Below are 230,686 nucleotides of genomic sequence, written 5' to 3'. Positions count from 1 at the left end.
AAGATCCGTAACCAATCTATCCATTGGTTTAAAAAAGTAATCGTAAGCCGCCTCTACTCTTTCCTTCACAAATAACAAATCAACGGTTTCTTTATTGAAAATTTTATTAAGCTGCTGAACGAATTTTTGCGAAGGATCTGTAAGTCCATCAATAATTTCTAACCGTTTATGCGCCCACGCAGCATGTTTTGATTTTTCTGATGCCACGGCATTTTCGTTATAACTAAAACGGTGATTTCGCCATTCCTGCGCTAAATCTGCCCAGTTAAAACTGTTAATCAAATAGTTATGAATAAAATTTTTGGTTTCAAAGTGAAGCGAATTTTTCAAATCATCTTCCGTGGCTTTGTTTAAAGCGTAATCCATAACATCCTGATCGTTCGAAAGTCCGTTCATTTGTATTGGAGAAAGCAAAATAAGCCCATTTAAGGATGTTAAACGAGAAAGTGCGACATAGGCCTGCCCAGGCAGAAAAACTTGCGATACATCCAACGCAGCTTTTTCAAAAGTTAAGCCCTGACTTTTATGCACCGTAATGGCCCAAGCCAATTTGATTGGATAATGTGCAAATGTGCCTAAAACCTCTTCTTCTATCTCTTTTGTAAGTTCGTTTACTTTGTAGCGAATGTTTTTCCATTCATATTTTTCGACTTCAATTGTTTTGTTTTCTTCCGGAAAATGAACGAAGATTTCTTCTGGCGAAAGCGATTTGATAACGCCCATTTTTCCGTTGAAATATCTCTTATCAAAAGACAAATCGTTTTTGACAAACATAACCTGAGCACCAACTTTCAGCTTTAGGTTTTCTTCAACCGGAAAAATCTTTTCTGGAAAATCTCCCACTACAAATGGCTGATAGGCAAATTCATTTCCTGATAAATCATTGATAGCCTGTTCATTGATTGTATCTGCTTTAGCGTTATGCGTGGTTAAGGTTATAAAACCAGGGTTCATTTTTAAGTCAAAATCAGGTTTTACATATTGATTTAAAACCTGAACATCTTCTTTTGTAATTTGATTGTTTCGAAGATTATTTAAAACAGAAATAAAAGTGTCATCGCTCTGACGGTAAATCTTAGATAATTCAATATACAACGGTGGATTATGCTGCATTACATGAGAGTGGAAAAAGAATTTTCCTTTGTAGTAATTGCGCAGCGTGCGCCATTCTTCATCCCGAATTACGGGCGGAAGCTGCAATAAATCGCCAATAAAAAGTACCTGAACACCGCCAAAAGCTTTGGTATTTCTTCGAACTGTCTGCATCATAAAATCTATAGCGTCAAGTAAATCAGCGCGAAGCATACTGACTTCATCAATAATCAGCAGTTCCATATTGCGAATCACATTTCGCTTCACATTGTTCATTTTGAAATGTCTGCGAAGTGATTCTTTATTCTCAAATTTTACTGTTTCTGTAAACTGAGAACTCTCTTCATAAGTAGGTAAAAATGCCGAAAATGGCAGTTGAAACATCGAATGAATCGTTACACCGCCTGCATTTAGTGCCGCAATACCTGTTGGCGCCACTACTACTGTATTCTTGTGAGTTGTGGCGATGATTTCACGCAATAAAGTCGTTTTTCCTGTACCGGCTTTGCCTGTAAGGAATATTGATTTTTGTGTTTGATTTATGAATTGTAAGGTGTAAGCGGCGGCTTCGGAAACGTTTTGCATTAGGCAGGTATTAAACGTCAAAAATATCGCATTTTTATAAAAGAAAAAAACCTAAATCCGATCTGGATTTAGGTTTTTCATTTAATTTAATTTAGTTAGTTTGGCAGTTTATTATTTTTTAGCCTCTTCTTTTGCAGCTGGTTTATCTTCTGCTTTTGGAGATGCTTTGTACTTATCATTCAACTCTTTAATAATAACTTTAGTGATATCGTACTTGTCTTCAGCGTATAAAACTGTAGCCGCATCACCTGTCCCGTAGATATAAGAATATCCGTTTTTCTTTCCGTAATCTTTGATGAATTTTTTAACTCCGCTTACAAGAGAATCCATTTCAACACCACTTTCTTGCTGTAATTGCTGTGATAAAGCTTGTTGAGCATAACCCAATTGCTGTTCTCTTTTTTGCAATTCAGCCCCTCTTTGTTGCGCCCAAGCTTGACCATTTGCTTGTGCCTGACTTTGAAAATTAGCAGCGTCTTGTTTAAAACGAGTAATCTCAGCTTGCAGTTGTCTTCCTTTTTCTTCCGCCTGAGCTTTGTATTTAGCTTCAAGGTCTTTTGCCTCAGTGTACTCTTTCATCAAAACTGAAGTATCCACGTAAGCTGTTTTTACTTCTTTAGCTTCTGTCGCTTTATTACACGAAACAACCAAAATTGAAAGTGCGGTAATTACTAATGCTTTTTTCATTTTTTAAATTTCTAATTTTTTTATTGTATTGAAGACAAAAATATAAAAAAATAAATAGCATCAACATAAAGTTTAAAAAATGCTATAATTTTATGATATTGGTTTTATTTATGAATTAAAATACTACTATAAAATATCACTATTAAAAGCTGCTTTCATATCTTTTGTTATAGCTGTTTTCTCAAAAAAGGCGACACAAACCCTCAATTTGCCTCAGAAAATGTCTTAAATGTCCTTATTTTATGTTTTGATCCTTTTTTAGTCCATAATTTGCGTCTAAAACTTTTTTTGATTTTTCTGTTTTTAAATTTGATGAAAAATGGAGTGAAAAAAAGTTCATTTTAAAAATTTCTCTTTTGTTGAAAATTTGAAATGATTTTTTTTGAAGCTTTTTTAATTTTCATTTTCTTGAAACAAAAAACCGGAAGCAAAAATCTTGCAATTATATTTTTGATCAAATTCAAAATTTAAAATCGGAAAAAACAAGAAAAAATTCCAAAAATAGCAGCAATTTCAAGGTATTAGTTTTCTTTATGGATGAAAAAAAAGCTATAAAATATCACTATCAAAAGTGACTTTCATAGCTTTTATTAGAGCTATTTTCTCAGAAAAGACGACACAAACCCTCGTTTTACCAAAGAAAGCGCCTTAAATGCGTTTATTTTGCGTTTTAGCTGTTTTTTAGCACGTAAATGTGAGATGAATACTCTTTTGTACTCGACGCTTTTAAATTTGATTTTAAACCGATAAAAAATGCTTTGATAAAATTCATTTTTCCTGTTTTGTATTTTTCAGAAAGAAGACTCACATAAAAGGAATCAAATTTCATTGGAAGTACTTTTTCTAATTTCATGTCCACTTTTTCAAAAAGCGTTTTGATGGCTTTTTTTGAAAAATGCCAAAAATGAATTGGCACATCAAAAGCTGCCCAAAATTCTCCGTAATGTTTTGCGTCGAACGATTTGAAATTTGGAACCGCAACAATTAATGTTCCAGTTGGTTTTAATAATCGCTTCAATTCCTGAATTTGAAGTTCCAAATTTGGAACGTGTTCTAAAACGTGCCACATTGTAATTACATCAAAAGAATTATTTTCGAGTTCGCTGATTTCTTCAACAAATGAAATTCCTTTTTGCTTTGCAATATTTTTTGCCCGATCACTCGGTTCAACTCCAATTACATTCCAGCCGTCATTTTTTGCCGTTAATAAAAAATCTCCGGTTCCGGCACCAATGTCCAAAATTTTTCCTTTTTGAGATTGTTCCGCATTAATCAAATTGAGTTTGTTTTTTAAAGCAATATTTTTCACAAAGTGATATGCTTTTTCAAACAGCGAACGTTTGTTATCTGTGTGCGAAATATAATCTTCGCTTTCATAATATTTTCCAAGATTTTCTAAATCTGGTTGCGGAGATGTAATCAACATGTCTAAAGTTTCGTCGTGATACAGTTCGAAAATTTCCTTAGAAACAGAATGGTCTTTTACAGTAAGAAAATGTTTTTTGTTTAAAACGTCCATTTTTTAATTATCGGTATTTTGGTTTAATGTTATAGCAAAACCCTAAAAGCCAAATTTCACTTTTAGGGTTTAATATTTTAGTTTTTATATTTTTCTTTTAGCTTCTCCAATTTATTTTTACAGCCGACATTTTTTCATTTTCAATTCTTGTTTCTGTCAAAATTGTAAAACCATTTTTAATATAAAATGGCATTGGAGATTTATATATTTCATTATTTTGTTTTACTTCATTTTCCTGATCAATTACCCAACCATTTAAACTTTTGTTTTTCTTTTTAATTTCATTAATCAAAAGTGAACCGTTTCCTTTTCCCTGAATTTTACTATTCAGGATTATCGCAAACCAATCTTCACCTTCTCTTAAAAAAGCAAATGTCCATCCAATAATTTTATCAGAATCATCAAACAGTAAATAATGTTTTGTGTTTGAAAGTCCGTTTAAATACAAATCAAAATCTTCAGAAGTTTTCAAATGTAATCTGGCCGGATATTCATTGTTCCAAAGTTCTCTTAAAACTTCTTTTTCTTCATCTGATAAAACTTCTTTTTCAACGATCTTCATAAAATAAAAATTTTAGATTTCATCTTTTTTGTCATTCCCAGGAACGAGGAATCTTCGCAAGAAACTCCACAATCAAAAACCAATCTTTGTCGATCTTACAACGGAGATTCCTCGTTCCTCGGAATGACAAACTCATTGTATTCGTTTCACGTGGAACAAATATTATTTTTAGATTTCAAAATTTAGATCAAAACTTAAATACGTTTCACGTGGAACAATTTTATCTTTATTCACATTTTTATCGCAGAACACAACCTGAAACAAAGAAAACCTGAAACAAAACTTATCTTCCCATATAAATCAACAATACGGAAATATCACTTGGTGATACTCCGCTTATTCTTGATGCTTGAGAAATTGTAACAGGACGAATCTTGCTTAACTTTTGTTTTGCTTCAATCGACATTGATTTTATCTTTTGGTAATCGAAATTCTCCGGAATTTTTACTTCTTCTAAACGAGTTAGTTTATCGGCGTTGTTTCTTTCCTTTTCGATATAACCAGAATATTTGACCTGGATTTCGGCTTGTTCCAAAATTTCCTGATCAACATCATTTGCCTCTATGTATTCTTTTACTTTTTCAAATTTCATCATATCCTCCAAATCAATTTGCGGACGTGAGAATACTTTAAACATTTTATCCCCTTGCGTAATTGGAGCCGTTTCTTTTGCTTCTAAAATTGGATTTGTTTCTGCTACCGAAACACTTGTTTCTTTAAAAAAAGCTACCATCTTTTCAGACTCGTTTAATTTCTTTTCCATTCTACGCAAACGAGCTTCAGAAGCCAAACCAATTTCATGTGACATTGGTGTTAATCTAAAATCGGCATTATCTTGTCGCAACAATGTTCTATATTCTGCTCTTGACGTAAACATACGATAAGGTTCTTCTGTTCCTTTCGTAATTAAGTCATCGATCAAAACTCCAATATACGCTTCATCACGTTTTAAAATTAACGGCGCTTTTTCGTGCACTTTTAAATGCGCATTTATTCCGGCCATCAAACCTTGCGAAGCTGCTTCTTCATATCCTGTCGTTCCATTAATTTGTCCGGCAAAATACAATCCTTCAACTAACTTCGTTTCCAAAGTATGTTTCAATTGTGTCGGCGGGAAATAATCATATTCGATTGCATAACCCGGACGGAAGAATTTCACTTTTTCAAAACCGGCAACAGAACTCAAAGCTTTAAATTGAATATCCTCCGGAAGCGAAGTTGAAAATCCGTTGACGTAAACTTCACAAGTATTCCATCCTTCCGGTTCAACAAAAAGCTGGTGACGCTCTTTATCTGCAAAACGATTAATCTTATCTTCAATCGAAGGGCAATATCTCGGACCTAAACTTTTTATTCTTCCGTTGAACATTGGCGAACGATCAAAACCTTCTCTCAAGATATCATGAACTTCAAGCGAAGTGTATGTCATGTGACAAGATCTTTGATGCGTTAAAGGAACGGTTAAATCCGAATAAGAAAACTTATCCGGAACTGCATCACCTTTTTCTTCATTCATTTTAGAATAATCTAAAGAACGTCCATCAACTCGTGGCGGTGTTCCTGTTTTCATTCTTCCAGCTTCAAATCCTACTTTGATCAAATCTTCGGTAATTCCAGTTGCAGCACTTTCACCTGCTCTTCCTCCACCAAATTGTTTTTCTCCAATATGAATCAATCCGTTCAAAAAAGTTCCGTTTGTCAACACAACCGATTTGGATCGAATCTCAACTCCAAGCGAAGTTCTAATACCTTTTATTTTTCCGTTCTCGATAATCAGACCTTTTACCATCTCTTGGTAAAAATCTAAATTTGGAGTTCCCTCCAACATCATTCTCCATTCTTCTGCAAAACGCATTCGATCACTTTGAACTCTCGGCGACCACATTGCAGGTCCTTTTGATTTATTCAACATCTTAAACTGAATTGCAGTTCGATCTGAAACAATTCCGGAGTAACCTCCAAGCGCATCGATCTCACGAACAATTTGTCCTTTTGCAATTCCTCCCATTGCAGGATTGCAAGACATCTGGGCTATGTTCTGCAAACTCATTGTAACCAACAAAGTTTTGGATCCTAAATTTGCGGCCGCTGCCGCGGCTTCAGATCCTGCATGTCCAGCACCAACTACAATAACATCGTATTCTTCTAAAAACATTTTGTTTTATTATTCTCTGCAAACCGTTTAAGGCGGTTCTCAGAATTAACTTTATTTTTCTTTTGTTCCACGTGGAACGGCGGTAAAGGTTTCAGGTTTCAAGTTTAAGGTTTCAAGTTTCACTCTCTCATTTTACAAAAAGTTCCACGTGGAACATCTGTAAATTCTTTCTACAACTTCAAATCAAAACTTCAAATCAAAACTTCAAATCAAAACTTCAAATCAAAACTTCAAATCAAAAACTTCAAATCAAAAACTTCAAATCCAAATTAAAAACTTCAAATTAAAAACTTCAAATTAAAAACTTCAAATTAAAAACTTCAAATTAAAAACTTCAAATTAAAAACTTCAAATTAAAACTTCAAATTAAAACTTCACTTTCAAACGTTCCACATGGAACGTTGAAGTTTTCGTTATCAAAATGAAATAAGTTCCACGTGGAACATTCAGATTCTTTTATTATCAAAAACCAAACATGTTTCACGTGGAACAACTCGCTTATTTTATAAACTTGAAACATAAAACAAAACCCTCTACTGTTCCACGTGAAACATCGCAATCTTTTCGTCTTCTTTCGAACGCATTAATTCAGTGTCTTTATCTGATTTATCTTTGTATCCACAGTAATGTAATATACCATGAGCAAGAACACGTTTCAATTCTTCATCAAAAGAAACATTAAAATCTTTTGCGTTGTCCGCTACTCTTTCAACAGAAACAAAAATATCTCCGTTTAATTCATTACCAACTGTATAATCAAAACTTATAATATCAGTTAGTGTATCGTGGTTTAAATACTCTACATTTATTTTATGCAAGTATTCATCATCACAAAAAATATAATTTATTTCTCCTTCATTTTTCTTTTCAGAAACAATAACAGCACTTAACCAATCTGTAAAAGCTTGTTCGTTGTCTAAAGAAAATTCGGTTTCGTAATTAAAGTTTATCATTTTGTATTAAAATATTCTTGAACCTTTTGATTAAAATTCGAGCGCAAAGGTAGCGATTGTCTATTTAAAATTTCTACACTATTTAAATAATCAGTTAATGAGCTTGGTAACGCATTTGAACGATTAGAAAATTCAGCCTTGTTTGTTTCAGATTGACGCTTCGTATCTTGGCCTTGTTCCTGAACTGCATTGTTTAATTTTAATAATTCTTGCTGAATATTTAATATTCTCTGAAGGTTCTCATTCTTGAATCCTTTATTTAAAATCTGTTTTTCTGAAGCTTTCATTTGTTCGATTGCAGATCTGCCTTGAGCGTCTAATCCTTTTTTGGCTAACTCTTTTTGCAACGCTTCACGAAGTTTAACCTGCTCTTTGTAAATCTCCATTATCTTTTCAGCGTCACCTTCTCCATCTTCACCATCATTTCCCTCGTTGCCTTTTCCACCTTCTTTTCCACCTTGTCCATTTTTACCCTGACCATTCTTTCCGTCTTTTCCTTGGCCATCTTTTCCTTGTCCGCTTTCTTTACCCTGACCTTGCCCTTGTTTTCCTTCACCGCTTTTTCCTTGCTGACCACTTCCTGGTTTGTCTCCAGACTTCATTCCTTCTTTCATTTTATCAGCCAAGCCTTTTTGCTTTTGAATAATATCTGGAAGTTGCATTCCTTGTCCATCTCCTTGTTTTGGTTTTCCCATTCCCGGTTTAGACATTTGCATCTGCATATTATTTAAAAGATCACTTAAAAAATCGGCCAATTTATTTGCAGATGAAACGGCATATTGCTGATGTGAAACTCCTTTTGGGATTTGTACATCGGTCAAAACTTCAATCGCTTTATCCATATTATATTGTACGTTGCCAATTTCTTTGGTTACGTCTTCTGCAATTTTTGGATTTCTAAGAGACATTGCAAACAAACTATCATCGACATGACGGAACTGTTGTTTTAAATTTTGCTGAATTTTTATGTTCTTGGTGTATGCAGAAGAACCTAATTTCATCGATTTAAATTGTTTCATCACATCTTCCTGAGACAATGAAAATGCCAAAAGGTTATCCAGAATCTGACGAAGCATCGCAACGTCTTCTTCTAATTGTTCTTGTTCTCCACCTTCCATACTTGAACTCATTTGCTCAGCCATAGACTTCATTTTCTTAGAAGCACTTTTTTGTTTTGGCTTAGCCGAAGAAGTATTCTTTTTATTTAATTCTTCTGAAGCTTTGTTCAAATCATTCTCTACATCTTTTTCTTTTGAAGCATCTTTAGGGATATCCAAAGGAGATTTTAAACTATTGTTTTCATCTTTCAAATCTTTAAGATCTTCCTGGATTTTATCAAATGATTTATTGATATCGTCTTGTTTCTCTTTTGTGTTTTCAGCATCTTTATTAGAAAGCTGTTCTTGTTTTTCTGCTAACTTATTTAGCTTTTCTGCAACTTGCTCTGCTTTCTTTTCTACATAAAAACGTTTCGTTAATTCAACTAATTGTTCTAAATTACGAGATTGGTTTTTACTGATTTGTTTGAACTTTTCCATCTTATCAAACAACTCTTCGCTGTTTAATTTATCATTTAAGTTCTTTAGTTCATCCATCAATTTCTGATTCTTCTCTAAATCTTTCTCTGCATTATCTAAACGCTTTTGTAAATCTTCAGCCGTTTTATCTTTCTTATCTGTATTAAATTTATCTAAATTCTTGTTCATTTTTTCAGCAAACTGCTTCATCATTTCGTCTTGCTGCTTTTGACGTTTGATAAAATCATTAACTTTTTGCTGATCTTTAAACTCTAAATTATCTTTTTCTTTTCCGGTATTTTTTAGTTTATCCATTTCAGAAAATTGTTTTTCCTGATTCTTTAATGATTTCGATAAACTATTAATGTTGGCATTTTGCTGTTGCAATTCTGCATCATGAATTTCATCTGTAGTAGAAACACGATCTGAAAATGTAGAAGATTTTGTACTCTTAAATCCGTGCAATGCATCGTTATCAAAAACCTCAAAATAGTATTCATATGATACTCCTTCTTCAACTGCAAGATTACTTGGAAAGTTAAAAACGAACTGATCGAATACTGCTTGCTTTACAGGAATGGTTCCGCGTTTAGCAGTTTGTGGTTTGCCATGTTCGTAATAAACTACTTGTAATTTTGATAAACCATAGTCATCACCCAGTCTTCCTAAAACATAATTCTTATCTAATTTTAAACTATCCGGAGCTGGTAAAACAGTAATGGTTGGATGCTGATCTTTGATAACTGACAGCTGATAGTCTAATTTCTCGTAGTTTTTAACCTTATTATTCGAAGTAAGAATTTGATATTCTGTATTTTGATTAATATTTTTAGCTAATTTAAACTCGTTTTCGGCCTTATTAAACTTCAAAATTGAGTTTTCATCTTTCCAAACTACCTCTTGAGTTGACTGCGTTTTCATTTTCCAGGTTACAACTGTTCCTTCTGGTACGATTGCATTTCCTGTTCCCTGAATGGTTTCTGATTTCTTTTTTAGGTAAGATGGAAAATTCAAAACCATTTCGAAGTTGGCAATTGATGGAACTGTAATAACTTTTAATTCATATTCGTTTGATGAAACTGAATTTCCTTCAAAAGAAAACTGAATATCTGTTGTTGGTTTTTCAATCTTAAATTCAAACTTTCCGGTTTGCGAAGATTCCATAAAATAGCTTTCGTTACCAATATGGATCATCACATTTTCCGGTACAACGTTTCCTTCTGTTTCTACTTTTACAATAAAATCTTTGTTCTGTTCTGTTTGAAGTTTATCATTTAAAACCACAAATTTGAAAGGAGCCGGCGGTAAAAACGAAGCATTAAAATGTACTACTCTATTAAAACTCTGCGAAATTATATTACTGTTTCCAGAAACAAAAAAGACTGCAAAAAACAAAATAGGAATCAAAGCTAAAGGCAAATACTTTTTATTTGATTTATAATTGATGGCATTTCCAAACGGAATTGGCTGCAATGAATTTGCTTTTTGCTCGATCGAAGCCAGCATTAATTCTGAACTTACTGCTGAATTCTCGTTTGAAGAAAGCTGTAAAAAGTTCGTTAGTTTATCACTTACTTCTGTAAAATGATTTCCAATAATAGCCGAAGCCTGATTATAATCAATTCCTTTTTGAAGTTTGAACAGCTTGAAAATTGGAAATAAGATAAAACGAAATAATAGAAAAACTTCTACTGCAATAAATATCCAGAATAAAAGTGTTCTTCCTGCTGGTTTAAGCCAAAGAAAATACTCTATAAAAAGCGTAAACAAGAAATACAAAAGTCCAAATCCAATAAAAAGAAGTGCTCCTTTTATCAATTCATTCATATAATATTTCTTTATAAATCCTTCTAACTTCTGATATATTGCAGATGATGTTTTCAAAATAAAATCTCTTTTAATTATAACCTATAAAAGTAGTAATTATAACGATAAGTCTGAAAGTCAAAAGTCGAAAGTCAAAAGTTCTTTACGTAACCGAAAAAACCTTTCAGACTTTCGACTTTTGACTTTTGACTAATGTTGTATCTTTGCATCAAAATTTAAACAAATGTCAAAGCAAGTTCGCGTGCGTTTTGCACCAAGTCCGACTGGACCATTACATATTGGCGGAGTTCGTACTGCCCTATTTAATTATTTATTTGCCAAAAAAAATAACGGTGTTTTCTACTTAAGAATTGAAGATACAGATCAGACTCGTTTTGTTCCTGGTGCGGAAGCTTATATTATGGAAGCACTGGAATGGTTGGGAATTGCTCCTGAAGAAACCGTTGGTAAAAATGAAAAATTTGGTCCGTACAGACAAAGTGATCGCAAAGATTTATATCAATCATATGCAGATCAATTGATCAATTCGGGTTGGGCATATTATGCTTTTGATACTCCGGAAGCTCTTGATGCACATAGAAAACAACACGAAGCTGAAGGAAAAACATTTATTTACAACCATCATAATCGTGAAAAATTAGATACTTCGTTAGTAATTTCTGCCGAAGAAACTGCTAAAAGAATTGCAAATGGAGAGCATTATGTGATCCGTTTTAAAACTCCGGTTGATGAAACTTTACATTTGAAAGACATCATTCGTGGTGACGTAAAATTTGAAACCAATCTACTTGACGATAAAGTTTTATTCAAAAGTGATGGTATGCCAACTTATCATTTGGCCAACATTGTTGATGATCATTTAATGGAAACTTCACATGTAATTCGTGGAGAAGAATGGCTGCCATCGATGCCTATTCACGTTTTATTATACAGAGCTTTTGGTTGGGATGCTCCAGAGTTTGCACATTTACCTTTGATTTTAAAACCGGTTGGAAACGGAAAATTATCAAAAAGAGATGGCGACAAATTAGGATTTCCTGTGTTTCCACTTGAGTGGAAAACGGAAGAAGGGATTTCATCTGGTTACAGAGAGAAAGGATTTTTCCCGGAAGCGGTTGTGAACTTCCTTGCTCTTTTAGGTTGGAATGACGGAACAGAGAAAGAATTATATTCTTTAGAAGAATTAGTTAAAGCTTTTGACTTAAACCGAGTACATAAAGCGGGAGCAAAATTTGATCCTGAAAAGAACAAATGGTTCAATCATCAATATTTAATCAAACAAAATGATGCAGATTTAGCGAAGAGCTTCTCTCCTATTTTAGTTGAAAAAGGTGTTGATATTTCTAAATACGACGTTACAAGAATCGTTTCTTTGATTAAAGAAAGAGCACATTTCGTTTCTGAATTTTGGGATTTGACTGATTTCTTTTTCCAAGCTCCAACATCATATGATGAAAAAGCAAGTAAAAACTGGAAGGAAGAAACTCCAGCTTTAATGCAGGAATTGATTTCAACTCTGGAATATATTGATGGTTTTGATTCAGCAAATATCGAAGCAATCGTAAAAGATTGGTTAACTAAAAATGAAATTGGAATGGGAAAAGTTATGCAACCTTTCCGTCTAAGTTTGGTTGGAGCCTTGAAAGGTCCTCACCTATTTGACATTGTTGAAATCATTGGAAAAGAAGAAACTATTTCGAGAATTCAGAAAGCGATAAATACATTATAGGATATTTTTTTAAAAAATATTAAACGCTAAGAAACATCTATAAAATGTTCTTAGCGTTTTTTTAATGTTTAAAAAATTGAAATTGGAAGAATATTCGTAATTTACCCAATCATAAAAACTAAACTATATCACCATGAACACAGCATTAATTATCCTTTTAGTCTTCGGATTTTTCATTTTCATGTCTTCATTTTTTACTGTGAAACAACAATCGTCTGTTGTAATCGAAAGATTTGGTAAATTTTTAAGCGTTAGAAATTCAGGTTTACAACTTAAAATTCCTATTGTTGACAGAATTGCCGGACGTGTAAATCTTAAAATTCAACAGTTGGATGTTATCATTGAAACCAAAACGAAAGACAACGTTTTTATCAAAATGAAAGTTTCGGTTCAGTTTAAAGTTATTCAGGAAAAAGTATATGATGCTTTTTATAAACTAGAATATCCACACGATCAGATTACGGCTTATGTATTTGATGTGGTTCGTGCTGAAGTTCCAAAATTAAAATTGGATGATGTTTTTGAAAGAAAAGATGATATCGCCATTGCAGTAAAAAGAGAATTGAATGAAGCAATGACTACTTACGGTTATGATATTATTAATACTTTGGTAACCGATATTGATCCGGACATTCAGGTTAAAAATGCAATGAACAGAATCAACGCTGCCGATAGAGAAAAAACGGCTGCAGAATTTGAAGCGGAAAGTTCAAGAATCAGAATCGTTGCAAAAGCAAAAGCTGAAGCTGAAAGTAAACGTTTACAAGGTCAGGGTATTGCAGATCAGCGTCGTGAAATTGCAAGAGGTCTTGTAGAAAGTGTTGAAGTTTTAAACAATGTTGGAATTAATTCTCAGGAAGCTTCTGCCCTAATTGTCGTTACACAACATTATGATACTTTACAAGCAATTGGAGCGGATGCCAATTCTAATTTAATTTTGTTACCGAATTCTCCTCAAGCTGGAAGTGACATGTTGAATAACATGGTTGCTTCATTTTCAGCATCAAACCAGGTTGGTGAAATGATGAAAAAACACAATAAAAAAGTGGAAAAACCAAAACCAATTCAGCCACAATCTGGGTATGAAGATGACATTCAACCAGAAGTTCAATCATAATTTGAAAATAAAAAAGAGGCTTAACTGCCTCTTTTTTTATTTATAAACCAACCAATTACATAAGGTAAAATAGATTGCAAAATTTGCGGATACGAATTTTTAAAGTAATCTGTATAAGATGAAACGAATCCGTTTACAATATTTTGTGGTGTTATGTTTTCTTTAGTTCTCTGAAAACTCAAAACTAATTTTTGATAATTAATATCTTTTTCCAGTTTTAGAATTTCTAAATCTCTGTCGATTTCAGCATAAGAGGAGTATTTTTTCTTTTCCATAAATCTTAATCATTAAAAAATATTTCTGAAAACTTCTCTAAAATAGGACCTTCTACAATCTTATCTTTTATAAAGAAAAGTAAAATGGTAAATAAAAGATAGATCCCACCTACCGCTAAAAATCCCAAAGCATTGCTTCCGAATAAATCTCCAAAAGCATAAGCTGCTGCAAAAGATCCAAAAAGCAACACCATACTAAAACACAATAATATCAAAGTAAATTTGAAAATTAAAGTTGTGGATTTCATCGCTACTTTAAACCCCCAAAGTTTGTAGTAAGCTAAATGACTGTCTATGTAAATTTTAGTCTGATCCTGAATTTTTTCGGTATTTTCTTTTAACTCTTCAAAAGCCATAATAAGTTTTTTAAAATGAAAAAGCACAAAACTGTCTTATAAAAATAAGACAATTATGTGCTTCTTTAATAATTATTATTTTTGAAGTTTAGCGTTTTGTGCTTTTAAATCAGCCAATTTAGATTCTAAAAAAGTAATTACTTCTTCTGTTTTATGGCTTACATTTGAAAGTAAATCATTTAAAGTTCCATCAAGATTTTGTGTTGCACCTGTGAATTTTTCACGAAGCACTTCAGAACTTGCCTGAAAAGAATCCTGCAAATTGTGTTTTGCATCATCAATTCCTTCTTTAATTTTAGCTCTCGTTTTTGATCCTTTATCTGGAGCAAATAAAATTCCGATCGCTGCTCCTACTGCAGCCCCAGCTATAATTGCTGCAATTGTATTTGAATTATTTGACATGATATTTATATTTAAAGTGATTAATAAAGATACTTCTTTTTTAAAACGCTAAACTTTTTAATCTAAAATTTAACAATAAAATTAATACACGTAAGCAACTGCTTCATATTTTCCATCAGCTTTTTCAATAATACTTACAAAAGGATAACCATTTGAAGCTGACTTAGTTTTGATTCTCATGGCAGTCTGCTTTTGATTTGCAATTGGCGGTTCTCCTTTTGTCCTTGTCGAGACTCCGGTAAAACTAGCGGCCTGCTTCAGTCCTATTGTCTTTTCCTGAGGAAGAACAGTTACCATTTTGTAATCGTCTTTTGAATCAACTATTATTTTATCCGAAATTTTTTGAGTTTGTTTTGTCTGCTTATTTGTAATTGATGAAACAGCATATTTGCTAATTTTAATTTCTTCAGAACTTCCGTTCAATGAATAATAAATTAAACCATTTTCGTTTTTAATAAAATTGACATCAAGTTGTTCACCGTTGTGTTTTGTAATTTGATGAGTTTGAGAAATTGCAATATTTGCAAATAACATCATTAGCGTAAAATATAAAATTTTCATGATAATTGGATTTAAGTTTTTATAATTAAAATTTGTCAGATGGAATTATAAAACAATAATAACCTAAAACTAATGCTATGGAAATTTTATAATTATGAAGAAATTTGAAAAATACCTTTTACGCGAAATATTATCAAAACAACTTCATAATAAAATTAGAACATAAAATTTGTCGTTTCAAGAATTCAAATTAGAAATAATCTTAAAAACAAAAAGCATTGTCTTTTGTTTTCAAAAAATTCAACTTAGAATCTAATTGGAAATATCAATTTTATAAAATCATTTCTGACTTTTGGTATTGAGATAAAAATAGCAACTTTATAAACAATTGTATGTTAATAACCCGTTAAACTGACAAAAATAACGGTGAAACTTTAAATTAAAGCCATAAATAAACAATAATTCAAAAAACGAGTTATGTGTCGACTTAAATTAAATATTACCTTAAAATCAATTTATGAAGGTTGAAATTAATCTATAAAAACTATTATTTTTAATATATAAATAGATTTTATAAATAATAATTAAAATTAATAATATTAAAAATTTAATAAATTATTTTAATAAATAAAAATTGGTTCATTTTCCATTTTTATGAAGTGAAAAACCAAAAATTGACAAAAAAAGACGAAACTTAAAATAAAGAGTTTTAAAAAAGGATTTCAAAAAAAAGGATTCAAGAGATGGAGAAAATTAAAAATTGTCTTAAAATTAATTTATGAAAGTCACTTTTAATTTAAATTATTTATAAAAGTTTTAATTCTAATAGAAAATATAAATAATAAAAAAAGCGCTTATAAAAAGCGCTTACAATAGATTCTAATTATTTTTATTTTTTTACCATTTCAGATAAAATTTCAATTTCTCTCTCCGATGCATTTTTTGGAGGATTTGAATATAATTTTAAAATTTCATCATCAAACTGATTTTTAAAATTTTCATTTTCAATATCTCTTAAATTTAAAAGTGCTTTTGATCTAACATAAGTTGATTCACTCTTTAAAGACATTGAATATAATTTTTTAACATCTTCTTCTTCAAAATCAGTAGATTTCCAAGTTGAATATTTCAAAATAAACTGAGCAAACAATAACGAAGCTTTATTATTGTTGATGTTTTTCTTTAACGAATTCTGTAAAAGTGAGAAACTAGAAACATTTTTAATGTTCTCCCCTATTGCACTTTCAATTGCAATACGTTCCGGTTTAGTCTCAACTTTAAAATATTTATTAATTTCTTTTAAAGAATTATTGATGCTGTTTTCTTCTTTTTTACCTTTTTCTTCCCAGGCATCTTTTAGTCCAACAGTTTTGTTAAATACTAATTTTGAAGCAGTTGAGTCTTTATCAACAGTAAAATAACCTAAACGTTGAAACTGAAATTTGTCTTCATTTTGAGCTGTTGACAAACTTGGTTCAACATATCCGGTTACAATTTCTAATGAATTTGGATTTACAAAATCTAAGAAATTTTTGTCTTTATAACTGTCCGGAGCTTCATCTGTAAACAAACGATCATACAAACGAACTTCTGCTTCAAGAGCATGTTGAATTGAAACCCAATGCAATGTTCCAGAGACTTTTCTTTGGCTTGCTTCTGTCCCGCTTCCGCTTAAAGAATCAGTATCATACGTTACATGAATTTCTGTAATATTACCTTCAGCATCTTTTATAACAGATTCACCTTTAATAATATAAGCATTTTTAAGACGAACTTCTTTTCCTAAAGTCAAACGGAAAAATTTAGCCGGGGCTTCTTCTAAAAAATCTTCTCTTTCAATGTATAATTCACGAGAAAAAGGTACTTTTCTGAAACCGGCATTTTCATCTTCCTGATTATTTTCAGCTTCCAACCACTCTTCTTTTCCTTCAGGATAATTTATAATTACCAATTTTACCGGATCTAAAACGGCCATTACACGAGGTGCAATTTTGTTCAAATCTTCACGAATACAAAATTCCAAAACCGATACATTGATCAAATTATCACGTTTTGCAATACCAATGGTATTAGCAAAATTACGTAAAGATGCAGCTGTATAACCTCTTCTTCTTAACCCGGAAATAGTTGACATTCTAGGATCATCCCAACCGTTTACATGCTTTTCCTTAACTAATTGCTGTAATTTTCTTTTACTAACAACGGTATGTGATAAGTTACGTCTTGCAAATTCTCTTTGCTTAGGACGTAGTTTATTTTCATCTAAAATCTGATCTAAAAACCAATCATATAATTCACGGTGAGGCAAAAATTCAAGTGTACAAAATGAATGTGAAATCGCTTCTAAATAATCACTTTGGCCATGTGCCCAATCGTACATTGGATAAATTTTCCAATCATCTCCAGTTCTATGGTGATGCTTGTGTAAAATTCTGTACATGATAGGATCTCGCATTAACATGTTTGTTGATTTCATGTCAATTTTTGCACGAAGTATATGTGTGCCAGCCTCAAATTCACCATTTTTCATTCTTTCGAATAAATCTAAATTTTCTTCAACAGAACGATTTCTATACGGACTATCGGTTCCAGTTGTAGAAGGAGTTCCTTTTTGAATGGCCATATCTTCAGAAGACTGACTATCAACATAGGCTTTATCTTTTTTAATTAATAAAACTGCCCAATCATACAATTGTTGAAAATAATCTGATGCATAACGCTCTTCGGCCCATTTGTAACCCAGCCATTCTACATCTTTTTTAATCGCATCAACAAATTCCTGCTCTTCTTTTTCTGGGTTTGTATCATCAAAACGTAAATTTACAGGTGACTGATAATCAATACCTAAACCAAAATTTAATGCAATAGAACTTGCATGTCCAATGTGTAAATAGCCATTTGGTTCTGGTGGAAAACGAAAATGAAGTTTAGTTTGCGAAAGACCTGATTTTAAATCTTCCTCTATGATTTGTTCAATAAAATTGAGTGTTTTCTCTTCTGATGCCATTATTTTATAGTAATTTTAGCAAAGATAAAAAAAAGGTTTCAGGTTTCAGGTTTAAAGTTATTTAAGTGGCGCATAACCTGAAACTTTAAACGTGAAACCTGAAACAAATTATTTAGTATTTTTGTATAAATATTGAGAATTATGAGACAATTAACTGTTACAATTCCAGACGATTTTTACGAAACTTTTATTAGTTTTTTTAAGCATGTTCCTGATGTTTCTATTGATGAAAACACCACAAATAAAATTCCATTATGGCAGCAAGAAATAGTTTTAGAAAGGATAAAGAATGCTAAGCCAGAAGATTATATAAGTTGGGAGGATTTTGAAAAAGAGATGGATAAAAAATGGCTCTAGAAAATTTTAAGCTTCAAATACTTTCACGAGCTAAACTTGAAGTTGATGAAGCAGCATATTATTACGAAAATAAAAGTAAAGGATTAGGAAAATTATTCTATTTAGAATTTAAAAGTTATAGCAATACACTAAAAAGTATTCCTTTTTTTGAAGAGAAATACAATATCGTTCGAACTTTACCTTTGAGAAAATTCCCTTACATTATTCATTTTACAGTTGATGAAGATAATAAATTAGTTTCTATTTAAGCTGTAACTTCTAATTATCAAGATCCAAATACTACAAGAATAAAATTATAAAAATGGGAATTATAAAACTTAAAAATATCCGTACTTTTTCTTACCACGGATGTTTAATTGAAGAAGGAAAAATAGGATCTGATTATACTGTAGATCTAAAAGTGAAAACTAATCTTCAAAAATCAGCCGATACAGATCATCTTTTAGATACTGTTGATTATGTTCATTTGAATAAAATTGTTGCCGAAGAAATGGCAATTCGTTCGCATTTATTAGAACATGTGGCTAAAAGAATCAACAATCGTGTACTTGCAGAGATAGAAACTGTAGAAAAAACAACAGTTTGGGTTTCTAAAATAAATCCTCCTATTGGCGGTGATGTTGAATCAGTTACCATAAAAATGACGGAAATTAGAAAGTAATTATTTTATCTAAAATCGTATTTTTTCAAAATAGTTCATATGAAACTTTTGAATTTTAAAGATTTTAGTTACTTTTGCCATCCGTTCAAGCAATGGCGTCGTGGCCGAGCGGCTAGGCTGGGCTCTGCAAAAGCTCCTACTCCGGTTCGAATCCGGACGATGCCTCTAAAAGAGATACAGAAATGTGTCTCTTTTTTTATGCTTAATTTTTTCGAAGTGACAAACTTTGTGTGAATAACTTAGTGAGATTGCTTCGTTCCTCGCAATGACTTATAAACACAAAAAAACCTCTGAAATTCAGAGGTTTAATTTTATATTTTTGAGTTATTAACAACTACTTATTTTCAATCTTTTCGAAAGCATTTTTAACCATTTCTTTTTCTTTTGGAAACCAGCCTTGAGTTATTAACACTACTCCAAAAACCATTAAAACTATACTAATTCCTTTTTTGATTTTTAGGATATTAGTTGGGGTCATTTTAGATTTTAATTGTTTGGCTAATAATATTTTAAGACAGTCAACTAACAAATATGTTATAATTACAGAAGTAAAAAAAGTAATCATTCTTGAGTTTTGCATTTCCAATTTTGGTCCAACTGAAATGATAACAGCTAACCAAAAACCTAAAACTCCAATGTTGATAACGTTAAGTAAAAAGCCTTTAATAAATAAACTTCCGTAATTTCTTTTTATAATATCACGGTCAATTTCTTCATCATCAATTTTTTCTTCATTTCTTAATCTTACAAAAGAAATTATGCCGTAAGCCAGCATAATTATGCCACCAAAAATGAACAGGGCAGGTTTATCTTTTAAACTCTGAATTAATCTGTAACTTCCTAAATAGGCAATTGCTATAAAAAAAATATCACCTAGAACTACACCAAGATCAAAGACAATTGCTGCTCTGAATCCTTTTGTAATACTGGTTTCTAATAGTATAAAAAATACCGGACCCACCATAAAGCTTAGAAAAAGTCCCCATGGCAGTCCAGCCAGAATATCATTTATCATCAAATTACTAGTTGTTATTTTACTTCTTCAATTTTACCTCCAAATACTGTTTTTTGATTTATTTGCTTTGGTTTACCATAAATGTAAATAGAGCCTCCTGCGCTTACTTTTGCGTCAACAAGGGTTGATGCATTCACATCGGCTTTTCCGCCCGCAGAAACGCTTACTTTAGTTTGAGACGTCTCTAATTTACTTCCTAAGAAGTATCCGCCCGCTCCTAAACTTGCATCAAGGTTATCTGCTTTACCGGTTGCAGTGATTTCTCCGCCTGAAACCGAACTTACTTTCAGCTTATCAACATCCAAATCTACATTAATTTTTCCACCTTCCTGTGCACTTACTTTAAACGAGGTTGCTTTTATAGCTTCTTTACTGATAACTTCTGCACCTTCATTAACATCAATCAGTTCAATATGTTTATAATACAAAGTAACTTCAAGATCATTTCCTGATAGAAGTTTAGGAAAAGGCATTCTTAATTTTAATACACCATTTTTATTTACAGCTTCCAGCTCTGCTTCTCTTGCTCCTTTTATAACAACTTTATTTTCAGATGACGGAACTAATTTTATACTTAATTTGTCGTAAACTTTTACGGTATCAAAATCACCTAACTCTTTGGTAACCTGACCAAAAGACATTTGTACAAATAAAATTGCTGCTCCAATAATTAGCTTTTTCATACTTTTATTTTTTTAATTAATACTTATTCTGCTCTTCGTAAAAAATGAAAATCCAGTTGTTTCTTCACTAAATCGGCATTTTTTACCTTAACATAAATTTCGTCTCCTAATTGCAAAATGCTGTTTGAAGTAGCTCCAACCAATGCATATTGTTTTTCATCGAAAGTATAATAATCATCTTTTATTTCTCTGATTCTTACCATTCCTTCGCATTTATTAGAAACGATTTCAACATAAATTCCCCATTCTGTAACCCCAGAAATAACGCCCAGGAATTCTTCGTCCTGATGATCCTGCATGTATTTAACCTGCATGTATTTAATACTGTCACGCTCAGCATTAGTCGCTAAACTTTCCATATTAGAACAATGTAAACTTTTTGTTTCATATGTTTCTTCATCTACAGAAGCTCCACCATCCAGATAATATTGCAGCAAACGGTGTACCATAACATCTGGATAACGACGAATTGGCGATGTAAAATGGCTGTAATAATCAAAAGCTAAACCATAATGGCCAATATTATCTGTCGAATATTTGGCTTTACTCATACTTCTAATAGCAAGAGTATCAATTAAGTTTTGCTCTTTTTTACCATTAACTTCTTCCATTAAAGAATTTAATGATTTTGCGATATCGCCTTTATTTCTAAAATCAATTTTATAACCAAATTTAGCAATTACGGTTTGCATCGCAATTAATTTATCTTCGTTTGGTTCGTCGTGAATCCTGTAAACAAATGTTTTCTTTTGTTTTCCAATGTATTCAGCCACTTTTCTATTAGCCAAAAGCATGAATTCTTCAATCAAATGATTGGCATCTTTTGATATCTTAAAGTAAACTCCTTCTGGTTCTCCTTCTTCATTCAAATTAAACTTTACTTCAACTTTATCAAAAGAAATAGCACCATTCTGCATTCTTTTCTTTCTTAAAATCTTCGCTAACTCATCTAATTTTAAAGTTGCCTCGACAATTTCATCTGAAACTACATAAGATTCTCCGGTAATAGAAATATCAACCGGAATTGTATTATCTTTTGTTTCAATGATATATTGTGCTTCTTCATAAGCAAAACGCTGGTCAGAATAAATTACTGTTCTTCCAAACCATTGGTTAACAACCTGCGAAGTTGGAGAAACTTCAAATACTGCAGAGAATGTATATTTCTCTTCATTCGGACGCAATGAACACGCAAAATTAGACAAAACCTCAGGAAGCATTGGCACTACTCTATCTACCAAATAAACCGAAGTTGCTCTTTGATACGCTTCATCATCTAGGATCGTTCCTTCTTCTAAATAATACGAAACATCGGCAATATGAATTCCTATTTCGAAATTTCCGTTCTCTAACTTTTTGAAAGACAAGGCATCATCAAAATCTTTTGCATCTTTTGGATCTATCGTAAAGGTAAGCGTATCACGCATATCACGACGTTTTGCAATCTCAGATTCCTGAATTGAAGTATCTATTTTTTGTGCAAAAACCTCTACTTCTACCGGAAAATCTGCAGGCAGTCCGTATTCTGCTAAAATTGCATGAATCTCTGTATTATGTTCTCCCGGCTTTCCTAAAACTCTAATTACAGATCCAAACGGACTATCAGCTCTTTTTGGCCAGTCATCAATCTTTACTAAAACTACATCTCCATTTTCTGCTTCACCAATTTTATCTTTTGGAATAAAAATATCGGTATACATTTTAGGATTTGCAGTCGAAACAAAAGCAAAATTTGCCTGAATATCAATTACTCCAACAAATTCTGTTTTATCCCTTTCTACGACTTCAATTACTTCACCTTCAGGCCTTTTTCCTTTTCTACGGTTATAAACGTAAACTTTTACTTTGTCTTTATCTAAGGCACGATTCAAATTATTGGTCGGAATAAAAACATCTTCTTCAAATTCGTCACAAATAAAATATGCCGTTTTTCTACTCGTCATATCTATCGTTCCTTCATAATAATCCTGACTAATCGCTTTTACTAAATATTTTCCAGGTTCTGTTTCTACAATCTTCTTTTGAGCTGCCAGAATTTTTAAATCTTTTATAATCTGGTTTCTGCTATTTGTATCGTCAAGTTCTAACTTTGCTCCTATCTGTTTATAATTAAATGGCTTATTGGCATTTTGCGATAAAATCTTAAGGATCTTCCCAGAGAAATCTTTCTCTTTTTTTATCGGCTTTCTAATTTTCTTACTCATATATCTTTTCTTATAAGGTTTAAAATTACAAATAAGAAATCAGATAATTCTTTTTAACAAATAGAATTATTAAAAATATAACTTTTCGTACATTTACAAAAAGACCTCATATGAAAAGCTTTAAGACAATCGCCGTATTCAATTATCTTCACGAAACAGTGGTTCTCAAACACTTACTGGAGCAACAAGAAATCCCATATTTTTTCGAAAATGAAATGACACTTTCTGTTATGCCGCTTTACTCAAATGCCGTGGGAGGAATCAAACTTAAAGTTCATCCAAACGATTTCGAAGAAGTTCAGCAAATTCTGGACAATCTGAACAATCCTCTTAAAATCGTTTAAACTCTTAAAATAAAAAAAGGCTATCGAATTGATAGCCTTTAAATTATAAATTTATTTTACAACAATTGTCTTAGAAGCTTTTCCTTTATCTGTAATTATTTCAAAATAGTAAACTCCTTTGGATAAATAATTTATATTAATACTAGTACTTTTTTCAGTTTTTAATAATTGTCCTAAAGTATTATAAATATTTACTTTTTCTAAGGCTAAACCTTCTGCTAAACTAATATTCACCGTCTCTGAAGCTGGATTAGGGTAAATTACAGAATTTGACATTACAAAACTATTCGTATTTAAAACGGGAGACAAATCATAAACTCTGATCGCTCCGGCATCTACACCTACAGAATTATCATCGTATGGATAACCAATTAGTAGTTTATTTCCATTTTTTGAAAGCATAATTTGACCTCCTTTTAAATCATAATTTTTTTTTCCTAAAATATCTACACCAATTTGTGTCCAATCACCAGCATTTTCCTGATAAACACTAACAGTTCCAAACTCATCACCTAACCATTTAGTAGCACCCGCAGCCCCTATTGCAAGAATTGAACCATCTCCGGATAATGAAATACTGTCTCCGGCTCCATCTAATCTATATTTTTGAACTTTATTAGTTCCTACTTGAGTCCAGGAACCATTTATAAAGCGCATCATTTTAACATATCTTAATCTTATATCAGATCCTGTTTCTTTATCAGTAGTCATAAAATAAGAAACAGCAGCGATTGTAGACCCATCAGAAGATAGACAGAAATTATAATATACACCTTCAAATTCTCCTACTAAAGTCCATGTACCTGCTATATTTTTATATACATAAAAAGAATCTTTAGAACTACCAATAGCCATTGTTTGTCCATCACTTGATAATGAAACTTTCAATCCAAATGAACCGCCAGATACATTACCATAAAGATCAGCTCCTACTTGGGTCCATATACCTCCTACATTTTTATAAACGCGAACGCAGCCTTGATTAAAAATTTTATCACTATTTCCTGGAGAACCTATGGCAACAGTCGATCCATCTCCAGAAAGGGAAACACTAGAACCACTATATTCACGAGCAAGCTTTCCTTTTATATCAAGTCCAATTTGAGTCCAAGTTCCATTGATGTTTTGAAAAACTTGAGTATATCCAACAGTGCCATAATTTCGTGCGTCTTGAGAAGAACCAACAGCTACAGTATTTCCATCATCAGATAGAGAAACACTGCTGCCTTTTCCATCACCTGTGTCTCCTGTAGAAAATTTTTGACCCAACAAGTTCCAATTTCCTGCTGTATTTTTATAAATCCAAGCAGTTCCAGCCCAATTAGCATAATTATCATCTCCAATTGATACAACGTTTCCATCGCCTGAAATTGCAACATTACAACCAAAAATTGGGGTCATATTTGTACTTGCTGCATATTTTCCTAAAATATCTTCACCAATTTTAGTTTGGCTAAAACTTAATAAAGGAAATAAAATTAAGAGTAAAGTTTTTTTCATAATCTATTTTATAATTTCAGTAAATATATAATCTATTAACAAGAAATTAAATAAGAAATTTATTTTTAAATTTAATAGTAACAAACTATGATCTATCTAAACGATTTCGAAGAAGTTCAGCAAATTCTGGACAATCTGAACAATCCTCTTAAAATCGTTTAAAATCATTCTTTTTTTTAAACTCAAATTTTTTTTTCCTTTTTCAACTTAAATAGTTTTCAACATATATTAAATACAACAAAAAAGAAATTTTAAATTTAATTAATTTTTGATGGTTATTATAGCTTGTTAATATGTCGAATAAATTTATTTTTAAAAGTATTGAAATGAAGTTTCTCTTAGTTATTGGGAGTTATCAACATACTTATATTTAGCTAAAAGATTAATTTATAAGACTTTTTATATTTTAATTAACAACGGTTGACAACCAAAAATAGATTCATTTTGTAGATAAGTTCATATGCTGCTATTTGTTGAAAATGGCATTTTTGATATTGATAACTTTTCTAAAAATTACTGAAACTTTATTAGGATTTTTAATTACGGTTTTGGATTAGGTTTTTTTTCGACACAACCAAAAAAAACTTCTAATTTTCTTTGCGGACTTATTAACAAATAATGTTAACTTAAAGTTAATTGAATATCAACGAATTACGAACAGCTATTAACATTCTAAAAATTTAACAAATATTCTGTTTATTCTTTATTGATTATGAGATACTTATATACTTATCAAAAATGTTGATAAGTGATAAGTTTTTGATATTATGTTAGTTATGATTTTAGTTTTTTTGCCACGAATTTTACGAATGTACAGTAATTCTATTCGATCTTTTAAAAATAGTTTAAAACTAAAAGAAGAAAAGAAATTTGTGAAAATTGGTATAATTCGTGGCAAACATTTATTAATTGAGTAAATTTGTACTACACAACTTAATAGTATAGAAAAATGAAAATTTCGATAGGAAACGACCACGCAGGACCAGAATATAAAAAAGCAATTGTGGCAATGCTTGAAGCAAAAGGATATGAAGTAACAAATTATGGAACAGATACTGATGCTTCTGTTGATTATCCTGATTTTGGACATCCGGTTGCGAATGATGTTTCTGAAGGGAAAGCTGATTTTGGAATCGTTATCTGCGGAAGCGGAAACGGAATTGCAATGACGGTTAATAAACACCCGAAAGTAAGAGCTGGTTTATGCTGGACTAAAGAAATTGCTTATTTAACTCGTTTACATAACGATGCTAATATTGTGAGTATCCCGGCGCGTTTTACTTCTATTCCGCAAGCGGTTGAAATCGTTGAGGCTTTTTTAACGACTGCATTTGAAGGCGGAAGACACCAAAATAGAGTTAATAAAATAGCTTGTTAATAAGAGTCAGAAAAAAACGGGTGCTTCGCACCAAATAAATAAAAACATACCGGGCGGATTTTTAAAATTCATCCGGTTTTTTATTTAATAACCTAATATACAGATAATTGAATTTAATTCAAATAACATATTTTAAGGTTATCAACATTGTTAATATCTATCTTTTGTTCGTTAAGTAGACATAAACTAAAACAGCCTGAATTAAAAAAATCAGTGAGAATTTGACAATAAATGAGGTTTTACTCGTTTTATGTCTAAAGAAAAACATTGCTGTTAATAAACCTGGTGTTCCTCCTATTGCTTCAATAAAAAACAAAGTATTCTCAGGGATTCTTCGTTTATTTTTTCGGGCCAGATATTTATCATAACCGGCAAGTATAAAAATAATGATATTTATAAATAAAAAATAGAGTAAAAATTTTTCCATTAGCATAATATTAAAAACAAAGATATTATTTTAGCCGAATCGTTGAAGAATTTGCTGATTAATTTTAACAAGTAAATTATATCAATTTATAATTAAGAATTTATTTCATTAAAGTATGACTAATATTCAATTCATTGCCAAGTCTGTTCAAACTGCAGCAATTAACATTCAAAACACTGTAAAATTACTAGAAGAGGATTGTACAATTCCGTTTATTTCGCGTTACCGAAAAGATACAACCGGAAATCTTGACGAAGTTGTAATTGAGCAGATTGCAAAATTGCAAAAAGATTATGAGACGATTGTAAAGCGAAAAGAAGCAGTTCTTAAATCTATTGAAGAACAAAAAGCACTTACGCCAGAATTGAAACAAAAAATAGAACAGAGTTTTGACTTGCAGGAAATTGAAGATTTTTACCTTCCGTACAAAAAGAAGAAAAAAACAAAAGCCGATGTTGCGCGTGAATTTGGTTTAGAACCTTTGGCCAAAATCATAATGTCAGAAAGTGATGTTGACGTTGATTTTATTTCAACGCAATACATAAATGAAAATGTTATTAATGAAGAAGCAGCAATGCAAGGCGCAAGAGATATTGTAGCCGAATGGATTAACGAAAATATTTATGTTCGTAAACAGCTTCGTAGATTGTTTCAGCGAAAAGCAATTATTGGAACTAAAGTTGTAAAAAAGAAAGCAGAAGAAGAAGGAGCACAAAAATTCAATCAATATTTTGATTGGGAAGAGCCTTTAACAAAAGCGCCATCACACCGATTATTAGCAATGCTTCGTGCTGAAAATGAAGGATATGTTAAAATGAAAATCGATGTTGATATCGATGATGCTTACGATGTTATTGACGAAATCATCATTAAAAAACAAAATAATACGACAGCTCATTTGCAATTAGCAATTGAGGATAGTTATAAACGTTTATTGAATCCGGCAATTGGAAATGAAACCTTGCAGGAAGCAAAAGCAAAAGCCGATGCAAATTCAATTCAGGTTTTTGCTAACAATTTAGGACAGTTATTATTGGCTCCGCCTTTGGGAGAAAAACGAATTTTGGCGATCGATCCAGGATTTAGAAGCGGATGTAAAGTAGTATGTCTGGACGAAAAAGGTGATTTGTTATACAATGAAACGATTTATCCGCATGCGCCTCAAAATGAGGAATCAATGGCGATAAAAAAAATCCGTTCGATGGTAAACGCATATCAAATAGATGCGATTTCTATCGGGAACGGAACGGCTTCAAGAGAAACCGAATTTTTCATAAAAAAAATCGCGTTTGATAAACCCGTGCAGGTTTTTATTGTTTCTGAGGCTGGGGCTTCGGTTTATTCGGCATCAAAAATTGCGAGAGAAGAATTTCCAAATTATGATGTAACGGTTCGTGGATCGGTTTCAATCGGAAGGAGACTTTCAGATCCATTAGCTGAATTGGTAAAAATTGACCCAAAAGCAATTGGAGTAGGGCAATATCAACACGATGTTGACCAAACCAAATTAAAAGAAGAATTAGACAGTACGGTAATTCGCTGCGTAAACTCGGTTGGAATTAATATTAATACAGCAAGTAAACATTTACTTAGTTATGTGAGTGGAATAGGAGAGAAACTGGCCGAAAATATTGTACAATATCGTTCTGAAAATGGGCCTTTTGAAGACAGAAAACAGTTGAAAAAAGTGCCCCGTTTAGGAGATAAAGCGTATCAGCAGGGAGCTGCATTTATTCGAATTACAAATGCTAAAAATCCGCTGGATAATTCGGCGGTGCATCCGGAGGCTTATCCGGTTGTGGAAAAGATGGCGAAGGATTTGAATCTTTCGTTAAATGATTTAATTGCGAATAAAGAAAAAACGGCGCTTATTAAGCCCGAAAAGTATGTAACACCTGAAATTGGTTTACTTACGCTGAAAGACATCATAAAAGAGCTTGAAAAGCCAGGATTAGATCCAAGAAAGTCGGCTAAGGTTTTTGAATTTGATGCGAATGTAAAATCAATTAAAGATTTGAGAACAGGAATGATTCTTCCGGGAATTGTTAATAACATCACCAACTTTGGCTGTTTTGTTGATATCGGAATCAAAGAAAGCGGATTGGTTCACATTTCACAATTGAAAGCCGGCTTTGTAAGCGACGTAAACGAAGTGGTAAAATTACATCAGCATGTTGATGTTAAGGTTACGGAGGTTGATGAGGATAGAAAGAGAATTCAGTTGACGATGGTACTTTAAAAAATTCCAAATTCCAATTGGAGATAAAACAAAAAAATCCCAGACTACAATTTGTAATCTGGGATTTTTATTAAGTTGAAGGTTACTATTTTGTTTCTTCCTCTTGTTTTTTAGCAGGAGCAGGTTGATCGTCTTTAGCAGCGTTTTTAAATTCCTTAATTCCACTTCCTAAACCTTTCATTAATTCTGGAATTTTTTTACCTCCAAAAAGTAATATCACAATACCTACGATAACAAGGATTTCTGTAAGACCTAATCTTCCCATGACTATTATATTTAATGCCGAAGCAAATTGATTTTTTATTTTCACCGCAAAGGTATATAGAATATACGAACAAGAATGGTTTTTGGATTAAAAAATTTGTTTTTAAGTGCGTTAAATATTTTATAAAATCATTATATTACTGCAAATGCTCATTTTTCGCAAGCATCAACAATGCGATTAATTACTATATTTGCTCGTATAAATAACCAAAATGGCTAAGAAAAAAAGGAACTTTAGGAAAAAATTATTCATCAAAAACCGACTGGTAATTTTGAATGAAGATACTTTTGAAGAAATTTTTTCCTTCAGACTAACGCTGATGAATGTGTTTGTAATGTTTACTTTAGGCGGAATTTTTCTTATTCTGGTTACTACTTTCATTATCGCATTTACTCCTTTGCGCGAGTTTATTCCGGGTTATTCTTCTTCTCAATTAAAAAAGAATGCAACGGAATTGGCCATAAAATCGGATTCATTAGAAACAGCTCTCAGAAAAAATGAGGCTTATATAAAAGGAGTTCAAAAAGTATTGAATGGTCAGCTTGAGTATGCAAAATTTAATAAAGACTCTATTATAGGAGAAGCTGATGAACCGTCAGATTTAAATATGAAAGCCTCTGAAGAAGAAATTAAACTGAGGGAAGAAGTGTCGAAAATAGAGCAGGAGACAAGCCAGCAAAAGAGCAGGAAAAATAAAAGTGACAAAAAATAATACCACAAAAAATGTCAATTAAATCGATAGCAGCAAAAATATTTGCCCGCAAAATATACAGCCAGACTCTTTCCTGGGCCAATAAACCCCTTGAAACACAATTTGAAGTTTTTAAGAGTCTGATCGAAAGTGCAAAAGAAACCGAATTTGGAAAAGACCACCATTTTGAAAAGATAAAAACATTTGAAGATTTTCAAAAAAACGTTCCCATTCGCGATTATGAAGATTTAAAAAATTATATCGAAAAGGTTAAGGTTGGTGAAGAAAACATTCTTTGGAAAGGAAAACCCATTTATTTTGCCAAAACGTCTGGAACAACTTCTGGTGCCAAATATATTCCGCTTACAAAAGAATCAATGCCTACGCATGTCAATGCCGCTCGAAATGCAATCCTGCATTATATAAATGAGACTGGAAATGCAGATTTTGTTGATGGTAAAATGATCTTTTTGCAGGGAAGCCCAATTTTGACTGAAAAACACGGAATTAAATTCGGAAGACTTTCTGGTATTGTAGCGCATTTTGTTCCGAAATATTTGCAAAAAAACAGAATGCCATCTTGGGAAACCAATTGTATTGATGACTGGGAAACGAAAGTAAATACAATTGTAGGCGAAACGATTAATGAAAATATGTCTGTGATTTCCGGAATTCCGTCCTGGGTACAAATGTACTTTGAGCGTTTACAGGAAAGAAGTGGCGGAAAAAAGATAAGCGAAATCTTTAAAAACTTTAATTTGTTCATTTATGGAGGCGTTAATTACGAACCTTATCGCGCCAAGTTTGAGCAAATGATTGGCAAAAAAGTAGACAGCATTGAGCTGTTTCCAGCTTCTGAAGGATTTTTTGCCTATCAGGATTCTCAAAAAGAAAAAGGAATGCTTTTATTATTGAATTCCGGAATTTTTTACGAGTTCATTAAAGCTGATGAATTTTTTACTGAAAACCCAAAAAGATACACAATTGGTGAAGTAGAATTGGGCGTAAATTATGCTTTAATAGTTTCTACGAATGCAGGACTTTGGGGTTATAATATTGGCGATACGATTCAGTTTACATCTTTGGCTCCGTATCGTGTCATAGTTTCAGGACGTATCAAACATTATATTTCTGCTTTTGGTGAACACGTAATTGCAAACGAAGTGGAAAACGCAATGAAAGAAGCAACGGCTGGAACTAATATTGTAATAAACGAATTTACCGTTGCGCCGCAGATCACGCCTGCAAACGGATTACCGTACCACGAATGGTTAATAGAATTTGAAAAAGAACCTGAAAATATTGAAACTTTTGCGGAAGCAATCGATGATTCGATGCGAAAGCAAAACATTTATTACGACGATTTAATTACCGGAAATGTTTTAAGAAAAGTCGTTATCAGCAAAGTTTCAAAAAACGGATTTCAGGAATACATGAAATCGCAAGGCAAATTAGGCGGACAAAATAAAATTCCGAGATTATCGAATGACAGAAAGATTGCGGATAATTTGAAATAAGATCGTCGATTTTATTAATCTCTTCTAACAATTTGTTAAATACCATTTTACTGAAATTACATATATAATTCCTACTTTCGCTTGTCAAAAGTTAGAATGATCTTCACTATTTCGAAGATTTTTAAATAAAAATAGAATGAAAGAAACCAAACATATATCAAGATCAAGAGCTCAGGAATCATCTGCAGCGATAGAAAAAATGTACATTACAATGCGCCATTTATTCAACCGTGGTTTTTACAAACCAATGGGAGTTTCTGGCGACAGTTTAAGAGAATCATTATTGGCTTTACGTCCGGAAATCTACGGAAATATTGCCGAAGATAAAGTAGAATTAAACGGACTTTTGTACGTTATAGAACGTCTTCCGATAGGAATTGAACAATGTCGATTCATCAATTTAACTTCAGATGAAGGATATTCTAAATCGCATTTTCAGCCAATTGTTCCTCCAAAAAGAAGAAGAAACTGCTACAGAATAGACGAAGAACAAATGAATGTTGAAATCACGCGTGGACGCTCAGACATTTATGATATCCTGACGCATTTAACTTTTATTTTCATAGAATCTCACAAAATTAAAAACAGAGTTTTAATTGACGACGGCGGAGAAGTTTCTCGCGATTGGCTAAAATTAGAACAAGCCGTTACGCAGACAAAAAAGCTTTCGCAGATTGAAAAAGAAAAAGCAATTTCGCACGTTGCCAATATTTTAGCCCGAACTTTTGAGGAAGTTTTAGATATTTACGATGCATTTGGTTCAGAAAATGCACCAGATCGTTTCCTGCATGTTATTTATTGGTTAGGAAAACTAGCGATCGAAGAAATTGTAGAAAATAATAAACGAACTATAACTTTTAGTCCGGTTTTACGTGAACGCCTTGGACATCATATTCACGGAGAAATCTGGGCAACAAATATCAAAGAAGTTCTAAAAGCAAACGATCTTTTAAAACGTCCAATTCACGTAATAAGTGCCAACATGCACAGCGTGATGAACTCGATTTTTGCAACACCGTTGTTAACATCAAAATACAAAGGCAAAACAGATTTCTTTATTTATGAAGAATTGAGCGGATCTGGCTCAAAAGAAATAAGAACTCAGGTTGAAGAATTAGCGTTGAAAAACGGAATGATTTCTTTGCCAGACACTTCAGGAACAAATATCGACGTTCAAATTTTTGATACAGCCAAAATTGACTGGTCAAAAACGGCATTTTCATACGCTAATATAGACGAAGATAAACCGGTAATTATCGTAATGGATTATGCTTTTGGAGAACAGGCTTATGAAACAATCGACGAGCTTTTAAAACCATTCAAAAAAGAAACGTTACTAAACGTAAAATCAGTTTCTATTATGGGTAAAGCCGGAATTTTGGAAGGAGGAAAAGGTGATATCATGATTCCGTCAGCTCATATAAATGAGGGAACGGCGGATAATTATTTCTTCGAAAATGAATTAACAGGCGCGATGTTCGAAGGAAACGATATTGACGTTTACGAAGGTGCAATGGTTACCGTTTTAGGAACTTCATTGCAAAACAGAGATTTGCTGAAATTTTTCCACGAATCGACTTGGGGTGTGATTGGTCTTGAAATGGAAGGTTCATATTATCAAAAAGCTATTCAGTCGGCATCAAAAATTAGAAAAAGCGTGCCGCACGATATAAAAGTTCGCTATGCGTATTATGCTTCAGATAATCCTTTAGAAACTGGAAGTACATTAGCCTCAGGCGGATTGGGAACAACAGGTGTAAAACCAACTTATTTGATCACAATTAAGATTTTAGAGCAGATTTTCAACATCAAATAAAAATTAAAAATGAGTACACAAGTACCACAAAATAATACAGATAAAGAGATTGATATTTTTCAGCTTACTAAAAGTATCGGCAGTTTTTTTGATCGGATAAATGCATTAATTTTTCGATCGATCCAGTTTTTTATTAGAAACTGGATTATCGTTGCCATTTTAGTAATTCTCGGATTTGGATTAGGATGGTATTTAGATTCAAGTAAAAAATCATTTCAAAATCAGGTTATTGTAACACCAAATTTTGGCAGCGTTGATTATCTGTATACTAAAATAGATTTAATAGAATCGAAAATTATTTCGGGTGATACAGTTTTCTTAAAAAATGTTGTTGGGATTCAACATCCAAAAACAATCAAAAAAATTGAAATAAAGCCAATCGCCGATGTTTATAAATTTATTGAAGACAAAGAGCAGAATTTTGAGCTTATAAAATTAATGGCTGAAGTTGGCGAAGTCAGTAAAGTTTTAGAAGATAATGTCACGAGTAAAAACTATACTTTTCATACTATTTCGTTTGTATCAAACGCCGTAACAAACGAAAAAGATAATGTTGAACCGTTATTGAAATACTTAAACAATTCAGCCTATTTTGATGCACTTCAAAAAATAGGATATAAAAACCTTGAACAGCAAATAGTTCAAAACGATACTATTATATCGCAAATTGACCAGGTTTTAAACGGCTTTTCAAATACTGTAAAAAACGGGCCTAAAAATGATAAACTGGTTTATTACAATGAAAATACCCAGTTAAATGACATGATTAAAACAAAACAGTATTTAATTACAGATCAGGGAAAAAACAGATTAAAGCTGGTGAATTATGATAAGACAATTAAAGAAATTAATGCGACTTTAAACATAAACAATACTAAAATTACAAATGGAAATTTTAAACTTATGTTTCCAGTTGTCTTCCTTTTTATTTTGGTTTTAGTTCATTTATTCAAAAAGTTTTATCGTAAACAGCTTTTAAAAGCTCAGGTAAAATAGCATTCATTTGAAAACGAATAAAATCTTTGAAAGAATTTCAAAAAATCCATTTATAAAGCAAAGTTTAAGTACTTTGTTTTTGCGGATATTTGGAGTTCTTTTATTGTTTGGGTTTACGATTTTTTTAACCAAAAACTATACTCCAAAACTAGTTGGTCAATACGATTTTATCCGATCCTTTTTATTAGCTGCCGGATGTATTTGTATGCTTGGTTTTGACCAGTCTATTTTATATTTCAAAGGCTTTTTGGTAAGTCAAAATGCGGTTGAACAGCTCAAAAAAGTATATATTAAAATGATAATGATGCTTTTTGCGGCTTCGTTATTGGCTTTAATTATCATTTTATGTATTGATGAAAAAAGAATAAATAATTACTTTTTAGATGATGAGGTTTATACCATACTTTTAAAAGGAGCAGGAACATTATTTTTCTACGGATTGTCACTTTTTAACACCGAGGTTTTTAGAGCTTTAGATAAATTATACATTGCTGAGTTATTTAGAAATATTTTAAAATATATTCCGTTGATAATTGGTTCAATAGTCTTATTTTATTACCATAAAGAAACTTATTTAGTAGATATTTTTTTAATAGGATTTATTGTTTTAGCGATTTTAAGTTCAATTTTTGTTTTCATTTATTTTAATAAAACAGTAGAAACAAGTATCCCCGAAATTTTTTCTAAAAAAGAAATTTTCAAAAAGTCGTATCCAATTGCAATAAGTGGAATGTCTATGTTTTTATTAATGTGCTTTGATATTATGTTTTTAAAAAAATATAAAAACGATGAAACGGTTGCATTTTATTCAGTAGGTGTAAAAATAATGACGATAGTTTCGGTAATTATATTAACAGTAAATATTACCGTTTCAGCCAAAATCGCAGAGTTATTTTCAAGTCATAACATAACAGAATTAAGAAAGATTCTAAGAAACAGTTCTCGTTTAATATTTGGAATTACCTTTCCTGTAATTTTATTAATAAGTATTTTTTCAGAGTATGTTTTGTCATTTTTCGGGCATCAATATATTGCAGCACAGGAAGCTTTTTTAATTTTAATAATTGGTCAGGGAATTTGTTCAGCATTTGGTTCGGCTCCAGTTTATTTAAATATGACCGGAAGACAGCATATTTTTCAGATTATTCTAATTGTGGCTGTTGTAATTAATTTTATTTTAAACCGATTTTTAATTCCGGAATATGGTATGGCCGGTGCTGCAATCGCATACGTTTCGAGTGCCCTTTTTTGGAATTGTATTGCGGCTATAATTATCTATAGAAAAGATAAAATTTTGATTTTTTTGCATTAAATAACTTCGAACATGAAAACTAAAATTGAAAAAAGTAAGGCAGCATTTTTACTGATTGCGGCTGCAAACTTATTTGTTGCGGTAATAGCTTTTTTTGTTTTACCACCCAAGTTTTTTTATGATGCAGCTATTATTGCCTATGATAAAATCAATGAAATAGGTTATATAGGCAGTTATCCGGTTTCTATTTTATTATATAAAATTTCCGGACTGCGCTATTTGCCATTTCCTGTTATTGCCTTAATTCAGTTTCCTCTTTTAATGTATATTCTATATAAAATTGGGATTCCGGATGAATTTGAAAAACTAACGGTTAAGAATATGCTGGTATACATGGGGATTTTAATGATTGCCATTTTTATGTCAATGCCATCAAAAGAGTTTATAACCTTTCTATATGTCTCACCAATTGTTTTTATGTGTCTGAATCAACAGGTTTCTTTAAAAAAAACAATTATATGCTCCATACTTTTATTATTAATTTTTGGGGTATTTTTTCGCCCCTATTATCTTTTGATTCCTGTTATTGGTGTCGGAATGTATTTAGTCAGTTTGATAAGTTTCAAAAGTAAAACCATAACCACTATATTTTATGGTTTATTGATTGCTGTTTTTCTATCTTTTAGTCATGGTATTATAAAAGGAAAATACCTTTCTGAAATTAGCCGTGAGCTGGTAAACAGCGACCGTGTTGGTTCTTCAGATGCCAATTCTATAATTATTTCTCCCGTAAAGACAGATACATGGTATGGAGAAACAATTGGTATTTTTTATGGATTTTTCACCGTTAATATTCCTCTAAACGGTTTAAAACATATACTGTCTCCTCAAATTGTTATTTTTATAATCTGGCAGCTGCTTTTGTTTTATATTTTATTAGTTCGTTTTGCCAAATGTCTGGCAGATAGAAAAAAATATTCTAAAGAACTTTTAGTACTGCTTATTATTTTTGCTTTTTTTATTGTACAAGGGGTTTTCGAACCCGATTTGGGTACAGCAGTACGCCATAAAATGGGTGTTTTTCCGTTAATTTATTTTGCATTATACTATGAATCTTTCAGAAAAGAACTTCAATAAATTATTCCATGTTTTTTTGTGTCTGATTGCTATTGCAATGATTTTCAGAAAACCGTGTTCATTACTTATTATTTTGTTTGGTGTTTTTAATTTGATTTTTATCCGAAAATTAAAATTCACCAAAACGGCATGGATTTTAATTCTTTGTATTGCTTCACCAGTTTTGTTAGAATTATTACTTTTTTGGAACAATGATTCTTTTTCTAAAGGATTAAAAGCCATTGAAAAGAGTATTTCATTACTACTATTTCCAATCTTTATTATTGGAAATTATCAACGGGTAAAATTTTTAAAATTAATAGAAACTTATAGTATTGCAACAACAATGGTAATGTTGGGATTTGTAATAAGGTTTTATATTCTATATCCCGATTTGTTGAGCAAATATTTAAACAGAATTGACCTGTTTGAAATAGGTTATAAATTTGCAGATAGTATTGGTATTCATGCACCAGCCCTAAATATGCACTTGGCATTTGTTTCCGTTTGTGCATTTTATTTTGTTTTTTACAGTTTTCATAATAATGAAAAAAGAGCCCTTAAGATTCTTCGATTTGCGGTCTTTTTATTATCGTTTTCCTTTGTGCTTTTGGTCAATACAAGAATGGCATTAGTGAATGTTTTAATTGGTTACGCAATCGTTTTTATTGTTGAAATAAAATCAAAATTCAGCTTAAATAGAATGGCATTAACGTTAATAGCTCTTTTACTTGTAATAGGCGGTATCTTGTTTTTTTTCGTACAGAAGAATCCATATATGAAACAGAAATATTCTACGGTTACTTTTGCTTACATGGATAAAGTGGGGAAACTAGATGAAATAGATCATCCGGAAATTTATGCTTTTAATACTTTGGCAACACGGCTTTCAATCTGGAAATCAGCATGGGAATTATCGATTAAAAATCTTCCTTTTGGAGTTGGTGCATCAGATGGAAAACCGGAACTAAATAAATATTACAAAGAAACAAATCAGCATTTTTTAGCAAAATTTGAATTCCCAACGCACAATCAGTTTTTAGATTTTTTATTGAAGTTTGGAATCCTCGGCCCTCTGGTAGTAATGCTGTATATTTTTACTATCGGATATTTAGGTTACGATTTAAAAAATCCTTTAATAATTTCTTTTTTTATCATCTTTTTTACTTCAAACTTAATAGATGATTTTTTGCTTCGATTTGATGGAATTGCTTTTAGCGGACTTTGGTTTTCTGTTTTTTCAAGTTATTGGCTTCAGCAAAAATTTACTCTTGGTAAAGAGCCTGAAGCTGTTTAAAATTTTCATCTTTATCAAAAAGCTCATAGCATCTTTTTAGTGCATTTTCTCCAAATAGAGCTCTCGTTTTGTGGGCTTTTAAAATCTCGAAATAGTTTTCTAATTCATCGATTTTATCAAAAACAAACCCGGTTTGATCTGGAACAACAATGTCTTTATTCCCAATAATGTTAGTTGCAATTACAGGTTTTTCTAATGCCATAGCTTCTAAAACAGCAATAGGAAGACCTTCCCACAAAGAAGTTTGAAGGTAAACATCTATAGAATTTAATTTTTCAAAAACGTTTTTTTTATCTAAAAGCCACCCTGTAATTTTAATGTTTGGTGCTGTAATTAAATGATTTAGTTCTCCATCTCCAATCCAGATAAAATTAAAATCAGGGAAACGTAAAGCAATATCGTTAAACAATTGTGGATTTCTTGCTGGCGTGATTCTGCCCAAAATTCCAATTGTCAATTTTGCATTCTGCTGAGGTAAAAAATGCTGACGGATATCTATAATATCAACTCCATTTCGAATTAGTTTAGCAGGACCGATATTTTTTGCAATTTCAAATTCGGTATCGCCGCAGGCAATAATTGTTCCTCCAAAAAACCATTGAAAACCCTTTTCTATAACAGAATAGAATTTTTTTGCAGTTTTTGAAATATCGGTTCTTAAAAAAGCATAGCCGTGTGGAGTATAAAAAATCTTTACTTTTTTGAATAAGAAAAAGGCTGCGATTCGTCCTAAAACACCCGCTTTTGAAGAATGAAGATGAATTATGTCTGGATTGATTTTTTTAAGTTCTCCGGTAAGTTTAATAATGGCGCTATAATCCTGAAGGAGAGAAATCTCCCTCACCATATTGATATTTATTAAGTTAACACCTTTTGAAAATTCAGAGTTAACTTTTTCTATACTAACACCATTTCTGTTACTGCTATAAATAATGGTGGTTTCTATGGTTTTGCAATTTTTTTCATCACCAAAGAAAGCTGACAAATCTTTAAAATAAGCATAAACACCACCTTCTAGTGCTTCCACAATGTGTACAACTTTCAAAACATTCAAAATTTAGTTTCGTAAAAATAGAATAAACCAATTTAATAATGAATTAAAAAATAGAATTCTCCTATTGATTAAGATTTTAGTCAATTTAAAAGGCGAGATATTTTATTACATTTGTGCAAATTTACAGAGATTACCAAAACAAAAGGTTCAACAAAATCATTATGAAAAGAATACTTATTACCGGAGCAGCGGGTTTTTTAGGATCACATTTGTGCGATCGATTTATCAAGGAAGGTTATTTTGTTATCGGAATGGATAATTTGATTACCGGAGATCTTAAAAACATTGAGCATCTATTCAAATTAGAGCATTTTGAATTTTACCATCACGATATTACAAAATTTGTCCACATACCGGGTGATTTAGATTATATTTTACATTTTGCTTCGCCAGCAAGTCCTATTGACTATTTAAAAATTCCAATCCAGACTTTAAAAGTTGGTTCGTTAGGAACACACAATTTGTTAGGATTGGCAAGAGTTAAAAAGGCAAGAATCCTTATCGCTTCAACTTCTGAAGTGTATGGAGATCCTTTGGTACATCCTCAAACCGAAGAATACTACGGAAATGTAAATACAATTGGACCAAGAGGTGTTTATGATGAAGCTAAACGTTTTCAGGAATCAATAACAATGGCCTATCATACTTTTCATGGGGTTGAAACGAGAATCGTGCGTATTTTTAATACATACGGTCCAAGAATGAGACTAAATGACGGGCGTGTAATTCCTGCATTTATTGGGCAGGCACTTCGCGGAGAAGATTTAACTATTTTTGGAGACGGTATGCAGACTCGTTCATTTTGTTATGTAGACGATCAGGTTGAAGGTATTTTCAGACTATTACATTCTGATTATGTTTATCCGGTAAATATTGGAAATCCTGACGAAATTACAATTAAAGATTTTGCTGAGGAAATTATAAAATTAACAGGGACTAATCAAAAAGTAGTATATCATCCTTTACCAATAAATGATCCGTTGCAGCGTCAGCCGGATACGACAAAAGCAAAAGAATTATTGGGTTGGGAAGCAAAAGTAAGCCGTTCTGAAGGCATGAAAATCACGTACGATTATTTTAGATCACTTTCTAAAGAAGAACTTTCTAAAGAAGAACACAAAGATTTTTCAAGCTATATTAAATAATATCAATTCGAATTGTTTTCGAACGATATAAATTTGTATCCAATAGTACAGTAACTATATATGACCTCATTTCACACAGGAAGATATTCAAAATATATTCGGCCAATAAGTATTTTAATCGACCTATTTGTGATCTCGATAGTAAGTTTTTTTGTTTTTAATAATCTGGTTTCAAATATTTGGATCCTTATTTTATATCAAAATGCAGCGTGGGGAATAGTTGCATTTTCAATTAAATTTTACGAAGTATATCGTTTTACGACGCCAATAGCTATTGCATCAAAAATAATAAAACAAGGGACTTTGTTTCTCTTAACAATTATCGCATTTTTTCCGTTTTCGAGACAAGCGATTTTTAGCGAATCAAAAATTGTAGTATTCATATCTTTGATTTTGACCTTGGTAACGGTTTTTAAATTTGCTTTATTTTTCTATTTAAAAGAATATAGAATCATAACCGGCAGCAATTATAGAAACGCTGTTATTATTGGGTTTACACCAGAAGCCATTCGATTAAAAGATCTTTTTGAAACAAGAAGAGATTATGGATATCGATTTCTGGGATATTTTTCAGATAAAAAAGTAAACCAAAAAATTACAGGTAAATTAGCTGATTTAAAACCATTTGTGATAGAGAATGAGGTCGACGAGATTTATTGTTCTTTAAATGAAGTTTCGAATAAAAGTTTGAAAGACCTGATTGATTTTGCAGATGAAAATAACAAAACCATAAAGTTTATTCCCGATACAAAAGAGATTTTTTCGAAAAACTTAAAGATAGATTATTACGATTTTTTTCCGGTGCTTTCGTTAAAACAAACGATGCTTAATGAGCCAACAATAAAATTTATAAAACGCTTTTTTGATATTTCATTCTCAATTCTAGTGATTGTTTTTTTGTTGTCATGGTTAATTCCGTTACTGGCAATTTTAATAAAATTAGAATCAAAAGGGCCGGTATTTTTTAAGCAGGGAAGACCTGGAATGGAAGAAAATGAATTTGTATGTTACAAATTCCGTTCGATGTACATTAACAAAACAACAGAAAAAGAAGCTTCAAAAGACGACCCACGTGTTACAAAAATGGGACGATTTATGAGAAAAACGAGCATCGATGAGCTTCCGCAATTTATAAATGTTTTGTTGGGAGATATGTCCGTAGTAGGGCCAAGACCGCATTTATGGTCCCAAAACAAAGAATATGGTAATAGAGTAAAAAAATACATGATTCGTCATTGTGTTAAACCCGGAATTACCGGATTAGCACAAGTAAGCGGTTTTAGAGGAGAAATAACTGCAGAACGAGATATGGTAAACAGAATAAAATTTGATGTTTTTTATATCGAAAACTGGTCTTTAATTCTGGATTTAAAAATAATTTCGCAAACGATAATAAACATTTTTAAAGGCGATAAAAAAGCATATTAATGAACGATTTAGTATCTATTTTAACACCGACATATAATACTGAGAAGTTCATTAGAGCCACCATTGAATCAGTTCAAAACCAGACGTATCAAAACTGGGAAATGATTTTGGTTGATGACGCATCGACTGATGAAACGGTTAAAATTATTTCTGATTTTGCAGAAAAAGACAGCCGAATAAAACTCTTCAAATTACCCAAAAATTCCGGAAATGGCTTTGCAAGAAATGTTGCTTTAGAAAAAGCATCTGGGAAATATATTGCTTTTTTGGATGCCGATGATTTATGGTTTCCAAATAAACTGAAAAAGCAGCTTCAGTTTTTAAAAACAAACAATCTGCCGTTTACGTTTAGTTTTTATGATTGTATCGATGAAGAAGGTAATAATTTAAACAGAAGAGTAGAAGCACCATTAAACTTAACTTACAACCAATTGTTCTTCTGCAATTATGTAGGCAATTTAACGGCTATTTATGATGCTGAATATTTTGGAAAAATTGTAATTGAAGCTACACAAAAAAGACAAGACTGGCGTTTGTGGCTTACGATTTTAAAACAAATAAAAGAAACAAAACCAGTTCCTGAACCTTTAGCTTTTTATAGAATTAGAAAAGATTCTATTTCATCTTCAAAATTTAAACTGATTAAACACAATTTTGGTGTTTATCGCGATTTTCACGGTTATAATCTCTTTTTTTCTGTTTTGTTAATGATGAGGTTTTTATTTACTCAATTGATAATCAAACCAAAATATATAAAGAAAGTTTAAAAACGACAATTTGTGATCTTAAAGAATTATTTTTTATAACCAATCTTGATTCTTTCAGCTTCATTTTCTTTTTTCTCAGTCAATTCATCTAAATAAGAAAAAACTAATTCAATATTCTTGTCATGATTCTCTAACTTCTTTTGAATCTGCAGAATATCAACTTTAATTTCTGTTGTGTCCAAAAGCATTTGCCTCACTTTCGTAAAAATACGCATGATTTGAATATTGGTTTGAATTGCTTTATCACTATTTAAAATACTTGACAACATTAAAACGCCATGCTCTGTAAATGCCATTGGTACATAACGTAATCCCATCTTTTCAGAATTGGAGGTCGCAAATTGCGACCTCCAATTTTCAAATTCTATTTTTGTAAGTTCAAACATAAAATCTTCAGGAAAACGGATTCGATTTCTTTTTACTTGTTCTTTTAATCTTTTTGTTTCTATTCCATAAAGTATTGCCAAGTCACGATCAAGCATAACTTTTTGACCACGGATAAAATATATTTTATTAGAAATGCTTTCTTCAGAAAGCAGAGATTGACCATCCATAAGTTTTTATTAAAAAACAAATGTAAGATTTTATTTATATTTATAAATACGATTTAAACTGTTTTAATTTCCCGCGATTGGATCTTTCTAAAACAGATTTTCTTGTAAAAGTGAAGTTCAAATTTGGCTCTAAATATAAATCGATGGCTTCTTTTATTTTTTGAATTTGTTCTGAAACTAATTCTTTTTCAGCAACATATTCAATTTCAAAAGTATCTAGTTGCATTTGTTTAATGATAAATTCTTTTACATTTCCATCATCTTCTATAATGCTTTTGGTTACATAATAGAACGTCAAACCGGGAGATTTTTTACCGCTTGGTAAAATGGCAACGTCATTTGTTCTGCCAATTAATTTTTTTAAGATTGGTTTTTGAGGTGTACTTTTTTCATCGAGAATTCCGATATCGCCAATTTCATATCTGATAAACGGATTTGCTTTGTTGAATAACGACGTAATCACAACTTTTCCTTTCGTTCCATGGGGAACAACATTATTATTTTCATCTAAAATCTCTATAAAAAGTGTTTCAGCATTTACCTGCCATTCGCCTTGAGGATTTTCAAAAGCAATTAAATCAAGTTCCGAAGCGCCGTATTCACTGATAATGGGAATGCCGAATTGTTTTTCCAGCAGTTTTTTATCTGTTTCAAAAAGCATTTCCGAAGTAACAAAACACGCTTTTAAAGTGGGACAGATTTCATTTAGGATAATGTTTTTCTGTTCTAAAAATTTGGCAAATAAAACAATTGAACTGGTATAACCATTGATATAATCGAATTTTTTCGATCTGAATTTCTGCAGAAATTTTTCGAGAATTTCATCAGATAAATCAAAAACGGGAAAACGAAAACGATGTGTCAGAAAATCTTTGAAACGTTCTTTTTGATAGCCAATAAAATCCATCGGAATACCATAAAAACGTGCTTGATACGAATGATTAAAATCAATGCCAAACCATCCAAAACGCATAATATTTGATGCCCAGGTTAAAGCGTGCGAATATTTATCTTTAGCAAAAACAAAAGGCGTTCCGCTTGATCCGGAGGTTTTGTTGAGGTAAATATTGTTTTTTGAATAGCCGTTTGAAAGTCTTTCTTCGAGCCTTTTTTGCAGATTTTGCTTGTTCAAAATGGGTAAATCTTCCCAGTTTTCAACAGTTATATTTCCAACTAATTCTCTATAAAAAGAGTTATTCTTTAAGTGAAAATCAACAATTTCTTTCTTTTTATTCTCGAGAAAAGAAGCATATTCTTCTTCAGAAAAATGAACAATTTTATCCAATTCAGCTTTGGCTTTCTTTATAGGAAAACCATTTAATTGAAGGGAAAGATCAAAAAGACGAATCATTTTTCAGGATAATTTTCGTCAAAAATAATATTTACCAATTACTAACAGCGAAGAATCAACAAGTTTTTAAGATTTAATTATTTTTTACGTTCAAAAGCAATTATTTTTGCACCACAACTAAATACAACTATACCATGACAATTTTATTATTGGGATCAGGCGGAAGAGAGCATGCTTTTGCGTGGAAAATGATTCAGAGTCCGCTTTGCGAAAAACTTTTTGTTGCACCGGGAAATGCAGGAACAGCTGCAATTGCAGAAAATGTAGCAATAGCTCCTACCGATTTTGAAGCAATAAAAACATTAGTGCTTAAAGAAAATATAAGTTTAGTAGTCGTAGGGCCAGAAGACCCGTTGGTAAAAGGTATTTATGATTATTTTAAAAATGACGAAAGTTTAAAAAATATCCCAGTAATCGGGCCATCAAAATTAGGGGCTCAATTAGAAGGAAGTAAAGAATTTGCAAAAGAATTCTTGATGAAACATAATATCCCGACTGCAGCTTACGACAGTTTTACTGCAGAAACGGTTGAAGAAGGATGTAAATTCTTAGAAACATTACAGCCGCCATTCGTTTTAAAAGCAGATGGTTTAGCGGCAGGAAAAGGAGTTTTGATTATTCAGGATCTTGAAGAGGCAAAAACAGAATTAAGAAACATGTTGGTTCATGAGAAATTTGGAGCAGCAAGTTCTAAAGTTGTTATCGAAGAATTTTTGGATGGAATCGAATTAAGCTGTTTCGTTTTAACAGACGGGAAAAGCTATAAAATTCTTCCAACAGCAAAAGATTATAAAAGAATTGGCGAAGGTGATACAGGCTTAAATACAGGCGGAATGGGAGCAGTTTCTCCAGTTCCTTATGTTGATGCTGTTTTGATGGAAAAAATTGAAACACGTATCGTAAAACCAACAATCGCAGGTTTTCAAAAAGATGGAATCGAATATAAAGGATTTGTATTTATTGGTTTGATCAATGTAAAAAACGAACCAATTGTTATTGAATACAACGTAAGAATGGGAGATCCTGAAACGGAAGTTGTAGTTCCTAGACTAGAATCTGATTTGGTTGAATTATTCCTTTCGGTTGCTAATCAAAAGTTAGATGAATTCGAATTGAAAGTTGATCCAAGAAGTGCCACAACAATTATGGTAGTTTCTGGCGGATATCCTGAAGATTTCGAAAAAGGAAAAGTAATTACAGGTTTAGAAAATATTACAGATTCGATAGTTTTTCACGCCGGAACAAAATTAGATGGCGAAAATGTCGTTAGTAATGGAGGACGTGTTTTGACTGTGACATCATACGGAGGTGATTTTCAACAGGCCATAAAAAAATCTTACCAAAACATAGATAAACTAAATTTTGATAAGATGTATTTTAGAAAGGATATCGGCTTCGACTTACTTTAAGAAAGAGTGAGCCGTTGTATCTTGGTTTTCAGTTCCTGCAGCATCAAAAACACGTAATTGTTTAATCCAATATACGATTGCTGCAGAACAGATAATCATAAAAATCCAGTTGATAGTGTTTGCACCAAACCATGTTTTTAATTCTAAATGACGTAAAAAGTCAAGTGGAGCAAATAAAATGTTAACGAATAAGTATTGTATTCCTTCAAAAAAAGCTTTCATAATTTTATAAAATTATATGTTATTATTGTTTTAACGCATTGAAGCAAAATTCAAACTGAGAATCTTTTTTCAACTTGTTGGTTTTCCTTTTTAAACAAGTATTATATTTACAGTCACAAAAGTATAAAATATCCTTATGATAACAAGTGTTTTTAAAAAATCTACACCATTAAATTATTCCTTGGTTGTAATTTTGATACTGGTTTTCTTCTTTATGTTTCAAATTCGAGAAACATCTTGGATAAATTCTTATTTTACGATATTTCAAAAAGTAAGTTTGCTATGCTTTATTTTTGCCTCATTTTTCATGATCAATTTTATTGTCAAGAAAAACGGGCTCAGTAAAGACAACGGTTACGCGATATTTTTCTACTTATTATTCATCCTCTTTTTTCCAACAATATTTAATCATCCAAATGTTGTTTATGCCAATTTCTTTATACTATTGGCACTTCGTAGATTGATTTCCCTTCAGTCTTTAAAAGCATCAAAAGAAAAAATATTTGACGCTTCCTTTTGGATTTTTGTAGCTTGTTTATTTCAATTTTGGAGTGTCCTTTTTATAATTTTAGTTTTTATATCGATAATTTTTCACGTTTCGAGAGATTATAGAAACTGGGTTTTACCATTTATTGCACTTTTGGCCGTGTCAATCGTCTTTTATATGGTTTCATTAATGTTCCATATTGATGCTGTAAAGTTTGTTCAGGAGCGTGCCGTAGTTGATTTCAGAATAGATTATTTTAAAAATAATTACGAAAATGGAGCACTTTCGATATATGCAGCGGTTGTCGTATTTTTTGTGTTTTCAATGTTAACAACCTTGTCAAACAGACCGCAGATTGTGCATACATCTTATAAAAAAGTGGTAGCCTGTTTTTTTATTGCGGTTCTTGTTTTCATCATTTCGCCAGACAAAAGCAATGATTTATTATTCTTCAGTATCGCACCTTTATCAATGATGGCGGCAAGTCATGTAGAATATATGCAGCAAAAACTCAACAACGAAATTGTATTTTATATTTTGATTTTGTGCAGCTTATTTACTTTTTTCTCTCAGTTATAATTTACTTCCGTACGCAAGATCGCCGGCATCACCAAGGCCTGGAACAATATAATTTTTCTCATTCAGTTTTTCGTCTAAAGAAGCAACCCATAAATGACAATTTTCGGGAAGATTTTTTTCAAGATGAGCAATTCCTTCCGGCGCAGCGATAACTACAACAATATGAAATTCTGTCGGCGAAGCATTTTCAATCAGTTTTTTGTGAACTGCTACAATAGATTGTCCCGTTGCCAGAATAGGGTCAAGAAGTAAAACCGTTTTGTTGTTTAAGTTTGAAATCGCCTGATATTCAACTAAAATTTCAAAATCGTCATCGCCATTTGGATGAAATCTGCAAGCAGAAACAAAGCTGTTTTCGGCATGGTCAAAATAATTTAAAAAGCCATTATGAAGCGGTAAACCGGCTCTTAAAATTGGGCATAAAACCAAATCGGTTTCAATTTCAGTCGTTTTTTTAATTCCAAGCGGTGTTTGAATTTCAACACTTTTATATGGTAAAGTTTTGCTTAATTCATAAGCCATAATTTCGCCAATGCGTTCAATATTTCTTCTAAAACGCATACTGTCGTTCTGCACATTTACATTTCTAATTTGTCCCAGAAAATGATTTAGAACACTATTGTTTTCAGATATATAATGAATTTTCATGATGATTTTTTAATTTATTAACGAACTATTATATAAAAACAAAAAATAATTTCTTTTTTTCGCAGCATAAAAGTATAAAAAGTATCTTTGTATCTCTAAAAAATAAAGACATGTTTTCAAAATTAGCATATTCTGTTTTCGAACAAAGCATTAAAGATTATCATCAATTTGATAATGTTGACCAGCCTATAAACAATCCGTACCCAAAAGATAAATTTGAACATTTATTATATTTAAAAAACTGGATTGATACTGTTCAATGGCATTTTGAAGATATCATTCGTGATCCGCAAATTGATCCTGTAGCAGCTTTGACTTTAAAAAGACGAATCGACGCTTCAAATCAGGAGCGTACTGATATGGTTGAATATATTGATAGTTACTTTTTGCAAAAATACAGCAGCGTAAAAGCAAAAGACGGAGCAAAAATCAATTCTGAAAGTCCGGCTTGGGCATTTGACAGATTGTCTATTCTGGCGTTGAAAATTTATCACATGAACGAAGAAGCGACTCGTGCAGAAGCTACTCAGGAACACAGAGATAAATGTCAGGAAAAATTAAATATTCTTTTAGAGCAAAGAACAGATTTATCTACAGCAATTGAAGAATTATTGACAGATATTGAAAGCGGAGAAAAATTCATGAAAGTGTACAAGCAAATGAAAATGTACAATGACGATGATTTGAACCCGGTTTTATATCAAAATAAAAAATAATTTGGCAGAGTTGTCTAACAGCCAGATCAAACATATAGCCGTCATGAGACTATCCGCAATGGGAGATGTCGCCATGACGGTTCCTGTTTTACGCGCTTTTGTAAAGCAATATCCAACTGTAAAACTAACCGTTATTTCACGTCCTTTTTTTAAACCTTTTTTTGACGGAATCCCGAATCTTGAGTTTTTTGCTTTTGATGAAAAAGAAAGGCACAAAGGTTTTCCGGGACTTTTACGCTTATATAAAGACGTAAAAAAACTCAAAATTGATGCTTTTGCAGATCTTCATAATGTTTTAAGATCTAAAGTGGTGAGTTTGCTTTTCGCTTTAAGCGGAAAAAAAAGAGCAACTGTAGATAAAGGCCGAGAAGGAAAAAAAGAATTAACAAGAGCAGAAAACAAAATTTTCAAGCAGTTACCAACTATGTTCGAAAGACACTCAAAAGTGTTTGAAGAACTTGGTTTTCCTGTAGATTTATCAAATCCTGACTTTCCTAAAAAGGCAGTTTTTGGTGCAGAAATCACAGATTTAGTTGAAGAAAAATATGAAAAACTGATTGGAATTGCTCCTTTTGCGCAATATGATTCTAAAGTTTATCCTTTAGATTTGATGAAGGAAGTAATAACAAAACTGGCAGAAAATAAAGAGTATACGATTTTACTTTTTGGAGGCGGAAATAAAGAAATTGAAATTTTGAATTCACTTTCAGAACCTTTTAAAAATGTAATAAATGTTGCTGGAAAAATTAAGTTTCAACAGGAATTAAAATTGATAAGCAATCTCGATGTAATGCTTTCTATGGATTCTGGAAATGCGCATATTGCCGCAATGCTTGGTGTAAAAGTAATTACACTTTGGGGTGCAACACATCCTTATTCCGGATTTTTACCTTTCAACCAAAGTTTAGAAAACGCTTTAACATCAGACAGAAATCAATATCCAAAATTACCAACTTCTGTTTACGGAAATAAAATTGTAGAAGGTTATGAAGATGCGATGAGAACAATTTCTCCAGATGAAGTTGTTTCTAAAATTAAGAACCAATTATAATAGTATTTTCAGACTGATCAAAGTGGAAGCCTCTGAACATATAAGCCCTTCGACTTCGCTCTGGGGTGACAAAAAGCAATAAAAAAATTCCAAATCCCAACGTTACAATTGGAATTTGGAATTTTTTTATTGGAATTTTTATAAATCCAGAAGAAGATACCCTAATGCTTTCTTTTTGTTTTTATCAACTACAACCTTAACAAAATGATTTTCTTTTTCTGTAGCTAATAAAATGTGTTCAAAATCATTGGTTGAATTTCTATAAACTTTATGTATCAATTCAGATTCTTTAATTTTCTTCGATAAAATTTTAGCTGCTTTTAATTCACTTACATAAGGCCAAATATTAAAAAAACTATCATTTGAGATTGATATTTCTGTCATTCCCTCATTCTTTGAGCAATCATACTTTTCTTTTGAAAGTAGTTTAGGAGCTTTTCTGTTTTTTCTTTTTTTGATTACGAAGTAAATACAAAAAAGAGAAGTTATTACAAAAAGTAATATAAAAGTTAGACGAAGATAGTGATGCATTGCCATAATATTGAATGTTTTAAAAACGTGTTGACAAGTCTTAAGCGCACTACTAATATACTAAATTCCCGGCATGTTTTTTAAAAATAACCCAATTATTTAAACCTTTTTTTGAGTATTTATTAATTTTGAAAAGTAAACTTTCCAAAATTTAGCTTTGATAAAAGAAAAAATCTCACAAAAAAAATTCCAAATCCCAATTGTAAAATCGGAATTTGGAATTTTATATTTTAGAATTTAATAGACTAAACGTCGTCGTAATCAACATAGATAGTATCTGATGTTGGATGCGCCTGGCAAGTTAAAATTAAACCTTCTGCAATTTCACCATCTGTTAAAATAGAATTTTTTGTCATTTCAGCAGTTCCGGCAGTAACCCTTCCTAAACAGCTGCTGCAAATTCCGCCCTGACAAGAATAAGGTGCGTCAACGCCATGTTTTAAAGCAGCATCAAGAATGGTTTGTTTTTTAGACATTTCAAAAGTAACCTCTTCATCATCAACTAAAACAGTAATTTTAGTATGTCCTTCCTGAGAACCTTGAATTACGTGTTCTTCAGAAGAAGTAGTAAAAAGTTCAAATTTAATAGCAGATTCTTTTACGTTTTTCTCTTTCAAAACATTAGAAACCGTATTGATCATTTCTTCAGGTCCGCACAAATAAAACTTATCAAATTCTAATTCTTTGTGTTTGTTGTTCAGTACAAAATTCACGGTCGATTTTTCGATTCTTCCAAACAATGCATTTTCAACTTTTGCCTGGCTGTAAACATAATGCACGAAAAAACGGCCTACATACTGCAATTGCAAATCGTGTAATTCCTGATGAAAAATAGTTGCTTCAGGAGTTCTGTTTCCATAAACCAATACAAATGAACTTTTCGGCTCATTCTTTAAAACTGATTTTAAAATAGAAAGTACCGGCGTGATTCCGCTTCCGGCAGCAAACGCAACATAATTTTTTTGTCTCTCAGCATCAGGCTCAAAAGTAAATTTTCCTTCCGGCTGACCCACTTCGAGAACATCTCCTGCTTTTAATTTTGTATTCGCAAATTGAGAAAACAAACCGCTTTTTACAGCCTTAACCGCAATTCGCAATTCACCGCTTTCTGGTGCAGAGCAAATAGAGTAAGCACGACGAATTTCTTGATTATCAAGAGTTAATTTTAAATTTATGTATTGTCCGGCTATAAATTTATAGTCTTGTTTAAGTTCTTCTGGAACATTAAAAAGTACAGAAACCGCATCGGCAGTTTCACGTTTTACCTCTTTAATTATAAGTTTTAAGAATGAAGGCATGATTTAATTTTTTTGCAAAAGTAGCAAACCATAAGTAATTGACACTTACTAAAATATTTTTTTTAACTTTTTTTGTAACGTTTTCCTACATTTGATCTCTTACTACAAAAATCAAAACCAATTAACCATGATTAAAAAGTTTATTTATCTCGAATGGAAAGCCTTTATCAGATCGGCATCATTTGGTAAAAACCTGGCAATGAAAATTATACTTGGTTTTTTAATGATTTATTTTTCATTAATTTTTATAGCAATGGGAGTTGGCGCATTTTATATTCTTAAAGAAATGCATCTGGAACCATTCGTTACCATAAACCGGTTTTTGATTTATTACTTTCTTTCAGATTTAGTAATTCGTTTGTTGCTGCAATCGATTCCGGTTTTGAACATAAAACCATTATTGGTTTTGCCTTTTAAGAAACCTGTAATTGTTCATTTTTCATTGGGCAAAACTGTTTTGTCATTTTTTAATTGGGTTCATGCCTTATTTTTTGTTCCGTTTTCGGTTGTTTTGGCAATAGAAGGGTATGATATAACAGCCATTTTTTTTTGGAACTTGGCAATGCTTTCTTTTATCTATATTAACAATTTTTCAAATATAATTTTAAGCAATATTGATAAATTATTTATTGTTTTTGTTGGATTAATTCTTGTTTTGGGCGGAGCGCAATATTATAAATTGTTTGATGTTACAACTTTTACAACTCCTTTTTTTCAAGGTCTTTATACTATAAAAGGATTGTTTTTAATTCCCATTTTAGTATTGACAGGTTTATATATTTTTAGTTTTAAATTCCTCAAAAAAAATCTATATCTCGATGCCGGACTTTCTGTAAAAGAAGATGTTGCAGTTACAGAAAATCTTTCGTGGCTGAATCAATTTGGGACTTTGGGAACATTTCTTAAAAACGACATCAAACTTATCAAGAGAAACAAAAGATCAAAGACCACTATTTTCATGAGCGTTCTCTTTTTATTTTATGGATTCTTGTTTTTTGGAAATTCTCATCAACCTCCTGTAATGCACATTTTTGCGGGAATATTTGTTTCCGGCGGGTTTCTATTTGTCTTCGGACAGTTTGTACCAAGCTGGGATAGTTCGTATTACCAATTAATGATGACCCAGAATATTCCGTATCGCGGTTACATAACTTCAAAATGGTGGCTGATTGTTATTGCTACCTTTTTCTCGACAATAATTGCTTCATTTTATTTGTTTTTTGGATGGGAAATTTATTTAACAATTGTAGTTGGAGCAATTTATAATATTGGAGTTAATTCACACTTGGTTCTTTTAGGCGGAGCATTTACCAAAACACCAATCGATCTAAGTAATGCCGGTGGTGCTTTTGGAGATAAAAAAGCGTTTAATGTAAGTGCAATGTTGTTAACGCTTCCTAAAATTTTACTGCCTTTGGGGCTTTATGCTATCGGACTTTATTTAAATAACAAAAACCTCGGATTAGCATTAGTTGCCGGTGCGGGAGTTTTAGGTTTTATTTTTAAAGACAAGGTTTTTTCCTTAATCGAAAAAAGATATAAAATCGAAAAGTACAGCACAATAAATGCTTATAAACAAAAGAGTTAATTAGAGAATATGTCAAATTTGATAATTAATCTAAAATCAAGAATCTAAAATCTAAAAATTACGATGATACAAGTAAATCAACTTTCAAAAAAATATAACGACACTACAGTTTTAAACATTCATAATCTTGAAATTCCAAAAGGACAGAGTTTTGGTTTAGTGGGCAATAACGGAGCTGGAAAAACTACTTTTTTTAGTTTGCTTTTAGATTTAATCCAGCCTTCAACAGGAAATATAACAAGCAATGATATTCAGGTAAATACAAGCGAAAACTGGAAATCTTTTACAGGTTCTTTTTTAGATGAAAGTTTCCTGATTGGCTATCTGACTCCCGAAGAATATTTTTATTTTATTGGAGATTTACGTCATCAAAATAAAGCAGATATTGATGCGCTATTAGCCAAACATGAAGAATTTTTTAATGGAGAAATTTTAAACAACAAAAAATACCTTCGTGATTTATCAAAAGGAAATCAAAAGAAAGTCGGAATTATTGCAACACTTATTGGAAACCCGGAAGTTGTAATTTTAGATGAACCTTTTGCAAATTTAGATCCGACAACAGTCAGCAGATTAAAGAAAATTATTAAAGAATTAGCTGAAAATCCAAATGTTACTGTTTTGGTTTCAAGCCATGATTTACAACACACAGTTGAGGTTTGCGATAGAATAGTTGCACTCAATAAAGGTGAAATTGTAAAGGATATTCAAACCTCAGAAGAAACCTTACAAGAATTGGAATTGTTTTTTGCAGTGTAAGTCCCTAAAGTTTCAAAAAAGAAGTGTATTTTTACAAGTCATTATACTAAAAATGCTTTTTAGAAGTTAATGCTTTAAAATCAGTTCTATTGAAAAAGAATACGCTTAAATATAGTTTTTTTCTCACTTTTTTTCTCCTTTTGATAGCGTGTTCTACCAAGAATAATACTTTTGTGAACAGAAATTCCCACGCGTTAAGTACAAAATATAACATTTTGTATAATGGAGGAATTGGTCTTGAAAAAGGACTGCAGTCTATTCAGGCCAACAATCAGGATAATTTCTGGAAACGACTTCCTGTTGAAAAAATGCAGTTTGATGAAAATTTTTCTGAAGGATCAAAAACAAAAAATGCTGACTTCGAAAAAGCAGAAACAAAGGCAACAAAAGCAATTCAAAAACACTCCATGAATATTGGGGGAAGAGAAAGAAATTATCAAATTGATGAAGCATACTTAATGCTTGGAAAAGCAAGATATTATGATCAGCGTTTTATTCCAGCCTTAGATGCTTTCAATTATATTCTCTACAAATATCCAAACAGCAGCAATATTTATACAGCAAAAATCTGGCGCGAAAAAACCAATATGCGTTTAGGAAATGATGCGATTGTGGTTAAAAATATCAATCTTTTATTAAAGAAAACAGATTTAAACAAACAGACATTTTCGGATGCCAATGCTTTATTGGCGGAAGCTTTCCTGAATTTGGAAGAAAGAGACAGTGCCGTTGCAAAACTTAGAATTGCAGAGGAATTTTCAAGAATAAACGAAGATCGTGCCCGTTATAAATTCATCTTGGGACAAATGTATCAGGAAGTTGGAAATAAAGACAGTGCGACCTATTATTACGATGGGGTAATCGACATGAATCGTAAAGCCAATAGAAAATACATGATGCATGCTTACGCAAAAAAAGCGCAGATGTACGATTATGAAAAAGGCAACGATACCATATTTTTAAAAATCTATAATAAGTTAGTTGCAGATCGTGAAAACCGACCTTATTATGATGTTCTTTTTTATGAAATGGGAGTTTTCTATGATAAAAAGAAAGACAAAGTAAATGCATTAAAATTCTACAATAAATCTTTAGGCAGAAAATCTACAGATCCTTATTTAATGGCATCGGCTTATCGAAATATTGGAAACATGTATTTTAAAAACACAGATTATACAATGGCTGCTAAATATTATGACAGTACATTGACAAAGTTAGACCCAAAAACAAGGGAGTTTACTTTTATCGAAAAAAACAGAAAAAATCTTGACAACGTAATTAAATACGAAGGAATTGCAAAACGAAACGACAGTATTATAAAAGTCTACGGATTACCTGATGCTGACAGAAAAATTTATTTTGAAAATTACATCGCAGAACTTAAAAAGAAAGACGAAGCAAAACGAATTTTAGAAGAGAAAGAAAAAGAGAAGTTAGCTAATATTGACCGAAATACAAATGCTTCAAATGCACCAACAGCAGTAAATCCGAATTCTCTGGGAAAACCTGCAGATCTTGACGACGGAATAAGACCTCCATCTGGAAATGATGCCGCAGCAAGTACTTTTTATTTTTATAACCCAACAACCGTTGCATACGGAAAATTGCAATTTAAAAAAATGTGGGGTAACCGAACGCTTGGCGGAAACTGGAGACTGGCTACAATAAAATCTGCAAATGATGCAGCAATGCTTAATGACAGTATAAATGAAGTGGAAGCAGCTAAATTGAAAGATACGGTTGTTATTGAAAAGTATACAACTGCTTTTTATGAAAAACAACTTCCGAAAACACAAACAGCAATGGACAGCATTGGTAAAGAACGCAATTTTGCGTATTATCAATTAGGTCTTATATATAAGGAAAAATTTAAGGAATATAAATTGGCAAGTGATAAACTGGAGCAATTACTTAAAAATAATCCAGAAGAAAAACTGGTGCTGCCATCGATGTATAATTTGTATAAAATATATCAAATTACAGATCCGGAAAAAGCAGCAAAAATAAAATCAGACATAACGACAAATTATCCCACTTCGAGATATGCTCAGATTTTAAATAATACAAATGCTGATGATATAGCTTCGCCGGAAAAAGAATACCAAAAATGGTATAAACTATTTCAGGAAGAAAAATTTGATGTTGTGTTAGATAATATTGATAATTTGATTAATCAATATTCCGGAGAAGATATTGTTTCGAAATTTGAATTACTAAAAGCAAACACTTTAGGAAAAGTCAACGGATTAGAAGCCTATAAAAAAGGTTTAGAAAACGTAGCAGATAATTATCCAAATAGTGAAGAAGGAAAAAATGCCAGAGAAATTTTGGAGAAAGATGTTCCAACTTTAGAAAGACTTAATTTTACAACGGTAGATAATAAAAACTGGAAAATTGTATACCTGGTTTCTAATACCGATACTAAAACAGTTAAAAAAATTGAAGAAGCAATTAGAGTATTTTTATTAGTTGAAAACTTTGAAAGATTAACGACTTCTATTGATAAATACAACAGAACAGAAAGTTTTGTAGCTATTCATGGTTTAAAATCCGAAGCTTATGCCAGAGATGTTGCAGGAGTTTTGAGAGATGACGCCAAATATAAAATTGCACATCCGTCAATTATTATATCGACCGATAATTACAAAGTGGTTCAAATTAAAAAGAACCTCGACGCCTACCTTGCCCCAAAAAACCCATAATATAATGTTTGACAAAGTAAAAAAAAACGGAACAGAACTTTTAGGAAAAACAAACCGAATTGTTGAAGGAACTTCTATTGTAGGAGACATTGTTTCAAAAGCCGATTTTAGATTAGACGGCGAATTGATTGGAAATTTCACCTCGCAGGGAAAATTAGTAATAGGCGCAACAGGCGCAGTAAAAGGAGAAATCATTTGTAATAATGCTGATATTGAAGGAGAATTTCACGGAAAAATTAAAGTTCTTGAAATCCTTAATATCAAAGCAGCAGCAAAAATTCATGGTGAGGTTGCCGTTGGAAAACTTTCTATAGAGCCGGGAGCAGAGTTTACAGCAACTTGTACAATGCTTACACATAATAAAGAAGTAACCATAAAAGATGGAAAAGGACCCGAATAAAAAACAAAATAATAAATGGATAGCCCTCATAAATATTCCTATTCAAATGGGGGTTATTATTTTTTTGTTTTCTTATTTAGGAACATGGCTAGACGAAAATCATCCAAGTGAAAAGATATACTATAATAAGGTATTGGTTATGGTTGGAGTTGTCCTTGCATTATATAATGTAATTCGTCAGGTAAACGAAATCAACAAAATAAAGTAAAATAAGTTTTAAAAACGGCTTGAATAAATATTGCATCTTTGCAAAAAATTGTTCGGAATGTTTTTAAAAAACTACAAACTTATTCTTCATCTGCATATTCTTGCATTTGCTTCCTATATAATACATAAGGGAGTTTTTTATATTTTTAAAATTAATGATCAAAACTTTCATTACAGTATAGAAGTATTGTATTTGATCTTTTTATTTTTTTCTGCCTTACTATTAACACTCACAGTAAAATTCAAAAAAGATAAGTTCGACAGCATCGGAATGTTTTTTATGCTTGGAACTTTTATTCAAATGTTTGTGTATTATTTTGTTTTGCGACCGATTTTATCCGACAAGATTCACAACATCCGTGTTGAAAAAATCAATTTTTTTGTAACATTTATTCTGTTTTTGTTATTTCAAACGATTTTAACTGTCCGATTATTAAATGAAAAGCGTTAAAATGCGGATTCTTTAAAACAAGGTTCAAAAATAATTTTTCATATCCTTTTGAATATTAATAAAAAATGTACCTTTGCACCAAATTTTAGAAACATAAAAAATAAGAATTTCCACAGATATGGTGATTTCAAACAAACCACTCAGATTTATTCTTGCAGCTTTTGTAGCTTGTCTTCCACTAATGAGCTTTTCTAATTCAGAAAAAGACTCGGCGCATGTTCAAACTGAAACAGCTCACGAAGCAGCTTCTGAAGGGCACCATGCAGAACCAACTGATGTAAAATCTAAAATTAAGGCTTTCGTTGGCCACCACGTTTTGGACTCTCATGATTTTACTTTTACACAAGATGATGAAACTGGTAAATATTATGGTTTTCCATTACCGATAATTATTTTGGATAATGGTCTTCAAATTTTTTCTTCTTCAAAATTTAACCACGGTCATTCAGTAGCAGAATCAAATGGAAATTATTATGTGATTAATCATCATGATGGTAAAATCTACAAAACAGATGCTGCCGGAACAATTACAGAAGACGAAAAAACAGGTCATCCAACAAATGTTCGTCCGTTAGACTTTTCAATTACAAAAACAGTACTTTCTATTTTTGTTGCAGCTTTATTAATGTTTTGGTTGTTTACAAGTTTAGCAAAATCTTATGCTAAAAACGGAGGAATAGCTTCTGGTGCAGGAAGATTTTTTGAACCGCTTGTAGTTTTCATTCGTGACGAAGTTGCTATTCCTAATATTGGAGAAAAGCATCATAAAAAATACATGAGTTATTTATTGACAATATTTTTCTTTGTATTGTTCTTAAATATTTTTGGATTAACTCCATTAGGAATTAATGCTACAGGTAATTTAACAATTACATTCTCGTTAGCAATCCTTACTTTCTTAATTACAAACCTTACTGCAAATAAAAATTACTGGGGTCACATTTTCTGGATGCCGGGAGTGCCAAAACCAATGAGAATTATTTTGGCTCCGATTGAATTGTTAGGAGTTTTCATCAAACCATTTTCATTAATGATTCGTTTGTATGCAAATATCTTCGCAGGTCACATTGTATTAATGAGTATCATCGGATTAATGTTTATCTTTAAGAGCTGGATTGGAAGCAGTCTATCTTTCGGATTATCATTTGCACTTTCTATACTAGAGATTTTAGTAGCATTTTTACAAGCCTATATTTTTACAATGCTGTCTGCACTTTATTTTGGTTCAGCAGTAGAAGAGCACCACCACGAAGAGGAGGGGCATCATTAAAATTAGATTTCAGAGTTTAGATTTCAGATTATTTTTAATCTAAAATCTACATTCAAAAATCTAAAATCAAATTGAATGTTTAATTTTTAATATATACATATATGAACGGTTTAAATTTCATTGGAGCAGGATTAATCGTAATCGGAGCTGCTTTAGGTATTGGTAGAATTGGTGGTTCAGCAATGGACGCAATTGCTCGTCAACCAGAAGCTTCAGGAAAAATCCAAACAGCTATGCTTATCGCTGCTGCACTTATTGAAGGAATTGGTTTCGCTGCGTTATTCGCTGCTTAATTAAAACACAAAAAACAATAGTTGCAACGGTTGGTTGTAACTATTGTTTTAAAAATAAAACATTAAAATTGCCTTTGGCAGTTAAAAAGACATAATTTAAAATTTATAATCATATATAATGGAAAAGTTAATAAATCAGTTTGAGTTCGGTTTGTTCTTTTGGCAGATTCTAATATTTGTTGGATTAATATTTTTATTGAAAAAATTTGCTTGGAAACCAATTCTTGATGCAGTAAATGATAGAGAGCAAGGTATTAAAGATGCTTTACTTTCTGCTGAGAATGCTAGACAAGAAATGCAAAATTTACAAGCTGACAATCAAAGAATTTTAAACGAAGCTCGTGCAGAACGTGATGCTATGTTAAAAGAAGCTCGCGAAATGAAAGAGAAAATGATTGCTGATTCTAAAAACGAAGCACAAGCACAAGGTCAAAAAATAATCGAGCAGGCTAAAGCGGCTATCGAAAGCGAAAAAAATGCTGCAATGGCAGAATTGAAATCTCAAGTTTCAACTTTATCATTGAGTATTGCTGAAAAATTATTGAAAGAAGAATTATCTAACAAAGAATCTCAAGCTAAATTAGTAGAGAAAATGTTAGGTGACGTAAAGTTAAACTAAGATTATGGCAAGTACAAGAGCAGCAATTCGTTATGCAAAAGCAATTCTAGACTTAGCAAACTCTAAAGGTGTTGCCGAAGCTGTCAATAACGATATGAAGTCAATTGCTTTGGCAATTGAGACAAATGCAGAATTGAGTACCTTTATTCAAAACCCAACTACAAAAGTTGAAGTTAAGGAAAGTGCTCTTTTAGAAGTTTTTGCAAATGTAAATGGCGTAACCAAAGGTTTATTTCATTTATTATTTGAAAACAAAAGATTTGAAATTCTAGATGCAATTGCAGTAGAATACAGCAAACTATTTGATCAAAGTAATGGTATTGAAGTAGCAAAAGTTACAACTGCAATTCCTATGGATGCTGCATTAGAAGCTAAAGTTTTAGCTAAAATTGCAACTTTGTCAGATAAAAAAATTACAATTGAAAATATAGTAGATCCTTCAATCATTGGTGGATTTATTTTAAGAATAGGTGATAATCAATACAATGCATCTGTAGCAAACAGATTACAAGTATTAAAAAGAGAGTTAAGTAATTAGTTTTATTACACATAAAAAGTGTCTAAATTATAAATTAAGATGGCGGAAATCAAACCTGCTGAAATTTCAGCAATATTAAGAAAGCAAGTAGAAGGTTTTGAATCTGGTGCTACGCTAGAGGAAGTAGGAACAGTACTTCAAGTTGGAGACGGTATTGCTCGTATTTACGGGTTATCGAATGTACAATATGGTGAGTTAGTTGAATTTGATAACGGACTTGAAGCTATTGTATTGAACCTTGAAGAAGACAATGTTGGTGTGGTACTTTTAGGACCATCAACAGGAATCAAAGAAGGATCAACAGCAAAAAGAACACAACGTATTGCTTCTCTTAAAGTAGGTGAGCAAATGGTAGGACGTGTAGTAAACACTCTTGGTTTTCCAATTGATGGAAAAGGGCCAATTGGTGGAGACTTATACGAAATGCCTTTAGAAAGAAAAGCTCCTGGAGTTATCTTCCGTCAGCCAGTTACTGAGCCATTACAAACAGGAGTAAAAGCAGTAGATGCTATGATCCCGGTTGGTCGTGGACAACGTGAGCTTGTTATTGGTGACCGTCAAACAGGTAAATCAACTGTTTGTATCGATACAATCTTAAATCAAAAAGAATTTTATGATGCAGGAAAACCTGTATTCTGTATATATGTTGCAATTGGGCAAAAAGCTTCAACTGTAGCAGGAATCGCTAAAATGTTAGAAGAAAAAGGTGCAATGGCTTATACAGTTATTGTTGCGGCAAATGCTTCTGATCCAGCTCCAATGCAAGTTTATGCTCCTTTCGCAGGTGCTGCAATTGGTGAATATTTTAGAGATTCAGGTCGTCCTGCACTTATTGTGTATGATGATTTATCTAAACAAGCTGTTGCTTACCGTGAGGTTTCTCTTTTATTAAGAAGACCACCGGGACGTGAGGCATATCCTGGAGACGTTTTTTACTTACACTCTCGTTTATTAGAGCGTGCTTGTAAAGTAATTGCTGATGATGGAATTGCTAAAAACATGAACGATTTACCAGATTCTATCAAGTCTATCGTAAAAGGTGGTGGTTCATTAACTGCTTTACCAATTATTGAAACTCAGGCTGGTGACGTTTCTGCATATATCCCAACAAACGTAATTTCGATTACAGATGGTCAGATTTTCCTTGATGGAGATTTGTTCAACTCTGGTGTTCGTCCTGCTATTAACGTAGGTATCTCTGTATCTCGTGTTGGAGGTAATGCTCAAATTAAATCAATGAAAAAAGTTTCTGGAACTTTAAAATTAGACCAGGCTCAATTCCGTGAATTAGAGGCTTTCGCTAAATTTGGTTCTGACTTGGATTCTGTTACTTTAAACGTAATTGAAAAAGGAAAAAGAAACGTTGAAATCTTGAAACAAGGTTTGAATGATCCTTATCCTGTTGAAAACCAAGTAGCTATTATTTATGCTGGTTCTAAAAACTTGTTAAGAAACGTTCCTGTAAATAAAGTAAAAGAATTTGAAGCTGATTTCTTAGCTTACTTAAATAGTAAACATAAAGATACGCTTAATGCGTTGAAAGCTGGTAAATTAGATGACAACATTACTGATGTTATCGAAAAAGCAGCAAAAGAAATTTCAGCAAAATATAACTAATTAGATAATTGGTAAATTAGATAATTAGAAAATGACTTATCATTGTTCTAATTATCTAATTTTCAAATTGTCACATTTTCTAATTAATAGATGGCAAATTTAAAGGAAATCCGTAATAGAATTACTTCCGTTTCATCGACGATGCAGATTACATCGGCTATGAAAATGGTTTCTGCTGCAAAGCTTAAGAAAGCACAAGATGCAATCACTGCAATGCGCCCTTATGCCGAGAAATTAACGGAGTTACTGCAAAATCTTTCTGCTACACTTGAAGGTGAAGTAGGAGGAGATTACACTACACAACGTGAAGTAAAAAAAGTATTGCTTGTTGCTATAACTTCTAACAGAGGTTTATGTGGTGCATTCAATTCAAATGTTATTAAAGAGATTAAGAATCGTACAGATTTTTATGCTGGGAAACAAGTTGATGTTTTTGCTATTGGTAAAAAAGGAAATGATGCTTTAAGTAAAACGCATAAAGTTCACGGACATCATAATGCGATTTTTGATCATTTAACTTTCGAAAATGTTGCTGGAATTGCAGATAATTTGACTGAAAAATTCTTGTCTGGAGAATATGACAGAATCGAATTAATCTACAATCAATTTAAAAATGCTGCAACTCAAATTGTTCAAACAGAACAGTTTTTGCCATTAGCACCTATTAAATCTGATGTTGCAGTTTCTGCTGGAGATTATATTTTCGAACCTTCAAAAGAAGAAATTGTTTTGACTTTAATTCCAAAGTCTTTAAAAACACAATTATACAAAGGTATTCGTGATTCATTTGCTTCTGAGCACGGTGCACGTATGACGGCTATGCACAAAGCAACTGACAACGCAACTGAATTAAGAAACCAATTGAAATTAACTTACAACAAAGCTCGTCAAGCAGCTATTACAAACGAAATCTTAGAGATCGTTGGTGGAGCTGAGGCTTTGAACGGATAATTAATTCATTCACATATAAAAAAATAGCCGACAAATATTTGTCGGCTATTTTTTTTGGAAGTTTTTCTTTTTTAAGAGTAGCTGTAAACAAGAAAATTTATAAAATGGTGATTCTCAATTTACCCAAAAATTGAGAATCAAATACCATTTTATAAAATTATTGACACAGATTTTATCACTCTGTTGCTTTGTCTTTCATGGGAACAAACTAGCTTTATCAATCCCAATGCTCTGTTTTTTTAAGGGTTACATTTCAGCAGAATCAATCCCTGTGCTTTGTCTTTTATGGGAACAAACTAGCTTTATCAATCCCAGTGCTCTGTTTTTTTAGGGTTACATTTCAGCAGAATCAATCCCTTGTGCTTTGTCTTTTATGGGAACAAACAAGCTTTATCAGTCCCAGTGCTTCCTTTTTTATAAGGGTTGTATTTAGCTTTCTCAATCCCTGTGAAACAAATTTAAGAAAAGACTGTCTAAAAAAAGTTACATAATTTTCAGCCTTAATTTATATATTTCACATGTTAGTGTGTTGTTAATTATATAACTTGCTTAAAAAAAACAATTAATTTTGAGTTATATTCTATCACTATGGCTTTACAAATACGCGAATTTACTACGATTGACGAAATGGTGGCTCAAATTGAAACCATCAGATTTTTATATCCCAATATAACTTTAGAAAAATACCAATCATTTCTTTCTGAAATGGTTCCACATAATTACATCCAGATTGGAGTTTTTGAAAATGAAGTTTGTTTGGGTATTACAGGATGTTGGTCAGCAACAAAATTATGGACGGGAAAATATCTCGAAATTGACAATTTTGTAGTAAATCCAGAATATCGTTCTAAAGGAATCGGAAAAATGCTTACAGATTATATTGAACAAAAAGCACTTGACTTAGGTTGCAGCAGTATTGTTTTGGATGCTTTCTCAGGAAATTTTGGTGCGCACCGATTTTATTATAATCAGGGATACGGTCCAAAAGGTTTTCATTTTGTGAAAGTTTTAGACGAAAATAAATTAACACATTAAAATTGTCGCTAAGTTTTTTTATTGAATCGTAAAAGGACCAATAAAACCAAAGAATTGGTTATTTTTGTTTTTCGAACTTTATTACTAAATTATTTTGGGATTATATAAAAATCTATTCAAACAAACTGCAATTTATGGACTGGCAACCGTTTTACCGCGAATGCTCAGTTTTTTATTGGTCAGATTATATACAGGTATTTTACCGACTGCCGAATATGGCGAAGTTTCGATTGTTTTGTCTTGGATGGTTTTCTTTAACGTAGTTCTTTCTTACGGAATGGAAACTGCTTTTTTTAGATTTTACAGTGCCGAGGAAGACAAAAAAAATGTAATCGCAACTTCTACAATATCAATATTCTGGTCATCAATAGGATTCTTGTTTGCGGCATTAATTTTTAGAAATACATTGGCAAACTGGGCCGAGGTAGATGCGCAGTATATTACCTATTCGGTTTGGATTTTAGTTTTAGATGCATTGGTTTTAGTGCCGTTTTCAAAATTAAGAGCAAATCAGCGGCCAATGGTTTATGCTGCTATTAAAATTGGAAATGTGGTAATTAATTTACTGCTTAATATTTTCTTTTTAATGTATCTGCCAAAACTTGCGGCTTCAAATCCTAATTCAGTTTGGGATAATTTATATGTAGAAAATTTCCAGATTGCTTACATTTTCATTGCTAATCTGCTGGCTAGTTTAGCAACTTTCATTGTACTTTCTCCAAATTATCTTTCGCTTGGACGAAAATTCGATCCGGTACTTTGGAAAAAAATGATGAAATATGGTCTGCCAATTTTAGTTGCCGGACTTGCATTTGCTGTTAATGAACATTTCGATAAAATCTTATTAGGATATTTACTTCCTGAAAATCTTGCAAAATCTGAAGTTGGAGCCTATTCTGCCTGTTATAAATTAGGTTTATTTATGGTTTTGTTTGCAACTGCTTTTAGATTAGGAATCGAACCTTTCTTTTTCAGCCATGCAAAAAACGAAAATGCACCTCAGACTTATGCTGTAATTACAAAATATTTTGTGATTTTGGGTTCGTTGATTTTATTAGGAGTTATTGTTTTTGCAGACATTCTTAAATATCTTTTATTAGACAATAAATCCTATTGGGAAGCCATGAAAGTGGTGCCCTTAATTATTTTGGCAAACTTCTTTTTAGGAATTTACAACAACTTATCGGTTTGGTATAAACTTACAGATCAAACAAAAATTGGTGCTTATATCTCAATTGTTGGAGCAATTGTAACCTTGGTTTTAAATTACTTTTTAATTCCAAAATACAGTTATTACGGATCTGCAATCGCAACGATTTCTGCTTATGGAAGTATGATGTTAATATCGTATGTTTTAGGAAACAAATATTATCCTATTCCTTACGACATGAATAAAATTTCGGCTTATTTAGGAATTTCAATTTTATTTTCGGCTATTTCTTTTTATGGATTTAGAGAAAATTATTTTGTTGGAATTCCGTTATTATTAGCCTTTATGTACTTTGTTTATCACAACGAAAAAGACACAATCAAAGGAATAATGAATAGAAAGTAAAAGTGCTTTTTTAATCTTTTATAATAAAAATGAAAATACAAATTATCAATAAATCACAACACGATTTACCAAATTACGAAACGATTGCTTCTGCAGGAATGGACTTGCGTGCCAATATTACAGAACCAATTACGTTAAAACCTTTAGAAAGAACAATTGTAAAAACAGGACTTTTTATTGAATTGCCAATTGGTTACGAAGCACAAGTTAGACCAAGAAGCGGATTGGCGGCAAAAAAAGGAGTTACGGTTTTAAATTCTCCAGGAACTGTTGATGCTGATTACAGAGGTGAAATAGGCGTGATTTTGGTAAATTTATCAAATGAAGAATTTGTAATCGAAAACGGAGAAAGAATTGCACAATTAATTATTGCCAAACACGAAAGAGCAGAATGGATTGAAGTTGAAGAGCTTACTGAAACTTCAAGAGGAGCAGGCGGATTTGGAAGTACTGGAGTGAAATAAGTTTTCAGTCTCAGTCTCATACAGTTTTTGTTGTACATATTCTAAGGCTGTAGAACTTCTGCAAATTTTTAAAAATTAAAACTTGAACTAACCAAACTGAAGGTTTTTTAAATCTTCCCATATAAAATAAAATTAGATGAAAATAATCGTACCAATGGCAGGTCGTGGATCAAGACTTCGCCCACATACTTTAACAGTGCCAAAACCATTAATTCCGGTTGCAGGAAAATCTATTGTTCACCGTTTAGTTGAAGATATTGCTAAAATATTAAAGCAGCCAATAGAAGAAGTTGCCTTTATTCTTGGAGACGAAGCATTTTTTGGAGATGATGTTGTTACAAGTCTGCAGGATTTGGCACAAGGTTTAGGAGCAAAAGCTTCAATATATCGTCAGGATTTACCTTTAGGAACCGGGCATGCTATTATGTGTGCAAAAGAATCACTGTCTGGACCAACAGTTATTGCTTACGCCGATACTTTAATTAGAGCCGATTTTGAATTAGATCCATCTGCCGATGCTGTAATTTGGGTAAAACAAGTTGATCAGCCAGAAGCTTTTGGAGTTGTAAAATTAAATCAAAACAATGAAATTATAGAATTGGTTGAAAAACCAAAAGAGTTTGTTAGTGATTTGGCCGTGATCGGGATTTATTATTTTAAAGAAGTTGGAGATCTAAAAAAAGAGCTTCAGGGAGTTTTAGACAATAACATCCAAAATGGAGGAGAATACCAAATTAACGACGGTATCAAAGCCATGATGGCAAACGGAAAAGTTTTTAAGACCGGAAGTGTTGACGAATGGATGGACTGTGGAAACAAAGATGTTACGGTTGAAACTAACAGCAGAATGTTAGGATTTTTACATAATGACGGAGAGCATTTAGTTGATTATAATGTAACGCTGGAAAATTCAACAATTATTCCACCATGTTATATTGGCGAAAATGTAGTATTGAAAAACACAACAGTTGGGCCAAATGTATCAATAGGAAAAGGCTGCCATGTAACCGACAGCTCTATTAAAAATAGCTTAATACAGACTAATTCTCAAATAAAAAATGCTAACTTAGATAATGCAATGATTGGAAATCATGTTAGTTATGATGGAAAATTTACAAGTATCAGCATTGGAGATTATTCGGTTTTAGAATAAAAAACAGATTCGTTTTAATTAAAAATGAAATTGTAAAAAGATGAAAAAAAGGGTTTTGATAATTTTATTTTTTGCTTTACTAGGCAATTCAGCTTCGGTTTTCGCGCAGACGGAACCGGAAGATATTGCTTTGGCACCAGATGAATATCAAGACGCTTTTTACGAATCTTTGAAACAAAAAGGAATTGAAAATTACGATAAAGCTATAGCATCTTTAGAAAAATGCATCAAAATAAAACCTTCTGATGCTGTCGCTTATTTTGAAGTTGGAAAAAATTACCTGGCACTTAAAGAATATCAAAATGCTCAAAATGCATTTGAAAAAGCCACGCAGTTAAATCCAAAAAATAAATGGTATTGGCTGGGAATTTACGACGTAAGTTACGAAACCAAAAACTATCCGCTGGCGATAGAAACGATTCAGAAAATTATTGTTTTTGATGAAGAATATAAAGACGATTTGATCTCGTTATATATGCTTACAAATCAATATGATAAAGCACTTGTAACGATTAACGAAATGAATGATAAATTCGGAAAATCAGAAGATCGTGATCGTTATAAAACGCAGATTTTATCGCAGGGGAAATATCAAAATGCAGAGATTTCAAATTTAATTGAACAGATTAAAAAGAATCCCAAAGAAGAATCAAACTATGTTAATCTGATTTTTTTATATTCAAAATCAGAAGAGACAGATAAGGCTTTGGATGTTGCAAAACAACTGGCAAAAGAAATTCCAGATTCTGAATGGGGGCAGGTAAGTTTGTTCAAAAGTTATTTAGATGCAAATCAGGCAGACAAAGCCATTAAGTCGATGAATGTAATTTTGTCAAGTTCAAAAATTGATTTAAAAATTAAGCATCGAACTTTAAATGAGTTTTTGATTTATGTAAATAAAAATCCGCAATATGCTCCGGATTTAGAAAAAGCTATTTCTTATTTTGACAATGATAAAGAGGTTGACGTTGCTAAAGAAATTGGAAAATTTTATCATAGCAAAAACCAGTTTGAAAACGCTATTAAATATTACGAAAAAGATTTAATCACCAATTCAGACACAGATCGTGAAACTAATTTGCTTTTGCTTGACGCTTATGCTCAGGCAAAACAATTTGCACCAATGACAAAAAGAGCTATGACGATGATCGAAGTTTATCCAAGCCAGCCTCAATTTTATTATTATGCAGGTTTAGGAAGCAATCAGTTACAGCAATTTAAAAATGCAAAAACCGTTTTAGAAATGGGACTTGATTATGTTGTTGATGATAAAAAACTAGAGGCAAATTTTAATATTCAATTGGGAGAGGCATATAATGGATTAGGAGATGCTAAGAAAAAAGAGGAATACTTTTTGAAGGCAAATGAATTATTAAAAAAGAAGTAAGGAGAAATTAAGATGAAAAAATATATTATAATAGTATTAATGTCGGTTTTTATGATTTCGTGTAAATCAAAAGCTGTTGCTGTTCAAAACAATAATACTACCGAAGTTGTTGCGAAAAAAGACAATAAAGCAATCGAAAAACATTACGAAAACAAATTAGACTTTTCGACTTTAAGTATAAAAGCCAGCGCAAGATATGAAGACGAAAAGCAAAGTCAGAATGTTACAGCCGATATAAAAATAGAGAAAGACAAACAGATTTTAATAAGTGTTAGATTTCTGGGAATTACAATGGCGAAAGCCTTGATAACTCCAACATCAGTAAGTTATTACGAAAAAATAAAAGGAACTTATTACGAAGGAGATTTTAGCAGTTTAAGCGAATGGCTTGGTACTGAATTGGATTATAATAAAGTTCAGAATTTATTGATTGGAGAAGCTTTTGATGATTTACGAAAAGGAAATTATACACAGACAATTGTAGAAAACCTTTTCCGTTTAGAAGATCAAAAAAATCAAAAGATTCAAAAAGTATTTTATTTAGATCCTGAAAAATATTTAGTACAAAAAGAAGAGATTTCTCAGCCATCTGAAAATATAAAACTAGAAATTAATTATTCTGATACTAAAACATTCAGTCAGGGAACTGTCCCAACAACATTGATAATTAATGCATTGCAGCCAAAAGGAACAACCAATATTAATTTGAATTATAACAATATATCATTTAACGAAGAACTTTCTTTTCCGTATAGTGTGCCAAGCGGTTATAAAAAAGTTTTAATTAAGTAAATTTGTAAAAAGAAAAATAGAAAGATGCCAAAATTTCTCCTAAGCCTAATTTTTGTTTGCGCCACGACTTTTGTCTGGGCACAAGATTCGCAGCAAGAAAAACTTGAACAGCGCAAAGCGCAGATTCTTCAGGAAATAAAAGACAACGAAAAAATGCTGCAGTCTGTAAGGAAAAAAGAAAAATCAGCAGTAAATGAATATTTAATTCAGGCAAATAAAATTAAGCTTAAAGAAAAACTGATCAATACAACAGCAAAGCAGGAAAGAATTTTAAGCAACGACATGTATATTAACCAGGTTCAGGTTAATAAGCTGAAAAAAGAATTGGCGGTTTTAAAAGAAGATTACGCAAAAATGATCTTGAAATCGTACAAAAGCCGTTCTGAGCAAAGCAGGGCGATGTTTATTTTATCTTCAGAAAGTTTTTTACAAGCTTATAAAAGAGCACAATATTTAAAACAATATACGAATTTCAGAAAAAACCAAGGTTTAGAAATTCAGTCTAAAACGGCACAATTAGTTGATTTTAATTCAAAACTAGACGGGCAGAGAAAGGTTAAGAAAAAAATTATTGTTGAAAACCAAAAAGAAAAACAAAGTTTAGAAGTAGAGAAAAAAGAACAGCAAAAACTTGTTAATGCGATTAAAAAAGATAAAAACAGAATCGCTTCTGATATTAGAGCAAAACAAAGCGAATCAAAAAGAATTGACAGACAAATTGATCGTTTGATTCGTGAAGCAATTGCCGAAGCAAACAGAAAAGCGGCACTAGAAAAAGCTAAAGAAAATCCTGGGTCTACAACTGTAAAGCCAGTTTCATCTTCTAAAATCGCAATGACTCCGGAAGATAAAGTTTTAGCAGCTGATTTTAAAGCAAATAAAGGAAGACTGCCTTGGCCGGTAGAAAAAGGATTTATTTCGTTAGGTTATGGAGATCAGCAGCATCCGCTTTATCCAGATATAAAAGTTCACAATTCAGGAATTGAAATTACGACAGAAGATGGTGCAAATGCAAGATCTGTATTTGCCGGTGAAGTTTTTAGTGTAATGGTTTTATCTCCTGTAAATACGGTAGTTATGATACAGCACGGAGATTACTTTAGCGTTTACCAAAACCTGAGCAAAGTGTTTGTAAGCAAAGGAGAAAAAGTTTCTATCAAACAAAATATTGGAAAAGTAAGAACCAGCGGTGATTCGGGAAAAACGGTCATCAAGTTTTTGATTCTTCAAAACACAACAAATTCCGATCCTGAAAATTGGTTACAAAACAGATAATAAAAAGGGAGCTATAAGCTCCCTTTTTTCATTAATCATATTGTTCTAAAAAATATTTAATAACATCAGTTGTGGTTACAATCCCTTTCAGTTCTCCGTTGTCTACAACCGGAAGAGCGTGAAATTCTTCTTTTACAAATGTCGATGCCAAATCTTTAATAATAGTGTCCGAAGAAAGAGTTTTAGGCTTTGATGTCATAACCTGAGGAATGGTAAGCATATCCAAAATAGCTTCATCAACACCATCTTGCCCATCAAACAAAGCACTAAAAGTAAGACGGTTAACATCGGTACGGCTGATAATACCAACAACCTCTTTGCCGTTTACAACAGGAATATGTCGAATAGAATTCGATTTTAGTTTTTCTACTACTTTTCTTAAATCGTCATTTTGATTTACAGTCACCACTGTTTTAGTCATGATGTGACTAATTGGTTCTCTTTTTTTCATAATAGATCAGTTTTATATTTACATCAAATATGTAGAATAATTCTGATAAATAGCATGACCTTTATCAGCTTTTAAAGAATTAAAAACTTGATAAATAGATGTTTTTTTCAGAGCCAAATACTAAAAAGCAGTACGAAATCTCAATATTAATTCTTTACTTAATTTGAAATTGCATCGAATGAATTTAAAATAGTATTTTTGCACTATGGAAACAAATAGACAGAAAAAAATAGGCAGCGTCATCCAAAAAGATTTGGTTGATATTCTGCAAGGTGAAGTGCGAAAAAATGGAGTTAGCAATTTGGTAATTTCAGTATCCAAAGTTAGTGTAACCTCAGATTTATCTGTGGCAACGGTATATTTAAGCATTTTTCCTCAAGAAAAAGCAAAGGAAACTTTAGAAGGAATAAAATCAAATACAACTTTAATAAAACATGATTTGTCGCAACGTGTTCGTCTTCAATTGCGTCGTGTGCCAAATTTGGTTTTCTTTATCGATGACTCATTAGATTATATCGAAAAAATTGACAATGCATTAGCAAACAGAGAAAACCCAATTGAAAACCGTGATCTTTTAGAAAAAAGAAGAAAATCATAAATTGAATTTCCCATTTTACATAGCCAAACGTTATCTTTTCAGCCTTAGTAAAAATAACGCTATTAATATCATCAATTTAATTGCCAGTATGGGAATTATTGTTGGTACAATGGCTTTGTTTGTGGTTTTATCTGTTTTTAGCGGATTAAAAGTTTTCAGTCTTTCGTTTACAAATGAGATTGATCCAGATTTAAAAATGACAAGTACGTACGGAAAATCATTTTTAATTTCACCCCAGCAGGAAAAGCAGCTTAAAGAAATGAAAGATGTTGCCTATTATACTAAAATTATTGAAGAACGAGTTTTGTTCTTGTTTAAAGACAAACAACACGTTACTTATTTAAAAGGAGTTGACAGTATCTACCCGGTTGTAAACGACATTAAAGTAAAACTTTTTAATGGACAATGGTTAAAACCAGATTCTTATCAAGTTGTTATTGGTTACGGAATCGCACAGGATTTTTCGCTGGGAATTCTTGATTTCGAAAATCCATTACAGATATTTGCCCCAAAACCCGGAAAAGGAGCAATCGACAATGCCGAGGAAGCATTTAATAAAACAGATGTTTTACCCGTCGGAATTTATTCAATCAGCGAAGATTTAGATTCAAAATATGTTTTTGCAGATTTAGGTTTAACACAGGAATTATTGATGTATAAGCCAAATCAAATTTCGGGAATCGAATTTAAGTTAAAACAAAACGCAGATGAAAATGTGGTTAATGCGCAGCTTAAAAAGATTTTTAATAATAAAGTTACTTTAAAGAATAGGGAACAATTGAATGAGTCCTTATATAAAATGCTCAATACCGAAAATATCGCGGTTTATTTAATTTTTACACTTGTAATTATTGTTGCACTTTTCAATTTGATTGGAGCTTTAATTATGATGATTTTAGACAAGAGAGCAAATTTGAAAACGCTTTTTAATCTTGGAACAGAAATAAGCAGTCTAAGAAAAATTTTCATATTACAAGGAACTTTACTTAGTGTTTTTGGAGGATTAATAGGGCTTTATTATGGAACGATATTAGTCACATTACAGCAAAAATACGGACTAATTATGATCACGCCAACTTTGGCTTATCCGGTCGTTTTTACATTAGAAAATGTGCTTATCGTAATGGCAACAATTATCTCTTTGGGATTTATCGCTTCCTTAATTGCCAGCAGTCGTGTAAGTAAAAAGTTATTAGATTAATTTTTTCTTTCAAAATATTACTTATATTTACCGACTTGAAAATCTACAGCATATGATTGTTTCTGCCTAATCCTATTTTATTTTAAAAAATAATTAGGATACTTACATTTTTACTTTTTCAGTTCAGATAAAACATCTGGACCATTTTTATTATTTATCCTAACATATCATGACAGAAACAACTATACAGAAAAGCTTCTTTTCTAAATTTTTTACCACTTTAAAACAAGCCTTAAAAGGCGACGAATCATTTGATTATACAGCTGGAAGTATAAAGAAAGCCGTAATTCTATTAGCTATTCCGATGGTTTTAGAAATGATGATGGAATCGGTTTTTGCATTAGTCGATTTGTATTTTGTCGGACATTTGGAGCATAGCAGTTTTGCTATTCAAACTGTTGGCTTGACAGAATCTGTTTTGACTATAATATATTCTCTTGCAATTGGAATGAGCATGGCAGCAACAGCAGTTGTCGCAAGACGTATTGGAGAAAAAGATCCGGTCGCCGCTGCAAAAGCCGGAATGCAGGCTATAATTGTAGCATTTGCAGTTAACGCTGTCCTAAGTGTTTTCGGAATTATTTATGCAAAAGATATTCTGCTTTTGATGGGCGCTTCTGTGGATGCTGCCGAACATGGTTTCAGATTCACGCAGATAATGATTGGCTCAAGTTTATGCATTATGCTCTTATTCTTGATTAACGGAATTTTCCGCGGTGCCGGAAATGCCGCAATTGCAATGAAAAGTCTTTGGATAGCCAACATTTGTAATATTATTTTATGTCCGATTTTAATTAACGGTCTTGGGCCAATTCCTGCTTTTGGATTAGTTGGTGCTGCAATTGCAACAAGTTTAGGAAGAAGCATAGGAGTTTTATATCAGGTTTATCACTTGTTTTTTGGAAACGGAATTTTAAAAATTAAAATAGCCTATTTCGCTCCAGACTTTAAACAAATAAAAGCTTTGGTTAAGATTGCCGCACCGGGAATTTTGCAGTTTGTAATTGCATCATGCAGCTGGATTTTCCTAGCACAATTAGTAGCAACAACCGGTGGCGATCATGGTTCAGCAGGATACCAAACGGCATTGAGAATTATGATGTTTTTTATTCTTCCCGCTTGGGGATTGAGTAATGCCGCAGCGACTTTGGTTGGGCAGAATTTAGGAGCAAAACAAATTGAACGTGCAGAAAAATCTGTTTATACGACGGCAAGATATAACGTAATTTTCATGGCTTCGATTATGGTTATTACTTTAGGCTTTAGCCAATATATTATTTCATTTTTTACTAATGATGAAATGGTTAAAACCATTGCGGTCGAAGCGCTGCAAATTATGAGCATCGGATTTATCTTTTATGGAATTGGGATGGTTTTGATCAATACTTTCAACGGAGCAGGAGATACCTGGACACCAACCGGAATAAATTTCTTTGGGTTTTGGCTATTCCAAATCCCGCTTGCATATGTATTAGCGAAACATTTTAATATGGGACCAACTGGGGTTTTCATTGCAATTCCCGTTGCCGAAACCGCTATTACTTTAGCTGGAATCTTTTTCTATAAAAAAGGAAAGTGGAAAAGAGTTCAAGTGTAATAAAAATAAAAAGCCTTCAATTTGAAGGCTTTTTTTATTTGTAAGAAATTTATATTAAATTTGTTTTTTTTGTTTTTGATTGAATTTAATATTTTTATGATTAAAATTAATTTAGAAAATACCTTTGAAGCTAAATATGTAAGTCCCAGTTTTGATCAATATATTTTTGAATCTCTATTAAAAGATAGAACAATAATTCAGCTTAAAGTTAAGTTTACCAACATTGCCGAATCCTTATTGCCCAATGTTTACAATTTAGCTTTTGGTCCATTTGATGTAAATGGAAAAATTAATGATTCTATAAATCTTAAACATAATGATAGTAATAAAGTTTTCTCTACAATTATCTTGTTTTCTATAACTTTTTTAAAAAACAACCCTCATACTTCGATTGGTATTGATGGCTCAGATGATTTACGAGCAAATCTATATCATCGAATGTTTAGATATAATTACAAAGATTTAAAAGATTTTTTAGTGATTATCGGAGTAGATTGGTATGTGAGATTACTTCGAAATGGTACAATTGAATTAGATAATAATGGATCGGCGTTTTTTAAACCAAAACCAGAATCTTTTGATTTTCAAAGAAAAACTAATGATCTTTATAGATACTATATGTTTAATTTAAATCAATAATGTTTAAATTTGCTTATGAAAGATTCTATTCAAAATAAGATTAATAAAATTCAGGAAATTGCTTTAGCTTCTGCTTCTGAGAAAAACATTGCTGATGACATAGATGTTGCAGAATCAAATTATAGTGATAATTTGACTAAATCAATTCGAAATAAAAAAGAAGCTGAATTATTTTTTTCTGAGTTAAAATCAGCTATTGATCTGGCTAAAAGAAATTCTGCAAGAAATGTTTTAGAGTAAAAATATATAAAAAAGACCTTCAATATTGAAGGTCTTTTTTATATATTTTAAACAAACTCATATCCAGCATAAACCTGTTCGATTTCTTTCATAATTTCGAATAAATCTTCTGGAGCATCAGTCGTAACTAATTTCTGTTTGAATTCTTTAAAAGAATGAATCCCTTTAAAATAGTTGGTATAATGGCGGCGCATTTCTACAATTCCCAAACGTTCGCCTTTCCAATCCATTGACCATTGCAAATGATTTCTCGCAGCTTCAACACGATCGATAACCGTTGGAGCAGGTAAGTGTTCGCCTGTTTTAAAATAATGCTTGATTTCGTTAAAAATCCACGGATAACCAATTGCCGCACGGCCAATCATAATACCATCGATTCCGTATTCATTTTTATATTTTAATGCTTTTTCAGGGCTGTCGATATCACCGTTTCCGAAAATAGGCATAGTAATTCTTGGGTTGTTTTTTACACGTGCAATGTGCGACCAGTCAGAATGACCTTTGTACATTTGAGCACGGGTTCTGGCGTGAATTGTCAAAGCCTGAACTCCGATATCCTGAAGTCTTTCTGCAACTTCATCAATATTAATAGAGCTTTCATCCCAGCCTAAACGCGTTTTTACTGTTACAGGCAAATCGGTACTTCGAATAACTGCTTTTGTTAAGCGTACCATCAAATCGACATCTTTCAAAACTCCGGCACCGGCACCTTTACAAACTACCTTTTTTACCGGACATCCAAAATTAATATCTACTAAATCTGGTTTTACGGTAGAAACAATTTTAGACGAAAGCGCCATAGCTTCTTCATCACCACCAAAAATCTGAATTCCAACTGGACGTTCATAATCAAAAATATCCAGTTTCATGCGGCTTTTTATAGCATCACGAATTAATCCTTCCGACGAAATAAATTCAGAATACATCATGTCAGCACCATGCGTTTTGCATAATCTGCGAAACGGCGGATCACTAACATCTTCCATCGGTGCGAGTAATAAAGGAAATTCGGGTAATTCTATGTTGCCAATCTTGACCATCTTCATAATTTTTTGCAAAATTACAACATTTAGTTCAATTTGTACCAAATTGAGGTTCAAAGGTTCAGAGCGACAAAGGTTCAAAGGTTTTATATCAGCCTTTTAAAAACCTTTGTCCCTTTGAATCTTTGCAACTTAGTACCTTATATTAAGTTCTATAATCAAAAAAACGAATTGGTTTGCGGCTCATCGGATTAAAAACTAAAGGATTTAAAGTTTCTTTTGAGGCAAATTCTATTTTTGGAGTTACTCTTAATTTTGCTCTAAAGTGATCCTTAATTTCCTGTAAAAATTCTGGAGTTTGATTTTTAACAGCAATTTTTATCACGATTTCATCAGTGCCTAAATCGTTTGTAGAGATTTCAATAATATGATTTTCGATATTGTCAAATCCGCTTAAAACATCGTTCATCGCAGGCGGATAAAGCGTTGTTCCTTTGTATTTTATCATTTGCTTTTTACGGCCAATAACCGGGCCGACACGAAAAGTATTTCTTCCGCACTTGCAAGGTTCATTATGAAGCTGAACAATATCTCCGGTTTTAAAACGGAGTAAAGGCATCGCTTCAATACCTAAAGTTGTAAAAGTAAGTTCGCCCGTTTCTCCGTCTTTAACAGGTAAATTATTTTCATCTAAAACTTCAACAATGATTAATTCCGGATGGTGATGTCCACCATTTTCATGTTCACATTCTGTAAAAGCTGTGCTCATTTCGGTAGATGCATAAGTCGAAAACAATTTAATATTCCATTTATCGGTGATTTTTTTCGATAAAATATTCATTGAAAAATCCTGGTCTCGCAAAGATTCTCCAATGCAAATTGCGCCTTTTATGCTCGAATTATTATAATCGATTCCGTGAATTTCGGCGTATTCAATCAACTTTAATAAAAAGGACGGAACGGTAATTAAATAACTCGGGTTGTATTTTAAAATCGAATCCCATTGCATTTCCGGAATTCCGGCACCAACTCGAATCACGCCAACTTTCAATTTTCGAAGCCCAAGAAAATAAGCCAAACCAGCCATAAATTTTCTGTCGATTGTGGTCATTAACTGTACAACATCACCTTCTGCAATTCCGGCGCAGGCAAATGATATTGCTTCGTTGTAAGCTAATCGATCCAAATCAGAATCGGTTAAACCAAAAGTTACAGGATCGCCTAAAGTTCCTGAAGTAGAGGCATAGTCAATAATTTTATTTTGCGGAACACACACAAAATCATCATTATATTGCTGCAAATCTTCTTTTGTAGTAACAGGCAGAAATTGTAAATCTTTAAGGGTTTTAATTTTCGAGATATCAATATTTTGTCCGGCAAAAAGTCTTTTATAAAAAGGAGAATTTTGACTAATATATTCTAAAAGTTCTGATAGTTTTTTTTCTTGAAAAATTTTAATTTCTTCTAAAGAATTTTTTTCTATTGCTGGAATCATTTTAATTTTCTTTTGATTTTTTTTAAATATTTTTCAATTTTTTCTTTTTCAGGCAGCGTCGTAATTTCTTTGGTCAAAGCTTTTTCAAAATTAAGTTTTGCCTGCTGAAAATCTTTTATTTGGTAAAAGTACAATCCTGCTTTATAATATACAACCCAATAATCAGGGTTTAATGATTGATAGTTTTGAATGAATTCTGGAGAAATCGATTCTTTATTTTCAAGAAACGAATCTATTTTATGATCTTCAATTTTGAATTTTTTATAATTGCGAAAAGCGGCTGTCTCTAAAAACGGATCTTTGGCAATATTTAAATTTTCTTTTTGAAAAGAATTTATCGAATCATTTTTTCTTTCGCCAAAAACGGAATTCAAATCATAACAAACAAATTCGCCCAATTGATACGGATTTGCCGAAACCCAAACTAATTTTTCTTTCGGTTTAAAAATAATTCCGTGATGCGCCATTAATTGGTTTAACGCTTTTTCAGAACCGTAACCAAGCGGAATATCTTTCAAGCCATTTTTATTTCGAAGAATTTCCGAAGCAATTTCTGGATTTACTTTTGGGTTTTCTGCCAGAAGTTCTTGCATTCTTTCAAAGCGATATTCAGAATGACTGTTTACAATTTGTTCCTGATTCCGTTTATCAGCTGCAAAAGCTTCTCCCTGAAAATGATTCGAACAAATTAACTGATCGCTGTTTGGAGCATCGTAAACGTCCATTTTTTCAGGAGAAACTTCAATTAAAATCGCTTTGTTATCATTGGCGCTTCCCACCATTATCGATTCAGAAACAAATACTTTTCTTTTTTTTGCAATCGAAATGGCTTCGTCTATGTTTTTGGCATGCTGTAAAATTTCGCGTGTCAAAATCGAAATTGGTGTTTTTGCACTAAGCGGAATTTTAGATTTCGAAGCATTAATCGTCACCGTTAAACCTTCCTGATTCATTCCAGAGACAGCACCAACCATTCCCGGCCAGGTGACCATCATAAATTTGTAACCTGCTTTCGGATTTATAAACGCCACAATTTTATTTTCCGCGAAAGCGTCATTTACATAAAAATCAAAATTGCGTCCGAGAATTAAATTTCCATCTTCCGATTTTTCATTCCAGGCCGCAAAAGACGAGCAGCCAACCAAAGCCAAATCTTGTAAAGCATGGCCAATATCGTGCGCCGCATGAAGGTATAAACCACGCTGATATTTGGGCGCAATGTTATTTAATTCATCCGAAGTGTATTCAGAAACGCCATAAATTTCTGTTTGATATTCTTCAGGAACATTCAAATATAATTTTCGATTGTACCATTTTAGAAATTGACGGAGTATTTTCTGCTGAAAACCAGACGGAATAAAATCTTTTACTTTGGAGAAAAAAATGCGCTGCTGGTTTTTTAAAAGAGAATCGGTTAAAGCTCCGGTGTTTAAACCAATTTCCAGCGGATCGCCTTCGGCATACAGTTCCCAGATGCCTTGTTTATTTTTTAAAAGAGAATTTTTTCCGGAGATAAATACAGAATCAGATTTTTTTACAACGATTGGTTTTGCCGAATTATAGTGAGAAAGATCCGGTTTATGGTGCATTGATTTTGATGTTCCGCAAGAAACAAACAATAGTAGAAAACCGATAAAGAAGAAAAGTAAGATTCGGTTTTTCATGATTTTTTATTCAGATTCGGAATTAATTTTCGTAACCAAATATTCTTTGCCCACAATTTCAGAACAGGTTGAAACGGCACCAATTGTTACACCCAAAACGCCGTGCATATTGATACTTTGACCTGTAAGATATAAATTATCCAATTTTGTTTTTGCCGGAATTAGCGTTTTCATCGGATTGTTAGAATCTTTAACATAACCGTACATATTTCCGTTAAAACCGCCAATATAATCGCGATAAGAAAGCGGAGTAGAAGTATGAATTGATTTTATACAATCCCTGATTCCCGGAAACTTAATTTCAATTTCGTTTAAAAATTTAGCCGTTTTTCTCGACTTAAATTCCTCATAACTTTCGCCGCGATCGCTTTCTTCGGCTGTTGTATTAAAAGTGTCAATCCAAGGCTCGACATCTTCATATTTCATGTAGGTTATAAACGTCATTCCTTCTGCCCAGATTTCCTCTTTTTTTGAAGCATTCATCGAAGCCATAAAACCTTTTGGCCACGAATCTTCATCATATTCATGTGCCGTCCAGACTTCGCTGGTTTTCTTAAAATGATAGAAATTGTGATTGATATATTTAAAAGTGTGAGGCTTAAAAACAATGTATAAACTAAAGGCAGAAATGACGCCTTCAAGACTTTGTACACGATTAACAAAAGCTTTTCTGAAGTTTTCTTCACCCGCCATTTTTAAAGTTGTTTTCGGTTCAATATTCGAAATAAACTTCGAGCCAAAAACTTTTGTTCCATCTTTTAACTCAACGAAATCGACTTTATTATCTTCAACATTAAAACGTGTAACTTCTTTGTATTTATAAAATTCGCCGCCGTATTTTTTAAGTTGTTTTAAAAGCTGTTTTGTAATCTGGCTTCCGCCATTAATGCATCGCCACGAACTTTGAATATAAGAGTTTACTGAAAGTGCATGAACATAAAAAGGCGATTTATCCGGAATTCCGGCATACAGAAAATTAGAACCGGCAAGAACTGCTTTTAGTTTTTCATTCTGTGTACACTCATCAATAATTTCTTTTGCATTGAGTGCCAGAATTTCGTTGTCGTATTTCCCTTCCCAGTTTAAATTATAGAGCGGAAAAGCATCGCAGATTGTTTGCAGCTTTTCACAGTATTTTCCAATATTTGCTTTTTCTTCAGGAAAAAAAACTGCCAGTTGATCAGCAAAATTTTCGTAACCCTGCGCATGCGGATATTCGTTTTGATCGTCTTCAAACGAAATCATATCGTAGCAATTTTCATCTAATTTTTTTAGATTGAGATGATCAATAATTCCAATATATTTAAAATATTTATACAAATTTTGACCTTCAGCTAAACCTCCGATATAATGAATTCCAGTATCAAAAATAGTTTTATCGCGAACAAAAGTCTGCAGATTTCCTCCATATTGATTGTTCTTTTCGAGTACACAAACGCTGTAGCCTTCTTTAGCTAAAATTATAGACGAAACCAATCCGCCTAAACCACTGCCAACAATTACTACATCGTACTGCTCTTTCATTTATTTTTTATTTAATACAATTATCGCGTTTTCTTCTGAAACAATTTCGAAACCATAACCAAACAATTTCGTTTTTAAATTAGAAGAGTTAACTAAAATTATAGAAGAAGCTGCAATCACTTTTTCAAAATCCGCCGCATAATTTTCATCAGAAATTAAAACAACGTCATATTGATCTTCAACTGCTGAATCTAATTGATCCAGATAAGATATTTTTCTCTTTTTTAGAAAATAATTTGTTTTGGCAACCAATAATTTTTCTTCATCATTTATAAAAGAAACTATTTTTCGCTGTGGTTCCTGCAACGCCAATAAAACATCTAATTGCCCATAATCATTAGCAAGATGTAAAATTTTAGCTTTAGAATTAATGTATTTATTTAAATTAAAATACGTTTCTAAATGCTGCTTTAAATCTTTTTTTACAGCATTTTCAACTTCAATTTCTTTATAATCATAACTGTTAACCAGCATTTTTTTGAAATAATCCGGGCCTTCTAACTGCTGGCGAATTTTACGATGCTCCTCTTTAAAAAAGGCACTTATTTGTTTTGTTCTTTCGGCATAATTATTTCCAAAAGAAGTATTTTCAGGGGTAATTCTTTCTAAAATGGTAACGGTCAAATTTCCGTCATGAATGACAAAATCGCCTTTCGGAATTAACTCTGAAGCACCATGAATTACAACCGGAACGATGTCTAATTTAAATTCTTCGGCAAGGAAAAAAGCACCTTTATGGAATCGTTTAATAACATTGTTTTCTGAACGTGTTCCTTCCGGAAATACCATTAAGGAATAGCCCTCGTTTACTTTTTTTCGTAAATGTTCAACGCCGCCTTCCAAACCTTCAGAAACCGGATAAAAACCGGCTTTTCTAACAACGCCCCCAAAAATAGGAGAATTGTAAACCCAGTCGCTTACGAGAAAAATAATTTTTGGACTCAGCATTCCAATCGATAAAATATCTAAAAATGAAGAATGATTGGCAATAATAACCGCTGGTTTTTCAAACGTTTCATTAAAATTATTAACGACTTTTTTGTGTATAAAAGGGTTGGAATATAAAACCGATTTCATGTATTTTGAAACCACATATCTAAAACCTTTCATTTTTGTTTTTTTGCTGAGCGGCAAAATAGGCATTATTGTAAAGCTGAAAAATGACATTAAAATACCGCCAAGTCCGTAATAGAAAAATGACATTACACCGTAAGTAAAAGTGCGTAATTGAAAAGGCGGGTTTCCGTTTTTAGGTCTGTTTGAGAGAAATAATTTAAACAGAATTGGATAAAATATAAATGTAATAATTAATGCTGCAAAAACTCCAATTAATGAAACCGAAGAAATAGAACGCAATGCTGGATGTTTGGCAAAAATCATGGCGCCAATTCCTAAAATGGTTGTAATTACCGCCAGAATAATTGACGTTCTGTAAATGGCAATTTCGTTTTTTCCGTTTGTATATTCTTTTTGTAAAGCACTCGTCATGAAAATACTAAAATCGACACCATGACCAAAAATCAAAGTGCATACAATCATGCTGAAAATATTCATCTGAATGCCAAAAAGACCCATAATTCCTGCGGTTACAATTCCCGTTAGAGCGATTGGAATAGAGCTTACAATGACCAATTCGATTCTTCGGAAAAAGAAAAACAAAATTAAAATTACAGCAACAAAAGAATAATTGACAAGCGAATTAAAATCAGTTTTTAAAGTGCTGAAAAAAGTCTCGTTCATTTGCTGACGATCAATTGCAATTAAATTTTCTTTTGCAGAAGTCGATTTTACAAATTTATCACGCTGTTTAGGTGTCACTTTTACTAAAGTCGAAATCGTGTAAAAACCATTTTTTTCGGTTACAAATTCTTTCAGCTGCAACGCTTGAATTTTTAAATAATCTAGGGTAGAAATTGGTTTAAAATGAAAATCTAAATGATCAAAAAACAGAGAATAAGTAGTTGGCTTAAAGCCGAATTTTGAGCCTTCGGTAATTAATTGGGATTTTAAATTTTGTTTTTTTTCTGAATTCCAAAACGAATTCCATTTTGCAATTTTCTGAATTTGTTCTTTTTGAGAAAGTACAATTCCGCCAACCGAACTAAAATTCAATATTTTGTTTTGTTGTTTTTCTTTAGTCAAGTCGGTAAAAAGTTTGCTGTTGTTTTGCAAAACTTCTTCCATGCTTTTTCCGTAAGCCGCAACATAAATGGTTTTTGAAGTTAAACTGGTACTTTCTTCCAATTGTTTTTCGGCGGCTTTAATATCTTTCGGAACAAAATTTAACTGCGACAAATCGTTATTGAAACCAACATTGTTATAAGTAAAGCAGCAAATAATGGTAATGATAACACAAAATCCAATTAAGAATTTGTTATTGTGAAATGAAAAATGGGCCAGTTTATCGATCGCATTTTTCTTGTGTTCAAAATTGTTTTCTTTTGGTTTATATAAATGCGGAACAATCAAGAGAGAAAAAACTCCGGCTGCCATAACAATAACGGCAGCAAAAATTCCGAGATCATTTAAAGCATCAGATTTTACAAAAAGCAGACATAAAAAGGCAACAGCAGTTGTAGAGCTGCTCATAATTACCGGCATCGTAATGTCTTTATACAGTGTTTTGATGTCGCTGTTATGTTTGTAATGTGTAAGAATGTGAAGCGAATAATCGATCGTGATTCCCAATAAAATAGAACCAATTCCGAGTGAAATGGCTGAGATTTGTTCTTTTACAAAATATAAAAAGGCAACGGCGAATAAAGCTCCAAAAACGGTTGGCAGAAAAATAATTAACGGAATCAATATTTTTCTGTAAAACAAAATCAAAATCAGCATTAGCGTAATCATTGCGATTGTTGTAGTTAAAACAATATCGCTTTTAATTTGTTTGGCGTTTGCGGCCGCAATTAATGCTGACCCAAAATAACTCACAGAAGTTTTTCCTTTAAACTGCGTATTTAAATTTTCCTGAATCGATTTTAGTTTTTCGGCAAAAATGCTGTTTTTTTCTGTTTCGCTTGAAGAAATATCTGAGGTGATAAAAAGCAATAATTTCTTTTTATCTTTTGTCATTACAAAACCATTGTCGAGCGTAAAATCGTCGCCAATATTTAATTGTTGTAATTTTTTTAAAGCGATAAAAGAAATCCCAAGCGGATCCTGCAGAATAAAATCTTTCGTGATAAATCCCGAAGGTGAAATAATCGATTTGTAATTTCCCTGAACGGTTGCCGCAATACTATCTTTTTGCAGTTTGGTTTGAATGACAGCATAATCTTTATCTTCAAGAAAAAGCGGCAGATTATTATAAACAAAATCAATAGTTTCCTGAATGTTTTCTTCATCAACTTTTCCCTGAATTCCGGTTATATAAGGTTTGCAGGAATTAGCAACGCTATCTGAAAAAGCGGTTGCTATTTCTTTTAAATCTTCGGCAGAACCATTTTTTTCGAGTTTGAAAATAACGGTAGTTTTATCGGCAAAGTTTAGTTGTTTTAAAACTTTTGCAGTTGCATCGGCTTTATCGTTTGTTGGAATAAGCTTGGTAATGTCTTCTTCAAATTTAATTTGAGAAGCAAAAAATCCAAATACCAAAAGCATCAAAACAGCCAAGTGAACCGAGAGAGATTTTCTTCGGTTTACAAATAAATGAATGGCGTAAAAGTATTGATGCATAATTATTTATTATTTTTTTTGCCACAGATTATAGGATTAAAATGATTTTCCAATCTGTGTCTGTTTGCCACGAATTTCACGAATTAGCACGAATTAATTTGTGGTAATTCGTGAAATTTGTGGCGAAAAAAAATCTTTGTAAATCTTTTAATCTGTGGCAAAACCGTACCTAAATATTCGTTTTGTTTTTAGAACTAAAAGCGGTTAAAAGCAAATAACTTATTAGGCCAGCTGATAGTGCTAAAACGGATGCTAAAATAAGACTTCCGACGATATATTGTGCAGCGTTTTTTTGAATATCGTCGAGTGTGGCCGAACTATCTAAAATTAATGGCGCATCACTAGAAATAAAAAGACTTCCCGTTTTTAATGAACCATAGATTACCAGCGGAATAAAAGGAGGAAAACTCACATTTGAAGACAAAAAAGCGATTACTTTATTGAGCCTGAATAAAGCGGAAAAAGTAAAAAGAAGTATGGTTTGAAATCCCCAAAAAGGAGAAATTCCGATAAAAATTCCCAAAGCAATTGAGGCAGATTTCGTAAAATTAGAATCGTTGCTTTCTAAAATATCTTCCAGAAAGAATTTTTTAAAACCTTTTTTTTTTGCTCGTCGAAAGAAATCACGAGGTTTAATATACAACAAAGCATTGATTACCAAAACGGTATTTAAAATACTGATTCGGGTAAAATCCCTGAAAGGGCGAAAATGCGAAACACGTTCTGCCGGATCATACAAAACCTGAATGGGAATATTTTTAACGATAATTCCTTTCCACGATGAACGAACAATTACCTCAATTTCAAACTCAAATTTATTAGTATAGAATGGTTTCGGAATTAATTTTAAAGGATATAATCTAAAACCAGATTGTGTATCCTGAAGTTCAATTCCGGTTTCAAACTTGAACCAGAAATTAGAGAATTTGTTGCCAAAACTGCTTTTCTTAGGAACATTTTCCTGCGTCATGTTTCGGCTTCCAATTAAAAGTGAATTGGGTTCTTTTTGAATTTCTTCAATAAAATTTGGAATATCAGATGCGAAATGCTGGCCGTCAGAATCTATAGTGATGGCATATTCAAAATTCATTTCAATTGCTTTTCTAAATCCATTTCGCAGTGCTCTTCCTTTTCCTAAATTTTTAGGATGATGAATTTGAGTAAACTGAGAATATTGTTTTAAAATTTCGCTGGTTTCATCTGTTGAGCCATCGTTGACAATAATGATATTTGGAGTGAAATCTAAAATAGAATCCAACACTTTTTTCAATGTTTTCTGGTTATTGTAAGTTGGTACAATAACACAAAAAGAAGTTGAATCGAGCAATTCCTGCTTTGATAAAATAGGTTTCATTGAGAATTTTTCATGAGCTTATTTTACAAACTGTTTCTCTTTGTCAGAGAAACTTTTCGATTGTAAAACAAAGTCTTTTAGATAATCTTTCAAAGCACCATTTTGCTCTGCATAATGTGCCGTGATGAATTTTTTATCTTCTTTAATATTTTTTCTGTAGCCCGTAATTCCCGGAACATTTTCCTGAATACTCAGTCGAATCATTCTGATTTCGATATTATTAGGCTCGCTTTTTATAGTCGATTCAAGAAGTTTCGCGCCTTCTTTAAAACGAGAAATTTTGCTTCCTAAAACACTTTCAAACTTAGAATCTAATAAAATCGAAGCGGCTTTGTAAGCCACTAAAATTTTATCATCGGTATTTGAAACTCCGGAAAGTTTTTCGATAAATTCTTTAGAATTGGTTTCTGATTTTGTAACATCAGTATACATTTTGCGGATGGAAGCCAAATCTGGAGTTCCTGCAAAATTTATCCATAGAAGTAATGACAATAGTAATTTCATAATTATAATTTTTTATACACATTGCTTAATTTTAAAGCGGTGGTATCGTTAAAATAGGTGGTGTTTTTCACCTTTACCAAATCATCTTCTGTGGTTGTAATGTCAAGTTCTAAACGCAGTTCCGGATTCGTCTCCGGATTAATTAATGCCATGAATTTTACATTCGAAAGTGTTTGTATTATCAACGAACTTTTTGTGATTGACTCCACAAGTTCTTTAATAATTTGAATCATGCAAACGCCCGGCATTATTGGGTTTCCAGGAAAATGACCTTTAAAAACCTCATGATTGGCATTAACTAATATACGAAAATTATATTTAGCATCGCCTGTTTTCTCCTCCGAAAGTACTTTGTAAAAATCTTTTAAAACCATAATTTTTTATTATTTTCCGAATGTATATGCGGCACCAAATTGAAACACTAAGTTAGAATTTGTAGTGGCAGCCCCGTTTGCATCATCAAATGCATCCATTACTCCTTTTTTGATTCTTGCTTCAAATGCAATTCCTTTTGGCAGACTAAATCCTAAGCCGCCAATAATTCCAAAATCGATATCTTCAGCATTGGAAACATTTGCAAAAAAATTATTTGATTTATTGTATTTAATTTCTTTTCCAACAATAATATCAGCAAAAGGACCAGCTAAAAAATATATGTTTTCAGTAATGTTAAATTTGTTCATCGTTACAAAAGATAAATACTGAAGTGAAATATCTAAATCTCTGTTTTCATAAGTTAGTCCGGATTGACCGTCTGGGTAATAAACAGGATAAAATCCTTCAACAGAACCTTTTGCTCCTTGTCTTGAATACGTTATTTCTGGCTGTAAAGTATAAATTTTTCCAAGTTTTAAAGCTCCAAAAGCACCAATGTAAAAATCTGTTTTACTATTTAGATCCAAGTCAGAGCCTGTTATTTTAGAAATATTAACTCCCGCTTGAATTCCCGGTCTAAAAGTTACTTGAGCTTGTGTGCTTACAAATGCAAAAAACACCAATGCAATAATGGTTAAATTTTTAATATTCATATTTTATTTTACGTTAAAAGAGTAGGTAACGCCTATTTGAAAATTGACATTAGTATTATAATCACCAAAAAAATAATCATTATTAAAATTATTATAATAATAATCGCTGTCTAAAACATCATAAAGACCTTTTTTAAATCGAATTTCAAATCCAAGTCCGGAAGGCATTTTATAAGCAAGGCCAGTAACAAACGAAAGATCATTGTATGTTTTTCTAAAAGCTAAATTATCGTCTAAAAGAACATCTAAAGCCGGCCCGAACTGTACCTGAAAACCTTGTCCAAATTTTAATTTGTTAATCAAAGCAATCGACAAATAACTTATTTGCAAATCCTGATAAACGACTCTTTCTGTCTGTGTATTTGGGTCAATAAAATTTCGGGCAACATTATTAGAACCTTGCCTGATATAATTTATTTCGGGCTGAAGCGCATAACGTTTCGATAAGTTTATTTCTCCAAAACCGCCAATATAAAAATCCGGTCTGTAATCGGCATGTGTTTCTGAAATTGTAGAAAGGCTCAAACCAGCTCTTAAACCAGGAGTAAAAGTTACCTGAGCTTTTGAGGCAAACATTCCGATAAATAAAACAAAAGTAAATACGATTATTTTCCTCATTATTTTACTTTAAAAGTATAGCTGATTCCTATTTGGAAAACCTGATTCAAGATAACATCATCATAATAATAATCGTTATCATTATCAATTCCATCATAACCATAAATATCTATCATTCCTTGTTTGATTCTGGCTTCAAAAGTTAATCCGTTTGGCAGCGTATAACCAACACCTCCCACAATTGCAAGGTCAAAACCTTCAGGATTGCTGTTGATATAATTATCACCAACTTTTATATCTAAAGATGGACCGGCTAAAACATGAAAACCTTTACCTCCAAAATGATATTTGGCAACGGCACCAAGTGTAAGATAGTTTAATTCATACTTTTCAGAATAATAACGGCCGTTTTCGAAATATCTTCCTTCATCACCTTGTCTTGAATATGTTATCTCAGGCTGCAGCGAAAAATATTTATTAAATTTAATGTCCACTAATCCACCAATATAAAAATCTGTTTTAGATCTATTATCGTCAATATTGGTTAATGTTGAAATATTCAAACCGCCTCTAAGGCCGGGACTAACTTTTACCTGTGCTTGTAATTTTACAAGACCGATAAATAAAACGAATGCAATTAAGGTTATTTTTTTCATCTTTTGATTAGTTTAATTTTATGGTTAGTTTAAGTTTCTATTCTGATTTAAAATAATTTAGCTCAATTTTAAGCTTAATATTTTGATGAATTATCTGGATTTTCTCAGCAAAAATATTGTTTTCTGAATTGAAAAACAGCGTAAATTTTTCTTTTGTTTTAGATGCGTGAATGATCTTTTCTAATTTTTGATCTTTTTTAGAGATAAAAATATAATTGTCCCGTTTTCCATCTGCCGATTTATAAATGTCATTTGATTCGTTTTCAAATTGTTGCTGAATCAAATATTGTTTTTTTAAAAGCAGTCGAAAATCTTCTTTTAAAGTATTAATTAAAATTTTTCGATCTAATTCTGAAACAATCGAGTTGACTTTAAAATCAGTTTCAGAAATTTCAAAATCCATTAATTTATTTCCGAATTCCGTTGTAAAAACAATTCGATGTGTAGTGTCGTTTATTTTTTTGGCAATGAAAATTCCCGACAATTCATTTCCGTAAACAGATATGTTAGTTTTATAAACATAATCGGTTTTTGAATCTGAAAAATACGGAACCTCATAAGACGTTTTGTCTAATTTTTTTGGCGTATAGTTTTTTGTGACCGAGCCGCAAGAAACCAAAACAATTGCCAGAAAGCAATTAATTAGTAAAAACTGAATCGTCGATTTTTGCATTGATCACTTTATTTTTAAGTACAATTCTGGTATAATCTTCTGATGATTCTAATAATTTTACCTGAACGACAGTTGCTTCCTCTTTGTCAAAAGTCAGTTCAATTTGTTTGATGTATTTTTTCAGCGTCGCATCTTTCGGAATAAATTTCGCAAGGTTTTGCCCTTTCAATTTAAAATACGAAATCGTAAATTCTTTATCGTCAAACATATTTCCGCTTACGCTTCCAATAATTAATTTATTGATTCGCGCAAAGATTTTGCTATTGCCAATATCGACCGCACTTTTCTTTCCCTCGTCGTTAATCAGGATTTTTCCGTTCTTAAAAACAATGCTGTAATTGTATGGTTTTTTATATTGCCATTGCAAAAGTGCAGGCTCTTTAAAAACCATTTTTCCCGAAGTTTCAATATCTTTCGATAAAAAATCCAAATGTTTGTATTGAACAAAATCTGTACTCAAAGTTTTGATTTTTTTAGATACCACATTTACGTCTTGCTTGAAAGCCGCAATTTCGGCATCCGTCATTTTTTGTTCTTGTGCCGATACATTGAAACCGATAATTAAAAATAAGAATAGATATATTTTAGTCTGCATACGCTTTTAGATTCAAAAGTTCTTCAATCGAAATCACTTCATAATTGTTTTGCTTTAAAAATTGCAAAAACTGTTCCAATACTAAAACAGAGTGTGATCCCGTGTCGTGCAAAAGTACGATTCCGCCGGGAGAAACCCGTTTTATAATTCGATTGAAAATTAATTGCTGATTTTTTGTGCCTCCATCAAGAGAACGAATATTCCAGCCAATTGTTTTATGTCCGGTAATTTTTAAAGCTCTTCGAATTGATGGCGTCGTAACTCCGTAAGGCGGACGAAAGAAGTTTATTTTTTTTGAAGTGAATTTTTCCAGCAATTTATCTGTTTTCCGAAGTTCATCAATTATTTTATCTTCATTATAAAAATCGAAAAATTTAGAATGAGAATAAGAATGATTTCCGACCAAATGACCTTCGGCGATAATTTGTTTTACAATTTCGGGATGCGTTTCGATATTCTTTCCGATACAGAAAAAAGTCGCTTTGGCATTGTATTTTTTTAGAAGCGCTAAAACTTCTAAAGTAAATTCACTTGGGCCGTCATCAAAAGTTATGGCAATTTTTTTCTCTGTCTCCAGCGGATTATTGCAGAAAGCTTTTACATGATAATTGGAAGAAATTCTTGAAGAACCAACAGCATTTATTCCGATCCAGACAAAAATTATAGCAAAAAAGAACCACAAATTTATTGCCATAAAAAGATTCAGAAGAAAAACTAAAAGCAATAAAAAGATAAAAAAGATCGAGATGTTTTTATGCGTTATCATTTTGAAAGTAACGTAAAACTATGATTTTTTCCATTTAATTGATTGTACAATAAAATGGTTTTATAAGCTGGTTTTACAGCCGAATTTACTTTTATAATTTCTGGAATTTCCTGTGTTTTTAAAATCTTCGAAGCCATCCAAAAAGCAAAAGCTGAAGCCGTATCGTATTCGCCGCTTAAATGTTTGTAGTACAAAACAGGAGTTTGTGCGAAAGCATTTTCAGCCAGATTTTTATAATAATTTTCGAAAGCTGCATTTCCGTCAAAACCTAAGACCAAAGCATCAATATCTGAAATTTCTAAATTATTAGATTTCAAAAAAGATTTAATCTCTGTTTCAATTTCGTTTTCTTCCAGCGTATTTACGATTGCAATATCTAGAAGTTCAGCGTATGTATTTTCTTTTCTTTCATTTTCTAAAACAAAAAAACTGGCGCCTTCTCCATAAACAGCACCGCTCGTTGTGGAATTTAAAACATCATAAGGAGCAGCATTATCTGCTTTAATGCGGCCGTTTAATTTAAAAAGTGAAGTTGTATACTCACCGTTTTCATCAACACCTCCAACTAAAATTGAATTAGCTTCGTCTTCTTCAATCTGCATTTTAGCATCCAAAAGTGCCGATTCAAAAGAAACCGCGCCGTTTACATACGTAAAATTATAACCTTTACATTGTTGTAAAAGTGCAATCTGCGCACCAACGGTATTATGTGTAGATTGAATAAAAGAAGTCGGTGTTAGAAATTCTTCTTTATTGTCTAAAATACTTTTTAGAAATTTTTCAGAATCTTCGATGCATCCTAAACCAGTTCCGGTAATAATCGCATCAACCTTTTCGACATTGGCATCTTTCATGGCTAAAGCCGAAGCTATGATTCCGTTTTTTACACCTTTTGCCATTCTGCGGCTTGCAGCCGGAGAGATATATTCTTTGTACGCCGGCGGAACGATTGCCAGTACATTTTCATCGTGATTTACATTGGCTTCTTCTAAAAAAACAGTATCAAATGTTTTTTGAGTCGAAATACAGCCTACTCCATTTATATATGTTTTTTTCATTAGCTTTTTGAAAATATAAGGGTTGAACAATTTCCTCCAAATCCAAAAGAATTAGACAAAACGTGTTCGATATTTTTAGTTATTAATGAAGTCTGCGGAGTCAAATCAAACTCTTCCATTTGAGTTTCAAAATTCAAATTCGGATAAACGACATTATTCTGAATAGCCAAAACACTGTAAACAGCTTCAATTGCCGCTGCTGCCGCTAGAGTGTGGCCCGTAAAAGGTTTTGTAGAACTAAAATCCGGAACATTCTTGTCCTCATAAATTCTCTTTATTGCTCTTCCTTCAGATAAATCGTTATTTGGGGTTGCAGTTCCGTGAACGTTGATATAGTCAATTTGAGAAGGTTTTAAACCTGAAACTTCAAAAGCTTTTTTCATGGCCAGAAAAGCGCCGTCTCCATTTTCTGAAGAAGCCGTTTGGTGAAAAGCATCATTTGCATTTCCGTAACCAGAAACTCTTGCCAGTACTTTTTTATTTTGTTTGGCAACAATTTCATCCGATTCTAAAACCAAAAAAGCCGCAGCTTCTCCCAGATTTAATCCTTTTCGGTTATTGTCGAAAGGTTTGTTGTAATCGTCAGATAAAATCATCAAAGTCTTAAATCCGTTGATGGTAAATTTAGATAAAGCATCAGCTCCGCCCACAATAACACGATCAAGTTTTCCGGTTTTAATCAATCTTGCACCCAGCATAATCGAATTGGCAGCAGAGGAACAAGCTGTGCTGATGGTCGAAACCATTCCTTTTAAACCCAGTTCTTCTGCAATTTTATCTGCAACATCGCCGCCGTCATGACAGGTAATATATTTAACCAGTTCGGGTTTTTCGAAATAATCGTAATAATGTTTCTCTGTCATGTCCATTCCGCCCACACTTGTAGCCGAAATAAGTCCGGTTCTAAATTCGTTGATTGAGGTTATGCCCGCATTTTCAACAGCTTGTTTTGCTGCCAAAGTACCAATCATAGCGGTTCTCGAAAAATTATTATCACTGTTTAATTCCAGTTCAGCGATAAGTTCATCGTTGGTTTTTTTAATTTCACCCACTTTAATAACATCTGCATGAACTGTAGAAATATTAGAGATACGGGAAATCCCGATTTTATTTTCGATTAACGAATGGTAGTTTTCCTCAACCGAATTTCCGATTGAAGAGATAATTCCCATTCCCGTTATTGCAACACCTTTCATTTTAGACTTCTTAGATTGTTAGAATTTTAGACTTCTTGGATTTTTTTATTAGACTTTCTTAAAATTTTTGATATTAGACTTCTTAGATTTTTGGAAAGCATTGTCTAAGTAGTCTAAAAATCTAAGCCAATCTAAGAAGTCTTATTTCGTTCTGTTAGCGCTAATATAAGCCGCCATAGTTTCGATAGATTGGAAAATTGTTTTTCCTTCTTTCGGATCTACTAATTTAATTCCGTAATCTTTATCTAAAATCACGATCAATTCAAGCGCATCAATCGAGTCTAAACCTAAACCATCTCCAAACAAAGGATCGTTATCAGCAATGTCTTCGATTGTGATATCTTCAAGGTTTAAAGTCGTAATGATTTTATTTTTTAATTCTTCTTTTAATGCTTCCATGATTATTTATTATATAATGTATTGATAGTTTCGTTTGTATATTTTGTGTTTTCTGTTGCGCTGATTGTGCACAGAAAAGCCTTATAATTATCATTAAAATATTCTACCCAGCCGCACAAAACCATATCTGCTTTATTCGTATTCAAAAGAATATCTGAATAATTCGACATGAATTCGGTGTTAAAGGCATCAAATATAAAGAAAGAATTTTCACTTTTCAGCTGATGACGGATACTTATTTCGCCTAAACAAATATTTGGCAGCGTATAAACAAAAACCGCCGGACTCGGAAAATAGTTTTCTTTATCAGAAATTGATTCCTGATATTTTACATCGGTATCTAAACTTGATGATTTATTGGCCAAAACCAAAGCGATATTATTTTCTTCTTTTGTCGAAGTTATCGGACTTAAAAGTAACTCTGACCCTAAAAAAGCCAGTTTACTCAAAGCATCCATTTTGAAAAATTTTGGATATTGCATTTCAAAATTACGATACGCTTGTTTAGAGAAATCAGCAAAATCTGTTGGTTCAATTTTGAATATAGAAGTTCCGTTCAAAACAATTTCGTTGTTTTGAATGGTGATGCAGGATTGTATATTGGTTTTGTTTTGAGTCATTTGTTTTAACCACTAATTTTTCGCAAAAGGATTTAATTTATTGTATATATTTTAATATAATTTTTGCTATATCGGTTATAAAAACAGCAGCAACTAAACTTTGATTTGTTAAATTTGCGTATGCATAATTATTTTTTACTAAATCATTCATTGAATGGGTAATTTTTAGTATGAGATTAGGATCAGTTATATTTTTAGTTGAGGAATAACCAGAAATAAAATCAGGCATCCAATTTGAAGTAATTCTGCCTCCTTGGGAGCCATAACTTTCAAGATTCCAAGCTGGCCAACTTTTATGATCAGATAAAAGCGTTAGTGCTTGAGGTGTTAGCAATTCTATTTGGTTTAATGCAAATTTATGATCGTCAAATAATTTAATAAAATCGGAATTTGTGATATTTTTCAGCACATTCGCCAGATGGTCGGTTAATTCAATATCTGGCGGTGTATTATCTAAAATTCTAATAATTTTATTAAATAGCGTATTTCCTTGTGGGCTGGTTAAAAATTGCTGAATTTGCTTAATTGAATTTTCTGATTGTTCAGTTTTGTCAAAATAAGAATTTAATAAATATTCTTTTTTTGCGTTTTTTAATTCACTATCTATTTCTTCATTCCAATTTAAGAAAGTATTGATCGCCTCTCCAATCTTGAACATACCCAATGTTTTATCTCTAATCGTTTTAATCGTTTTTTCAGAGATTATCTTTTCCTTTTCTTCTTCGGTTAGTTCTATTTCTTGAAGTCTAGTTTCTAAATTTTTTTTTTGAGATTCAAAATATTCTGTAGGACTAGTTACAATATTTATAGGAGTTATATTGCTCATACTTTTTAGGTTTATTGATTAGATTCTCTTAGGTAATATTAATTCACTTTTTCAAAAACAACCGCCGTATTACAACCTCCAAATCCAGAAGCCGTTTTCAAAAAATATTCAATCGTCACATCTTCATTTTTCTCAATAACATTTATAGACTCACTAACTCCAATTTCATCAAAACCTTTTGATTCAAAAAGCATATTTTGATTGGTAGATTCAATCGCAATTACGGTTTCCAATAATCCAGAAGCGCCTAAAGTATGACCGTAAAAACCTTTTAAACTATTTATAGGAACATTTTGCAAACCTAAACGGCTGAATGCAATAGCTTCCATTTCGTCGTTAAACGGAGTTGCTGTTCCGTGTGCTGAAATATAATCTAATTTATCAACGTCAATTTGAGCTTCTTTTAAAGCATTTTGAATACTTCTGAACAAACCTTCACCAGTTCTTGACGGACCCGAGATATGATTGGCATCGTTTATCGAACTGTCGCCGATCACTTTTATTTTGGCATTTTTGGCTTCCGCCGAGATTAAAACGGCAGCCGTTGCTTCGCCTAAACTTACTCCGGTTCTGTTTTTAGAATACGGTTTGCAAGGCAGTTCGCTCATGGCTTGAAATGCATTAAAACCGGATAAAACAAATTCTGAAACTTCATCGCCAGCGACAACAAAAACATTGTCGTACAATTCAGACTGAATCATTCTTTTGGCAATTGAAACAGCTAAAATCCCAGAAACGCAAGCATTTGAAATCACAATTGGCTGTGTTTGAAATCCGAAGAAATCCGAAATAGTTGCAGCTAAAACATCTAAATGTGCGTTGTGAAAGTTTTCTTCAGAATCATTTGCTAAAGCCGTAACATTTCCTTTTGTGGTAGAAAGTATAAAAGCCGTTTTTGAATTTAATTCAACTTCTGAGTTTTTGATAATAGGCTTTAAAGCCAAAATCATCATTTTCTCTAAACGGGAATATTTTGTTTCAGTACTGATTTTTGCAAAAGCACTATTTATTTTTTCATCAGAAATAATAGAAGCATAAAAAGAGTTCGGCATCAAAGAAATATCATTATGAAGCTGAATGCCGGAATCACTGCGAAGAATCGCTTCAACATTTGATTCGACATCAAAACCTAAAGGTGTGATACAGTTGGTTTGCGTAATGTATATTTCTTTTGACATTTTATGATTTTATTCCAGTGTGTTTTTTATGGCACGCAGATTTTGCAGATTAAGCGGATTTACACGGATTATTTTGTTTGTTAATTTGTGAAAATTCGTGAAATTCGTGTTTTACAATAACAATCCAACTTTTCGTTTCCATTCTTCATAAAAAGGCGGATTTGTCAGCATTAAATTTCCTTCTTTATCTAAAAATACCTGAACGGTTTCTCCTGTGCAGGCAATTTCGCCTTTATCGTCAATAATTTTAAAACGGTAAATCATTTTTGCAGCGGGCGTATCGACAACGGTTGTTTCAATTGTTACTACATCGCCGTAGCGTAACGACAATTTATGTTCGCATTTTGATTTTACAATTGGTGTTGTATATCCGGTTTTGGCAATATCTAAATACGTAAGTCCGTGCTGACGGCCAAACGCTTCGCGTCCATCTTCAAAATACGTAATATAGTTGCCGTGCCAAACAATTCCAAGCGGATCAGTTTCGTTAAAACGAATTCTGATTTCGTGTGAAACGGTTAAATCTGCGGCTTCGTTAAACTGCTCTTTTCTTTTTGTCATAAAATAATGCGATGGCTGTTGTAAGAATGAAAAACAAAAATAGTAAACTTATTTTTGGGATGATTTCCAGGAAAGTAACGTTGCGTAAAAGAACATCGTAAAAAGCATCTAATCCCCAGTTCATTGGAGACGATTTAGCAATGATCTGCATGATTTTCGGCATGGCAAAAACCGGAACCCATATTCCGCCAATTGCTGCTAAAATGATCACGCTCGTAGCGCCAAATGGAGCCGATTGTTCTTGTGTACTTGCAATGGTTCCCAATAAAATTCCGAATCCGATTGCTGCAAAACCTGAAAATAAGGCAACGACACTCATCAATACTAAATGTCCTTCGATATTTAAAGACGGCAATCCGATAGATGGAAATAAAAATACAGCAACGGCAACCATCATATAAAACTGAATCATACAGATTACAGAATAAGTAATGGTTTTTCCAATAATCACGACTAAACTAGAAACAGGATTTGTTCTTAATCGAACGAAAGTTCCTTGTGATTTTTCTTTTACAATATTAATAGATAACGGAATTACGATAAAAAATATCGCAAAAAGTGTCCAGGCCGGAACATTGTGCTGAACGGAGTTTGGGCGAACTTCTTTGTTATTAATCTTCGGAATTATCTCTTTGAAAGAAATGAAACTTTTCTGCTCAAAATTGGTAGTTCCTTCTCCTAACTGATTTTGAAAAGTGGTATAAATTGATTTCGTTTCAATCTGCGAAATCATTTTGTCGATTGAACTCATGACCGCATTTTTGAAACTCATTTGTACCGCGGGATCAAAATACAGTCTTACTTCTTTTTCTTTGATAATTCGCTGAGGTTCGCTTGCTGCGGTACTATCAGTCATGCCTAAACTGCTGACAATTTTTTCGACATTTTGATCAACTTTTGCCTGTAAATCAGAACTTAAATTTTTTGGGATTACAATGGCCAATTGAAATTTTCCTTTGTAAACATTTTCTCGGGCAACATCTTCGGTAATTGTTTTATTGTCGATTTGTGTTACAACGCTAAACAAATTGCTTTTTTCTAAATTCTCAAAAACGGTTTTTGAAACAGAACCTTTATCGTTATCAACCAATAAAATCGGAATTTTAGAATCGCTTACGGTTTTAAAAGTGCTGTCCTGAATTAACGTAACGGTAATAACCAAAACCAATGGCATTATAAACAGAATAATCAATCCGCCTAAATCGCGTTTAAGCAGTAAAAATTCTTTTACGATCGACATCCAAATTTTATATAGCATCTCTCAAGTCTTTACCGGTTAATGAAATAAAAACGTCTTCGAGATTTCGGGCATTTTCAACAGAATCAATTAAACTTGAAGGCGTTCCTTTAGCATAAATTCGGCCTCGGTCTAAAATGGCAATATTCGTGCAGAAATCTTCGGCTTCAGCCAAATGATGCGAAGTATAAATAATCGATGTTCCGTTTTGGTTTAGCAGTTTTAAATAATCTATAATGGCATTTTTAGACTGAACATCAACGCCAACGGTTGGTTCGTCTAAAAATAAAACTTTTGGTTTGTGCAGAATTCCGGCAATTAAATTCACACGGCGTTTCATTCCGCCAGAGAAAGTTTCAACAGGTTTGTCGGCAAATTTTAATAAACCCAAAAGATCTAAAGTTTCGATTACTTTATCTTTTAAATCAGAACCTTTCAGTCCGTACATACTTCCAAAATACTGCAAATTTTCTCTTGCCGTAAGAGTAGGATAGAGGGCATATTCCTGAGGTACAACGCCTATGATTTTTTTTATTTTTGAAGAATGATGCTGATAGTCTAAATCATCAATTGAAAAATGTCCTGAAGTTGGTTTTACCAATCCGCAGAGCATTGAAATTAAGGTTGTTTTTCCGGCACCGTTTGGACCGAGTAAACCAAAAATTTCTCCTTCATTTATATTTAGCGAAACATCGTTCAAAGAAAACTGGTCGGCATCTTTGTACTTTTTCGAAAGGGATTCTATTTTAATTATGGATTGCAAAATATCTTAGCTAATGGCTTTTTTTAGTTTTTTGAAAAAGAGTTCTTCTCTGTTGGCAATGTCCAAAAGTTCATCGGCAATGGTGTTGTAAGCATCTTCTTTGGCACTTCTATTTTTATAAATACGCGAAGCTTCAACGGCAAAATCACGCCATGAATCGCCAATTTTTGTCATTTCTTTCGAAAGCTCTTTCAATTCTTCATTACCTAAAATAACCGAAGCTTCCTGCAAAAATGCCGCATAAATAAAACGGAAACCACCGCCTCCGGTTCCAATTTCTTCCTGCATACGAACCATTTGTGCCAAATAATGATTGGCTTTTTTAGTTCCGTGTTTTACAGGCCATTTTCTAATTTGCTTAGAAACAAATTTGATACCGCGAACGCCTACAATTGGCATTGGCGCAAGCATGTCACGACACGTATTTTTTATTCCTTTGATGATCGCACTTTTTAAATCAACTTCATTTGGAATTTGAATTGGATAATACATTTGACCTCGCGGCGCAAAAGCACCTTTAGCAAAACGAACTTTGTCTAATTCTTCGTGTGTTAAAGTGGTAACGGTTTCCATTACAGGATCACTTACTAAATAATCGGTTTCGGTTTTTCCGTAAACAACTAAATTGTGTGCGTTGAAATGGAAACGATATTCATCGGGAAAATAACTTAAGTTGTAAACACCGACTTGTAATCCGGTTGGAATATTATTTTTTAAATTTTCATCCAATGCTTTATTGGCATTTGATACAGATGAAAATTTTTGTCTTTTTATTTTTAAATTTAAACGAGTTGCCACTTTATTAAAAATCTGTCCAGGCAATGTTCTATAGCTGATTGCAGGTGCATAATTGACTTTTATAAAAGGCAGATATACAAAAAATAATCCAGAGCCAATACCAAAAACCATCGGTTCGCTGATGTTTAATCCGCTGTTTTTTAGCAAATTCGACGCTACTCCATTCTCACAGTGAGCAGACTGATGATGTGTGAAAGTTAATTCCATTATTTGGTGATGCTGTTTTTTAATTCTTCAACAGATACTTCAAAAGTATCGGCATATTTTTTCAGGATTTTGTCGTTTAGTTTGTCAAAAACTTCAGGTTTAAAATGTCTTTTTACACGCCATTTCCAAAGCCCGACATAACTGGATAAAATAGTAAGGTCCATTTTATTGACTTCCATAAAATAAACAATCGGGCTTACTTCGCCATTTAAAACCTGCTGTCTGGATTCGGCAATGCGCTCGTTTATTTCATCTATAGAATTAGAAAGTGCGATTGTTTTGGGTTCCCAACCGGTACTTAGAGTTGTGGTATAATTGCCGTTTTCATCAGTTGCGTATAAAAGCTCTTTTACGTTGTTTTTAGTTAAGTTGCTTTTATCCTGAGGTACTTTATCTTTTTCCATTACCTAGTTATATTTTCAAGTGGAATTATTGCGAAACCGAAACTGTTTTTTGAATGAACAAATTAATTTCGCATTCTAAGAGTATCTGATCTTCTACTGAACTTTGACAGCTCATCGTGCATAAAGTGTAATCGTCGCCAGCAAATTTTGAAACTAAATCTGCTTTGGTAATTATAGTATCGCCAACTTTTGGAAGGGAATGAATTTTTACATTTTTTAAGGCACTGATAAATCCAATTACATTTACGTTTTCATTTTCTGTTCCGTCTTCGTCAAAAAAGTATTTTTTTCCAACAATAGACGAACAAGTCTGGGCTGTATTTTCAATTAAACCTGCTTCAATAAAAACATTATTCTGAACAAAAATATTGTCTTCTTTTATTAAAAAAGTGGTTTCTACGAAGTTGGAATCAATATCCAAAATTAAATCTACCATAAGCATAGGTGCTCGGTGCGGTAAATAATTTTGTATGTCAACTCCGGTGTTCAAAATCATATATTATTTGGCTAAAACGGTTTTCATTTGCCCGTTTGCAATTTCTTCGTTATTTAATGTAGTCACGATATTCACCAAAGTTATTCCGGCAAATTCCTGCAGAATTGTTACTTCAGATTGAATGTTGTCGTCTAATTTCGGCAGTTTTTTAATTTCAATTTCTTTAATTGAACCAATGTATCCAGTTGGTGCAATTTCATTTTTTAGAAAAAACTGATACCCCGTATGAAGAGCAACTGACTGCGCCATATGCTCGATTAAACCAGCTTCAAGAAAAGTATTGTTTTGTACAAAAATATTATCGGGCTGAATTTTTAAACCCGAAACCAAAGAAGTTTCCGTGTAAGAATGCATCGCATCGACCATTACAAAAGGGAACTTTTGAGGTAATAAATTTTCTACAGTTTCTTTTTCTAAAAGTGCCATTGTTTCCATTAGCAAACCGTTAAATACGCATACGCGAAAGAAAATCTTCCGCTTTCCGGAACTGATAAAAGGATTTTGTCTCCTTTTTTCAAATTCCCTGAATTCATTAATTCTTCTAAAGCCAGGTAAATAGAGGCAGAACCAACATTACCAACTCTCGAAAGGTTCATGAACCATTTATCATCACTCATTCCTATTCCTTTTTCTGTCAATCCTTTTTTTAATCCTTCAACAAAAAAGTTTGATGAAACGTGAGGAATGAAATAAGTAATATCATCAGATTTGATGTTATTTTTACTCATCGCATCTTTCATACTTTCTGCACCTTTAGAAAGAATAAATTCATCTAAAAGTTTAACGTCTTGTTTAATTGAGAAAACAGATTCGTTTAACCATTGTTCCGGTGCGTAATCGCTCCATGATTTTATTTCTCCGTTTTCTAATTTATCACCTCCGGCGTACATGCAGGTTTCTAATTCGTAAGCATACGAAAAAGCTTCCATCCATTCTATTTTAAGAGAAACAGTTCCTCTTGGTTTATTTTCTAATAAAAATGCACCGGCACCGTCAGATAACATCCAGCGTAAAAAATCTTTTTTGAAAGCAATAATTGGCTGTTCTTCCAGACTTTTTAAATTGTCGGCTTCGTGATTGTATTTTTGAGCATTCAGCCAGGTCGAAACTTTTTCTGATCCTGTACAGATTGCATTTTTTGAATTTCCAGAGCGTACGGAAAGAAAACCAAATTTAAGGGAGTTCATTCCGGCACAGCAAACTCCTGTTGAAGAGTTTAGTTCTACCGATTTATTTTTTAGCAAACCATGAACCATCGCAGCGTGCGAAGGCAGAAAAATATCCGGAGTTGAGGTTCCGCATGAAAGTACTTCTAAATCCTGAGGTGTAAAATTTTCGTCGAATAACGGCAAAATAGCATTTCTAGTTAATTCGGCATTACTGTGTGTGCTTTTTCCTGTTTTATCAACAGCGTAATATCGGCTTGTAATTTTGTTGTTGCGCAAAATAATACGTCTTGCTTTTGAGGCAGTATCGTTGATAAGTCCTAAATAAGCTTCCATTTCATCATTTGAAACAGCTTCGTTAGGCAAATATTTTGCAGCTTTTGTTATATATACTTCAAACATAATCTATATTCGCTTCTAAACTCCTTGATAATATTGAGTTTGTCTTTTTATGGTTTTTAACTTAAAAGGGTAGGAAATCAAGTGCAATATATACACTATTGGTGAGATTAACCAAATTGCCAAGAATAAATAAACATTAAATACTTTTAGAAGCTTTTTTCGGTTTTTTTGATTTTTAAAAATCAGGTTTGACCATTTATTGAAAATTTTATTCGCTGTTTTGTCTACAGTTACTAAGTACGGACTAATTTTTACAGCATCAATTTGTACCAATTTTGGCTGTAAATGGTCTAAATTATTCTCATTAAAGGCTGAAAGTATTACTTCTCCAAACTTTGGAGATTCGTTAATGTCTTTTTCTGAAACGCCCGGTAATGGAAAAATACCTAAATATTTTTTCTTAACGCCAGAGAACATCCATTCTACAATTGTTATAACGCTTATTAAATTTCCAACGCGGTCTACCAGAGCCACATTGCCTACTAATTGTGCGTTGGCTTCTTTTAGTAAAGTTTTAATTTTTTCCTGTGCCATAATCCACATGTTTCTTGAACCGCTGATGGTTACAACCGGCGTGCCGTTCAGGATTTTTTTGGCTTCGTCGCTTTTTAAAAACGAGTTAATTGGAATTGAAGGCGACAAATACCAAACCTGATAATGGAAAAGTACCAAATCAAATTTTGTATTTAAAATTTCTTCAGGAACTGGTTTTAAAGCTGTTGGGATTTGTAAAAACGATTCTGGAAAGGCATCAAAAAAAGCATCTTTACTCCACGGAAACGGGAAAGGTTTTTCTAATTGTATTTCGTGAAAAGTCACTTTTATATTCTCTGAATTTAGAAATGGTTTTGCGATGTTTTGCGCAATGGTTTCTAACTGTCCGGATTGAGAATAATAAATAACAAGAACATTTTTCATTGAGGTTTCTTTGCTTTGGTTGCGAACAAAAATAAGTAAATTTATTTAAACGGATTTTTCTTGTTTAACGGATTGAGGGTTTGCCACGAATTACACAAATTTTCACGAATGTATTGCGTAAAAAAGAGTGTTTTATGCCACAAGTTGAGATTTACAAAATTTTTAAAAATATTAAATTAGTGAAAATTGTGTAATTCGTGGCAAAACAAAACTTTAAGATTTCAAATCACTCCAAAAATCGAAATAATTAAACCATTGCAAAGGGTATTTTTTCAGGATGCTTTCTACGCTTGTTACGTATTCTTTCAGCAATGCTTTTTCGTCACGATGTTTTACTGCCGCTTCTCTTGCGTATAAATGATAATGTAAATTTGGCTCTTTCATAACGTAAACAAACACAACCGGAACTTTTAATCTTGATGCAATTAAAAATGGCCCGGCAGGGAAGTTTGCTTCTTTGCCTAAAATGTTTTCAGAAAGTGATTTTGTACCTTCAAAATAACGGTCGCCTGTAAAACAAACCAATTCGTTATTGGCCAAAGCAGCATTGATCTCAAAGATATGAGACAAATCGTCTTTGATAATAATGAATTTTACGGTTGGTTTTTGGGTAATACTTTCCAGATAATTTTTAATCGCGGAATGTTCTAAATCTGTAGTGACTAAATTGATTTGAAAATTAAGATCTATATCCCCTAAGAAATGTTCTGCAATTTCAAAATTTCCAACATGTGCACTAATTAAAACACCGCCTTTTTTTTCGGCCAGCAGTTTTTTTAAAATCTCAATTCCATCAAATTCATAGGTGAATTTGTTTCGCATTCCTGCCGAAATGGAAACCTTATCAATAATGGTCTGCCCAAAAGTGTAGTAACTTTTGAAAACCATTTTTTTTGATTTAAAATAGGAATACTGAAGCCTTTCTTTAAAGTAATAAAAAATAGCGCGATTGCTTTTCTTTAAAAATAAAAAGTAATAAGAAGCAACAAAATAAAGTAAAACATAAGCAGATTTGACACCCGCTTTTTGAATCAAAAAAACGAATATTCTATAACCTAAAACAGTTCCTTTTGATTTGCCATCCCATTCACTCATTAAGCTGTTTTGGCTTTTAATTTGGTTTCGATAAGGTCATAGAAACTTTGGAAATCAGAAATTCCAACAAAATCTGCCTCAACTAGTTTTACGCCAAAGTTTGATTCTATTGAAACTACTAAATCAACATAATCTAAACTATCTAAGCCAAGCGTATCTTTTAAATTAGCATTTGGTTCAATGTCGTCATTATCTACTTCAAATTCATCAACTAAAAAACCATTAATTTTTGCTATAATATCTTCTTTATTCATCGTTCAATTTAAACTTTTTAACCACCAACGCCGAGTTGGTTCCTCCGAAACCGAAAGAATTGGACAAAAATATGTCAAATTTTTTGTTTAACGTAGTTTTAACTAAATTTAATTTTGAAGCATCTTCATCTGGGTTGTCTAAATTGATGTTTGGCGCAATGAAATCGTTCAGCATCATGAGGATAGAGTAGATAATTTCACTTGCTCCCGCCATCCAGCATTCGTGGCCTGTCATTGATTTTGTAGAACTTACATGAGGATTTTTCTCACCAAAGACTTCAAAAATAGCTTTGGCTTCGTTTGCATCACCAACCGGAGTTGAGGTTGCATGTGCATTTATGTATTCAATATCTGATGCTTTTAGTTTAGCATCGTCAAGCGCTCTTTGCATTGCTGTCGCCGGACCTTCGACATTTGGAGTCGAAATGTGCCCGCCATTTGATGAAAATCCGTAACCTGAAACTTCGGCAATGATTGTTGCGCCTCTTGCTATTGCAGATTCGTAACTTTCCAGAATTAAAGTTGCACCTCCGCCACTCGGAATTAATCCGTCACGGTCGGCATCAAAAGGTCTTGAAGCTTTTTCCGGATCACTTTCTCTGTTAGAAAACACACCTAATCCATCAAAACTGCTCATGGCATATTTGTTAATTTCCTGCGCTCCTCCAGTTATGATGATATCCTGAAAACCACTTTTTATTAAAAAATAAGCTAATCCAATAGAATGTGAACCGCTCGCACAAGCAGCACTTACGGTTAAATTAATGCCGCGAAGTTTAAAAATCGTTGAAAGATTCATCGTAACCGTAGAATTCATCGATTTAAAAATCGCTCCGGAACCAATTAAGGCAGTATCTTTTTTCTCGCGTACGATATCTGTAGCATCGATAATTGCTTTAGAAACGCTGTCGTTTCCGTACATAATTCCAACTTCGCGAGTTTCAAAAAAGGCATCGTCAATATTCGCATTTTTCAATGCTTCGATAGTGGCCATATAAGCATATTCGGTTTCTTCACCAATGCTCATACGTTGTCTTCGGGTCAATAAATTTTTTAAATCAGCTTTAGGAACCATTCCGGTCAGGGCTGATTGAAAACCAAATTCTTTTCGCTCAGAATCAAACTGAATACCCGATTTTCCGTTATACAATGATTCCTTTACTTCATCTAAAGAAGTTCCGATACAAGAATAAATTCCCATTCCAGTAATTACAACTCTCTTATTCATCGTCTTTCAAAGTAATTTTTATCCTTAAAGTGTAATTTTTAAACAAAGGCACAATTTTTTTAATCTATTCTTTATTTTTTAATCTCGCAAAGACACAGAGCAATTTTCGATGTTTTAAAAAATCTCGCAAACATAGGATTATTAAGAATATATTCCTCCGTTTATATTGATAATTTCACCGGTAATATAGCTCGATTTTTTTGAAATCAAAAAGCTTACCAAATCTGCTACTTCTTCGGCTTCGCCAAAACGATTTACCGGAATCAGCTTTAATAATTCTTTTTCGTCAAGCCCGCTTGTCATATCTGTTCTGATAAAACCCGGCGCAACAGCGTTTACCGTTATATTACGTTTTGCAACTTCTTGTGCCAATGCTTTTGTCGCCGCAACAATTGCTCCTTTTGCTGCCGAATAATTGGTTTGTCCCGCTGTTCCTTTTACTCCGGAAACCGAAACCATATTTACAATTCGGCCGTATTTATTGCGAAGCATTTTTTGAATAAAAAACTGCGTCACATTAAAAAATCCGTTTAAACTTGTATTTACAACGCCATTCCAGTCTTCGGGAGTCATCCACATAAAAAGACCATCTTTTGTAATTCCGGCATTGTTTACAATAGCTTCAACAATAGCTTCAGGGTTTGATTCCTGCCATTGTGTTAAAACAGTTTGTACTTGTTCAAAATTGGCAACATCAAAACCTAAAATTTCTCCGGTTGCGCCTAATTTTTGTATTTCCTGAAGTGTTTCTTCGGCAGCGGTTTTGTTTGAATGATAATTGATCAAAATATGATAATTAGATTCAACGGCTAATTTTTTACAAATAGCACTTCCAATTCCTCTTGAACCGCCTGTTACTAATACACATTTCATTATATAAATTTTATTTCTTTTTCTTAGTTACTGGTTTGCTTGCTGGTTTAGCTGTTGCTTTTGTTTCAGCTTTTGGACTCTCAGCAGCTATATTTATTTCCTTTTTTTCTCTTTCTGCTGTTTGTGAAAATAGTTCGGCGTTTTCAAACCATTGGTTTCCTAATACAGTTCCGTCTGGTCTCAGAAAACCCCATTTTCCTTCATTTTTTACTCTTGCAAGGCCATCAATAAATCCTTTGTCCTGTTGTACAAAAAGCGCAATAACGAATCCGTTTGAAGTGATTCCGTATTGTGTTGGAATTACCAGTTTTCCGGTTTCATTGATAAACCCCCAATTACTTTCTTTTACAGGAGCCAAACCGTTTGAGCTGAAAACTTCTGCGTCACTATAAGTTGGTTCAATTACAAATGTTCCTTTTAAATTAATGTAACCCCATTTTTTTCCAACCAAAACGGGCGCTAAATTTTTTGAGAACGCTTTTCCTTTATCATAAATAGGAAGAATTATCCAGTTTCCTTTTAGATCGATAAAACCAATTTTCCCGTTCTTTTTAGCATAAGTTAAATCTTGTGTTTCAAAATCCCATATTTTTTCAGCACCATCAACCGGAATAAATTTCCCTCCGTTTACAAGTCCAAAAGTTTTATCTTTTCTCGCCCAGGTTGTACCTTTAAAATAGTTTCCAATTTCTGCGTAAGCCGGTTCAACTAATTCTTTTCCTTCGGTATTTATAATTCCCCAGTTCTTATTTAGTTCAACTCTTGCAAAACCATTTTCAAAAGGTTTGATCTGATCGTATTTGGGTTCTAAAACCACGGCCAGTTTTGAATTGATTAATCCAACTTTGTTTCCTTGTCTTATAAAAGCAACGCCGTTATTAAAATCGAATATTTTTTCTGTAGCCGGAGCTTTTAAAATTTCTCCTTTTGTATTAATATAAACCCAGTCCTTATCTTTTTGTACAACTGCAATTCCGCTGTTAAAATCTTTAGCATTGTTAAAAGATGCCGGAATTACCCAGCTTCCTTTTGTATCAATAAAACCCCATTTTCCGTTGTCTTCTACAGCGGCTAAACCTTCAGAAAAACTTTTGGCAGATTTATATTGAGGTTCAATTTTAAAAGATCCGTCTTTGGAAATATATCCAATTTTTGAATTCTTTTTAACTAATGCCAGTTCTTGACTATTAACAAATTGAATGAAACCTAGCAACAAAAAAATAAGTGTTTTTTTCATGATTTTTAAGATTCAATATTAATAACGTAAAAATTATTTTTATTCCTGAAAAAGTTCAGCATTCTGAAACCATTCGATCAAAAGGTCTCCATTTGGTTTAAGAAACCCCCATTTACCGCTGCGTTTTACTCTTGCTAATCCGCCGATGAATCCTTTTTCTTCGCGCATATAGCTTCCAAAAGCTGCAGAGATGTCATAATCTGCCGGAATAACTACTTTGCCGGTTTCATCAATAAATCCCCAGCCGTATCCTTTGTTTACAGCAGCAAGTTTGTTTTCGCTAAAAGGCTCTGCATCATAAAACATAGGTTGTACTACACATATTCCCTCTAAATTGGTATAACCCCATTTTTCTCGAATGCAAACGGGTGCTAAATTATTAGAAAATGGTTTTGCTTTATCAAATAGAGGTTTAAGAACCCATTGTCCTTCAAAATTTACAAACCCCCATTTTGCGCCTTTTTTTGCAGCAATTAAATCTTGCGTTCCAAAAGAGCCAAATTCACTTACATCGTCTATTTTAATAAACTGTCCGTTATGCACCAGTCCAAAATCTTTTCCCTTTTTTGCCCAGGTTGTGTTGTTGTAATAATCCCCAACTTCATCATAAACAGCTTCAACAACTTCTTTTCCTGCAGGATCAACAATTCCCCATTTTCCATTTACTGCAGCTTTTGCATAACCGTTATAAAAAGCTCTAATCACATCATATTTTGGAGCTAAAATAATTTCAAATTTATTATTGATAAGTCCCACTTTATCGGCTTGTCTAAAAAAAGCTGCTCCGTAATGAAAATCAAATAATTTATCAGATTCCGGATTACCTTTTAGAATTTCACCTTGTTTATTGATGTAATACCAAACAGCTTTTTTTTCAATAGCTGCTATTCCGCTGTTGAAATCCCTGGCATTGTCAAATGTTGGAGGAATTACAAAAGCCCCTTTACGGTCTACATATCCCCATTTCCCATTCTGTTTAACAGCTGCTAAGCCATCAGAAAAATCTCTTGCGCTGTCAAATTTTGGTTCAACGGCAAAAGTTCCCTCTTTTGTAATATGACCAAACTTACCGGATTTTTTAACCAAAGCCAGTTCCTGAGCATTAATTAATTGAACCGTTATTAGAAATAAAAAAAATATTTTTTTCATGTTTTTAAAATATGATTCCAGTTCAATTAATTGTTAATCAAATAATCTTTTACATTTTGAACAAACGGATACATTACCTGATCTTCCTTAAATGTTGGAATTATATTGCGAACATCATCATACCATTTTTTGGTTACCGATGAAATTTTATCTTTTTGTTCTAAATAATCAATCGCCTGAACAATAGTAATCATTTCGATTGCTAATACTTCAAAAGCATTTTCGATTACTTTTGAGGTAATTACCGCAGCGTTTGTTCCCATACTTACAATGTCCTGATTGTCATTGTTGTTTGGAATACTGTGAACATACATTGGGTTTGAAAGCATTTGACTTTCGGCAGTTGTTGAAGTTGCTGTAAACTGAACACCTTGCATCCCGAAATTAAATCCTAAGGTTCCTAAATTTACAAATGGAGGCAGTAATTCGTTGATTTTTGAATTCAATAAATAATTCAATTGACGTTCTGCCAACATCGTTAATTTTGTAATAACAATTTTCAGTTTATCCATTTCCAGCGAAATATAATCTCCGTGGAAATTTCCTCCGTGATAAACGTGCTGATTTTTTACGTCGATAATTGGGTTGTCGTTTGCCGAGTTAAATTCGTCTTCGAGAATAGAAGCTACGTTATTAATTGTTTCTAAAACCGGCCCCAAAATTTGAGGAACGCATCTTAATGAATAATATTCCTGAACTTTTTCTTTGAAGATTTCTTCGGTGTTTTCTCCAGAATATAAATGATCTTCTCTTTTACGGATTAATGTACTGTCTGAAAGATTCTGACGCATTTTTGCAGCAATTTCCTGCTGTCCTTTATGACGTTTTGTTTGGTTTAATTCTGCAGAGAAATGATCGTCATAAGCCTGAACCAATTCGTTTATGGCGCAAGAAGATTTTAATGACCAGTCTAATAATTTTTTAGCGTGATATACATTTACAACGCCAATTCCTGTCATTACAGAAGTTCCGTTGATTAATGCCAGACCTTCTCTAATTTCTACCTGAATTGGCTTTAAGCCTTCAATTTCGAAAACTTCCTGAGTTGGTCTTCTGTCTCCTTTATAAAAAACTTCACCTTCGCCTATTAAAACTAATGCTAAATGAGATAATTGTACTAAGTCGCCGCTGGCACCAACACCGCCGTGCTCAAATATTAAAGGAGTAATATCTCTGTTGATAAGTTCAGACATTAAATGAATTACTGACGGATGAACACCAGAATTTCCTAATGAAAGTGTATTTAATCGAGCCAAAATAGCTGCTTTTGCACAAGCTGCATTTAATGGTTTTCCGGTTCCTGAAGAGTGACTGCGAATTAAATTATATTGAAGCTGAATTTGATCAGACTCTTTAATTCTGTATTGTGCCATTGGGCCAAAGCCTGTGTTTACCCCGTAAATTACTTTATTCCCAGAGAATTCTTTTAAGAAATTGAAGCTTTCGTTTACTCGGTTTAGAACTACATCACTGATTGTAACTTTTTGATTTCCAAAGATTATGGCTTCAAACTCTGCTAAACTTAAATATTCATTAATTGTATTCATTAAATCGTTTTTGGTTGTGCTAATTTAATTTTATTTATCAAAATAAATGTAGTTATTTTGATGATGGCAAATGTAGGTTAATAATTGATAATATTTTTATTATGACAAAGGAGTTTGTAGATGTTTTAGTAATAGGCGCCGGACCGTCCGGATGCGTGTCGGCATCGTATCTTCATAAAAACAATGTTAAGGTAAAAGTTGTTGAGAAACAGAAGTTTCCGAGACTGGTTGTTGGCGAAAGCTTAATTCCGAGAGTAATGGATCATTTTGCGGAAGCAGAATTGTTTGATGCTCTTAATTCAATGAACTTTGAAAAGAAATTGGGAGCCCGTTTTATTAGAGGCGAAGAGATCTGTGTTTTTGATTTCAGTAAAAAATTTGGAGAAGGCTGGGATTGGACCTGGCAGATTCCGAGAGCTGATTTTGATAACACAATGGCGCAGGAAGTAGTGCGAAAAGGTGTTGATCTGGAATTTGAAACAGAGGTTCTGGAAGTTTCTTTTGAAGGAAAAAATTCAAAAACAATTGTAAAAGATGCAGCAGGAAATTTAAAAGAAATCCACGCTAAATTTATTGTTGATTCGAGCGGATACGGACGTGTTTTGCCAAGACTTTTAGATTTGGATACTCCGTCGAAATTAGATCCGCATTCTTCGATTTTTACACACGTAAAAGATATTAACAGACCCGAAGGTGAGGAAGGAACGCAGATTTCGTTTGATATTTTAGAAACGGAAGTCTGGCTTTGGGTAATTCCGTTTTCTAACGGAAACACAAGTTTAGGTGTTGTTGGACCAACAGATTTTATTAATTCGCTTTCGGAAAATAAAGATAATGCCGAGGCTTTGAAAAACGCTATTCAGCTATCAGATTATTATATTCAAAGATTTAAAGGAACTGAGTTTTTGTTTGAACCAGTAAAACTGGAGAATTATTCGAGAGCAGTAAAAAGAATGTATGGAGACGGTTTTGCTTTGACAGGAAACAGTTCTGAATTTCTTGATCCGGTTTTTTCGTCCGGAGTAGCTTTTGCAACGGAGTCTGGAATGCTGGCGGCAAAATTATACTTAAAAGAATCGCAGGGAATTCCTGTTGACTGGGAAGCTGAATTTACACAATATATGAAACGCGGTATTTCGGTATTTACAACTTATGTGCAGGAATGGTATACCGGAAATCTGCAGACTTTGTTTTTCCATCAGCCGGAAAATCCTGAAGTAAAAGAAAAAATTTGTGCTGTTTTAGCAGGATATGTTTGGAACGAAGAGAATTCTTTTGTCAAGAAACATGATCACGTTATAGCAAATATGGCGTATTTACTCAATATGCAAAAAGAACAAAGCCCTGAATAATCAGGGCTTTGTTTTGGTTTTATTTGAATGCTTTTTTCAACAAAAGCTTAGATAACGATTTTGCAGTTTTGGCAAATCCTTCCCCAATTCTTGTTTCATTACTAAAATTACTTCCCCATTGATCTCCGGGAGCATCTTCGCTTGTAATTTCCAGTAAAACATTTGATTTGTTTGCCGTTTCAACAAATTTTAAATTTGTAGTAACTTTTGCCGGCTGTTTCATGATTCCAGCATCCCATCCTGGGTAAATCCATACCGTTTGTACAATTAAAGTATAAGGAGTATTTAATCCTTCCTGAAAATTTACATCTTTACCAGCTTTAGATAATACAACATTTCCTATTTCTAAAAATTTTGGTGTCCAGATTTGATCTTTTGCAACAACCCATCTTTTTTCCCAAAGGTTTCCGTTTCCTTTTGCTTTTTCGTCTAAATCGGCTTTGTGTTCTTTAATGTATTGTGCTTCAGATTTTTTTTCTTTCATCATAGTGAAGCTGCTATAATCAAATATTGTATTGATTTCTTTTTGATCTTTTAAGAAATCAAAGTTTCCTTTTACTACTTCCATGTCCTGAGCAAAAGCAGTTCCGGAAATAATAAATAAAGCAAAAATTAGTTTTTTCATTTTTTATTTATTTTGGTTAATTACTGGTCTAAAAGTAATTAAAATGTTTGTATAAATGTTTTTTCTTGTTAAAATAAAAAAACAAAACTTTAATGATTTAAAACAAAAAGGGATCCCATTCAGGATCCCTTTTCACTTCAAAATTACTTATTAAAAAATTACCAGAATTTAACGTACAATGCTACGATAATCAGTAATGTAATTACAATTAAAACTGTTGTTTGTGGTTTTACTTTAAACATTTCAGAGTCTATTTCAAACGCTTTTGGATTTACTTTAGGGCCAGCAAAACTGATTCCGATCATAGCTAACATCGTAAAGAAGAATGATAATCCCATACAAATGTGGAAAGGAATTTCGTAAGCTCCTTTTCCGTTAGGATAAGCAGTATACAATAATGTGTCGTTTCCGAATAACATTGGAGCATATTCGTTGAATAAAACAGACAATACAAATCCTAAAATTACCCCAACAATAGCAGCTGTTCCTGTCGTTCTTTTCCAGAACATACCAAGGAAGAACATAGCAAAAACTCCAGGGCTGATAAATCCCGTATATTTTTGAATGTAAGTGAAACCACCAACACCGCCAATTCCAAGAATGTCATTCCATGTAAATAATACAGCTAAAAGCATAGCAGCAAAAACGGCAATTCTACCAATGTTTACCTGTTGCTTTTCGCCAGCTTCTTTTTGAATGTATTTTTTATGGATATCTAAAGTATAAATAGTCGAAATACTATTTACTTTTCCAGCCAATGAAGCTACAATTGCCGCAGTCAAAGCCGCTACAGAAAGTCCTTTTAAACCAGTTGGCAAGAATGTTAATACAGCAGAATAAGCTCCGTCTTTTCCTCCAACTAATTGTGGTAAATGCCCGTTTTGGTATAAAACATAAGCAGCAATACCTGGCAGCATTACGATTAAAGGCATTAATAATTTTAACATACCAGCAAATAAAATACCTGTACGAGCAGTTTGCAAGTCGGCACCTAATGCTCTTTGTGTAATGTATTGATTACATCCCCAATAGTTCAGGTTGATGATCCATATACCTGCAACGTAAGACATTAAACCAGGAAAAGTCAAATATTTGTCAATATCAAGTTGAGATGAAGTTGCAGTTGGTTTTGGAATAATCATTTTGAAATGCTCCGGAGCTTCTTTCATTAAAACTTTAAAACCTGCAATTGCATTTTCACCAACTCCAAAATACTGACCTACAGTTGTCAAAGCAATATACGAAGTTACAAGTCCGCCAATAATTAAAACAGCAACCTGAATAACGTCGGTATAAGCAACAACTTTCATACCTCCTAAAGAGATAATTAAAGCAAAAACGGCTAACCCTACCATGATTACGTGAAGATATTCTCCACCAGCAAGACCATTAATAGCAACAGCACCTAAATACAGGATAGAAGTTAAGTTTACAAAAACATATAAAAACAACCAGAAAACGGCCATAATCAAGGCTGTAGATTCGTTATAACGTGTTTTTAAGAATTGAGGCATGGTGTAAATCTTGTTTTTAAGATATACAGGAATAAACCAAACTGCTACAATAATAAGTGCAACAGCTGCAAGCCATTCATAAGCTGCAACGGCAATTCCTAAAAAGAAACCTTCACCGCTCATTCCGATAAATTGTTCAGCTGAAATGTTTGAGGCAATTAACGAAGCTCCAATAGCCCACCATGTTAAATTTCCTTCAGCCAAAAAGTAAGCTTTTGCATCGTGTTCATCTTTTTTACGCTTACTGTAAACTGTGTAACCGTAGACGGAAACTACGATGAAATAAATAATAAAAACCGCATAATCTGCGAAAGCAAGGTTCTGGTTCATTGTTAATAGTATTTTAGATAATTAGTATAGGTGATTGTTTAAGTTAAAATTGAAATTAATATTTATGTGGTTTTATGTGTTTAAAAATGAAATATGTGTTTTTATTCTGTTATTTTTTTATCAAAACAAGAATGAAAGCCAAATTTAAAATAAAAACTTTAAAAACAACTACTTTAAATGTGTTATTTACATTTATAAGTAAGTAATTCTGTTAAATTTTCAAATTACAGGCTATTAGCGTAAAATTTTAGTCAATTTTTACTGCAATTTTATAATGTACATCTGCCTGTTGTCTTAAAATTTCGGCACTTTTTTCAGGAGTAATATCTCTTTGAGATTCTCCCATCATTTCGTAACCCACCATGAATTTTTTTACGGTTGCAGAACGAAGCAGCGGCGGATAAAAATGCATGTGAAAATGCCATTCCGGATGATCAAAACCGTCTGTTGGTGCCTGATGAATTCCTGACGAATACGGAAATGAAGTGTTGAATAAATTATCATATTTGATTGTTAACTGCTTTAAAATTTTGGCATAAGCCGAAACTTCTTCAGCAGTAAAATCAGTGATTTTGCTGATGGCTCTTTTGCTTACAATCATAGTTTCGTAAGGCCAGATTGCCCAAAACGGAACTAATGCCACAAAATGTTCGTTTTCGATAACGATACGGCTTCCCACTTTTAATTCGGCCTGAACGTAATCTTCTAATAGAGTTCTATGATTTTTATCAAAATACGATTTTAAGCTGTTATGTGTTTTTTCAACCTGAGTTGGCAATGAAGACTGTGCCCAGATCTGCCCATGCGGGTGCGGGTTGCTGCAACCCATAACACTTCCTTTATTTTCAAAAATCTGAACGTGGTTAATGTATTTTATATTCCCTAAATCAGTATATTCTTTCTGCCAGGTTTTTACAATGTTTTCAATATCCGAAACTTCCATTTCCGGAAGCGTAAGGTCGTGTCTTGGAGAAAAACAAACCACTCTCGAAATTCCCTGTTCTGGTTTTGCCTTAAAAAATGTATGTTTAATATCTTCTTCAAAAATAATTTCATCCTGTTTTAAAGCAGCAAAATCATTGTCGAAAACAAAGCTGCTTTTGTATGCCGGATTACTAACTCCGTTTGCACGAACATTTCCCGGACATAAATAACATTCGGGGTCGTGTTTAGGAAGTGATTCTGTTGAAATGGTTTCATTTTGTCCCTGCCACGGACGTTTTGCACGATGAGGTGAAACCAAAACCCATTCATTAATTAAGGGATTAAAACGTCTGTGAGGATCTTCGTTAATGTCAAAATTTTTCATTGTGTTGTGTGTGGTATTAAAGTAATGTTGTTCCGTTTGAGATTTTTACGTCATAAAATTTTAATTCAATCCCAAATGTATCTAAATAAAGATTTGAAAACTTACTTTTAACCTGATTTTCATGTCCTTTTTTAATTAAATTTATGGTACAGCCACCAAAACCGCCTCCCATAACACGAGAACCAATAATGGCGTCATCTGCTTTTGCAGTGTCTACAAGCATGTCTAACTCTGCGCAGCTTACTTCATATTCCTGCGATAAACCATAATGCGTTTCAAAAAGCAATTGTCCTAAAAGTTCAATATCTCCTTTATCCAGCGCTTCGCAGGCTTTTATAACTCGGTTGATTTCTTTTACAACAAAATGAACTCTTTTAAAAACCGTTTCGCTCATTTTATCCTGAATACTTAAAAGTTGCTCTTCAGAACAATCTCTGAAACTTTTTACTTCAGGGAAATTACTTTTAATAATCGCTAACCCTTGCTCACACTCAATTCTGCGTGTGTTGTATTCAGATGTAAAAAGAGAATGTTTTACATTACTATCCATTAAAATCAATGAATAATCTTTAAAATCAGCATTGTGATATTCAAAATCAAGCGTATTGCAATCTAGTTTTATTACCTTATTTTCAAGACCGTGAACACTCGAAAACTGATCCATAATTCCGCAGTTAATACCAACCCAGTGTTCCGCTTTTTGTCCTAATAGTGCTATATCAACTTTTTCAATTTTTAAATCAAAAAGCTGTTTAATTCCGAATAACGTTCCGCATTCTAAAGCTGCAGAAGAAGACAATCCAGACCCAACCGGAATATTACTGCTAAAAACACAGTTGAAACCTTCAAACGAATATCCGTTATCCTGCAATTGTTTTATAACACCGCGAATGTAATTGGTCCAGACAACATCACTCAGCTTTACTTCTTCAGTTAAATCAATTTCAAATTCTTCATTTAAATCAATTGCGATTACTTTTGATTTTCTTGAATTGTTTTTTTCAAATGCAAAACAAATCACTTTATCAATTGCAGCCGGCAGAACATAACCGTCATTGTAATCAATATGTTCTCCAATAATATTAATTCTTCCAGGAGAAAGCACCACTTTTTCAGGCTTAGAGCCAAATGATTTCTCAAAAAAAGCAGTAGTATTTTGTATTAAAATATCATTCATTATAGTGTAATTGGTTTGTTGTTCTTAGTTTATATTTTCAAATTTATAAACGGTTTTCTGATTATATTCTTCGCCTTTTTTCAAAACAGAATTTGGAAAATGTGCCTGATTTGGAGCATCTGGAAAATTTTGGGTTTCAAAACAAATACCGCTTGTTTTATGATAAACAACATCGTTTTTTCCTTTTAAAACATCAAAACAGTTTCCGCCCACATATATATGTACACTTGGCTGATTGGTGTAAACGCTCATTTTTAGATTATTTTTTGAGCTCGCTAAAACCGCAGCAGCATTATTTGTTGGCTCAATTACAAAAGAATTATCTATTGAAACCGGACAACTTTTCGCTGTTCTAAAATCAAAATCATGATTTGTAAGATCGATAAATTTACCGGTTGGGATATTCTCGTGGTTCGTCTCTACTAATTTTTCAGCATCAATAAAAACCGTCTGATTCAAAACGCTGCCATCGTGTCCATCCAGATTAAAATAACTGTGATGCGTTAAATTTATAATGGTATCTTCTGTTGAAGCCGCTTTATAATCTAATTCCAGTTCATTGTCTTCTGTCAAAGTATAGGTTAAATCGACATGTAATTCTCCCGGATAATTTTCATCTAAGTCTTCACTGATAAGACTAAATGTTATTGAAGGATTTTCGCCCACGGTTTGATTGGTAACATTCCAAACTTTTCTTCCAAAACCATTATTTCCGCCATGCAGGGAATTTCCATTATTGTTTTTGGCCAACTCGTACGTTTTCCCATTTAATGAAAAAGTTCCTTTATTAATTCTTCCAGCATAACGCCCAACGGTTGTTCCAAAATAAGGAGCACTTGGCAGTAAATAAGACTCTAAGTAAGAAGAAACAGAATCAAAACCCAAAACAACATCAACAAGATTTCCGTTAGAAAGGGGAACTTGTAAAGACGTTACGGTTGCTCCATAATTTGTAATCTGAACTTTCATGCCTTTTTTATTCGATAATTCAAAAGAAAGAATTTCGTTGTTATCTGACGTGAAACCAAAAGATTTAGAATTATAAGTTTCCTTTAAATGCGATTTATGTTTTATTTCCATATAAATTTTACCAATAATGAAATTCAAAAATAGAAATATTTCTTTATTTTTACATACCAGTACCTACCAGTTTTTGTATATTGCACAAAATTTCTCTTTTCCTATGAATATAATTTCGATTCAAAACAACATTGGTCTGCCAAAATATAAGCAGATAATTCTTTCAATAGAAAAAGCAATTGAAGAAGAAAAATTAGTAAAAGGCGACAGGCTTCCGTCAGTAAATAAAGTCTGTCTCGCATTTTCGTTATCGCGAGATACCGTTTTGCTGGGTTATGATGAACTCAAAAAAAGAGGAATTATTTATGCCATTCCCGGAAAAGGATATTACGTTAAAAGCGTTGAAATCACTATAAAACAAAAGATTTTTTTGCTTTTTGATGAGCTGAATATTTTTAAGGAAGATATTTATAACTCCTTTTTAAGCAGCATAGGAAAAAATGTTCAGGTCGATATTTTCTTTCATCATTTCAACAGTCAGGTTTTTCAAAAACTGATAAACGACAGCAATGGCAATTATACCAAATACATTTTGATGCCAACAAATTTAAAAGATATCGTTGCTTCAATAAAAACCCTACCAGTAGGTGACGTAATTATACTGGATCAGACTAATCCTGATTTGAAAATATATCCGGCCATTTATCAAAATCACCAAAAGGATATTTTTGAAGGACTGCAAAGAGGAAAAGAGCGATTGCGTAAATACAAAAAACTGATTTTGATTTTTCCAGGTTTTAGAGAACCGCTGGGAATGAAATTGGGTTTTGAAGATTTTTGTATAGAATATAATTTTGAATCGGAAGTTATTGCTGAATTTACAAATAGAGAAATTACCGCAGGAGATTTATATATAATTCCGAATGATCGTGATTTGGTTCGTGTAATCGAAAATGCCCGGGATAAAAACTTAAAACTCGGCTCTGATTTTGGAATTATATCTTATAATGAGACGCCGCTGAAAAAAATTGCCGCCAATGGAATTACTACCATTTCGACACATTTTGAAGCCATGGGAAAAATATTAGCGGAAATGGTTCTTAAAGGAAAAAAGGAACAAATCGAAAACAAATCATCCTTAATTATGCGCAATTCTTTGTAATAAGTAGACAATGAATTTTAGCATAGGTATTGTTTATATCACAGTAAAACTGCTTTTTGTTTGAAAAATATAGCGATAAATTAATAAAAAAAATAAAAAAACAATTTCTTGTTTTTGAAGATATATTTTGCTTACATTTGCAAATGTAAATTTTACACTTATTAATTTGTTTTAGCGGTTAGTGTTCATAATAATCGCTTAAAGCAGGGTTAAGAAGATAATAAATAATTTTGTTTATTTTTTTAATAGTAGTTTTATTGAAGAAAAAACCCTGAAAATTGTGGATTTCAGGGTTTTGTTTTTTTAGTATATAGCTATAGATTAAAAGAAATTCACACGGATTTTAAAAATCATTTTAATCCTTTAATCTGTGGCTAAACTTTTCTTTATAAATTCAGTATAAAATCGTTAAGTAATTTCTCTTCGTACTTTTCTTTATTAAAGGTGTACAAATAAGATCCTTTTCTGGACGACTGCATATCTTTTTCATCCAGTTTATTCAGGATTTCAAGAGAATTTATTTTACTGATAAAGTTTCTTTTATCTAATTCTTTGCTTAAAATCGCTTCATATAATTCTAACAGCTGGCGCATAGTAAACTTTTCCGGCAGCAATTCAAATCCAATTGGTTTTATCGAAGTTTTATAACGAAGTCTTTTTATCGCATTTTGAACCATTTCGTTATGGTCAAAAATTAAGTGCGGTGCATCGTTTATTGGAAACCACTCTGCGTGATAATTTTTAATTAGTTCTTCATTATGGTTTTCGATATTAATCAAGGCAAAATACGAAACCGAAATTGTTCTTTCGACCGGGTCACGATCAATTTCACTGTAAGCATATAACTGCTCCATATAGATATCGTTCAGACCTGTATATGTATTTAAAATTCGGATAGCCGCATCGTCTAGAACTTCATCACGTTTTAAAAACCCCCCAATTAGAGACCATTTTCCCTTTTCGGGTTCAAAATCTCTTTGAATTAAAAGTATTTTTAAACCGTCATTGTCGAATCCAAAAATAATACAATCTACCGCTAGTAAAACCTTATCGGCAGAGCTATAATTGTTTAGCATATTCAATATTTTATTGGTAAAGATATAAACTTCCTCAATTGTTTCATAATTTATTAATGTAGATTTCACACTTACACAAATAACACTTCAAAAATAGAGTTAAAAAAATCACTTTTTGCACAAAAATAACATTCATTTTTCTTTTTTAAGATTTTTTTAAGTCAAAAACAGGACAATACAGGACAGTTTTTTGAAAAAAAGTTAAAAAAATAAATTATTTAATTAGGTTTTTATTTACAAAAACAACAAGTTGACCGTATTTAAGTGATTAAAAAACAACTGATTTATATTTTTTCTCCATAGGCTGTTTTTTTGATTAAAAAGTGGCTTTTTGATTAAAAGTGTAGTTTTTACACAATTAACTCGTAAAAAACGTTTCTTTTTTGAAAAAAACATCAATTTTTTAAATGTTACTAATACACTTAATTTACGATATATGTTTTTTTTCAGTTCTTTTTTTGTCATATTAATTTGTTTTTGCGGTTTTTTTTTAGTTAAATTTACAAATGTAAGATTAACACTTATTAACTAACCACAAAACCAACCTTAAACAAACCAGTATGATAACAAACCAACAATTAATTTTTTACTGCAATTTTTTATTGCCAAAAAAAGACTGGATTTTAGCAATTTGCATGCTACTATTTTCTGTTAATCAAATGTCGGCTCAAGGCAAAACGATTAATGGAGTTGTTACTTCGGCACAAGACAATCTGCCTTTGCCGGGGGTGAACATTATGATAAAAGGAACCAAAACAGTTGTCACAACTGGATTTGACGGAGAGTATACGATTAAAGCATCTTCGACAGATGTTTTAGTTTATTCATTTATAGGATTTCAAAATCGTGAAATCCCAGTAGCAAATCAATTAAAAATAGACGTAGCCTTAAACGAAGACACCAACAAATTAAATGAAGTTGTTGTTATCGGTTACGGAACTCAAAAGAAATCAGACCTAACCGGTTCTGTAAGTGTTGTAAACTTAGAGTCGGCAAAAAAAACAGTTACTTATGATGCGGCAAAAATGCTGCAAGGACAAGTTCCGGGTGTAACCGTACAATCATCAGGAGAGCCGGGAGGTTTTGTAAATATCAAAATCAGAGGGATAACTTCATTTACCAATAACAATCCGCTTTTTGTAATTGACGGAATTATGGTAGACGCTCCTTATGATTTTGCTCCGGGAGAAATAGAATCGATGCAGGTTTTAAAAGATGCTTCTTCTGCAGCAATTTATGGTGTTCGCGGTGCAAATGGAGTTGTAATTATTACAACAAAAAAAGGCAAAGCGGGCCGAATGGATGTTAAATTCAAATCGATCGTAGGACTTCAGAATGTAACTAAAAAATGGGATGTTACGGATCGTGCAGGCTATCAAAAAATTACCAGCGAAGCTGAAAGAAACAGAGATATCAGAGCGGGTGTTCCGGTAAGTATTGCACCGGGAAATGATCCTAACAGCCCTTCTTATATTACAAATGTAAACACAGACTGGCAGAAAGAAGCTTTACAAACGGGAGTTATACAAAATCAGGCGCTTACACTTAACGGAGGTGCAGAAAGCATAGCCTATAGTTTTAATGTCGATTATTTTAAAAACACCAGTTATATTAAAACGCCTCAGGACTATGAAAGATTATCAACTAATTTGAATTTGAATGGTAAAAAAGGAAAATTCAAATATGGTGTAAAAATGGGCTACACACAATCTGATAAAGAAATTTTCAATGAATACAATGTGGGACAAACCGCAATCAGCGATATTTTGGGAGCAGTTCCAACAATGCCTGTTTATGATTCTAACAGATTGGGCGGATACGGCGGTACGGACAATTTGACTCAAAGAGCTATTTCGATGAACCCAATTGGGTACAATAACCTAATTGAAAATAATGGAAAAAGAAATCGTTTCATTGGCGATGTCTGGGGCGAAATTGAAATCGTAAAAGGGTTAAAATATAAACTCGATGTAAGTTATGACAGAACAGACTGGCAAAACAGAAAATTTATTCCGCCAAGTGATTTAGGATGGTATTATATTACCACAAATGATGAAGCTTCTTTAGATATTTCTAATGGGAATGAACTAAGAACGTTCCTGAATAATTTATTGACTTATGAAGTTACACTTGGAAAACATAAACTAGACGCTCTTGCCGGATGGATTCAGGAAAAAAGAGATAATTACAATCACTGGTCAAGAGGTGTAGGTTTTAAACCTGGTGAAATCAGTATGATGCAATACGCAGATTCAAGAGATGCAGGTGAATATAAGTTTACAATAACCGGAATATCTTATATCAGCAGATTAAATTATTCTTATGATGACAGGTATTTGCTACAGGCAAATTTTAGACAAGACAAAACCTCTCTTTTTAGTGAGATCAATAATTCGGCAAATTTCTATTCTTTTTCTGGAGGATGGAAAATCAGCAACGAAAAGTTTATAAGCTTACCAAAATGGATCAGCAATATTAAACTTAGAGGGGGTTACGGTACATTGGGTAATAATACAATTCCGCAATACTTTTTTGCTTCAACAGTAAACAGTTTCGCAGGATATGATTTTAACAACGAACTGGCACCGGGCACAACCGTAGTAAGTTCTCTTGATCCAAATGTAAAATGGGAAAAAACAAGCAGCAGTAATATTGCATTAGAACTTGGTTTTTTTAATAATGACTTACAATTTACAGCAGAGTATTTTTCTAAAAAAGTTACAGATATTTTAGTTACGGTACCCCTGCCGTTTTCTACAGGAGCTTTTCCGGCAAGTATTTTTACTAATGCAGGAGACATGAAAAATCATGGTTTAGAATTTACAGCATCATACAGTAATCATCACCATAAATTTAAATATGATATCTCAGCAAATTTTGGAACGCTGAAAAATGAAGTTACCAAAATTGGAGTGAACTCAAATCCACTTTACGGAGCAGTTTCAAAAACAGAAGTAGGAAGATCTGTGGGTGAACTTTTTGCCTGGGAAGCAATTGGTATTTTCCAAAACGCTGCTGAGGTTGCCGCTTCTCCAACACAAACTGGAGCGGCTCCCGGCGATATTAAATTTAAAGATGTAAACGGCGACGGTGCGATTACAGATGCCGATAGAACTTTTCAAGGGGTAACAATTCCTAAATATGGTTTTGGAGTGAATTTTAGCGCTTCTTATGCCAATTTTGATTTCTCAATGTTCTGGCAGGGCAGCGGCGGAAATAAAATTTTCAATGCTATGTACCGCAATTTGATGATTGGACAATATACAAATCATCACACAGACGAGTTAAATTACTGGACGCCTACAAATACTAATACGAACGTTCCGGCTCCGGTTATTGGCGATCCAAACGGAAATTCAAGAGACTCAAACAGATTTATTGAAAGCGGTGATTATGTAAGACTGCAAACAATGGAATTAGGGTATAACATTCCGTTAAAAGATAAATTTATTCAAAGCGCTAAGGTTTACATAAATGGGCAGAACTTATTGACGATCACAAAATACAAGGGTTATGATCCTGATTTTAATAGTGACGGACTACTTTCAAGAGGATATGATGCAGGATCTTTTCCAAATCCAAGAACAATTTCTTTGGGTGTTGAAGTAAATTTTTAAACTAGCCTAACCAACTAAAAACGTATTAAAATGAAATATAAAATATTTAACTATATAGCTGTTTTCTTTTCACTGGCTGTTGTAGCAACAAGCTGTGTTGATGATGAAGATTTGACCCAACTCGACCCAAATAATGATGCAGTAGATTCTTTTTGGAAAACAGATCAGGATGCACTTGAAGGAATTAACGCCGTATACGGAAGCTTATTAACAGATGGCACGTACATGAGAAGTACACCATTATTGCTAGATGCAAAAGCCGATGATTCTCGTACAAACAGCCCGTGGCCATCGATGTATAACGTTGGACATTTTAACTCCAATGTGGCTGATGCAGCTATTTACGGATGGGCTTTTGAAACTTATTATCAAGGTATTTATCGTGCCAATCAGGTTCTAACAAATGTTCCTGATATTGAATTTGAAGACGCAGCACTCAAAAACAGAATTTTAGGACAAGCCTATTTTTTAAGAGGACTGTATTTGTTTCATGCGGTAAATATGTTTAAAAATGTACCAATTCCATTAGATGTTGAGGTCTATCATCCGCAAAAGTCAAATGAAGAAGGCTGGGCTCAGGTTATTGCTGATTTTAAAACAGCATCCGAATTACTGCCTAATTCTTACGTTGGCATTACAGGTCTGGATGCTGGCCAAAAAGGACGTGCTACAAAAGGAGCGGCTTTAGGATATTTAGGAAAAGCATATTTGTTTACTAAAGATTTTACAAATGCCAGAACTACTTTTAAACAAGTTATTGATTTAGGAGTTTATTCTTTGGTTTCAAACTATCGCGATAATTTTACTACAGCAAACGAAAACAATTTAGAATCGCTGTTTGAAGTACAATTTAGCAGAGATGCCGGCGGTGTCGATTTAGGCTGGGGAGGTGCTCCAGCATCTGGCTGGGGTAAAACATCTGCACGTGCAATCACTTATGCACCAAGAGCTTTCGGATGGACAGATGTGCAGCCAACATGGGCACTATTTAACGAATTTCAGGAAGAAAAAACAAAAACTGGAGATGTTGATCCGCGTTTAGATGCCACAATATTTTACAATAAACCGGGAACAAAATTGTACGGAAGGGATTTTGCTGCTTTTTATGCTGCAAGCCCCGGAGATTTAAACGATTTGTTCTGCAGAAAATATCAAAATTCTGATGGTGAATTTGCAGACGAATACGACTGGCGTTCTGGTATTAACGAACGTTTGTTAAGATATGCCGATATACTTTTAATGTATGCCGAAACTTTAAATGAAACAGGAGATACATCGGGAGCGTATACGTATATTCAAATGGTTAGAAACAGAGTTAATCTGCCAGATTTATCAGTTACAAAACCTGGAATGAATCAAGACCAGATGAGAGAACAAATTGGGCACGAAAGGTTTTTAGAATTTCCTCTGGAAGGCCACCGTTTCGACGATATACGCCGTTGGGGATGGCTTCAAAACCCTACAAAATTAGCATGGCTGAAAGCACGAGACGCCGAGTTTAATTCGTATACGGCAGGACGTGAATATTTTCCAATTCCACAGTTAGAAATGGATAATAATCCCGGAACCGTTCAAAACGACAGTTATTGAGTTTTCAGTTCACAGTCTCAGTATTCAGTCACAGTTTACAGTGAGACTGGGACTGTAAACTGTAAACTGCGACTAAAAATAAATTTTGAGTTAGTTAGAATACTTAATATCATGTGGAGACCTCAAAATCTTCACATGATATTTATCTTAAAAAAAAACAGAATGAGATTGTAGAGATAATTATTAACACATGAACTAAAATTATATCAAATGAAAACAATTACAAGTTTGGTTTTATTAGCAGTATTATTAGTAAGTTGTCAAAATGAAGATGTCATAGTCCCTTTAAGTGAGGATGCAGCAGCAACTCAAAATTCTCAAACAAAAAATCTAACAGCTAAAACTGTCAGCGGAAATGTGCCTTCGCACGATCCGAGTACGATTGTAAAAAGCGGCGTTAATTATTATGTTTTTACTACTGGAGATAATATTCCAGTAACTTATTCAACAAATTTAACAAGCTGGACATGGGGAACATCGGTTTTCTCATCAACACCAAGCTGGATTACAGGTTATGTTCCAGGATTCGTTAAGACTTTCTGGGCTCCGGATGTTGCCTGGTTTAACAACAGATGGAATATGTATTATTCCTGTTCTACTTTTGGCTCAGCCACATCTGCAATAGGATTGGTGACAACGCCGGCTATTTCGCAGAGCGCCGGAACAACTTGGACAGATAGAGGCGTTGTTGTTTCTTCTTCATCGGCATCAGATGTTAATGCAATTGATCCTTCTATTTTGGTAGATGGAAGTAATGTTTATATGGCTTATGGCTCTTGGCACGCAGGTATTGGCGTAATTCAAATTAATCCTTCAACAGGAAAAACAACAGGAAGCAAAACCATTGTTGCGGGTGGAAATAGTGCATCCTGGGAAGCTCCTTGTTTAATCAAGGAAGGAAGTTATTATTATATGTTTGTGAATCGCGGTACTTGCTGCAATGGTGTAAACAGTACCTATTATATTGTAGTTGGACGTTCGACAAGTCCGTTTGGACCTTTTGTTGATAAAAATGGAGTTTCTTTAAAAAGTGGCGGCGGAACAACAGTTCTGGCTTCACAAGGAAATTATATAGGTCCAGGACATTTGTCCAGAATCACAGGAACTCAAAAAGGAGCCGTCCATTATTACGATGGAGCTGATAATGGAAATCCAAAACTCGAAATTGTATACTTTACTTGGTCATCAGGATGGCCGACACTTTCTTATTAAAAAATTAAAATTCAGAGGAAAGTTTTCGGGCTTTCCTCTACAATAAAAACCACTATGAAAAAAGCACTTTTAATCACATTTCTTATTTCGTTTTGCAGTCAGCAGAATTTTGCGCAGACCTCAATAACCATTAAAAACACTACGGATGCCCCAACAATTGACAAAAACATTTATGGTCATTTTGCAGAGCATTTAGGCCGTTGTATTTACGGTGGATTTTTTGTGGGAGACACGTCGAAAATTCCAAATACAAAAGGAGTTAGAAATGATATTATAGCAGCTTTAAAAGATTTGAAAATTCCAAATTTAAGATGGCCGGGAGGCTGTTTTGCTGATACGTACCATTGGAAAGATGGAATTGGCCCTCAAGAACAAAGACCAACTATTGTAAACAAATGGTGGGGCGGCGTTACAGAAGATAACAGTTTTGGAACGCATGATTTCCTAAATATGTGCGAGCTTCTTGGAGCAGAACCGTATTTGTCAGGAAATGTAGGAAGCGGAACAGTTCAGGAATTATCGGACTGGGTTCAATACACCAATTTCAGCGGTAAAAGTCCGATGAGTGATTTGCGTAAAAAAAACGGAAGAACAGAACCATGGAAAGTAAAATTCTGGGGAATTGGAAATGAAGCCTGGGGATGCGGAGGAAATATGACGGCAGAATATTATGCTGGAGAGTATAGAAAATTCGCAACTTTTATGTCGGATTGGGAAAACACAGGTGGAATCACTCGTATTGCATCAGGATCAAACAGCGCCGATTATAACTGGACCGAAGTTTTAATGAAAAACATTCCGATCAATATGTTGGGCGGTGTTGGAGTGCATCATTATGCTGTAATCGACTGGGGCAAAAAAGGAGACGATAGAAATTTTACTGAAGAAGGGTATTTCAAAACCATGCAGTCCGCTTTAAAAATGGAAGAATTGGTTACAAAACATTCGGCTATTATGGACAAATACGATCCTGAGAAAAAAGTAGCCATGATCGTTGACGAATGGGGAGGTTGGTATGAAGTTGAAAAAGGATCAAATCCTGGGTTTTTATATCAGCAAAATACAATGAGAGATGCTGTTCTGGCCGGAGCAACACTAAACATCTTCAACAATCATGCTGATAGAGTTCGTATGGCAAACCTTGCTCAATGTGTAAACGTTTTACAAGCCGTAATCCTTACGGATAAAGCAAAAATGATTACAACACCAACGTATCATGTCATGAAAATGTATAGCGTGCATCAGGATGCAAAATTATTGCCGGTAAGTTTTACTTCTCCAAATTATACTTTTAACGGAGAAACACTTCCTGCAGTTTCGGCATCAGCTTCAAAAGATAAAAACGGTGCAGTTCATATTTCTTTAGTAAATGTGGATGCTAAAAACAAAAACAAAATAGAAATTGATGTAAATGATCTTGGCGTAAAAACGTTTACAGGAAGTATTATCACATCGGCTAAATTGCAAGATTACAATTCATTCGACACCCCTAACAAAATTGTTCCGACAGTTTTTAAAGGTTTCGAAAACAAAAAAGGAAAACTTGAAATTACTATTCCTCCTTTCTCAGTTGTGGTTTTAGAAGGAAAATAAAAGATAAAAAAAGATGAAAAAATCTAATTCCATTTTAAAAATAGCTTCTTATATAGGAGTCTTTTTAATTGCTCTTGCGGTAGTAAGTTGTTCAAAGGATGATCCTGCAACAAATGAAACTCCGGTTCCGCCGGTAGTGGTCGAACCGCCGGTAGTTACACCTGCTTTTCCCGGACCAACCTATGCTGATAATTATACTTCAATTTCAAGTTGGGGAAGCAGAGCACAATGGAATTTAGCTAACGTGCACGATCCATCGGTAGAAAAATGTGGTGATTATTATTATATGTATCAAACAGATGCTTCGTACGGAAATGCCCACGAAGGCAACGGACATTTTTTCTACAGAAGATCTAAGGATTTAATCAATTGGGAATTTATGGGATCTTCAATGAATCAGGCTCCGGCTTGGGTAAAAGATTCTTTAAACAATAAAAGAGCAAGAATGAGTCCGGCCTTACCTCCAATAGAAAATCCGAATTACGGCTATTGGGCACCTTGCGTTCGAAGAGTGGGTAATATTTACAGAATGTATTACAGCATTGTAGTGACGAATCCTATTGTAGGAACAGACACGAACACTTCCTGGACAGAACGCGCTTTCATTGGCTTAGCCGAAACAAATGATTTGGCATCTAACAATTGGGTCGACAAAGGAATGGTAGTTTGCTCTGAACCAGACGGCGTAAAAAGTTACGTTCGAAACGGCGGCAACGATTGGGATGCTTATTTTAAATTCAACGCCATTGATCCAAGTTTTATCCAGACTCCTGAAGGCGACCAGTACTTAATTTACGGTTCCTGGCATTCCGGAATTGCAGCTTTAAAACTAAATCCAACCACAGGAAAACCGGATAAATTAAAAACAATTGACGATTACGGAGTACGAATTGCAGGACGCGGAAATGTAAATACAAACCGTTGGCAGGCACTCGAAGGTCCGGAAATTATCTATAATCCAGAAACGCAATATTACTATTTGTTTTTGGCTTATGATGAATTATCAGTTGCTTACAATACGCGTGTTGCTCGTTCCAAAAATATCTTAGGGCCTTATGTGACCAATACTGGAATCAGCATTACAAACGGTGCAGAATGTTATCCGATGTTGACGCATCCATATCAATTTAAAAATCACACGGGCTGGGTTGGATTTGCGCATTGTGCAGTTTTTCAAAATCCAGATACTAAAAAATGGTATTATGCTTCTCAGGCACGTTTACCTGAGGGTGTTGCCGGAATCGCAGTTTCTAATGCTGTTATGATGGGGCATGTTCGCGGCATCGAATGGACAGAAGATGGCTGGCCGGTAGTCGAAGCAGAACGTTATGCGGGAGTGCCGACAACGACAATTTCTGAAGGAAGTTTTGTGGGAACCTGGGAACAGATCACCATGAATTATCAATACAAAACCATTCAAAAATCGGTTACAATAAATTTAACGGCAGATAAAAAAGTGAGTGGCGATGCAAACGGAACATGGTCTTACGACAGCGCAAAAAAAATCTTAACCGTAAACGGAGTAAAATGTAATGTAACCGATGCCTGGGATTGGGAATCAGCAACCAGAAAAGTAACCTTGAGTTACTCAGGTTTAACGTCAACAGGATTACCGGTTTGGGGCAAGAAAATTAATTAAACCCCAATTTTTTTAAATTCCAAATTCCAAACTTAAATTTTTTCAAACACATAGAAACATAGCTTAACAAATCGTATAAGATGTTTCACTTCAAATAAATCGCATAGCTATATGTATTAAAACTAAGTGAAACGCCTTTTTCAACACAAAGAATTCTATGTCTCTATGTGTTAAAATAAAAGCCACAGATTAAAGGATTAAAAGGATAAAAAATCTGCCTGATCTGCAAAATCTGCGAGAAAATATAATGTGTAAAACAATCATAATGAAAAATATAGTATCACTTTTAGTTTTGCTTGCCTTCTGTCAAACAGTTCAAAGCCAAATTGACCCCGCAAAATTCAATAATCCAATTATTAAAGATCAATATACTGGCGATCCTGCGGCATTGGTCTATAAAGATAAAGTGTATTTATACGCAGGTCATGATGAAGCGCCAAATGATTTTAATTTTTATAAGATGAATGAATGGGTAGTGTATTCGTCGTCTGATATGAAAAAATGGGAATCGCATCCGGTTCCGTTAAAAGTGACTGATTTCAAATGGGCAAAAAGTGATGCATGGGCTTCACAGGTAATTGAAAAAAACGGAAAATTTTATTGGTATGTAACGGTAGAACATGGCACTGTACACGGAAAAGCTATTGGAATTGCGGTTTCAGACAACCCAATTGGGCCTTTTAAAGATGCTTTAGGCAAAGCTTTGATTACAAATGACATGACCAAATTTAGCGACATAAGCTGGGATGATATCGACCCCACAGTTTATATCGATACAGATGGGCAAGCTTATTTGTTTTGGGGAAACACAGCCTGCCATTATGCAAAATTAAAAGAGAATATGACGGAAATAGATGGAGAAATTCATCATATAAAACTTCCAAATTATACAGAAGCACCGTGGATTCACAAACATAAAAACTGGTATTATTTGTCTTATGCGTATGAGTTTCCGGAGAAAATCGCCTATGCTATGAGCAAGTCCATTACAGGCCCGTGGGAATTTAAAGGAATTTTGAATGAATTGGCCGGGAACAGTAATACGAATCATCAATCGATAATTGATTTTAAAGGACAATCGTATTTTATTTATCATAACGGAGCGTCAATTCCGCACGGAGGAAGTTTCAGAAGATCAGTTTGTGTAGATAAATTATTTTATAATAAAGACGGAACAATGAAACGAGTTGTAATGACTTCTGAAGGAATTCAATAGTTAGTGTTCAGTATTCAGTTTTTTAGTGTTCAGTTCTGAGCTTTATTACAAAAACTGCTTATATGAACTATTAAAGTATTACAGTCAGAGTCAAACTTAAATTTCTTATATAACTTATATGGTTTACAAAAACATAAAATATGTACTTTCTGTTTTAATGATGCTGATAGTTTCAGTTTCATTTGCGCAGGAAATTGTAGTGCACGATCCGGTTGTTATCAAACAAAAAGATACTTATTATTTATATTGTACGGGACACGGAATCAGTGTTTTTAGTTCAAAAGATTTAAAAAAATGGGACAAACAGCCTCAGGTTTTTGCAGATAAACCCGTTTGGGCAGATGGCGTTGCAGCCGATTTTAAAAATCATATTTGGGCACCGGATATTTCCTTTCACAACAATGTGTATTATCTGTATTATTCAGTTTCGGCTTTCGCCAAAAATACTTCGGCGATAGGCGTTGCGACCAATACGACTTTAGATCCAAAAGACAAAAATTACAAATGGGTAGATCAGGGAATCGTGATTCAGTCACAACCCAATCGCGATATGTGGAATGCCATTGATCCGAATTTGATTTTTGATGAAAACAATACGCCATGGCTTTCATTTGGTTCTTTTTGGGAAGGATTGAAATTGGTAAAACTAAATCCCGATTTAAAATCGATTGCACAGCCACAGGAATGGCACACGATTTCAAAAAGAAAAAGAACTTTTGAACTAGCCGATTCTGATCCTGGCGATGGTGCGCTTGAAGCTCCTTTTATCTTCAAGAAAAACGGTTATTATTATCAATTTCTTTCTTGGGATTTATGCTGTCGCGGAGAAAAAAGCACTTATAAAGTGGTTGTTGGAAGATCTAAAACTGTGACCGGACCTTATATAGATAAAGATGGAAAATTATTGACTGAAGGCGGAGGAAGTATAGTCGTTCAGGGCGATGAGAATTACTTTGGCGTAGGCCATAACAGCGCTTATACATTTGATGGAAAAGATTATATTTTTTACCATGCCTACGAAAAGAAAACCAACGGAACGCCAAGATTAGTAGTGAGAGAAATGCTTTGGGACGCCGATTTATGGCCGATTTTAAAATAAGAATAAACAAAAATGAAAAAATACAATTTTCCGATACTAACAATTTTCATGTCATTGCTGATTTTGATTTCCTGTAAAGAAACCAAAAACAATGTGGTGCAAAAAAATGATAAAACTTCTGTTTTAAAAGCAGGTTATCAGATCGAACCGGTAAACATTCAAAATGTAAAATTAACAGATTCTTTTTGGTTGCCTATTATTAAAAGAGTGCAGGAAGTTACGATTGCTTATGCCATTCAAAAATGCAATGAAGAAGGCCGTTTTGAGAATTTCTTAATCGCAGGAAAACAAAAAACCGGAACAGTTAGAGGAGAAATGCCTTTTGATGATACAGATGTTTACAAGATTATCGAAGGTGCATCGAATACTTTAATTTCTGCTCCAAATCCAAAATTAGAGCGTGTGTTAGATTCACTGATTGCCATTGTAAAAATAGGTCAGGAAAAAGACGGTTATTTAACAACCTGGAGAACCATAAATCCTGCAAAACCGCCTGCAACCTGGGTTCCGGTTATAGAAGGAAAACGTTGGGAATCTTTGCAAATCAGTCACGAATGTTATAACGCCGGACATTTGATTGAAGCTGCAGTTGTGCATTATGAAGCGACTGGAAAAAGAAATTTCTTAGACATAGCCATCAAAAATGCCGATTTGTTTGTGAAAACTTTTGGCGATGGTCCGGGTCAGGTAAAAGGAGTTCCGGGACATCAGATTATTGAAACGGGTTTGATCAAATTATATCAAATTACCGGAAAAGAGGATTATCTAAAACTGGCAAAATACTTTTTAGACAATCGCGGAAATCCAAACAATCATAAATTGTATGGCGAATATGCACAGGATCATATTCCGGTAATTCAGCAAAATGAAGTCGTAGGTCACGCTGTTCGTGCTGTATATATGTACGCAGGAATGACCGATATCGCTGCCATGACAAAAGATAAATCCTATGAAAATGCCGTAAATAATTTATGGAATAATATGGTGAACAAAAAAATGTACATCACGGGCGGAATTGGTTCAAGACATGACGGCGAAGCTTTTGGAGCTAATTATGAGTTGCCAAATCTAACGGCTTACAACGAAACCTGCGCCGCAATTGGCGATGTGTATTGGAACCACAGACTGCACAGTTTATACGGAAAATCAGAATATTTTGATGTGATCGAAAGAACCATGTACAACGGATTAATTTCTGGAATTTCATTGACAGGAAAAGAATTTTTCTATCCAAATGCCTTAGAAGCCGATGGCGTTTATAAATCGAACAGAGGTTCTTGCACGCGTCAGGCTTGGTTTGACTGTTCTTGCTGTCCTACGAATTTGATTCGTTTTATTCCGTCGATTCCCGGATTGATTTATTCCAAAACAAATGATGTATTATTTGTAAATTTATATGCCTCAAACAGTGCTTCCTTCAAATTAGGAAAAACCGATTTGCAGATTTCGCAACAGACTTCTTATCCTTGGAACGGAAAAGTCGACATTTCTGTAAATCCAAAAAAAGAAAGCCAATTTACTATTAAACTTCGTGTTCCGGGCTGGGCCAGAAATGAGGTTCTGCCGGGAGATTTATACACCTATAAAAAAGCTTCGACTCAAAAAACTACTATTACTGTAAATGGAGAGACCATTGCAATACAGCCAGAAAATGGTTATTTCAATGTGACAAGAACTTGGAAAAAAGGAGATAAAATTGCCCTTAATTTTCCAATGGAAGTTCAGGAAGTTGAAACCAATTCAAAAGTGGAAAGTAACAAAAATAAAGTTTCATTAGAATATGGGCCGATAGTTTACGCAGTTGAAGAAATCGATAACAAAAGTAATTTCGATCAAATAAATGTGACTTCCGGAGATACTTTCAAAGTTAAAAAAGAAGCGAATTTATTGAATGGCGTAAACGTGATTGAGAATGAAAAATTAAAAGCAATTCCATATTACAGCTGGTCAAACCGAGGCGTTGGAAAAATGAAAGTTTGGTTAGATTATAAATAAGACAGAATAAAGGATTAGGATTTTATTCCTGCAAGGTTTCTAAAACCTTGCAGGAGAGTAAAAAAGTAAAATCCGTTTTAAACCCGCGTCATCCGCGTGCTATTAAACAAAGAACCAAGAAGAAAGATATAGCCACAGATTTAAAGATTAAAAAGATTTAAAAAAAATCTGCTTAAATCTGCAAAATCTGCGTGAAACAAAAAAATAAAAATCCGTTTTTATCCGCGGTTTCACTTTAGTGAATCAGTGTCATCCGCGTGCCATAAAACACATTAAATAAATAAAAATGAAGTCCAAATTAATTACAAAAATTACCCTTTGCGGTTTATTGCTGAGCGGCGTTTATGCATCGGCACAAAAAAATAATCTTCAAGTTGATGTTGCAAAAACAGTAACTAAAATTCAGCCTACCATGTACGGAGTGTTTTTTGAAGATATCAATTTTGCTGCAGATGGCGGATTATATGCCGAAATGATCAAAAACAGATCGTTTGAATTTCTGTTTCCAATGATGGGATGGAGTGAACCCAACAGCGATCGCCATAAATTAAATCAGCAATCCGGAATTGCCAATGTAATTCAGTATTCGCAAAAAGGAACCAATCATAATTACTGCAGGGTTACCATTAATGATGCATCAGGTTATGAGCTGATTAATGAAGGCTTCAGAGGGATGGGAATCAAGAAAGATTTGAAATACAATCTGACTTTAAAAGCTTCAAAAATTTCGGGGAATATCTCTAAAATTAAATTCCAATTTATTGACAAAAACAATAAAGTTTTAGGCGAAACTTCCGTTGTGCCAACATCAAACGACTGGTCAAATTATACGGCTCAATTAACATCTTCGGCAACAGAAGCCAAAGCAAAACTGAAAATTACTTTTGAAGGAAATGGCGTAATTGATCTGGATAATATTTCACTATTCCCAGAAGATACCTGGGCAGGAAGAAAAAACGGACTTCGTAAAGATTTAGTACAATTATTATACGATTTAAAACCAGGATTTTTACGTTTCCCAGGAGGCTGTATCGTTGAAGGAAGAACTTTGGCAGAACGTTACCAATGGAAAAAATCGGTTGGAAATGTAGAAGATAGAGAAACCGCGGTAAACCGTTGGAACATGGAATTTTCACATCGTCCGGCACCAGATTATTTCCAGAGTTTTGGTTTAGGATTCTTTGAATATTTTCAGCTTTCAGAAGATATCGGTGCTTCTCCATTACCAATTTTAAGTTGTGGAATGGCTTGTCAATTCAACACCGGAGAATTAGTTCCGATGGATCAAATCGATCCTTATGTACAAGACGCATTAGACTTAATTGAATTTGCCAATGGCGACCAAACAACCGCCTGGGGAAAAGTAAGAGCTGATATGGGACATCCAAAACCATTCAATTTAAAATTCATTGGGGTTGGAAATGAGCAATGGGGACCAGATTATATCGAGCGTTTCAAAGTTTTTCAAAAAGCAATTAAAGCCAAATATCCAAACATCACAATCGTATCTGGAACAGGACCTTTCCCTGACGGAGATTTTTACGATTACGGCATGGCAGCACTTAAAAAACTGAACGCAGAAGTCGTTGATGAACATTATTATAAAAACCCGGAATGGTTTAGAAAAAATGTAACACGTTATGATAATTACGACCGTAAAGGACCAAAGATTTTTGCCGGAGAATATGCAGCTCAAAGTGTAGCAATCGCAAGTCCGGATAATAAAAACAACTGGGAATGTGCTTTCTCTGAAGCGGCTTTTATGACGGGAATGGAACGTAATGCTGAGGTGGTGCAGTTGACTTCTTACGCGCCTTTATTGGCTCATGTTGAAGGCTGGCAATGGACACCGGACATGATTTGGTTCAACAATTTACAATCGTACGGAACGCCAAATTATTATGTTCAAAAATTATTTTCTAACAATAAAGGAACCGATTTAATCAATATTACAAAAGACGGAAAAGCAGTTACAGGTCAGAATGATTTGTTTGCATCGGCAGTAAAAGACGTGAATTCTAAAGAAGTGATTTTAAAAATTGTTAACGCAGCTTCTTCTTCACAAAATGTCTCAATTGATTTGAAAGGTGCAAAATTAGACTCAAAAGGGACGGCAATAATTTTAAAAGGAGATGGAATAAATGATGAAAATTCTTTTGATGCACCAACTAAAATTAGCCCGAAAGAAAGCGAATTTAAGTTAAGCGGAAGCAAAGTTCAATACGATTTCCCGGCATACTCGGTTACTGTTTTGAAAATTAAGATGAAATAATCGCAACAGAATAAATGTAAAACTAACGTTTATTTTCTGTTTTTGTTCTAAACCCTTGTTTTGATGCATTATTTGTAAAAATTCAAGTGCTTATTTTTATTAAGTGTTTATTGTACACTTATAAGTGAATTATAATTATATTTGTCATTATTAAAAATGAATTTCGAATGAAAAATTACGTTATAGGATTGGACTACGGAACAGATTCTGTTCGAGCGGTGCTTATTGATACAGAAAATGGGCAGGAATTGGCATCGAATGTTTCTCATTACAAAAGATGGAAAAACAAACAATATTGTGATGCATCTATAAATCAGTTTCGTCAGCATCCATTAGATCATATCGAAGGACTGGAAAGTACGATTCAGACAGTTATAAAAGAAAGTAAAGTAGATCCTTCTTTGGTAAAAGGAATTTGTATTGATACCACAGGATCTTCTCCAGTGCCGGTTACAAAAGACGGAACGCCATTAGCCCTGACAAAAGGTTTTGAGGAAAATCCAAACGCGATGATGGTGTTGTGGAAAGATCACACTTCAATCAACGAAGCAAACGAAATCAACGAACTGGCGGTAAGCTGGGGCGGAGAAGACGTCACTAAATATGTAGGCGGAATTTATTCTTCAGAATGGTTTTGGGCAAAAATCCTGCACATTGCCAGAGAAGATGAAGCCGTTCGAAATGCAGCGCACACCTGGATGGAACACTGCGATTTAATGACGTATTTATTAATTGAAGACAAAGATTTAAAAACATTCAAAAGAAGCCGTTGCGCAGCGGGTCACAAAGCAATGTGGCACGAAGACTGGAATGGATTGCCTCCGGTTGAATTCTTAGAAAAATTACATCCGTATCTAGCACAGCTTCGCGGTAATTTATACGATGAAACCTATACATCTGATTTAGTTGCCGGAAATTTAAGCAAAGAATGGGCGGATCGTTTAGGGCTTTCTACAGAAACTGTTGTTGCTGTTGGAACTTTCGACGCGCACTCTGGAGCGGTTGGCGCTAAAATTGGAGAAAATACTTTAGTTCGCGTTATGGGAACTTCAACTTGTGATATTCTGGTTGGTTCTTATGATGAAGTAGGAACAAAAACCGTTCGCGGCATTTGCGGACAAGTTGATGGATCTGTGATTCCGGGATTTATTGGTCTTGAAGCAGGGCAATCTGCTTTTGGCGATTTATTGGCCTGGTACAAAGAATTATTAATGTGGCCGACAGAACATTTATTAGGTTCTTCATCAATTTTAAATGATGCTCAAAAAGAACAATTAAGAGAAGAATTCAGCGATAAATTAATTGTAGAATTAACGAAAGAAGCAGAGAAAATTCCGGTTTCAGAAAGTCTTCCAATTGCATTGGACTGGATCAACGGAAGAAGAACTCCGGATGCCAATCAGGAAGTAAAAAGTGCGATTTCGAATCTTTCTTTAGGAACAAAAGCGCCTCATATTTTTAAAGCTTTAGTAAATGCAATCTGTTTTGGAGCGAAGAAAATCGTGGATCGTTTTGAAGAAGAAGGTGTGAAAATTGACAGCGTAATCGGAATCGGCGGCGTTGCCCGTAAATCTCCTTTTATCATGCAGACTTTGGCAAACGTTTTAAACAAGCCAATTAAAATAGCAGCTTCAGACCAAACTCCGGCTTTAGGCGCAGCAATTTATGCAGCCGTTGCAGCCGGAATTTATCCAAATGTAATCGAAGCGAGCCAAAAAATTGGAAGTGATTTTGACGGAGAATATTTCCCTCAATTAGATAAAGTTGCCGCTTATAACAAACTGCTTATAGCTTATGATCAATTAAGTGTTTTTGCAGATCCAACCATTAAAATTTCTCAAAATGAGTTCTCAGTATAAAGATTTAAAACAAGAATGTTACGAAGCCAATATGCAGTTAAATGCATTGAATTTGGTGGTCTACACTTTTGGAAATGTAAGTGCCGTGGACAGAAAAAATGGTGTTTTTGCCATTAAACCAAGCGGTGTTCCTTACGAAGATTTAAAACCTGAAGATATTGTTATTGTAGATTTTGACAACAACATTATTGAAGGAACCATGCGTCCGTCATCAGACACGAAAACACACGCATACTTATATAAAAACTGGCCAAATATTGGAGGCGTTGCGCATACACACGCGACCTATTCTGTAGCGTGGGCACAGTCGCAACAAGACATTCCAATTTTTGGAACTACGCATGCCGATCATTTGACTGCTGATATTCCGTGTGCACCGCCAATGGCAGATTCGCTGATTGAAGGAAACTATGAACACAATACCGGAATTCAGATTTTGGATTGTTTCAAAGAAAAAAATCTTTCTTACGAAGAAGTAGAAATGATTTTGATAGGAAATCACGGTCCATTTGCCTGGGGAAAAAATGCCGCAAAAGCAGTGTACAACAGCAAGGTTTTAGAAGTCGTAGCCGAAATGGCGTACCTGACTTTACAAATAAATCCAAACGCACCAAGATTAAAGGATTCATTAATAAAGAAACATTACAACCGCAAACACGGAAAAGATTCGTATTACGGACAGTAAAAAGTTTGTTTCAGGTTTCAGGTTTTTTTTGTTTCAAGTTGTTGGAACGTAAAACTTGAAACGTGAAACAAATAAAACAAAAATAATAAGATAACAATAAGTTTTCCGCATTTCAAAACTTGAAACCTGAAACAAAGAAAACCTGAAACAAAAATTAACAATTCAAGATTTTCAGATTCCAACAAACTTGAAACCTGAAACTTGAAACAAAATAAACAAAATGATAGATATATCTCAAAAAGAAGTATGGTTTGTAGTAGGAAGCCAGGAATTATACGGTGAAGAAACTTTAAGAAAAGTAGCGGAGCATTCTCAGATAATTGCAAAAGGATTAGATGCAACCTCTAGTATTCCGGTAAAAGTGGTTTACAAAGATGTGGTAAAATCGCCTTCGCAGATTTTAGATGTTTGTTTAGCGGCAAATTCAGAGAAAAACTGTATCGGAATTATCGCCTGGATGCACACTTTTTCACCAGCAAAAATGTGGATTGGCGGATTGAGTATTCTGAAAAAACCATTATGCCATTTACACACACAATACAATGCTGAAATTCCGTGGGGAACTATCGACATGGATTTCATGAACCTGAATCAATCTGCTCACGGGGATCGTGAATTTGGTTTCATCATGTCAAGAATGCGCAAAAAGCGCAAAGTGGTTGTGGGACATTGGGAAGACGAAAGAGTTCAGAAAAAATTAGGCATCTGGACAAGAGTTGCTTTAGGCTGGGATGAACTTCAAAACTTAAAAGTAGCCCGTATTGGAGACAATATGCGTGAAGTTGCGGTTACAGAAGGTGACAAAGTAGAAGCTCAGATTCGTTTTGGAATGTCAGTTAACGGATTTGATTCATCTGATGTTACCAAATATATTGAGAAAGTTACAGACGCAGCATTAAATGATTTATTAGCAGTTTACGAGCAATCATATACTTTGACAGATGCTTTAAAAGAAGGCGGAGCACAAAGAAGCTCATTAGCGGAAGCGGCAAAAATTGAATTGGGTTTAAGAGCTTTCCTAGAAGAAGGAGGTTTTGGAGCTTTTACAGATACCTTTGAAAATTTGGGTGTTTGGAAACAATTACCTGGAATCGCAACACAAAGATTAATGGCCGACGGTTATGGTTTTGGTGGAGAAGGAGACTGGAAAACAGCTGCAATGGTAAGAGCTTTAAAAGTAATGTGTGTTGGTTTAGAAGGCGGAACTTCTTTCATGGAAGATTATACGTATCATTTTACACCTCAAAAATCATACGTTTTAGGATCGCATATGTTGGAAATTTGTCCATCAATTGCCGACGGAAAACCTTCTTGCGAAGTACATCCTTTAGGAATTGGCGGAAAAGAAGATCCAGCTCGTTTGGTGTTTAATTCGCCTGCGGGAGATGCAATCAACGTTTCTTTGGTTGATATGGGAACTCGTTTCCGTTTAATTGTAAACGAAGTTGAAGCAATCAAACCAATGGCTGAATTACCAAAATTACCAGTTGCCAGAGTTTTATGGGATTGTAAACCCAACCTTGATATTGCTGCAACAGCTTGGATTTTGGCAGGAGGAGCGCATCATACAGTTTACAGCCAGTCCATCACAACTGAATACATGGAAGATTTTGCGGATATCGCCGGAATCGAATTATTGGTTATCGATGAAAAAACTACGGTAAGAGACTTTAAAGATAAGATCAATGCAAATGAAGCTTATTTTCATTTGTTTCAGCATGGACTTTAATCTAAGATACTAAGGTTCTAAGTTGCTAAGATTCTAAGTTTTTTATTACTTTTAGCTTTTAACATCTAACATTTAACTTTTTACAAACCAAAAAATTATCATTTATGAATGTATTAAAACGTTGTATTTTTGGAATCGGCCTAATGAGTTTGGCTGCAATTTCAGTTCAATGCAAAAACGATAAAAAAATGGATGACACTACAGTTTCTTCAGACAAAAAAGCTACGGTTACTATCGAAAAATCATCTTACGGAAAAACGGCAAAAGGAGAACAAGTCGACAGCTATAAATTGAAAAACCAAAATGGGATGGAAGTTGACATCATCACTTTTGGTGGAAGAATTACAGATTTGAAGGTACCTAACAAAGATGGTGTTTCTGAAAATGTTGTAATCGGATTTAATTCTTTGGCACAATACGAAAAAGAAAATCCATTTTTTGGAGCCTTGATTGGAAGATACGGAAACCGAATTGCTAAAGGAAAATTCACTTTAGACGAAAAAGAATATCAATTGGCAATCAATAATGCGCCAAATGCTTTGCACGGTGGACCACAAGGATTTTTTAATGTGGTTTGGAAAGCTGATGAAGCAAAATCCGGAGATACCGCAACTTTGAAATTATCGTATTTAAGTAAAGATATGGAAGAAGGTTATCCAGGAAACTTACAGGTTTTTGTGACTTATACGTTGACAAATGACAATCAGTTAGAAGTATTGTACGAAGCAAAAACAGATAAGAAAACGGTTGTGAATTTAACGCAGCATTCTTATTTCAATTTATCCGGAGATTTTACAAAAACAATCTTAGATCACGAATTGACATTAAATGCAGATAAATTAGTTCCAGTTGATGCAACTTTAATTCCGACAGGAAAAATAGACGATGTTGCGAATACGCCTTTCGATTTTAGAAAACCAAAATTAATTGGAAAAGACATCGAAGTGAAGAACGAACAATTAGAAAGAGGAAAAGGTTACGATCACTGCTGGGTATTGAACAATCCTGAAAAAGGAAAAACAATCATTGCAAAAGTATACCACGCAGCCAGCGGAAGAGTTATGGAAATGACAACAGACGAACCTGGAATTCAGTTTTACTCTGGAAATTTCCTTGACGGAACTTTGCCAATGCCAAACGGCGGAACATACGCACACAGAACCGGACTTTGTTTAGAAACAGAACATTATCCGGATTCTCCAAACCAGAAAAATTTCCCAACAACGGTTTTAAACCCAGGAGAACAATATAAAACTAAAACTACATTTAAATTTTCTGTGAAATAGTAGTTTTGGAATTTGTTTATTAATTTAGTAATTCTCTAAGAAACCTCGTAAGTATTTAGCTTACGAGGTTTTTTTATGAGAAAACAGGAGAGAAATTGCTCGCAAAGTCGCAAAGCCGCAAAGTTTTTTAAGATTGTTCGTAAACTTTGCGCCTCTGCGACTTTGCGATTAATTCATTTGCAACTCTGTAAAAAACGTAATTTTGTAAAGTAAACAAAAGCAAAATGAAACATCTTTTTAAAGCAGAGGCAAAATGGACTTCAAATCAAATTATAGAAGATTCAACGAAGAGGTTTTACAGCAAAAGTCATCAAATTCTAATCGAAGGAAAACCAGTTTTAGACATTTCAGCAGCAAAAGCTTTCAAAGGCAATCCGGAATTATACAATCCTGAAGATTTATTGTTAAGCAGTTTGGTTTCCTGCCACATGATGTCATATTTATATGTCTGCTCGCAAAACGGAATAGAAGTTCTGGAATATTCAGATAACGCCGAAGCCACACTTGAAGTTTCTCCAGATGGGAGCGGTCGTTTTGTTGAGGTTAGATTATATCCGAAAGTAAAAATTTCAAATTCAGATCAAATCGAATTAGCTTTAGACTTACATTTTAAAGCAAACCAGTTGTGCTTTATTGCTAATTCCTGTAATTTTCCTGTTTTGCATGAGGCGAGTTGCGAATTTTCCACCATATAAGTTATATAAATATATAATTGTGTTGTAAAATATCAGTTTCAGCTATTAAATGGACTTATATAACTTATATGGTAGAAAAATAACGCTATAAAACTAAAAAAACCTCTTCCGTTAAGAAGAGGTTTTTTGTACCCGGAGCCGGAGTCGAACCGTTTCAAATGCTATGTTTTTAGGATATTCTGAAAACAATAGATAAATGACCCTAATTGCTCTTATTTTCAATTATTAACAATGTTTTGTAATAGTATTAGAAGTGGAAATAAAATTAATAAAGTAGAATGTAAATGTAAATTTATCGGGCAAATATCGGGCGTTTTTTTAAAGTTGCCCGATATTTAATTATATTTGTATTGTTCAAACGTTCAATGTTCAAATATGGCATCAATTAAATTTAGATTGCGCAGTAGTGCAAACAAAAACGTCTCCATTAAAGTCCGGTTAATTTTAGGTTTTAAAAAACAGGATTTAGAATTAAATACGGGATTTTCAATTAATCCGAAAGATTGGAGCGATTCAACCGACCGACCCAAACAAAATAACTCCGAAAACAAAATCATTTTCAACAATCTCAAAAAGTTGGAATCATTTCTTTTTAAATCCCTTAATACCGATATGGGGGAAAGTATCATTATTGATAAATTTTGGTTAGAATCAAAGATTAGTGAATGCTTCAATCGTATAGAAAAAACTGACAACGGTTTAATTACGAACTATATTCAAAACATAATTGATGCAGCAGATGTTCGAAAAGTAAAAATAAAAGGCGGTTACAAACACGGGATTTCACTTAGCAGAAAAAACAGCTTTGTTGCAACAAAAAATGTCCTTTCAGAATACGAAACAAAAACGAAGAAGATTATCCACTTTATTGATATTAACCAAGCGTTAATTGATAAGTTTGAATATTGGTTACTCAAAACCAAAGGATATGCTGTAAATACAGCATCAAAGCATATTGCCAATATAAAAACGGTTTGTATTGAAGCTGAAAATAGAGGTATACAAGTGAATTCATATGCTAAGCAAATCACAATAGTATCAGAAAGCGACGAAGACCGCTATATTCAAACATTGTCCTTTGAAGAATTGGAAAAAATACGCACCGCTGACATTATAAGCGAAGCACACAAAAATGCCCGAAAATGGCTATTGATAGGATGTGAAATAGGGCAAAGAGGTGGAGATTTGCTCAATATTACAAAAGATAATATTCGTTACAAAGGCGGAAAGATGTATTTAGATCTGATACAGCAAAAGACAAAAAAAGCTGTAACTATTGGGGTAATTGCACCACACGTTATTGATATACTCGAAAATAGTTTTCCTTATAAAATTACAACGCAAAAACTTAATGACCATATTAAAAAGGTTTGTGAAACGGCTAAAATAAATGCAATGACTGAAGGCAAAATATTTAATGCAAAAACTGGACGAAAAGAGTTTAAATCATATGAAAAATATAAACTTATAACGACACACAGTTTTCGCCGTTCCTTTTGTACCAACTATTATAAAAAGATTCCAACCCCAGTCTTGATGGGTATATCTGGACATTCAAAAGAATCTATTTTTAGAGCTTATATCAATGCACCGGAGGATACAGATGAAAATGCTGATTTGTTTATGAAATTTTATAACGAAATACATAAAGATAAAGTGCCCGAAATGAAAATTATAAAGAACACCGCTCAAGTTTAACATATTGATTTTTTATAAAAAAACAGAAATTAAATTATAAAAAAAAGTAATAGCTTTTTAATATTTAAAACAAAAATAAAATAAGCAATATGGAAAACAATAATACTTTTAGTATGAGTATGTTTATTAAACATTATGAAGAAGAATATAATACTCAAAAAATGCTTTTCTTAATTGAAAATCCATCTAAAACAGTAGCAAACTTTATAGAAAATAAAATTGAAGAACTCAATCAAAAGGAATTAGAATATAAAAGGAAATGTAATTTATCGGATGAAGAAGTTTATCAGGAAATTAAACAGACCACAAAAGTTAGAAATTACATTAATAAAGGATTTGATAAAACACATAAAAAAGATTTTGATGAATCTTTAGAAAGTGATTTTTTGGAATTTCGAAAAAAATATACTCTTAAAGAAAAAAAAGAAGATAGTTTATTACTAAAATTTTACAAGACTAAACTTAAAAGTCTAGCAAGTAAATTACCAATAAATGAGCAAGAACCGGAAGTAAAGACACCTTATAAAATTGCCTTACTTGCGGAGATAGGTTTTTTTAATTTATCAGTAATTAAAAAACTATCTAACGAAAATAAATATAAAATAGTTCAACAGCTAATAGGAGGGACACTACGATCTGTAAAAGGAAATATATTAGTTCTTAATCCTGAAAGCAATGAAGATCGCACGAAATACACTGCGAACAATCATTCGGAAGATGTAAAAGACTACTTGGATAAGCTTAAATAACTTTGATGGGGGAACGATTGGGGGGATAAAACAAAATCTACCCCAATTAATATTGTTGAAATAAATTTAAAAATCATTTCAACAATGGAAACAATTCAATTCTTAAATTATTCGCCAAAACAACTACAGAGCGAAATTGCCGCATCTGTAAAAACACAGTTAGAGGAGTTTCTTCAAAACTACCAGCCTCAACAGCCAAAAGAATATCTTTCTCGTAAAAATGTAGCGGAAATGTTTGGAGTAGATATTAGTACCGTACATAATTGGTGTAAATCAAAACGTTTAAATCCATTAGGTATTGGCTCACGTGTTTACTTCTTACGTTCTGAAGTTGAGGCAAGTCTTACACCTCTTAATGGTTAAGACAAGGAAAAAAAAATCCAAAATAGCAATCCAACAGTTACTCAACGAATTAAGACAATGTAATCCTAAAGTAGGATGCATTACTCATTAGATTACTACAACGACTAGATATTTATTCTAACTAATTTTTTGTATAAAAAACAAGGAATAAACGAGAGCTCTTCCGGTTCTTGTTTATTCCTTGTTAAGTAGTTTGTTTCTAACACAAATGCAAAAAAAATTACAGGCAATTGATTGACTTCATAAAAATAGTACTTAAAGATTTTGATCGCTCCAAATTAGAGTGCAATTCTTTATTGAATTTTTTCGATACAATAAACCTAACTACGGGAGAACTAAAGGCTGTGAGCCGCAACGGGAACAGAGTAACACCATCAAAAAAAGCATTTTACAATGGTTTAGAATTCAAGATTTATGATTCAGGTACAATAACTATTACAGGGAGTTTGCATAAGTATTGGAACAATGGAGAACATAACTATAATGACTTTGGTAATATTGCGGTTTTATTGGTTTTGAAAGAATTAGAAATAAAATTTGGGATAAAGCCTCATCAATGTGTTTTAAAGTGCTTAGAGATCGGTATTAATATAACACCGCCAATTCCAACAAATGAAATTTTGGATAATTGTTTCCTACATAAAACAAAACCTTTTGAATATCAATTCAATTCGTGGAGAGGTAAATATAAGCAAGTCATGCATTCTCAATACATTATAAAAATATATAATAAAGCTTTACATTACGTTTCAAAAGGATTTAAAATAATCACGGAAATAATGCGATTCGAAATTAAATATACGAAAATGGAGAAGTTGAATAAAATCGGTATTTATACACTTCAAGATTTAATGGATTATGGACTTCATAACTTCAAAAAAGAACTGTTAAAGGAGTGGCAAAATGTGTTGTATTATGATAACACTGTCCGAATTGACACTTTAAGTACTAAAATTAAAAATACATTACTAAAATATTCAAATCCAAATTTTTGGATTGAATTGTTAGAAAATGGACAAATTAGAAATTTCAAATATCACAAAAATCAGTTAAAGGATTTAACAAGCGAAAACTCTAAAAAAACTCAAGAAGTAATTGCTATTACAATGGGCAAAAAGATTGATTTATTAAACACTAAAACTAGCCGAATTGACAATATAGTTAAAGGGTCAATTTGGACAGTAAATGAAATAAATATCACAGATTAAATATATTCTCTAAATTTAATTTGAAAATGAAATATCATACCAATAATTAAAGAAAGGATTTGATTTACATAGCTTATACAAGTTGAAAACCATTCCATTATTTGTAATCTTTTTTAATTATTTTTGAAAAGAGAAATGTAAAATAACTTTTTTGACTCTTTTGTAATTAAAAGTTGCATACACGAAAGTTGTTGCGTTATAACCTAAAATATTATAAATGAGAAATCTAATTTATCAAGAAAAAATAATTAATGAAAAACTGAATGATTTGACTTATCATTTGGCTCAAGTTGAAAACCTAAATGTAAAATTAGACTTCTGTGGGGAAGGAGAAGATTATTATATTGATAAGCAAATTGAGCAAGCATACGGTCTATTTAATAGTTCGATAAATGAACTTTATTTGATCTTAATTAATTATTTTGAAACGCAAAATAGTAGAGAGCTTTTAACGATTTTTAAAACAGATTTATGCCATATTCTAGATCCTGCTTATAATAGTATTTTAACTTTGGAAGATCCAGATTATGGAAGTATATTTTATGTAAGTGAAGATTTAAATAAAATTAAAAAGTTTTTGCTTCCGTACGAAGCTTTTGATGAAAAAGTAAATAAAAATATTGGTTTAATCTATTTAGAAAATATTCTTAGTAATACTTCTTGTATTATTGAAGAACTTGACAGAAAACCATCAAGCGAAACCATTATATACAATTCTGTTAAACACGTCATAAAAGCTACATTTCCCAACTATATGGAGCCATCCGAGCCATTTGTTAAGCATTCAAAATGCTATAGGCCAGATATATTAATTCCATCTCTGAATACTGCGATAGAATATAAATATGCAACCGATGAAAATAGACTTATAAAAACTATTGAAGAGATTTTAATAGATGTTGCAGGTTATTCAAATCATTCAATTTATAAAATTTTCTATGCTGTCTTTTATGTAACGCCGGGAATATGTACAGAACAACGCTTTCGAATTATATGGGATGAGCAAAAGTTTCCTAAAAACTGGAAATCGATTTATGTTATTGGGAAGTAATTACATCTGATATCAAAGGTGTTTTGATGCAACTAAAAACTTGCCTTAGCTTTAAATTGAGGTGGGTCTAAATAATACAAGAATAGATTATATATTTGTTCTCGTAAAAATAAAATATTAGCGTTAGCTATTTTTCGTGTCAGGAATTCCGACAATTTCAACACACATCGAAAAGTAAGACTGATGCTCACGCTTTGGCGTGGGCTTTGTAGTACTTGTTTGTGTGTGGGCCGTCGGAAGCCTCTGATTAACAAAAGGCTATGAACCCACGCTTTTTCGTATCTATAACTTCGCTTTGGGTTTAAGTGAAAGAACTTAAATCTGTTAAATGAGAAAAATTAAAATTTTTAGTATTGTTAGTTTTTGTGTTTTAATGCTTGTTGGATGCATGTCAGGGAAAAGACAAATAGAAGAAATAACCAGTAAAGTTTATATAGGAATGTCTTTAGAGGACTTTAATAAGGTTGTAAAAAGAAAAACTTTAGTTGCGATGAAGGATGGAGTTACTGTTTATAAAGTTAAACGTCAAGTTTGGTATGATTCAGATGGTAGCGGAGCAGATGTCAGATTCTTTTATTTTTATGAAGGAAAATTAACAAGTGTGGATGAAGGAGAAAGAAAAGTCGATCGTAGAATACAAATTGACAATAGATAAAGTTTTTATAATTAACACATTGTAATTATAGGTTACAATGTGTTATTTTTTAAAAAATTAGTTGTGTGTAGTTGTTCAAATTTAAATTTTTATTCTAAAGTTGAAATTAATGATTATGAAATATTTGATAAATTTTATTCGACATTTATTATTTTGTTTTTTGGCCTTATTCGTTGTCGTTTTGGTAGTTTGGATTTTAGCATTTCCATATCTTATAAATGATTATTTTCCGGGCTATATTCCCTCTTTTTTGCTTAAAACTTTTCCAGATACGGCATTAAGTATATTTTGGTTTTTTATTCTTTTTATATATGCAAGCTATTGGTCTTTGAACAATGAATACAAAAAAAGAAATAAAATTTAGGAAGTCAAGTCCGTCTGATTATTAAATCAATCAAAGGTATTTCTAAATACATACATTACTCATTCAAAAAGCAGTAACTAGGAATTTTCCTAAAGGGAAATGCCCTGAATTACTGGGTATTTATACGTGTTTTTGTCCTATACAGACAGTTTACGGATTCCCAGTAAAAAATATAATCATATTAAGATCATATTTGCCGATTTTTTAAAATATTGTCAAAATCAAATTTAAAAATCATCAAGCATTTATGAAAAAATTCTTTACACTACTTTTATTTTTAATGCTTCTTTTTGCAAAGGCGCAAGATAAACTTGTGTTTACTTATGATCCTTTAACTGGTAACCAGATAAAACGTGCATTATGTTTTGGTTGCACAGGAACTGCAAAATCCTCACAAGACATTAAAGAGATCGAATCATTAACAGAGGAAGATCTTCAGAAATTTTCCCCTGATGATGCCATCTCCTATTATCCAAATCCTGTCAGAGAGGAACTTTATTTGAAATGGGAAGTTATAGATCAAAACATTATTTCATCCATTCAGATTTATAATATTACAGGACAGGTATTGAAAACCTATACCGGAAATGACAATAAAGGCAATATCAATATCTCTTTTCAGGATTACAGTAATGGTGTCTATTTAGTGCAATTAAACTATTCCCAAGGAGACCAAAAAACAATTAAAATTATTAAACAATAGTATATGAAACAATTTTACCTTACAGTTATTCTTTTTTCATTGACTTTATTTGTTAATTCCCAAACTTCAACGGAAGTTGGTATTACCGATGGTCAATTATCTGTTTCTTTATCTGGTGCTGCTAATTATGACGTTCCAATTCTTGTACCTCAAGGAATAAATGGAGTTGCGCCAATAATTAGCCTGCATTACAATAGTCAGGGAGGCAACGGGATTGCGGGTTATGGCTGGGGTATTGCCGGAGTTTCGGGAATTACCCGTATTGCATCTACAAAACACCACGACGGTACAATTGATCCCGTTGATTTTGATACCTTAGACAGGTTTGCCTTGGATGGCCAGCGATTGATCGTAAAAAATGGAACAGATGTGTATGGCGCGCACAATACTGTATATGAAACGGAAAATTATTCCAATATTAGGGTTACTTCTTTAGGAGTTCATCCTAATGGACTCGGTTTTGGTCCTGATTCTTTTAAAGTTGAATATCCAGACGGATCAGTAGCATATTATGGAAGTACTGTACATTCAAGATCTTTGACTACCTGGTCAATAACTACTTGGGAAAACTCAAAAGGTGTTAGGATCAATTATGAATATACATTAGCAAACAATGACTTAAATATTGCATCAATAAAATATGGTGCCCTCTCAACTGGAACCCCTCTCAACGAAATCCAATTTTCATATGTAAACAGAAAACGTCCAGAACAAAGTTATGTTGGAGGTCAAAGCATTTTGCAAACTAATATTTTAAGCGGTATTAAAGTTTTTACAAATGGTATTGGTTTTAGGAACTATTCTCTTGGTTATGATGAAACTTATAAAGATTATCAGAGATTAATTAATATAACGGAAAAGAGTGGAGATAATTCTAAAAGCTATAATCCAACTGTTTTTAAGTATGGTGATTTAGTTAATAGTAATGTAATAAATACTGCTCCGTCTACTTTAGATCTGGCTGGTATTGACTTTCAGACTATGGGAAACGTTTCTGGAGATTTCGATGGAGATGGAAAGACGGATATTATCCTATATCCTAAAACAACAGCGAATGCTAAAAAGAAATACTGGTTATATAAAAATATTGGGGGTTCTTCTTTAAATATAGGTTTTGTAGATAATACTATTGGAGCATTTGAAGAAATATTTCCAACTTCTTTACTAGAAGGGAATATAACAACAGGATTAAAATTATCAACAAAGCAGGGCTGGACGGTAGTAAAGCATGATGCAGCTACGAATGTTGCAAAATTTTCGGCTTATGCATCTTCTACATTAGCTCCAATAGGTTTACAGTATGAAAAAACATATACTTTCCCACAGCTTATTTATTATACTTCACATCCAAGAACATGTGTCAGTTCACGAAAAGTTCAAAATATTTCTAAAATGTATCTAAACGGAGATTTCAACGGAGATGGTCTTACAGATATTATTGCCGTTGAAAAAGAAATTCAATATACATTCTTAGGACCTTGTGATGATGATAATGTACCTGAAGAAGTAAATGAGTTGTATGATGGAACGGTTTATTTTATCAACATGGATAAGCGTCTTACGGGAAATTATGTTTTTGATGCTGGAAGTCTGTCTGTAGATGGTAACTGCAAACTGTACATTGCAGATGTGAATGGTGATGGAAAATCGGACGTTATAGTTATTAGAAGTGGCATTGTGAGAGTTCACTCGTTGAACGCTAATAATGTTTTCGTAAAGGTGTTCGAAAAGCTTGATAGTGCAATAGTTACTGATAAAGAAATATTGCTGGGAGACTATAATGGAGATGGAAAGGCAGACTTTGTAATTCCAAATGCAGTAGACCAAGACAGTTGGAATTTCTTTATGTCAACAGGAACAAATTTTAATAAAGTAAACTGCGCAATAGGTCAAGCATACAAGCAATCAGAAGTAAAAAAGTACTACAATGAAATTATTAATAATAATGAATGGACGACTAGTTTAAATGAAAATACTTTTATGGCCATTGATATGAATGGTGATGGAAAAACCGATATTTTAAATCAGCAGAATTTTACTGTTGAGAAAGACGACAGTGGCAATCAGGTTACCAGACCTTACAAAAGCCCTCAGATGACAAAATTTATAATCTCATTTGCCAAGTCATTTACTGGAACTGTCATGAGTTACATTTCTACATTACCCTTTTATTTCGCCGAAAATAATATAAATAGATTTCCTATACCAATATTTGCAAATTTGAACGATGCAAGTAAAAGTGCTAATTATTTTTTAATAACAGGAAATTCAATTTATGGCTTGTATTCTACCAGAGTAAATAAATATGATGTTTTATTAAACAAGATAACTACTGGAAACGGTGTAACTGAAACGATTTCTTATCAGCCGTTGGATACAAGATCTCAGCAAGGACCATACTCTGTTTATTTTAACAGCAGCAATGTTGACAATTATCCTAATATTGATATTCTTAATGATCCTAATTTTTTAGTTGTTACTATGTTGGAAAAAAAGAGTGCAACGAGTTCTAAAAAGAAGATTTTTCAATATTATGGAGCAGTCTCTAATGTTGAAGGCTTGGGCTTTCTAGGTTTTAGGGGAACAATGCAGACCAATTGGTTTGATGATGCATCTGTTTCTTCCTTAGTCTCAAATGTTTCAAGATTTGATATTACAAGAAGAGGAGCAAATAACGAAAATTACTCTGCACTTGGTCTCTATAACCCTAATAGTGCCATTCCATCCGATTTAATTTCAAGATCAGTAATCGAGTATAATCTGCCGACAGATGCCCTTCAAAGTAATAAGGTATACAAATTAAAAAGTAGTCCTGTTACAGAATATGATGGACAAACTTCAACCAGTAAAGAAGTGAACACTGTTTATGATTCTAACAATAACCCTTTAAAAATTACAACAACTTTCAAAGAAGGAACTACTGATATACAGAAAAATGTAGTGGATGTTGTATATCAAGGTATTCCTGCAGCTCGCTATATGGTCGGACGTCCGCTAAGTAAAATAGTCAATTCTACATTAGGGACTCAATCGATGAAAAGTGAGGAATACTACTTTTACAATAATGACGATCTTCTTTCAAAAGTACAAAGAAAAGGTGATGCAACAACGAACTTAGTGACAGAAGATATCGCTTACGACAATTTTGGAAACATTATAAAAAAGACATTCACAGCAGGTTCTGATATTAGAGAAATGAACTTTGAATATGAAACAACAGGTAGGTTCTTAATAAAAAGCACTGATATTGAAGGTCTTGCTACGACATTTGAATATAATACAAATGGAACTTTGGCATCAAATACAAATCCTTTTCTACAAAAAACTTTATACGAATACGATTCATGGTTCAAAAAAACAAAAGAAACAGATTACCTAAACTTTGTTACGACTTTTACTTATGTAAACAATTCTGGAACTACTGTTCATACAAAAACTGGAAGTGACGGAAGTGTTGAAGAAGACACCTTTGATGACTTGGGTAGAAAAACAAAAACCGGAGTCAAAAATATAATGGGATCTTTCTCTTATATTTCGTATTTATATGACATTTATGATCGTACGTCTAAAGTCAGTGAACCTTATATAGGAACGACTCCTTCTCAATGGAACGAAACGAAATACGACGCATATGGAAGGTTGTCTCAAAGTATTTCATTTACAGGAAAAACAACAGCTCTTGCCTATACGGGACTAAAAACAACTGTGTCAGATGGAACGAAGACTGAATATTATATTAAAAATGCACTAGGTAAAGTAACTTCAATGTACGACATTCCGTCAAATACAATTACTTATTCTTATTTTCCCAATGGCAATTTAAGAGAGACAAATTACGGAGGTATTATTACGACAGTTACCCAAGATGGATGGGGACGAAAAAAACAGCTTATTGATCCTTCGGCAGGTACTGTTACATACTCATATAATGATTTTGGAGAATTAAAAAGTGAGGTTAATGGAAATGGAACAACAACTTATAATCTTAGCAGCTTAGGTAAGTTAGACACCAAAACGATATCAGGAAATAAAACAAACTCTAAGACCACATACACTTATGATTCAGCTTCTAAGCTATTGGTCAAGAGTAAATTTGATGATTTGGCAAATGGAACTAATACAATCACTATTGACTATAAATATGATGCCTCAAAAAGAATTATAAAAAAAACAGAAACAACCCCTTATGCCGTATTTATAAAAAGATTTACTTATGATGATTTAGGGAGGCTTGATTTCGAAAATTCGACCGCAAAAATAGGAGCTAAAATAAGCAGCAGAACTGTGCAAAATACTTATAAAAATGGGGTTCCCTATCAAATCTTAGACAGTATTACTAATAATGTAATATGGCAGACCAATTCAGTTGACAGCAGAGGACAGCTATTGACCGCACAAAGCGGACCAACAACAATTACGAAAAATTATGATACTAATGGTTATGTGAAGCAGTTTAAATTCGATAAAACAACTCCTGTAACAAATATATTAACCTTAGATCAGCTATTTGACACCGCTAAGACTAACTTTACCAGCAGATCTAATAATTTATTTGGCTGGAGCGAAAGCTTTGATTATGATGCTAAAGACCGTCTGACAAAATTCAATAATTTTCTAGGAACTCAGGAAACACAGTCCTATGATGATAAAGGAAGAATCACACAGAATAATTTAGGGACTTATAATTATAATTATTCGAACAGACCATATCAGAATAGTTCTATAGAACCTACTCAAGAAACTTTAGGATATTATGCTAATAGAGAAGGTATCTTTAATGACAGTATGGAGGATAAAATCGGCTGGGGTATTGAAAAATTTCCTAATACAAATTTCTATAGTTATGATGCTGTAAAAATCGGACATGCAGTAGGGAAAAACACTTTAAAACTGGCAAATACATTAACGACCGAACAATATGTATATTCAGATAAGTGGATTGATATCAATAACATTGGACCAACCGAATATACTTATTCTGCATGGGTGTATAGTGACAATCCGCAGGCTCAGATTTTCTTAGTGATGAAAGATGCAGTGGGAGCTCTCTCATATGACAATGTAGTTTCAAATATTACTGGTACATGGACTAAGGTAACCAAAACATTTTTAGTTCCTGCAAATGTGAAGAAAATCCGCCTACGATTAGATAATAATTCTCAAGGAAATATATGGTACGATGATGTACAAATTCGTAAAACAAGTATTCCTCTTGCAACAGCCAAAGAACTTGAGATTTTTTACAATGTATTTAAAAGTCCTGAAGAAATTAAAGAACTTGGAATTGAGCGAATAAATTTTGTTTATAATGATGATAATCAACGAAGTACTATGTTTTATGGCAGCTTTGATGATAAACTGATAAGACCATTGCGCAAACACTATTCCTCTGATGGCACAATGGAAATTAAAGAAAACAGGACAACTAATACTTTTGATTTTGTTACTTATATAGGTGGTGATGGCTATTCTGCTCCAGCTGTAGTTAAAAGTGACGGAAACACACAAAATTATTTATATTTACAGCGCGATTATCAAGGAAGTATTTTAGCCATTACCGATGCAAACGGAGCAGTAGTAGAAAAGCGTTTGTTTGATGCATGGGGAAGTATTATTAAAGTTCAGGATGGGGCTGGTAATCCTCTTAATGGACTAACAGTTTTAGATAGGGGATATACTGGTCATGAGCACCTACAAAGCGTGGGGATTATAAACATGAACGGACGCTTGTATGATCCTAAACTGCATAGGTTTTTACAGCCTGATAACAATGTTCAGGATTTATTTAATATGCAGAACTATAACCGTTATGGTTATGTATTAAATAATCCTCTAAAATATACTGACCAGAGTGGAGAAGTTTGGAATTTTGTGGCAGGATTTCTATTTTCTATTTATGTTCATGGAGGAGCTGCCAGTGGCGAGCTTAATCCTGTAAAATGGAATCTTAATACTTGGATGAGTGCTTTCTCTGCAACTGGTTCTAGTTTGGCTTCATCTTATGTAACAGGTAGTTCTAATAGCTATATAGATAATTATAATAATAAGGCGGCTTTAGGTGCTAGTGCTACTAGCTCTGGAGATGAATATATTCAATTATATAATGCTAAAGAGAACAATGAGAATGCATCAAGATATAATCATGAAGCTTTTGCTTATGCTACAGCAGCGACCGTCGGATTAGCCGCAGATGATGTAACGGTTATAGGTGTTGCAGATGATGTTTTGATTCCGGTTGCCTGGGGTACTGCAGCAACAGTATGGACTTGGGACAACAGGGAAGTTATAAGAGATGATGCAAGGGAAATTGTAGATGCGATACATAGGTCATTAGATCCAAGTGACTTTCATTATGTTACCTATACAAAAACTAGTTTAGACGGTAGATTAGTGTATGTTGGAAGATCTAGTGGAAAAGGAACGCCGGAAGACATTGTAAAAAGACGAGATGCGACTCATCATATTAAAGGATATGGACCTGCAAGTCTTTCGAGTTCTTTACCAGCAACAATGCCGGGAGGCTACGCATCAAGAATAGGAGATCCAGCCTATTGGGCAATTCGTGGTAGTGAACAGATACAAATAGAAGATTGGAGAAAAAAAGGAATGTCAGGAAATCGTGTAAATGGTATTAGTCCAACTAACCGAAACTTAATAAGATATATAGAACACGGACTTAGACTTTTGTTTTAATTTCTTAAATATATAAAAGTAAAATTGTAAATAAAACATTATGACGGAAAAATATAAAATAGCATCTGAAAATCTCGCTAAAGTTGTAGATATTGCAATAACTGTATTTCAAGAGTTTCCTCCAAAGGGTTGGAAAGAGCATTATTTGAGTAAAGATAAAAACCAAATTGATCATTTTGTTGAACTATATAGGGAATTTAAAGAAAATAGTTTAAATCCGGAGCCAAAATTTGCTAATATGCAAAGTTTAAAATATATGATAGATGATGTATTTACATACTTTCAAGAAAGTCATGGTCAGTGTGTAGAGGAGTTTTGGAAACAAATCAAAGCTCAAAATTTGCCTTATAAGCGAGAAAATAAAATGATGAAAATCTTAAAAAGAAAAAAAATTAATAATATCCAAGAATTCGATTTTGTTGTAGATGTTATCGTTCCATATGAGCAGGAAGGACTTATAAATCAAGATGAAGTTGTATTATTAAATACTTTACTCGCTGAATTCGAAACACGTAAAAAGAAGTAATTGGATTATTATAAAAATTAGTTATTCCCATTAATGGATAAATATCGATTAGAGTCTACTAACTTATTAAAAGCAGCTGATATTGCTGTAAGGGTCATTAAACAATATCCTCCAGCAAATTGGGATACTAAGACATTAAATCACGTTGTAAATTGTTATATTGAATGGAAGAATGATGCAGAAAATCCTCAACCTCAATTCGCTAACTTAACAAGTTTAAAATTTGTTATGCAACGTGTATTGACTATGTTTCATGAAGGACATGGAATATTTGTAGAAGAATTTTGGAAGGAAATAAAAAATCAGAACTTACCATATAAACGAGAGAATAAGATGGTAAAAATTTTAAAAAGGAAAAAAATTAATAACATCAGAGAATATGATTTTGTTGTAGATGTTATCGTTCCATATGAGCAGGAAGGACTTATAAATCAAGATGAGGTTATATTATTAAATACTTTACTCGCTGAATTTGAAACTCGTAAAAAGAAGTAATTTGATCTTTCTTGGTCGGCTTGTTGTTAAACGAATATTAGATTTAGAATAAAATGCATGTTTAAGCAATGATAGGTCAATTTTAAATGACAAAAGTTGTCAAATTAATTGATTTAATAATAAACAGGAGGCCACCAATTTTGGTGGCTTCCTGTTTTTTCAGATGAATTTATGGAATATTCTTTTGTTTAAAGAAGGCTATAACGCACTTTATTTAAGAAAGAAATATTTAAGCACAAGATCATACCCCTATATGCGGGACAAGTTTTTGTGGGAAAATTTTTTTATATAAGAGGAGGGGGTGTTTTCATTAGGTTTTTATTCTCAAAATTTTTGACTTTTTTTTGAATGATGAATTACTCTTCATAATTTAGGCTGTTTTGCAGAATATTAAGCATATAATAGAAGTTTATTCCGTTCTTGTTTTTAAAACTTTTTAGCTTTATAAATCGAATCCGAAAAAGATGCTTATTAATTAAATTAAATAAGCTGATTGCCTAGAATTTAGTTGATGAGGTGCAATGTTCATATATTTTTATATTCTGGTAAACAATTACAAAAAAAATGAAAATAAAAAAACGAGAGTTGTTCAAGCTCTCGTTTTATATGTTCAAACGTTGGTTTATGATTGGCATCGTAAAACCATTACAAATTTAAAGTTTTTGATTTTATCGGACAAATAGCGGGTGAGTAAAACAAAAAAAAGCCCGTAATAAGTTGATTTACAACGTTTTTACGGACTTTTTTGTACCCGGAGCCGGAGTCGAACCGGCACGGTTTCCCACAGGTGTTTGAGACCAGCGCGTCTACCAATTCCGCCATCCGGGCTTAGCAGACGAAAAAATAATGATAAATCAATTATTTTAACGCAATAGAATGAGTTCAAAAATGTGCCCATTCCTTTAACACGGTGCAAATGTAAAAAATAAAATTAAATCATCTACTAAAAATACTTAAATATTTCCTTTCAGTGTCCAATAAATTTTATAAATTTGCACCTCGTTAAAACGACGCACACACAACTAACTACACCCGAGGCATTTATACAAGTCTGGCTTTACGTAAATCCTAAAGCCGAATTGTGCAGAGCGCAGCGGAGCAAAAACAACAAATTATAATGTCGCACCTAGAACCAGAAGCTAAAATTTTTGCTTGTTCACAAAGTGTTTATCTTGCAGAAAAAATTGCAGAACAATACGGAATTCCGTTAGGAAAAGTAACGATGTCAACGTATAGTGACGGAGAATTTCAACCGTCTTATGAAGAGTCAATCAGAGGATTACGTGTTTTTATTGTGTGTTCAACTTTCCCATCTGCAGATAATTTGATGGAATTGTTATTAATGATTGATGCTGCAAAGCGTGCATCAGCAAGACATATTACAGCTGTTATGCCGTATTTTGGTTGGGCAAGACAGGATAGAAAAGACAAGCCAAGAGTTCCGATTGGAGCGAAGTTAGTAGCTAATTTACTAACCGCTGCAGGAGCAACAAGAATCATGACAATGGATTTGCATGCAGATCAAATTCAGGGATTCTTTGAAAAGCCAGTAGATCATTTATTTGCATCTACAATCTTTTTGCCTTACGTGCAAAGTTTAAATTTAGAAAATTTGACTATTGCATCTCCAGATATGGGAGGTTCAAAAAGAGCTTATGCTTATTCTAAGTTTTTAGAATCAGATGTAGTAATCTGTTATAAACAAAGAAAAGCAGCTAACGTTATCGACACTATGGAATTAATTGGTGAAGTAAAAGGTCGTAACGTAATCTTAGTAGACGACATGATCGATACAGGAGGAACTTTAGCAAAAGCAGCCGATTTAATGATCGAAAAAGGAGCACTAAGTGTAAGAGCAATTTGTACACACGCTATATTATCCGGCAGTGCGTATGAGAAAATTGAAAATTCTAAATTAACAGAATTGATCGTAACAGATTCAATTCCGTTAAAGAAAGAATCAAATAAAATTAGAGTAGTGAGTTGTGCACCTCTTTTTGCCGAAGTTATGCACATGGTGCACCACAACAATTCCATTAGTGGAAAATTTATAATGTAATTTTTGGCAATAGGCTTTAGGCAGTAAGCTTTAAGCATTTTCCAAAATTCATTAAAAAAGCCTAAAGCTTATTGCTTAAAGCTTACAGCAAACAAGAATATTTATTAATAACTATATTTTTTTACAATGAAATCGATTACAATTAAAGGATCAGAAAGAGAAAGCGTGGGCAAAGTGTCAACTAAAGCCTTACGTAATGCTGGAGCGGTTCCTTGCGTGTTATACGGAGGAAATCAGGCAGTACATTTCTCAGCGGACGCTGCGGCATTCAAAAACTTGGTTTACACTCCAAACGCTCACACAGTTGTGATCGAACTTGGAAAAGGAAAATCATTCAATGCAATTTTACAAGACATTCAGGTTCACCCTGTATCTGACAAAATCTTACACATTGACTTCTTCCAATTATTTGATGATAAAGAAATCACAATGGAAGTTCCTGTGAAAATTGTTGGTACATCTAAAGGTGTTCTTGCAGGTGGTGTTTTACGTTTAAACACTCGTAAATTAAAAGTAAAAGCTTTACCTAAAAATCTTCCTGATTTTGTTGAAGCTGACATTACTCCACTTGAAATGGGTAACAAATTATACGTTACTAAAGTTGGTCAACCAGAATACAAAGTAATGCACCCAGACAACACAGTTGTTGCTCAGGTAAGAATTTCTCGTGCTGCTATGAAAGCTGCTCAAGAAGCTGCAAAAGCTGCAAAAGCTCCTGCAAAAGGAAAGAAAAAATAATTTTTTTCAAATCAATACAAAAAGCATCAATCGAAAGATTGGTGCTTTTTTTTTGAAAGGTTCTGAGATGCTGAGGTACTAAGGCTCTAAGAAAGGTCAAAGAGCCAGAGTTTCAAAAGGCTTAAAGTATTCTTGTTACTAGCATTCAGAAAAGAAAGTGAAAAACAAAATCAGCGTTAATCAATTTAAATCCGCTTCATCAGCGTGCAAATTCTTAACGTGCCTTGCGGTTAAGATCAAATTATCTAATTGTCACATTTTCTAATTACCAACATTAAACCCTATTTTTGCATCATGATAAAATGGATAACAAAACTGTTTTCATCAACACAAAAAGAAGAGAACATAGATAATATGAAGAAATATTTAATCGTTGGTTTAGGAAATATTGGTGCCGAATACGTAAACACAAGACACAATATAGGATTTAAAGTATTAGACTTTTTAGCCAGAAAAGAAAGTCTTTCATTCGAAACCGTAAAACTAGGATCTCTGGCCGAATATAAGTTTAAAGGAAGAACCTTTCTTCTGCTTAAACCAAATACCTACATGAACCTTAGCGGAAAAGCAGTAAAATACTGGATGGACAAAGAAAATATTCCACTGGAAAATGTTTTGGTCATTACAGACGATCTAAACCTGTCATTCGGAACTATCAGAATCAAACCAAAAGGAAGTGATGGCGGCCATAACGGATTGAAAAATATTAATCTGGTTTTAAATACTCAGCAATATACCCGATTCAGATTTGGAATCAGTGATCAATTTAAAAAAGGGCAGCAGATAGATTATGTTTTGGGGGAATGGAGTGAAGACGAAAATTCAAAATTACCGGAACGTTTAGAAACTTCGGCTGAAATTATAAAATCTTTTGGAACAGCCGGCTTAGAAAACACCATGACCACTTTTAATGGAAAATAAAGATTTTCAGTTATTTATATTTTAAAAAACTGATTTATCATTAATTAAATTGAATTATAACGAAATAGTATTTTCAATTCCAAAGTTAAATGTCTAAATTTGGGATAAATTATTATAAACCATAAAAATCCTTATATCATGGCTTTTGAATTACCACAATTACCTTATGCATATGATGCATTAGAACCACATATTGATGCACGTACAATGGAAATCCACCATACAAAGCACCACAATGCATACACGACAAATCTTAACGCTGCTATTGCAGGAACAGATTTAGAGGGAAAAACAATTGAAAACATCTTAATTAACTTAGATAAATCTAACGCAGCAGTTCGTAATAACGGTGGAGGTTTTTATAACCACAACTTGTTCTGGACTGTAATGTCTCCAAATGGAGGAGGATTGCCAACAGGAGATTTATTAGCTGCTATCGAAGATTCTTTCGGAACTTTCGAAGAGTTTAAAGCAAAATTTGCTAAAGCTGGTGCAACACAATTTGGATCAGGATGGGCTTGGTTAACAGTACTTAAAGGTGGAAAATTAGAAGTTGTAGGAACACCAAATCAAGATAATCCATTAATGCCGGAAGTTGCTGGTAACGGTGGAACTCCAATCTTAGGAATGGATGTTTGGGAGCATGCTTACTACTTAAATTACCAAAACAGAAGACCAGATTATATTGAGGCTTTCTTCAGTGTAATTAACTGGACAGAAGTTGCTAGAAGATATGCTTTAGATAAATAGTCTAAGAAAGAGAATAGAATAAAGAGTAAAGAAAAAAGACGGATGGCCTGAGCTATCCGTCTTTTTTTATTGTTATTTAATATTAAAACTATGGTCAGCAATCTTTATTCTTTGCTCTATATTCTTTGTTCTTTAAAAAAAAATAAAAAAGGCGGAATCTCTTCCACCTTTTTTGCCCCAAATCTACCATAAACTTAACCTACTAATGTTATGGTTTTATAAATGTATGACAGTTATTTTTATTAAGAAAATTTTTCGGATGAAAGGTAAATATATCCGATGAAATGAATGCAATATCTTAAAGGAGAAATACTTGAGTTTATTCCAATAAAAAAGGTGGAATCGCTTCCACCCTTTTTGCCCCAAATCTACCATAAACTTAACCTACTAATGTTATGGTTTCCCAAAAGTATTGTAGCTTTTCATTTTTACCAAACAAACAAGATAAACGGCAAAAAAAACCGATGAAATGCACAAATTAACCTTTTGTTAATACTTTTTTAATACGCTCTGGCGTCTTTTCCTTCGTAGAAATTCATAAACGCACGGTTTACAACACGGTTTCCTCCTGGGGTAGGATAATCACCTGTAAAGTACCAGTCTCCTAAGTTTTTAGGACACGCAATATGCAAATCTTCTACTTTTTGGAAAATAATTTTTACTTCGGCATTAATTTCCGGAGAACTTAACATCTCGGCTATTTTATCTGAAATTTCTTCTGGTGTAAATTGATCGTAAATAGCAGTTACATAATTCACAACATCCGTGTCTGCGAAATTTTCCTGTGCTTTACATTTAGCATACACCTCGTCAACAATATGATATAAGTTTCTTTCTTTCAATAATGTTAAAGCAGCTCTAAAGGCAACAAGTCCTTCAAGTTTTGCCATGTCGATTCCGTAACAGTCAGGATAACGAATTTGTGGTGCCGATGAAACAATCACAATACGTTTTGGTTTCAAACGATCCATCATTTTAATGATACTCATTTTTAATGTAGTACCACGAACAATACTATCGTCAATAATAACCAAATTGTCTTCTGGTTTAATTACACCATACGTAACATCATAAACATGAGCCACTAAATCATCACGGCTGCTGTCTTCAGTAATAAAGGTTCTGAGTTTAGCATCTTTAATAGCCACTTTTTCTGTACGTATCTTTACAGCTAGAAGTTCCTGAAGTGTCTCGGCAGTAAGTGTATTTCTGTTTTCTAAAATGTAATTATTTTTTCTCTGATTTAAGAAATCCTGAGCAGCTTCGACTAAACCATAAAATGAAGTTTCGGCTGTATTTGGAATATAAGAAAAAACAGTATTGTCTGTATCGCTGTCAATTGCCTTAAGAACAGCAGGTAAAATTAATTTACCTAAATTTTTGCGTTCCTGATAAATTTCGGCATCACTTCCTCTTGAGAAATAAATTCTTTCAAATGAACAAGCTTTTTTTACAGTTGGTTCTAAGATTTGCTGCATCGAAACCTTTCCGCTTTTTTTGATAATTAAAGCATTTCCCGGATCGATTTCCTGAACGCTTTCAAAAGGAACATTAAATACCGTTTGAATAACAGGTCTTTCAGAAGCTACAACAACTACTTCATCATCTTGGTAAAAATAGGCTGGACGAATTCCGGCTGGATCTCTAAAAACAAAAGCGTCACCATGACCTAATAAACCAGCCATTGCATAACCACCATCTAAGTTTTTAGCAGAACGGCCTAGTATTTTTGCAATATCCAGACGTTCAGCAATTACAGGAGAAGCTTCTCTTTTAGAATAACCTTCAGCTTTACAGTCTTGGTACAATTGCATAACTTCTTTGTCTAAGAAGTGACCAATTTTTTCCATTACAGTAACGGTATCAGCCATTTCTTTTGGATGCTGTCCCAATTCAACTAAGTTTTCGAAAAGCTCTTTAACATTGGTCATATTGAAGTTTCCGGCCAATATAAGGTTACGGTGCATCCAGTTACTTTGACGTAAAAATGGATGTACACTTTCGATGCTGTTTTTTCCGAAAGTTCCGTAACGAACGTGTCCTAAAAACAATTCGCCAACATATGGAATTTCTGATTTTATTTTTTGAACATCGTCACCAATTTCAGGCTGTGCTTTTAATTCTTCACTGATTCGCTCATTGATTTGTTTAAAAACATCTTGTATTGGCTGAGAATGGTTTGAACGAACTCTGCTTATGTAGCGTTGTCCAGGCTCAACATCTAGTTTTATGCTGGCAAATCCTGCACCATCCTGGCCACGGTTGTGCTGCTTTTCCATCATTAAATACATTTTTTGTATTCCATAAAAAGCAGTTCCGTATTTCTCTTTATAATATTCAAGCGGTTTAAGAAGTCTAACTAAGGCTATACCACATTCGTGTTTTAAAGCGTCGCTCATTGTTTTTTGTATTTTGTGTTGTTGTAAGTTGTGTGTATTAACGTAATAAAAAAGCCCCGTGTTATCGAGGCTTTTGGGCATTATATTTCTATGTCAAACTGAGTTAACGACTTAAATTGCTGTAATCGAATCGCTACTTCTGCTTTGCTTAATGTTTCCATCCTTTCTGTTCCAAATTTCTCTACGCAGAACGAAGCTAAATTAGAACCGTAAATTATTGCATTTTTCAAATTGTTAAACGAGATGTTTTCGCTTTGCGCAATGAATCCTGAAAATCCACCGGCAAAAGTGTCTCCGGCTCCTGTTGGATCAAAAACATCTTCAAGCGGTAAAGCAGGTGCAAAAAATACTTCTCTGTTGTGGAATAAAAGTGCGCCGTGTTCTCCTTTTTTGATCACCACATATTTTGGTCCCATGTCCTGGATTTTAGCCGCCGCTTTTACTAATGAATATTCACCAGAAAGTTGTCTTGCTTCTTCGTCATTGATTGTAATAACATCTACACGTTTAATAACGTCTAATAATTCAGGAAGGGCGCAGTCCATCCAAAAGTTCATAGTGTCTAAAACTACTAATTTTGGTTTTTTCTCTAATTGATCTAAAACGCTGCTTTGTACTAACGGATGTAAATTTCCTAACATTACAACATCAGCATCTTTATAGTTTTGAGGAACTTTTGGCTGAAAGTCAGCTAAAACGTTCAACTCTGTTACTAGTGTATCTCTAGAATTTAAATCATTGTGATATAAACCGCTCCAAAAAAAGGTTTTACCGCCTTTTACAATTTCGATACCAGAGATATCAATATTTCTTGAAGTTAATAGGTCTAAATGTTCTTGAGGAAAATCGTCGCCAACTACAGAAACTATGGCCGATTGCAAGTTAAAAAATGAAGCTGATAAACCAATATACGTTGCAGCACCACCTAAAATTTTATCTGTTTTTCCGAAAGGAGTTTCAATCGCGTCGAAAGCAACCGTTCCAACAATCAATAATTTATTCATTTTATGAATTTCGAATTAGGGTGCAAAGATACTCTATAAGTTACAATCTTGCAACGGTTTAGGTTCTCAAAATTTTCTTAAAAAAACAATAACGATTTCGAGCCTAATTCTATTGTAAATGAATGAATTATATTTAGTTTTTAGGAGTGCTTAAAATATGTTTTCCGGATTTAAATTGCAAGTTATATTTTGAAAAAAAATCAAGGTGCTTTTTGTTCAGAATTTATCTGAATTCACAACTGATACTTCTTATCAAAATAATTCTTCAAAACCCCAATCTGAATTAGAATCATAAAAGGGACTATTAAAATAGCATACAATGTGGTTTTAGAAATATGAATACCGGAAACAACTGCCGAAATTTTATCGGTATACGATTTTCCTATTTCTAAATTATTTTCTGCTCCGGTAAAATAAACATTATAAATCACCAAAAAAGCCAAAGCAATTCCAATAAAAATCCACGTTGAGATGGAAATTAAAGGTTTGTAGGGTTTAATTTTTACTTCTTCGGCAGCAAGAATTTTCGACATTATATTTGAAGTAAAGTCGGCAGATGGCGATTGAAGAGAGTTTTCAGCCATCATTTTTTCAATAAGATTTTCTATATTTTTATCTTCCTCTTTCATAATACTCTACTATTTCTGGTTCTAACTGCTTTTTTAAAATTACGGCTAATTTTTGTCGGCTCCTGAATAATTTTACCTTGACATTATTAGCATTGATGCTCATGATTTTGCTAATTTCTTCTAAGTTTTGATCTTCAAAATAAAACAAAGTCAGCAGGAAATTCTCTTCACTCGGTAACAAATTTAAACAATTTTGAATAGTCTGCTTTCGTTCTTTATCTTCTAAAGCGCTCAAAGCAGTATTCATTGTTTTGATTAAATGAGATGAAAAATCATCTATCGAAATATTTAAATCCTCTTTTTTGCTTTTCTTTAATCTGTCCAGACAAGTATTATAAGCGATTTTATAAATCCAGGTCGAAAACTTAGAATCGCCTTTAAATTTATTGAGCGAATTATAAATTTTGATAAAAGTGTCTTGCGAAACTTCTTCTGCTTCCTCTCTGTTTTTGACCATTTTGAGTGCCAGAGTAAAGATCATATCTTTATAACGATCAACAAGAATGGCAAATGCATTTGTCTCGCCTTGTAGAATTTTATCGATATAATGTTGATCATTTAATGTACTCATATTATATAGGACGACACCTTCTTTATTTAGGTTACAAGAAATTTAAAATAAATTCCATTTTTTTTGAAAGCACAAATTCTAAAATAAATTCAAATATTAAAACCACAAATTCCAGTTTTGTTATACTTATATAAGTATAGAACTTTAACGACTTAAAACTTGGTATTGTCTAAAATATCAATTCAAAATTAATTGATAATCAGTAGCTTTTGGAATTTGGAATTTAAAATTTAAAATTTTTCTATAAATGTTGTAACCTAAATAAAAAAAGCCTCGTCATATGGAGTATCAATCAATTAATAAAAAACATAAAATTATGGGACCACAAGTTTTAATACCGCTTAGTCTTTTTTTGATGATCTTCGGGATTGTCTATCTTATTTACTCAACAAGAAATAGAGAGCGTATGGCTCTTATTGAAAAAGGTGTTGATGCCAGTATATTTTTAAAAGGAAAAATAAATGGAGGTTCGGCATGGAAAATCTTTGTTGTAAATCTGGCTTTCTTATTAATAGGAAGTGGACTTGGAATTTTTCTTGCTTTGCTTATTACAACTTACACTTCTCTTAACGATGGTGCAGTTTATCCTTCAATTATTTTTATAATGGCTGGTATTGGGCTTTTGGTAGGATTTAAAACAGCAAAAGATTTAGACAAAGAGTAGTAGAGTATGTAAAGATTTTAAGTTAGTAATTAGAAAAACGCGTTTAAAGCAATTGTTTTAAACGCGTTTTTGTTATTCTTTAGATCCAATAGTTTCGTAATAAACATCTACAGAAAGCTTGGACTGTGCTGATGCCATAACGGCAAGTTCGTCGCAGCGTTCGTTTTGTGGATGGTTATTGTGACCTTTTATCCATTTAAAATCTACTTGATGTTTACGATAAATAATTAAAAAGCGTTTCCATAAATCGGGATTCTTTCTGCCGGCAAATTTCTTTTTCTCCCAGCCTAAAACCCATTTTTTTTCAACAGAATCTACTACATATTTAGAATCAGAAATTACAAGAACTTTCATATTTGGCTTTTTCAGTTTTTCTAAACCCACAATTACAGCCAAAAGTTCCATCCTATTATTAGTAGTCAAGCGAAAACCTTCGTAGAATTCTTTTTTATGCGGAGTTCCAACTAATTCCATAACCACGCCATAGCCGCCATTCCCCGGATTTCCTTTTGCAGCGCCATCTGTATATATATGTACTTCGTGTTGGGTCATTTTATTTTTTTGTTAACCATATAAGTTATATAAGCTCATTTAAAGTATTGTCGTATATTTCTTAGGTTATTAAAATTCATTCTAAATTTTTAATATTTTTTATCTAGTTTTCAAACGTCAGCCTTAAATTATCTTATAAAGCTCATACGGTTTAAATTTTAGAATTTGAATCTTCCAGGATTTTATGAATAATCTCAGGAAAATGTTTTTGTTCTAATTCATGAATCTTTTCAGCCACTATTTCCGGAGTATCCTCATCGCTCAAAGTTACATTTGCCTGAAAAATAATTCCACCTTCATCATAGTTTTCGTTTACATAATGAATCGAGATTCCGGTTTCTTTTTCCTTATTATTGACTATTGCTCTGTGTATGTGCATTCCGTACATTCCTTTGCCTCCATATTTAGGTAAAAGTGCGGGATGAATGTTAATTATTTTGTTTGGATACTGCTCAATTATGTTTTCAGGAAATTTCAATAAAAAACCGGCAAGAACTATCAAATCCGGATCGATTTTTTGTATTTTTTGTAATACGTTTCTTTCTAAAAGTTCGTTTTTTTCGAAGATTTCAACCGGAATTTGATGATTTTTTGCTCTTTCAATAACTTTTGCCGAAGCATTATTTGTAAAAACCGAAACGACCTTTGCAATTTCGATGCCCGAAAAATATTTTATAATGTTCTCTGCGTTAGTTCCTGATCCTGAGGCAAAAACGATAATTTTTTTCATAATAGAATTTATTTTGAGAATGCAAAAAACGGAATAAAAAACGAAAATAAATAGCTTTAAAAGACCTTTCTTGAAATTAATTTTATAAATTAGTGTCACATTTATAAACTAAATAGTTGTTTTAAAATAAAGTTTTTTATTTTTGCCAACAAATTAAATTCTAAAATTAAAGATTATGTCAGACATTGCATCAAGAGTAAAAGCGATTATCGTAGACAAATTAGGTGTTGACGAAAACGAAGTTGTAACAGAAGCAAGCTTCACTAATGATTTGGGAGCTGACTCATTAGACACTGTTGAGCTTATTATGGAATTCGAAAAAGAATTTGATATTCAAATTCCAGACGATCAAGCAGAAAACATTGCTACTGTAGGTCAAGCTATTTCTTATATCGAGGAAGCTAAAAAATAATAATACCACACCCGATTTCTAAAAATCCCAATTTTTGAAATTCCAAATTCCAATTGGAATTTGATTTTTGAAATTTGAAATTTTTAAGAGTCGGGTGTTATTATTTTTTTAAATTTAAATTTCGATTGATTTTCAATCAAAAAGATATATTTATATTGTAATACCCATGGCTCTTAAGTAACAAAACTGTTAAGAAAGCGTGGGTTTTATTTGTTTAAAGACACAAAATACATAATTTATGACATTAAGGCGAGTTGTGGTAACAGGATTAGGTGCACTTACTCCTATCGGGAATAATATCCAGGATTATTGGAATGCACTTGTGAATGGGGTAAGCGGAGCCGCTCCTATCACATATTATGATACAGAGAAGCATAAAACGAAATTTGCCTGCGAAGTGAAAAACTTCAATATTGAAGATTACATGGATCGCAAAGAATCTCGAAGACTAGATAAATTTGCTCAATATGCAATTGCTGCCAGTGATGAAGCTATTAAAGATGCTGGACTTACAAATGATAATGTCGACAAAACAAGAGTTGGTGTTATCTGGGGAGCAGGAATTGGAGGTTTAGAAACATTCCAGGAAGAAGTAATTTATTATGCAAAAGGTGATGGAACTCCAAAGTTCAATCCGTTTTTTATTCCAAAAATGATTGCCGATATCGCTCCAGCGCATATTTCTATGCGTAATGGGTATATGGGACCAAATTATACTACAGTTTCTGCATGTGCATCTTCTGCAAATGCATTAATTGATGCTTTCAACTACATTCGTTTAGGAATGTGTGATATTATTGTATCTGGTGGTTCTGAAGCTGCAATTACCATTGCTGGTATGGGAGGTTTTAACTCTATGCACGCTTTATCAACAAGAAACGAAAGTCCGGAAACAGCTTCAAGACCTTTTGATGCAACCAGAGATGGTTTTGTTTTAGGAGAAGGAGCAGGAGCTTTAGTTCTTGAAGATTACGAACACGCAAAAGCAAGAGGCGCAAAAATTTACTGTGAAATTGGCGGAGGCGGAATGTCATCTGATGCTTACCATTTAACAGCACCACATCCGGAAGGAATTGGAGTTATTGCAGTAATGAAAAATACGCTGAGAGACGCTGGAATGAAGCCAGAAGATGTTGATCATATCAATACTCACGGAACTTCTACTCCATTAGGAGATGTTGCTGAATTGAAAGCTATTAGTGCCGTTTTTGGTGATCATGCAAAAAACATCAATATTAATTCGACAAAATCAATGACAGGACATTTACTTGGTGCTGCCGGAGCTATCGAAGCTATTGCTTCTATCTTAGCAATGAAACACGGTATTGTTCCTCCTACGATTAACCATACAGTAGTTGATGAGAATATTGATCCAGCATTAAACCTTACCTTAAACCAACCTCAAAAAAGAGAAGTGAATGTTGCTATGAGTAACACGTTTGGTTTTGGCGGGCACAATGCATGTGTATTGTTTAAAAAAATCGCTGACTAATTTCGTATATGAATATTATCAAAAAAATATTTTCTAAATCCCGTTCTCTAGAAGACGGGATTTTTTTTGACACTATTCAGAAAATTCTTGGTTTTCAGCCTGTAAATATTGAATTTTACAAAAAAGCTTTTACCCATAGATCATCAAATAAATTAGATGAAGCAGGGCATCCTATAAATTACGAACGTTTAGAATTTTTAGGAGATGCAATGCTAAGCGCTGTAATTGCTGCACATTTGTTTAATAAGGCACCAAATGGAGACGAAGGATATTTAACAAAAATGCGTTCAAAAATTGTAAGCCGCGAACATTTAAATGAACTGGGCAAAGATTTGAATTTAGTACGTTTTGTAGAAAGTAAAGTACCCGTTCAGCATTTTGGAGAAAACATTCATGGTAATATTTTCGAATCGCTGATTGGTGCTATTTATTTGGATAAAGGTTATTCATATTGTGAAAGGTTTATTCAAAAAAGAGTAATTACCCCTTATGTCGATATTGCAAGACTAGAAGGAAAAGTAATTAGTTATAAAAGTTTAGTTATCGAATGGTGTCAGAAAGAAAAGAGGATCTTTCATTATGATATTTTCGAAGATAACGGTATTGACGGACAACGCTTGTTTGGTGTCAAATTAAGTATAGACGATAAGGTAATCGCACGAGCGCGGGCTACCTCAAAAAAGAAAGCAGAAGAGAAAGCTTCACAAAGAGCGTATTTTGCATTTCAGGAAAAAATAGATAAGAAATAATTACAATTTTGATGTAATTTTCTTAATGCTAAATCGTTTTCGTTTATAAATTAACAAAAACAAGCTGCTTATAACTATTGATGCTCCGCAAGAAATAGTATATTTACAACTTGATTTTTCATGACATGGCTATTCATAGATTGGATTTAGACGAATTTGACGAAATTGATTATTATTTAATGGCAATTCATACTTCATTAGAAGATTATAGATTAGCCTATTTTATCAATAAGAACCTTCCGATTAACTTAAGTAAGAGCAAAAACGAGATCCATGCTCAGACTAAAGAAGGTGAGGCAAATTTTTCGAGATTTTATTATTATGATTCTGAGAAGGCTGTTTCGTGGAATTTGATTCAGAATAAAAATGAGATCATTTCTGTGAGTACGAATGATTTCCAGAATTTGTTTTCTAATGAAACAAGTGAGGTTTCTACAACAATTCATTTACTTCCTGAATTCAAAAAAGTAGATTTTTTCCTGAAAATCGATAACAGTGAGGAGGCTGTCGATTTTTCAGAAATTCAGCAACAACTAAATTCAATAGAAAGTATTGCAGCAATTTATGCTGTAGATACCAATAAAATAAAATCAAAAAACAATCTAATTTTTTAAAAAAAATGTTAACAAACAAGAAAACCAAAATTGTAGCTACACTAGGCCCTGCATGTGGTACGAGAGAGATTATCAAGGATATGATCGACGCAGGGGTGAACGTGTTTAGAATCAATTTTTCGCATGCAGACTACGAAGGAGTAAAAGAAAAAATTAGCATTATTAGAGGCCTGAACGAAGAGTTTGGTTATACAACTGCAATCCTTGGAGATTTGCAGGGACCAAAACTTAGAGTTGGTGTAATGGAAGAGGGAACTGTAGTTCAGGATGGTGATCTAATTACATTTACAACCGCAGAAGATATTTTAGGAACTGCTTCTAAAGTATTCATGAAGTATCAAAATTTCCCAAATGATGTTAATCCTGGTGAGCGTATTTTGCTAGATGACGGAAAACTTATTTTCGAAATTATTTCTACTGATAAAAAAACAGAAGTTGTTGCTAAGGTAATTCAGGGTGGAGAATTAAAATCTAAAAAAGGAGTTAATCTTCCAAACACAAAAATTTCTTTACCGGCTTTAACTGAAAAAGATATTGCAGATGCCATTTTTGCAATTGAGCAAAAAGTAGACTGGATTGCACTTTCATTTGTGAAAACTCCTCGCGATTTACAAGATTTGCAAGAATTAATTGCTAAACATTCAGAATATAAAATTCCAATTATTGCTAAAATTGAAATGCCGGAAGCTCTTGAGAACATGGATAAAATTGTAGCGTATTGCGATGGTTTAATGGTTGCTCGTGGAGACCTTGGAGTTGAACTTCCTGCTCATGAAGTTCCATTGGTGCAAAAAGATTTGATTCGCAGAGCAAAAACGGCTAGAATTCCTGTTATCGTTGCTACGCAGATGATGGAAACAATGATTACAAGTTTAACGCCGACAAGAGCAGAAGTAAATGACGTTGCTAACTCAGTAATGGACGGTGCAGATGCTGTAATGTTGTCTGGAGAAACTGCAACAGGAAATTATCCTGTACAAGTTATTCAAAGAATGACACAAATTTGTGAGGCTGTTGAGGATTCTCCGCTAATTCACGTTCCGCAAAATACACCACAAATTAAAACAAAACGTTTTGTTACTAAAACAGTTTGTCACCAGGCAGCTCTATTAGCAAATGAAATCAAAGCTAAAGCAATTTGTACTTTAACAAACAGTGGTTATACAGCTTTCCAAATTTCGGCTTGGAGACCATCTTCGGCACATATTTTAGTCTTTACTTCAAACAAAAGAATCTTAACACAATTGAATTTATTATGGGGAGTTAAATCATTCTTCTATGATAATGAAGAGAGTACAGATGATACTGTAACCGATGTAAATAAAATTGCCGTTGAGAAAGGATATGCATCAAAAGGCGATTATTTAATTAATCTTGCTGCAATGCCAATTAAAGAAAAAGGAATGGTTAATACTATGAGAGTTTCTGAAATAGAATAGTTTTCTTTTTAAGATCACGATATTTTAAAATCAAATCCACCCATTCGGGTGGATTTTTTTGTTTTATACATTCTTTAATTTTATAAATCCAGCTGTTTCAAATTATAATTTGCAACGTCATGGAGCAAAATAAAACCTTTTTTATGTTGCAAGTTATAATTTGCAACAACGTAAAGCCTTAAAAATAGGATAATTCGCCTTTTTATTACTTAATTTTGAGATACTTAACAAAACGTTAAAAAATTGCTGTTGCAAATTCCTCCAATGTACACAGCAAATATGTTCTAAGAAAATTGCTTTCAATACAGGTTGCTTCCCTGCACTATTTAAGCAGGAAATTGTAGTTCGATTTTACATAAAACTATTATACAAACGAATTATTAACAAATCTTATTACCATGAAACAAAGTAAATTTAGAAATGCCATAATGTTTTTTGCATTAGTATGCTTCACAATTGTTCAGGTGAAAGCTCAGAATAAAAAAGTCAACATTTTAGTATTATGGGGTGATGATATTGGAACTACCAATATTAGTGCTTATAGTGACGGCATTATGGGATATACGACGCCCAATATTGACCGTTTAGCCAATGAAGGCTTACGGTTTCTGCACTATTATGGAGAACAAAGCTGTACTGCCGGGCGTGCTGCTTTTTTAACTGGGCAGCACGGTCTTAGAACCGGACTTACAAAAGTAGGTTTCCCAGGAGCACCTATGGGTATGAGTCAGTTAGATCCTTCTATAGGAGGAATTATGAAAAGTCTCGGCTATGTAACAGGACAATTTGGTAAAAATCACGTTGGTGATCGCAACGAAAGCTTACCAACAGTAAATGGTTTTGATGAATTTTTTGGAAACCTGTACCATTTAAATGCTGAAGAAGAACCAGAATTGCCTGATTATCCTAAAGATCCCGAATATTTGAAAAAATTTGGACCTAGAGGAGTATTAAAATGTACTGCAACAAATTCGGATGATGCAACTACAGATCCTCGATTTGGGAGAGTTGGAAAACAAAGAATAGAAGATACAGGACCTCTTACTAAAAAAAGAATGGAAACTGTAGACGATGAAACATCAGCAGCGGCTATTGATTTTATCAAAAGACAAAATGCGGCAGGAAAACCTTTTTTCTGTTGGTTCAATGCTACTCGTATGCACCTTCGTACGCACGTAAGAGCAGAACATAGAGGAAGATATACGCATGGAGACAGTGAATATATCGATGGTATGATTGAACATGACGAAACTATCGGAAGTATTTTAAAAGCATTAGATGAACTTGGAATTGCAGACAATACTATTGTAATTTATTCTACTGATAACGGCCCTCACATGAATACATGGCCTGACGGTGCAATGACACCTTTCCGCTCAGAAAAAAATACCAATTGGGAAGGTGCGTTCCGTGTTCCATGTATAGTACGTTGGCCAGGAGTAATTAAACCAGGACAAATTACAACTGAATTAATGTCTCACAATGACTGGATGCCGACTTTAGCATCAATTGCAGGAGAACCTGATTTAACGAACAAACTTTTAAAAGGTTATAGTGCAAACGGAAAAACGTACAAAGTACATTTAGATGGTTTTGATCAAAGTGATTTTTTACGTGGCAAAACACAAAAAAGTGCCAGAGATAAGTTCTTCTATACAGATGACGATGGCTTATTGGTTGGTTTGAGAGAAGGCGATTATAAATATGTTTTTGCAGAACAACGCTTGGCGGGAACTATGGGAGTCTGGGCAGAACCTTTTACGAAATTACGTTTACAAAAGATGTTCAATTTGTATCAGGACCCTTTTGAAAGAGCTGATTTTACATCTAATACCTATTGGGATTGGATTATGAATCATGTCGGGTCAGTATATGGAGTAATACAAGATGTAGTTGTATTTGCTGAAACATTCAAAGAATATCCTCCAAGATCAATTCCTCCAAGTTTCTCTGCATACACTATCATGGAAGAAGCGATGAAAGATATTAAAGCACAAAAATATATAGAGAAAAATGTGCTTCCTAAGTTAAAAGAGGAAGAAACAGATTCAAAAAAGAAAAAATAAATAACACTGAAGAAACAGGATTTTAAATAGTCCTGTTTCTTTTCAATTAAATAGTATTATCATGTATAGAAAAATATATATAATGCCGCTGTTTTTATTGTTTCTTGTTTCTTGTAAAAAAACGGATACTGTTACAAATACTAATTCTCAGGATAGTACAGCAACAGTTGCAGCCAGCGGAGATCCATTACCAAGCTGGAACGATGGAGCACTCAAAAGCGATATTATAGCTTATGTTACCAAAGTAACAAAAGAAGGCAGCCCTGATTTTATTCCGGTTGAAAACAGAATCGCAACCTTTGACAACGATGGAACACTCTGGGCTGAAAAACCTTATGTTCAGGAATTATTTGCTTTTTACAGAGTAAAAAAAATGATCGAAAAAAATCCTGCTCTAGCACAAAAACAGCCTTTTAAAGCAGTAGTCGAAAAAGACAAAACTTTTTTTGAAAAAGGAGGAGATAAAGCTTTAATAGAATTGGTTGCCGTAACGCACACAGGCATGACCGAAGATGAGTTTGAAGCTTCTGCAAAAGAGTTTTTTGCTGGTGCCCAATATCCTGGTAAAAATGTTCCCCTAAAACAAATCAGATACCAGCCACAATTGGAGCTTTTGAATTATTTGCGCGCAAATGGTTTCAAAACTTTCATAGTAACCGGTGGAACGATCGAATTAGTACGAGCAATATCAGCTGATTTCTACGGAATTCCAAAAGAACAAGTTGTGGGAACTTCTTTCAAATATACTTTTGACGATGCAACAAATTCTATTAAAAGAGAACCTGCTTTAGATCTTTTTGATGATAAAGTTGGTAAGCCTGTTGGCATACAATTGCACATTGGTCAAAGACCTGTTTTTGCCTGTGGAAATGAAGGCGGAGCTGGAGATCTTGCCATGTTACGATATTCTTCGGGAAGCAAATATCCTTCTTTTCAAATGATAGTAAACCATAACGATTCTATCAGAGAATTCAATTATCAGGAAAAAGATAATTTATCATTAAGCACTGCTGCTAAATATAAATACCATGTAATCAGTATGAAAGATGATTGGAAAACTATATTTCCAAAATAAATAATTTGAATTAGTTAGGATTGAGATGAAACAATTTTTACTATTAAAGATTGTTTCATTTTGATTTTTCAAAACAAATATTTTAAATCAAAATCTATTATGGAACAGAGCCACTCCTTTACAAAAGTCAAATTCTTTTTGAGCGTAGTTTATTTTCTTATTGGTCTTTCAGCTTTCGCACAAGAAGAGCCAAAAGCCGGAGCTAGTGCTCAGGAACTGGCAGACAAATTAGCCAATCCGGTTGCGAGCTTGATCAGCGTTCCTTTACAGAATAATTTAACTTATGGAATTGGTCCGTACAATGGATCAAAATACCAAATAAATATTCAGCCTGTCATTCCTTTTAAATTGAGTGATAATCTAAATTTAATTACACGATATATTCTTCCGGTTGTAGATCAGCAGGATGTTATTGGAGAAAACACCCATGAATTTGGTTTAAGCGATGCAACCGTAACAGCATTTTTTGCCCCTAAAACAAAGGGAATTATTTTGGGAGTTGGTCCTGCTTTTTTAGTGCCAACAGCTACAGAAAAGTTTCTGGGAACAGAAAAATTTGGAGTAGGGCCAAGTGTTTTGGTTATGCATCAGGGAAAAGGACTTTCTATAGGGTTCATTGCGAATCAGATATGGTCAGTCGCAGGAAATGAAGATCGTGCCGATTTCAATCAGTTTTACACCCAGATATTTTTAACTCATAGTTACAAAAGTGGTGCAAGTTTAGGCATTACTTCAGAGATTACACAAAACTGGGAAGGAAATACAACACTCATTACGCTTAGTCCAAATGTTGGAGCCATTACAAAATTAGGAGGCCAGACCATGCAATTTGCTGTTATGCCCTTAATACCAATTGTAGGTCATTCAGATATAAGACCAGATTGGGGATTAAGAGCGGTTGTGGCTTTTGTATTTCCGGGCTCTTAAGAACAAACATTACTTCTTTTTTTCATCCTTAAAAATAAGATTTATGAAATCAAAAATGTTATTAATTGCAGTCATTTGCACGTTGTGGTCTTGTACTAATTCTACAAAAAAAAATGAAACAACAATTGTCACTGATACGACTCAAACAAATGCATTTAAACCTGCAAATTTTGAGGAACAACTCATTTACAATCGTGCAATCGAAGCTGTAATTTGGGGAATGCCTGCAGTTAATTCAGAGTTGCTGCACGAAGGTCTTATAAAAGCAAAAGGAGAATACAATCAAATTGTTTTTTGGTCGGGGCTTATAAGTTCAAAAAACCAAACCTTGACGCCAAATCCAGATGTGATTTATGTAAATCCACTGTATGATACCAGACAGGGACCAGTTGTTTTAGAAATTCCGCCAGTCGAAGGAGTTTCTTCTTTAACAGGTAGTTTAGATGATGGGTGGCAAACCGCAATTGAAGATGTTGGCCCCGCAGGTGTAGACAAGGGAAAAGGAGGTAAATATCTTATTTTACCACCAAATTATAAAGACGCTGTACCGTTAGGATATATTCCAATGCCATCAGCAACGTATACAGGATTTGCCATACTTCGCTCCAATTTAACAGATGGAAGTCCAAATGATGTGAAAAGAGCTGTCGAATACGGAAAAAAAGTAAAAATATATCCGCTTTCTCAAGCCGATAATCCGCCGGCGACGACTTTCGTTGATTTGATAAATCTTGATTTTAGCAACACCATTCCGTATAATTTTCATTTTTTCGAAGTACTGAATCAGTTCGTGCAGAGAGAACCTTGGCTGGAACGAGATCTCGTAATGGTCGATCAATTAAAATCCATCGGAATAGAAAAAGGAAAAACGTTCCAGGCCGATGCCAGAAAACAAGAAATCCTAAATGCCGCAATTAAAGTGGCACACAGCTGGATTGACAGCAAGTATGAAAAAATATTTACACCGCCTTTTTACGAAGGAACAAACTGGGCATTACCTGCCTCGCCAGATGTAGTGAAAGCTATTATGGCAAATTATACCGTTCCTGGTCTTTATCCTGTTGATGAAAGAGCGATAAGTTACTCTATGGCCTATTTTAGCGCTAAAAAACTCGGTACAGGGCAATTTTATTTAATGACAATTAAAGATAATAGCGGACAGCAGTTTGATGGTTCAAAATTGTATAAACTTCATTTACCGGCCAAAGTTCCAGTAAAATTATATTGGTCCATCACGGCCTATGATCGTGAAACGCACGCTTTGATTCCCGGTATGAAATATTCTAGTCGTGCTTCGACAACGCCGGGACTTCAAAAAAATGCTGACGGTTCTGTAGATCTTTATTTTGGCGCAAAAGCTCCGGAAGGAAAAGAAGCAAATTGGGTGCCGACAGATCCAAAAAAGAAATTTGAATTGTTAGCTCGTTTTTATGGGCCTGAAAAAGGGTTTTTTGATAAAAATTGGAAAATGGATGATGTTGAGGAAGTTAAATAAATTTAAAAATGACAGCATATATGAAAAACAAAACGCTCTTTATTATCGCATTTTCATCTCTCATTTTAATTTTTGGATGTAAAAAAGCAGAAACAGAAAACGGTGCTTTAACATCAGTTTCAACTTCTGGATCTGAAATAAAAATGGATGGAGAATTGCCATCAAAAGAATCCATTCCGAAATTATTTGACGAAATGGATTTTCAACAGGCAACGCAATGTTATTTGTGGGGATTACCGATTGTGGCTTTCGCCGAATGGCAGCAAATTCATTATAAAACATTTAATGCATCCAGTAATGATCTGGTTTTTTATAACACCTATAATGATCGTTTGGGAATTTTAACGGGTAATGCAACAACACCTTATATCATGTCATTTATAGACCTTGCAGCAAATGGCCCAACGGTTATCGAAATGCCTGCCGGACATACTGCCGGTGGTTTAGGAGATTTTTGGCAAAGAGAACAAGCTGTTATCGGAGAAATGGGACCTGATAAAGGAAAAGGAGGAAAATACATTTTGGTTCCTCCAACTATGAAAGATTTTAAACCAGCCGGATATTTTATAGTTCCGTGTAGTACGGTGAATATGTTTTTTGGTTTTAGAGCTTTAGATCCAGATCCAAAAGTGACAGAAACATTGGTTAAACAGGTAAAAATTTACCCTTATGATAAGCGCGCTAATCCAACGCCAACAAAGGTAGTTAGTCCGCCGGCAGGAAAAAAATGGTACGGAATTCAGCCAACCGGAATTGCATATTGGGAACGTCTTCATGCTATTTTACAAAATGAACCTGTAGAAGAGCGTGATCGTTTTTTTATGGCGTGGCTTAGAAATTTAGGTATAGAAAAAGGAAAACCTTTTAATCCGGATGAACGCCAGAAGAAAATTTTAATTGCTGCTGCCGAAAAAGGACAGCAAATGGCAATGGCAAATTCATTCGAAAAACGTTTTAAAGACGTAAAACACTGGCCGGATAAAAAATGGGATTATGTGATGATTATAAAAGATCCTTCACAGCACGCTGATAATTATGATGAATTTTTCGAAAGAACTTCTTATTTCTATGAAGCGGTGACGTATTCGAAAGCAATGATTACTAAAATTCCAAATGTGGGTCAGGCGTATTTAGGTTCTTATTTTGATAATAATGGAAACTGGTTAGACGGAGGGAAAAATTACACTTTAAATGTTCCCGCAAATCCGCCGGCTGTAAATTTCTGGTCGATTACTGTGTATGATGTGGCAACCCGATGTCTGATTGATAATCCTCAAAAAAATGCCGATTTATCTTCCCGTAAGGATTTAATTAAAAACGCCGATGGTTCTGTTGATTTGTATTTTGGGCCAAAAGCACCAGCCGGAAAAGAGAAAAACTGGGTACAGACTTTACCAGGCAAACACTGGTTTACCTATATGCGTTTTTATGGACCAACTAAGGCTTATTTTGATAAAAGCTGGAAAATGGATGATATTAAAGAAGTGAAATAAAAACTTTTTTATGACCGGGATATTCGAAGATAAGGGCGAAAATTTATTTAATCCGGCAGCATCAAAAGCAGCGCGCTTTGATAAAGGTGCTGCGATTAGAAAATTAGTGCCCCGTTCCAGTCATGCCGAATGGAATCCATCTGAAAATCGGGAAGATCCTATTGATATTCTGATAAAAACCAGTATTGGGAGAATGGAAAATTTATTGCCCATTCGATACAGGAGAATGATGGAATCGCCTTTTGCATTCTTTCGCGGAGCCGCCGCAATTATGGCTGCAGATTTGGTACAAACTTCAAATACAGGAATCGATTTACAGCTTTGCGGTGATTGTCATTTAATGAATTTTGGAGGTTTTGCTACGCCGGAACGTAAATTGGTTTTTGATATTAATGATTTTGATGAAACTTTTCAAGGCCCGTGGGAATGGGATGTAAAGCGTTTAGCCGCAAGTTTTGCCATTGCAGGAAGATGGCTGAAATTTTCTAATAAAAGCAATAAAGAATTTGCCTGGCATGTGGCCGATAGTTATAAAAGGCATATGTTGGAATACAGCAAATTATCGGCACTTCAAATTTGGTATGCCGATATTGATCTGGCAGATCTTATCGAACTTGGAAAAGATGAAGAAATAAAAGAATTTCATCAAAAACGAATAAAAAAAGCAGCAGAATATACCGCGCATGAAAAAGAATTTGCAAAAATGACATATCAGGATGGAGTTCGGGCCAAAATAAAAGATGAACCGCCTTTGATTTATCATCCGACAGGAAATGAAGAAAAGCAAATTTTAAAGGAAGCTGAGGTCATTCATAAAAGATACATGAAATCCCTAACACACGATAAGCAAATTTTACTGAGCAGATATTCATTACATGACATTGCGATAAAGGTTGTAGGTGTAGGAAGTGTGGGAACACTCTGCGGAATCAGTTTGTTAATGTCGGCTACAGGCGAACCTATTTTTTTACAGTTTAAAGAAGCGCGACAAAGCGTATTAGAACAGCATATAAAAACAAAAAACAGATACAGTCACCAGGGTGAAAGAATAGTAATGGGACAAAAATTGATGCAATCGGCTTCAGATATGTTTTTAGGATGGACAAATGATGATAAAGGAAGATTTTTTTACATCCGCCAGCTTCGTGATGCAAAAGTCAAACCCATTCTTGAAATAATGAAAGAACAAAACCTGATAGATTATGCCAAAGCCTGCGGATGGGCACTTGCAAGAGCTCATGCACGTTCTGGAGATCCTTCGCTATTATCCGGATATATTGGTAATAGTAATGAATTTGCCCATGCAGTTTCGAAATTTTCCATTTTATATGCAGATCAAAATGAGTTAGATTACAACAAAATGATTAAAGCCATAAAAGATGGGAAACTGCCTGTTTCTGCAGAAATATGATTTTCTGCAAGATAAATAAAGCAATTACCAATAAGTAAGAATTTTTTGCTAAATACTATAATCAATTAAATAAAATGATTATCTTTGAATGTTTGTTAAAATGCTGTTATGTAGATAATTGAGTTTAGCTTACGCAATATCATCCCCCTTAATCGTTCATTCAAGATTTTTCAGAATTAATAATTTTCAGTTAAGTAATTAATCAATAATTTAAATTCTACAAAATGAATATTAAAAGAACAAATCTTAGCATCATCCCAATTTTGTTTTTGGGTTTAATTTACGGCTGTTCCCCAACAGTTAAGGTTACAACAGATTATGATCACTCTGCAAATTTTAGTGAATACAAAACCTTTGCAGTTTATGATTTAAAAGCACAGGAAGGCCAGGTAAATCAATTAAATGTAGATCGGGTATCAAAAGCAATTCGTGCTGAAATGATTGCAAAAGGATTTACAGAAAGTTCAAATCCTGATTTAAAAGTAAACGCAGTTTCTATCTTAAAAAATAAAACACAAGTTACAGCCGATTCTAATTTCTACGGTTACGGTGGAATGTATCGCCCTTACGGATATTGGGGAGGTGGAGCTATGATGGGCGGCGGTACCACGACATTTAATAGTTATGATTATGTTGACGGTTCGCTGGTCATAGATATAGTTTCTACGAAAACACAAAAATTACTTTGGCAGGGGATTGGAAATGCTCAAATTGACAATAAACCAGATAATCCTGAGGAATTTATAAATAGTTCTATCAAAAAAATCTTAGAAGGATTTCCTCCCGGCGCAGTAAAAAAATAGCATAAAACTACTTGTTTTAAATAGGCTGTACTTTCAATTTTAGTAAGTACAGCTTATAATCGCACACTTTATTTTCTTTGAAAATACTTCTCAAAGAAAAAGGAATAAACTAATTAAAGCTTAAAACGTATGACCGATATAGTACTTTCGCTTTTCTTTTTTATAGCTACAATTGTAGGTTTTGCGACTTCATTTATGGTTCTGTTTTCAAAGAAAAATTATTCTAAAAGTTTTTTCTTAGGACTGTTTTTGTTTAGTCTGGCCATTGTAAGCGTCTATAATTTTTACTTATCGGCAAATGTTTTTAAAGAGTTTCCGGATCTGTTTATGATTACAAAATCGTTTATTTTTTTAGCAGCTCCCTGTGCATTTTTATACGTTCGAAATATTTTATTTCCAAATTCATCTTATAAAAAATACGACTGGTTTCATTTCTTGCCATTTCTCATTTATTTCTCACTCACAATTGTAGTCTGGATTGGAAATTACACCAATATTTATTTGATAGAATATATTTCAGTAAAAACAAAAAATCCTTTTTCAATGTTAAGTCTCAGCGTTTGGCTTATGTATGCATTTTGTCAGACTCTGATGATTTTAAATTATGATATTAAAAAATTTAAGGAAAATCATCTGCAGCGAATAAAAATTTTAAACTGGATCAGGGTTTATAACCTGGCAATACTGTTTTTGTTTTCAACGCTTTTCGTGCATTTCTTTTTAATTAATAATTTCGACAACGTAGATTTCTCTTGCTACATCCTTATTTCATCTGTTTTAATATTTACGGTTGGCTGGCTGTATTTTAAACCCCAGATTTTTTATGATTCAAATGAAACCGAAACATTAGATTTTGTTAATGAAAACTTGAGAACCTATACTTCAAAGGAAACTAAAAATTCGCTGCCCATAATAAAAGAGTTAACGCCCGAAAAACGACAGCTGTATCTGGTGAAACTAGAAAATATTTTCGACTCTAAAAAACTCTTTTTAAAGAAAGACTTAGTAATACGGGATATTTCTGAAGAAACCGGAATTACCGTAAATAACCTTTCTAACTTAATTAATTCTGAATTCAATCTGCATTTTCAGGATTATATAAATTTAAAACGAATCGAATATTTCAAAGAAAAAATAAACGATTCAGACTGGAAAGATCTTTCACTCGAAGGAATGGCCTGGGCATCTGGTTTTAAATCCAGAACAACCTGTTTTAGGGCTTTTATAAAACATACCGGAAAATCTCCTTCAGAATATTTTAGAGTAATCAGGATTAACCCTGAAAAAAGCAGTTCTTATTTTTTTAAGCAGTCTACAAATTGAAATAGTTTGTAAAGAAGGATTGTAAAGTCTCATTAATTTAAAGAAGAAACCATGAAAACGAAATTAAAACAAAGACATACAATAAAAACACTATTCTCCTTATTATTTCTGTTCGTTTGTTTCTTAGGAAATGCACAGTTAAAAGGAGGTCATATTCTTGGAGCAATGGGATTACAATCCGGAACTCAGACTCCGGCCAATACTTTAAGCGTTTACGTGCCGGGTTATTTATATGATGCGGGTTCCCTGCGAAATGCAGACGGTGACGAATCTATTGCAAATCCAGATATTACCATGTTTATAACCGGAGTTGGAGCTAATTATGTAAGCGATTTCAAAATTTTAGGGGCTAATTACGGAGCTACTATTTTGTTAGCCTTTGCTTCAAATACCATTCAGGGAAACACACTTGATGCAACAAATTCACTTGCTTTTACAGATATGTATGTACAGCCCATTCAATTAGGCTGGCACAACAAAAGGGCCGATTTTGTTTTTAGTTATCAGCTTTATCTTCCAACCGGAAAATTTACCGCCGGAGCTTCAGATAATGCCGGTTTGGGAATGTTGATGAATGAATTTTCAGCCGGAACAACCGTATTTTTTAATGACAAAAAAACATTTCATTTTTCTGCTTTAGCCTCTTACGAAATAAACGGAAAAAAGAAAGATACAGAGATAAAAACCGGAGATATTTTAAGTGTTGAAGGCGGTTTAGGAAAAACCTTTTATATGCTCAATGCGGAGAAAACTGCTCCAACAGGAATACTAAACGCAGGTTTGATTTATTACCTGCAATATAAAGTTTCAAACGATAAAATTCCGGCGGGCAATTTGGTGCTTGAACCGGACAAAGACAAAATTGGAGGACTGGGTGCCGAGGTAAATTATTTTCATATAGGCTGCAAAACTTCTGCGGGACTTCGCTGGGTTTCAGAATTTGGAGCCGAAAGCCGTTTTCAGGGAAATACTTTTTTCCTAACACTTGCCCATGTATTCAGTCTGGCAAAAGAGAAAAAAGAATAGTCCTAAAAATGATCTAAGTTGATGTTTTTTAAATGAATACGATAAATTTTAAATTGATTTAAATGAGAAATACATATTCAGGAACTTCCATAAAAAACAGAAAACTTTTTCAAAAAATAGTTTTCATTTTGGCGTTGTGTTTTTTTTCTCTTCAAAACATAACCGCACAAACGGACCATAAACCGCATATTACAACAAAAGATTCTCTCGACGGAGCTTTTGACTTAAGCAATTATATCATTTACGCACACGGTTTTATTGTAGTTCCAACCGTTATTACAGAACCGGCTTTGGGTGGAATTGGAGGTGCAATCGTTCCGGTTTTTCTTAAAAAACGTGCGCCGGTTGTAGACGAAAATGGTAAAAAACGTTTTATAAATCCGGATATAACGGGAGGAATTGGTATGTATACCGAAAACAAAAGCTGGATGGCTGGTGCTTTTCGTTCTGCTACTTTAGTCAATTCCAGAATTTTATATCGCGTTATGGCAGGTTATGGCGATATGAATTTATCATTTTATGCTAATAATATTCCAAATGCAAAAGATCAGGAATTTAAACTCAATTTCAGGTCTACTATTTTTTATACACAATGGCTCAAACAATTTAGAAATGCCAAATGGAGCGCCGGGCCGCAATATCTTTTTTTAAATTCAAAAATAAATCTGCCAGATGTAGACCTTCCACCGCCATTTGTACAGCCAAAAGATATTAAAAGTACGATAAGTCAGCTGGGAGGGGCACTTCAGTTTGACGGACGCGACAATATATTTACACCAGATAAAGGAATCCGGCTACAGTCAGATTTCTTTTGGTCAGATGATGCAATAGGGAGCGATTATGATGCATGGCGCGTCAATTTATCGGCGATAGGCTATTATCCCTTAACAAAAAAATTAATTGGCGGGCTTAGGGTAGAAGGAGAGCAGGCGTTTGGGAGTCCGCCTTTTTATCTATTGCCCGGAATTAATTTACGCGGAATTCCCGCTGCCCGATATCAGGGAAAAACGAGCATCGTTACCGAAGCCGAATTGAGATGGGATTTGTACCGAAGATGGAGTTTAATGGGTTACGGCGGCCTCGCAAGTGCTTTTAACGATTGGGATAAAGCCTTTGCCAAACCAGTTGTGTACAGCTACGGAACAGGATTCAGGTATTTGTTAGCCCGAAAATTCAAACTCAGAATGGGTGTCGACGTTGCAAAAGGCCCAGAAGAGTGGGCGTATTATATTGTTTTTGGAAGCAATTGGCTGAGATAATTGTGAATTGTGAGTTGTGAATTGTGAAAAGTCAATTCCCGATAAACTATCGGGAATTCAAATATAATTCGTGTCAATTAGTGAAATTCGTGGCAAAAAAACTTTCTATTTCGCCCAATAAGGCTTAATAATTTTATTCTCTTTTTGGCTCAAGGCCAATAATATAAAGGCAGCCAAAGAGCAAAAAATAACAGCCTGAACCGATCCCTCAGGACCAAATTCTCCTCCGGTAATAAATTCAGAACCCTGAATTTTCGAAACCAGTAAACTATTGGTTTTAGAATTTCCAGATGTTATCGCTCCAAAAATTCCCGACTGCATAAAATTCCACGCAAAATGAATCGCAATTGGAAACCATAAATTTCTGGTATAAATAAAAGCTGCACCCAAAAGTAATCCGGCTTCAATGGCAATACACAAAGCAGAAAGCAAAGTACTGTGTTCGTTTGCCAAATGCAGTGCACCAAAAATTAGAGCCGAAATGATAAGCGCCGCATAACTTCCCAGTTTTTCTTCCATAATTCTAAAAAGGATTCCGCGGACCAAAATCTCTTCGATAACAGCAGCGGTAAAAGCAATCGTAAGCGGAATAATGATAAACGAAAAAGGGTTTACAGAAACAACCTCATAACCTCCATTAAAGTAAATCACTAAAATAGTCAGCGATTGTAAAACCGCACCAATTAAAATTCCGATGATTAAATTTTTGGCAAGACCTTTTAAAGCCAATTCTGTTATGGCTCTTTTTTCATAATATTTAAAAAAAACAATATAGCTCGTTAAAGCCAAACCGCAGACAATAATTCCTTTTATAAGATTTCTATAATCTTTGTCAAGAGAAGTTTGCAGTAATAATTTCCCTGCAATGGCCTGCCCGACATTAATTAGTAAAAGACAGGCAATTAATCCTAAAATAATTTTGGTTAACGGGAAATTGAATATTTTTTGTTTTGTAGTTAAAGTTTCCATTCAGTTTGGTTTATTAATTTGAAGCAAAGGTAAATCGCATTGAAAACAAAAAATAGAATGAAATTTGCCTCTTTATAATTTTTGGAATTGTTTGGGCAGAAATCCCGTCTGGCTTTTAAAAGTTCTAATAAAATGACTTTGATCCGCAAATCCGCATTCGAGGGCGATTTCGGTTAAATTACTTTCGTGCGATTGTATCAGCGAAAGCGAACGGTTTATTTTAATTCGGCGCATGTATTCGCCTAAAGTACAGCCAAAATACTTCGGAAAATGTTTGGAAATCGTAATCGGATTTAAATTTAAAACTACTCCCAAATCATGCAGATTCGGATTTTCGTTCCAGCAGTCATTCAGTAATTCCTCTAAACTCTTCACCCAAAACGGACTTTTTTCAAATCGTTCCAAATGATTTTGAGCATTCGAAATCTGCGAAAAAAGCATTGTAATTGTATCGGCAGAAAAAGTATCAGAAGTAAGCGTTTCTTTAAAAATCTTTAGAATAAGAAATTTAGTAAATGCCGAATTTTGAACCGATTTTTCAATCACGGCTTCCGATATTTGAAGTTCTTTCAGCAGGTTTTCTTCAATTTCGATATTGATGTTTCGGGAAGGAAAAAGAGTATCCTGATTCAAATGCAGTTCGTCGCTGTGGTAAAACAATAAAGAACCGGGGCCGACAGTTTCGCTGAAATTTTTTCGTTTTTCAGTTGTTCCGCCTTTCAGGAAAAGCGTTATATGCGCGTTATTGTGCGAGTGCCAGCCTTCATAAACCTTATTTTGATACTCGGTTTCGACAACCGCAATTCCCTGCTGGGTATTGAAGCTCTTTTTCGTATTGCCTAAGTATTTCTCTTTTTCGAGTTCGTACATTTCGGGGTTTATTGCGTGGCATTTCAGCAGCCAAAATACCATTTATTTAAATATAAAACCGAAAAAGATTTGATTCTAAACAGATTATGTTTTTATATAATTTGTAAGATTTAATTGTTTAATAAAAACATTGTATAAACATTAACTGTTAAATAATAGTTTATTTACCGAATATTTAATTGTTTTGTAACAAAAATATAATACAAGCTACTAATAAGGCAACTATTTAAATCTTTTGATTATGTATAAAAATACGATGAAATCAGTTTTCGCGGCATCTGCTTTTTTAGTTGGTGTAAGCGGCTGTTTTGCACAGGACATTTTGGTAAATTCCTTAAAGCTAAATGCGAGTGATAAAAGTAAAGAAGCTTTTAAATTCACTGAGGTCGTTAACTTAGGAACAACGTCGATTAAAAACCAGGGTTCATCAGGAACTTGCTGGAGTTATGCATCAAACTCATTTTTAGAGTCAGAAATGATTCGTTTAGGAAAACAGCCTGTTGAGCTTTCTCAGGTTTTTTCTGCAAGAAATGTGTATGTTGACAAAGGAGTAAATTATGTTCGTATGCACGGTGCGATCACTTTGGGCGATGGAGGTTCGCTGCACGACGTAATTAATATGTACAAAAAATACGGAACCGTACCAAGAGAAGTTTACACAGGTTTGAACTACGGAACGGATAAAAATAAATTTGCCGAAATGTCTGCGCTTATCGAAGGTGTTTTGGCTGCAGTGGTTAAAAATCCAAACGGAGAATTAACGCCAAACTGGCAAAAAGCGTATGCTGCTGTTATCGATTCTTATTTAGGAAAAGTGCCGGATAACTTCAATTACAAAGGAAAAAACTATACGCCTCAGTCTTTTGCTAAAGAAGTGGTAGGAATTAATCCTGATGAATATGTAGAAATGTCTTCGTTTACAACGGCTCCATATTACCAAAAAACAGTTCTTGCCGTGCCGGACAACTGGTCTTTAGATCAGGTTTACAACGTAAAAGTAAACGACATGACAGATGTTATCGACAATGCATTGAAAAAAGGATATACTGTAGCTTGGGCGACAGACGTAAGCGAGAAAAGCTTTAGCTGGAAAAACGGTGTAGCGTATGTTCCAACAAAGAAATTTGACGACATGACTGCCGAAGAAAAAGCAGATATGTTTAACGGACCAAAAGCAGAACCGGAAATTACTCCAGAAATGCGTCAGGCTGCGTTTGACAACTATGGTACAACAGACGACCACGGAATGCACATTATTGGTCTTGCAAAAGATCAAACCGGAAAAGAATATTATATCGTAAAAAATTCTTGGGGAGAAACAAACGACTACAAAGGTTTCTTATTCGTAACCAAAAATTTCGTAAAATATAAAACAACTGCCTTAATGGTAAACAAAGGAGGAATTCCTGCTGAAATTGCTAAGAAATTAGGGGTTTAAGAAGTTTAAGGTATTTAATGAAAATAGAAAAGCGCTGTGATCTTTGGATTGCAGCGCTTTTTTTGTTTAGTTATATGAATGTAGATTTATGACTTATTAAAATAAAATTACTCAAGAATTTCTGCCCAGATACCTGTGAATGTAAAATATAGATTTGCTTTATATGTTTTAGTGAATTCAAGATTTTGATACTTTTTCATATTAATTTTTGTTTTTAAATTACCACCCATTTCATTAATCTTTAGCATTAAATAATCATTTCCATTCTTCACTATCTTTCCAGTAAATTCTCTAGTCAAATTTGAATCCTGTTCTAACCAATAATATTGTTTTTTGTAAACAGAATATGGAAATTCTTTTCTTATTGAATTAATAGAATCCCAAGCATCTTGCATCATATGACTTAGGGCATTTGCAATGAAAGTGTAGAAGTAATAATCTAGTTTTTCGTAATCAATTAAAGATTTATTGTCTTTAACTAATTTAAAAAATTTAATTCGATAGTTATAGATGTTTAATCTTTCACCATAATAGGAGAATAAAAATTTTGCTACTTCAAAGCAATAATCGTAATTAGATAATTCATCAATAATTTCGCTTTCTTCCGGCATAGGAATTAAAAGAATAGGTTTTATTTTGAACAATTCATATTTCAAAAGCAAAGCGTATGGTTTTGTATCTACATTCTCCATAAGATTGTCCATACGCTCTTTAATTACTGATACGTCCCCAATCAATTTGACAAATTGTGTTTCTAATCTAGAAATGTTATTTAAACCTTCTTGAAGATTAGTTTTAGCCTTTGTAAAAAGTTCTTTTATTCTTATTTCTATTTTAACTTTTTCAGTATCAGACAGTTTGTCTTCCCAATTTTTCAAGGTACTAATTAACATCCCAATTAAATCTTTATAACTATGAATTGTAGTTGGATCAAGCGATAATTTAACTTCAAATAAATCAAGTGCTTCATCGAAATAATCTTTTGATTTTTCAACTTCAGAATCTTTATGGTAATATTTAGAAAGTTCTCTATTTAATACAGCTTTTCTATGAACTATTCTTGAATTTCTTGAAAATGAATTATCTTTATATTCATCTAAATCATTTACTATTTTTAATGCAAATAATAATTCTTTCTCTGTATTTCTGTGTTGAAGATTAACAGAATAGCTCAAGCAAAAATGTGAGAAATCAGAAAGAATTTTATAAGCTTCATCGTATAATAAATTTATATTAGACTTGTCAAATGTTTTTTCTAAGCCTAATGATCTCAATAAATTATTTGCTACATAACATGATATTTCATTAGTTTCAAGACTGTTAATTAATTTTCTGTATAATAAGAATAATTGTTTAGAGTCTTTTGTTTTTTCATTTAATAATATATCAGCAATTATCGGATGTTTGATTTTAAAATATAAATCAGGTAGTAAATAATGATCAGGTTTTAATTTTTCTTGTATCAATATTCCAAATCCTTCAGTTTTTACAACATCAGTAATAAAATTGTTCCAATCTAAAGACAACATTTTTTGAAGTAATCCTGATGGCATAGGAATTCCGTATCTATATGATAAAGAGGTATATAGAAAGGCTTTTTGCATGTCCTCTGATAAATCATTATAAGTTTTTAATAATGATTTTTTGTGATTGCCATTATCAATGAATTTTAATAAAAAGAGATATTGGTCATTAGAGCCAAATAAGGACTTAATTTGCAAAAGAATTTCATTTTTTTCTTTAGCGTCCTTATATTTTATAAGACCATCGTTATAATATTTGTCAACAAGTTTAGATAGTTCTTCACGATTTAATTCATTATCGATATTGTACTCAATAAGATCTGGATTATGGAATTTTTTAAATTTTTCAAGTGTATTTTCTCTTATGGCTTGTAGAAAGATTATTTTTTTATCAGGATATTGATTAGAACTTAAACTTCCTCTGATATTCCTTATAGCCTTAAAGTTTGAATCTATTTCAGAATGATCAGAAAAAAAAATTAATTTTTTAAGACCAGTTAAGCTAATAATTAATTGATTAATAAATGCTTCCGAATATTTTTTTAAATCAGTTAAATGGAAAGCAAGTATGTTTGAATCATTTCCAGTTAATTCTTTTATAACTCTATATGTAAAAGTAGTTTTTCCTGTTCCATAGCTTCCTTTTAAAAAAATGAGAGGATATAAATCTCCCTGACTTTCGAATTTTTGTTCGATAAACTCAATGGTATCTTTTAACTTTTTTTCTTTAATTATATCATAATTTTTATTGACTATGCCATAATCAGGTTCAATTCCTAAATAATATTCTTTAGACGAAATTTCCTTTTGAAAATAGCTTTCATTTAATGGCAGTAAAAATGGAGAAAGTTGATGTTGCAAATATGAATTAATTTTAAAAGAATCATGTAGATTAAAAATATTGTGTTTTCTATCTACAATCAGTTTATTATTAGTTAAAAACCAAGAAGAATAAAGTTCAAAGAAATTTTTTGTGAATGCGTTAACAACATTAATGTTCTTACTCCAATAAAAATTCACATCAAATTCATCAGTTAAGAATGGATCAATTAAAAATATTTCTCTATTTCCTAATTCTTGCGTTGCATAATCTAAAAACCTTTTTCCAAACTCATCTTTAAAAGAGTATCCAATAAATATTATTTTAACCCTATAAGAAGCTTGAATTATAGTTTTAAAGATATGTTTATGATATTTTTTGCATTCTTCAAAATCTCTACTAGAAAATGCAATAGGATATTTACCTAAATCTGAAATGCAGCCATGTAATTTGATGTATTTTAAATCATTGCTTAATTTGGGAGTTAATAGCTCCTGTTTATTTCTAATAACATTTAATGTTTCCAATTTGCCTTCTTTTTCAAAAGCATTTTCAATTAATAAATCGACATTTGTGGTAAGGACAGAATTCCAAGGTATATCGGTGAGTATTTTGTGATAATCTTGAACATTTAATTTTCTTAGAAAAGTTGAAACTTTTGAATCAAAATCGGATCTTTGATATTTTGGAGAAGAAAATATCTTATCAACAAAATCAACAATATCATTAGTATCGTATGATATGTTCTGAATATCTCTATAATATTTTATTAATTGAGAGCTTAAATATATTTTCTCATCAGTTACAGAGGCCCCAGCACCAAGGAAAAGTATTGTATTGCCATTTCGTATTTCTTCAAATAGATCAGTTACTTTTTGATTGTCTAAAGTCAAATCCTTAATATGCACCATATTGTAAAATCTTAAAATGTTATAGAATAATTTTCATATCTAATTTTGTCGAAGGAAATATATGATAAAAAAAGGTGTTTTTTTTACGGATTCCCGTAAAGAAGTTAATTTTTTATAATTAAATTATTTTTTTTGTTAAAAAGCGGGCGTTTGAGTAATTGACAGTTTGGGCGATTATATATAGTTTGTGAAATAAGGTATGTTAAGTTTTTATTGTTGTTTGTAATAATTAGCATCTTAATAAACAAAAAAGAGGCTCTTTCCACAAGAGCCTCTTTTTATTATAAAATAATATATTTTTCAAAAGAAATTTTACTTCCCTTTCAACAATTTCTCTAAATACTCAACCTTATCTTTTTCAGCCTGAACCAAACACCCATAAAGTTCCACAACTTTATCAAGAGAATTAAAATTACAGTTGTATGCATTTCCATTTATAACAATATTATTGTTATAAACTATTTTCAGTCAGACAAAGCAAAACGCACACTTTATCGTTTTTATAAGCACTTCACGGTCAAAGTAATGTATAAGCGTCACAAAATCAGTAGCTTTATATAGAGTTTTAAGGAAAATCAACTTTAATTTAATTACTTATGAAAACATATTTACTACATTTTGCGGCTCTTGCCGGTTTGTTTTCTATAAGTGGTTTTGCTCAGCAAACCAATTATATGGTAGCAAATGCAGACACTCGAAGAGCGCCTTATAAATTTGACAGCAAACCAACAGATGATCGTGTTATAGAATCGTATTTGGTTGTAGAAGTAATCAATATGCCTTTCGGAAAAAGAACCACCAAATATGAAGTTTCCAAGCTGGATATGGTGTATACAAATGATCTCGGTCCAAATAATACGAGAACGGTAACTCCAATCTATAAAAAACCAAAAGTAAGAACAGCAAGCACAATTTTACCTTCAAAAGCAATGGCCGATGCAGCAGCAGAAACCATTAAACCAGTCGAAGTTGAGGTTACTGCTCCGGCCTACTCAGAGAAGTTTGTAAAAATAGATATTCTCAACACCTACGCTAATGTTTTAGACAAAGGGTACGAATCTATAGACATGCTTAAAAAAGTGGCTGACAAGTTCTATTTTGAAAGTAATTTTGAAGACGCCGTTAAATATTACACAGAGTTATTTACTCTCGATGGAAATTTAGACACCATTTATTATTTTAGATATGCACAATGTTTAAAAGCAGCAAACGAAAAAGAAAAGGGAGAAGAAATGATGAAATTATTTGAAAGCAAAAACGGGAACCAATAAGTGCCTAAAGCCTAAAATAGGCACGGAATTAAACCATAATAATTTAATAGGATTTATAAACAGAGCCCACGATTTCAACCGCGGAGATGCAATTTTTGGGTAATACATTTTTTATAATTTGTATCGCGTTTCCCGTGGTTGAGACCACGGGCTATGTTTGAAATGAAATGACAAACTTTGAGAAGAAACTGGTATAAACAAAAAAAGACGATCATTTGATCGTCTTTTTTTAAGCTCCCCCTCTTGGGCTCGAACCAAGGACCCTCTGATTAACAGTCAGATGCTCTAACCAACTGAGCTAAGGAGGAATCACCTTAAAGGTAAATATGTTTGCTAAAAAAAGTTGCTCCCCCTCTTGGGCTCGAACCAAGGACCCTCTGATTAACAGTCAGATGCTCTAACCAACTGAGCTAAGGAGGAAGTTGTTGCTCTTTTTAGCGAGTGCAAATATAATCGATTTTTTAGTTTCTCAAAAATATTTTAACTCTTTTTAAAAAATATTTTTATTTGCCTACAATTGCCTTGTAAATATCGTTTCCGTTAGCAAACAAAAGCAGTGTGATAAGTAATACGAAACCAACCATTTGGGCGTTTTCTAAGAATTTATCGCTCGGTTTTTTACCGCTGATAATTTCATACAATAAAAACATCACATGTCCGCCGTCAAGTGCCGGAATTGGCAATAAATTCATAACTCCAAGCATAATTGACAAAATAGCGGTGATATTCCAGAAAGCTTCCCAGCTCCAATGAGGAGGAAAAATCTTGTAAATTGCCGCAAAACCACCAACTTGTTTGTAAGCTTTTGTTTGAGGATTGAAAATCATTTTTAATTGTTTTCCATATCCTACTAATCTGTCTTTTCCTCTTTGCAGTCCTGCAGGAATCGATTCTAAGAAGGTGTATTCTTTTTCAGTAATTTTATAATATCCTAATTCAGCTAGCATTTCATCGTCAAGTTGCCCTAAAACAATTCCTAATTTTCCTTCTTTTGAAATATTAAGATTGATTGGCTGTTCTTTTTTGTTTCTGATTATGAGAGCCGGAACAGTTTTCCCTTTATTAGCCTCAAGTATAACTTTTGCCTGATCGTAATATTTAGTTTCCTGATTGTTAAGTGAAACAAGAATATCTCCTGATTTTAAATTTTTATTTGTAGACTTACCATCAACTGCATCAATGTAAAAAGGTATCCTCATTAAAGCAGGTGGTACTTTTTCTTCTTTTCTTTGATCAGCAAAATCAACAGGCATGGTTATATCTTTTTGTACACCATCTCTTGATATCATTACTTTTTTTGCTGTAATAAGGTTTAGAGGGAAATCATTGTCGATTTTTTCTAATGATTCTCCATCAATAGAAATAATCTTATCGCCAGTTTTAAATCCTGCATGTACCATCGCTTTACTATCTATCCAAAGACCATCTTTTAAGTCTTTGTTTGCAATATAAGTATCGCCATAAGCATAAGCCATTCCTATATATATAATAAACGCCAGGATAAAATTTACCGTAACACCGCCAAGCATAATAATTAAACGCTGCCAAGCCGGTTTAGAACGAAATTCCCATGGTTTCGGCGGAAGCGCCATTTGTTCCTTGTCCATGCTCTCGTCGATCATTCCCGAGATTTTTACATAACCTCCAAGCGGTAACCATCCAATTCCGTATTCTGTTTCGCCAATTTTCTTTTTTAACAGCGAATATTTAACATCAAAAAATAAGTAAAATTTTTCAACTCTCGTTTTAAACAATTTGGCAGGAATAAAGTGCCCTAATTCGTGAAGAATAATAAGTAAAGATAAACTCAATAGAAATTGAGAGAGTTTGATAACTATATCCATTTTGTATTTTTAGTTCGTATTTAACGCACAAAAGTAGCGTTTCTATTTTAATTTGAAAGCGCAATATAATACATAAGGTTTTAAATGTTTGTTAATTAATAAACATTTCAATTTCTCGTTTTAACAAGATACAGTAACTTTACTTTTTAAACGGCTGTCAATATCTATTGGTAGTTCAAAACCATTAAAAGTTACAAACATGGCTTCACAATTATTTTCTCCCTTAACTTTAAAAAACATCACCTTAAAAAATAGAATCGTTATTTCGCCAATGTGCCAATATTCTGCCGTTGACGGATTTGCAAACGACTGGCATCTGGTTCATTTAGGAAGCCGTGCAGGCGGAGGCGCCGGATTAATTATTCAGGAAGCCACAGCGGTTTCTCCCGAAGCCAGAATTTCTCCTGCCGATTTAGGAATCTGGAAAGATGAGCATATCGAAAAACTAAAACAAATCAACGAATTTATTGTTTCTCAAAATGCTGTTCCCGGAATTCAACTGGCGCATGCCGGAAGAAAAGCAAGTGTTTCTGAGCCTTGGAACGGAAATAAAAAATTAGATATCGCTCAAGGCGGATGGCAGACAGTTTCGGCAAGTGCGATTCCGTATCATGACGGAGAACCATTTCTTCCGGAAGCTTTAGATAAAAACGGAATCCAAAAAGTTATTTCAGATTTTAAAGCAGCGGCAAAAAGAGCAGTTAAAGCCGGATATAAGGTTGTAGAAATTCATGGTGCACACGGTTATTTGCTACACCAGTTTTTATCGCCTTTAACTAATATCAGAACCGATGAATACGGAGGAAGTTTTGAAAACCGAATCCGTTTTACACTCGAAATTGTAGAAGCTGTTCAAACCGAATGGCCTTCAGATTTGCCTTTAATCGTTAGAATTTCAGCTACAGATTGGGCAGAAAACGGATGGAATCCTGAAGAATCTGTACAGCTTTCAAAAATATTAAAAGAAAAAGGAGTAGATTTAATCGATGTTTCGTCAGGCGGATTAGTTTCGTATCAAAAAATTGCCATTGGTCCGGGTTATCAGGTTTCTTTCGCAGAAAAAGTTAAAAAGGAAGCTAATATTTTGACAGGTGCCGTAGGTTTAATTACCGAAGCCAGCCAAGCCGAGGATATTTTGAAAAACAATCAGGCCGATTTAATTTTGTTTGCCAGAGCATCGTTGCGAAATCCAAATTTACCTTTAGATTTCGCCAAAGAATTAAACGACGATATTCAATGGCCAAAACAATACGAACGAGCTAAGATTAAATAATTATTAGCCACGAATTCACGAATTAAAGATTCAGCAAAATAAAATTCGTGAATTCGTGGCGGAAAAAAAATCGCAAAATGAAAAAAATAAAAACAGCACTATTATCATACGGAATGTCGGGAAAGGTTTTTCACGCACCTTTTTTAGATATTCATCCGGGTTTTGAATTATTAGGATCTTGGGAAAGAAGCAAAAAGCTAATTCAGGAAGATTATCCCGAGGTTAAAAGTTACCCTTCAATCGATGATTTATTAGCCGATGATGTTGACCTGGTAATTGTAAACACGCCGGTAGGAACACATTATGAATATGCTAAAAAAGTACTTCTGGCAGGAAAACATGCCGTGGTTGAAAAAGCTTTCACGACAACTGTAGCCGAAGCCGAAGAACTAGCTAAAATTGCTCACGAAAAAGGATTAAAATTAGCCGTTTTTCAAAACAGAAGATGGGACAGCGATTTTAAAACCATTCAAAAAATAATCAATGACGGCGTCTTGGGAGATTTAGTAGAAGCCGAATTTCACTTCGACAGATACAATCCGTTATTAAGCCCAAAAGCACATAAAGAAACGGCCAATGACGGAGCCGGAGTTTTAAAAGATTTAGGTCCGCATATTATAGATCAGGCTGTTTGTTTGTTTGGTTCGCCAAAATCGGTTTTTGGAGATGTCAGAATTACAAGAGAAAACTCTTTAGTCGATGACTGGTTCGATTTATTATTGATTTATGACGATTTCAGAGTCCGTTTAAAAGCTGGTTTTTTTGTTAGAGAAGCAAATCCTGCATATACCATTCACGGAAAAAAAGGCTCTTTCTTAAAACATCGCGGAGATATTCAGGAAGACGAATTAAAAATTGGTAAAAAACCAAATCTGGAATCCTGGGGAAAAGAATCGGATGATTTACAAGGAATTCTGCACACAGAAATTGACGGAAAAGTAATTCACGAAAAAGTACCAACACTTCAAGGAAACTATTTCTCGTTTTTTGACGGCGTTTTTAATTCTATAACAAATGATGTTGCAGAACCGGTTACCGCTCAAGACGGTGTAAAAGTAATGCAGATTATTGAAGCAGCCATTGCAAGTAACGCGCAGCGTACGGTAATAAATTTATAACCCGCAGATTTTACAAATTAAACAGGTTTACACTGGTTTGATTTTATAATTTGTGCTGAAATATATAACGAACGATCGTAGAGACGCACAGCAGTGCGTCTTTTTTTACGTCTGAAATAAAATAAATCAGCGTAAACCTGTTTAATCTGTAAAATCTGCGGGGGAAAAAAGTAAAAATCTGTGGGCAAAACCTCGCTATTTATAAACAATAACGTTGTAAATAATCGAACAATTTGTATCTTTAAGTAAATACACAGCTTTTTTGTACTTTTATAATATAATCCCAAAACGCATCGATTTTGATAAATTTTAATCCCTTACAACTTTTTCAGACTAAAGGAAAAATAAAGAAAGTTTTTAGAGAAGCAAAAGCGTCTTATCTAAACAGAATTCGTTTTGCCGTTGGAATGTTTTATTTCGGAATGGGATTAAGTTTTGCAACCTGGGCAAGTAGAATTCCGGATATCAAAACGGCCCTTCATTTAACCGAAGGCGATTTGGGTTCTATACTTTTTGCCCTGCCAATGGGACAATTAATCATCATGCCTTTTTCGGGGAAAATGGTAACCAAGTTTGGAAGCCATCGCATTTTGGTTTTCTCCTTAATCATGTATGTTTTATGTTTGGCCAATTTAGGCTTGGCCACAACGGGTTTACAGTTATCTGTAGGCTTATTTTTATTTGGCTTATTTGGAAATTTAGCCAATATAGCCGTAAATACACAAGGCGTTTATACCGAAGTACTTTTCAAAAAAACAATCATGTCTTCTTTTCACGGAATGTGGAGTTTCGCCGGATTTACAGGCGCATTAGTTGGTTTAGGAATGCTGGCCCTAGATTTAACCCCATTACATCATTTCCTGATTGTTGGAATCGTTGTACTATTAATGGTAGCTTTTAATTTTAAATTTTTAATTCGTGCCAAAGAAAAAATCAAACACAATACAGAGAAAAGAAAAATCTTTGTAAAACCAGACAGTGCTTTAATCTGGCTTGGTGTAATTGGTTTTTGCAGCATGGCGAGCGAAGGCGTAATGTTTGACTGGAGCGGAGTTTATTTTAAAGATGTAGTAAAGGCACCAGGACCGTTAGTAATTTTAGGATATACCTCTTTTATGATTATGATGGCCGGCGGAAGATTTTTAGGTGACGGATTAATCAATAAATTTGGCCGTGAACGCGTCATGCAAATTAGCGGTGTTATGATTTCTGCCGGACTTTTTACGGCTGTTTTTCTTCCGTATATTATTCCGTGTACGATTGCTTTTATGGCAGTTGGTTTAGGAGTTGCGACTATTGTTCCAACTGTTTATAGTATGGCCGGAAAAAACCCAACCGTTCCGCCCGGAGAAGCCTTAACAATAGTTTCGAGCGTAAGTTTCTTAGGCTTTTTAATGGGACCGCCGGTAATTGGTCACATTGCCCAAAATTTCGGACTTCAGTTCTCTTTTGCTTTTATTGGAATTTTTGGTGTTTTAATTGCTTTTATGGTTTCAAAAATTAGAACTTCTGCTTAATTTTTATTGCTCAAGATTTAATGGATTACACTGATTTGCATAGTATTTTTTAAACTCTGGTGCATAATAAATTATTTTTGTAAGAATTTATTTCTTTTTTGGCGTTATTTTTTTCTACATTTGAATATAAGGGTTGTTTGTCTTACGAACAATTCTCTTTTCCAAAAACCAATTTTATCTTTTGAATAGGATTAATATCCGAAAACAATTTTCAAAGTAAATTGGAATTTTGATGGTGAAAATGAGCTGTCTTCTTTTATTATTTTTTGATATTGATACTTTAAGAAGTAATCACATATAAAATTATTAGACTAAGATTTTAAAAAATAATAGCTCCGTAAAAGAATCTTAGATAAACAAATATACTCTACAAAAAAAAAATAATATTTAATTGATTTTTAGATTGTTAAATTATATATTTTTGAGTTGTGAAGGGGAAACAAAGAAAATATTCTGATCTTTTTAAAGAGAATGCAGTGCATTTAAGTTATAAAAAAAGCAATCTTTCTGAATTTGCTAGAGAACTTGGTATATCTCCACCGAGATTGGCAGAATGGCGTCAAACGTATGAAAAATTTGGGATAGGAGGTTTTCCTGGATGTGGTGGTATAAGAATGAGATCTGAAGATCAAAAAATTTTCGAACTTGAAAAGAAATTAAAAAAATCAGAACAAAACTTCGAAATCTTTGAGAAAGGTACCAAATATCTTTTAAAAATGGGTAATACGTCAATTTATCAATTTATTAAAGAAAATGAAAAGTCATACTCAATAATAAGAATGTGTTCGGTTTTTGGAATACACAGACGTGTTTACCGTAACTGGAAAAATGGGATTGTTTCAGAAAAAAAAGAAAAGATACATAAGTTAAAAAACGAAATAACCTCATTGTATTATTTGTTTAATAAACAATATGGATCCTTGAAAATCACCAGAGAACTTGTAAAAAGAGGATATAAAATATCGGGTAGTCGTGTAGCATTTTACATGAAGGAAATGAATTTATACAGAAAACCTAAACAAAAGTTTAAATTAACTACAGATTCAAAGCACGATTTCTACATTTCTCCTAATGTAGTAAATAGAAAATTTTATAAAGATGCCCCTTCTAAACTCTGGGTTTCGGATATCACATACATAAATACGAGAGTAGGATTTATCTATTTGACTATTATTATGGATGTGTATGATAGAAAAATAATTGGCTGGGCTTTGAGCGACGACTTATCAACTAAAAACACCACATTACCAGCTTGGGAAATGGCTATTGCTAGGCGTGAAATTAAAGATCAGTTAATCTTTCACTCTGATAGGGGATCGCAGTATGCAAATAAAGCTTTTACAGATAAATTAGATTCGTATCAATGTATAATAAGAAGTATGAGTCGTAAAGCAAATCATTATGATAATGCAATGGCAGAAAGTTTTTTCTATACTTTTAAAAGAGAACTATTACATAGGAAGACAAAACTTCTGTCTAAAAAGAAAATGAAAGCAGAAATATTCGATTTTATAGAAAATTGGTATAACAGACAAAGAATACATTCTTCTTTGAACTTAAAAACAATAGAAGAATTTAATAACAGTAATTAAGTTAAGAGATGTTGTTTTATTGTATAAAATTAAAAAGTGAAAACAATTTGTAGAAATATAAATGGTTAAAAATAACTTTTAATTCGATAAACAACCGAATTTGTTAAAGTTAAAAGTGAAATATAACTTCAAAAATGAGTAAAATATATGACCGTGATTTCAAAGTGAGAGCAGTAATGTTGAGTTATGAAAGAGGAAATAAGGCTGAAATTGGAAAAGAGCTTAATATCGATTCTTCTTTACTTACTAGATGGCAACAGGACTACGAGAAATATGGAACTGAAAGTTTTCCAGGAACTGGTTATTTAAAATTAAATTCTACAGAAAAGAAAGTATATGAACTTGAAAAGAGAATTAAAGAAGCTGATTTGAAATTTGAAATTCTAAAAAAAGGAAGCAGTCTTCTCTGTCAAGGTAAATTTGTAGTTTTTCAATTTATACACGATAACGAAAAAATATATTCGATCAGAAAAATGTGTAAGGTTCTAAATGTTAGTACACGTACATATAATACTTGGAAAAGTCAGAATTTGTCGGAAACGCAACAGAAAAGGCTTTTTATTAAAAAAAAAATAATAGAAATTTTTTTCGAGTTTAAGCAACGATATGGTGCACAAAGAATTGCAAAAATACTTCTAAATCGAGGACATAAAATATCAAGTGCAACGACAGGGAGATACATGAGAGAATTAGGTTTGTATAGTAAAATCACTAAAAATTAAACTTAAACCAATTTTTAAAAAAAGTAAGTATTAAAGATATGTTTATTTATGTTACAAAAACTAAATAACCTAAGTTTGATATTGAAATTAAAGTGATAATTTTTCTTATTTAATCTTTTCCATCTTCTGAATTTTTAAGTTAATACTTTTATACAACTCTTTTAATTTTTTGTCAGAATGAGTATTGTGTTTTCAAATATATCAAAAACATTCAACAAGCAAATAGATAAAAATACCTGATTTTATTACATCAAAACAACTTCAATATATAAGACTTTTAAGTTGGTATCTTTTGTCCTATTCTGATATTTTTAAACTGTATAAAGAAATTTTTAAAATTTCTAAAACTATATTTTTATATTACATAAACAGATGCTTACATTTTGTATGTCAATAAATGGGCATACTTGCCTAATTTTTTTATGATAAATATATTTGGCGAAAAGTAGGAGATTTTATTTTGTAAATATTCAGTCAAATGAGTAGTTTTTTGCTTATAAATTTAATGGTTACAATTTTCGAGATCTAAACTATTAGAATTTGACAGAATTTTGTATTTTGGTCATCCCAAATCAATACAAAAACAAAATGAAAACCTACTTTATTGCCATCTTAATGATGGTGTTTCCATTCTTGATGCACAGTCAGGACAATGTTAAATTAAAGCAAATCAACATTGTAAAAACGAATTACCAAAATTCTAAAGACGGAGAAATTGTAAATAAAACAATGGTTTTTAAAGATGGTAAGCTTCAAACCATTACAACTTCAGACGTTATTCAGAACTTTTTTTATAACAAAAAGGGTTTACTTGATATGTCTGTTAAAGATAAAGTGGGTAGCGACTGGAAAGAAGTTATCAATTACACGTATGATGCTGATAACAACATTACAAAATTTGTAAAAAAATATCAGGAAGGACCTGATTATATTACAAAAGTTGTATCGTTTGTTTATGAAGGCGCAAGAGTAAAAGTAACGACCAAAAAAAGTACAAATCACCAAAATTTAGTTGAAGATATTGAATATATCATTGAAAATGGTACTATCGTTAGACGTACATCACGTGATAGAAACAAAGCAATTATTGGTAAAATCGAATATGTTTATGTAAACGATAATGTATCAAAACATAAAGGATTAGTTGGAGATAAAATCTCTAAAACGTATACTTATGATGATAAAAAATCTGTAGATCAGTTAATTGTTCAAAATCTTTTTGGGGATAATTATAAAGTAATTGTACCCATGATTTCATATCATGAAGACGAATTTCCTTTTGAGTCGATTTCATATAACAACGAAATGAATTTTAGTCCTTCGTCTACAGCTTTGGTTGCAGTAAGCCGAAAATACAAATACAACAAATTAAACTTTCCAATTTCATGCTCTCAAATTGAAGAAAATGGAATTGTAAAAACAGAGAAAACTTTTATCTACGAATAAATAGTTTTTGAATCCTTTTCAAGCCATTTAAAAATCAAGTTTTATTAAAGAAACACTTTGTAAAACATGATTTTTAGATGGTTTATTGTTTTAAATAATATTTAAAAACGTAATTCTATAATTGTAGTAGTATACAAATGATTAAATTTGTAGCTTATTTTAAGATATGTTAGAGAAAGAAGTTATAAATTTTGAGAAAACAGCCATTGTTGGTATCATAACTCAAAATCAAAGTGAGGAAAAACTTAATGAATATTTAGACGAATTAGAGTTTTTAACTTTTACTGCTGGCGGTGAAGTTATTAAACGCTTTTCGCAAAAAATGGAACGCCCGAATCCGAAGACTTTTGTGGGAACGGGTAAAATAGATGAAATCAATCTTTTTGTAAAAGAGAATAATATATCGACTTTAATTTTTGATGATGAATTATCACCATCACAGCAAAAAAATATTTCAAGAATTATAGATTGTAAAATCCTTGACAGAACGAATTTGATTCTGGATATTTTTGCGCAGAGAGCTGAAACTTCTTATGCGAGAACGCAGGTAGAATTGGCGCAGTGTATATATTTATTGCCAAGACTTTCTGGTTTATGGACACACCTTGAGCGTCAAAAAGGGGGAATTGGTATGCGTGGTCCCGGTGAAACAGAGATCGAAACAGACAGACGTATTGTACGTGACCGAATTTCGTTATTGAAAGATAAAATCAAGACAATCGACAAACAAATGAGTATTCAACGAAGCAATCGCGGCGCAATGGTTCGTGTGGCTCTTGTTGGGTATACAAACGTTGGAAAATCGACTTTGATGAATGCTATTGGGAAAAGTGATGTTTTTGTTGAGAATAAATTATTCGCAACATTAGATACAACGGTTCGAAAAGTGGTGATTAAAAACTTACCATTTTTACTTTCTGATACGGTTGGATTTATTCGAAAACTGCCAACACAATTGGTAGATTCTTTCAAAAGTACACTTGATGAGGTTCGCGAAGCCGATTTACTTTTGCATGTTGTCGATATTTCGCATCCGGATTTTGAGGATCATATTGAATCTGTAAATCAGACTTTGCAGGAAATTAAGAGTAACGATAAACCAACCATTATGGTTTTCAATAAAATCGATGCTTATAAACATCTAACTATTGACGAAGATGATTTGATTACTGAAAGAACCAGAAAACACTGGACTCTTGAAGAATGGAAACAGACTTGGATGAGTAATGTAGGAGAAGATAACGCTTTGTTTATTTCGGCAACTCAAAAAGAAAATTTTGAAGAATTTAGAGAAACTGTTTATGAAGCTGTTCGTCAGATTCACATAACAAGATTTCCATATAATAAGTTTTTATATCCTGATTATAAGGACGCAGTTGAAAAGGAAGAAGAATAAAAATAGAAACGGCTTTTGAAATAAATCAAAAGCCGTTTTTTTTATATAATGAATAAACAGGAATGTTATAAAACTTTATTAAATATCTCTAAAATAAGATTTAGTAAAAATTGATATTTCATATCTTTGTTTAAATGAGTAAGAATTTATACATAATTTCAGGATGCAATGGAGCTGGTAAAACTACGGCTTCTTTTACAATACTTCCTGAAATTTTAAACTGTAAAGAATTTGTAAATGCAGATGAAATTGCTAAAGGTCTCTCTCCATTTCAACCTGAAAAAGTAGCTTTTGAGGCTGGTAGAATAATGCTTCATAGAATAAATGAATTATTAGATACTAATACAATATTTGCTTTTGAAACCACACTAGCGACTAAAAGTTATAAATCTAAAGTTGCGTTAGCACAAAAAAAAGGTTATAAAGTGATTCTTTTATTTTTCTGGTTACAGGATGTTGAGCTTGCGATTGAAAGAGTAAAAACTAGAGTTACAGAAGGTGGACATAATATAGAAACAGCTGTTATTAAACGAAGATACATTAATGGAATATTAAACTTATTTAATATATATTTGCCCATAGCTGATGAAGTTATGATCTTTGATAATTCATTTGGGAAACCTGAATTATTGGCAGAAAAAATGCTTGAAAGTGAGATTGATATAATCAATGAAATTAAGTACGATAAACTAAAAGGAATTTATAATGAAAACATATAAAAGATCGGCAACTCAAACTAAAATTTTAGATGCGATGGATTTGGTTTATGATAAATTAATTGAGTTCAAAAAGAAATCAAATACTGAATTGGTAATTATGAAAGACGATAAAATCGTTCGAATAAAACCAAAATCATTTAACAAGTAAATAAAAATAGAAACGGCTTTTGAAATAAATCAAAAGCCGTTTTTTATTGTATTACATTTTATAAGAATCTTTTCGCTGTGTTGCGGATTATTAAAATCCAAAATTAACTCCTAAACCAAATACTTCTCTGGTTTGAAGGCCTTGAAAAGCATTATCATCATAAATGGCCTGGAAGGCTAAATTTGCCGACAAGAACTTGTTTACTTTCATAATGATATTTAAAGAGTAATTGATGTCTACGTTTTGAGGGTCTTCCAGATAATTAGAATAAAGATTCAGTGTGTTTTCTGCTGTAACATTAGTCATAATGGCCAATTTGTAATAAACAGAAGCATAAAAACCTAACTCGTAACGCATCGTTTTATTAGCATCTACACCAAAATAAGCTCCATCAACATAAGGTAACCCGGTTCCCTGATCAATACCAGAAGTGTAAGCTCCATCTACAAAAGTGAATTTTGAAGTTAACGGCGCAAAGTTTATTTTTAGATTTTCATCTTTAGACCAATAAATACCGGGACCTGTAGTTAGGTAACCCGGAGACATGAATTTAGTATTTTCTGTTCGGATCTCTTTTCCGTTGACATCCTGACCATAAATATAACCCGTTGTAAATTGAGTTCTAAAGTTTAGAAAGTAGGAGTAATACCATTCTCCAAAAGCTCTTTTACCAACGATTGAATTAAACTCTAAACGGTCATCAGTCTTTTTTCCGAAATCGGTGTTTTTAGTTTGTAAAAGCCCGTAAGAAGCAAGGATTTTATTATCCCAGGTTACATCGTCTTTTTTGTAATTGAAGTCATAGTTTATTCCTAAAGTACCAGAGAAACTATCCTCACCACCTGCAATCCAGTTATTGAAGCTGGATTGGTTTAACAAAAGAGATACGGTTCCTTTTGCTTTCCATCCTTCGTCCTCAATTGTATCGTTTATTTTTTTTACCGCTTTTTCGGTATTCTGAATTAGTTCTTTTTCTGAATTTTGTGCCTGAACAAAAGTAAAGTTCGCTAATATAAAAAGTAATAACGCCAGCTTTCTCATGGTTGTTTAGTTTAAGTGTATATTAACAAATATACTAAAATCCAACTGAAGGTTAAGGGAATATTACCTGAAAATGAAGGTTATTTCTTAGATTCTTTGTATAAAGGCACTGCAGAACACGCTTCGCCATACATAATACTGCGGGCAAAGGGCTGTAAATAAGTTGCTGCTAAAATATAAGCACGCATAGGAACCGGTTTTTTTGAGCAGCCTTTTACAATAACCGGTTTGTTTTTGTATGCTGAATAATCGATTTTACTTAAAATTTCTTCATATAAACTAGAATCCAGATCCTCAATGGTTCCGTTTACTACTTTTTTTGCAAAAGGTGCCAAATGCACACTAACCAAAATTAATGCCCAAGCGGGAATTATAGCGTCTGTACTGCAATGTACAGCCACATATTGATCTTGGTATTGAGACCAATCCTGATTTTTTAGATGTTCTCTAAAGTCTTTTTCTTTCAATAAAAATCCTTCCAAAAGCCATTGCGAAATGTCAATCTGCACACGCATTCCTTTTGGATAATAATCCTCTAAATCAAAAACTTCTAAAGCACTATTGGCAACTTTATTGATAATTTCTTCCATGTGAAAAGTTAGTTTCAAGTTTGAGGTTTCAAGTCTCAAGTTGCGTAACCTGAAACTTGAAACTTTGAACCTGAAACAAATATTTTAAAGCATTCCTAATTCTAATTTTGCTTCTTCGCTCATTAAATCTTTGCTCCAAGGCGGATCGAAAGTGATTTCTACGTCAACATCTTTGATGTATTCGATTGTTTTTACTTTTTCTTCCACTTCTCTTGGTAAACTTTCTGCAACCGGGCAGTTTGGAGATGTTAATGTCATCAGGATTTTTACTTCATAATCTGTATTTACCATTACGTCGTAAATTAATCCTAATTCATAAATATCAACAGGAATCTCAGGGTCGTAAATTCCTTTTAAAACTTTTACGATTGATTCTCCTAATTCGTTTGTGTTTATTTCTTGTTCCATTGTTTTTGTTTTTTCACCATATAAGTTATATAAGTTCATTTAAAATGAGTTGCTTAAATAAAAATATGATGCTTTATTTTTATATTTAATCTTCTTGCCAGCGGTATAATTCGTTGACGTATGTTTTTTGTCCTTCGTAGTAAATATTTGTAACATTAAAATTTATCATTAATCCTATTGGCGACTTTAAAAGTTTCATATAAGACATAAGTTTTGCAATATGAATTGGTATAATTTGATCAACTGCTTTTAATTCAAGAACTAAACAATTCTCAATAACAAATCACATCTTAGATCAGACGCTAATTCCAAACCTTTATATTCAACTGGAATTACTAATTCAGATTTAAAATTAATTCCTCTAATAGATAATTCCTTCATCATGCACTGATGATAAATACTTTCTATAAGTCCTGCTCCAATATTTTTATGAACTTCAATCGCCGCTCCATTAACATGATAAATTAATTCAGTCAAATATTTCTTTGTTATCATCTGTTTTTTTCACAATAACAAGAAATAAAAGAAAGATAAAACTTACTTTATGGGTTTTTTCACCATATAAGTTGTATAAGGTTCAAATGGATTGCGAATAATTTAAGCACAAAACTTAAATTTTCTTATATAACTTATATGGTGGAAAAAATTTAATTTTTGTTTTTTGCATCAAAAGCCAAAGCGTACATTTTGATGTTTTTTATCATCGAAACCAATCCGTTTGCACGTGTTGCTGATAAATGTTCTTTTAAACCAATTTCGTCTATAAATTCAGTGTCAGCACTTATAATGTCTTCTGCTTTTTGATTAGAGAAAGCACGAATTAAAATTGCGATTATCCCTTTAGTTAAAATAGCATCGCTGTCTGCTGTGAAAACAATTTTATCGTCGTTTTGTTCACCTTGTAACCAGACTTTTGACTGGCAGCCTTTAATTAAATTCTCATCGGTTTTGTATTCTTCTTTAATTAAAGGAAGACTTTTTCCCAGTTCGATGATATATTCATAACGCTGCATCCAGTCGTCGAACATCGAAAATTCGTCTATTATTTCGTTTTGTATTTCTTTAATTGTCATAATTATTCTTTAGCAAAATCAACCAGTAAATTTACCAGTTTTTCAATTTCCTTTGGAGGAAAACCATTGTCGAAACCTGCTGTTTCGTATGTTTTTTGATCTTGAGTTATTTTTAAATTTCCAATCGCAGCACCGTCATAAAAACGTTTTTCAGTTGGTGCTTTTAATGCCGAAAGTTTGTTTAAATCTACTTTTGAAAATTCAGCAACAATTTTGTTCCATTTCGCATCGTCAATTTTAGTTTCAATCGGCTGTTGATCTCTGCCGTTTGTAACATAAACAGTCTGATTTTGAACTACAATCTTTTTATAATATCCTCTTGAAAGGGCAGAATATTCAATTTGAGTTGTAGCCATGTTTGTCTTTTTTTGACTGCAGCAGCCGGTTGCAATAAAAAGGGTTAAAAGCAATAAAGATAGTATTCTCATAAAAATAGATGTTAGCTTAGCATTATTTGTGCCTTTTTAACGGCGTCGATCATTTGGTCAATTTCTTCTTTTGTATTATAGAATGAGAATGAAGCACGAATCGTTCCCGGAATACAGAAGAAATTCATAATTGGCTGCGCGCAATGATGTCCGGTTCTTACTGCAATTCCTAATTTGTCAATAATTGAACCAACATCATATGGATGAATACCATCAATATTAAACGAGATTACAGAAGCTTTATTTTTTCCTGTTCCGTAGATTCTTAAACCTTCAATTTCAGATAAACGTTTTGTAGCGTAATCTAAAAGCTCAGTTTCATATTCGTGAATATTCTCAAAACCAACACTGTTTAAATAATCAATTGCAGTTCCTAAAACAATTCCGCCGGCAATATTTGGAGTTCCGGCTTCAAATTTATGTGGAAGATCTGCGTAAGTTGTTTTCTCAAAAGTAACTTCTTTGATCATCTCACCACCGCCTTGATAAGGAGGAAGTTTATTTAACCATTCTTCTTTTCCATACAAAATTCCAGTTCCCGTTGGACCACACATTTTATGACCTGAAAAAGCATAAAAATCGCAATCTAATTCCTGAACATTTGGTTTTAAATGCGGAACTGCCTGCGCGCCATCAATCAAAACGGCAGCACCAACAGCGTGCGCTTTGTCAATAATATATTTTATTGGATTAATGATTCCCAGTGCATTTGAAATATGATTAACCGTAACCACTTTTGTTTTTTCTGAAAGCAGCGCATCAAATTCTTCAAGAATCAATTCGCCGTCTTCGTTCATGGGAATTACTTTTAAAGTGGCTCCTGTTTTTTCGCATAACATTTGCCAAGGCACAATATTACTGTGGTGTTCCAAAGAAGAAACAATTACTTCGTCGCCCGGTTTTAAAATAGATGCAAAACCATTCGTTACTAAATTGATTCCGTGCGTTGTTCCCGAAGTAAAAAGTACTTCGTGAGCATGTTTCGCATTTATATGTTCTTTTACTTTGCCACGAGAAATTTCGTAAGCATCAGTAGCTAATTGACTTAATGTGTGAACACCTCTGTGAATGTTGGCGTTTATTTCCTGATAATATTTTACTTCGGCATCGATCACAATTTGTGGTTTTTGCGAAGTAGCTCCGTTGTCGAAATATACTAAAGGTTTTCCGTTTACAGTTTGAGAAAGAATCGGAAAATCAGATCTTATTTTTTGAATATCTAGCATGTCTTATTTAGAAAAAATCTATTTACAAAAGTACTAAAACTAAATTTGTTTATACAGCAATTCGATAATTTCCTTTTATGGCATTATTGTCACTAGGCGTAAATGCTGATTCCGTAAAAATCGATTCAGTTTTATGAATTATCCGAATCAGATTTATAATTTGAGTTCTAAAATCGTGAACATAAATTATTTATATTGCAATAAAAATACTGTCATCATCATGAAAAAATTTCTCAAAGTACTTTTGCTTGTAGTAGTTCTTGCTTTTTTGTATTTCGGATTTACAACTTATCCAAAACTCGATTTGATTTCCGGGTTCTCGGCTAAAAGTGTTGCTTCTGGGCATTTTATAGATAACCGTTCTTTGGATTTAATTCAGAAAACAGACAATGATATCGACATGATTGATTTGGCTAAAAACTCAATTGACGAAACTGGAAAATTTGCCACTGCTACAGTTTATGGTTTAAAGGAACGGAAAGCAATTTACCGCGAAGGTTTAGGAGCCACTTTGATAAACGATGATTTTGATATTTCAAAACCATATTTACTTCCAAATAGAACAAAGCTGGTAAATAATCTTCCTTTTCCATATGGAAATAATGAACCAAAAGACACTTTGTTTTCGAATGTTGATTATTCAAAATTAAAAAATGCAGTTGAAAATGCTTTTGATAAAAACGGCGGAAGAGCAAAAAGAACTCGAGCCGTTGTGGTTTTATATAAAGACAAATTAATCGCCGAAAAATACGATACCGGATTCAATAAAGACAGTAAAATTTTAGGCTGGTCGATGACAAAAAGTATTACAAGTTCGGCTTTTGGAGTTTTAGCCAAGCAAGGAAAAATTGATATTTATAAACCGGCTCCAATTGCAGAATGGCAAAATGACGATCGTAAAATTATCACGATAAATGATTTGCTTTACATGAATTCCGGTTTAGAATGGGAAGAGAATTACAGCACCATTTGTGATGCGACAAAAATGCTTTTTCAGGCCGAAGATATGGGTAAAGTACAAATGGATAAACCAGCTCAGTTTAAACCAAATACACACTGGAATTATTCATCCGGAACAACGAATTTATTATCCCGAATTTTAAGAAGTCAGTTTAAAACTCAGCAAGAATATCTTGATTTTTGGTACGGTGCTGTAATCGATAAAATCGGAATGAATTCGATGATTGTTGAGCAAGATATGTCAGGCACTTTCGTAGGATCGTCTTACGGATGGGCAACACCAAGAGACTGGTCAAAATTTGGATTGTTATACCTTCATAAAGGAAATTGGAACGGAGAACAGATTCTGGATGAAAGCTGGGTAAAATATACAGCAACACCAACAAATACTTCTGAAGGAAAATATGGCGCGCAGTTCTGGCTAAACGCTGGAGGTAAATTCCCGGATGTTCCTCGTGATATGTTTTACTGCAGTGGTTACCAAGGACAAATGGTGGCGATTATTCCGTCGTTAGATATGGTAATTGTGAGAATGGGAGTGAAGGAAGAAGAGCCAGGGTTTGATTTTAATGGGTTTTTGAAGGGGATAATTGATAGTGTGAAGAAATAAAATGTAATACATTTCTTTTCTTTTTGTGACTTGCAAAAAATAGTGGATATTTCAATAACATATTTTGTTGGTATCTATGGCTCCGCCAAAATCTTTCGCTTATTTCAAAGCTGAAGAATAATTAAATCTTTCCAAAATGAAAAAAATATTTATTATTTTATTGCTAGTATCTTCATTTGCAAGAGCCCAAGACTATACCGAGCAAATAAGAAAACTTGAAAATTCAAAAAAACAAATTTCAGAGAAAATTATTTTATTAAATGATTCTATTAAAATGATAGAGTTAAAAATTAATTCATTAAAATCTAAAGATTTTCAAAAAATCATCTCCGATTCTTCATTAATAGCTGTAGCTATAAAGAATGCTAAAATTAAAAAGGCTCCAGATGTAATGGCTGAAATAATTCTAACATTAGAAGAAGATAAAAAAGTGGTTGTGTTAGATTATCATAATGAATTTTTTGGAGTTTGTGTTGGTTCAATTTGTGGTTATATGAATGACAATTGGATAATAAGAAATGAAAAAATAACAGAATTTGTTAAGATAAAACGACAACAAGAGGAAGAATTAGAAAGGCTTAAAAAAGAACGACGATTAAAACAAGAAGAAGCTGAGTACGCAAAAATTGAGAAAACATATCTTAAAAAATACGGCAAAGTAGTTTATGAAAAATTAAAAAAAGGATTTTACTGGATTGGAATGACAGACGAAATGGCATTGATTTCTTTAGGAAGTCCAAATGATAACAATAGAAGTGTTGGTTCTTGGGGAGTTCACGAACAATGGGTGTATAATAATGGATTGTATCTTTATTTTGAGAACGGAAAATTAAAATCATATCAAGATTAGTTCCCAAATGAAGAAATTTTTATGGTAATTTATCATTAAAAAATGGCAACATATTATCTTTGTACGAAGAGCAGGATAATACTCTGGGAAGTCTACTAGATAGGACAAAAAACTGGGAAGCTCTTTTACAAAATAAAAAAAACCACTCTTTTGAGTGGTTTTTTTGTACTTATCAAATTCTACAAATCAAATCCTAAATTCACGCCCAATTTCATGGCAATGATTTTAGTAATTCTTTGTTTTAATTCCGGTATTTTAATGCTTTCGATAACGGCATTTGAGAATGCGTACATCAATAAAGCTTTAGCTTCTTTTTTAGGAATACCACGTGATTGCATGTAGAACATAGCTGTTTCATCAAGCTGACCAACAGTACAACCGTGAGAACATTTTACGTCATCAGCAAAAATTTCCAATTGTGGTTTTGCGTTGATAGTTGCTTTGTCACTCAATAAAATATTATTGCTTTTTTGGAAAGCGTTTGTTTTTTGAGCTTCTTTTTCTACCAATACTTTTCCGTTGAAAACTCCAGTTGAACGATCAGAGAAGATTCCTTTGTAATCCTGGAAACTTTCGCAATTTGGCGTTGCGTGGTTTACCAAAGTATAATGATCAACGTGTTGTTTATCATTCAGGATAGAAATTCCATTTAATGTACTTGTCAATCTTTCACCAAAGTGGTAGAAGTTTAAGTTGTTACGAGTCAAATTTCCACCAAATGAAAAAGTATGTACATAAGCATGACTTTCCTGTTGTTGCGAAACGTAAGTGTTGTCAATTAAATTCGCTTCGCTATTATCGTTTTGAATTTTATAATAGTCAACAATTGCACGTTTTTGAGCAAAAATTTCTGTAACCGAATTGGTTAAAACAGGATTTTCGTTTAAACTTTGGTGACGCTCGATAATTTGAACATGCGAGTTTTCGCCCACAATAACCAAATTTCTTGGCTGAACCATTAAAGCCGATTCATTTCCTGTCGAGAAATACATAATCTCAATTGGTTTATCAGCAACTTTTTTCTTCGGAATATTGATAAAAGCACCTTCAATTGCAAAAGCAGTATTCAATGAAGTTAAACTGTCATCTTTACTTGCAATTTGATTAAAGTACGTATCAATAACCATTTTATATTTTGGTTTGGTCAATGCCGAAGACATCAAACAAACATCGATTCCGTCATGCGTAGTAGAAGATAAATGCGAACTGAAAACACCGTCGATAAACACTAATTTATACGTGTCGATTTCGTGTAAAAAGTATTTTTTTACTTGGTTAAATTCAATTGCATTTTCCTGCTTAGGAAAAACCGTAAAGTCATTTTTTAAGATGGCGTTTAGCGATGTATATTTCCAGGCTTCTTCTTTTTTGGTTGGGAAACCTTTATTTTCGAAGTTTTTTAAGGCATTTGTGCGAATGTCGTGTAAATCTGAATGTACATCGACACGCTCTTCAAAAGCCATAAAAGACGATACTAATTTTTCTTTTAAATCCATTTCTGTAGTTGTTTCCTTCGGTGTTTCAGGTTTCAAGTTTCAGGTTGCCTCTGGGGACTTAATCCTTTGAATCCGTATTGTTTCAGGTTTAATGTTTCATGTTTTTTACTGAAACTTATTTCCTTTGAAATCTTTTTTATTGAGATAAGTGATAAAGTTTTTTATTTTACCGCTTAAATTTTCATAATCTGTTTTTAACGCTTCGAATTTTTGTTCTGAAATATATTCAAAATCAAAAACACGATATAATTGCGATCTTGTTTCTCCGGCCGAACCTTTTGCTATTGATAAAAATTGTCGAAATTCTAAATTTCCATCTCTTTCAAAACCTTCAGCGATATTATCCATTACTGAACCGGAAGAATCTTTTATTTGATTTTTAAATCTGAGATCTGATCTTAACTCTGTATGAATTGCAATAAGATGAATTTCTTTTGCTAATCTTCGAGCCTCTTTCCAAATTTCTAAATCTTCAAATCGAGTAATTGTCGCCATAATTTCTGCTTTATAATTTTAAGTTTAAACTTACAAAATACAGTTTAACTTGAAACTAAAAAAACATGAAACCTGAAACAAAAATTTAATTCTCCGCCTTAATCCAGTCGTATCCTTTTTCTTCCAGTTCGTAAGCCAATTCTTTTCCACCTGATTTTACGATTCTTCCGTTGTAAAGAACGTGAACGAAATCCGGAACGATATAATCTAGTAAACGTTGGTAGTGCGTGATCACGATAATGGCGTTTTTCTCGCTTTTTAATTTGTTAACTCCGTTAGCTACAATTCTTAAAGCATCGATGTCAAGACCAGAATCGGTTTCATCAAGGATGGCTAATTTTGGCTCTAACATTGCCATTTGAAAAATCTCGTTTCTTTTTTTCTCTCCTCCGGAAAAACCTTCGTTTAAAGAACGAGATAAAAATTTACGATCGATTTCTAATAACTCTGATTTCTCACGGATAACTTTTAGCATTTCGTTAGCCGGCATTTCTTCCTGACCGTTTGCTTTACGAGTTTCGTTGATGGCAGTTTTCATAAAGTTAGTAACGCTAACTCCAGGAATTTCTACAGGATATTGAAACGAAAGGAAAACTCCTTTATGTGCTCTTTCTTCAGGAGCAAGATCAGCAAGATCTTCTCCGTCAAGGAAAACTTCTCCGTCAGTAACTTCGTAGTTTTCGTTTCCTGCAATAACTGCAGAAAGTGTACTTTTTCCAGAACCGTTTGGTCCCATGATCGCGTGTACTTCGCCAGCTTTAACTTCTATATTAATTCCCTTAAGGATTTCTTTATCACCAATTCCGGCGTGAAGGTTTTTTATTGATAACATTGTTTTTTTATTTTTATATAAATGTCAATTCTATTTTTGTTGTTTGGTTTAGGATGTTGGCATTAAAATGCGCGTGTCCTAAATATTCCATGCCTAAATAATCGGCTGTTTTTTTGAACGGAATGTAAAAACTCTCTTCGATTTCGTTGTCGTGTGAATTTGATATCACCCCAATTTTCTTTCCTCTAAGTTTTCGTCCGGTTTCTTTCTCAATTCGAAGCAAATCCGAAAATCGATCAAAGAAAACCTTCATGATTCCACTCATATTATACCAATATACGGGCGTTGCAAAAATTAAAGTGTCGTACTCTTCGAGTATTCTTCTTATTAAGGGCAGAAAATCATCTTCTTTGTTTTTGCTTTCGTAATCATAATGAGAAATATTATAATCGCTTAAGTCAATCACATCAATTCCCGATTCTTTTGCAATTTCATCGACAATTTTTGTTGTGTTTCCGTTTTTTCTGGCTGAACCTAAAATGATGATTTTTTTACTTTCCATCTTTCAATTATCCAACAGATCCTTCTAAAGAAATCTCTAATAATTTTTGAGCTTCAACAGCAAATTCCATTGGTAATTTGTTCAAGACATCTTTACTGAAACCGTTTACAATTAAGGCAATCGCTTTTTCAGTTGGGATACCTCTTTGGTTGCAATAAAAAACCTGATCTTCTCCAATTTTACTTGTAGTGGCTTCGTGCTCTATTTTTGCCGATGGATTTTTACTTTCGATATAAGGGAAAGTATGCGCTCCACAATTGTTTCCCATTAAAAGAGAATCACATTGCGAAAAGTTTCTTGCATTCTCAGCTCTTGGGCTAATCTGCACTAATCCACGGTAACTGTTTTGCGATTTACCAGCCGAAATACCTTTAGAAATAATAGTCGATTTAGTGTTTTTACCTAAATGGATCATTTTAGTTCCCGTATCAGCTTGTTGGTAATTATTAGTAACGGCGATCGAATAAAATTCTCCTACCGAATTGTCTCCTTTAAGTACACAAGAAGGATATTTCCAGGTTACAGCAGAACCTGTTTCAACCTGTGTCCAAGAAATTTTAGCATTTGTTTCGCATAAACCTCTTTTCGTAACGAAGTTGTAAACGCCACCTTTTCCTTCTTTGTTTCCTGGGAACCAGTTTTGAACAGTAGAATATTTAATTTCAGCATCATCCAAAGCGATTAATTCAACCACAGCAGCGTGCAATTGATTTTCGTCACGACTTGGTGCTGTACAACCTTCAAGGTATGAAACATAACTTCCGGCATCTGCAATAACAAGAGTTCTTTCGAATTGTCCTGTTCCTGCCTGATTGATTCTGAAATATGTTGAAAGTTCCATTGGGCAACGAACGCCTTTTGGAATATAACAGAAACTTCCGTCAGAGAAAACTGCTGAGTTTAATGCTGCGTAGAAGTTGTCTTTTTGAGGTACAACAGTTCCTAAATATTTTTTTACCAATTCAGGATGTTCTTTAATAGCTTCAGAAATCGGGCAGAAAATAATTCCTTTTTCTCCTAATGTTTTCTTGAAAGTAGTTGCAACAGAAACTGAATCGACCACAATATCCATAGCGACATTGTTCATCATTTTTTGTTCGTCAACAGAAATTCCAAGTTTTTTATACATTTCTAAAAGTTCCGGATCAACATCATCCAGAGTTTTAGTAGGATCTACTTGTTTTGGAGCTGAGTAATATGAAATTGCCTGAAAATCTGGTTTTTCGTAATGTACGTTTGCCCATTCTGGCTCGATCATTTCTTTCCAGGCGCGAAAAGCTTCTATGCGCCAATCGGTCATCCATTCAGGTTCTTCTTTTTTAAGAGAAATAGCTCTTACGATGTCTTCGTTTAAGCCAATAGGAAACGTCTCCGATTCTATATCAGTATAAAACCCGTATTCGTATTCTTTAGTTTCGAGTTCGATTTTTAAATCGTCTTCTGTGTATTTGCTCATTGTTTTTTTATTGTCTTAAAGTTTTAAAGTCCAAAGTTTGAAAGTCAATAGCAGTCTTTAAGACTTTCTGACTTTCGGCTTTTGACTAAAGAGAAAATGATTCTCCGCAACCACAAGTTCTGCTTGCATTTGGATTATTGAATACAAATCCTTTTCCGTTTAGCCCTCCTGAAAATTCCAGAATTGTTCCAGCTAAATATAGGAATGATTTTTTTTCAACTGCAATTGTTATGTCGTTGTCTACAAATATTTTATCGTCGTCGCCTTTGGTTTTATCAAATTTTAAATCATAAGACAAACCAGAGCATCCACCGCTTTTCACACCTACACGTACGTAGTCATGTGCGGCATCAAAACCATCATCACTCATCAAGTCGATGATTTTCTTTTTGGCTGTATCAGAAACTTTTATCATTGTTTATGGTATTTGTTTTTAAATGATCATTTTAATCTGCATTTAAATAGTAATCAAATTATTACATAAAATTTAAACACCAATTTCTACGTTCAAATGAAATTGTCTGCAAAGATACGACTTAAAAACCTTTTTCCATAACGGTTCACATTATTATAACAAATGTTAAAATAGACAGAAGTTATTTTTGCTTAAAAGCTATTTATTGAGTGACTTTTATTTTACAATGGATTTTGTTTTTGAACGAAAAGTCAGATGATTCTGTAAAATACTGGTTTACTGTGTTTTAAGTTATTGTAAATAAGCAAAAAAACCGTATTTCTACTTGTTCTATCGAATAATTTAATGGTATTTTTGCAATAAATTGTGAGGAATGATGAAGAAAAATTACACAAACGAATGGATCAGGGCACTTTTGGCAATATTCTTTATTTTTGGAATAGGTGCTACTTTCTATATATTTAGTAAAGAACTAAAAGACGAGGCAGATAAGGAAGAAGCAAGCAATAAAAATATTAAACTTGTCAATAATAATAAAGAGTACATTGCTCAAAAAAGTATTCTTGACTCTTTGAATGTTTTGAAATTAGAATATGATGTTGCAATCTTAGAAAAAACGGCTCTTTCACAGCAATTGGCATTTGAAAAGAAAAATGTCGAAAATTTAATGGAAATTATAAAAGCATCAGAAAATCCTTCTGTTACTCAAATTCAAATTTACCGGAAACAGCTTTCAGATATGCAGACTGCATTAGCCTCTAAAGTTGCAGAAATAAAAAGTCTTAAATCTCAAAATAAAAATTTGCTTACGGAAATTGAATCTCAAAATGTTGTAATGTACAAACAAAAAGCAGAAAATGATACTTTAATTTTAAAGCAAAAAAAGTTAGAATCGACAATAAAAGATGCTTCTAAACTAGTTCTGAATAATTTTAAAGTAATTGCTCTTCGTGAAAAAAAATCGGGAAAAGAGCAGGAAACAGATAGGGCAAAAAGCACTAATAAACTAAAAGTAAGTTTTTCGGTTAACGGAAATGCCGTTGCTAAAACAGGAAAAAGAGTGTTTTATATTCAGGTTTTAGACCAAAAAAATACTGTTCTTGGTGAAAATAAATTAATAGAATTTGGCAACGATAAAGCTTTGGTTTACAGCTTTATTGTGGCAGCAGATTTTCAGGGCAAATCTTTAAACTTGTACGGAATTTTAAATTCTGACGAAAATCCGTTTAAAAAAGGAACATACTTTGTCAACTTCTTCGACAAACAAGAAATTATGGGAACCGCTTCAATTACTTTGGAATAAAAGTATTTTTATCCCAAGAATTTTACTGATTTAACAGGTTTACACAGATTTTTTATTGATTAAAACTCGACAAGTTTACTTCTTGTCAGGAATAAAAACACAGCGAAAATCAGTTACGTCAGTCAAATCCGAGGTCAATTTGCATCTAGTTGGAGAAACATTATTAGCAAAAGGAGATTGGATTTCCTAGCTTTGTTTTCTTATTAGAAATTTAAACTCATGAAACTTTACCCAATAGAATCCGGAAATTTTAAGTTAGATGGCGGCGCTATGTTTGGTGTTGTACCTAAAACGATTTGGAATAAAACCAATCCCGCCGATGAAAATAATTTAATTGATATTGCAGCGCGCTGTTTACTTATTGAAGATGGAAACCGCCTGATTTTGATCGATACCGGAATGGGAGATAAACAATCGGAGAAATTCTTTGGTTATTATTCACTTTGGGGATCACATTCTATTGATAAATCATTGGCAAAATATGGGTTTAGCAGGGATGACATTACTGATGTTTTTATGACGCATTTGCATTTTGATCATTGCGGTGGAAGTGTGCAATGGAATAAAGATAAAACCGGATACGAACCAGCCTTTAAAAACGCAAAATTCTGGACAAACGAAAATCATTGGGAATGGGCAACGAAACCCAACGCACGCGAAAAAGCTTCATTTTTGTCCGAAAATATTTTGCCAATGCAGGAAAGCGGACAATTGAATTTTATTAAACGTCCTGAAGCTGATTTTGGCTTTTCTGAAGAAATGAATTTTGGAATTTATTATGTTGACGGCCATACCGAAAAACAAATGATTCCGCATATTCAGTATAACGATAAAACAATCGTTTTTTGTGCAGATTTATTAGCAACAGCCGGACATATTCCGCTTCCATATGTAATGGGTTACGATACAAGACCTTTACTTACAATGCCGGAAAAAGCTAAATTTTTGAATGCTGCAGCAGATAATAATTATTATTTGTTTTTGGAGCACGATGCCCACAATCAAATTATAACAGTTGAGCATACTGAAAAAGGAGTGAGATTAAAAGACGTTTTTACTTGTGAGGATATTCTCTAAGATCAAATTTTTATCATAAAAAAATCCCATTTTCAACTTAATGAAAATGGGATTTTTAGTTTAACTAAAGTGAAATATTATTCGACGATTACTTTTTTAGCCGAAGCAGCATCCTGATTGATTAAATATACGTAATAAACCCCTTTTGGTAAACCGCTTAAATTGATTGAATGATTTGAATCGGTAGAATTTAAGCTAAATGATTTTACTAATTGACCTAGTGAATTGTAAACATTTGCTTTTTCTAAGTTTATATTTTTAATACTCACTTCCCCTTTTGTTGGATTTGGATAAATTGCTTGAAAACAGAATCTTCAAGTCCTAATGTACAAGTTATTGAAAAAGAAGTTGTTTTTATCTTTAAGTGCATCCCAGCTTGATGTCGAATATTGAGGATCGTCTACCATTATACATGATAAACTTGGATTAAGTGTAAAATTTGAATTTTCGGGACAGCCATTTGAATTGTAACTATAACTAAATGAAGATAACAGGTTAGTGTTTTGACCGTTTTTTAAATTTAGTTTATTTAGTAAAGGGTTTGACTGGCAGTTTAAACCAAACAATAATGTATTGTTAGTTAAATCAAGTGAACTAATCTTAGTGGCTTTACAAACTAAAGCTTTTAAATTAATATTTGAGCTTACATCTAAATTTGTAATATCATTAATAAGAGCAATTAAAATATTCCAATTTAGTATTTGAACCTAACATTTAGAGGGGGTATTTTATTTGAATCACAAGTAAGCTTCGTTAAATCCTTGTTTGCTGATACATCCAAAGCCGTTAATTTATTCGCTCGACACATAAGAGAAATCAAAGATTTACTATTACTTATGTCTAAAGTCGATATCTCATTACAATAATCATTTTAGATTTTATTACTGAAAGTCGTATTAAAAAAATAAATTCTACGATTCCAATAGAAGCTTTAATTAAGGACCTTTTATTTAAATAAAATATTGGTAAGTAATAAATGTCTTATCAGAAGGAAATTAATTTTCAAAAAAATTAACCCTAATTTCATAACACAGTGTTAACAGTTAGCTTTTTGTAACAAAAAAGCATAATTTAGACCCCACTTTTAACATTACAATTATAATTCTAGATACATGAGCCATATAAAACCCCTCAAATTATCTGCTTTTGCATTACTTGTTTTAGCAGGTTGCAGCGCTACTTTACAAGCGCAAGTTTCAACTTCTAAAGAATTTATTACAGCGCCTTTAGCAGTTGTAAAAAAAGCTCCGGTCAGTGAAAATGAATTAAAAAGATGGAGTCATCTTGATTTAATAAAAGATTCTATTCCGGGAATGAGTGTTGATAAGGCTTACGCCGAATTACTTCAGGGAAAAACAGGAAAAAAAGTTATTGTAGGAATTGTAGATTCTGGTGTTGATATTGAGCACGAAGATCTTAAAGGAATGATTTGGACTAATCCTAAAGAAATTCCAGGAAACGGAATCGACGATGATAAAAACGGATTTATCGATGATGTTCACGGATGGAATTTCCTTGGAAATGCTGTTGCCGAAAATCTTGAAATGACCCGTATCATTAAAAAGAAAGATGACGGTTCTGCAGAATACAAACAAGCTTTAGAACAATATACAAAAAAATATGAAGAAGCTTTAAAAGACAAAGAGCAAGTAGATTTTTTACTTGATGTTCATGCTACAATCAAAAAAGAGCTTAATAAAACAACATACAAAGTTGAAGATTTAGCAGTAATTACTTCTACAGATCCAAAAGTAGCGAGAAGTAAAATGATCATGACTCAAATTTTTACAAATGCAGGTTCAACTTTTGATCCTGAAGCTGATTTTGAAGAATACAGAGAACAAGTTTACGATCAGTTAAACTACAACTTAAACAAAGAATTTGACGGTAGAAAAGTAGTAGGCGATAATCCGGAAGATATTAAGGACAAACGCTATGGAAATAATATTGTTTTTGGTCCGGATAAAGAAAAAGCACTTCACGGAACTCACGTTGCCGGAATCATTGCGCAAGTTCGAGGCAATAATTTAGGTGGCGACGGAGTAGCAAATAATGTAGAAATCTTAACGGTAAGAGCCGTTCCTGATGGAGATGAATACGATAAAGATATCGCTTTGGCAATTCGTTATGCAGTTGATAATGGAGCAAAAGTAATCAACGGAAGTTTTGGAAAAAGCTTTTCTCCACACAAACAATGGGTTTACGATGCCATTAAATATGCAGCAAAAAAAGATGTTTTAATCGTTCATGCAGCTGGTAATGATGGTTATAATATTGATGAAACTAAAAACATCAATTATCCAAACGATTCTCAGGACAACATCAAAGAATTTGCGGATAATGTTATTACAATTGGTGCAATTAACAAACAATATGGAGAAACTGTTGTGGCAGGATTTTCAAACTTTGGAAAAATAAATGTTGACGTTTTTGCTCCGGGTGAAGAAATTTATGCAACAGTTCCAAACAACAAATACAAATACTTGCAGGGAACTTCAATGGCGTCTCCAAATGCGGCAGGTGTTGCAGCGTTGATTCGTTCTTATTATCCAAAATTAAAAGCTTCTCAGGTTAAGAAAATTTTAATGGATTCTGGTGTTGCACTTCCAGCAGCAGTTGTTCTTGGCGAAAGCAAAAATCCAGATGAAAAACCAGTTGCAGTTTCTTCTGCAGAATCATCAAAAACAGCAAAAATGGTAAATGCTTATAATGCTTTATTAATGGCTGAAAAAATGTCGAAAAAATAAACTATATATAGAATATTAATCCAATGGAAGAGCCGCAGCTCTTCCATTTTCATTATTAAAATTAACATGCGAAAAATTATTTTACTTTCTTTTTTGAGCTTAGGTTTAAACGCTTCTTTTGCCCAAAGTGCCCCATATTGGCAACAGCATGCCGACTATAAAATGGAGGTTTCAATGGATGTAAAAAACTATCAGTATAAAGGAAAACAAGAATTGGTTTATACCAATAATTCTCCTGATACATTAAGAAAAGTGTTTTATCATTTATTCCCAAATGCTTTTCAGCCGGGAAGTGAAATGGACGCTCGTCTGCATTTTATCAAAGATCCTGACGGAAGAATGGTAAATAAAGTAAAAGGTGCCGATGGAAAAGATGTAAAAAAAAGCCGAATTGAAACGCTAAAACCGAATGAAACAGGATATTTAAAAATTTCTGATTTCAAACAAGACGGAATTTCAGCGCAGACAAGAGCTTCAGGAACTGTTTTAGAAGTGATTTTGCCTAAACCAATTCTTCCAAATTCAAAGACTACTTTTACTTTAGGTTTTGATGGACAAGTTCCGGTACAAATTCGTCGTTCTGGAAGAAACAATTCTGAAGGCGTTGAACTTTCAATGTCACAGTGGTACCCAAAATTAGCCGAATTTGATTTTGAAGGATGGCACGCAGATCCATACATAGCAAGAGAATTTCACGGTGTTTGGGGGAATTTTGATGTAAAAATTACAATTGATAAAGAATACACAATTGGAGGTTCTGGATATTTACAAGACAAAAACACAATTGGCCACGGTTATGAAGATGCTGGTGTAACAGTTGTTTATCCTAAAAAAGCGAAAACATTGACTTGGCATTTTATTGCGCCAAACGTTCACGATTTTACCTGGGCAGCAGATAAAGAATACACGCATGATATTGTAAAAGGACCAAATGATGTTGATTTGCATTTCTTCTACAAAAACAATGAAAAAACGACTGCAAACTGGAAACAGTTAGAACCATTAATGGTAAAAGTAATGGATTATTACAACCATAGAGTTGGAGGATATCCGTACAAACAATACTCCTTTATTCAGGGCGGCGACGGCGGAATGGAATATGCAATGTGTACTTTGATGTTAGGAAACGGAACTCTTGAAGGAATTCTGGGAACTGCAACTCACGAATTAGGACACTCTTGGTTCCAGCATATTTTAGCTTCAAACGAATCAAAACACCCTTGGATGGACGAAGGATTTACAACTTACATCGAAGACAGTGCTTTGAATGAATTAAAAGGCGATAAGAAAGAAGCAAATCCGTTTAAAGGAACTTATGCTGCTTATTATAGTTTAGTTAATTCTGGTAAAGAACAGCCGCAGACAACACACGGAGATCGTTACGATGAAAATCGTCCTTACAGTATTTCATCTTATGTAAAAGGATGTATCTTTTTAGCACAATTAGAATATGTAATTGGAAAAGAAAGCCTGGATGCAACTTTAAAAAGATATTTCAACGATTTTAAATTCAAACATCCAACTCCAAACGATATTAAAAGAACTGCAGAAAGAGTTTCTGGAGCAGAATTAGATTGGTATTTAATTGATTGGGCACAAACTGCTAATACAATTGATTACGGAATTAAAGACGTTGCTGATAATTCAGGAAAAACAACAATTACTTTAGAAAGAATTGGAAGAATGCCAATGCCGATTGATTTAAAAGTAGATTACACAGACGGAACTTCTGAAAACTTCTACATTCCGTTAAGAATGATGAATTTCATTAAACCGAATCCAAATCCAAACGAAAAAAGAACAGTTGTAGAAGATTGGGCCTGGGCAATGTCAAACTACAGTTTTACAATTGACAAGAACAAAACAGCAATCAAAAAAATCACAATTGATCCAAGCGGATTAATGGCAGATGTAAAACCTGCAAATAATATTTTTGAAGTGAAATAATTTACTTGATAAAATAATAAAAGCCCTTAAAATTAATTTTTTAAGGGCTTTTCTATTTAATAATAAATCTAAGAAACAGGTTTTATATCCGTAACAATATCGTTTTGTACAGTCTTTTTAAAAGGAAACATTTTTCTGTAACTTAATACTCTCCACAACCATTCAACCGGGCCATAATTGAATTTTGAAAGCCACCATTTGCTTATGAACAACTGAATTGTAAAAACAAAAACAGCCAAGAAAAAGTAAAACCAATAAGGCAGTGTATTGTAAATTTTGAAGCCAATTCCTGAGAAAAGAAAACACGCAATAATATTTTGCATCAGATAATTGGTCAGTGTCATTTTACCGCTCACTCTAAAATAACTAAAAATTGTTTTCAGTTTTCCGCTAGTATACAACAAACAAATTCCAGAAGAAATACAAAGCATCGTATTTATTATGATCCAAAAAACGGGATGAAAAACCGTGAAAATTATTTTCTGCTTAATTGCAATTTCAAAAAGAACACCTGCGATTATGGCCAGAATTAACGTAATTAAAAAAGTTCTTTTTAATAGTTTTTTAAATTCTGGTAAACGATTAAAAAAGTTAATTTTTTGAGCATAAAAACCTAAAAGCATTAGAGCAAACATCACAACATGAACTGTAACAGCATAACCAAGACTAATCATTTCCTGATAATAAGTTCCCAATAAATTAAATTGAAATACATCCAGCCAATTATCAGAATAAAATAGTTTTAAATATTTAGCCGTAGACTGTACATCGGGTAATGTTTGTTTTATCGAATTAATATAAGCGCTAAGAAACGGAACAGATAAAAGAAGTATTCCGCAAGTTATTAAAATTGTTTTTGGAGAACTTCTGTAAAAGAACAAAAGTAACAACCCTAAAAAAGCATAATCTTTTAAGATATCGCCCAGCCAAAAGGCAGAATTTATAAAAGCAAAAAGAAATAGAATAAACATTCTCCAGCAAAAAAAGGAAACTGGGTTTTTGCCTTTTTCAGCCACATTATTAATAAGAACAGCAAATCCGTAGCCAAATAAAATACTTAACAAAGTCCAGGATTTAGCAGAAAAAAAATACAGATTGACATAACTGATAATCTCGGAAAAAATACCTTTTTTCATGATAAAACGCTCTAATCCGATGTAGCGGAAATCAACATAATTTCCTATTGCAACTCCCAATAAAGCCCAGCCTCTTAAAATATCAACAATAGCGGTTCTTTTATCTTCCTGAATGGGCTGAAATGAATTTGTCATAAATAAAAATGGTTTTTTGGTATAAAATGTTTTTGGTTTAATGTATTCAAATGTAAGAAATTAATCAGAAAACCAATTTTTATAACATTATGTGAAATCAAAACAAGAGATAAAAAATCTAGAAATAAATTCAGCATTTCTTGTTTTAGACTGTTCTTACTTCCGAAATAATATCCGATTGAATTTTCTTCTTAAGCGGGAATAATTTTCGATAACTGGCCGATCTCCATAGCCATTCGATTGGGCCATAATTGTATTTTGAAAGCCACCATTTGCTTATAAATAATTGAACAATAAAAATAAAAACCGCTAACGAAAAGTAAAACCAATAAGGCATAGAATCAGCAATTCCTAAACCAATTCCGGAAAAGATAAATGCACCTAAAATATTTTGAGTTATATAATTGGTTAATGTCATTTTTCCGCCGGCACTAAAATAACTGAAGACCGTTTTTAGTCTCTTAGCATTGTAAAGCAAAATAATTCCCGATGCAATAAAAATCATTGTACTTAAAATAAACCAGAAATAAGGATGGAAGAATTTAAGAAATGCAGCTTTATTTTCGGTGGCAAAGTAAAAAACAACACCCAATATAACAGCCATAAACAAACTGCTTATGAGCACATAGATTAAAAGTTTTTTCATTTCTTTTAAACGATTAAAAAAATCTAATTTTTGCAGCATAACCCCAAAAAGCATACAAGACAGCATTACAGTATGTGCTACAATGGCATAACCGGGAGCAATGATTTGCTGGTAAAAATTAGCCAAAAGATTAAATTTAAAGAAGTCCAGCCAGTTTCCGGAATGGTATAGTTTTAAATATTCCGGATTTGTAATAATTGATATTCTTTCAATGTTTAAGCCTTTGATGTAGGCCATTAAAAATGGGACAGCAAGAATAAGAAAAGCAGAAATAAAACCTAATGTTTTTGCTGAACTTTTATAAAAAAACAATAAAATAAGTCCTAAAAAAGCGTAATCTTTTAGGATGTCGCCAAACCAAAAACTAGAATCAATAAAAGCCAAACCAAATAGTAATAGCATTCGCCATGTAAAAAAGGTAAAGGGGTTTTTGCCTTTTGCAGCAACATTATGAATTAAAATGGCAAAGCCATAACCAAATAAAACAGTTAGTAAAGTCCAGGATTTTCCAGCTAAAAAATACTCATCAAAATAGGATAGTATATCAGATAAAAGATTATTCTTGGTTTCGTGCGGAATACCAATGCGCATAAAACCGGAATAATTTCCAATGGCAACACCAAACAAAGCCCAACCGCGAAGAATATCCAAAATAGCAGTTCTTTTGCTTTGTTCAATAGGTTGATAAGAATTTGTCATTTGATTAACGTTTTTGTTGTTATTTGATTGGGGATTTCAGATAATTTCAAAATTATTCTAACACAATCAAAAGTAAGAAAATTATGCAGGTAACAAAATCCTATCATAAAAAAAGCGTGCTATTCTAAAAGTATATCTTTAAAATAGCACGCTTAGTATTGAGTATATTTAGATTAACTCAAATGCTCAATCATATCTTTAGTCATAGATTCCAAATCAAATTTATGGTTCCAGTTCCAGTCTTCTCTTGCAGAAGTATCATCAATACTTGCCGGCCAGCTGTCTGCAATTTTCTGACGGAAATCAGGATTATAGGTAATTTCAAATTCCGGAATATGTTTTTTGATTTCGGCTGCAATTTCAGTTGGGGTAAAACTCATTGCAGCTAAATTGTATGAAGAATGTATTTTAATTTCTTCAGCCGGAGCTTTCATTATATTAATGGTTGCTTCAATGGCATCATCCATATACATCATCGGCATTTTGGTTTCAGATGATAAAAAGCATTCGTATTTTTTATCGGCAATAGCCTTATAAAAAATATCAACTGCATAATCTGTAGTTCCGCCGCCCGGAGGCGTAGACCAGCTTATTAAACCCGGATAACGAATACTTCGAACATCAACGCCATATATATTATGATAATATTCGCACCATCTTTCACCGGCTTGTTTACTAATTCCGTAAACCGTTGAAGGCTCCATAATGGTATATTGCGGGGTGTTTTCTTTTGGAGTTGTCGGTCCAAAAACAGCAATACTTGAAGGCCAGAAAATCTTTTTAATTTTTTTAGCTTTCGCCAAATTTAAAACGTGAAAAAGCGAATTCATATTCAAATCCCATGCAAAAGCCGGATTCTTTTCTGCAGTTGCAGACAAAAGCGCAGCCATTAAATAAACATCCGTAATTTGATGAATTTCAACAAGATGTTCAATTTGATTAAAATCTAAAGCATTCACCACTTCAAAAGGTCCCGAATTGACGACATCAGTATTTAATTTTCGAATATCAGAAGCGATCACATTTTCCGTTCCGTATAATTTACGCAGTTTTTGCGTCAGTTCAGTTCCAATCTGACCACAGGCGCCAATGATTAATATTTTTGGATTCATTTGTTTAGATTTAATGTTGCAAATATAACGTTTTCGCAAATATCAACGTTTTTTCAAACATTAAATTATAAAATTAACAATGATAAAGATTGTTTTTTAGATTATTCACTAAGTCATATTTTATGTGTATAGTTGTTAATAGCCACGAATTCACGAATTTTGTATTTAAAAGTCGGATTCAGATAAATAAAAAATTCGTGAATTTGTGGCTGTCAAAATTATCTGTTAAATTGAAGTTTAAGCAGTGAAAATCACAATTCGTAATTGTAAATTTACTTCGTAACTTTGCACCCTAACATTTTATCAAATGAAATATAAAATAGCGCTGTTTTTACTCTTGATTTTTGTACTTCAATCATGTCAAAATGAGAATGAAAAGCGTCTTGCCGAAAATGCGAAAGAAGCTAAAAAGAATGAAAAAATATTTAACAATATTAATAAAGCCTGGATTTTTATAGATGAACCAATAAATGAGGTTTCTGAACAAAATGTAAAAGGCTGGACAGAGTGGCGTGATTTCTTAAAAGAAATAGGAGACAAGCCGAGAAAAACTATTGGTGCTTTTCAAAAAAAATCAACAGCGATTTCAAAAAAAGCAATTGCTTTAAACAATAATATTCCGTCACAATTTAATCAGCCGCAAATAAAAGCAAGAATTTCCATTTTGATTACTAAAGTCAAAATGATGGATTTATTTATTCATTTAAATCAAATTCCAGATGATAAAGTTGCTTTTTTAATTGGCGAAATCAATAAAGAATTGGTTTCGTTAGAAAGACAAATGGATAAAATTGTTGAGAAAGCCAAAATTCCAAAAGAACAAGGAGAAGCTGATTTCCTTAAAATGTTAGACACAACACGCGCAATCCCAAGTTCTGCGCCTCCACTAGATCAAAATTTACCAAGAGTTGAGTAAAAACGCCTTATATACGATATACGACAATTTGCCAAAAACACAGCAAATTGCGACCAATTTACTGGAAGGAAACCAGATAAAAATGCATCTTAACGGATTGCTGGGATCTGCTGTTTCCTTTGTAATACGCTCTGTTTTTAAGAAAACAGAACTACCTTTTTTGATTGTTTTAGACAATAAAGAAGAAGCTGCGTATTACCTAAACGATCTGGAGCAGATGATTGGCGAACAGGATGTTCTGTTTTATCCCGCTTCATTTCGTCGTCCTTATCAAGTTGATGAAACAGATAATGCGAATGTTTTGCTTCGCGCTGAGGTTTTAAACCGAATAAATTCAAGAAAGAAACCAGCTATCATTGTTACGTATCCCGAAGCACTTTTTGAGAAAGTAGTTACGCGTCAGCAATTAGACAAAAACACTTTAAAAGTAGCTTTAAACGATAAAATTTCGATCGATTTTATCAACGAAGTTTTATTTGAATACGAATTCAAAAGAGTAGATTTTATTACTGAACCGGGAGAATTCTCAGTTCGTGGAGGAATCGTCGATGTATTTTCTTTTTCAAACGATCATCCGTATAGAATAGAGTTTTTTGGAAATGAAGTAGACAGTATCAGAAGTTTTGATGTCGAAACGCAATTATCTGTAGAAACCCATAAAAAAATTACGATTATCCCGAATGTCGAAAACAAGGTATTTCAGGAAAACCGCGAAAGTTTCTTAGATTATATTGCCGAGAAAACAGTCATTTTTATTCAAAATACGGACGGACTTTTTAGTCAGTTAGACAAACAATTTGCAAGAGCCGAAGAAGCTTTTAATAAGCTTTCAGGCGAAATAAAACATGCAACTCCGGAACAATTATTCTTAAATCAGAGTTCGTTTATCAAGCGTGCTTTAGATTTTTCGATAGTAGAATTGGCTTCAAAACCAATTTTCAAAATAACCAAGAAGTTTGAATTTCATTTTCAGCCTCAGCCATCCTTCAATAAACAATTTGATTTATTGCTGAATAATTTGAGCGAAAATCATTTTAACGGATATAAAAATTATTTGTTTTGTTCGAATGAAACGCAGGCAAAACGTTTTCATGATATTTTTGAATCATTGGATGAAGCTAATTCAGAAAATATCAGAAAGCAGTATAATACGATTGTATTGCCTTTGTACCAAGGTTTTATTGATGAAGAAAATCAGATTACGGCTTATACAGATCATCAGATTTTTGAGCGTTATCATAAATTCAATATCAAAAACGGTTATTCTAAAAAGCAAAATATTACTCTGAAAGAATTAACGGCACTTTCGGTTGGTGACTATGTAACGCACATTGATCACGGAATTGGAAAATTTGGAGGCTTGCAGAAAATTCAGGTCGAAGGCAAAACGCAGGAAGCCATAAAATTGGTTTATGCTGATAATGATATTGTGTATGTAAGCATTCACTCGCTTCATAAAATTTCAAAATATAACGGAAAAGACGGAACGCCTCCGAAAATCTATAAATTAGGATCGAACGCCTGGAAAGTTTTAAAACAAAAAACCAAAGCGCGTGTTAAGCATATTGCCTTCAACTTGATTCAGTTGTATGCAAAACGTCGTTTAGAAAAAGGTTTTCAGTTTGCGCCGGACAGCTATTTACAAAACGAATTAGAAAGTTCGTTTATTTATGAAGATACGCCGGATCAAACCAAAT

The 230,686-nt window shown here is 33.0% G+C and carries 204 protein-coding genes, 4 tRNA genes and 2 pseudogenes (2 of these 210 cut by a window edge); 111 read left to right on the top strand and 99 right to left on the bottom strand.

The window, feature by feature from the left end:
• The 7 genes from ASD98_RS18675 to ASD98_RS18645 all read right to left on the bottom strand — a co-directional run.
• Positions 1 to 1,677, bottom strand: the 5' portion of a protein-coding gene (locus ASD98_RS18675; protein WP_056207263.1) for a helix-turn-helix domain-containing protein. The gene continues 603 nt to the left of window position 1, outside the view; 1,677 of the gene's 2,280 nt are visible here — the first part of the coding sequence; the start codon lies at positions 1,675 to 1,677; its stop codon lies beyond the left edge, outside the window.
• 111 nt (positions 1,678 to 1,788) lie between these two features.
• Positions 1,789 to 2,364 carry an OmpH family outer membrane protein gene (locus ASD98_RS18670; RefSeq protein ID WP_053474345.1) on the bottom strand — a complete coding sequence of 192 codons (576 nt, stop codon included), beginning with the start codon at positions 2,362 to 2,364 and terminating at the stop codon, positions 1,789 to 1,791.
• A gap of 670 nt (positions 2,365 to 3,034) precedes the next feature.
• Positions 3,035 to 3,883, bottom strand: coding sequence for a bifunctional 2-polyprenyl-6-hydroxyphenol methylase/3-demethylubiquinol 3-O-methyltransferase UbiG (locus ASD98_RS18665; RefSeq protein ID WP_056207261.1), 849 nt, complete (start codon positions 3,881 to 3,883; stop codon positions 3,035 to 3,037).
• Positions 3,884 to 3,980: 97 nt separating this feature from the next.
• Positions 3,981 to 4,445 (bottom strand): GNAT family N-acetyltransferase, encoded by a 465-nt coding sequence (locus tag ASD98_RS18660; protein ID WP_056207259.1) that lies wholly within the window; start codon positions 4,443 to 4,445, stop codon positions 3,981 to 3,983.
• 283 nt (positions 4,446 to 4,728) lie between these two features.
• Positions 4,729 to 6,600 (bottom strand): tRNA uridine-5-carboxymethylaminomethyl(34) synthesis enzyme MnmG, encoded by a 1,872-nt coding sequence (gene mnmG, locus ASD98_RS18655; RefSeq protein WP_056207257.1) that lies wholly within the window; start codon positions 6,598 to 6,600, stop codon positions 4,729 to 4,731.
• A gap of 533 nt (positions 6,601 to 7,133) precedes the next feature.
• The gene (gene ybeY, locus ASD98_RS18650; RefSeq protein WP_056207255.1) at positions 7,134 to 7,553 is read right to left on the bottom strand and encodes an rRNA maturation RNase YbeY; all 420 of its coding nucleotides are present in this window, start codon (positions 7,551 to 7,553) and stop codon (positions 7,134 to 7,136) included.
• Entirely contained in the window at positions 7,550 to 10,954 is a 3,405-nt protein-coding gene (locus ASD98_RS18645; protein ID WP_056207252.1) for a DUF4175 family protein, read from the bottom strand. The genes ybeY and ASD98_RS18645 overlap by 4 nt, the downstream gene beginning before the upstream one ends.
• A 166-nt stretch (positions 10,955 to 11,120) precedes the next feature.
• Here ASD98_RS18645 and gltX point away from each other — a divergent pair, with 166 nt between their 5' ends.
• Complete coding sequence (gltX, locus tag ASD98_RS18640; RefSeq protein WP_056207250.1) at positions 11,121 to 12,626, top strand: glutamate--tRNA ligase; 1,506 nt, start codon at positions 11,121 to 11,123, stop codon at positions 12,624 to 12,626.
• Positions 12,627 to 12,759: 133 nt separating this feature from the next.
• A complete protein-coding gene (locus ASD98_RS18635; protein ID WP_056207248.1) occupies positions 12,760 to 13,743 on the top strand; it encodes an SPFH domain-containing protein in 984 nt (327 codons plus the stop codon).
• Between the two features lie 20 nt (positions 13,744 to 13,763).
• Here ASD98_RS18635 and ASD98_RS18630 read toward each other — a convergent pair whose 3' ends face one another.
• From ASD98_RS18630 to ASD98_RS18610, 5 genes are all read right to left on the bottom strand, one after another.
• Positions 13,764 to 14,018 carry a DUF6327 family protein gene (locus tag ASD98_RS18630; protein ID WP_056207246.1) on the bottom strand — a complete coding sequence of 85 codons (255 nt, stop codon included), beginning with the start codon at positions 14,016 to 14,018 and terminating at the stop codon, positions 13,764 to 13,766.
• A 5-nt stretch (positions 14,019 to 14,023) separates the two neighbouring features.
• Entirely contained in the window at positions 14,024 to 14,374 is a 351-nt protein-coding gene (locus ASD98_RS18625; RefSeq protein ID WP_056207244.1) for a hypothetical protein, read from the bottom strand.
• A 75-nt stretch (positions 14,375 to 14,449) separates the two neighbouring features.
• A complete protein-coding gene (locus tag ASD98_RS18620; RefSeq protein ID WP_056207241.1) occupies positions 14,450 to 14,776 on the bottom strand; it encodes a YtxH domain-containing protein in 327 nt (108 codons plus the stop codon).
• Positions 14,777 to 14,857: 81 nt separating this feature from the next.
• The gene (locus tag ASD98_RS18615; protein ID WP_053474334.1) at positions 14,858 to 15,337 is read right to left on the bottom strand and encodes a hypothetical protein; all 480 of its coding nucleotides are present in this window, start codon (positions 15,335 to 15,337) and stop codon (positions 14,858 to 14,860) included.
• Between the two features lie 829 nt (positions 15,338 to 16,166).
• On the bottom strand, positions 16,167 to 18,284 hold the full coding sequence (locus tag ASD98_RS18610) for a glutamine--tRNA ligase/YqeY domain fusion protein (RefSeq protein ID WP_056207239.1): 2,118 nt from the start codon (positions 18,282 to 18,284) through the stop codon (positions 16,167 to 16,169).
• A 141-nt stretch (positions 18,285 to 18,425) separates the two neighbouring features.
• Here ASD98_RS18610 and ASD98_RS18605 point away from each other — a divergent pair, with 141 nt between their 5' ends.
• From ASD98_RS18605 to ASD98_RS24055, 4 genes are all read left to right on the top strand, one after another.
• On the top strand, positions 18,426 to 18,641 hold the full coding sequence (locus ASD98_RS18605; protein WP_056207237.1) for a hypothetical protein: 216 nt from the start codon (positions 18,426 to 18,428) through the stop codon (positions 18,639 to 18,641).
• A complete protein-coding gene (locus ASD98_RS18600; RefSeq protein ID WP_056207235.1) occupies positions 18,632 to 18,889 on the top strand; it encodes a hypothetical protein in 258 nt (85 codons plus the stop codon). Before ASD98_RS18605 ends, ASD98_RS18600 begins: the two co-directional genes overlap by 10 nt.
• Positions 18,890 to 18,942: 53 nt before the next feature.
• Positions 18,943 to 19,302 (top strand): dihydroneopterin aldolase, encoded by a 360-nt coding sequence (folB, locus tag ASD98_RS18595; RefSeq protein ID WP_056207233.1) that lies wholly within the window; start codon positions 18,943 to 18,945, stop codon positions 19,300 to 19,302.
• A gap of 94 nt (positions 19,303 to 19,396) precedes the next feature.
• Positions 19,397 to 19,467 (top strand) — tRNA-Cys (locus ASD98_RS24055).
• Between the two features lie 169 nt (positions 19,468 to 19,636).
• Here the strand turns inward: ASD98_RS24055 and ASD98_RS18585 are convergent.
• From ASD98_RS18585 to rnr, 3 genes are read right to left on the bottom strand one after another with little or no spacing between them, the layout of a single operon-like run.
• The gene (locus ASD98_RS18585) at positions 19,637 to 20,317 is read right to left on the bottom strand and encodes a LysE family translocator (protein WP_056207229.1); all 681 of its coding nucleotides are present in this window, start codon (positions 20,315 to 20,317) and stop codon (positions 19,637 to 19,639) included.
• Positions 20,318 to 20,331: 14 nt separating this feature from the next.
• Entirely contained in the window at positions 20,332 to 21,000 is a 669-nt protein-coding gene (locus ASD98_RS18580) for a head GIN domain-containing protein (protein WP_056207227.1), read from the bottom strand.
• A gap of 23 nt (positions 21,001 to 21,023) precedes the next feature.
• Positions 21,024 to 23,204, bottom strand: coding sequence for a ribonuclease R (gene rnr, locus ASD98_RS18575; RefSeq protein WP_056207225.1), 2,181 nt, complete (start codon positions 23,202 to 23,204; stop codon positions 21,024 to 21,026).
• A 110-nt stretch (positions 23,205 to 23,314) separates the two neighbouring features.
• Here rnr and ASD98_RS18570 point away from each other — a divergent pair, with 110 nt between their 5' ends.
• Complete coding sequence (locus ASD98_RS18570) at positions 23,315 to 23,548, top strand: DUF2007 domain-containing protein (RefSeq protein WP_056207223.1); 234 nt, start codon at positions 23,315 to 23,317, stop codon at positions 23,546 to 23,548.
• A 51-nt stretch (positions 23,549 to 23,599) separates the two neighbouring features.
• Here the strand turns inward: ASD98_RS18570 and ASD98_RS18565 are convergent, their stop codons facing one another.
• Positions 23,600 to 25,048: a T9SS type A sorting domain-containing protein gene (locus ASD98_RS18565; RefSeq protein WP_056207221.1), complete on the bottom strand. Its 1,449-nt coding sequence runs from the start codon at positions 25,046 to 25,048 to the stop codon at positions 23,600 to 23,602.
• Positions 25,049 to 25,997: 949 nt separating this feature from the next.
• Between ASD98_RS18565 and rpiB the strand changes: the two genes are divergently transcribed.
• Positions 25,998 to 26,426, top strand: a complete 429-nt coding sequence (gene rpiB / locus ASD98_RS18560; protein ID WP_056207219.1) for a ribose 5-phosphate isomerase B — start codon at positions 25,998 to 26,000, stop codon at positions 26,424 to 26,426.
• A 157-nt stretch (positions 26,427 to 26,583) separates the two neighbouring features.
• Here rpiB and ASD98_RS18555 read toward each other — a convergent pair whose 3' ends face one another.
• On the bottom strand, positions 26,584 to 26,853 hold the full coding sequence (locus ASD98_RS18555; RefSeq protein ID WP_056207217.1) for a DUF1294 domain-containing protein: 270 nt from the start codon (positions 26,851 to 26,853) through the stop codon (positions 26,584 to 26,586).
• 115 nt (positions 26,854 to 26,968) lie between these two features.
• Between ASD98_RS18555 and ASD98_RS18550 the strand changes: the two genes are divergently transcribed.
• Positions 26,969 to 29,092: a Tex family protein gene (locus ASD98_RS18550; RefSeq protein WP_056207215.1), complete on the top strand. Its 2,124-nt coding sequence runs from the start codon at positions 26,969 to 26,971 to the stop codon at positions 29,090 to 29,092.
• Between the two features lie 85 nt (positions 29,093 to 29,177).
• On the opposite strand, the gene ASD98_RS18545 is transcribed toward ASD98_RS18550, so the two are convergent.
• The gene (locus tag ASD98_RS18545; protein ID WP_042564899.1) at positions 29,178 to 29,357 is read right to left on the bottom strand and encodes a twin-arginine translocase TatA/TatE family subunit; all 180 of its coding nucleotides are present in this window, start codon (positions 29,355 to 29,357) and stop codon (positions 29,178 to 29,180) included.
• A gap of 211 nt (positions 29,358 to 29,568) precedes the next feature.
• Here ASD98_RS18545 and ASD98_RS18540 point away from each other — a divergent pair, with 211 nt between their 5' ends.
• From ASD98_RS18540 to ASD98_RS18510, 7 genes are all read left to right on the top strand, one after another.
• Complete coding sequence (locus ASD98_RS18540) at positions 29,569 to 30,069, top strand: hypothetical protein (RefSeq protein WP_056207213.1); 501 nt, start codon at positions 29,569 to 29,571, stop codon at positions 30,067 to 30,069.
• A gap of 11 nt (positions 30,070 to 30,080) precedes the next feature.
• Positions 30,081 to 31,565, top strand: a complete 1,485-nt coding sequence (locus ASD98_RS18535; protein ID WP_056207211.1) for a GH3 auxin-responsive promoter family protein — start codon at positions 30,081 to 30,083, stop codon at positions 31,563 to 31,565.
• Positions 31,566 to 31,701: 136 nt separating this feature from the next.
• Positions 31,702 to 33,381, top strand: coding sequence for a hypothetical protein (locus ASD98_RS18530; RefSeq protein WP_056207209.1), 1,680 nt, complete (start codon positions 31,702 to 31,704; stop codon positions 33,379 to 33,381).
• Between the two features lie 9 nt (positions 33,382 to 33,390).
• Positions 33,391 to 34,377 (top strand): hypothetical protein, encoded by a 987-nt coding sequence (locus ASD98_RS18525; protein ID WP_056207207.1) that lies wholly within the window; start codon positions 33,391 to 33,393, stop codon positions 34,375 to 34,377.
• A 7-nt stretch (positions 34,378 to 34,384) separates the two neighbouring features.
• Positions 34,385 to 35,689, top strand: coding sequence for an MATE family efflux transporter (locus tag ASD98_RS18520; protein WP_242412140.1), 1,305 nt, complete (start codon positions 34,385 to 34,387; stop codon positions 35,687 to 35,689).
• A gap of 12 nt (positions 35,690 to 35,701) precedes the next feature.
• Positions 35,702 to 36,766 (top strand): hypothetical protein, encoded by a 1,065-nt coding sequence (locus ASD98_RS18515; RefSeq protein WP_056207203.1) that lies wholly within the window; start codon positions 35,702 to 35,704, stop codon positions 36,764 to 36,766.
• 37 nt (positions 36,767 to 36,803) lie between these two features.
• Positions 36,804 to 38,042 (top strand): O-antigen ligase, encoded by a 1,239-nt coding sequence (locus ASD98_RS18510; protein ID WP_242412139.1) that lies wholly within the window; start codon positions 36,804 to 36,806, stop codon positions 38,040 to 38,042.
• Here the strand turns inward: ASD98_RS18510 and ASD98_RS18505 are convergent.
• Positions 38,011 to 39,087, bottom strand: coding sequence for a glycosyltransferase (locus ASD98_RS18505; RefSeq protein ID WP_056207445.1), 1,077 nt, complete (start codon positions 39,085 to 39,087; stop codon positions 38,011 to 38,013). The genes ASD98_RS18510 and ASD98_RS18505 overlap by 32 nt on opposite strands.
• Before the next feature lie 170 nt (positions 39,088 to 39,257).
• On the opposite strand from ASD98_RS18505, the gene ASD98_RS18500 reads away from it, so the two are divergent.
• The 3 genes from ASD98_RS18500 to ASD98_RS18490 are packed head-to-tail and all read left to right on the top strand — an operon-like array spanning position 39,258 to position 42,436.
• Entirely contained in the window at positions 39,258 to 40,241 is a 984-nt protein-coding gene (locus ASD98_RS18500; protein WP_056207444.1) for a UDP-glucuronic acid decarboxylase family protein, read from the top strand.
• A gap of 60 nt (positions 40,242 to 40,301) precedes the next feature.
• Positions 40,302 to 41,669 (top strand): undecaprenyl-phosphate glucose phosphotransferase, encoded by a 1,368-nt coding sequence (locus ASD98_RS18495; RefSeq protein ID WP_056207199.1) that lies wholly within the window; start codon positions 40,302 to 40,304, stop codon positions 41,667 to 41,669.
• Positions 41,669 to 42,436 (top strand): glycosyltransferase family 2 protein, encoded by a 768-nt coding sequence (locus ASD98_RS18490; RefSeq protein ID WP_056207197.1) that lies wholly within the window; start codon positions 41,669 to 41,671, stop codon positions 42,434 to 42,436. Before ASD98_RS18495 ends, ASD98_RS18490 begins: the two co-directional genes overlap by 1 nt.
• A gap of 26 nt (positions 42,437 to 42,462) precedes the next feature.
• Here ASD98_RS18490 and ASD98_RS18485 read toward each other — a convergent pair whose 3' ends face one another.
• Together ASD98_RS18485 and ASD98_RS18480 are read right to left on the bottom strand one after the other, a co-directional pair.
• Positions 42,463 to 42,990 (bottom strand): ORF6N domain-containing protein, encoded by a 528-nt coding sequence (locus ASD98_RS18485; protein WP_056207195.1) that lies wholly within the window; start codon positions 42,988 to 42,990, stop codon positions 42,463 to 42,465.
• 40 nt (positions 42,991 to 43,030) lie between these two features.
• Positions 43,031 to 44,341 (bottom strand): phenylacetate--CoA ligase family protein, encoded by a 1,311-nt coding sequence (locus ASD98_RS18480; RefSeq protein WP_056207193.1) that lies wholly within the window; start codon positions 44,339 to 44,341, stop codon positions 43,031 to 43,033.
• A gap of 134 nt (positions 44,342 to 44,475) precedes the next feature.
• Between ASD98_RS18480 and purD the strand changes: the two genes are divergently transcribed.
• Entirely contained in the window at positions 44,476 to 45,750 is a 1,275-nt protein-coding gene (gene purD, locus ASD98_RS18475) for a phosphoribosylamine--glycine ligase (RefSeq protein WP_056207191.1), read from the top strand.
• On the opposite strand, the gene ASD98_RS18470 is transcribed toward purD, so the two are convergent.
• Positions 45,742 to 45,972, bottom strand: coding sequence for a hypothetical protein (locus ASD98_RS18470; protein WP_056207188.1), 231 nt, complete (start codon positions 45,970 to 45,972; stop codon positions 45,742 to 45,744). The two genes, purD and ASD98_RS18470, sit on opposite strands and share 9 nt — an antisense overlap.
• Positions 45,973 to 46,108: 136 nt before the next feature.
• Here ASD98_RS18470 and ASD98_RS18465 point away from each other — a divergent pair, with 136 nt between their 5' ends.
• Positions 46,109 to 47,038 (top strand): DUF6427 family protein, encoded by a 930-nt coding sequence (locus ASD98_RS18465; protein ID WP_056207186.1) that lies wholly within the window; start codon positions 46,109 to 46,111, stop codon positions 47,036 to 47,038.
• On the opposite strand, the gene upp is transcribed toward ASD98_RS18465, so the two are convergent.
• A complete protein-coding gene (gene upp, locus ASD98_RS18460) occupies positions 47,033 to 47,686 on the bottom strand; it encodes a uracil phosphoribosyltransferase (RefSeq protein WP_056207184.1) in 654 nt (217 codons plus the stop codon). The genes ASD98_RS18465 and upp overlap by 6 nt on opposite strands.
• A gap of 110 nt (positions 47,687 to 47,796) precedes the next feature.
• On the opposite strand from upp, the gene ASD98_RS18455 reads away from it, so the two are divergent.
• The gene (locus ASD98_RS18455) at positions 47,797 to 48,402 is read left to right on the top strand and encodes a DUF4254 domain-containing protein (protein ID WP_056207181.1); all 606 of its coding nucleotides are present in this window, start codon (positions 47,797 to 47,799) and stop codon (positions 48,400 to 48,402) included.
• A gap of 43 nt (positions 48,403 to 48,445) precedes the next feature.
• Entirely contained in the window at positions 48,446 to 49,453 is a 1,008-nt protein-coding gene (locus ASD98_RS18450; RefSeq protein ID WP_056207443.1) for a glycosyltransferase family 9 protein, read from the top strand.
• 138 nt (positions 49,454 to 49,591) lie between these two features.
• Here ASD98_RS18450 and ASD98_RS24445 read toward each other — a convergent pair whose 3' ends face one another.
• Positions 49,592 to 49,837 (bottom strand): hypothetical protein, encoded by a 246-nt coding sequence (locus ASD98_RS24445; protein ID WP_242412138.1) that lies wholly within the window; start codon positions 49,835 to 49,837, stop codon positions 49,592 to 49,594.
• A 392-nt stretch (positions 49,838 to 50,229) separates the two neighbouring features.
• The gene (locus ASD98_RS18440; RefSeq protein ID WP_056207177.1) at positions 50,230 to 51,282 is read right to left on the bottom strand and encodes a ferredoxin--NADP reductase; all 1,053 of its coding nucleotides are present in this window, start codon (positions 51,280 to 51,282) and stop codon (positions 50,230 to 50,232) included.
• 127 nt (positions 51,283 to 51,409) lie between these two features.
• Here ASD98_RS18440 and ASD98_RS18435 point away from each other — a divergent pair, with 127 nt between their 5' ends.
• The 18 genes from ASD98_RS18435 (at position 51,410) to ASD98_RS18345 (ending at position 70,338) form a co-directional block, all read left to right on the top strand.
• Complete coding sequence (locus ASD98_RS18435; protein WP_056207175.1) at positions 51,410 to 52,870, top strand: DUF5687 family protein; 1,461 nt, start codon at positions 51,410 to 51,412, stop codon at positions 52,868 to 52,870.
• Positions 52,871 to 52,933: 63 nt separating this feature from the next.
• On the top strand, positions 52,934 to 53,629 hold the full coding sequence (locus tag ASD98_RS18430; protein WP_056207173.1) for an ABC transporter ATP-binding protein: 696 nt from the start codon (positions 52,934 to 52,936) through the stop codon (positions 53,627 to 53,629).
• 89 nt (positions 53,630 to 53,718) lie between these two features.
• Positions 53,719 to 56,331 (top strand): tetratricopeptide repeat protein, encoded by a 2,613-nt coding sequence (locus tag ASD98_RS18425; protein ID WP_056207171.1) that lies wholly within the window; start codon positions 53,719 to 53,721, stop codon positions 56,329 to 56,331.
• A gap of 4 nt (positions 56,332 to 56,335) precedes the next feature.
• A complete protein-coding gene (locus tag ASD98_RS18420; RefSeq protein ID WP_056207170.1) occupies positions 56,336 to 56,731 on the top strand; it encodes a polymer-forming cytoskeletal protein in 396 nt (131 codons plus the stop codon).
• Positions 56,712 to 56,939 (top strand): AtpZ/AtpI family protein, encoded by a 228-nt coding sequence (locus tag ASD98_RS18415; protein WP_056207168.1) that lies wholly within the window; start codon positions 56,712 to 56,714, stop codon positions 56,937 to 56,939. The genes ASD98_RS18420 and ASD98_RS18415 overlap by 20 nt, the downstream gene beginning before the upstream one ends.
• A 568-nt stretch (positions 56,940 to 57,507) precedes the next feature.
• Entirely contained in the window at positions 57,508 to 58,659 is a 1,152-nt protein-coding gene (gene atpB / locus ASD98_RS18405) for a F0F1 ATP synthase subunit A (RefSeq protein WP_056207166.1), read from the top strand.
• Between the two features lie 101 nt (positions 58,660 to 58,760).
• Complete coding sequence (gene atpE / locus ASD98_RS18400; RefSeq protein WP_053472986.1) at positions 58,761 to 58,952, top strand: ATP synthase F0 subunit C; 192 nt, start codon at positions 58,761 to 58,763, stop codon at positions 58,950 to 58,952.
• A 118-nt stretch (positions 58,953 to 59,070) separates the two neighbouring features.
• Positions 59,071 to 59,571 (top strand): F0F1 ATP synthase subunit B, encoded by a 501-nt coding sequence (locus ASD98_RS18395; protein ID WP_056207163.1) that lies wholly within the window; start codon positions 59,071 to 59,073, stop codon positions 59,569 to 59,571.
• Between the two features lie 4 nt (positions 59,572 to 59,575).
• Positions 59,576 to 60,109, top strand: a complete 534-nt coding sequence (gene atpH / locus ASD98_RS18390) for an ATP synthase F1 subunit delta (RefSeq protein ID WP_056207161.1) — start codon at positions 59,576 to 59,578, stop codon at positions 60,107 to 60,109.
• Positions 60,110 to 60,148: 39 nt separating this feature from the next.
• Positions 60,149 to 61,726 (top strand): F0F1 ATP synthase subunit alpha, encoded by a 1,578-nt coding sequence (atpA, locus tag ASD98_RS18385; RefSeq protein ID WP_017496872.1) that lies wholly within the window; start codon positions 60,149 to 60,151, stop codon positions 61,724 to 61,726.
• A 90-nt stretch (positions 61,727 to 61,816) separates the two neighbouring features.
• Positions 61,817 to 62,677, top strand: a complete 861-nt coding sequence (gene atpG / locus ASD98_RS18380) for an ATP synthase F1 subunit gamma (protein ID WP_056207159.1) — start codon at positions 61,817 to 61,819, stop codon at positions 62,675 to 62,677.
• Positions 62,678 to 63,265: 588 nt separating this feature from the next.
• The gene (locus ASD98_RS18375; RefSeq protein WP_056207157.1) at positions 63,266 to 63,712 is read left to right on the top strand and encodes a GNAT family N-acetyltransferase; all 447 of its coding nucleotides are present in this window, start codon (positions 63,266 to 63,268) and stop codon (positions 63,710 to 63,712) included.
• Positions 63,713 to 63,806: 94 nt separating this feature from the next.
• Positions 63,807 to 65,267 carry a lipopolysaccharide biosynthesis protein gene (locus tag ASD98_RS18370; protein ID WP_056207155.1) on the top strand — a complete coding sequence of 487 codons (1,461 nt, stop codon included), beginning with the start codon at positions 63,807 to 63,809 and terminating at the stop codon, positions 65,265 to 65,267.
• Between the two features lie 29 nt (positions 65,268 to 65,296).
• Positions 65,297 to 65,731 carry a dUTP diphosphatase gene (gene dut / locus ASD98_RS18365; protein ID WP_053472973.1) on the top strand — a complete coding sequence of 145 codons (435 nt, stop codon included), beginning with the start codon at positions 65,297 to 65,299 and terminating at the stop codon, positions 65,729 to 65,731.
• 136 nt (positions 65,732 to 65,867) lie between these two features.
• Positions 65,868 to 66,884, top strand: coding sequence for a sugar phosphate nucleotidyltransferase (locus ASD98_RS18360; RefSeq protein WP_056207153.1), 1,017 nt, complete (start codon positions 65,868 to 65,870; stop codon positions 66,882 to 66,884).
• Between the two features lie 40 nt (positions 66,885 to 66,924).
• Positions 66,925 to 68,271, top strand: coding sequence for a lipopolysaccharide assembly protein LapB (locus ASD98_RS18355; RefSeq protein ID WP_056207151.1), 1,347 nt, complete (start codon positions 66,925 to 66,927; stop codon positions 68,269 to 68,271).
• Positions 68,272 to 68,283: 12 nt separating this feature from the next.
• Positions 68,284 to 69,063 (top strand): DUF4292 domain-containing protein, encoded by a 780-nt coding sequence (locus ASD98_RS18350; protein WP_056207149.1) that lies wholly within the window; start codon positions 68,284 to 68,286, stop codon positions 69,061 to 69,063.
• A gap of 24 nt (positions 69,064 to 69,087) precedes the next feature.
• A complete protein-coding gene (locus ASD98_RS18345) occupies positions 69,088 to 70,338 on the top strand; it encodes a murein hydrolase activator EnvC (RefSeq protein ID WP_056207147.1) in 1,251 nt (416 codons plus the stop codon).
• A gap of 31 nt (positions 70,339 to 70,369) precedes the next feature.
• On the opposite strand, the gene ASD98_RS18340 is transcribed toward ASD98_RS18345, so the two are convergent.
• Positions 70,370 to 70,789 carry a CBS domain-containing protein gene (locus ASD98_RS18340; RefSeq protein ID WP_056207145.1) on the bottom strand — a complete coding sequence of 140 codons (420 nt, stop codon included), beginning with the start codon at positions 70,787 to 70,789 and terminating at the stop codon, positions 70,370 to 70,372.
• Between the two features lie 205 nt (positions 70,790 to 70,994).
• Here ASD98_RS18340 and rbfA point away from each other — a divergent pair, with 205 nt between their 5' ends.
• From rbfA to ASD98_RS18315, 5 genes are all read left to right on the top strand, one after another.
• Complete coding sequence (rbfA, locus tag ASD98_RS18335; protein WP_053472967.1) at positions 70,995 to 71,387, top strand: 30S ribosome-binding factor RbfA; 393 nt, start codon at positions 70,995 to 70,997, stop codon at positions 71,385 to 71,387.
• Position 71,388: 1 nt separating this feature from the next.
• A complete protein-coding gene (locus ASD98_RS18330) occupies positions 71,389 to 72,588 on the top strand; it encodes an FtsX-like permease family protein (RefSeq protein WP_056207143.1) in 1,200 nt (399 codons plus the stop codon).
• Positions 72,589 to 72,757: 169 nt separating this feature from the next.
• Positions 72,758 to 74,185, top strand: coding sequence for an MATE family efflux transporter (locus ASD98_RS18325; protein WP_056207141.1), 1,428 nt, complete (start codon positions 72,758 to 72,760; stop codon positions 74,183 to 74,185).
• Between the two features lie 96 nt (positions 74,186 to 74,281).
• Positions 74,282 to 74,824, top strand: coding sequence for a hypothetical protein (locus tag ASD98_RS18320; RefSeq protein WP_056207442.1), 543 nt, complete (start codon positions 74,282 to 74,284; stop codon positions 74,822 to 74,824).
• A 15-nt stretch (positions 74,825 to 74,839) separates the two neighbouring features.
• Entirely contained in the window at positions 74,840 to 75,064 is a 225-nt protein-coding gene (locus ASD98_RS18315) for a hypothetical protein (RefSeq protein WP_056207139.1), read from the top strand.
• A gap of 47 nt (positions 75,065 to 75,111) precedes the next feature.
• Here ASD98_RS18315 and dusB read toward each other — a convergent pair whose 3' ends face one another.
• From dusB to hutH, 36 genes are all read right to left on the bottom strand, one after another.
• A complete protein-coding gene (dusB, locus tag ASD98_RS18310) occupies positions 75,112 to 76,104 on the bottom strand; it encodes a tRNA dihydrouridine synthase DusB (protein WP_056207440.1) in 993 nt (330 codons plus the stop codon).
• A 148-nt stretch (positions 76,105 to 76,252) separates the two neighbouring features.
• Complete coding sequence (locus tag ASD98_RS18305; RefSeq protein ID WP_082577888.1) at positions 76,253 to 77,542, bottom strand: phenylacetate--CoA ligase family protein; 1,290 nt, start codon at positions 77,540 to 77,542, stop codon at positions 76,253 to 76,255.
• Complete coding sequence (locus ASD98_RS18300; protein ID WP_056207134.1) at positions 77,539 to 79,206, bottom strand: C45 family peptidase; 1,668 nt, start codon at positions 79,204 to 79,206, stop codon at positions 77,539 to 77,541. Before ASD98_RS18300 ends, ASD98_RS18305 begins: the two co-directional genes overlap by 4 nt.
• A 6-nt stretch (positions 79,207 to 79,212) precedes the next feature.
• Positions 79,213 to 80,730 carry an NAD(P)/FAD-dependent oxidoreductase gene (locus ASD98_RS18295; protein WP_056207132.1) on the bottom strand — a complete coding sequence of 506 codons (1,518 nt, stop codon included), beginning with the start codon at positions 80,728 to 80,730 and terminating at the stop codon, positions 79,213 to 79,215.
• A complete protein-coding gene (locus ASD98_RS18290) occupies positions 80,731 to 84,408 on the bottom strand; it encodes a 1-acyl-sn-glycerol-3-phosphate acyltransferase (protein ID WP_056207130.1) in 3,678 nt (1,225 codons plus the stop codon).
• A gap of 169 nt (positions 84,409 to 84,577) precedes the next feature.
• Positions 84,578 to 85,762 carry a DUF2062 domain-containing protein gene (locus ASD98_RS18285; protein WP_056207128.1) on the bottom strand — a complete coding sequence of 395 codons (1,185 nt, stop codon included), beginning with the start codon at positions 85,760 to 85,762 and terminating at the stop codon, positions 84,578 to 84,580.
• A gap of 18 nt (positions 85,763 to 85,780) precedes the next feature.
• Positions 85,781 to 86,266, bottom strand: a complete 486-nt coding sequence (locus ASD98_RS18280; RefSeq protein ID WP_056207126.1) for a hypothetical protein — start codon at positions 86,264 to 86,266, stop codon at positions 85,781 to 85,783.
• Positions 86,267 to 86,268: 2 nt separating this feature from the next.
• Complete coding sequence (locus ASD98_RS18275; RefSeq protein ID WP_056207124.1) at positions 86,269 to 86,640, bottom strand: 3-hydroxyacyl-ACP dehydratase; 372 nt, start codon at positions 86,638 to 86,640, stop codon at positions 86,269 to 86,271.
• A gap of 9 nt (positions 86,641 to 86,649) precedes the next feature.
• Positions 86,650 to 87,294, bottom strand: a complete 645-nt coding sequence (locus ASD98_RS18270; RefSeq protein WP_056207122.1) for an outer membrane beta-barrel protein — start codon at positions 87,292 to 87,294, stop codon at positions 86,650 to 86,652.
• Between the two features lie 3 nt (positions 87,295 to 87,297).
• Complete coding sequence (locus tag ASD98_RS18265; RefSeq protein WP_056207120.1) at positions 87,298 to 87,912, bottom strand: outer membrane beta-barrel protein; 615 nt, start codon at positions 87,910 to 87,912, stop codon at positions 87,298 to 87,300.
• The gene (locus tag ASD98_RS18260; RefSeq protein ID WP_056207118.1) at positions 87,912 to 88,508 is read right to left on the bottom strand and encodes a porin family protein; all 597 of its coding nucleotides are present in this window, start codon (positions 88,506 to 88,508) and stop codon (positions 87,912 to 87,914) included. Before ASD98_RS18260 ends, ASD98_RS18265 begins: the two co-directional genes overlap by 1 nt.
• A 37-nt stretch (positions 88,509 to 88,545) precedes the next feature.
• Entirely contained in the window at positions 88,546 to 89,181 is a 636-nt protein-coding gene (locus tag ASD98_RS18255; RefSeq protein ID WP_056207117.1) for a hypothetical protein, read from the bottom strand.
• On the bottom strand, positions 89,147 to 89,776 hold the full coding sequence (locus ASD98_RS18250) for an outer membrane lipoprotein carrier protein LolA (RefSeq protein ID WP_056207115.1): 630 nt from the start codon (positions 89,774 to 89,776) through the stop codon (positions 89,147 to 89,149). Before ASD98_RS18250 ends, ASD98_RS18255 begins: the two co-directional genes overlap by 35 nt.
• Positions 89,766 to 90,470 (bottom strand): polysaccharide deacetylase family protein, encoded by a 705-nt coding sequence (locus tag ASD98_RS18245; RefSeq protein WP_242412137.1) that lies wholly within the window; start codon positions 90,468 to 90,470, stop codon positions 89,766 to 89,768. The genes ASD98_RS18250 and ASD98_RS18245 overlap by 11 nt, the downstream gene beginning before the upstream one ends.
• A 68-nt stretch (positions 90,471 to 90,538) precedes the next feature.
• The gene (locus ASD98_RS18240) at positions 90,539 to 91,600 is read right to left on the bottom strand and encodes a beta-ketoacyl synthase N-terminal-like domain-containing protein (RefSeq protein WP_056207110.1); all 1,062 of its coding nucleotides are present in this window, start codon (positions 91,598 to 91,600) and stop codon (positions 90,539 to 90,541) included.
• On the bottom strand, positions 91,600 to 92,796 hold the full coding sequence (locus ASD98_RS18235) for a beta-ketoacyl-[acyl-carrier-protein] synthase family protein (RefSeq protein ID WP_056207108.1): 1,197 nt from the start codon (positions 92,794 to 92,796) through the stop codon (positions 91,600 to 91,602). The genes ASD98_RS18240 and ASD98_RS18235 overlap by 1 nt, the downstream gene beginning before the upstream one ends.
• A gap of 141 nt (positions 92,797 to 92,937) precedes the next feature.
• Positions 92,938 to 93,195: a phosphopantetheine-binding protein gene (locus ASD98_RS18230; protein ID WP_012023174.1), complete on the bottom strand. Its 258-nt coding sequence runs from the start codon at positions 93,193 to 93,195 to the stop codon at positions 92,938 to 92,940.
• Between the two features lie 2 nt (positions 93,196 to 93,197).
• Complete coding sequence (locus ASD98_RS18225; RefSeq protein WP_056207106.1) at positions 93,198 to 93,815, bottom strand: hypothetical protein; 618 nt, start codon at positions 93,813 to 93,815, stop codon at positions 93,198 to 93,200.
• A gap of 37 nt (positions 93,816 to 93,852) precedes the next feature.
• Complete coding sequence (locus ASD98_RS18220; RefSeq protein WP_056207104.1) at positions 93,853 to 94,641, bottom strand: hypothetical protein; 789 nt, start codon at positions 94,639 to 94,641, stop codon at positions 93,853 to 93,855.
• A 38-nt stretch (positions 94,642 to 94,679) separates the two neighbouring features.
• Positions 94,680 to 95,819 (bottom strand): beta-ketoacyl synthase, encoded by a 1,140-nt coding sequence (locus ASD98_RS18215; RefSeq protein WP_056207102.1) that lies wholly within the window; start codon positions 95,817 to 95,819, stop codon positions 94,680 to 94,682.
• A gap of 111 nt (positions 95,820 to 95,930) precedes the next feature.
• Positions 95,931 to 96,380 (bottom strand): thioesterase family protein, encoded by a 450-nt coding sequence (locus tag ASD98_RS18210; protein WP_056207100.1) that lies wholly within the window; start codon positions 96,378 to 96,380, stop codon positions 95,931 to 95,933.
• Positions 96,355 to 97,638, bottom strand: coding sequence for an ABC transporter permease (locus ASD98_RS18205; RefSeq protein ID WP_056207097.1), 1,284 nt, complete (start codon positions 97,636 to 97,638; stop codon positions 96,355 to 96,357). Before ASD98_RS18205 ends, ASD98_RS18210 begins: the two co-directional genes overlap by 26 nt.
• Complete coding sequence (locus tag ASD98_RS18200; RefSeq protein WP_056207095.1) at positions 97,628 to 98,380, bottom strand: ABC transporter ATP-binding protein; 753 nt, start codon at positions 98,378 to 98,380, stop codon at positions 97,628 to 97,630. Before ASD98_RS18200 ends, ASD98_RS18205 begins: the two co-directional genes overlap by 11 nt.
• 6 nt (positions 98,381 to 98,386) lie before the next feature.
• On the bottom strand, positions 98,387 to 99,385 hold the full coding sequence (locus ASD98_RS18195; protein WP_056207093.1) for a BtrH N-terminal domain-containing protein: 999 nt from the start codon (positions 99,383 to 99,385) through the stop codon (positions 98,387 to 98,389).
• Positions 99,385 to 99,789, bottom strand: coding sequence for a hypothetical protein (locus ASD98_RS18190; RefSeq protein ID WP_056207091.1), 405 nt, complete (start codon positions 99,787 to 99,789; stop codon positions 99,385 to 99,387). Before ASD98_RS18190 ends, ASD98_RS18195 begins: the two co-directional genes overlap by 1 nt.
• A gap of 25 nt (positions 99,790 to 99,814) precedes the next feature.
• The gene (locus ASD98_RS18185; RefSeq protein WP_056207088.1) at positions 99,815 to 100,285 is read right to left on the bottom strand and encodes a hypothetical protein; all 471 of its coding nucleotides are present in this window, start codon (positions 100,283 to 100,285) and stop codon (positions 99,815 to 99,817) included.
• 3 nt (positions 100,286 to 100,288) lie between these two features.
• On the bottom strand, positions 100,289 to 100,720 hold the full coding sequence (locus ASD98_RS18180; RefSeq protein WP_056207086.1) for a hypothetical protein: 432 nt from the start codon (positions 100,718 to 100,720) through the stop codon (positions 100,289 to 100,291).
• On the bottom strand, positions 100,720 to 101,853 hold the full coding sequence (locus ASD98_RS18175) for a beta-ketoacyl-ACP synthase III (RefSeq protein ID WP_056207084.1): 1,134 nt from the start codon (positions 101,851 to 101,853) through the stop codon (positions 100,720 to 100,722). Before ASD98_RS18175 ends, ASD98_RS18180 begins: the two co-directional genes overlap by 1 nt.
• A 15-nt stretch (positions 101,854 to 101,868) precedes the next feature.
• On the bottom strand, positions 101,869 to 102,771 hold the full coding sequence (locus tag ASD98_RS18170; protein ID WP_056207083.1) for a hypothetical protein: 903 nt from the start codon (positions 102,769 to 102,771) through the stop codon (positions 101,869 to 101,871).
• A 213-nt stretch (positions 102,772 to 102,984) separates the two neighbouring features.
• A complete protein-coding gene (locus ASD98_RS18165; protein ID WP_056207081.1) occupies positions 102,985 to 103,866 on the bottom strand; it encodes a lipid A biosynthesis acyltransferase in 882 nt (293 codons plus the stop codon).
• Positions 103,866 to 104,120: an acyl carrier protein gene (locus ASD98_RS18160; RefSeq protein ID WP_053472936.1), complete on the bottom strand. Its 255-nt coding sequence runs from the start codon at positions 104,118 to 104,120 to the stop codon at positions 103,866 to 103,868. Before ASD98_RS18160 ends, ASD98_RS18165 begins: the two co-directional genes overlap by 1 nt.
• Positions 104,113 to 105,348 (bottom strand): beta-ketoacyl synthase, encoded by a 1,236-nt coding sequence (locus ASD98_RS18155; RefSeq protein WP_056207079.1) that lies wholly within the window; start codon positions 105,346 to 105,348, stop codon positions 104,113 to 104,115. The genes ASD98_RS18160 and ASD98_RS18155 overlap by 8 nt, the downstream gene beginning before the upstream one ends.
• Positions 105,349 to 105,489: 141 nt before the next feature.
• A complete protein-coding gene (gene fabG / locus ASD98_RS18150; protein WP_056207078.1) occupies positions 105,490 to 106,221 on the bottom strand; it encodes a 3-oxoacyl-ACP reductase FabG in 732 nt (243 codons plus the stop codon).
• A 10-nt stretch (positions 106,222 to 106,231) separates the two neighbouring features.
• Entirely contained in the window at positions 106,232 to 107,458 is a 1,227-nt protein-coding gene (locus ASD98_RS18145; protein WP_056207076.1) for a WG repeat-containing protein, read from the bottom strand.
• 39 nt (positions 107,459 to 107,497) lie between these two features.
• Entirely contained in the window at positions 107,498 to 108,607 is a 1,110-nt protein-coding gene (locus ASD98_RS18140; RefSeq protein WP_056207074.1) for a WG repeat-containing protein, read from the bottom strand.
• 26 nt (positions 108,608 to 108,633) lie between these two features.
• Positions 108,634 to 110,154 carry a histidine ammonia-lyase gene (hutH, locus tag ASD98_RS18135; protein ID WP_056207071.1) on the bottom strand — a complete coding sequence of 507 codons (1,521 nt, stop codon included), beginning with the start codon at positions 110,152 to 110,154 and terminating at the stop codon, positions 108,634 to 108,636.
• A 101-nt stretch (positions 110,155 to 110,255) separates the two neighbouring features.
• On the opposite strand from hutH, the gene ASD98_RS18130 reads away from it, so the two are divergent.
• On the top strand, positions 110,256 to 111,506 hold the full coding sequence (locus tag ASD98_RS18130) for an NAD(P)/FAD-dependent oxidoreductase (protein WP_056207069.1): 1,251 nt from the start codon (positions 110,256 to 110,258) through the stop codon (positions 111,504 to 111,506).
• Between the two features lie 19 nt (positions 111,507 to 111,525).
• Here ASD98_RS18130 and ASD98_RS18125 read toward each other — a convergent pair whose 3' ends face one another.
• From ASD98_RS18125 to ASD98_RS18105, 5 genes are all read right to left on the bottom strand, one after another.
• A complete protein-coding gene (locus ASD98_RS18125; RefSeq protein ID WP_056207067.1) occupies positions 111,526 to 112,131 on the bottom strand; it encodes a hypothetical protein in 606 nt (201 codons plus the stop codon).
• Positions 112,132 to 112,289: 158 nt separating this feature from the next.
• Entirely contained in the window at positions 112,290 to 113,975 is a 1,686-nt protein-coding gene (locus ASD98_RS18120; protein ID WP_056207065.1) for a sodium/sugar symporter, read from the bottom strand.
• Positions 113,976 to 114,222: 247 nt separating this feature from the next.
• Positions 114,223 to 115,284, bottom strand: a complete 1,062-nt coding sequence (locus ASD98_RS18115; RefSeq protein WP_056207062.1) for a UDP-glucose--hexose-1-phosphate uridylyltransferase — start codon at positions 115,282 to 115,284, stop codon at positions 114,223 to 114,225.
• Between the two features lie 16 nt (positions 115,285 to 115,300).
• The gene (gene galK / locus ASD98_RS18110) at positions 115,301 to 116,461 is read right to left on the bottom strand and encodes a galactokinase (RefSeq protein ID WP_056207060.1); all 1,161 of its coding nucleotides are present in this window, start codon (positions 116,459 to 116,461) and stop codon (positions 115,301 to 115,303) included.
• Between the two features lie 24 nt (positions 116,462 to 116,485).
• Positions 116,486 to 117,541 carry an aldose epimerase family protein gene (locus ASD98_RS18105; RefSeq protein ID WP_056207058.1) on the bottom strand — a complete coding sequence of 352 codons (1,056 nt, stop codon included), beginning with the start codon at positions 117,539 to 117,541 and terminating at the stop codon, positions 116,486 to 116,488.
• A 103-nt stretch (positions 117,542 to 117,644) separates the two neighbouring features.
• Here ASD98_RS18105 and ASD98_RS18100 point away from each other — a divergent pair, with 103 nt between their 5' ends.
• Entirely contained in the window at positions 117,645 to 118,643 is a 999-nt protein-coding gene (locus tag ASD98_RS18100) for a GntR family transcriptional regulator (RefSeq protein ID WP_056207438.1), read from the top strand.
• A gap of 386 nt (positions 118,644 to 119,029) precedes the next feature.
• On the opposite strand, the gene ASD98_RS18095 is transcribed toward ASD98_RS18100, so the two are convergent.
• Positions 119,030 to 119,719, bottom strand: a complete 690-nt coding sequence (locus ASD98_RS18095) for an NUDIX domain-containing protein (RefSeq protein ID WP_056207436.1) — start codon at positions 119,717 to 119,719, stop codon at positions 119,030 to 119,032.
• Between the two features lie 560 nt (positions 119,720 to 120,279).
• Between ASD98_RS18095 and ASD98_RS18085 the strand changes: the two genes are divergently transcribed.
• From ASD98_RS18085 to ASD98_RS17965, 24 genes are all read left to right on the top strand, one after another.
• On the top strand, positions 120,280 to 123,336 hold the full coding sequence (locus ASD98_RS18085) for a TonB-dependent receptor (RefSeq protein ID WP_082577887.1): 3,057 nt from the start codon (positions 120,280 to 120,282) through the stop codon (positions 123,334 to 123,336).
• A gap of 30 nt (positions 123,337 to 123,366) precedes the next feature.
• Positions 123,367 to 124,926, top strand: a complete 1,560-nt coding sequence (locus ASD98_RS18080; protein ID WP_056207052.1) for a RagB/SusD family nutrient uptake outer membrane protein — start codon at positions 123,367 to 123,369, stop codon at positions 124,924 to 124,926.
• Positions 124,927 to 125,136: 210 nt separating this feature from the next.
• Complete coding sequence (locus ASD98_RS18075) at positions 125,137 to 126,138, top strand: arabinan endo-1,5-alpha-L-arabinosidase (protein WP_056207049.1); 1,002 nt, start codon at positions 125,137 to 125,139, stop codon at positions 126,136 to 126,138.
• 54 nt (positions 126,139 to 126,192) lie between these two features.
• Positions 126,193 to 127,731 carry an alpha-N-arabinofuranosidase gene (locus tag ASD98_RS18070; protein WP_056207047.1) on the top strand — a complete coding sequence of 513 codons (1,539 nt, stop codon included), beginning with the start codon at positions 126,193 to 126,195 and terminating at the stop codon, positions 127,729 to 127,731.
• Between the two features lie 13 nt (positions 127,732 to 127,744).
• Positions 127,745 to 129,370, top strand: coding sequence for an arabinan endo-1,5-alpha-L-arabinosidase (locus ASD98_RS18065; RefSeq protein WP_056207044.1), 1,626 nt, complete (start codon positions 127,745 to 127,747; stop codon positions 129,368 to 129,370).
• Between the two features lie 265 nt (positions 129,371 to 129,635).
• On the top strand, positions 129,636 to 130,586 hold the full coding sequence (locus ASD98_RS18060; protein ID WP_056207042.1) for a glycoside hydrolase family 43 protein: 951 nt from the start codon (positions 129,636 to 129,638) through the stop codon (positions 130,584 to 130,586).
• Between the two features lie 118 nt (positions 130,587 to 130,704).
• Positions 130,705 to 131,685 (top strand): arabinan endo-1,5-alpha-L-arabinosidase, encoded by a 981-nt coding sequence (locus ASD98_RS18055; RefSeq protein WP_056207040.1) that lies wholly within the window; start codon positions 130,705 to 130,707, stop codon positions 131,683 to 131,685.
• Between the two features lie 12 nt (positions 131,686 to 131,697).
• Positions 131,698 to 133,680, top strand: a complete 1,983-nt coding sequence (locus ASD98_RS18050) for a glycoside hydrolase family 127 protein (RefSeq protein ID WP_056207037.1) — start codon at positions 131,698 to 131,700, stop codon at positions 133,678 to 133,680.
• A 286-nt stretch (positions 133,681 to 133,966) separates the two neighbouring features.
• Positions 133,967 to 135,952 (top strand): alpha-L-arabinofuranosidase C-terminal domain-containing protein, encoded by a 1,986-nt coding sequence (locus tag ASD98_RS18045; RefSeq protein ID WP_056207035.1) that lies wholly within the window; start codon positions 133,967 to 133,969, stop codon positions 135,950 to 135,952.
• Between the two features lie 167 nt (positions 135,953 to 136,119).
• Positions 136,120 to 137,811, top strand: a complete 1,692-nt coding sequence (locus ASD98_RS18040) for a ribulokinase (RefSeq protein ID WP_056207033.1) — start codon at positions 136,120 to 136,122, stop codon at positions 137,809 to 137,811.
• Positions 137,795 to 138,496: an L-ribulose-5-phosphate 4-epimerase gene (locus tag ASD98_RS18035; RefSeq protein WP_056207031.1), complete on the top strand. Its 702-nt coding sequence runs from the start codon at positions 137,795 to 137,797 to the stop codon at positions 138,494 to 138,496. The genes ASD98_RS18040 and ASD98_RS18035 overlap by 17 nt, the downstream gene beginning before the upstream one ends.
• Before the next feature lie 220 nt (positions 138,497 to 138,716).
• The gene (araA, locus tag ASD98_RS18030; protein ID WP_056207029.1) at positions 138,717 to 140,225 is read left to right on the top strand and encodes an L-arabinose isomerase; all 1,509 of its coding nucleotides are present in this window, start codon (positions 138,717 to 138,719) and stop codon (positions 140,223 to 140,225) included.
• A gap of 104 nt (positions 140,226 to 140,329) precedes the next feature.
• A complete protein-coding gene (locus ASD98_RS18025; protein WP_056207027.1) occupies positions 140,330 to 141,511 on the top strand; it encodes an aldose epimerase family protein in 1,182 nt (393 codons plus the stop codon).
• Between the two features lie 224 nt (positions 141,512 to 141,735).
• On the top strand, positions 141,736 to 142,206 hold the full coding sequence (locus ASD98_RS18020) for an OsmC family protein (RefSeq protein ID WP_056207024.1): 471 nt from the start codon (positions 141,736 to 141,738) through the stop codon (positions 142,204 to 142,206).
• A gap of 375 nt (positions 142,207 to 142,581) precedes the next feature.
• Positions 142,582 to 143,904 carry a tyrosine-type recombinase/integrase gene (locus ASD98_RS18015; RefSeq protein WP_056207022.1) on the top strand — a complete coding sequence of 441 codons (1,323 nt, stop codon included), beginning with the start codon at positions 142,582 to 142,584 and terminating at the stop codon, positions 143,902 to 143,904.
• An 89-nt stretch (positions 143,905 to 143,993) separates the two neighbouring features.
• Positions 143,994 to 144,653 (top strand): hypothetical protein, encoded by a 660-nt coding sequence (locus tag ASD98_RS18010; protein ID WP_056207019.1) that lies wholly within the window; start codon positions 143,994 to 143,996, stop codon positions 144,651 to 144,653.
• 84 nt (positions 144,654 to 144,737) lie between these two features.
• Positions 144,738 to 145,016 carry a helix-turn-helix domain-containing protein gene (locus ASD98_RS18005; protein ID WP_056207016.1) on the top strand — a complete coding sequence of 93 codons (279 nt, stop codon included), beginning with the start codon at positions 144,738 to 144,740 and terminating at the stop codon, positions 145,014 to 145,016.
• Between the two features lie 230 nt (positions 145,017 to 145,246).
• Entirely contained in the window at positions 145,247 to 146,224 is a 978-nt protein-coding gene (locus ASD98_RS18000) for a hypothetical protein (protein WP_056207013.1), read from the top strand.
• 217 nt (positions 146,225 to 146,441) lie between these two features.
• The gene (locus ASD98_RS17995) at positions 146,442 to 147,275 is read left to right on the top strand and encodes a hypothetical protein (protein ID WP_056207011.1); all 834 of its coding nucleotides are present in this window, start codon (positions 146,442 to 146,444) and stop codon (positions 147,273 to 147,275) included.
• A 328-nt stretch (positions 147,276 to 147,603) separates the two neighbouring features.
• Positions 147,604 to 147,930 (top strand): hypothetical protein, encoded by a 327-nt coding sequence (locus ASD98_RS17990; protein WP_056207009.1) that lies wholly within the window; start codon positions 147,604 to 147,606, stop codon positions 147,928 to 147,930.
• 611 nt (positions 147,931 to 148,541) lie between these two features.
• A complete protein-coding gene (locus ASD98_RS17980) occupies positions 148,542 to 148,997 on the top strand; it encodes a T9SS type A sorting domain-containing protein (RefSeq protein WP_056207005.1) in 456 nt (151 codons plus the stop codon).
• 3 nt (positions 148,998 to 149,000) lie between these two features.
• A complete protein-coding gene (locus tag ASD98_RS17975; protein ID WP_056207003.1) occupies positions 149,001 to 155,690 on the top strand; it encodes an FG-GAP-like repeat-containing protein in 6,690 nt (2,229 codons plus the stop codon).
• Positions 155,691 to 155,730: 40 nt separating this feature from the next.
• Positions 155,731 to 156,216 (top strand): hypothetical protein, encoded by a 486-nt coding sequence (locus ASD98_RS17970; protein WP_056207002.1) that lies wholly within the window; start codon positions 155,731 to 155,733, stop codon positions 156,214 to 156,216.
• 33 nt (positions 156,217 to 156,249) lie between these two features.
• Positions 156,250 to 156,711, top strand: coding sequence for a hypothetical protein (locus ASD98_RS17965; RefSeq protein ID WP_056207000.1), 462 nt, complete (start codon positions 156,250 to 156,252; stop codon positions 156,709 to 156,711).
• Between the two features lie 748 nt (positions 156,712 to 157,459).
• Here ASD98_RS17965 and ASD98_RS17960 read toward each other — a convergent pair.
• A tRNA-Leu gene (locus tag ASD98_RS17960) sits at positions 157,460 to 157,539 on the bottom strand.
• Between the two features lie 289 nt (positions 157,540 to 157,828).
• Here ASD98_RS17960 and ASD98_RS17955 point away from each other — a divergent pair.
• From ASD98_RS17955 to ASD98_RS17940, 4 genes are all read left to right on the top strand, one after another.
• Positions 157,829 to 158,770 (top strand): ribose-phosphate pyrophosphokinase, encoded by a 942-nt coding sequence (locus ASD98_RS17955; RefSeq protein WP_056207434.1) that lies wholly within the window; start codon positions 157,829 to 157,831, stop codon positions 158,768 to 158,770.
• 126 nt (positions 158,771 to 158,896) lie between these two features.
• Positions 158,897 to 159,508 (top strand): 50S ribosomal protein L25/general stress protein Ctc, encoded by a 612-nt coding sequence (locus tag ASD98_RS17950; protein WP_056206997.1) that lies wholly within the window; start codon positions 158,897 to 158,899, stop codon positions 159,506 to 159,508.
• A 294-nt stretch (positions 159,509 to 159,802) separates the two neighbouring features.
• The gene (pth, locus tag ASD98_RS17945; protein ID WP_056206995.1) at positions 159,803 to 160,429 is read left to right on the top strand and encodes an aminoacyl-tRNA hydrolase; all 627 of its coding nucleotides are present in this window, start codon (positions 159,803 to 159,805) and stop codon (positions 160,427 to 160,429) included.
• A gap of 138 nt (positions 160,430 to 160,567) precedes the next feature.
• The gene (locus ASD98_RS17940; protein WP_053472908.1) at positions 160,568 to 161,179 is read left to right on the top strand and encodes a superoxide dismutase; all 612 of its coding nucleotides are present in this window, start codon (positions 160,568 to 160,570) and stop codon (positions 161,177 to 161,179) included.
• A 500-nt stretch (positions 161,180 to 161,679) separates the two neighbouring features.
• Here ASD98_RS17940 and ASD98_RS17930 read toward each other — a convergent pair whose 3' ends face one another.
• The 4 genes from ASD98_RS17930 to ASD98_RS17915 form a co-directional block, all read right to left on the bottom strand.
• Positions 161,680 to 163,578, bottom strand: coding sequence for an amidophosphoribosyltransferase (locus ASD98_RS17930; RefSeq protein ID WP_056207432.1), 1,899 nt, complete (start codon positions 163,576 to 163,578; stop codon positions 161,680 to 161,682).
• Between the two features lie 80 nt (positions 163,579 to 163,658).
• A complete protein-coding gene (locus ASD98_RS17925; RefSeq protein ID WP_056206991.1) occupies positions 163,659 to 164,582 on the bottom strand; it encodes a PfkB family carbohydrate kinase in 924 nt (307 codons plus the stop codon).
• Positions 164,583 to 164,815: 233 nt separating this feature from the next.
• Positions 164,816 to 165,211 carry a hypothetical protein gene (locus ASD98_RS17920; RefSeq protein WP_056206989.1) on the bottom strand — a complete coding sequence of 132 codons (396 nt, stop codon included), beginning with the start codon at positions 165,209 to 165,211 and terminating at the stop codon, positions 164,816 to 164,818.
• Positions 165,195 to 165,782, bottom strand: a complete 588-nt coding sequence (locus tag ASD98_RS17915) for an RNA polymerase sigma factor (RefSeq protein ID WP_056206987.1) — start codon at positions 165,780 to 165,782, stop codon at positions 165,195 to 165,197. Before ASD98_RS17915 ends, ASD98_RS17920 begins: the two co-directional genes overlap by 17 nt.
• A 316-nt stretch (positions 165,783 to 166,098) precedes the next feature.
• Between ASD98_RS17915 and ASD98_RS17910 the strand changes: the two genes are divergently transcribed.
• Complete coding sequence (locus ASD98_RS17910; protein WP_056207430.1) at positions 166,099 to 166,446, top strand: DUF6249 domain-containing protein; 348 nt, start codon at positions 166,099 to 166,101, stop codon at positions 166,444 to 166,446.
• Positions 166,447 to 166,518: 72 nt separating this feature from the next.
• Here the strand turns inward: ASD98_RS17910 and rnhA are convergent, their stop codons facing one another.
• Together rnhA and purN are read right to left on the bottom strand one after the other, a co-directional pair.
• Positions 166,519 to 166,998, bottom strand: a complete 480-nt coding sequence (gene rnhA / locus ASD98_RS17905; protein WP_056206985.1) for a ribonuclease HI — start codon at positions 166,996 to 166,998, stop codon at positions 166,519 to 166,521.
• A 151-nt stretch (positions 166,999 to 167,149) separates the two neighbouring features.
• Positions 167,150 to 167,728 (bottom strand): phosphoribosylglycinamide formyltransferase, encoded by a 579-nt coding sequence (gene purN / locus ASD98_RS17900; RefSeq protein WP_056206983.1) that lies wholly within the window; start codon positions 167,726 to 167,728, stop codon positions 167,150 to 167,152.
• 175 nt (positions 167,729 to 167,903) lie between these two features.
• Here purN and ASD98_RS17895 point away from each other — a divergent pair, with 175 nt between their 5' ends.
• The 15 genes from ASD98_RS17895 (at position 167,904) to ASD98_RS17825 (ending at position 185,312) form a co-directional block, all read left to right on the top strand.
• Positions 167,904 to 168,140 (top strand): acyl carrier protein, encoded by a 237-nt coding sequence (locus tag ASD98_RS17895; RefSeq protein WP_007137004.1) that lies wholly within the window; start codon positions 167,904 to 167,906, stop codon positions 168,138 to 168,140.
• A 238-nt stretch (positions 168,141 to 168,378) separates the two neighbouring features.
• On the top strand, positions 168,379 to 169,632 hold the full coding sequence (gene fabF / locus ASD98_RS17890; protein WP_056206982.1) for a beta-ketoacyl-ACP synthase II: 1,254 nt from the start codon (positions 168,379 to 168,381) through the stop codon (positions 169,630 to 169,632).
• Between the two features lie 8 nt (positions 169,633 to 169,640).
• The gene (gene rnc, locus ASD98_RS17885) at positions 169,641 to 170,381 is read left to right on the top strand and encodes a ribonuclease III (RefSeq protein ID WP_053472899.1); all 741 of its coding nucleotides are present in this window, start codon (positions 169,641 to 169,643) and stop codon (positions 170,379 to 170,381) included.
• A gap of 125 nt (positions 170,382 to 170,506) precedes the next feature.
• Positions 170,507 to 170,995, top strand: coding sequence for an IPExxxVDY family protein (locus ASD98_RS17880; protein WP_053472898.1), 489 nt, complete (start codon positions 170,507 to 170,509; stop codon positions 170,993 to 170,995).
• A 5-nt stretch (positions 170,996 to 171,000) separates the two neighbouring features.
• Entirely contained in the window at positions 171,001 to 172,434 is a 1,434-nt protein-coding gene (gene pyk, locus ASD98_RS17875; RefSeq protein WP_056206980.1) for a pyruvate kinase, read from the top strand.
• 398 nt (positions 172,435 to 172,832) lie between these two features.
• Complete coding sequence (locus ASD98_RS17870) at positions 172,833 to 174,500, top strand: arylsulfatase (RefSeq protein WP_056206978.1); 1,668 nt, start codon at positions 172,833 to 172,835, stop codon at positions 174,498 to 174,500.
• Between the two features lie 61 nt (positions 174,501 to 174,561).
• Complete coding sequence (locus ASD98_RS17865) at positions 174,562 to 175,575, top strand: HAD family phosphatase (RefSeq protein WP_056206976.1); 1,014 nt, start codon at positions 174,562 to 174,564, stop codon at positions 175,573 to 175,575.
• Positions 175,576 to 175,674: 99 nt separating this feature from the next.
• Positions 175,675 to 176,502 carry a hypothetical protein gene (locus tag ASD98_RS17860; protein ID WP_056206974.1) on the top strand — a complete coding sequence of 276 codons (828 nt, stop codon included), beginning with the start codon at positions 175,675 to 175,677 and terminating at the stop codon, positions 176,500 to 176,502.
• 43 nt (positions 176,503 to 176,545) lie between these two features.
• The gene (locus tag ASD98_RS17855; RefSeq protein ID WP_082577885.1) at positions 176,546 to 177,997 is read left to right on the top strand and encodes a DUF1254 domain-containing protein; all 1,452 of its coding nucleotides are present in this window, start codon (positions 176,546 to 176,548) and stop codon (positions 177,995 to 177,997) included.
• Between the two features lie 20 nt (positions 177,998 to 178,017).
• Positions 178,018 to 179,490 carry a DUF1254 domain-containing protein gene (locus tag ASD98_RS17850; protein WP_056207427.1) on the top strand — a complete coding sequence of 491 codons (1,473 nt, stop codon included), beginning with the start codon at positions 178,018 to 178,020 and terminating at the stop codon, positions 179,488 to 179,490.
• A 10-nt stretch (positions 179,491 to 179,500) separates the two neighbouring features.
• Positions 179,501 to 180,901 carry a DUF2252 domain-containing protein gene (locus ASD98_RS17845; protein ID WP_056206972.1) on the top strand — a complete coding sequence of 467 codons (1,401 nt, stop codon included), beginning with the start codon at positions 179,501 to 179,503 and terminating at the stop codon, positions 180,899 to 180,901.
• Positions 180,902 to 181,125: 224 nt separating this feature from the next.
• Complete coding sequence (locus ASD98_RS17840; protein ID WP_056206970.1) at positions 181,126 to 181,704, top strand: DUF4136 domain-containing protein; 579 nt, start codon at positions 181,126 to 181,128, stop codon at positions 181,702 to 181,704.
• A gap of 129 nt (positions 181,705 to 181,833) precedes the next feature.
• Positions 181,834 to 183,027 carry an AraC family transcriptional regulator gene (locus ASD98_RS17835; RefSeq protein ID WP_056206969.1) on the top strand — a complete coding sequence of 398 codons (1,194 nt, stop codon included), beginning with the start codon at positions 181,834 to 181,836 and terminating at the stop codon, positions 183,025 to 183,027.
• Between the two features lie 51 nt (positions 183,028 to 183,078).
• Positions 183,079 to 184,053 carry a transporter gene (locus ASD98_RS17830; RefSeq protein WP_056206967.1) on the top strand — a complete coding sequence of 325 codons (975 nt, stop codon included), beginning with the start codon at positions 183,079 to 183,081 and terminating at the stop codon, positions 184,051 to 184,053.
• A 62-nt stretch (positions 184,054 to 184,115) separates the two neighbouring features.
• Positions 184,116 to 185,312, top strand: coding sequence for a BamA/TamA family outer membrane protein (locus ASD98_RS17825; protein WP_056206965.1), 1,197 nt, complete (start codon positions 184,116 to 184,118; stop codon positions 185,310 to 185,312).
• Positions 185,313 to 185,417: 105 nt separating this feature from the next.
• On the opposite strand, the gene ASD98_RS17820 is transcribed toward ASD98_RS17825, so the two are convergent.
• Together ASD98_RS17820 and ASD98_RS17815 are read right to left on the bottom strand one after the other, a co-directional pair.
• A complete protein-coding gene (locus ASD98_RS17820; protein ID WP_056206963.1) occupies positions 185,418 to 186,281 on the bottom strand; it encodes a CPBP family intramembrane glutamic endopeptidase in 864 nt (287 codons plus the stop codon).
• A 72-nt stretch (positions 186,282 to 186,353) separates the two neighbouring features.
• Positions 186,354 to 187,151: a helix-turn-helix transcriptional regulator gene (locus tag ASD98_RS17815; RefSeq protein WP_157849159.1), complete on the bottom strand. Its 798-nt coding sequence runs from the start codon at positions 187,149 to 187,151 to the stop codon at positions 186,354 to 186,356.
• A gap of 241 nt (positions 187,152 to 187,392) precedes the next feature.
• On the opposite strand from ASD98_RS17815, the gene ASD98_RS17810 reads away from it, so the two are divergent.
• Positions 187,393 to 188,589, top strand: coding sequence for an aminopeptidase C (locus tag ASD98_RS17810; protein WP_056206958.1), 1,197 nt, complete (start codon positions 187,393 to 187,395; stop codon positions 188,587 to 188,589).
• A gap of 107 nt (positions 188,590 to 188,696) precedes the next feature.
• Here the strand turns inward: ASD98_RS17810 and ASD98_RS17805 are convergent, their stop codons facing one another.
• Together ASD98_RS17805 and ASD98_RS24440 are read right to left on the bottom strand one after the other, a co-directional pair.
• Positions 188,697 to 191,843 (bottom strand): SIR2 family protein, encoded by a 3,147-nt coding sequence (locus ASD98_RS17805; protein WP_056206956.1) that lies wholly within the window; start codon positions 191,841 to 191,843, stop codon positions 188,697 to 188,699.
• Between the two features lie 312 nt (positions 191,844 to 192,155).
• Positions 192,156 to 192,269: pseudogene (locus ASD98_RS24440) on the bottom strand (transcriptional regulator); the annotation flags it as partial.
• A 170-nt stretch (positions 192,270 to 192,439) separates the two neighbouring features.
• Here ASD98_RS24440 and ASD98_RS17800 point away from each other — a divergent pair.
• Positions 192,440 to 193,114 carry a hypothetical protein gene (locus ASD98_RS17800; RefSeq protein ID WP_056206955.1) on the top strand — a complete coding sequence of 225 codons (675 nt, stop codon included), beginning with the start codon at positions 192,440 to 192,442 and terminating at the stop codon, positions 193,112 to 193,114.
• Between the two features lie 234 nt (positions 193,115 to 193,348).
• Here the strand turns inward: ASD98_RS17800 and ASD98_RS17795 are convergent.
• The 3 genes from ASD98_RS17795 to rseP form a co-directional block, all read right to left on the bottom strand.
• A tRNA-Asn gene (locus tag ASD98_RS17795) sits at positions 193,349 to 193,422 on the bottom strand.
• Positions 193,423 to 193,460: 38 nt separating this feature from the next.
• Positions 193,461 to 193,534 (bottom strand) — tRNA-Asn (locus ASD98_RS17790).
• A gap of 83 nt (positions 193,535 to 193,617) precedes the next feature.
• Positions 193,618 to 194,958 (bottom strand): RIP metalloprotease RseP, encoded by a 1,341-nt coding sequence (gene rseP, locus ASD98_RS17785; protein ID WP_056206953.1) that lies wholly within the window; start codon positions 194,956 to 194,958, stop codon positions 193,618 to 193,620.
• A gap of 199 nt (positions 194,959 to 195,157) precedes the next feature.
• Between rseP and ASD98_RS17780 the strand changes: the two genes are divergently transcribed.
• From ASD98_RS17780 to ASD98_RS24150, 9 genes are all read left to right on the top strand, one after another.
• Positions 195,158 to 196,231 (top strand): NADH:flavin oxidoreductase/NADH oxidase, encoded by a 1,074-nt coding sequence (locus tag ASD98_RS17780; protein WP_056206951.1) that lies wholly within the window; start codon positions 195,158 to 195,160, stop codon positions 196,229 to 196,231.
• 77 nt (positions 196,232 to 196,308) lie between these two features.
• Positions 196,309 to 197,349, top strand: a complete 1,041-nt coding sequence (locus tag ASD98_RS17775) for a Gfo/Idh/MocA family oxidoreductase (protein ID WP_056206950.1) — start codon at positions 196,309 to 196,311, stop codon at positions 197,347 to 197,349.
• A 299-nt stretch (positions 197,350 to 197,648) separates the two neighbouring features.
• Entirely contained in the window at positions 197,649 to 198,866 is a 1,218-nt protein-coding gene (locus ASD98_RS17770; RefSeq protein ID WP_082577884.1) for an MFS transporter, read from the top strand.
• Positions 198,867 to 199,294: 428 nt separating this feature from the next.
• Positions 199,295 to 200,458, top strand: a complete 1,164-nt coding sequence (locus ASD98_RS17765; protein WP_056206947.1) for an IS3 family transposase — start codon at positions 199,295 to 199,297, stop codon at positions 200,456 to 200,458.
• A 134-nt stretch (positions 200,459 to 200,592) separates the two neighbouring features.
• Positions 200,593 to 201,180, top strand: a complete 588-nt coding sequence (locus ASD98_RS17760; RefSeq protein WP_056206945.1) for an IS3 family transposase — start codon at positions 200,593 to 200,595, stop codon at positions 201,178 to 201,180.
• A gap of 588 nt (positions 201,181 to 201,768) precedes the next feature.
• Complete coding sequence (locus ASD98_RS17755) at positions 201,769 to 202,626, top strand: hypothetical protein (RefSeq protein ID WP_056206943.1); 858 nt, start codon at positions 201,769 to 201,771, stop codon at positions 202,624 to 202,626.
• A 166-nt stretch (positions 202,627 to 202,792) separates the two neighbouring features.
• Entirely contained in the window at positions 202,793 to 204,022 is a 1,230-nt protein-coding gene (gene hflX, locus ASD98_RS17750) for a GTPase HflX (RefSeq protein WP_056206941.1), read from the top strand.
• A gap of 134 nt (positions 204,023 to 204,156) precedes the next feature.
• Entirely contained in the window at positions 204,157 to 204,741 is a 585-nt protein-coding gene (locus tag ASD98_RS17745; RefSeq protein ID WP_056206940.1) for a zeta toxin family protein, read from the top strand.
• Entirely contained in the window at positions 204,728 to 204,889 is a 162-nt protein-coding gene (locus ASD98_RS24150) for a hypothetical protein (protein WP_165590695.1), read from the top strand. Before ASD98_RS17745 ends, ASD98_RS24150 begins: the two co-directional genes overlap by 14 nt.
• Before the next feature lie 90 nt (positions 204,890 to 204,979).
• Here ASD98_RS24150 and ASD98_RS17740 read toward each other — a convergent pair whose 3' ends face one another.
• The 7 genes and pseudogenes from ASD98_RS17740 to ASD98_RS17710 form a co-directional block, all read right to left on the bottom strand.
• Positions 204,980 to 205,930, bottom strand: a complete 951-nt coding sequence (locus tag ASD98_RS17740; protein WP_056206937.1) for a DUF3078 domain-containing protein — start codon at positions 205,928 to 205,930, stop codon at positions 204,980 to 204,982.
• Between the two features lie 80 nt (positions 205,931 to 206,010).
• Complete coding sequence (locus ASD98_RS17735; protein ID WP_056206936.1) at positions 206,011 to 206,520, bottom strand: DUF2480 family protein; 510 nt, start codon at positions 206,518 to 206,520, stop codon at positions 206,011 to 206,013.
• 84 nt (positions 206,521 to 206,604) lie between these two features.
• Positions 206,605 to 206,928: a DUF59 domain-containing protein gene (locus ASD98_RS17730; RefSeq protein ID WP_056207423.1), complete on the bottom strand. Its 324-nt coding sequence runs from the start codon at positions 206,926 to 206,928 to the stop codon at positions 206,605 to 206,607.
• A 199-nt stretch (positions 206,929 to 207,127) separates the two neighbouring features.
• Positions 207,128 to 207,423, bottom strand: a pseudogene (locus ASD98_RS17725) (GxxExxY protein); the annotation flags it as partial.
• Between the two features lie 152 nt (positions 207,424 to 207,575).
• A complete protein-coding gene (locus ASD98_RS17720) occupies positions 207,576 to 208,001 on the bottom strand; it encodes a SufE family protein (protein ID WP_056206933.1) in 426 nt (141 codons plus the stop codon).
• A 2-nt stretch (positions 208,002 to 208,003) separates the two neighbouring features.
• Positions 208,004 to 208,429, bottom strand: a complete 426-nt coding sequence (locus tag ASD98_RS17715) for a hypothetical protein (protein ID WP_056206932.1) — start codon at positions 208,427 to 208,429, stop codon at positions 208,004 to 208,006.
• Between the two features lie 11 nt (positions 208,430 to 208,440).
• The gene (locus ASD98_RS17710) at positions 208,441 to 209,655 is read right to left on the bottom strand and encodes an aminotransferase class V-fold PLP-dependent enzyme (RefSeq protein ID WP_056206930.1); all 1,215 of its coding nucleotides are present in this window, start codon (positions 209,653 to 209,655) and stop codon (positions 208,441 to 208,443) included.
• A gap of 220 nt (positions 209,656 to 209,875) precedes the next feature.
• Between ASD98_RS17710 and ASD98_RS17705 the strand changes: the two genes are divergently transcribed.
• Positions 209,876 to 211,225, top strand: coding sequence for a serine hydrolase (locus ASD98_RS17705; protein WP_056206928.1), 1,350 nt, complete (start codon positions 209,876 to 209,878; stop codon positions 211,223 to 211,225).
• A 136-nt stretch (positions 211,226 to 211,361) separates the two neighbouring features.
• Positions 211,362 to 212,075, top strand: a complete 714-nt coding sequence (locus ASD98_RS17700) for a hypothetical protein (protein WP_056206926.1) — start codon at positions 211,362 to 211,364, stop codon at positions 212,073 to 212,075.
• 179 nt (positions 212,076 to 212,254) lie between these two features.
• Here the strand turns inward: ASD98_RS17700 and sufD are convergent, their stop codons facing one another.
• The 6 genes from sufD to ASD98_RS17670 form a co-directional block, all read right to left on the bottom strand.
• Positions 212,255 to 213,571, bottom strand: a complete 1,317-nt coding sequence (gene sufD, locus ASD98_RS17695; protein ID WP_056207421.1) for a Fe-S cluster assembly protein SufD — start codon at positions 213,569 to 213,571, stop codon at positions 212,255 to 212,257.
• Positions 213,572 to 213,676: 105 nt separating this feature from the next.
• Positions 213,677 to 214,066, bottom strand: coding sequence for a four helix bundle protein (locus ASD98_RS17690; RefSeq protein WP_056206922.1), 390 nt, complete (start codon positions 214,064 to 214,066; stop codon positions 213,677 to 213,679).
• A gap of 85 nt (positions 214,067 to 214,151) precedes the next feature.
• On the bottom strand, positions 214,152 to 214,898 hold the full coding sequence (sufC, locus tag ASD98_RS17685) for a Fe-S cluster assembly ATPase SufC (protein WP_056206919.1): 747 nt from the start codon (positions 214,896 to 214,898) through the stop codon (positions 214,152 to 214,154).
• 13 nt (positions 214,899 to 214,911) lie between these two features.
• Positions 214,912 to 215,400, bottom strand: coding sequence for a flavodoxin family protein (locus ASD98_RS17680; protein ID WP_056206917.1), 489 nt, complete (start codon positions 215,398 to 215,400; stop codon positions 214,912 to 214,914).
• A gap of 7 nt (positions 215,401 to 215,407) precedes the next feature.
• Positions 215,408 to 216,856, bottom strand: a complete 1,449-nt coding sequence (gene sufB, locus ASD98_RS17675) for a Fe-S cluster assembly protein SufB (protein WP_056206915.1) — start codon at positions 216,854 to 216,856, stop codon at positions 215,408 to 215,410.
• Between the two features lie 85 nt (positions 216,857 to 216,941).
• Positions 216,942 to 217,271 carry an iron-sulfur cluster assembly accessory protein gene (locus ASD98_RS17670; RefSeq protein ID WP_035686721.1) on the bottom strand — a complete coding sequence of 110 codons (330 nt, stop codon included), beginning with the start codon at positions 217,269 to 217,271 and terminating at the stop codon, positions 216,942 to 216,944.
• 373 nt (positions 217,272 to 217,644) lie between these two features.
• On the opposite strand from ASD98_RS17670, the gene ASD98_RS17665 reads away from it, so the two are divergent.
• Together ASD98_RS17665 and ASD98_RS17660 are read left to right on the top strand one after the other, a co-directional pair.
• Positions 217,645 to 218,574: a hypothetical protein gene (locus tag ASD98_RS17665; protein WP_242412135.1), complete on the top strand. Its 930-nt coding sequence runs from the start codon at positions 217,645 to 217,647 to the stop codon at positions 218,572 to 218,574.
• A 219-nt stretch (positions 218,575 to 218,793) separates the two neighbouring features.
• Positions 218,794 to 219,651: an MBL fold metallo-hydrolase gene (locus ASD98_RS17660; protein WP_056206912.1), complete on the top strand. Its 858-nt coding sequence runs from the start codon at positions 218,794 to 218,796 to the stop codon at positions 219,649 to 219,651.
• Between the two features lie 77 nt (positions 219,652 to 219,728).
• On the opposite strand, the gene ASD98_RS17655 is transcribed toward ASD98_RS17660, so the two are convergent.
• Entirely contained in the window at positions 219,729 to 219,947 is a 219-nt protein-coding gene (locus tag ASD98_RS17655) for a T9SS type A sorting domain-containing protein (protein WP_082577883.1), read from the bottom strand.
• Between the two features lie 816 nt (positions 219,948 to 220,763).
• On the opposite strand from ASD98_RS17655, the gene ASD98_RS17650 reads away from it, so the two are divergent.
• The gene (locus ASD98_RS17650) at positions 220,764 to 222,398 is read left to right on the top strand and encodes a S8 family peptidase (RefSeq protein ID WP_056206907.1); all 1,635 of its coding nucleotides are present in this window, start codon (positions 220,764 to 220,766) and stop codon (positions 222,396 to 222,398) included.
• 66 nt (positions 222,399 to 222,464) lie between these two features.
• Positions 222,465 to 224,345: a M1 family metallopeptidase gene (locus tag ASD98_RS17645; protein WP_056206904.1), complete on the top strand. Its 1,881-nt coding sequence runs from the start codon at positions 222,465 to 222,467 to the stop codon at positions 224,343 to 224,345.
• A 68-nt stretch (positions 224,346 to 224,413) separates the two neighbouring features.
• Here ASD98_RS17645 and ASD98_RS17640 read toward each other — a convergent pair whose 3' ends face one another.
• From ASD98_RS17640 to ASD98_RS17630, 3 genes are all read right to left on the bottom strand, one after another.
• Entirely contained in the window at positions 224,414 to 225,616 is a 1,203-nt protein-coding gene (locus ASD98_RS17640) for a DUF418 domain-containing protein (protein WP_056206901.1), read from the bottom strand.
• Positions 225,617 to 225,761: 145 nt separating this feature from the next.
• On the bottom strand, positions 225,762 to 226,961 hold the full coding sequence (locus ASD98_RS17635; RefSeq protein WP_056206899.1) for a DUF418 domain-containing protein: 1,200 nt from the start codon (positions 226,959 to 226,961) through the stop codon (positions 225,762 to 225,764).
• Positions 226,962 to 227,134: 173 nt separating this feature from the next.
• Positions 227,135 to 228,073: an L-threonine 3-dehydrogenase gene (locus ASD98_RS17630; RefSeq protein ID WP_056206897.1), complete on the bottom strand. Its 939-nt coding sequence runs from the start codon at positions 228,071 to 228,073 to the stop codon at positions 227,135 to 227,137.
• Positions 228,074 to 228,380: 307 nt separating this feature from the next.
• On the opposite strand from ASD98_RS17630, the gene ASD98_RS17625 reads away from it, so the two are divergent.
• Both ASD98_RS17625 and mfd read left to right on the top strand, forming a co-directional pair.
• Positions 228,381 to 228,989 carry a hypothetical protein gene (locus ASD98_RS17625; protein WP_056206895.1) on the top strand — a complete coding sequence of 203 codons (609 nt, stop codon included), beginning with the start codon at positions 228,381 to 228,383 and terminating at the stop codon, positions 228,987 to 228,989.
• Positions 228,982 to 230,686: the 5' portion of a transcription-repair coupling factor gene (mfd, locus tag ASD98_RS17620; RefSeq protein WP_056206893.1), read on the top strand. The gene runs 1,661 nt beyond the window's last position; only the first 1,705 of its 3,366 coding nucleotides appear in the window; it begins with the start codon at positions 228,982 to 228,984; the stop codon falls past the right edge of the window. Before ASD98_RS17625 ends, mfd begins: the two co-directional genes overlap by 8 nt.

This window comes from Flavobacterium sp. Root186 (assembly GCF_001428525.1).
Lineage (GTDB): Bacteria > Bacteroidota > Bacteroidia > Flavobacteriales > Flavobacteriaceae > Flavobacterium.
This window is presented reverse-complemented; position numbering and strand designations above follow the sequence as displayed.

What these genes read in the sequence shown, in the direction of transcription:
- ASD98_RS18670 (WP_053474345.1), bottom strand. Translation starts at nt 2,364, where the DNA reads ATGAAAAAAGCATTAGTAATTACCGCACTTTCAATTTTGGTTGTTTCG.
- ASD98_RS18665 (WP_056207261.1), bottom strand. Translation starts at nt 3,883, where the DNA reads ATGGACGTTTTAAACAAAAAACATTTTCTTACTGTAAAAGACCATTCT.
- ASD98_RS18660 (WP_056207259.1), bottom strand. Translation starts at nt 4,445, where the DNA reads ATGAAGATCGTTGAAAAAGAAGTTTTATCAGATGAAGAAAAAGAAGTT.
- mnmG (WP_056207257.1), bottom strand. Translation starts at nt 6,600, where the DNA reads ATGTTTTTAGAAGAATACGATGTTATTGTAGTTGGTGCTGGACATGCA.
- ybeY (WP_056207255.1), bottom strand. Translation starts at nt 7,553, where the DNA reads ATGATAAACTTTAATTACGAAACCGAATTTTCTTTAGACAACGAACAA.
- gltX (WP_056207250.1), top strand. Translation starts at nt 11,121, where the DNA reads ATGTCAAAGCAAGTTCGCGTGCGTTTTGCACCAAGTCCGACTGGACCA.
- ASD98_RS18635 (WP_056207248.1), top strand. Translation starts at nt 12,760, where the DNA reads ATGAACACAGCATTAATTATCCTTTTAGTCTTCGGATTTTTCATTTTC.
- ASD98_RS18630 (WP_056207246.1), bottom strand. Translation starts at nt 14,018, where the DNA reads ATGGAAAAGAAAAAATACTCCTCTTATGCTGAAATCGACAGAGATTTA.
- ASD98_RS18625 (WP_056207244.1), bottom strand. Translation starts at nt 14,374, where the DNA reads ATGGCTTTTGAAGAGTTAAAAGAAAATACCGAAAAAATTCAGGATCAG.
- ASD98_RS18620 (WP_056207241.1), bottom strand. Translation starts at nt 14,776, where the DNA reads ATGTCAAATAATTCAAATACAATTGCAGCAATTATAGCTGGGGCTGCA.
- ASD98_RS18615 (WP_053474334.1), bottom strand. Translation starts at nt 15,337, where the DNA reads ATGAAAATTTTATATTTTACGCTAATGATGTTATTTGCAAATATTGCA.
- ASD98_RS18610 (WP_056207239.1), bottom strand. Translation starts at nt 18,284, where the DNA reads ATGGCATCAGAAGAGAAAACACTCAATTTTATTGAACAAATCATAGAG.
- ASD98_RS18605 (WP_056207237.1), top strand. Translation starts at nt 18,426, where the DNA reads ATGAGACAATTAACTGTTACAATTCCAGACGATTTTTACGAAACTTTT.
- ASD98_RS18600 (WP_056207235.1), top strand. Translation starts at nt 18,632, where the DNA reads ATGGCTCTAGAAAATTTTAAGCTTCAAATACTTTCACGAGCTAAACTT.
- folB (WP_056207233.1), top strand. Translation starts at nt 18,943, where the DNA reads ATGGGAATTATAAAACTTAAAAATATCCGTACTTTTTCTTACCACGGA.
- ASD98_RS18585 (WP_056207229.1), bottom strand. Translation starts at nt 20,317, where the DNA reads ATGATAAATGATATTCTGGCTGGACTGCCATGGGGACTTTTTCTAAGC.
- ASD98_RS18580 (WP_056207227.1), bottom strand. Translation starts at nt 21,000, where the DNA reads ATGAAAAAGCTAATTATTGGAGCAGCAATTTTATTTGTACAAATGTCT.
- rnr (WP_056207225.1), bottom strand. Translation starts at nt 23,204, where the DNA reads ATGAGTAAGAAAATTAGAAAGCCGATAAAAAAAGAGAAAGATTTCTCT.
- ASD98_RS18570 (WP_056207223.1), top strand. Translation starts at nt 23,315, where the DNA reads ATGAAAAGCTTTAAGACAATCGCCGTATTCAATTATCTTCACGAAACA.
- ASD98_RS18565 (WP_056207221.1), bottom strand. Translation starts at nt 25,048, where the DNA reads ATGAAAAAAACTTTACTCTTAATTTTATTTCCTTTATTAAGTTTTAGC.
- rpiB (WP_056207219.1), top strand. Translation starts at nt 25,998, where the DNA reads ATGAAAATTTCGATAGGAAACGACCACGCAGGACCAGAATATAAAAAA.
- ASD98_RS18555 (WP_056207217.1), bottom strand. Translation starts at nt 26,853, where the DNA reads ATGGAAAAATTTTTACTCTATTTTTTATTTATAAATATCATTATTTTT.
- ASD98_RS18550 (WP_056207215.1), top strand. Translation starts at nt 26,969, where the DNA reads ATGACTAATATTCAATTCATTGCCAAGTCTGTTCAAACTGCAGCAATT.
- ASD98_RS18545 (WP_042564899.1), bottom strand. Translation starts at nt 29,357, where the DNA reads ATGGGAAGATTAGGTCTTACAGAAATCCTTGTTATCGTAGGTATTGTG.
- ASD98_RS18540 (WP_056207213.1), top strand. Translation starts at nt 29,569, where the DNA reads ATGGCTAAGAAAAAAAGGAACTTTAGGAAAAAATTATTCATCAAAAAC.
- ASD98_RS18535 (WP_056207211.1), top strand. Translation starts at nt 30,081, where the DNA reads ATGTCAATTAAATCGATAGCAGCAAAAATATTTGCCCGCAAAATATAC.
- ASD98_RS18530 (WP_056207209.1), top strand. Translation starts at nt 31,702, where the DNA reads ATGAAAGAAACCAAACATATATCAAGATCAAGAGCTCAGGAATCATCT.
- ASD98_RS18525 (WP_056207207.1), top strand. Translation starts at nt 33,391, where the DNA reads ATGAGTACACAAGTACCACAAAATAATACAGATAAAGAGATTGATATT.
- ASD98_RS18515 (WP_056207203.1), top strand. Translation starts at nt 35,702, where the DNA reads ATGAAAACTAAAATTGAAAAAAGTAAGGCAGCATTTTTACTGATTGCG.
- ASD98_RS18510 (WP_242412139.1), top strand. Translation starts at nt 36,804, where the DNA reads ATGATTTTCAGAAAACCGTGTTCATTACTTATTATTTTGTTTGGTGTT.
- ASD98_RS18500 (WP_056207444.1), top strand. Translation starts at nt 39,258, where the DNA reads ATGAAAAGAATACTTATTACCGGAGCAGCGGGTTTTTTAGGATCACAT.
- ASD98_RS18495 (WP_056207199.1), top strand. Translation starts at nt 40,302, where the DNA reads ATGACCTCATTTCACACAGGAAGATATTCAAAATATATTCGGCCAATA.
- ASD98_RS18490 (WP_056207197.1), top strand. Translation starts at nt 41,669, where the DNA reads ATGAACGATTTAGTATCTATTTTAACACCGACATATAATACTGAGAAG.
- ASD98_RS18485 (WP_056207195.1), bottom strand. Translation starts at nt 42,990, where the DNA reads ATGGATGGTCAATCTCTGCTTTCTGAAGAAAGCATTTCTAATAAAATA.
- ASD98_RS18480 (WP_056207193.1), bottom strand. Translation starts at nt 44,341, where the DNA reads ATGATTCGTCTTTTTGATCTTTCCCTTCAATTAAATGGTTTTCCTATA.
- purD (WP_056207191.1), top strand. Translation starts at nt 44,476, where the DNA reads ATGACAATTTTATTATTGGGATCAGGCGGAAGAGAGCATGCTTTTGCG.
- ASD98_RS18470 (WP_056207188.1), bottom strand. Translation starts at nt 45,972, where the DNA reads ATGAAAGCTTTTTTTGAAGGAATACAATACTTATTCGTTAACATTTTA.
- ASD98_RS18465 (WP_056207186.1), top strand. Translation starts at nt 46,109, where the DNA reads ATGATAACAAGTGTTTTTAAAAAATCTACACCATTAAATTATTCCTTG.
- upp (WP_056207184.1), bottom strand. Translation starts at nt 47,686, where the DNA reads ATGAAAATTCATTATATATCTGAAAACAATAGTGTTCTAAATCATTTT.
- ASD98_RS18455 (WP_056207181.1), top strand. Translation starts at nt 47,797, where the DNA reads ATGTTTTCAAAATTAGCATATTCTGTTTTCGAACAAAGCATTAAAGAT.
- ASD98_RS18450 (WP_056207443.1), top strand. Translation starts at nt 48,446, where the DNA reads ATGAGACTATCCGCAATGGGAGATGTCGCCATGACGGTTCCTGTTTTA.
- ASD98_RS24445 (WP_242412138.1), bottom strand. Translation starts at nt 49,837, where the DNA reads ATGACAGAAATATCAATCTCAAATGATAGTTTTTTTAATATTTGGCCT.
- ASD98_RS18440 (WP_056207177.1), bottom strand. Translation starts at nt 51,282, where the DNA reads ATGCCTTCATTCTTAAAACTTATAATTAAAGAGGTAAAACGTGAAACT.
- ASD98_RS18435 (WP_056207175.1), top strand. Translation starts at nt 51,410, where the DNA reads ATGATTAAAAAGTTTATTTATCTCGAATGGAAAGCCTTTATCAGATCG.
- ASD98_RS18430 (WP_056207173.1), top strand. Translation starts at nt 52,934, where the DNA reads ATGATACAAGTAAATCAACTTTCAAAAAAATATAACGACACTACAGTT.
- ASD98_RS18420 (WP_056207170.1), top strand. Translation starts at nt 56,336, where the DNA reads ATGTTTGACAAAGTAAAAAAAAACGGAACAGAACTTTTAGGAAAAACA.
- ASD98_RS18415 (WP_056207168.1), top strand. Translation starts at nt 56,712, where the DNA reads ATGGAAAAGGACCCGAATAAAAAACAAAATAATAAATGGATAGCCCTC.
- atpB (WP_056207166.1), top strand. Translation starts at nt 57,508, where the DNA reads ATGGTGATTTCAAACAAACCACTCAGATTTATTCTTGCAGCTTTTGTA.
- atpE (WP_053472986.1), top strand. Translation starts at nt 58,761, where the DNA reads ATGAACGGTTTAAATTTCATTGGAGCAGGATTAATCGTAATCGGAGCT.
- ASD98_RS18395 (WP_056207163.1), top strand. Translation starts at nt 59,071, where the DNA reads ATGGAAAAGTTAATAAATCAGTTTGAGTTCGGTTTGTTCTTTTGGCAG.
- atpH (WP_056207161.1), top strand. Translation starts at nt 59,576, where the DNA reads ATGGCAAGTACAAGAGCAGCAATTCGTTATGCAAAAGCAATTCTAGAC.
- atpA (WP_017496872.1), top strand. Translation starts at nt 60,149, where the DNA reads ATGGCGGAAATCAAACCTGCTGAAATTTCAGCAATATTAAGAAAGCAA.
- atpG (WP_056207159.1), top strand. Translation starts at nt 61,817, where the DNA reads ATGGCAAATTTAAAGGAAATCCGTAATAGAATTACTTCCGTTTCATCG.
- ASD98_RS18375 (WP_056207157.1), top strand. Translation starts at nt 63,266, where the DNA reads ATGGCTTTACAAATACGCGAATTTACTACGATTGACGAAATGGTGGCT.
- dut (WP_053472973.1), top strand. Translation starts at nt 65,297, where the DNA reads ATGAAAATACAAATTATCAATAAATCACAACACGATTTACCAAATTAC.
- ASD98_RS18360 (WP_056207153.1), top strand. Translation starts at nt 65,868, where the DNA reads ATGAAAATAATCGTACCAATGGCAGGTCGTGGATCAAGACTTCGCCCA.
- ASD98_RS18355 (WP_056207151.1), top strand. Translation starts at nt 66,925, where the DNA reads ATGAAAAAAAGGGTTTTGATAATTTTATTTTTTGCTTTACTAGGCAAT.
- ASD98_RS18350 (WP_056207149.1), top strand. Translation starts at nt 68,284, where the DNA reads ATGAAAAAATATATTATAATAGTATTAATGTCGGTTTTTATGATTTCG.
- ASD98_RS18345 (WP_056207147.1), top strand. Translation starts at nt 69,088, where the DNA reads ATGCCAAAATTTCTCCTAAGCCTAATTTTTGTTTGCGCCACGACTTTT.
- ASD98_RS18340 (WP_056207145.1), bottom strand. Translation starts at nt 70,789, where the DNA reads ATGAAAAAAAGAGAACCAATTAGTCACATCATGACTAAAACAGTGGTG.
- rbfA (WP_053472967.1), top strand. Translation starts at nt 70,995, where the DNA reads ATGGAAACAAATAGACAGAAAAAAATAGGCAGCGTCATCCAAAAAGAT.
- ASD98_RS18325 (WP_056207141.1), top strand. Translation starts at nt 72,758, where the DNA reads ATGACAGAAACAACTATACAGAAAAGCTTCTTTTCTAAATTTTTTACC.
- ASD98_RS18320 (WP_056207442.1), top strand. Translation starts at nt 74,282, where the DNA reads ATGATTAAAATTAATTTAGAAAATACCTTTGAAGCTAAATATGTAAGT.
- ASD98_RS18315 (WP_056207139.1), top strand. Translation starts at nt 74,840, where the DNA reads ATGAAAGATTCTATTCAAAATAAGATTAATAAAATTCAGGAAATTGCT.
- dusB (WP_056207440.1), bottom strand. Translation starts at nt 76,104, where the DNA reads ATGGTCAAGATTGGCAACATAGAATTACCCGAATTTCCTTTATTACTC.
- ASD98_RS18305 (WP_082577888.1), bottom strand. Translation starts at nt 77,542, where the DNA reads ATGATTCCAGCAATAGAAAAAAATTCTTTAGAAGAAATTAAAATTTTT.
- ASD98_RS18300 (WP_056207134.1), bottom strand. Translation starts at nt 79,206, where the DNA reads ATGAAAAACCGAATCTTACTTTTCTTCTTTATCGGTTTTCTACTATTG.
- ASD98_RS18295 (WP_056207132.1), bottom strand. Translation starts at nt 80,730, where the DNA reads ATGAAAGAGCAGTACGATGTAGTAATTGTTGGCAGTGGTTTAGGCGGA.
- ASD98_RS18290 (WP_056207130.1), bottom strand. Translation starts at nt 84,408, where the DNA reads ATGCATCAATACTTTTACGCCATTCATTTATTTGTAAACCGAAGAAAA.
- ASD98_RS18285 (WP_056207128.1), bottom strand. Translation starts at nt 85,762, where the DNA reads ATGAAACCTATTTTATCAAAGCAGGAATTGCTCGATTCAACTTCTTTT.
- ASD98_RS18280 (WP_056207126.1), bottom strand. Translation starts at nt 86,266, where the DNA reads ATGAAATTACTATTGTCATTACTTCTATGGATAAATTTTGCAGGAACT.
- ASD98_RS18275 (WP_056207124.1), bottom strand. Translation starts at nt 86,640, where the DNA reads ATGGTTTTAAAAGATTTTTACAAAGTACTTTCGGAGGAGAAAACAGGC.
- ASD98_RS18270 (WP_056207122.1), bottom strand. Translation starts at nt 87,294, where the DNA reads ATGAATATTAAAAATTTAACCATTATTGCATTGGTGTTTTTTGCATTT.
- ASD98_RS18265 (WP_056207120.1), bottom strand. Translation starts at nt 87,912, where the DNA reads ATGAGGAAAATAATCGTATTTACTTTTGTTTTATTTATCGGAATGTTT.
- ASD98_RS18260 (WP_056207118.1), bottom strand. Translation starts at nt 88,508, where the DNA reads ATGAAAAAAATAACCTTAATTGCATTCGTTTTATTTATCGGTCTTGTA.
- ASD98_RS18255 (WP_056207117.1), bottom strand. Translation starts at nt 89,181, where the DNA reads ATGCAAAAATCGACGATTCAGTTTTTACTAATTAATTGCTTTCTGGCA.
- ASD98_RS18250 (WP_056207115.1), bottom strand. Translation starts at nt 89,776, where the DNA reads ATGCAGACTAAAATATATCTATTCTTATTTTTAATTATCGGTTTCAAT.
- ASD98_RS18245 (WP_242412137.1), bottom strand. Translation starts at nt 90,470, where the DNA reads ATGGCAATAAATTTGTGGTTCTTTTTTGCTATAATTTTTGTCTGGATC.
- ASD98_RS18240 (WP_056207110.1), bottom strand. Translation starts at nt 91,600, where the DNA reads ATGAAAAAAACATATATAAATGGAGTAGGCTGTATTTCGACTCAAAAA.
- ASD98_RS18235 (WP_056207108.1), bottom strand. Translation starts at nt 92,796, where the DNA reads ATGAAAGGTGTTGCAATAACGGGAATGGGAATTATCTCTTCAATCGGA.
- ASD98_RS18230 (WP_012023174.1), bottom strand. Translation starts at nt 93,195, where the DNA reads ATGGAAGCATTAAAAGAAGAATTAAAAAATAAAATCATTACGACTTTA.
- ASD98_RS18225 (WP_056207106.1), bottom strand. Translation starts at nt 93,815, where the DNA reads ATGACTCAAAACAAAACCAATATACAATCCTGCATCACCATTCAAAAC.
- ASD98_RS18220 (WP_056207104.1), bottom strand. Translation starts at nt 94,641, where the DNA reads ATGAGCAATATAACTCCTATAAATATTGTAACTAGTCCTACAGAATAT.
- ASD98_RS18215 (WP_056207102.1), bottom strand. Translation starts at nt 95,819, where the DNA reads ATGTCAAAAGAAATATACATTACGCAAACCAACTGTATCACACCTTTA.
- ASD98_RS18210 (WP_056207100.1), bottom strand. Translation starts at nt 96,380, where the DNA reads ATGACAAAAAGAAAAGAGCAGTTTAACGAAGCCGCAGATTTAACCGTT.
- ASD98_RS18205 (WP_056207097.1), bottom strand. Translation starts at nt 97,638, where the DNA reads ATGCTATATAAAATTTGGATGTCGATCGTAAAAGAATTTTTACTGCTT.
- ASD98_RS18195 (WP_056207093.1), bottom strand. Translation starts at nt 99,385, where the DNA reads ATGGAATTAACTTTCACACATCATCAGTCTGCTCACTGTGAGAATGGA.
- ASD98_RS18190 (WP_056207091.1), bottom strand. Translation starts at nt 99,789, where the DNA reads ATGGAAAAAGATAAAGTACCTCAGGATAAAAGCAACTTAACTAAAAAC.
- ASD98_RS18185 (WP_056207088.1), bottom strand. Translation starts at nt 100,285, where the DNA reads ATGATTTTGAACACCGGAGTTGACATACAAAATTATTTACCGCACCGA.
- ASD98_RS18180 (WP_056207086.1), bottom strand. Translation starts at nt 100,720, where the DNA reads ATGGAAACAATGGCACTTTTAGAAAAAGAAACTGTAGAAAATTTATTA.
- ASD98_RS18175 (WP_056207084.1), bottom strand. Translation starts at nt 101,853, where the DNA reads ATGTTTGAAGTATATATAACAAAAGCTGCAAAATATTTGCCTAACGAA.
- ASD98_RS18170 (WP_056207083.1), bottom strand. Translation starts at nt 102,771, where the DNA reads ATGAAAAATGTTCTTGTTATTTATTATTCTCAATCCGGACAGTTAGAA.
- ASD98_RS18165 (WP_056207081.1), bottom strand. Translation starts at nt 103,866, where the DNA reads ATGAGTGAATGGGATGGCAAATCAAAAGGAACTGTTTTAGGTTATAGA.
- ASD98_RS18160 (WP_053472936.1), bottom strand. Translation starts at nt 104,120, where the DNA reads ATGAATAAAGAAGATATTATAGCAAAAATTAATGGTTTTTTAGTTGAT.
- ASD98_RS18155 (WP_056207079.1), bottom strand. Translation starts at nt 105,348, where the DNA reads ATGAATAAGAGAGTTGTAATTACTGGAATGGGAATTTATTCTTGTATC.
- fabG (WP_056207078.1), bottom strand. Translation starts at nt 106,221, where the DNA reads ATGAAATGTGTATTAGTAACAGGCGGTTCAAGAGGAATTGGAAGTGCT.
- ASD98_RS18145 (WP_056207076.1), bottom strand. Translation starts at nt 107,458, where the DNA reads ATGAAAAAAACACTTATTTTTTTGTTGCTAGGTTTCATTCAATTTGTT.
- ASD98_RS18140 (WP_056207074.1), bottom strand. Translation starts at nt 108,607, where the DNA reads ATGAAAAAAATATTTTTTTTATTTCTAATAACGGTTCAATTAATTAAT.
- hutH (WP_056207071.1), bottom strand. Translation starts at nt 110,154, where the DNA reads ATGAATACAATTAATGAATATTTAAGTTTAGCAGAGTTTGAAGCCATA.
- ASD98_RS18130 (WP_056207069.1), top strand. Translation starts at nt 110,256, where the DNA reads ATGACAAAGGAGTTTGTAGATGTTTTAGTAATAGGCGCCGGACCGTCC.
- ASD98_RS18125 (WP_056207067.1), bottom strand. Translation starts at nt 112,131, where the DNA reads ATGAAAAAACTAATTTTTGCTTTATTTATTATTTCCGGAACTGCTTTT.
- ASD98_RS18120 (WP_056207065.1), bottom strand. Translation starts at nt 113,975, where the DNA reads ATGAACCAGAACCTTGCTTTCGCAGATTATGCGGTTTTTATTATTTAT.
- ASD98_RS18115 (WP_056207062.1), bottom strand. Translation starts at nt 115,284, where the DNA reads ATGAAAAATTTTGACATTAACGAAGATCCTCACAGACGTTTTAATCCC.
- galK (WP_056207060.1), bottom strand. Translation starts at nt 116,461, where the DNA reads ATGAATGATATTTTAATACAAAATACTACTGCTTTTTTTGAGAAATCA.
- ASD98_RS18105 (WP_056207058.1), bottom strand. Translation starts at nt 117,541, where the DNA reads ATGGAAATAAAACATAAATCGCATTTAAAGGAAACTTATAATTCTAAA.
- ASD98_RS18100 (WP_056207438.1), top strand. Translation starts at nt 117,645, where the DNA reads ATGAATATAATTTCGATTCAAAACAACATTGGTCTGCCAAAATATAAG.
- ASD98_RS18095 (WP_056207436.1), bottom strand. Translation starts at nt 119,719, where the DNA reads ATGCTAAACAATTATAGCTCTGCCGATAAGGTTTTACTAGCGGTAGAT.
- ASD98_RS18085 (WP_082577887.1), top strand. Translation starts at nt 120,280, where the DNA reads ATGATAACAAACCAACAATTAATTTTTTACTGCAATTTTTTATTGCCA.
- ASD98_RS18080 (WP_056207052.1), top strand. Translation starts at nt 123,367, where the DNA reads ATGAAATATAAAATATTTAACTATATAGCTGTTTTCTTTTCACTGGCT.
- ASD98_RS18075 (WP_056207049.1), top strand. Translation starts at nt 125,137, where the DNA reads ATGAAAACAATTACAAGTTTGGTTTTATTAGCAGTATTATTAGTAAGT.
- ASD98_RS18070 (WP_056207047.1), top strand. Translation starts at nt 126,193, where the DNA reads ATGAAAAAAGCACTTTTAATCACATTTCTTATTTCGTTTTGCAGTCAG.
- ASD98_RS18065 (WP_056207044.1), top strand. Translation starts at nt 127,745, where the DNA reads ATGAAAAAATCTAATTCCATTTTAAAAATAGCTTCTTATATAGGAGTC.
- ASD98_RS18060 (WP_056207042.1), top strand. Translation starts at nt 129,636, where the DNA reads ATGAAAAATATAGTATCACTTTTAGTTTTGCTTGCCTTCTGTCAAACA.
- ASD98_RS18055 (WP_056207040.1), top strand. Translation starts at nt 130,705, where the DNA reads ATGGTTTACAAAAACATAAAATATGTACTTTCTGTTTTAATGATGCTG.
- ASD98_RS18050 (WP_056207037.1), top strand. Translation starts at nt 131,698, where the DNA reads ATGAAAAAATACAATTTTCCGATACTAACAATTTTCATGTCATTGCTG.
- ASD98_RS18045 (WP_056207035.1), top strand. Translation starts at nt 133,967, where the DNA reads ATGAAGTCCAAATTAATTACAAAAATTACCCTTTGCGGTTTATTGCTG.
- ASD98_RS18040 (WP_056207033.1), top strand. Translation starts at nt 136,120, where the DNA reads ATGAAAAATTACGTTATAGGATTGGACTACGGAACAGATTCTGTTCGA.
- ASD98_RS18035 (WP_056207031.1), top strand. Translation starts at nt 137,795, where the DNA reads ATGAGTTCTCAGTATAAAGATTTAAAACAAGAATGTTACGAAGCCAAT.
- araA (WP_056207029.1), top strand. Translation starts at nt 138,717, where the DNA reads ATGATAGATATATCTCAAAAAGAAGTATGGTTTGTAGTAGGAAGCCAG.
- ASD98_RS18025 (WP_056207027.1), top strand. Translation starts at nt 140,330, where the DNA reads ATGAATGTATTAAAACGTTGTATTTTTGGAATCGGCCTAATGAGTTTG.
- ASD98_RS18020 (WP_056207024.1), top strand. Translation starts at nt 141,736, where the DNA reads ATGAAACATCTTTTTAAAGCAGAGGCAAAATGGACTTCAAATCAAATT.
- ASD98_RS18015 (WP_056207022.1), top strand. Translation starts at nt 142,582, where the DNA reads ATGGCATCAATTAAATTTAGATTGCGCAGTAGTGCAAACAAAAACGTC.
- ASD98_RS18010 (WP_056207019.1), top strand. Translation starts at nt 143,994, where the DNA reads ATGGAAAACAATAATACTTTTAGTATGAGTATGTTTATTAAACATTAT.
- ASD98_RS18005 (WP_056207016.1), top strand. Translation starts at nt 144,738, where the DNA reads ATGGAAACAATTCAATTCTTAAATTATTCGCCAAAACAACTACAGAGC.
- ASD98_RS17995 (WP_056207011.1), top strand. Translation starts at nt 146,442, where the DNA reads ATGAGAAATCTAATTTATCAAGAAAAAATAATTAATGAAAAACTGAAT.
- ASD98_RS17990 (WP_056207009.1), top strand. Translation starts at nt 147,604, where the DNA reads ATGAGAAAAATTAAAATTTTTAGTATTGTTAGTTTTTGTGTTTTAATG.
- ASD98_RS17980 (WP_056207005.1), top strand. Translation starts at nt 148,542, where the DNA reads ATGAAAAAATTCTTTACACTACTTTTATTTTTAATGCTTCTTTTTGCA.
- ASD98_RS17975 (WP_056207003.1), top strand. Translation starts at nt 149,001, where the DNA reads ATGAAACAATTTTACCTTACAGTTATTCTTTTTTCATTGACTTTATTT.
- ASD98_RS17970 (WP_056207002.1), top strand. Translation starts at nt 155,731, where the DNA reads ATGACGGAAAAATATAAAATAGCATCTGAAAATCTCGCTAAAGTTGTA.
- ASD98_RS17965 (WP_056207000.1), top strand. Translation starts at nt 156,250, where the DNA reads ATGGATAAATATCGATTAGAGTCTACTAACTTATTAAAAGCAGCTGAT.
- ASD98_RS17955 (WP_056207434.1), top strand. Translation starts at nt 157,829, where the DNA reads ATGTCGCACCTAGAACCAGAAGCTAAAATTTTTGCTTGTTCACAAAGT.
- ASD98_RS17950 (WP_056206997.1), top strand. Translation starts at nt 158,897, where the DNA reads ATGAAATCGATTACAATTAAAGGATCAGAAAGAGAAAGCGTGGGCAAA.
- pth (WP_056206995.1), top strand. Translation starts at nt 159,803, where the DNA reads ATGATAAAATGGATAACAAAACTGTTTTCATCAACACAAAAAGAAGAG.
- ASD98_RS17940 (WP_053472908.1), top strand. Translation starts at nt 160,568, where the DNA reads ATGGCTTTTGAATTACCACAATTACCTTATGCATATGATGCATTAGAA.
- ASD98_RS17930 (WP_056207432.1), bottom strand. Translation starts at nt 163,578, where the DNA reads ATGAGCGACGCTTTAAAACACGAATGTGGTATAGCCTTAGTTAGACTT.
- ASD98_RS17925 (WP_056206991.1), bottom strand. Translation starts at nt 164,582, where the DNA reads ATGAATAAATTATTGATTGTTGGAACGGTTGCTTTCGACGCGATTGAA.
- ASD98_RS17920 (WP_056206989.1), bottom strand. Translation starts at nt 165,211, where the DNA reads ATGAAAGAGGAAGATAAAAATATAGAAAATCTTATTGAAAAAATGATG.
- ASD98_RS17915 (WP_056206987.1), bottom strand. Translation starts at nt 165,782, where the DNA reads ATGAGTACATTAAATGATCAACATTATATCGATAAAATTCTACAAGGC.
- ASD98_RS17910 (WP_056207430.1), top strand. Translation starts at nt 166,099, where the DNA reads ATGGGACCACAAGTTTTAATACCGCTTAGTCTTTTTTTGATGATCTTC.
- rnhA (WP_056206985.1), bottom strand. Translation starts at nt 166,998, where the DNA reads ATGACCCAACACGAAGTACATATATATACAGATGGCGCTGCAAAAGGA.
- purN (WP_056206983.1), bottom strand. Translation starts at nt 167,728, where the DNA reads ATGAAAAAAATTATCGTTTTTGCCTCAGGATCAGGAACTAACGCAGAG.
- ASD98_RS17895 (WP_007137004.1), top strand. Translation starts at nt 167,904, where the DNA reads ATGTCAGACATTGCATCAAGAGTAAAAGCGATTATCGTAGACAAATTA.
- fabF (WP_056206982.1), top strand. Translation starts at nt 168,379, where the DNA reads ATGACATTAAGGCGAGTTGTGGTAACAGGATTAGGTGCACTTACTCCT.
- rnc (WP_053472899.1), top strand. Translation starts at nt 169,641, where the DNA reads ATGAATATTATCAAAAAAATATTTTCTAAATCCCGTTCTCTAGAAGAC.
- ASD98_RS17880 (WP_053472898.1), top strand. Translation starts at nt 170,507, where the DNA reads ATGGCTATTCATAGATTGGATTTAGACGAATTTGACGAAATTGATTAT.
- pyk (WP_056206980.1), top strand. Translation starts at nt 171,001, where the DNA reads ATGTTAACAAACAAGAAAACCAAAATTGTAGCTACACTAGGCCCTGCA.
- ASD98_RS17870 (WP_056206978.1), top strand. Translation starts at nt 172,833, where the DNA reads ATGAAACAAAGTAAATTTAGAAATGCCATAATGTTTTTTGCATTAGTA.
- ASD98_RS17865 (WP_056206976.1), top strand. Translation starts at nt 174,562, where the DNA reads ATGTATAGAAAAATATATATAATGCCGCTGTTTTTATTGTTTCTTGTT.
- ASD98_RS17860 (WP_056206974.1), top strand. Translation starts at nt 175,675, where the DNA reads ATGGAACAGAGCCACTCCTTTACAAAAGTCAAATTCTTTTTGAGCGTA.
- ASD98_RS17855 (WP_082577885.1), top strand. Translation starts at nt 176,546, where the DNA reads ATGAAATCAAAAATGTTATTAATTGCAGTCATTTGCACGTTGTGGTCT.
- ASD98_RS17850 (WP_056207427.1), top strand. Translation starts at nt 178,018, where the DNA reads ATGAAAAACAAAACGCTCTTTATTATCGCATTTTCATCTCTCATTTTA.
- ASD98_RS17845 (WP_056206972.1), top strand. Translation starts at nt 179,501, where the DNA reads ATGACCGGGATATTCGAAGATAAGGGCGAAAATTTATTTAATCCGGCA.
- ASD98_RS17840 (WP_056206970.1), top strand. Translation starts at nt 181,126, where the DNA reads ATGAATATTAAAAGAACAAATCTTAGCATCATCCCAATTTTGTTTTTG.
- ASD98_RS17835 (WP_056206969.1), top strand. Translation starts at nt 181,834, where the DNA reads ATGACCGATATAGTACTTTCGCTTTTCTTTTTTATAGCTACAATTGTA.
- ASD98_RS17830 (WP_056206967.1), top strand. Translation starts at nt 183,079, where the DNA reads ATGAAAACGAAATTAAAACAAAGACATACAATAAAAACACTATTCTCC.
- ASD98_RS17825 (WP_056206965.1), top strand. Translation starts at nt 184,116, where the DNA reads ATGAGAAATACATATTCAGGAACTTCCATAAAAAACAGAAAACTTTTT.
- ASD98_RS17820 (WP_056206963.1), bottom strand. Translation starts at nt 186,281, where the DNA reads ATGGAAACTTTAACTACAAAACAAAAAATATTCAATTTCCCGTTAACC.
- ASD98_RS17815 (WP_157849159.1), bottom strand. Translation starts at nt 187,151, where the DNA reads ATGTACGAACTCGAAAAAGAGAAATACTTAGGCAATACGAAAAAGAGC.
- ASD98_RS17810 (WP_056206958.1), top strand. Translation starts at nt 187,393, where the DNA reads ATGTATAAAAATACGATGAAATCAGTTTTCGCGGCATCTGCTTTTTTA.
- ASD98_RS17805 (WP_056206956.1), bottom strand. Translation starts at nt 191,843, where the DNA reads ATGGTGCATATTAAGGATTTGACTTTAGACAATCAAAAAGTAACTGAT.
- ASD98_RS17800 (WP_056206955.1), top strand. Translation starts at nt 192,440, where the DNA reads ATGAAAACATATTTACTACATTTTGCGGCTCTTGCCGGTTTGTTTTCT.
- rseP (WP_056206953.1), bottom strand. Translation starts at nt 194,958, where the DNA reads ATGGATATAGTTATCAAACTCTCTCAATTTCTATTGAGTTTATCTTTA.
- ASD98_RS17780 (WP_056206951.1), top strand. Translation starts at nt 195,158, where the DNA reads ATGGCTTCACAATTATTTTCTCCCTTAACTTTAAAAAACATCACCTTA.
- ASD98_RS17775 (WP_056206950.1), top strand. Translation starts at nt 196,309, where the DNA reads ATGAAAAAAATAAAAACAGCACTATTATCATACGGAATGTCGGGAAAG.
- ASD98_RS17760 (WP_056206945.1), top strand. Translation starts at nt 200,593, where the DNA reads ATGAGTAAAATATATGACCGTGATTTCAAAGTGAGAGCAGTAATGTTG.
- ASD98_RS17755 (WP_056206943.1), top strand. Translation starts at nt 201,769, where the DNA reads ATGAAAACCTACTTTATTGCCATCTTAATGATGGTGTTTCCATTCTTG.
- hflX (WP_056206941.1), top strand. Translation starts at nt 202,793, where the DNA reads ATGTTAGAGAAAGAAGTTATAAATTTTGAGAAAACAGCCATTGTTGGT.
- ASD98_RS17745 (WP_056206940.1), top strand. Translation starts at nt 204,157, where the DNA reads ATGAGTAAGAATTTATACATAATTTCAGGATGCAATGGAGCTGGTAAA.
- ASD98_RS24150 (WP_165590695.1), top strand. Translation starts at nt 204,728, where the DNA reads ATGAAAACATATAAAAGATCGGCAACTCAAACTAAAATTTTAGATGCG.
- ASD98_RS17740 (WP_056206937.1), bottom strand. Translation starts at nt 205,930, where the DNA reads ATGAGAAAGCTGGCGTTATTACTTTTTATATTAGCGAACTTTACTTTT.
- ASD98_RS17735 (WP_056206936.1), bottom strand. Translation starts at nt 206,520, where the DNA reads ATGGAAGAAATTATCAATAAAGTTGCCAATAGTGCTTTAGAAGTTTTT.
- ASD98_RS17730 (WP_056207423.1), bottom strand. Translation starts at nt 206,928, where the DNA reads ATGGAACAAGAAATAAACACAAACGAATTAGGAGAATCAATCGTAAAA.
- ASD98_RS17720 (WP_056206933.1), bottom strand. Translation starts at nt 208,001, where the DNA reads ATGACAATTAAAGAAATACAAAACGAAATAATAGACGAATTTTCGATG.
- ASD98_RS17715 (WP_056206932.1), bottom strand. Translation starts at nt 208,429, where the DNA reads ATGAGAATACTATCTTTATTGCTTTTAACCCTTTTTATTGCAACCGGC.
- ASD98_RS17710 (WP_056206930.1), bottom strand. Translation starts at nt 209,655, where the DNA reads ATGCTAGATATTCAAAAAATAAGATCTGATTTTCCGATTCTTTCTCAA.
- ASD98_RS17705 (WP_056206928.1), top strand. Translation starts at nt 209,876, where the DNA reads ATGAAAAAATTTCTCAAAGTACTTTTGCTTGTAGTAGTTCTTGCTTTT.
- ASD98_RS17700 (WP_056206926.1), top strand. Translation starts at nt 211,362, where the DNA reads ATGAAAAAAATATTTATTATTTTATTGCTAGTATCTTCATTTGCAAGA.
- sufD (WP_056207421.1), bottom strand. Translation starts at nt 213,571, where the DNA reads ATGGATTTAAAAGAAAAATTAGTATCGTCTTTTATGGCTTTTGAAGAG.
- ASD98_RS17690 (WP_056206922.1), bottom strand. Translation starts at nt 214,066, where the DNA reads ATGGCGACAATTACTCGATTTGAAGATTTAGAAATTTGGAAAGAGGCT.
- sufC (WP_056206919.1), bottom strand. Translation starts at nt 214,898, where the DNA reads ATGTTATCAATAAAAAACCTTCACGCCGGAATTGGTGATAAAGAAATC.
- ASD98_RS17680 (WP_056206917.1), bottom strand. Translation starts at nt 215,400, where the DNA reads ATGGAAAGTAAAAAAATCATCATTTTAGGTTCAGCCAGAAAAAACGGA.
- sufB (WP_056206915.1), bottom strand. Translation starts at nt 216,856, where the DNA reads ATGAGCAAATACACAGAAGACGATTTAAAAATCGAACTCGAAACTAAA.
- ASD98_RS17670 (WP_035686721.1), bottom strand. Translation starts at nt 217,271, where the DNA reads ATGATAAAAGTTTCTGATACAGCCAAAAAGAAAATCATCGACTTGATG.
- ASD98_RS17665 (WP_242412135.1), top strand. Translation starts at nt 217,645, where the DNA reads ATGATGAAGAAAAATTACACAAACGAATGGATCAGGGCACTTTTGGCA.
- ASD98_RS17660 (WP_056206912.1), top strand. Translation starts at nt 218,794, where the DNA reads ATGAAACTTTACCCAATAGAATCCGGAAATTTTAAGTTAGATGGCGGC.
- ASD98_RS17650 (WP_056206907.1), top strand. Translation starts at nt 220,764, where the DNA reads ATGAGCCATATAAAACCCCTCAAATTATCTGCTTTTGCATTACTTGTT.
- ASD98_RS17645 (WP_056206904.1), top strand. Translation starts at nt 222,465, where the DNA reads ATGCGAAAAATTATTTTACTTTCTTTTTTGAGCTTAGGTTTAAACGCT.
- ASD98_RS17640 (WP_056206901.1), bottom strand. Translation starts at nt 225,616, where the DNA reads ATGACAAATTCATTTCAGCCCATTCAGGAAGATAAAAGAACCGCTATT.
- ASD98_RS17635 (WP_056206899.1), bottom strand. Translation starts at nt 226,961, where the DNA reads ATGACAAATTCTTATCAACCTATTGAACAAAGCAAAAGAACTGCTATT.
- ASD98_RS17630 (WP_056206897.1), bottom strand. Translation starts at nt 228,073, where the DNA reads ATGAATCCAAAAATATTAATCATTGGCGCCTGTGGTCAGATTGGAACT.
- ASD98_RS17625 (WP_056206895.1), top strand. Translation starts at nt 228,381, where the DNA reads ATGAAATATAAAATAGCGCTGTTTTTACTCTTGATTTTTGTACTTCAA.